The organism is Arthrobacter sp. K5, from assembly GCF_040448525.1.
In the GTDB taxonomy this organism is placed as follows: domain Bacteria; phylum Actinomycetota; class Actinomycetes; order Actinomycetales; family Micrococcaceae; genus Arthrobacter; species Arthrobacter globiformis.
In genome coordinates this window covers 114,784-345,469 of record NZ_CP159279.1, presented here as the reverse complement: position 1 = coordinate 345,469, position 230,686 = coordinate 114,784, and the positions used below count along the sequence as shown (strand labels likewise).

The window sequence follows — 230,686 nt, the reverse complement described above, 5'->3', positions numbered from 1 at the left end:
GCCGGCGTTCTGGAGAAGGGTGCGCCAGGAGGAGTGGCGGTACGGGAAGCCCTGGATGCTCTCCTAAGTGTCAAGCGGCAGTTCGGTGTTGTCTGGTGTTCGGGACGATGTGCCGGCGGCCGGGGTTGAGGATGAAGTAGACCTCGCGGGCGAGGTATCGCTTCAGGCAGCGGATGATCTCCATCTTGGAGTGTCCCTCGGCGGTCTTTTTCGCGACGTAGGTCTGTGTTCACGGGTCGAGCCTGATCCGGCTGATGACCGCGAGGTGCAGGGCGCGGTTGGCTTGGCGGTCGCCGCCGCGGTTGAGTCGGTGCCCTTGTGTCATTCCCGAGGACGCGGGCAGGGGTGAAACGCCGCAGAGCATCGCGAACGAAGCTTCGGATTTCATCCGGTCGGGGTTGTCACCGGCCGTCACGAGGAGCTGTCCGGCGACTTCGATGCCGATTCCGACGCGTTCGAGTAGTTGGGGTGCGAGGGCTTCGACGATGGGGTTGATGAGCTCGTCCAGATCGGTTATCTCGTCGGTGAGTTCAAGGTAGCGGCGGCCCAGGGACTTCCGCGAGACCCGATAGGCGGTGACGGGATCGGTCGCGTTTGACACGTCCGGCCGCCATGCAGCGAGGGTGCGAATCAGCTGCATCCGGGTCAGGTGGCGGACCTGGTCGCGAAGTTCCTCTGGTGCGGAGACGATCGACATCCGAAGGAGCTGTGGGGCGCTGCGGCGCTCCCGGACCGCGTGGGCGCGGGTGACGCGCAGCACACGCAGGGCTTCGACGGCGCCGTCCTTGCTTTTGGGGATGCTGGTGCGTCGGCACTGTAGTGCGGCGCGGGCTGCATTGATCGCATCGAGATCGTCGTCCTTGCCTTTGCGGCGGCGGTCGGACCGGTCGGGCCGGTCGACCTCCAGGATCATGACGCCGGCTTTGGCGAGGTGTCGGGTCAGGCCGGCGCCGTAGGACGCGGTGCCCTCGACGCCGATCCGGGCCAGGTCACCGAACTCGCCGATCCAGGCGAGCATCGCCCGGTATCCGGTGCGTGTAGTCGGGAAGCTCCTGGTGCCCAACACTGTCTCGCCGGCGTCGATGACGGCGGCGACGTGGAGTTCTTTGTGCGTGTCGACGCCGGCGAAGACGGGCGTCGGTGCCTGGTCCGGGTCGCTGGTTCGAGGCGTTCTGGTCATGTCGTTTTCCTTCGGTTCATCTGGTGTGCAAGGGAACGGCCCCGCGCATCGACCGACCGGCGGACAAGACAGTGATGAGCATCCTTGGCGCAGGCTCTCCTTAGGTCACAGCGGCGGCGAGGCGTAGCACCTCACCGGATACTCCCTGGGGACTGACAGATCCGGGGAAAGACAACAGCTGTCGATCGGAGTGAGAGTCAAGAACCCCGCGGGCACCCGGCACCAGCATCCTGTCGCGTCCCTCACTGTGCGTGTCAAGGACCCACGGGAATACCGGTAAGGACAGTCTCACTGTCTGAATGCACGAGCGGCGCTGACCAGGTTCCAGGCAGGTCAGGGCCTCATGCAACGAAGTGTTGGTCAGAGCCAGGTTCGGGGATGTGCCGATGGTGTGGGAGATGATCTGCCGGTCGAAGAGGTCCATGACCGGGGAGAGGTAGAGCTTGCGGTCTCCGACACTGAACTCCGCCACGTCAGTGACCCACTTCTGGTTCGGGGCAGCGGCGTCGAACTCCTGGTTCAGCAGGTTCGGCGCGGTCGTGCTTTGCTCACCCTGGTAGGAGTTGTAGCGTATCCTCCGCCGGACCTGACAGAGCAGCCCGAGCAAGCGCATCAGTTTCAGCACGGTCTTCTTCGCGACGGTCCACCCTTGCTTGAGCAACTCGGCATGGATGCGCCAGTGCCCGTACCGGCCGTGGTTCTTCCTGAAAATCTTCGTGACGGTGATTTTGAGGGACGCTTGCGGATCAGGAACCTGTAGGCGGGCTTGGTGATAGAAGAACGTTGAGCGGGCCAACCCGGCCACGTCGAGGAGCAGGTCGAGACGGAGTTCGGCCTTGAGAGCGATGAGGGCCTGGACCTTCACCGTTGTTTTTGAGCCCTCAAGGCCCGTAATTTTCCCAGATAGGCCGCTTCTGCCCGCAACCGCTCGTTCTCCCGCCGTAACTGCTCCACCTCGGACAGCTCAGCAGGCGGAGGGGAATCGGGCTTCCGTGGCCTGCCTTTAGGCTTGGGCCGTAACCCATCCTCACCCTCAAGACGATAAGCGCGGACCCATTTTTGCAGGAGCTCGCGCGAGCCCAAACCGGCCTCAACCGCCAGATCCGGGCCCGACTCGCCCGCGAGGAACCGCTGAACCAAGGCCAGCTTGAACTCGAACGAGTACGACTTCACCGGCCTGGACACCAGCATTCCTTGCCCATGAATCCTCCACCGTCTATACGGTGACTTCACTGGCACACGATAGACATCCAGCAACCGGGCGGTCGCCGTGTATCCGATGCCCTTCTCAAACAACGCTACAGCCACCACGCGCTGCCCCTCGGTCAATGAACTACACGCACGCATAAAAACTGCTCCCCAAAAGTCGCAACTGAATTTCTCAGTCCAACTTCCGGGGAGCAGTTAAAAATCGGTGGGTACTTCTTGATGTCTCCGGACTTCAAGGCGACCGCGTGGCCATGCCGAAACCCCATCCAAAAGACGCGGTGAATTTCGGACTCACGAGAAATCACCGCCCGGCGCCGATTCGCGCCTTGTAGCACGTTCCACGAGGTCCGCCGCCCACGGGCGCGAACCGTGCCGGAGCACCATACCCTCGGGTAGCCCCCGGACAGACGCAGAGCATCCGGCGATGTCGATCGTGATACGGCCGCCTGCCATGGGAGCGTTGGTGATGTGCACACCGCCGTAGGATTCCGGGAGGACGGGATCCATCCATAGGCCGCCGAGGGCGACATCTGGGTAGTAACCCATCAGGCTCTTGACAAGCATAATGGGGGTGGTGGCAGCCCAGGCCTGGGGCGAGCAGGCTGTGGGGTACGGCACGGGTTCGTCGTAGTGCTCCCGGCTAAAGCCGCAGAACAGTTCGGGCAGTCGCCCATCCGAATATTCGGCCGCCTCCAACAGGGCAGTTGCGATCCGCTGTGCCTCGGCTACGAAGCCGTAGCGAAGCAGACCAGCCGCGATGATCGCATTGTCATGCGGCCACACCGATCCGTTGTGATAGCTGGCGGGGTTGTAGGCGCCCATGTCGCTGGCCAGAGTACGGACACCCCATCCGCTGAACATCTCAGGGGACATCAGGCGTTCCACTACGAGCGGGGCCTTGTCCTCATCGATGAGCCCGAACAGCAGGCCATGACCCATGTTGGAAGCACAGGCATCAACCGGTCTCTTTCTGGCGTCCAGGGCAACGGCATAGTAGCCGTGCTCAGGCAGCCAAAACTGCTCATTGAACTGACTCTTCAGCCGTGCAGCGCGGTCCCGGTACTTCACGGCCAAGTCCGCGTCACCGGCATCATAGGCCATCCATGAGCGCGCCAAATACGCGCTATAGACATAGGCCTGCACCTCGCACAGCGCGATCGGAGGCTCGGCCAGCCTGCCGTCAGCAAAGTTGATGCCGTCCCAGGAGTCCTTCCATCCCTGGTTGATCAGCCCTCGGTCGTTGAGACGCTCATACTCCACGAAACCGTCCCCGTCCTTGTCCCCGTAGTCCTGGATCCAGTCCATGGCGCGGTCCACGTTGGGCATTAGTGACGCAATGGTATCCGCGGCGAAACCCCAACGACTGACTTCCCCGAGCAAAGCCACGAACAGCGGTGTGGCGTCGACACTCCCGTAGTACGAGGACTTGCCGCCCAAGGACAATCTGCTGGACACGTCGAACCGAACTTCGTGCAGGATCTTGCCCGGCTCCTCCTCGCTCATCTCATCCACGACGCTGCCCTGGCGGTCGGCCAGCGTCTGGATAGTACCGACAGCCAGGGATGGGTCGACAGGCAGCGCCATGATCGAAGCCCATAACGAGTCCCTGCCGAACAGCGCCATGAACCAGGGCGCGCCGGCAGCAACCACGACCCGGTCCGGGTGGTCAGGATCCTCAATGCGAAGCGCACCCAAATCGTCGTAGCTGCGCCGCAGAGTCCGCTCAATGGAGCGGTTACCCATCTGCACGACCGGGATATTGGACACCCACGCCTGCCGGCGCCGGTCCCTGGGCGACAAGCCCTCCCCGTCCCGGTGGACAAATGCAGTCGCGCAATCAGACCCCTCGATGCTGGGTATCACGGTCAGGACCGCGGTCCAATGGCCGTGCGACGGGACGGATACGCGGTACGTGAGCGCCTCCGGCGTAATGTCTGCTCCGGGGGCTTGGATGGCTACGCCCTTCCGGATGTCCTGCCAGCCGGCCCGGATGGTGAGTGCGTCGCCGTCAATATGGCGGATTTCATCCCAACGCCGCTGTATGCGCGCTTCTTTCACCTCGAAGAGGTCCGCGAAGTCCGCTTCGGCTTTAAAGGAAACAATGCACTCGGCAGGGGTTGGTGAGTAGTTTCTGACGGTGATCTGCTCGAGGATTCCGGCACCTACCTCACGGAGTCGTTCGACGATCAGCGGGCTGTCTGCGTATCCATCCGAGCGACGTACTCGGCCGACAAAAAGACCACGGTAAGGCTCCTTGGTCTTGGCGGCCAAGGGCTCCAGCGGCTGCGCGTTAACCGTCAGGATCCAGCGGGATAGGATACGTGTATCCTCGACGAAAACCCCGTGCGGGTACTCAGGCTGGAGATCTCCGCTATCCGATGAGATGCAAAAGGAGGCTCCCTCTATCAAGGTGACCGTTGCGGAACCGAGGGGCCCGGCAGCAGTGTCAGCATTCCATCCAGCCATCGGCTCCTCCAGGGATTGACTGCAACGGGCTCAGCAGACGGCGCCCTTGTCCGGTCGAACCAGGCGATCGCTGCCTTGATTGTCAAAACGACGCTACGCCCGTGCACGAGGTGATGCCAGCCCCCGCGTTGACTCGTAAATAACCTCCGCGAAGGGGGATACGTTGCCTCATTAATAATCCTCCGGCTGGGTTGGCGGTTGCCGGGTGGGCGGACGCGGGTTACGCCGGGTGGATGGGATTGACGATGGCTGAGCGCAAGGCCGTGACGAAGCAGTTGGCCAGGTCCTATCGGGCCGGGGACAGGATCCGGAAGGGAAGGATCCTGGACGATGTCGTTGAGCTGACCGGCTGGCACCGGGACCATGCCCGGGCGGTGCTGCGGCATGCCCTTGACCCTTCCAAACCCAGGCGGGTGAGGCCCGGCCGGGCACCGGTGTATGGCGCGGATCTGCAGCCGGCTCTGGTGTTCTGCTGGGCGGTGCTGAGGGCACCTGCCGGGAAGCTGCTGGCGGCGGTAATGCCCGAACTCGTCCCGATGCTGCGCGAGGAAAAGGCCCTGGACATCACCGATGCGCAGGCGGAGCTGCTGCGGCGGATGAGCGCCGCTACGGTCGACAGGCGCCTGGCCGGTGAACGGGCCAAGCTGCTGCCGCGGGGCCGGTCCCACACCAAGCCCGGATCCTTGCTGAAATCGCAGAAAAACTGGTCCAGGGTCCGTGAGCTGGTCGGCTACCTGCGCTACGACACCGCCGCGGAACTGGAGCTGCTGAACCACATCTGGGAGCTGGACCGTATCTTCACCAACTACCTGCTTCCGCAGCAGAAGCTCGTGTCCAAGACCAGGCACGGGGCCAGGGTGACAAAGATTCATGACGCGCCGGCGACCCCGCACGGCGCGCGGCCGCAGATGCTCATACTGACAGGAAGGCGGCAACCCGCATGAACGCCGAATACCGGAAAGTCAGACCCGCGGCCCTGTCCCGGCAGATCCTGTCCCTCACCGGGCAACTCGAAACCCTGGCCACCGCCAAGCAACCAGCACCCATCAGACCGCCGGTCAACGAGGACTGGAACCGCCGACCCAACCGGAGGTTTTCCAATGACGCAACGTATGCCCCTTCGCGGAGGTATTGATGTGAGGCAACAGGGCCCCGCGTTCAAAACCTTGATGATGGCGCATAGGTGCCTCAAGTTTGACTCCGGCTGACTCAAGCGTGCCAGCGAACGGTAGCGCCTCAGCGGGCCTAGACGTGGTTGAATCGATGAGTGCCACAGTCCGCGGCCTTCGTGCCCCTTCCTAAGCTTGCGCCGGGTGATCGAGTGGCTGTTCTGTCTCCGTCATTTGCAGCGCCCGGGTTCGCGCCGGCTATTCATGAGCGGGCTATGCAGCGGCTCTTCTCCGTGACGGGGCTCGTGCCCGTGGAGTATGCGACAACCCGCACGCTGGGAGCGTCGGCTCAAGAACGCGCCGCCGACGTAAACGCTGCGTTCGCTGACCCGAGCATCCGAGCCATCTTCACAACCGTGGGCGGCGACGACCAGATTACCGTCGTGGCTCACCTCAATGCCGAACTCGCCCTCTCGGACCCAAAGCCGTTCTTCGGCTATAGCGACAACACCAACATTCTCAACTGGCTATGGTCTCTGAGCATCCCAGGATATTACGGCGGGTCAACCCAAGTGCACATCGGACCGGGCCCCCATATTGACGAGGTTCATCTGACCTCACTACGCGCTGCCCTCTTCGAAGATACCCATCTGAATATTTTCGACCCAGGTGAGTCAGAAGATTTTGGACCAGACTGGCGTTCGCCCAGCGCTCTGACGGATTTCGGTGCGCGTGAGCCTAGTGAACCTTGGCTGTGGGCGGGACCAAGGCGTATAGCAGAAGGCGGCACTTGGGGCGGATGCTTCGAGGTCATAGACCAGCTTGCGCTTGCGAACCGACTGCCGCAGCTCGAGCGCCTGCAGGGAAAAATCCTCCTTCTCGAAGCAAGCGAAGAGATTCCACCGGCAGTGCAGATCAGGAGGTGGGTACGAGCTCTCGGGGAAAGGGGTGTCCTCTCTGCTGTCGACGGAGTCATAGTCGCGCGACCTCCAGTGAGCAACCATGGGGTTGTGCCGCCTCCGCACGACCGCGAACAGCTCCGGACGAGTCATTACGAAGCAGTAAGTAGTGAGATTGCGCGCTACAACGATGATGCCGTCGTCTGCCTCGGTGTCCCTTTTGGGCACACTCGTCCTCAGTGGATCTTGCCGTATGGCGGAGGTATTCGGCTAGACGGTCTTACGCAGGTAGTTACCGCCGACTACACCCGAGGCGCGCCGTCTAGCTGAACAAGCGGCCGAAGTCGTTTAAGGCTCGCAGGGTGGATCCCACTTCAGCAGTGGGCAGAGTCCGAGGTGGGCGGAAGGGTCGGTCCCGCCGCTTACCTCCTCACGCCGCGTTCGACACGGAACAAGTCGAGGGAATCAGGGCCCAGCCTCACCATCACGGCGCGGAGGCCCACAGACTCGGCAGAAGGAGCCGAGATACGAAGCCCGTACCCCCTCCCCCGCTGGGTCCGTTTCCCTAGTCACCTCCACAATTCCGAATTTCGTTATCAACTCCAGATGCGTGTCAGCCCCATTTCAACGGTTTTCGGGGGCAGTACCTCAGCAATCTCAGAACCATGCTTGCCCGGTCGGAGGAGAACCGCTCCCCTGTGTCGGGATCGAGCCACGGTGCAGGGTCCTGCGGGTCGCCGGCCAGCTCCAAGACCGGCAAGGGCAGCGCGGGCGCCTCACCGTTCCCGTTGGATAACAGGTCCGGCCTCGTGGCGGGATCGTAGTAGACGCGCCGCTTCCGTTCCCGGGTAATTTCGTACGGACTGTGGCAGGTGTAGCCTGCCCAGTGCACAGGGCCAGGCCATGCATCAGGGCCCGGCCGGGTATCTTGGTTTGTATCCGTGTGAGGAATTGGCTGGGTCAGGGGCGCTTCAGCTTCCGGTCTCTGATCCTCCGACGGCGGGGCGGACTTTACGTATTCCACCCACTGCCCGTTGTCCTCAACGTAGAGCAGGTTCTGCTCGCCGCCGAGGAAATAGACTGTGACGCCGGCCCGCACATTCGCAGCCGGATCCGTATGCACTGCGGGCGGCATGCTGCTGCCTGTCGTCACTTCATGCATCTGACTGACCACAATCGGTACTGGTTCGTGCTGGGCGGTGGCGGCGCTCAGGAACGGGCGGGTTCCGGCGATGGATGACGGCGCTTCCATGGGCCTGTCCTTTCCGTCACCGTGATACGACCATGCGGTGCCGCCAGCTCAGTCTCGGCAGTGGTGCCCGAACCGAGGTAGCGCTCGATGCTGACGGGGCAGTGGCCAAGCCCGTCACCTTGCCCCCGGCGGCGGAAGTTGATGACCTGGCCGGTTCTGCCGCACCCGCAGGTTCCGGTTTCGACGTCGCCTATGTCGTCGGTGAGGAGGAAACCGGGGTAGCTGGTGCTGAGGGCGTCCAGGACGGCGATGGTGCCGGTCTCCCCCGGGGCGAGCTCTTTCCCGTTCTGGCCAGGATCCCGGATGGAGATGTAGCACCACGGCGGAACGTGCTTGCGATGCAGGTGGCATTCGACAGCGAGCATGTTCGACTCGACCATGCCGTACATGTCGCGCACGTTCTCCGGGCGCACGCCGAGCGAGTCGTGGCACCGCTGCCGAAAGCCTTCGTCAGGGATGGCCTCGGCCGTGTGCCGCTTCCAGCCGCCGAGAGTGATGATCATGCTGTACGGGTCCAGGCGCACATTGACCTTCTCCCGCTCGAGGAACCGGAGGAGCAGGCCGATGAGGAAGGGCGGACCGACGATGTGGCGTGTCATATGGCCCTTCCACCGGCGCAGGTGCTCCAAGGCCTCCCTGGCGTCGAACGCCTGGTCGGCAGCGAGATATGTGTGGTGGTCGAAGACGCAGTTCAGGATGTTCAAGTCCTTGAGCAGTCCCATCTCCGAAGCTTCTGGGTCCGACGGGTTCAAGAAAAGTCCCGCGCCCCCGGACAGGCTGAAGAACTCCCGGTAGGTCCCGATCAGGCCGACCAGCGCCAGGGTCAATGTCTCGCTGTTGCGGGGGGCGACGGACGGGACACCGCGGGTTCCGCTGGAGCGGGTTTCGGTCTCGATGTCGGCCAGGGAGCAGGTGAGCAGCAACTGGGCGTCGGGACGCTTGAACATGCCGACCGGCAACAGTGGCAGGTCTTGCAGGTCGTTGATGTCGTTGATCGCGGCGGGATCGACTCCCAACGCGTCACACTGGGCACGGTAGAAGCCGTTTCTGGCTTCGTGGTAGATCGCGGCGTCCCGCAGGACGCCGGTTACCGATCCTGCCCAGTCATCAGGCGACTGGAGGTAGGCCTTGGACACGTTCCCCAGCATCTGCGGTAACGAAAGCATTGTGTCACTCCTCGGTTTGCTCGGTCGTCGCCCAGATGGGCACGAATTGGTGGTACTGAATTGGCAGCACGGGCGCGCTGGCATCGTAGTCATCGGTGGTCCGGCCGTTGCCGTCGGCAGCGGCCGCGTAACCATCAGGCACTTGGAACACCCCTGCCCCGGCCTGCGTCATCAGGGCGAGTTTGTCCTCCTGAAAATCGATCGATACAAAGATGGATGCCCGCATTCCCGCAACTGCCGCCCCGAACGCCGTGGCAACTGCGGTGTTGCCCGTCGAAGCCGTCGCGATGATCTTCAGTCCGTGCCGCAACCCGTCCTCAATCACCAGCGCCGTAGCCCGGTCTTTGTTCGACGCGGTCGGGCCGGGAGTCTCATCCTTAACCCACAGGAGCGGTGTCCCCAAGGCGGCTCTCAGGGCCGGGGCCGGAAGCAGCGGCGTGCCGCCGATGAACAGCGAACAACGCCCCTCTTCCAGAACCAAGCCGGTCCCATAGTCGTACTGCAGCCACTCGCACCCGGAGGTACGGACTGAACCTGTCACTCTGCCCATGCCGGATACGCCTCCTCCCGCGTGACCGAGCGTTCCACGTTAGCCATGCCGGCGCAGCTCGGAGAAGAAGTCGTCGATCTCGTGGAGTTGGCCGCTGTGGGCGAGTTCGTCGTAGACGTATTTGCCCACTGCGAGGTCGAGCACGCCGAGGCCAAACGGCGAGAACACCATGGGGCGGTCCTCCGGTGGCTGGATTTTGCCTTCCATGACGTCGGCCAGGGTGCCGTCCACGAAGTCCCTGTTACCGGTCATCTGCTCCAGGAGATGCGCGGACGTCCCGGCTTTCAGGCAGTGGTCGATGTCGTCGAGGATGTTGGTTGAGGCCAGCAGGATCTCCGGGGCCAGATCGCGCAGGGACACGTGCAGCACCAGGGGGTTGTGCGCGAACCATGTCGTGTCGTGCACGTGCGGCTGGCCCGCCACGGTGGCGAACACGACGAGGTCGCTGCTTCTGATCAGCTGCTCGGGGCCGTCGTGCACGGTCACCCGGGCTCCGGTGCCGCTGCGCTCGAGATAGCCTTTGAAACCCTCCGCGCTCTCACCCGAGAGGTCGAACACCCCGATCTCGTCGAAGGACCAGTCGGTGGCCTTCAGGAAGGTGTGGATGTAGCGGGCGATGAGGCCAGTGCCGAAGAACCCGACTCTTCGTGGACGCCCGCGGCCCCGGCTGAGCCAGTCGGCCGCCGCGGCAGCCGATGCGGCCGTCCTGGAGGCGCTGATAATGGAGCCCTCCATGCAGGCGAAGGGGTAGCCCGTCAGCCGGTCGTTGAGGATCAGCACCGCTGAGGCGCGCGGAATCCCCGACGACACGTTGTCCGGGAAGCTGGAGACCCATTTAATGCCGTCAACCTCCACCTGTCCGCCGATCGAGGCCGGCAGGGCGATGATGCGCGAGGTGGGCCGGTCCGGGAAGCGCAGGAAATAGGACGGCGGGTTCACCGAGTCTCCGGCTGCGTGCACCCGGTAGGTCTGCTCGACCAGCTCGACGACCTGTTTTTCCCGGCCCTGGAGCACCTGCTGCACCTGGGTCCCTGCAATCACCGCGAAGGGCGGAACCGTCTTCGGCTCTGCGGCCGCTGCGGCTGGGGAAGTGGCGAGTTTTGTCATCTGGAACCGTCCTGGGTGTGCGTATCGAGATCGAAAATGTTGCGCGGCTCGGCCATACCGACAAGAATCTCCCGAGGTCCCTCATAGGCCTCGCGGCTGTGCGCCATGCTGACGTTGTCGACGAGCATGAGGTCCCCCGTCTGCCAGGGGGTTCGAAGAGTGTGGGCCTCGTAGACCTCGTTCAGGAGGGCAATGATGTCCTCGCCGATCGGCTCGCCGTTGCCGAAGCGGGTGTTGAAGGGCAGCCCGTCGGGACCGTAGACGTCCACCAGGTACTCCCGCACCTCCGGCGCGATCGTCCATTCGCTCAGGAACGCCACCTGGTTGAACCAGCAGCGCTGGCCGGTCACCGGGTGCCGGATTACGGCAGGGCGCCGTTGCCGGGTGCGCAGCTCCCCGTCGGGCTGCCACTCGAACTCGATCTCGTGCGCCCGGCAGTAGTTCTCGACGCCGGCGCGGTCCGAGACCCCGAACGCCTCCTCATAGGTGGCACCGATGTCCTCGTTATAGCTGCGGGCGAGCAGCCACCCCTCGCTTTCGAACCGCCGGACGATGTCCAGGGGTATGGCATCGAGCACGGCGCGGGCGTCCGCCACACCGGTCACCCCACCGACGCTGGGTGCCTGGAGGCAGGCGAAGAGCATCAGGCCGGGGAACTCGAGCGCGTAGCTGAGCTCGTGGTGCATGCACATGGGCTGGTTCGCCGGCCACGTCAGGGATGAGTACACGCCGTCCAGGTAGGGCTGCCTGGCGGCGAAAGCCTCCCGGTCCGGCATGAGCCCGCCCGGAACCAGCTGCTGGAAGGTAGCGGCCACTTCGGCTGGATCGCGGAGGCCCAGGCCGCGGACCAGGACGGCGCCGTGCTCATCCACCGCCGCACGCAGCGCCCCACGGTTCTCTTCGGCCCACCGCGCGGGGTCGTGGCCATCCTCGACGGTGAGGATCGGCGCATGTCCGGCTTGGCGTTCCACGTCGAACTGGATCCTGGGTGTAGGAGATGACATCAGAAGTCCTTCCGTTTCATGGGTAGCTGGTGGGAGTGGCCAACCGGTCCTCCCACCGGGGCCATGGAGTCGGGCTCCGCCGCGGATCCCGCCGCGCGTGGGGCGGACGGAACAGCAGCGCCGGTCAGGGACGAGGCTTCGAGCAGGGCCGCCAGGTCCGCCAGGATGGGCGTCTGCATGATGTCCTTGATCGACACTGCCCGCTTAAGCAGGACCGCGAGCTTCACCGCGGACAGCGACGTGCCGCCCAGTGCGAAGAACGAGTCCTGCCCGCCGATCCGGCCCACCGGCAGGCCGAGCACCGTCGCCCATGCTTCGGCGAGCCGCCGCTCAGTGCCTGAAAGGGGTTCCGTGGCGGCGCCTGCTTCGGGAACGACCTCCCGCGCCATGCGGGTCAAGGCCTTCCGGTCGATTTTCCCGTTGCCGGTCAGGGGCAGGCTCTCCTGCCACCTGTACGCCGACGGAACCATGTAGCCCGGTACCCGCGCGGCCATCCCGCTGCGGATTTCGTCCACCTCGAGCTGGCGGTTACCGGAGTAGAAGGCCACCAGGAACCTGGACTGCCCGGAACCCTCGCCGACGACGACGGCGCCGTCGCGGACTCCGGGAACCCGCAGCAGCGCGTTCTCGATGTCGCCGATCTCGATCCGGAACCCGGAGATCTTGACCTGGTTGTCCCGCCGGCCCAGGTACTCCAGCTTGCCGTCCGGGGACCAGCGGCCGTAGTCGCCGGCCCGGTAGAGCCGCGCGCCGTCCACATAGGGATCGGTGGAGTAGGCCTGTGCAGTGCGCTCCGGGTCGTTGATGTAGCCGCGGCCCACGCACACCCCGGAGAAGGCGATCTCACCCGGCGCTCCCAGCGGCACGAGCCGCTGCCGCTCGTCGAGGATGTGGATCCGGACGTTCGGGATTGGCGGGCCCAGTGGCACGGAGCCGCCCGCGGGCGCTGCACTCATCACTTCGTGGTTTGTGTCGTCGGAGGTTTCCGTTAGCCCGTAGGCGTTGACCAGCTTGACGTCCGGCATCACGTCGAACCAGCGGCGGACCAGCTCACGCTTGAGAGCCTCCCCTGTCGCCGAGACGCAGCGGAGGTGCGGTAAGGGCCGGGGCTTGCCGCCCAGGTACGCGACCACGGCGTCCAGATACGACGGGACGACCTGGAAGACCGCCACCGCGCCCCGTTCCACCGTATCGATGAACCGCTCGACGTCGAGGATGCGGTCCTGCCCGACGATGAGTGTGCGGCCGCCGACGAGCAGCGCCGAGACCAGTTGCCACAGCGAGATGTCGAAGCATTGGGGGGCTGTCTGGGCGACGACGTCCCCAGCGCGGATCCCCAGGTCCTCGATCTTGGCGTACAGGTGGTTCACCATGCCGTCGTGCTCGCACATCGCGCCTTTCGGCTCGCCAGTGGACCCGGAGGTGAAATAGACGTAAGCGAGCTGATCGGGACGAATCTCCATGCCGAGGTCGCCGGCGGGGTGCCCCTCGGCCTCGATGTCCTCGAACAGAACCTTCGTCACTGCAGGCATTCCTTCCAGTGCCTCATCGAGGGTGGTGGTGCTGCCGCCTTCGGTGAGCACTGCCCGGGCCCCGGCCCGCGTGAGCGTTCTGGCGATTCGGTCGGCCGGGAAGTGCGGCTCAATCGGCAGGTAGGCGCCGCCGGCCTTGAAGATGCCGATGACGGCGGCCATCCACTCCAGGTCCCGTTCGGCGACGACCGCCACGATGTCCTCCGCGCCCAGACCTCGCGCGAGCAAGGCACGGGCCAACCGGTTGGCGCGGGCGTTCAGCTCCGCGTACGTCCACTCCCGCGTGTCCTGGACCGCCGCGATGCGCCCGGGATGCTGCCGGACGCGCTCCTCGAACAGCTCGTGGAAGCGCCGCCGGGGCCGGGGCCGCACGGGCCCGGCGAGCTGTTCCAGTTGCAGGCGCCGCTCCTCGGGACCGACGAGGTCGACGTCGCCGGGGTCCGACTCTGGGTCGGCAACCAGATGGCGGACTGCGCTCAGGTGATAGCCGGCGATCCGGAGGGCTGCGTCCTCGTCGAGGACGTCGCGGCGGTAGCGCAGGCTCAACGCTTCGCCACCCGCGGCGGCGCGGAGGGACACTCCCAGAACGAGGCCTTCCGCGAGCCCGGAATCCTCGTCAGGGCCGGTGCTGAATACCACCTCGTATGTTCCCGAAGCCGGCGGCCGCCCCGCCTGCGGCCCCCCGGCCCGCTCGGCGTGGGCCCGGACCTGCCGGGTGCGCGCCGAAGAGACCAGCGCATGCCATGAACCTACACGCAGATCGAGTTCGCAGGGCCACGTCCCGGACGCGTCCTTCCAGCCGGTCGTGACCTCTGTTTCGCCGGACAACGCCTGGAGCACCCGTGCATGAGCTGCCAGCCAGATCGATGCAGGGGTCGCGTCCAGCATGCGGGACAGTGTCAGCACGGCCTGGCGCAGGTCCTCGGGCACAGCCACTTCGATCCGCCCCCGACCCGGCCGGCGCCCCTGACCCGACCGGTGCTCCTGCGTCCACCGGGGAATCGCCGTCGGCGCGGCACCCGCGGGGGCGGTCCGGTCCTGGCCGGGCGGGCGGTCGGCGGTGCGGCAGGTCAACGCAGACGTGGCGGTGGTGGTGGTGGTCATGACAGGGACCTTTCCAGGCCGAGGGGGAACGTGGCGGCGGCGGGGGCTTCTTCGGCCGGGTTCCCGCCCCACACGGTTCCCCGGGGCAGGGTCGTCCCCTTCATCACGAAGGAGTCGGTGGTGACCACGGTGCCGTCTTCTGCGCTCACGCCGTAGTGGACAAGGCAGCCAACACCGAGCGTGACGCCGTCGCCCAGGCTGCTGCGGTCGGTCTTGAACATTCCGTCCTCCTGGGAATGGCACTGCACCGCGGAGCCGGCGTTCAGCGTGCAGCGGGAGCCGACCGTCACCAGGCTCCGCTCGGGGAACGCGCAGCCGTCATCGAAGACCCTCGACCCGATCCTCACCCCGAGCAGACGCCAGACCAGCGGCTTGAACGGCGTCCCGTCCAGGATGGCCATGTACCGGCTCGGCAGCTGCAGCTTCCAATACCGCTCATGCCACCAAAAATACGGGTTGTAGATCGAGCACAGCTGGGGCTCAAGCCGCCGGAACCGCGTCACGATGTGCTCGATGCCGCTGGGAACAAACACGCCAACCACGAGCATTTCCAGGACGAAAGCCACACTCAGGGCAAGGAAACCAAACTGGTCAGACAGCTCAAGGCCGGCGAACATGATGATCATGGCCAGCGAGAGGTTCAGCCACCGCGCCAGCATCACCAGGGCCATCGAGCGCAGGTTATGCCTGTTCTTGGCCGCCAAATCCCGCCGGAAATGCGCACGGTGCGTAAGTTCCTCGGGCAGGGCATCCCGCAGGACCGAGCGGGGGATCTCGAACGGCGGGGACCCGAGCAAACCCACGTCATGGCGCACCGGCCCATCTATGGGGACCGCCACCATGGTCGCGAGCAGGCAGTTATCCCCCGTCCTTGCCCCGGCCGGGAAGAAAACGCCGTTGCCCAGGAAGTTATGCGCCCCGATCTTCGCCCGGCTGACCTTGAACGAGGTCGGGGAGTAATCGGCGTTCATAAACGACACCGCGTCCGCGATCATCGTGCCCGTCCCGATCGAGGAAAGGAAAGGATTGTCATGCTTGAACACCGTGCCCATGTTCGAACCGGTCTGCTGGACCTGCCCCAGGTCATACCCGATGGCCCGCAGGTAGTTCACAACATACGAGCTGTCCCCGAACAACCCTCCAAGCATGGCATTGTTGCTCAACCTTGTCACCGCCCGCGCCGCCGCGTCACGCAGGCCGAACAGCGGATACACCGTGTCCGGCTTCAGAGCGAGGTTGAGCAGCCGCGGCACAGTCGTTACGAGGACCAACGCCGCGACCGTTCCACCGAAGACAGTCAGGCCGGCGAGGCCAACAGCATGGGCGTAGAAGGACCAGTCATCAAACGCCACCGGGTGCGGCTCCAACAGCGCCGCCACCCGCGGAAACGCCAGCACGCCCAGGGCGATGCCGATCGTCAGCATGACCCGGCCCAAACCGACCGCACTCAAGAACTGGGTGAACGCGAACCACCCCCGGCGCACCGGCCGGTACGCCGTGGCCTCAACCGTGCGGAAATCCGCATCCGTGGCCCTGCCCGGCGTACCGTGCCAACGCTCCTCCGCGGGCACCGCCTGGCCGGCATACAAACTGGACCGGTGGCCCAACTGCGAGCCGTCCCCCATAGCCGTGTCAATATCCAGGATGCTGCCCTCACCAACGAGCACGTCACGGCCCAGCGTCACCGCACCAAACTGGATGACACCGCCATGGGCCCGGTAACCGCTGGCGATCACATCCTTACGGATCACCGTGCCCTCCCCGATCGTGAGCAAATCGGTGCACACCGGCAGGCGCTTGGTCATGATCGTCACGTTCCGGCCCACCCTGGCACCCATCGCCCGCAGATAAAACGTTGTCAGCGGCGAACCGTTCAGCAACGCCATCGGCGAGGTCCGCATCAGCGTCTTAACCAGCCAGAACCGGAAGTACGACAGACTCCAAATCCGGATCTCCCCGGGCCGGAAACGCCCGATAAGAACCCACTTCGCGGCCACCGGCAAAATACTCAACAGCACAAACGTCCCCCCGGCAAAAGCGACCGACCGCAGATAAACCTCCAACAGGCTCATCCCATGGCCCAACCAATCATGGTTACCCGGCCCCGCCTCCGGAAATACCCACTGATAACCCACCACCGCAAGCCACCCGGCCAGAACACAGTAGCCAAGGTAAACAAGCAACTGCAGCACGCCACAAGCAACGTACTCCCAAGTCCGTGCGTCCATCGGCGCCGGAACCACCGGCACCGACGCCGCGACCGGCGACGGCTCCTCCAGCACGTCCTGCACCGTCACCGGCGCCGTTTCCGCCGGTGCCAGGGCCGCGGCCAGCGCCGAGATCGTTGGGTTCTGGTAGATGTCCCTGATCGACACGGCAGGCAGGCCCGGCTGCTTGCGCACGCGGGCGCAGAACTTAGCCATCACCAGCGAGTCCGCGCCCAGGTCATGGAAGAAATCAGCATCCACTGGCACATGCTCCATGTCCAGCACGCCGGAGAGCACCTCTGCCAACCGTTCCTGCACCTGCACCGTCGCCGGCGCCGTTTCCGCCGGTGCCAGGGCCGCGGCCAGCGCCGAGATCGTCGGGTACTGGTAGATGTCCTTGATCGACACCGCCGGCAGGTCCGGCTGCTTGCGCACCCGGGCGCAGAACTGCGCCATCACCAGCGAGTCCGCGCCCAGGTCGTAGAAGAAGTTGGCGTCCACAGGGACGTCGTCCTTCTTCACCACAGATCCGAGAAGATCCGCCAGCCTGCGCTCCAAGGCAACGGCCGTAACCTTGGCAGGAGTGGCTGGTGAGCCGTTCCCGGCCGGAACCGCGGTTGTCTCAGCAATGGGGGGATCGAGGGGAGATGTGGAACGCGGAGCGCCCTGCAGGTTATCCAGACGCATTTTCACCACAGGAAATTCCCTGATCCGGCCGTGGCGGCGTAATCGGCCACGGGAACGAGTGCCGGGTACTCCGGCTCCGGGACCGGCTCGGACCTTCGGCCCGGAGCCTCTGCCAAACCAGCCGTTGCCAAATCGGCGGTTGCTAGCGCTTCGGCCCCGAAATGATCGTGCACCCAGTCAGGGTTGTAGACAGTGTCCAGGTAGGGACGGCCCATGTCCGGGGAGATGGCCGCCGCCGTCAGGTCCTGGGCGGCGTGGTCGGCGAGCCAGGACGTGGCGCCGTGGACCACGGTCCCGGTGGAGCCACCGAGCATGAAGCCGGCAGCCGCGAGGCGGTGGCAGGCGCGCACCGTGTCCACTTCTTCGACCATCACCACGTCATCAATTAAGGACTCGTCGAGCTGCGGCGGCCGCACGCTCATGCCGAGTCCCGGGATCAGGCGGGTGGCCGGCTGGCCGCCGAACGAAACCGATCCTGCGGCGTCGACCGCGACAATCCGGACATCGGGCCGGTGCTCACGGAAATACCGCGCGCAACCCATCAACGACCCCGTTGTCCCGGCCCCCACGAACAGCACGTCCAGTTCGGGGAACTGAATGGAGATCTCGGGGGCAGTCCAGCGGTAGTGCGCGCCCCAGTTGCCGGGATTGGTGTATTGGTTGAGCCAGATGTACCGCGCGTCGGACGCGCACAAGTCCCGCACGTGGTTAAGCCGGGCTCCGAGGAAACCATCGACGGGATCCGGTTCGGTCACCAGGTCCACCTGTGCCCCGAGCGACTCCATGAGTTGCCGGGTTGCCAGATTACAGCGCGGATCGATAACACACACGAAGCGGTACCCCTTGCTGGCGGCGATCATGCTGAGCGCGACGCCGAGGTTTCCCGAGGAGGACTCCACGAGGATGGAGCCGGGACCGATCAGCCCCTCCCGCTCGGCGCGCTCAACCATCTCCCGCGCGGGCTTGAGCTTGATAGAGCCGGCGAAATTGAACCCCTCGATCTTCAGAAAGAGGCGGCAGCCCAACACCCCTTCCAAATCGACGAACAGGCTCTGCTCGTTGAACAGGTGCGGATCCTTGATAATCGGCATGTTCTTCCTCGTTCCCCTGCCATGAGCCTGGTCAGGGTTGGGGATGTTCCTGCCAGCTTGTGTGTAAAAGGTGGTTGTGTGTGAAGGGTGGCGGACATCTGCGTCCGGACCAGATCACTTTTCAAGAAGAGCCGCGCAGAGCGGCACGGACGGAACACTGCGGCCCCCAGAATGGCCGTTGGTGGCCGACGTCGCGCTTGAACGGCAGGGGCGGCCGCCATGGCGGAAAGCGCTCCGACACCTAGGGAGAGGCACCTGAAGCCATTTTGGTAATCAGCCGGCGAGGCTTGGCAGGAGAAGGTATTCCTGTTGCAAGAGTGTGATTCTGAAACACTGGAATTTCCAATCTTGAAGGGTGATATTCGACTTTGTCAGCCCCGGCGCCCGTCATCTTGTGGCGATCTTTCTTGTGGGCCTTATGCCGAGCCTGTCCTTTGATGCGGTAAATCAATAGTGTGGTCTTGTTGTGGTTCGTGCTTCCGTGCTGGCACGGTTTGGGGACTTGTATCTCTTAAGCAACCCCTGTTGAGGCAACCCCCTGCTGAGGCCGGGGGTCATCGATTATTGGCCATGGGAGTACCTGTCGCCTCGCAGGACCTTCACCGAGGAGACCGCCCAGGTCCCGCACCGTGCACTGTCCACACACCGGCTCCGCGACGCGCTGATGGCTGGCCGCAATCGGTTCGAGACGGGCCGTGGCGGGGCCTGCTGCCTCCTTGGTCGGTGTCTCCTGGTGGCTGGTCCAGCGGATTCCGCGGCGCTGACTCTGCCCGATGTCGATGCCCTGGCACCGCGGATGCTCGACATTGCACCAACACCGGTCAGTGTGGTTCTTCCAGCGACCAGGCCGCCAAGGCTTGGAAACGCCACGAATCCGGATGACAACCATTGGAGGATAAGCCCGCCACACACTGGACGATGGGCCACCCAGGCACAGGCAACGAAAACGACGCATCCGGCGTCGCCATGCAGGCAAGTTTTTCGGGGATCCAAGGAGGGCCACACACTACCCAAGAGTGACCCGGCAAGAGGTTTCCCAGGGCAGATCCACATACATGCAGGTCAAAGACCACAGCACCTCAGCCCGGCCACCACAGGCGCGTGTGCTCATGATCGAAGCATGGATGCGCCCTGACAGGCTCAGGTTCACGCACGGGGACGGCACGTGCCGAGTCCACTGCCTGGACAAGGGCACGCCGAACAACCATGAGTAAACCGCTGGAATGTATTCTCCGGCAATTCAGAGATCGTGCCAACCGCATCTCCGGGGTATCTTATAAACGCCTCCGGCAGCAAGGGCGCGTTCTTACTCCCAAGAGCAAGTCCGCGCAGGGCAGTGGATCCACTATGTCCTTGTCATGAATTGCCAATGCCACGAGTGGGACGTATCCGAACGCCTACCTTAAGAGCTACCGGAATGGCGTTCCTGGGAACCAAAATGATCCGATTACAGTGGCACCAACATTGTGCCGGATCGGGGCAGCGCACCATCCTGCGTCGGCACGCGCGACTTAAACCTTCTTCAAAGTTCCATAGGAACAGTGGTTCTCTACGGCAAGGAACTGCCGGCCATGCGCATTGCCGCACACAACACCGCAATAACCCGGTGAAACTCCGTAGGCGCATCGAAGGTATTCGCACAACGCCTCCGCCAAGGCGGCCATTTGCCGACGAAGAAATCGAGCGACCTGAGCGCCGGGCGGCTGGCCGACCGCGGGCGGCCACAATTTCCGCTAGCGTTCCTAAATTGCGGTCGGGAGTTTGGCTGCGTTGCACAGTCGACTGTGGTTGAGTTAGGGACATGACCGCACCGATCGAGGAATACGGCTACATATCCGATCTTCGCACCGGGGCGCTGATTTCCCGAAAGGGCAGCGTCGATTGGCTCTGTCTGCCGAGGTTCGATTCTGAATCGGTTTTCGGTGCCTTGGTCGGAACCGAAAGCCATGGTCGGTGGCTCCTGGCACCCTCTAGCGGCGAGGAGCGGACCGAAGGGTCAGTGGACGTAGCGCGCCGGTACCGGCCCTCCACATTTATTTTAGAGACTCGATGGAGAACCGGCAGCGGTGAAGTTTTGGTCACCGAATTCATGCCGATCGGTGGAAGCGGCAGTACCTTGGTTCGCAGAATTCAAGGGCTTGAGGGTTGCGTTCTGATGCGCCAGGAACTGCAACTGCGGTTCGGGTACGGAAAGATTCTGCCTTGGGTCCATCGAATACACGACGACGACGGAGAGGCGCTGTTGGCCGTCGCCGGGCCCCAGGCTGTCATGCTGAGGGCGGAAGTTCTCCCCCGCGCCGCCTCCGACTATTCGCATGTGGGGACATTCACTGTGGAAGCTGGTCAGACCATTGATCTGCAGCTGCATGCCTTCTCCTCCCACGAGGTTCCGCCGGCGGTAGTCGACGTAGACCTGGCCCTGCAGACGACCGGCACCTACTGGAGAAAATGGTCCAGCAACTACGTCTCGCAAGGTAACTACGACGAGGAAGTACAACGCTCGCTCCTCGTCTTGCGCGCGCTGACGCACGAGAGGACCGGGGGCATTGTGGCTGCCCCCACCACATCGCTGCCTGAACAGTTCGGTGGCCAACGCAACTGGGACTACCGCTATTGCTGGCTACGTGATGCCGCGTTGACATTGGAAGCCATGATGACCCATGGCTTCCAACAGGAGGCACTGTACTGGAGGAACTGGCTGCTGCGAGCAGTGGCCGGAGACCCGCGTGATCTGCAAATTATGTATGGCATAGGCGGCGAGCGGGAGCTGCCGGAGCGGGTCCTGGGTCACCTGCCAGGTTACGAGGGATCCGGCCCAGTGCGGATCGGCAATCGGGCGGTCTACCAATACCAAGGCGACGTTGTTGGTGAAGTCATGGTGGCCCTAGCGAAACTCCGCGAGCGTGGCGTGCATGAGGATCATTTCTCCTGGCCGCTCCAGAGAAACATGCTTTGGTTCGTCGAAAACAACCTCGAACGTATGGACCACGGCATCTGGGAAATGCGCGGCGAGCAGCGGTTCTTCACTCATTCCCGTGTCATGATGTGGGCCGCAATGGATTGTGGGGTGAAGGCTGTACAGAAGCACGGGCTTGACGGGCCGGCCACGCGGTGGTCGGAGATCCGGGAGCAGCTCCGTGCTGAGGTAATGGAACAGGGCTTTAACACTGAAATAAACTCCTTTACGCAGACCTATGGGGACACCGAAGTGGACGCGTCCCTCTTGGTTCTGCCGCAGGTAGGCTTTCTGGCCTACGACGACGAAAAAATGCTCGGCACGGTGTCCCGTCTGGAACACGACCTGCTTGACGAAAGCGGACTGCTGGTTCGCTATCGAACGGAAGCCTGCCCCGATGGGCTTGCGCCAGGGGAATACCCATTCCTTGCCTGCTCCTTCTGGCTCGTTGAGCAGTACGCCCGGTCGGGCCGGGTTCCGGAGGCAGAGACGCTTATGGACAGGCTCATCGGTTGCAGCAGTGACCTGGGGCTGCTGAGTGAGGAATACGATACGACCGGCAACCGAATGGCAGGAAATTATCCGCAGGCATTCTCGCACCTAACCCTGATCAGGGCTGCCGACGCTCTGAACGGAGCCACCTTGGGGGCCGGTGCGAAAGGGCCCGGGGAATCACATGAGAGCGGGGGGCCCTCGGATCTTCCGTCCTAGTCGCCGGTTTCCCGAGGGACCACGGCTACCCCATCCCGAAACCAGACCGTCCGTTCGTCGCGATTGGAGACGAGCCGCCAGCCGTCCAGGTGGAGGGCGGCGCTGTCAGTGAAACCTGACACCACGCGTCCGGTATGCACGCGTTCCGTCAAAGCTTGCGGGGCCAGGATCTGTTGCATCCCGCGTGTCTTAGGTGGGTTGCGTAGCGCGCTTGCCCCGCAGATGCGAGCCGAGGCCTCTCCTGCTGCGATAGTGGCACGCACCGTGACATGGAACGGTCTGACCTCCAGAAGCCGCCCGTAGCCGAAGCAGACCAGCTGTACGACCCAACGGCCCAGCAGTGGATCCTCGACGTTGCCTTTCTGAACCTCCAGGCCTTGGCATTCCTCGCACTGGCTGCTTCGGCACTGCAACGCTCAGCAATCCGGAATGGATGGAAATAAGTTGCAGCTAGGCACGCCCGACGCTTTTCTTTAGTCTTCCGCTGACCGGCAAATCAGCCGTGAACCTCATTGGTCCGGTTCGTAGCGTGCATTGAATCTTTCGGCGGTCATGGCGTAACCGTCAGTCCCGTCTTCGTTGTTAAACACGACGACGTCGCCCTTGTTGTAGCTGGTGCGGCCTTCCTTGGTGGCCACGCTGCCCGCTTCATGGGCGAATTCGGCCCAAACGGGGGTGGATTTAACGTAGGCACCTCGGCGGATCTGGCGGTAGGTGGCAGCGAAGACGTCCGCGTCGACAGTGTGGATGTCGCCGTCGTCGTCCACCAGCCAGTCACCAGGCTTGCACTGTTGCTCGCCGCCCCACTTGCGGTAGCTGAACCCATCTGTGTCCAGGCGCAAAGGAATTGCGACGACGTACTGGTCCGGTAGGCGTCTGTAGCGGCGGAGCTCGCTCATGGGTCGTCCCTTCCGTTTACGCCGATGGCAGGTCAAAAACCGCATCAAAATCAGTGTCCCGCACATCCTGTGCCGCGGCCAGCCTGCCCAGCCGGTGCAGGATCTCCATATTGCCCGGGGCATCCATGGCGCTAAGAGCGGTGGTATCCATCGCGGCAAGGGTTCCGTCCAGCCTCCGGACACTCTCCGGCCGCAGGTCCACGTTATAACGCAGATAACTCATCAAGGGCGCACTATTTACCAAATCGCCCTCCAGCCCGCCCAGTTCCCGATCGATGATCCTTGCGGTCGGGCTGGCGGACATCCACTGGAGCATTGTTTCCTGCTGAACCGCGCAGTCCTGCAGCACAGATTTCAGCGCCCGCAGGGCGTGGCTCGCCGTCAGTTTGGCCTTACTGACGGCGGGATCGGCCGCACCTGTACCAACCGATACGAGCAGCAGCTTGTCTGAACCGGTCTCCCAGCCCACTCGGTAACCTTGCAGAACGGCGTACATAAGCGCCTGAAGTGCAGGGTTGTTGAAAGGACTGACCCCACCATCGATGAAACTGCCAGTCACGGGGCTCACATTCCGTCCACCCGTGATGGAGATGGTTTCCGGTTCGAAATAGGACGGCGCGGCGGTGGAAGCCCGGACAACCTGCCAGAGGGGATAATCTCCGTTTCCCATCCTGCCGTCGTGAGCAGCCACAAAGTACCTGCCGTGGGGGTTGTTGGACACCGGCCAAGGGCTGCCGCTGTCCAAGCGTTTGATGATTATCAGCAGGCCGGTCAGCAGCTTGGGACCGCCCAAAGTCGTGTCCGCGCCGAAGACATCCTTCAACTCGGCAACCAGGGACTGCTCGTCGTACTTAGCCCGCAGAAGAATTTGACGGATAAGGCCTCGTTCAAACACTCGCCGTCCGAGACTGAAGTACTTGTCTGTGAGTTCGCCGACGCTCCAACCTTGGGCAAGGGCTGCCGCTATGATCGCCCCAGTGGATGTGCCTGCAATCAAGTCAAAGTAGTGGCAAAGACGGAAGTCGTTGCCGGCGCCATGGCGTTCGCGTAGCAGGCCCTCGATCTTCTCCAAAATGCCGAGGCTCAAAACGCCCCTGAGCCCGCCGCCGTCGAGTGAAAGAATGCGCTTCGGCTTACCGTCACTGAGGAAATGCTGGTCCCGAGTCAGTATTTGGTAGGGCATCTGACCCCTCTTCTCGCGTCGAGCTGAGTAACACCATGCTAGCCGGACACAGATTGCTAAGCAGCACTGGTTGCCGCCGCCTTTTACGACACCCACTGGTAGGCCTCTTCCGACCTGTCCGGATCCGCCCGCATTAGGGTGTGCACGCTTTCGAACGCGATCGTCGCGCCATTATGGATCTATTGGCCCAAAGTAAGAGGTGCTCAGCAGACGTCCTTGCCCAGGCCGCCGTCGTAATCCCACTGCTGTTGTTGTTGGCCCTCCGCTGGAAAACAGACATGCGGGAGCGGAACCCGTGGCGAGGCTCAACGATACGACTGATAGACAGATGCTCTGAACAGTCCGGCCAAAATGCGTACTGGCACGGATGCTGACCCGGCCCGCCCGAAGGCAATATTGACATATCAAACGGCAAGGATTTACCAGGTTCCATTGCCAGGCCCCCAGCAGTCCGAAGGAGTACGTCAATGTCCACAACACCGGCGCCGGTCGACGCGATCCATTTGGCGCTTTGCACGGCTGCGGAGGATCCCTCTATACCCTTGGACGGTGAATGGACCGCGCGACAGCTGCAGGCTCTGGCCGAGATGGACAAGCGCGTCCAGAGGCACCCGCAGCACATGCTCGCCAGGATGGCTCTGGCCAATCACGGGAATACCCCGAGCCTCGAACCGATCAGGGCCAGCGTGGTGCGGTCGCTCGGAGGCGCTGCGGGCACGCACTACATCGTGGCCGCGCTGCACCTGGCACATCTGGCAATGGCGCTGCCCCATGTGCTGTCCGCAACCCAGCGCGCCCTCCTCCTGGCCCCGCTCAAGGCGGCCGAGATGGCTAGGGAAGCCACCGACAACGATTCGGCGGAAGTGGAGTTCGCTGCCTGATCACGGCAGTTCCCGCACCGGATCCACGGCCCCGGCGGACTTCGTCACCCCCGGCGGAATCCGCCGCCCCGAAGGTACGTGAGGACGGCAAGCACGCGCCTGTGGTCCTCGGGTTCGGGCCTCAGGTCGAGTTTGAGGAAGATGCTTCGGATATGAGCCTCTACGGTCCGCTCCCCCAGGAAAAGTGACTTTCCTATTGCTTGATTGGTGCGCCCTTCGGCCATCAGTTCAAGGACGCTCCGCTCCCGGCTCGTGAGGTCATCCCCTGGGGCGTGACCTGCATGTGGGCGGGTCACGAGCCGTGACACAAGGTCAGGGTCAATGGCCGTGCCTCCAGCAGAAACGCGCTGGAGTGCGTCAACGAATTCGTCAACATCAGACACGCGTTCCTTGAGCAGGTAACCCAGACCTTTGGCTCCGTTCTTCAGGAGTGACATGGCGTTTTCTGTCTCCACGTACTGGGACAGCAGGAGAACGCCTGTCTTGGGGTACTTGCTTTTTATGGTCTCAGCGGCCTGGATGCCCTCAACAGTGTACGTAGGAGGCATGCGGATGTCCACGACCGCGACGTCGGCACCGTATGTGTCAATCACGTCCAGCAATTCCGCTCCATCGGAAGCCTCGCCCACGACTTCCAGTCCCTCCGACTGCAGCAAGGCGGACAGTCCTCGGCGCAGCAAAGCCGAGTCATCAGCAATGGCAACACGCAGTGTCATAGCAGGTCACGCTCCGGGTCTGTGGAGAATGGGAGGATGGTGCGTATCGTCGTACCGCCACCATCAGGACTGTCGATCGACAAGGTTCCGCCGAGTGCGGCGGCCCGGTCGGCAACCCCCAGCAGTCCGCCGTCGGGTCCGGGCTGCGCCCCACCAATGCCGTCGTCCACTATCTCCATTCGCAGCTCTCTTTCATTTGCGTCGATGCAGACTCGCACCGAGGACGCCTCCGCATACTTAGTGGCATTGGTGACGGCTTCGACGCAGATGAAGTAGGCGGCCAACTCCACGTGAGCCGGCAGTCCGCTGCATGACCGGACATCCAACACCAATGGCAATGCTGACCGCTCGGCCAGCGCGGTGATGGAGCCCGCCAAACCTCTTTCCTGTAGCGACGGAGGATACACACCCCTGGCCAATTCGCGCAGTTCATTAAGAGCGTCCGAAAGCTCGACCCTTGCCTGCTCGACCAGGCTTCGTAACTCCCGCGGATCTGTCGCGCGTTTGGCTCGCGCGAGCTCCATTGACACGGCGACCAGGCGTTGCTGGGCGCCGTCATGAAGATCCCGTTCGAGCTGACGACGTCGAGAGTCTCCTGCCGTGACGATCCGCTCCCGGGACCGGCGGACCTCAACGAGCTGTTCCCTGAGCTGTTGTTCCATCTGCTGGTTTTCCAGTGCCAGCGAAGTTGCGCTACGCACAGCGGCAAGCAATTGCGGCTGGTCTTGGAGGGCGCCGTCAAAAACCAATGCCCCTACCGGTGTCCCGTGACGCTCCAACACCATGGAGGCGCGCCCGTTTGAACCGTCCGGCAACGGCTGGGGGACTCCCGCGGTGTCGACAAAAGAGGCCTTGTCCGGTAACCAACGGAGCAGTGTGAGGGTGGGATCATGAACGGATCGGCGAAGCGCCGCCACCAGCCTGTCACTCATCGGGGCGGAGCCGACTTCTACCATCAGATCGCCCAGGGTGCCCCGCGCAAACCGGTAGCGCCAGAGCCCGAACAGAACTGCGAGCGGCACAATTGCTGTTGCCGGATATTGCCAGAGCAGCGCCTCGATGGACAAAGACCCTGACAGCTGGATCACAGCCAGCGACACCCATACGGTGGCCGCCGTCTTTATGATGACCGCAAGCCAAAGCGGCAAGAATGACGACCTGTATGCTTTCGTCCCTCTGCGCCACCGGCCGACGAGAACCATTACGATCGCAACTCCCACCGCGATCTGGAACGTGCGGATCGCATTACCAAGTGTGGTCATCATCTCCGCGCTGTCCCATAGAAGCAACAGGTTCCGGGAGGTGGACTCCCCCACCGCAACGTGCAATCGCGGGTCAAAGAACGCCCAGCCCAGAACGGAGGCCACCAGCCAGGAACCGAAGAAGAAACCGACCGCAGCCTTCTCGGCCCTGGTGCGCAGCACACCCAAGGGAAAGCTGAGCGCCAGATGCAGCAAAGGAGGCTGATACATGAGCGTAAGTGTCACCCCGAGCGTGAAAGCCAGCGGGTCACTGGAGCGACGTATACCCGCCGCGAGCCACAGCCAGCCCGCAGCGCACAACAGCACACCCGGGTTCCGCGTCGGCCGGCTCCGCCACGCGGTGATTCCGGCCACCACGAAAGCAAGCCCCACGCCTATAAACAACATCAACTCAAGAGCTGAGAACGGTGCCCGGTTCGGGTTCTCGCCCCATCGGACCACGCCTTGGGCATTCAGGCCTATGGTTCGTGCGGGATCTTGAAGTGCCGTGGGCGACCAGTCAACAGAAGCCAAGACAAGGACCAGGACGCCTGCGGTTACCCCCAACACACAAATGAGCTGGCGTGGAGTCATTGCACTTCCCCTCGAACCTGGCCTAGGGGCGCATGCATTATGTTGAAGACCAGATCCATGGCCTCAGCCAATCTCCCTGCTGAGATTCCCCTCAAAGAGGACCGCTAAGAGAAGACTTATTGCTGGTTGAGATAACGGAGGGAGCAGGCCAACTCCGTATTTTTCGCGGGTACTTTTCCTGAGCCCGGTTTGCAGAGACATAACATGGCCAACCTAGTCGGCGGTGAATCAGTTGTACCATCGGGTGCCCGGCTCTGCAATACACCTATATTCACGGGTCCCGCGGTAATACTGCGGCTACTTGTAGTCTCCCGGCAGGTTGGTGACACGGGATTGATTTGACGCAATAAGAGGACATCCGGGTGTTGTGTGGTGCTTGTCGAGAGCGAACAGGAGGTCCTCGTGTCCCACCGTAACGCTCAGAAACCGAACGCCAAGCCTGCTACCAGGACTTCATCAAGCACTTCAATCACTCCAGGCCCACACCGCGCTCAAAGGCGCCTCACCCGCCAGCCGCGTCACCAACCTACCGGGTTAATACAGCTAGTCCGCGCCGCCGGAAGCGATCACCTGACCGTCGGGGCGAAACACCGAAGTTGACACCCCGTCCTCATATGCGGTGATCGGGTTGCTGGAACCGGTCACACCGGCGCACCAGCGGCCAGTGGCAACCATACGGCCGTCCAGGGCTGAACACCACCTCGCTCACGCCGTCCTGGTGTGCGTCGGCCGAGTCACCGATTGGCTAGCCGTGACAGCGTGCCACCCGCGCATCATACCGTCGGCACGGCCCGAAGCGATCATCCGCCAGACTGGAGTCCAGTCATAGGCAGACCGGGAAAGTGCGCAGCTGGCTGGAATTTCCTCGGGTCTGGACTGATCATCATAGGAGCTTCTCATCATCAGAACTTCAGAGCCATCACGGGGCCTCATGACCGTTCATCCGGCGGCAGGCCCTGCATTTTGCGATGCAGGGCCTGCCCCTATTGATCACTGCGGAAAATTCGGTTCGCATCAGAAACGGCCAGCCTCGGCCCCGTTTTAGGCAAATTTCGTGTGAGGCTGAGGTCAGGCGTCAGTACGGGATGGAGTAGTACTTACTGTCCGCCCACTGGACCCAGGGGGAGGTGACGCCGTTGGAGTAAACGCGGAACGCGACCCGCTGGTAGGGTTCCTCGCAGCAGTTGCTGTCGGTCTTCATGAGGGACCTGACCTCGTCGAGGACGATTGTCTTGTTGGACCCGAACCAGTACCACCCCGTTTGTGTGTAACCCTGGTTGTCATCGTTGTCGCAGAAGGGGTTCCAACTGCTGCAACCCCGGCCGTCGTCCCTTTCCCAGTGCTGACGACCGACCTGGATGTATCGCCCGGCCTGGCAGGTCGCATAAACCCGGTAGTTGATCCATTTGTGGCCTGACCGGTCGGTATGGTGATAATGCGGCGTGTCGGCCCAAACGCTGCAGCCGTTGGTAGGACCGAGCGGGTTTGCTGCGTTTGCCGGCGCGGCAAGTGTCAGCGGCACGAGCAGTGCGCTGAAGAGGATGGAACATAGGAGTGCGAGGTGAACGCGGGGCTTGGGGCGGCCCGGTTCTCTGTTCTTGAACATTTCGTATTCCTTATCAAGATGGGAGTGAAATTGAGTGTGGGCAGTAGTGGTTCACTTCTTACGATTGGATCCGTTGCCAACAAGCCCATACTCCTTCTAGGGCGTCAGTGCTGGCATCCGTGGCAGTACGGTACTTTTCCGGGGCACGGATCCGTTTTACTGACCTCGCATGTGGGCTCAATGCGGCGCTACATCTGCTCGCTGGGATGTCGGGACACCAACTTGGGGTTTCAGCATCGTGCCAAGGCCCGAACGGGCTGTGGCGTTAGCCCATTCACGATGGGCTTCGGGGGCATTCCGCCCGGCGTGACCGAGCTTTGCAGCTGACTCGGGCTTTAGCCCTCACGCGTCGCCCGAAGCCTCAACCACTCCGTGCGATTCGGTGAACCGACGGGTTGCAAGGACATGACGGCGGATCAGTTGCTGTTCGGGTTGGCCGAGGTGCGCTGAAGCGGCATGGCCATCGCTAACAAATGCAGTAAAAGGTGCCAATGTTTTTCCGCTTGCCGCGGTGGCCCCGCGTTCGCCTTTCAGGCCCCACAGAGCGGTATGGTCAGCCTGATCTATTTGCCGCCAGAACCGCAGGCCCCCGCTCGCCCTGACCGGCATATTCGGCACAATGTCGTCTCAGCAGTCCGGAATGGAAGGTGCACTGGGGCGATAATTCCGCCACACCAGACGATAACGGCATGTTCTGCGCCAGTCACACTTTGCTTTTGCCCTTCTCTAGTTGACGGAATGATGCGTTCAACGCCTCTGCCACAGGTGGTTCTGTCGAGGACCAAGCTGCCCGAAGAGTAGCGGGATTGTTTTGAGGGCATTGGGCAGCAGTCACTGCGATCGACACTGATCATGCCGGAATTGTTCACATCCGGATAGAGCACACTCCAACTTGACGTCACGCGGCCACTCAAAAGCCAGCAGATTAGGGTACCTAGTCCTTATTGCTGACGCACCCGGCGAGGGTCGTAGATTTCAACCTGACTTTTCTGGCTTGTTCCCGGCACCCGGCGACGGCAGGAGTCACGTGTGGGTTTAGGTCACCGAGGCCGTTTCGGTGCATCACCGTTCGTCATGCGGTCATCCAGCAGGTTGGCCATGAAGGAATATGAAAGACCAGCCAAGCGGATACGTCACTTCCGGACGTCGCGGCCAAAAAGCCTCCACCGCATCAGGCAGTAGACGCCGAACGTACCCATGAACAGGCAACGACACGAAAACCAGAGATGCAGGGATGAAAGGCGGGGTGAGCTTCATGAGCCAACTGCACGGCAATGCAATCTCTCGGTCGGCCACGGTAATGCGCCCCAGCGCATCCGCGGGAGTCCAACGGAACCGATTCCCGAACAACTCGGTACAAGTCATGTCGCCCTCCCCCGGGCCCACGATGAACAGGCAAAGCAGCCAACGCGAACCCAGAAGGAGAAACCTGGTGAACACCCAACGATCCAGAAAAGAAGTGCGGCCAGAAATTTGCTCAGGTCATGTTGCCCCAGCCAGTCACGCCCATGAACTGGTAGCGAACAACAACGCGTCGATCCAGGAATGCAAGGAGTTAACCGGCCACAGCACCGGCCACCAATGAAAAAGGCCCCCGCAGGGGCCCTTCACAACACAATTTGTCCACACTCAGAGGCTGAAAAGCCCCTGAACAGGGAAAACACTGTGCCCGAGGTGGGACTCGAACCGGGCGCCAACCCTTGAAAACCCGCCACTCCCCCGCAAACTTCCCCAATCCGGCCCAGTCCGGCACCCGTACAACCGAATCCAAAGCCCAGGGGGTGCACATTGTGCACACCCACTTTTTGGGTCATATTGCTGCAGCACCCAGCAGCTTGCCCCGGCCCGTTGAGGCATGGAGAATCCTTCTCCACGCCCTTCGCCAGTTTGCCTTGCACCCATGTTTCCGGGCTCATCCGAATCCGACGAACGACATTGGCTGAGCATTTCGGTGCGGAGCAAACCGCCGGCTGAGATTCAGCGAACGTCATAGATTGCGACCTCCTTCGTACATCTCATGGGCGAGACAACGGAAGAGGGCATGACCGAACCTCGCCCCACAGGGGCACCGGACAGCCAAGAGGCCGAGCGAGTTCCCAGCACGACGGAATCACCATTATCGACTCTTCTATGGTTGTCAACGTAGTAATGGCTGGGGACTGCTGGCATTAAGCGTGCGGTAGATCCGCCGGGCGAGGTAGCGTTTCACACACCGACGGATCTCCTTCTTGGTTCGCCCTTCTGCTCGCCGTTTCACTACATATGCGATGGTTTCCGGATCGAACGCCATCCTCGTTAGAGCAACCATGTGAAGGGCTTTATTCAGGGTCCTGTCGCCGCCGCGGTTGAGCCTATGACGGACGGTATTTCCGGATGAAGCGGGAATGGGGTTGACCCCGGCCAGGGAAGCGAAAGCCGCCTCGGAACGTACCCGGCCCTGATGAGACCACGCGGTAAGACAAATGGCTGCCGTGACTGGTCCGAAGCCGGATTCCTGCAGCAGCGGCGCGGCTTCGCTGACCTCAACCAGTTCGGTGATCCGGGAGGCGTTTGCTTTGATCTCAGCGTCAAGGTCGCCGATGCGCTTGGCGAGCCTGACGGCTTCGGAGCGGGCTACCGACACCGCAAGAGGTTCTTCACGGGCCCGCCACCGGGACACCTCCAGTATCTGGCTTCCGGTCAACGAGCTGCGCGCGTCCAAACCCAAATCGTTGGTCCGGAGCAGCGCGGTCAACGCGTTCACGGTCCTGGTCCGGTCCGTGGTCATTGAATGACGCGCAGTGACCAGGACCCGCAACGCTGCCCGCACCCCTTCGTTCAGCCGTGGCCGGCGCAACTTGTCCTCTTCCAAGGCAAGGACGGCAGAAGCGATCCGGTGCGCGTCCAGCGGATCCGACTTACCAACCCCACGACGCGGCAAGGCATCCATACGCGCAGCCTCGGCGACCTGGTAACCGGCGGCTGCGACAGCCCCGGCCAGCACGGCACCGTAGGAGGCGGCGCCCTCGATCACCCACAGAGTCGCCAGATCCGCTTCGGTGCGACGAGCGACCCAAGCAATGGCGCGATTGATGCCTGCACCGGTCGCCGGGAAATCCCGGCTATCGATCCGTTCACCGTTTGCCGCGGCGATGATGGCGAAGACGTGCTTCCGGGCGTGGGTATCGACACCCACGACAAACGGGTGGGTATACGCAACGATTGTCATAGCGATTCTGGCACCTTCCTCATTCAGCGGAAATGGTCGGAGCCGTTACGGGCCGGTACCAGTCCGGGTAGAGGTCACTTCGGAACAGCACTGTGACGAGCCACGCCCCGCACAGAGGCGGACAATCTTCTGATCAAGTCACCGAGGTGGGCCGGGCAGGTGCCGGCCGCCCACCCAGCAGACGGACATGTCGATAACAGGACACCCAACAGGAGCCGGGGCCAAGCGTTTAGTGAGCCACGACCGCCGGGTGGAACAGCCTGCACTTACTCTGCCAGCCAATCCCAGACCAGCCACCCCAATCCTCACAGGCGTTTTGAGTGCGCTGTCATTGGACGGGAGAATCACGCGACTGCTTGGCCTCCGCCTGTCGTGATGTGAACTCCGAGTCCAATTTCATCCATGCCAGGTGAACTCCGATTCAGACCATCATGATCAGTCTGGTTGGGTATGCAGCTGTTTCGCACGCTGAGGGCGACCCTCTCGTGAGACTCATAGATGGTGTCGCTGCAGCGATATGTCGACCGTGGACGGGCCGGCAGCCGGCCTTTCAGCCTGCGGCGGCCTGCAGCTCGCCCTGCACCAGGTCCCCGACATACCGGGAGCAAAAATCACTCATGTGGTCGCGCAGGGCGTCGGCAGCCTTGTCTTCCACGCCGGACTCCATGGCTTCGACGATCTGGATGTGTTCGTAAAAGCGCATGCGGCCGCTGGCCTTGTCGGGCCCGGCTGCGATGATCATCATTTCGATCTGGCCGATGAGGTTGCCTTGGCATGAACGACATCGCCGCGGATCCGGCCCTTGGACTTTTCGACCCATTCCTCGATCTTCGGCAGCCACGCATCGGTGACCCTGGGCCGGTCGGGCACGGCCCCCGGTGCACGGCCGGCATCGCGGGCCTGCACGAGCCGGTCGACGGTGTGGTGGGAACAACCTGACAGCTCCGCTGCAGCGCGCAGCGACTTGGTCAGATCATAGGCAGCAAGAATCTTCACGGTTTCTAGGGCATCCTTCATTCAGGGCCTCTTCCTGTCAGCGGATTCGATTCGACACCGAAATCCAAACGGGAAGAGGCCCCCGCCGTCTTACGACACGGCGGGATAAGCGAACAATGCGGGCAAACCAATCGGCCACAGCTGGGCAGAACTCATGGCCATACGTGGGCAGTCCCGGTGGCCATCAGGGCGAGTTCTAGCGATCGTTGCAACACCTCCGACAATCCGGAGTTGCAACACCAATGGAAGCATCATCAAGAAATAGTTCGTCCTTAAAGAAAAAGTCTCGTTCAACAGAGCGATCCGCGCCTTTGGCTATTGCGCCGGTGAAGCGCCATCAGCAGTCCCATGCCCGGGCTCAACGACAGGATTTTCTTTCCGCCCTGGCGCGTCTGGGAACCGTCGTCGAGGCGGCCAAGGAACTCAGACTGAACAGGAGCACGTGCCAGAAGTGGGCCAACGCTGCCGGGATTAGGCGCAAGCGCCAGTACACCCAGGCCGAGAAGGAGCAGTTCTATGCCCTCCTTGATCGGACCGGCAGCATTGTGGCCACGGCCAAGGAGTTGGGGCTGAATATCGGCACCGCGCACACCTGGGCCGGCCGAATCAATCCGGCGGCCAGGAAGCCAGGGACCACCCGGTCAGTAAAGACCGGTCCGCCGCAGCGCTACTCACCGGCGATGGTTGAGGAGTTCCTCAGCGTGCTCCGCGAAATCGGCAGCGTGAGTGCAGCAGCGGCGCAGTTGGGTCTAAACCGCTCCACCTGCTCGAACTGGGCCATTAGTGCCGGCATGGCCTCTACTTGCCTGCGACGGCCATCAGAGAAACAGACCCAGTATCTGCGCTTGCGTCAAGAAGGAGCCAGCCGGAGAGACGCCGCTCTCGCCGTTGGGGCCAGCAAACAGAGCTCCTACGTGTGGGATCGACAACAGGCCGCAAGGGACACGGCCGCTGCCGAAGTCCCTAGCCTGGATCTGCCGTATAAACAGGAAGTGACAATTAGTCTTGCAGAACCCTCAGCCCCGGTAGCGGCACCTGAACGGCCGGCAGAGGTAGAACCAGTACCCGCCCCGGTGGCGCTGGAAGCCCTGGAACAGCCCGTCAGCGCCCGCTACCTGTCCCTGCAGGAGCGGGAGAGGATCGCGGACCTGCGCTCCAACGGGACGTCAATGCAGGCGATCGGCAGAGAACTGGGCCGGTCCGTGGGAACCATCAGCCGGGAAATCAAACGCAACAGCCACCCGATACTCGGTTACCTGCCCTATGGCGCCCACCGGGCCGCCACCGCTGCCCGGGCCCGGCCCAAGGCCAGTAAGCTGGCAGAACCCGGAGAACTGCACGACTACGTCAAGAACAAGCTCCTCACACGATGGTCACCGCAACAGATTTCGAAGCTTCTGATCAAGGAATTCCCCGATGACGAGCAGATGCGCGTGAGCCCCGAAACGATCTACCAGGCCCTCTACTTCCAAGCCCGCGGCGGACTCAAACGCGAGGTCAAAGAGGCCCTGCGCACCGGCCGAACACGCCGCAAACAGCACAGGAATCCAGAGGAACGCACCAGTCGTTTCCGGGACCCGATGATCAACATTTCCGAACGACCCGCGGAGATCGAAGACCGCGCCGTCCCGGGCCACTGGGAGGGGGACCTGATAACCGGAGCCTACAACCAGTCGGCAATCGCAACGCTGGTCGAACGCACCACCCGCTACGTGATGCTGGTGCATCTGCCGGTGGACCACACCGCCGAATCGGTCCGTGACGGACTGATCAAAACCATGGCGACCCTACCGGCGCACCTGCGCGGATCTCTCACCTGGGACCAGGGCGCTGAAATGGCCAAGCACCAGGCCTTCAGCATCGCCACCGACATGGACGTCTACTTCTGTGACCCCGCCAGCCCTTGGCAACGAGGATCCAACGAGAACACCAATGGGCTGCTGCGCCAATACTTCCCCAAAGGCACCGACCTGAACGCCTACAGCCCCGAGGACCTCGAACACGTCGCCCAGGAACTCAACGGACGGCCACGCAAAACACTGGGCTGGGACACCCCAGCCCAGCGTCTTCGTGATTTACTGATAGCCAGCTAAGCACGGGTGTTGCAACGACCCCTGGAACTCAAGCAGGCGAGCAATTCCGTGGCCATCTACGGGCAGTTTTTCATGGCCGCCAACAATGGTTCCAGGGGCTGGCTATAAGGGCCAGTTCGATTTGGCAAAGGAACGGCTCTGCGACCCGGAAATCACTGATACCCGCGAAAACTTTGTTCGCCTCGCAGAGCTGTTTAATGGGCAGGGCTCCGGTTTGGTGCGAGTGGCAATCGCTTCCGGCTGCCCAGATCGGCTAGACGCAGCTTGGGGTCACATCGACATCGAGTAGAGCACTCCGCTCGACAGCAACCCCGTGCGTGTGAGGGGCATGCGGAGTTGCTTTGGGACGTGCTGGGTATGTACGCGTACACGGGGTTGGTTTCGAGGTCGCTGCTCTTAGGGCAATGGGACCACACAGTTGACCACGCAACCGAAGCTGTCCTGGAGCGACCCCGGCCTGCTGCAGAAGCAATTTCCTGTGTCGTCCAAGACCTGCGCGGGTCTAAAACGCGCGGGTGGAGCGTAACGACGCGCAGTACCGCACATGGCTGGAGCTCGTTGGAGACATCCTTCAACAGCCGGCAGACGCGTCCATGCGGCACGAGGAGCAGCTGCTCGATCTCCTCACAGAGTCTTTCAACGGCGCATGCACGACGCGCAATTGGGTGAGCCAAAAATGGCAGGACCATGTCATCGCGTGCTGGCCGTGGGATTACCTTCCTGTTGGCCCACCCGGGGACTTTACAGTCGACGCGACCACGCAACCGCTGCTGCGGTGGTATGCACTCACGGACCAAGCAAAGCCGCAGTCCCTGGGACGGGTACCTGCGGCTGTGGCCGGTAACCGGCTAAAGCAGGAATGGGACGACATCGTCCGGCCTTGGGGCGTCAGCAAGGAGCTGGCTATACCGGCACAGATGGAAGACAGCGACCACAGTGCATACGTGATCTCACGCCCTGACCGTGACTTCACCGACCAGGAACTGGACCTGGCCTTCCTGCTGCAACCCATCCTGGCCGGCCTTGCCCGCCATCTTGCGTTGGCGTCAATCACCGACAACACATCCGTGCCGGCTTCTGACTGCAGGTTGACCGTTAGGGAGGTGTCCATCGTGACTCTGCTCAGCAGCGGCCTGACGGCGCAGAGCCTGGCGAGGCGGCTGCGCATTTCGCCCCGCACGGCAGAGAAGCATCTGGAAAACATCTACCGCAAACTCGACGTTGGTGATCGGCTGATGGCAGTACGACGGGCGTATGAAATGGGCCTACTGACGCCACCGGCCGCCAGCATCCAGCTGAACTGTTCCGGCCACCCGCCCGGCGGCCTCAGATAAGACCCGTGGTGATTGCTTGACCCACCCGGACGCAGGGACATGGCAAGTTAGTTAGCAAGCTTACTATCTTCGGAAGGATGCCTTGATGCAGATGGCCGACCCTGGACTGAGGGCCAGATGAGATGATGGGCGTCGCCGAGATGCTCGCCCACGAGAAGCCGCAGCTGCTGGAATATAGCCTGCGGCTCGACGGCGACTTGCTCGTCCTGCCTCCATGACGGTGGAGCCCAGGTTCCGGGGTAACCGCACCGGGCACGCCATGCTCCGGGCCATCCTGGGGACCATCGGCCGCAACACGGCGCTGGTCATCGTGGAGGCCGCTCCCATGCTCGATGACGACGCCCCGATGGAAGGGTCGCCGCAGCACGTGGCGGCCAAGGAGAAGCTGCGTCGGTACTGGATGGACTTCGGGTTCCGGGAGGCGGCCGGGGACTACCTCTACTTCGAGGCCGCTTGATGCCAGGGCCCACCGAATATCGGCCGCGCGACCGGCTCGCATCCTGATCCGCCGCCGATGACGTCCCGGAGGCAACGAAGCGTCCCCGGCCTGCACGCCGGGGACGCTTCCCATGCCGCTCTGCGATGATTTGGAGGGTTTGGCCTCTACCTACTGGCTGAGGGTGAGCACCAGTTTGGGTGCGGTTGTGGTCCCGGCTTCCTTGGAGCTGAGTTCCAGGCCGTCACTGCTGGCGGTGTCCATGCCCAGGGAGAGCAGCTGGCCGAGCTCGGCGGTCAGGCCGCTGACGGTCAACGGAACACTGAGATTCGTATTGGCCGTTGTCGGGCCGAATGTGCCGATGCCGGTGCCCAGTGCCGGACGGTTGTTGAAAGTGATCCCACCCTCGGTCCAGGTGTCGATGGTAACCAGTTTGACGTTCTGCGTACCCGTGGACGGATTCCCGCCGACGCGCAGCTGCAGCACCGCGCTCTGCAGGGTCCTGCCCGCATATGGTGACAGGTCGAACTTCAGGTACGTGGCCTCCACAGGGCTGGCATCGACGCGCAGGATGTTGGCCGTGCCAAAGTTCGTCCCCGCCGAACCACTCGAAACATAGCTGTCAGCGGTGGGCGTCAGCGTCACAGTCTCGGATGTGCCGCCGGCAGCAGCCGTGGTGAAAGTCCACGTCCTGTCCGATACCAAAGCGTTCCCGGCAACATCCTTCACCCCGCCGGCGCCACCCTTGATCGTCGCCGTATACGTTGCACCCGCCGCAAGGTCCGCATCCGGGTTCAACGTCGCCACCATATCCGTGCTGTTGTACGTCACAGCCGCGGGCACCGCCGTCGTACCGGTCTGCAGGGTGAACGTGGCCGGCGTGATCGTGGCCGCATCCATCGCCTCCGAGAACGTCCCCGTCACATTCGCCGCCACAGCCACACCAGTTGCACCGCCAGCCGGAGACGTACCCGTCACCGTCGGAGCCGTCGTATCACCACCACCGCCGCCGGGGCTGAGCGTGAGCACCAGTTTGGGTGCGGTTGTGGTCCCGGCTTCCTTGGAGCTGAGTTCCAGGCCGTCACTGCTGGCGGTGTCCATGCCCAGGGAGAGCAGCTGGCCGAGCTCGGCGGTCAGGCCGCTGACGGTCAACGGAACACTGAGATTCGTATTGGCCGTTGTCGGGCCGAATGTGCCGATGCCGGTGCCCAGTGCCGGACGGTTGTTGAAAGTGATCCCACCCTCGGTCCAGGTGTCGATGGTAACCAGTTTGACGTTCTGCGTACCCGTGGACGGATTCCCGCCGACGCGCAGCTGCAGCACCGCGCTCTGCAGGGTCCTGCCCGCATATGGTGACAGGTCGAACTTCAGGTACGTGGCCTCCACAGGGCTGGCATCGACGCGCAGGATGTTGGCCGTGCCAAAGTTCGTCCCCGCCGAACCACTCGAAACATAGCTGTCAGCGGTGGGCGTCAGCGTCACAGTCTCGGATGTGCCGCCGGCAGCAGCCGTGGTGAAAGTCCACGTCCTGTCCGATACCAAAGCGTTCCCGGCAACATCCTTCACCCCGCCGGCGCCACCCTTGATCGTCGCCGTATACGTTGCACCCGCCGCAAGGTCCGCATCCGGGTTCAACGTCGCCACCATATCCGTGCTGTTGTACGTCACAGCCGCGGGCACCGCCGTCGTATTGGTCTGCAGGGTGAACGTGGCCGGCGTGATCGTGGCCGCATCCATCGCCTCCGAGAACGTCCCCGTCACATTCGCCGCCACAGCCACACCAGTTACACCAGCAGCCGGAGACGTACCCGTCACCGTCGGAGCCGTCGTATCGCCAGGCGGCGGCGGGGTCGTGCCCGAGGCCCTCGAACCGCTGTCTGTTTGCATCCCGCCAAGGACAGGGCGGAACTCCCAGGTGTAGGAGCCGTCAGGTTTGAGGCTCATCCTCAGGTGGCCCCACGTGTCGCTGAACTTCCTCTGAACGTAGGCAGGGTTGCTGGTGAAGGACCGTAAGCCGATGCCGCCGGTGGACACCTGGAACTGCTGCATCCCGTCCGTGACGCACTGGTCCGCGTTGTTGACCGGGCAGGTCCGCTCGTAATTGTGCTGTGAACCGGAAAGGAGCACCTTGACCCGGTTCGCCCAGAACATGTCGATCCAAGGCTTGGCCTGAGTGAAGCGGGTATGTGCCGATGTGTCTGATGTGAAGTACGGGTCGTGGTAGACAACAGCCAGATGCCTCCCGGCCGTTGTCGCCGCCTTCATATCGGCGTCCATCTCGGCGGTCATGGCCTGTGCCCTTGTGGCGTTGTACAGCCATGCAGCCGTCGGGGCAAACACAATGTGCCAGTTGCCCTGATCAGTTGCGTACCACTCAAGCGCGTCCTGGAATCGGCCCAACGTGGTGCTGGTTGCGCTTTTCGTCGTGGACACACATTCACCGTTCATGAACCTGTCCAGGTCATCGTTGACACCCGGTTGTATGTCGTGGCCCGGCCCGGCCGTCCAGAACGTCTTGGCTTTCACCCCACCCCATAAGCTGTTCCACGCCGGCAGGGCCGAACAGGTGCCCTTGTCGTACTGGAAGTCACCGATACCGATGAAATTGTGCAGTGACCCATCGTTGAGGCCAGCGGCGATACTGGCAGCGTTCCTGCCCGATGCGGAGGTGGTGGATGTGTTTCCCGACGGGTTCATGTCACCTACGGCAGCGAACTCGAAGGAGTCGGCTGTTCCTGGCGGTGGTGTTGTGGGCGGGGTCGGCGGCGGCGGTGGGGTCGTTCCGTCCGTCGTTAGGACCAGCTGCGGCCAGTGGGTGGTGTCGGCCACTTCCCTCGACGCGTAGATGACAGCGTCAGAGGAAGTGTTGTCGATGCGGAAGGAATAGGTGCCGTCACCCTTGATGACGCTGAAGACATCGACGTCGACAAACGTGTTCATAGAGGCAGATCCGACCGAGGCAATCACGGTAGAGTCAGCCGCCGGCGCGTTGGACCAGTTGATGGTGTTTTCGGCCCAGGTGGTGTTCTGCACCCGTCGGAACTGGCCGCCAAGGGTGGACGGATCGGAGATGAAGAGTCGCAGCTTGGCGCCGGTGACAGTGCTCCCGGTGCCGGCGACCGTAAATTTGAGGAACGACATCTCGACCGGCGAGTTATCTGCCTTCAGACCGATCGCAGTGCCGTAATTGGTATTCGGCGTGTCCTTTTTGACCACCGCGTCCGCGGAAGGACCGATCGTGACGGTGGCTGCCTGTGCAGTCCCGCCAATGAATGAAATAGCGGAGACAAACAAAGTTGTCGTGATCGTTGCTGCTAACCACTTGGCCGTTGAAACTCCGCGCCGATGGCGCGACCTTCCGATTCTTTCCCGGCAAGCAGCGATGTCTGATCTGGAACGCATCAGGGACTCCTTTGTCCGATGAGCGCATCACCGTTGATGCGTCCGTACAACGTAGTCCGATGCCATTGAGAAACAGTGGGGAAGTCTGAATTTTACCTGTGAAAGCCCTAGTCCTACGCCAGGTAGGTCCCCCTCAATATCTTCCTGTTTCCCCGAAAGTAGAGGCACCGGGAGAGGAATGCCCCACCCTGAAATAGGGGACCCTCCGTGGGGCTGCAAGCAGCCCAGCAGGGCTGTGCATTCCAGCTGCGTCGGAATCCAGAGCGTGCCGGATGGCGTGGCGAGGCACGGATTACCCCATGCCAGCAGGTCCAGCCCAAGCACCGGGGGCGCCGGTCCCACCACCGCCACGGTCATCATCCTTACCGCAGAGTCGGCAGCGCCTGTACCGGCTCCCGTCTTCGGTGTGTTCGACGTGCCATTCGTGACGAATGTTCAGCTTGCACATTAGGGTTCTAATCATGACCTTCTCCCATCCGAGTGCCGCCAGCCCCGGTGATCTAATAATGTCTCTGGGTGCCGCCGCCGGGATAGCGGCAGTTGCTGGCCGCCGCGTCGGCAGACAACCTCAGGTGGCTGGCACGCAGAGCCGGTCCAGGGTCTCGTTGAGTGAGGACTCAATCTGATCGTTCACGAGCCCGCGCTTCCTGTAGCTGGACTCGTCCTCCAAGTCAGTGGGAAGAGGTGGCATGGTGACGGCCATCGCGGCCTGGTAGCGCCCGTCCCCGCTGCTGGCTGCCACAGTCTGGTGCTCCCAGAAGTTGCCGCGTCCTTGGTGCCGGGAATTGATCGAGCATCCGTCCGAGTGCTCCCACATGCCCAGCCTGTAGGGGGCTAAGCCGGGGCTTGTCTTCATCTCCTTCAATGACGCCGCCGAGAGCGCCCGTCCTTGGAAGAGGCCCGCCATGAAGCGGTTCTTGTCTTCCACAGTCGATACTGCCCCCGACGTCGGAGAGCCTCCATCGAAGACGTTGCCCGTGGTGTCGACCCGCTCACCACTGAGGGCCACATAGCCATGTAAAAGCCCGGCCTCGTGCGGGTCGACGGGGTCCGGGCTCGTGTTCTTCAAACCAAGCGGCTCGGAGACCTGCTCGCGCATGACCTGGATGAACGGCTTGTGCCGCAGTGCTTGGATCAGGAGGCCGAGCGCGCGGTAATACGTGTCCGAATATGCAAAGGACCCGACGCTTAATTCGGTCCACGGAAGGGTCCCGAGCTGAGTACTGCCTGGCGCAGGAGAGCCGGGGGATCCAGAGTTTCAATGCCTGCATGGATGAACTGGAACGCAACGGCCAGCAGTCCACCATGATGTATGTGCTCATCATTGCCGGTGTCATCGCAGCTGTGTACTTCTACAACAAGGGTCGGGCAGAAGGCGAAAAGGCAAAGAACACCCGCCCTGATTCTTTCTGACCCATTGGATCCAAGACACGGGAAACCAGGCATGGCAAAACCAGCAACGATCATCGGCGCGGCAGCCGCCGGGCTCATCCTCGTCGGGCTCGGATCGCAGCCTATTGGCTACTACACGCTGCTGAGATGGGCGGTGTGCATCGCCGCTATATGGGTCGATGTGCTGGCCGCAAAGAACGGAAAGGCCGCGTGGCTGCTCCTGCTGGCGCCGGCGGCCGTTCTCTTCAACCCCATCGTCCCCGTTTACCTGATGACGAAGGCTGCCTGGTTGCCGTGGAACGTGGCCACCGGGGTGCTTCTTGAGTCGCCGGAGTGCAGGCCGACAAAGTGCCGGTCAAGACAGAGAGCTGACTCCGCCCCCTCGTCACCAGTCGGAGTGGAGCTCCCGAGCAACCGCAGCCTCCAGCGGCCCAGGGATGGTTTTCTCGATGTGATCCTCCAGCACATCCCACCTAGCAGGGTGCCAGTGTGGTTCGGCTGCCGTTTGTCGGTCCAGCAGGAGGCTCGCGCCAGACACATCTTGGCGGAGAGGCACATTGAGGACGCCTCCGGATGCATGCTCCGGCAGATGCGTCACGACTGCCACTACGGGCGACGGTGCGCTGTGGTTCTGGGCCCGGATCCTCCGCCGCGACTCGGTCGACTTGTGCAAGGACTCTCGCGGGAGTGTTCTTCTCACCTGCAGGGTGCTGTGGGAGCGGGTGCTCGTCTCGCAGTTCGCCGGCTGGCAGGCTGTCCTGAACGGCAGCCCCTCCCGTGCCCGACCCGCCGGTGAGAGCGACGCAAACTACGTCGCGAGGCTGGAGCGCATCTTCGACGATTTCGAGGTCCGCCAGAAGGCTGCCGGGGCGCCGCGCCAACCAGTCGGGGAGTCGCCCGTAGACCTTCGGGCAGACCTGGAACGGACGTGGGAGCATATCCTCGACCCAAGAAACTTTCAGCCGTTCTGGCGCCTTGCAGACCACCACGCGCGGCCGCCGGCACCCGAGGACGGTCGGACAACCAAACCCGTCACAGCTCACCGAGGAGACGTAGGCGCGCGCTGAACTGGGTACTGCCACAGCTTTAGTCGAACATGACGGTCCTCGAGGGCGACACCTCACAGCTACTCCCCGACCGGAAAAATCCGCGCGAGTACTGCCCTCTCGATAGCCATTTGCCCTGCCCCATTCAAAGCCCTCTAGGGGTGCCCTGAGGGGCTACACTGGCGGGCACAAGGGCCGCCAGGTCGTGGGTCAGACATGTCCATCCATGCAGGAGATCCCCATCCGGTCGAAACGCAGTCATGGCACGCCGGATTACCCATACACGAAAAGCTTGGCCATGCCCTTGAAGATACTCCGGCAGCCATGGCCGTCAGCGGACCCCTGCGCAGACACATGAGCTCTCGTCGACTTCGGTCATGCTGTTGAGCACAGTGTGGGCTATGAACGGATATGCACAACCAGCCAGGCAGCAGGCAGCACCGTTCGGGACACCTCGCTCCAATCCCCGGCGTCATGTCGCTGTCCAAGGCGGAGGCAATGAACAGGTATGAAGAACAAAAAGGGCGGTCGGCACCTCGCGTCGGAACCCCTCAAAATTCTCAAAGTCATGCAGTAGACGCCGGAGTTAACGATGAAGAAGCAGGAAGCAAACACGCACCGGACAGGAGGAATGCAGTGAAGGACCAAGGACGCGGAAAAGGAGTCCGAGCCAAATTCTTCTCAGGTCATGTTGGCCAGGACACAAACGTCCATGTACAGATAACGAACGACAAACCGTCGATCCAGGAAGGCAAGGAGGCACCCGGCCAGCAATGAAAAAGGCCCCCGAAGGGGCCCTTCACAACACAATCTGTCCACGCTCAGAGGCTATAAGCCCCTGAACAGGGAGAACACGTGCCCGAGATGGGACTCGAACCGGGCGCCAGCCATTGAAAACCCGCCACTCTCCCGAAAACATCCCGAATCCGAACCAGTCCGATGCCGGTACAACCGAATCTGAAGTCCCAGGTGTGCACATTGTGCACACCCTCTTTTGATGCTCTGCCCAGCCACGGTGCCGCCGTCGTTCGCACCGGAGAGTTGCGCAACAAAACACCCATCGCTCCGGGTCACGTTACCAAACCGCAAGGGCCAGTCGGAGGGGACTGTCTGAATAACGGTGTGCGGGTCCGGCCTGATCCGAAAGGAGACGGCCGTGTCTGAGTCCACGACCGAGATGACAGGGGTGATGATCGATCCTGTGACGGGAGAGATCATCGATCAGAAGGAGCTTGCGGAGCGGTTGCTCGTGCAGGCCAAGGAACACGGTGTGAGCCTGGTGGGTCCTGGCGGGCTGCTGAACCAGCTCACGAGGAACGTGCTGGAGACCGCGCTGGAAGCGGAACTGACCGAGCACCTCGGGCACGAGCATGGCCAGACACCCATCGCAGCCAACGTGCGCAACGGCACGAGGTCAAAGACTGTGCTGACCGAGATCGGCCCGGTCGGGATCGAGGTGCCCCGGGATCGGGACGGCTCGTTCGAGCCGGTGATCGTGCCCAAGCGGAAACGGCGTCTGGACGGGATCGGCCAGATCGTGCTCTCACTCTCTGCCAGCGGGCTGACCACCGGGGAAATCGCCGCTCACTTCGAGGAGGTCTGCGGGGCCAAGGCCTCCAAGGTCTCCAAGGACACCATCAGCCGCATCACGGAGAAAGTCGCGGCGGAACTGGCCGAATGGTCCGACCGGCCTTTGGACCCGGTTTATCCGGTGCTCTTCGTTGACGCGGTCGTGGTCAAGGTCCGTGACGGGCAGGTGCGCAATACCCCGTTCTATGTGGTCATGGGCGTCACCGTGAACGGGGAGCTGGAGAGTCTGGGCATCTGGGCCGGCGACGGTGGCGAGGGTGCACGTTTCTGGCTGCAGGTATTTTCCGAGCTGAAGAACCGGGGCGTTGAAGATGTGTTGATCGCCGTCTGCGACGGGCTCAAGGGCCTGCCCGAGGCGATCACAACCACGTGGGAGCGAACGGTCGTGCAGCAGCATCGTGCACTTGATCCGCAACAGTTTCCGTTACGCCGGACGCCAGCACCGCGACGGTATCGTCAAGGCGCTCAAGCCGGTCTACACGGCCCCGTCCGAGCAAGCGGCGAAGGACCGGTTCTCGGAGCTCACCGCCGAATGGGTCCAGCGATATCCGGCGATCGTGCGGCTTTGGGAGTCCTCCTGGGCCGAGTTCGTGCCGTTCCTGGAGTACGACGTGGAGATCCGGCGGGTGATCTGCACGAGGAACGCGATCGAGTCGATCAATGCCCGCTACCGGAGGGCGGTCAGGGCCCGCGGGCATTTTCCGAACGAGGCCGCTGCCCTGAGATGCCTGTATCGCGTCACCCGATCCCTTGATCCCACCGGCGGCGGACGGGCACGGTGGGTGATGAGGTGGAAGCCGGCGCTAAACGCGTTCGCGCTTACCTTCGCAGGCCGGTTCGAAAGAACCATCCGCTAATGAAAACCGGCCGGTGCCTACACACTGTTTATCGGATAGTCCCGCACCGTTCGCTGCGGCGGCCTTGAGGGCCTGGGCGCGGTGCTACAGCGCGCTCAGGCCCTCGAGGCCTAGGCATTACCGACGACCCCAAACGTGGCAGTTCAGCACACAGGAGACAGGGTTCTCACAGACTCAGTGCAGTTGGGACCTATCGGGAGACGGTTGTAGCAGTGACGTCATCCGAGGCGGTGCCTGCGCCAAATTGGTTGTACGGCACGACGATGAACCTGTAAAAGCGGTTGGGCTTAAGGTTGTTCGCCGTCATGATGTAGGTGTCCTTTGCGGTGCGCACCACCAGGGACCCCTTGTATACCCAAGGCGCGCTGCCGGCACGTTTGGCAAACAGCTGGTATCCCCACTCCCATTTTGAACTCCGATCGAACTTGATGCTTACACTCGAGGAGCTAATGCGCGTGACCCTCGAATTCGCTGGCTTGCTAGGGGCAGCAGGAGCGTCACAATAAGTCCCGGTGACGGACCTTATCAAACTCAAACCCTTCCATTGCAGGGTTCCTGCACGGTAACAATAAATGGTGTTGCGTCCGACCGATTGATAGATCGAATATTTTAGGCCCATTGATTTCTTGGATTGGGTACGTGCTTGCCACAAAGGATGCCAGTCTCCGTTTTGAACACGGTAGTCGACAAAAAAGTAGTCTTCGTTTGTCGATCCATCGACGAACGTGATGTTGATGCTGTTGCTGGCAACGTGAGAAGCTCGTAAACGATCCGGCGGGTCGGACTGAATATGGCCGATGCTGGACCCAGTAGGCGAGGTTCCTGTCGGTGCGGCGTGAGCGGGCGGGGTAGCGATGGCGCTAGCAGCAATAATCCCAGCAGTTGCCACTGCTCGCGCTTTTTCTTTAATCATTTTCTTTTCCTCTGTTGAGTGCCGGCTATTTCCGGCAGGCATGAATATAAATGCGATTGACAATGTGACTGGATCTGAAATACCGGCTCATCTAACCGGTAGTTAAAATGTTGCTCTCGTCCGCCGCTTCAGGCTTCCGTGCTGGCACGGTTCCAGATGGGTGGCTTTGGGTGCCGTACGCACGGAGCCCCTTTTGGGGTCTTCGTGTTGTGGGCGGCTGTAATGCCGGCGACAGCCCAGGGTTGGCAGGTACGCAAGGAGGACTTCGTGGCGTTCCGTTTCCGGTGCCATTTTCTCGGCCCGAGCGCAATTCTTCCGCGCGGGCCGCTCCGAGCCAGTTGCATGGCCTTTTCGTGTTCGACGGCCGCTTTGCGGGCATCTTTCACAATCCAGGGGACTGCCGGTCGCGATGGTGTCGATCCCAGACGGAAGGTAGGCGGTGTCCCCACCAGCGTCGTGTGTATCGATGCGGTACCGGCAGGGACTTCGTAGCGGATTCTCTCGGAGGTTCTAGGGCATAGCTTTGGTTTGAGCATCAAGGCCTTGCCGATCTAATGTTTCCGCAGCACGAGAGCTTGAAGTGCTTGGTGCTCGGATGGGCCATTAGTTATGCCCCTACCCACCCGGAATTCGGCGGCGGATCGCTACCAAGAAGCGTCCTAGCCAAATTGGCATAGATCAGCGTCGGGCTCTCGATAAAAAAATCGATTCGATACTTGGTTAGGCGGATCTGATCATTGCTCAGGCGGAACAGCAGGTCAGGTGAGGAAAGAAATATGGGGCCGGCATATCTCGTGTTTTCTTGAGCCACTCGAGCTAGGACGCCCCATAGGTTGTCGCGTTGGAGAGGTGGCTGGTGGAGCAAGACGCGGTGTTGCCGGGAAATTTACTTGGATCTTGATCCCGTGATTGGTATTGCGCCCGGTGAGCGGTGGAAGGAGGCGCTGCTGCGGGCCAATGAACGGTGCGAGGCCGCGATCTGCTTACTTTGACAAATTGGGAGGCCTCCCGGGAGAGCCTAGCCGAGTACCGGCCCGCGGAGAACCTAGGCAAGCTTATTCTTTGTGCTCGGCTCGAGCCCTTGAAAGATACGGAATCGTCGAAGAGTGACAGCGCTGCGACCTGTTCGGGAGTGGACCCACCACGGAGATCGCCTTTAACGGCAAGGGCGGACCAGCCATCTTTCTCACGGAGGGCCTTCAGCTGGTGCGTCTGGGCTTGCGTCGGGCTGAGATCAGTGCCGAGGTGTTCCCTTGGCCAACGGCGGATTCGGGGAATGGGAAGTCGTTTCGCCCGGCACCAGAGATTGACCAGGCTCCGCACTCCGAAGTTTCTACTCTTCCTCCGGGGACCCGACTTCCTCGAACAACTTGCCGTGGAAAGGCCGATGGCTCTGGGCAAGATGTTTGTGGACGATCTGGGCAGTGCCTGGATGGTCGTGTCCCACCGGACATCCCCGTCGATTTCTGCGGACCTCTCCAGGCATCCGGCCGCTTCCAGCCTGTCCTGCTAAGACTGCCTCTATTTGCATCCGGTGCCTTCAAGCAGTCTGTTACGCCCCTCGGCGACCATCTGCCGACCTCTGAATTCTGGATAAGGGCATCGGACAACGGCAGGCAGCCCGCTGACGCTCTGGCCCAGGCCAAGGATCAGGCATCGAGCTCGTCCACTCTGACGGCTAACGGACCGGCGTTGATTCAGGTGGAGTTCATGGATGCCGTCCACGTCAAGGTCTGCGGCTGGCAGGAAATTAACCGAGCGGTCAACGTAACGACCGGTGTCAGTAGCGGCTCTGAGCAGGACGCCCTCTGCCTGTGGCCGGCAAAGGCGTGCCGCCAGCCACAGTGCAAGCCACCGGCAAGTGGTTTGGTGGTACTCCCGCCCCCGCCGTCCTCTCGGCGGGAATTCCACGGCTACTCACCGAGTTAGCGCGATGCAGGTTCTGCTAAAGAGACAATCAAGAAGTGGGACCCGGTCCAGTGTCACCGGCCAGAGCGTCGGCGATGGGTGCCCCAACTCTGCGTTTCTGGAGGTAGTACTCACCCTGATGGGGCTGTGGTCCGTTGTCGACCGTCGCATCAGTCAGCCAGCCAGACTCCAGGCCGTCTCCGGCTGGATGTGTGACGGGGAACAACCGGGCCAGGTCGGGGTCGGCGGCAACGAGATCGTTGCGGTCGGCGATATTGACCCAGCGATGAACGGCATTGGGGTAAACGGGCGGTCGGGGCTGAATGCGGTCGTAGATGCAGGTCCGGAGTCCCAGCGGGCTACCGAGGGTGACCAGCAAGGGCACAGGGTCCGTCAGACGGCCAGCGACTTCGTAGGCAACGACTGTCCCCAATGAATGGGCGATGATGGCCTTCGTCTCCGGCCCGATATGCTCCAGGACTCGGTCCAGGATCCGCTCATGCAGGACTGGGTCCGTGAAGTACCGGCTTACCTGGGTCAGGGAAGTGTTGACGAACCGTTCGGCCAGAGCGAATCCCAACGGTGCGAACCAGCGCAGGCGCGTCACACTCTTGATCATCGCCCGCCCCAACTCCTCCCGCAGCCCTTGCTCCTCGTGACCAGGTGCGGATGGACATATCTGGGTTGGACGGGCTGATCATCATCCTGGACGCCTGCCATGCCGGGGCCGGCGTCAGGGATGTCATCAAGAGTGGTCTGGATCTGGAACAGCAGGTCCGCCTGGAGTTACTGGCGGGCACATTCCTCCGCAAAGCAAGAAATGGCTGTTTTTCCCAGGCACTGATCAGACTGATGGAGCACGGAGCCCCCGGCCTCTCCGCGGACTACCTTGAGATCCGCCACGCGGCAAACGTGGCTGCCGATTGTTGCCGGACAGTACAGCAGCCTCCCGTATATATAGGATCCGGGTTCGGGCAAAACGCCAGCGATCCGGGACTGTGGGTGAGCAGGAATGTCGCCTCGCCAGGGAAGTGGCTGCTCTCCGGGACGGAGGAGGGCGCGCTGGCAGTGGCCCTAACCCAATCCTTTCAACCGACCAACGATCTGGAGCGGGTTACAGCGGCTATGTCTGGCCAGCGCCTCGTCGTTCTCCGCGGGGCCGCCGGCTCGGGAAAATCCGCGCTGATCGCCGCGCTGGCGCGGCCGGAGCTAGTACCCGATCTGCCGGCACGCTATCTGGCCGCGGTCGCATTTACAGCACTGACCCCTACTCTTACTGGACTGGCCAAGACGCTGGCGCGGCAATTGGCGAGGTTCGAGGGTTTTCCCGCTGCAGCCGCCGATTACGAGGGTAAGCTCACCGCTGAGGAGCTGAACCGACGGCCTGCTCTGGAACGCTTGGTCTTCGGACCCCTGCGCACGCTAAAGGTGTCTTTGGGGCGGCGAATCCGGCTGGCCATTGACGGAATCGACGAACTCGAGCCATCGAGCCGAGCTGAACTCCTGTCCGCCGTGACCGAATTCAGTACCGAAGAGCCTCCCCTGCGCGTGAGTGTCCTGCTCAGCACCCGCGGGGAAGATCAAGGCCAGGACCTGCTTACCGCCCAAGTAAACGTCTCCCGTCCGGGCATGGATGAAATCACCGAATACCTTCAGAACCTGGAGCTACCGGAGGCCCTGGCTGTTGACCTTCAGGCCCACGCCGACACGTGGTTGCAGCTACGGCTGCTCGCCGACCTCGCGGCGTCGGTACCTGCACAGTCACTCCGTACCGTGGCTGGCCTTGACGACCTCTACCAGGAACTCCTATGGCCCCTGACCGCTAATGACAACCCGGAAGCAAGGATCGTGATGGTGGTGCTCGCGGCCGCAGGAAGCGGCCCTGTCCTACCGCTCCGCGTCGCCGTTGGTGCATGTGCAGCGCTGGGAGGACCCGCCGACCTGACACAATTCCGCGACATCGTGGCAGCTCTCGGCGGCATCGTAGCTCGTGCGCATCCGGGCACACCCGAAGAGCGGCTCGGTCTCTTCCATGACACCCTTGTTCGACACATCCACGCCCTCACCGGCTGGCCCATCTCGGTTCTGGACGCCCATGCCTCGATCCTCGAGCCCTCGGCAGTGCAGACGGTCAGGCCGCCCAAAACTACGCCCAGGAGCGGGCCCCGGAACACCTCTGGGCCTTGAAACGTCACGAGCAGGCACTCGAGGCCGTGGTGTCACGTCTAGGACACCGGGCGGCGGATAACCGCGACCTCCTCCAAGCATGGAGTGACCGGGCAGCGAAGGTATTCTCGCCCGACAGCACCACCTGGCTGGACCTTCAACGGCACCTGCTGTACTGGACCGGCCGGGCCGGGGACACCGGCAGCGCGATCGCCGGTCTCCGCAAGGTCCTAGACACGCGCCTGAAGGTACAGGGCCCGGACCACCCCGACACCCTCACCACCCGTGGGAACCTTGCGAGCTGGGTCGGCGAGGCCGGGGACACCGCCGGGGCCATCGCCGGCTTCCGTGAACTGCTGGACGCACAGCTACAGGTGTTGGGCCCAGACCACCCGGACACCCTCAACGCCCGGCGCCAATTGGTGTACTGGATCGGGGAGGCCGGGGACACCGCCGGGGCCATCGCCGGCTTCCGTGAACTGCTGGACGCAGAGTCGCGGGTGCAAGGCCCGGACCACCCCGACACCCTCACCACCCGCAACGATCTGGCGAAGTGGATCGGAGAGGCCGGAGACACTACCGGCGCGATCGCAGCGTCCCGCGAGGTGCTGGACGCACGACTGCGGGTGCTGGGCCCGGACCACCCAGACACCCTCACCACCCGGCACCAATTGATGTTCTGGATCGGGGAGGCCGGGGACATCGTCGGGGCGATCACCGGGCTCCGTGAGGTGCTGGACGCACAGCTGCGGGTCCTCGGCCCGGACCACCCAGACACCCTCACCACCCGGCACCAATTGATGTACTGGACCGGGATGGCTGGGGACACCGCCGGCGCGATCACCGGGCTCCGGGAGGTGCTGGACGCCCGGCTGCGGGTACTGGGCCCGGACCACCCCGACACCCTCAACGCCAGGGGACAACTGCTGTACTGGACCGGGGAGGCCGGGAACACCTCCGGCGCGGTCGCTGGGTACCGGGAGCTGCTGGACGCACGCCTGCGGGTGCAGGGCCCGGACCACCCTTCCACCCTGATCACCCGTGGTAGCGTGGCGAAATGGACCGGGATCGCCGGGGACCCCGCCAGCGCGGTCACCGGGTTCCGGGAGCTACTGGACAGACAGCTGCGGGTGCTGGGCCCGGACCACCCAGACACCCTCACCACCCGGCACCAATTGATGTACTGGACCGGGATGGCTGGGGATATCGCCAGCGCGGTCGCCGGGTTTCGGGAGCTGCTTGAGGCGCAGCTGCGGGTGCTGGGCCCGGACCACCCCGACACCCTCACCACTCGCGGTAGCCTCGCGAACTGGACTGGCCGGGCCGGGGACACCGCCGGCGCAATCACCAAGTTTCGGGAGCTACTGGACAGACAGCTACGGGTGCTGGGCCCCGACCACCCCGACACCCTCACCACCCGCGGTAACCTCGCGAACTTGATACGCAGCATCGGAGGCACCAATTGAATTTGAGGTGAACAGCCGTTCGGCCTCCACTTCACCTGTGAAGCGGTCATCTTTCAGCCGCTTCTCGCGCGGCCGCCTCATAGGCTACATTTCTGGGTCCACGCGGTCTCCACGCCATACATATGCGTGTTACCCGCGGCGCTGCCATTCGCCGCTGTACCCGGCGGCCCGGAACCCCAGTGCCAGGTTGATGGCCAGCATATGTTCGTTCTCCGCCGCGTTGAACGTGAGGATCCGTTCAACCGACGGACGTTCAGCCTCCAACCGCCGCAGATTCAGTATCTTGACCAGCATGCCGAGCCGGTTGCCGCGATGGGCCCTGGCAACCAATGTGTCGTCCTGCACCGCTAACCAGGGTTTTGATGCGGAGTACTGCAGAACCGAGTAGGCGGCCAGCTCGCCACTCGGCTTGTGCCGCGCCACGGAGACCAGCGACTCCATGCCGGACTGCTCCCACTCGTCCTCGACGTGCCGGACGCGCTTGGCGTCCCAAACCTGCGGATCGAAGTGGAGATCCCCTGCCGGGGTGTCGGTGCTCATCCGGGACATGAGAACGGCCATCTGGTCGATGTATTCGTCGGGGCAGCGGTCCGTCCAGGTGAGGAGGTCATAGCGGTTCCCGGCGAACTCGCCTGCCGTCTGCTCCAAGTCGTCGAGCGTTCCATCCGATACGGGAAGATTCAGGGCGCTGAACTGGGTGACCTGTTCCAGGGTATAGCCGGCGGCCAGTGCGAACTTCACCCCACGGGAATCAGAGGGCACACCGCCCATGCCTGTTGCCGGCTTCAGGATGTCAGGTTCGTGTTGATCAAAGCTGGCGGCATGTTCGGTGTAACTCTGCAGTGTTGTGCGGCCGTGGCCAGCCGCGATCTCCTCGGCATGAAGCAGCAGCATCTGCCCGATTTTGCTACCCGTGAACTCATTTAATACGTCAACCCGGACCAGCGCAGCCTGGAGGTTCTCCGCCTGCGGCAGACCGATACTCGATCTGGCCACCATGCGCCCATGGACGCGGACGAAGTAGAACTGCAGCTGTTTGTAGTCGTCGTCCCGCCATGATTCAAGGCGTGCTTCCCCGGGAGCGGCAAGGTCAAGATTCCCCCACGTTTCCAGTATCAGGGCGTCGCTGAGTTCGCTGAACTCCAGGAAATCTTTGGCCTCCGGCGAGTCGGTCGAGGACGGCAGGACCAACGGTTCTATGCGGAAAGACGGCGCCATGGGATCAGCCTTCCGAGACGAGTGCCGTCTTCGACCGCAGAGATCGGTGGGACTTTGTTGCTGTTGTGATGAACACAGCGTTGCTCCTCATCAGGGATGTGAACGGTTTGTTGTTTTGCAGAGCCGCGCCGAATTTGTCTCCGTGCAGTACCCACTGCCGTTTGTTGCAGTGGTGGCTCCGCTTACGGGGCTTCAATACCGGGAGTCCTTCTTCTCTTGGAGCCGGCCCTTCAAGTCTGCGACTGCGCGTAGGCTGTTCGCTTCCGTGCTACCACTGCTGTCGCCGTGTCGGTTGGGAAGCCCGCTTCTTGAGCTTGCTCGGACTTGAGTACGAATCGGCAGTCTGGGCATGCGCTCAGCCTTTGTGCCCGCAGAGGTGAAAATCTTGATGCGGCGCCGCTCGAGTTGATCACTCACTTAGATATGTCTTTTCGCCGCCTATGGCCGAGATGGACAGGTACATCTAGGAATTACTCGGATCCGAACGCATTGGCCCGCCTCCCACAATGGCCATGGGGTTCAAAAGTGAAAGGCACACCACAAAGACGTGCAGGGAATTTCGGACACGAGAAATCGCTGCCCCTTCCATCCTGTCAGGCCTTTCCGCGCCTTCTAGCCAAGATGTTCGTGATAGTTGATTCGGAGAGCGTGAACTTCGGGAACTCGATACTGTGGGACAGCGACTGCTGATGCCTTTCAACGTCCTTCGCAGGTTTGCCTTTGTTCAGGTGGAAGTTCTATGAGTTCTTCCGCATGGTCGTTATTCTCTCCGTTCTCGTTGGCGGAGTCCTCCGGATGTTCGTCTGCGCTCACGACAGCAGGATAGCGGGCACCGCCGACAACATCCGGCCGGAGACTCTATCCTGCTGGGGGTTGTTCAGCCCCCTTGACGTGCCCGGAATTAAATGAAGCTAGGGCAAAGTAGAAGGCCGTCCCTGCAGCTACGGCGTTCCCGCAACAGGTCCTCGACCTTTTCCAAAATTCCGGGGCTTAGAATCCTCGAAAACCGCCACCGTCCCGTGTGGGCATGCGCTTCGGTCGGCCATCAGGGCGGATCTGATCATCTCTGGTCATAATACGGTTGCCATTGAGACGCCTTTTCTCACACGTGGCCTAGATCTGAGGCGGTGCCGATCGGCTTGATGCCTGCCTGGCAGAACTCCAAAATAGATTGCACTCAAACACCGTGAACGCTTCGATTTCCTGGCTGTTCGCCCGAGCACTTGTAGTGCATGATGCGCGGGTAGACCATTAGTTGTACCTCCTGCCCACGGGATACGAGGGAAGATCGCGACCAGCGGGCCTGCCCGCCAAAATGGATCTTGTGGCTGTGTCAGTCGGTATCTCGACTGAATTTCGACCGCTATGTGTGGGTCGTTTTTACTATTGCTATGGAAGAGCTGTGGATCCCCGTAGTAACCCCATGGAGCCAACATGTCTCGTATTTTCCTGAGTCACTCGAGCAGGGACACCCGGCAGGCGATCGCCTTGAAACGCTGGCTGGCGGAGCAAGACCCGGCCTTGGCCCAAGAGATCTTTCTAGATCTCGATCCAGTGACCGGTATAGCCCCAGGTGAACGGTGGAAGGAGGCGTTGCTGCGGGCCAACGAACGATGCGAGGCGGTGATCTGCCTGCTTTCGGCCGCTTGGGAGGCTTCTCGCGAGTGCCTGGCCGAGTACCGGACTGCAGAAAATCTGGGCAAGCTGATCCTCTGTGCCCGCCTGGAGCCGCTGCAGGACACGGAAATCACCGGCGAGTGGCAGCGCTGCGATCTATTTGGTCCCGGAGCCACAACTGAGGTTACCGTCAACGACGGCGGCAGCCCGGTGGTCTTTCTCACAGAGGGCCTGCTGCGACTTCGCCTGGGTTTGCTGCGGGCAGGGATCGGTGCCGAGTTTTTCCCCTGGCCACCGCCACAGGATCAACATCGTGCACCTTACAGGGGGTGGGAACCCTTGGAGGAGGCTGATGCAGCGGTGTTCTTCGGCCGGGACGGGCAAATTGTTCGAGGTCTCGATACGCTGCGCGCGATGCGCGGTGCAGGGGTCGAATCCATGTTTGTCGTGCTTGGACCCTCCGGTGCTGGAAAATCCTCTTTCCTGCGAGCGGGTCTGCTGCCCCGGTTGCGGCGGGACGACCGGCAGTTCGTTGTCTTAGACATCGTGCGCCCCGAGCGAAAGCCGCTCACCGGGGACAGAGGCCTCGCCTGTTCGATACATGCTTTGCGCAGCAGTATGGGTCTGCGCACGCCCGCCTTGGGCGAAATCAAACGCGCTTGTATCGAGAAGGACATCGAACGGCTGATTGGGTGGCTGGACGAAGCCCGGCAGACTGCCGCAGGCCGACTGCTAGGGTTGCCGCCGGCCACGCCCCCACCGACGCTGGTTTTGCCATTGGACCAAGCGGAGGAGCTCTTCAACGCCGACGCCGGTCCAGAGGCCTCCGGGTTCCTGTCCCTACTCGGCCGACTGCTGGAGCATAAGGCAGGGACCCTCCCGGCATTAATCGCGGCAGGAACAATCCGCGCGGATCTATACGAGGCGTTGCAAACCGCCCCGGCGTTGGCGAGTGTGAAAAGCGTTCTGTTCGATGAGCTTAAGCCAATGCCTATCGCCCGGTTTAGGGAGGTCATTATCGGACCCGCCGCTCGTGCCACCGCGGCGGGGAAGCCCTTAGAGATCGAACCGGCTCTGGTAGACCGGCTCCTGGCCGAGAGCGGGCAGGGAGCGGACACTCTTCCATTACTCGCATTGACCTTAGCGCGCCTTTACCGTGATTATGCCGACGATGGGCATCTGACGCTGTCTCAGTATGACCGGATGGGCGGCATGATGCGTGTGGTTCAGAACGAAGTTGACAGTCTATTGGCTTCCGCCCCGGACCAGCGCCGGCAGCAGCTGCAACTGCTTCGCTCGGCTTTCATCCCCTGGCTCGCAACGTTTAATGTGGACAATGACCAGCCCGTGCGCCGCATCGCACGTCTCTCCGACCTACCAGAGGAAGCCGGCTACTTAATCAAGGCGATGGTTCAGAAGCGCCTACTCGTTCGCGACACGCGAGGTGGGGAAATACTGATCGAGGTATCGCTTGAGAGTCTCCTTCGTCAGTGGGAGGACTTGGCAGGCTGGTTGGCGGACGAGCGGGAGGACCTCAAGACAGCCGACATCCTCGAACGGGCGGCTACGGCATGGAGACACAGTGGTCACAACGACGCCTGGTTGCTCGAAGGCGTGCGGCTGGCGGGAGCCGAGCAACTGGCCGCAAAACCCGGGTTCAGTAAACGACTCCACCCGATCCATGATTTCCTGCAGGCCTCCAGGCACCGTGAGGAGAGCAGAGCTGAAGCGGAAAAGCAGCGACAGCTGACTGAACTTCGAGTCGCCCGGGAACAGCGGGAAGCAGCAGAAGCCTATGCGTTGGTACTGCGGAAACGCTCCCGAGTGCTCAAGGCTGTGGTAGCCGCCGCACTTGCCACCGCCCTGGTCGCAGCGGCCGCATTCCTTCAGGCCTCGACGGCACAGCGCGCAGCTATTGAACGCACCCGTGAAGCTACTGCCCGGCGCCTGGTGGCAGAGGCACAAGTGATGTTCGCGTCGGACCGTCCGGGAGATGACGTGCGAGCCCTGAAGCAAATCCTTGCCGCTCACGCCATAGCGCCGACGGCGGAGGGGGAAAACGGACTGCTCAGTGCGTTGTTCGCGCAGAAGGATCTGGAACGGATTATGGAAACAATGGAGGAGGTCAATTGCCTGGTGATTAGTCCGGATGGGACGCGAATCGCATACGGTAGCGACACCGGCACGGTGGGCCTACTGAATGTGGCAAACGGAAAACAACGGGCTGAAACAGTGGGCGCGCACCAGGACAGTGTCGGTGCCGCCACTCCAAGGCCAGGAGAAGTCAAGGCGGTGGCCTTCAGCCCTGACGGACGGATGTTCGTCTCCGGCGGCAGCGATGGCAAAATCCGCAGATGGGACGGTCTTAGCGGGGAGCCAATCGGCGAATCAATTACAGCACATAAGGATGGAGTGGGGGTCGTAGGGTTCAGTCCCGACGGCAAGACAATCGTCTCCGGGGGCACGGGCCCGGGCATTAACGGGGCACTTCGCCGGTGGAACGCGAAGACCGGCCAGCCGATCGGCGACACGAGCACAACAACCGACTACGGTGAGATTTACCCCGTGGCATTAAGCCCAGACGGCCGAACGATTCTCACCAGTAATTTGGCACCCCGCCTATGGGACGCTCGGACTGGCAAGCCGGTCGGACATCCCATCAACTTTTCAGGGATCCGACCCGAAGACCAGGGCCCGATGGCCTTTAGCCTCGACCGAAGAATGATGGCCATTGGCGGTCACACCGGCAATGTGCGCCGCTGGGATGTTAGAACTGGCAAAACCATTGGTGGCCCGATGATTGGTCACCACTCTCCGGTGGCCGATCTTGCATTCAGCCCGGACGGACGCACGATCGCCTCCAGGGATGAGGACGGAACGGTGCGTAGATGGGACGCTGGCGATGGAAGACTTATTGGCGAACCGGTGATCGCAGGCAAAGGGCCAGTGATTAGTCCGGCGGCCAGCCTGACCTTTAGCCCCGACGGGCAACAGCTAGTCACCGGAAATCCTGACGGCACCATTCGCTGGTGGAATTCTGGCAGCGTTCGATCCTCCACTAACTTCAAATTTCAACTTGATGACGAAACGCAAGGTGTAGGTGTCAGCCCCGACGGGCGGATGATCGCATCTGCAGATATGAATTTCCTCCGTAGGAGGAACGCGCAAACTGGCGCGGAGCTCGGCAAAGCGATCCCTGTTAGAGACATAATGTTCAAAATCGCGTTTAGCCCTGACAGCCGGACGATCGCAACCGGCGGCGCGGGCGGTACGGTTTCCCAGTGGGACGCCGCCACCGGCGCCCCACTGGGAAAGTTAATCGTCACCAATTTGGGCTGGGTAGGAGACCTGGCGTTCAGCCCCGACAGCCGGACGGTGGCGGCCGGGGGTGCCGACGGAACAATCCGGCAGTGGGAGGCACGTACAGGCGAACCCATCGGCGACCCAATGACCGGCGATCAAAAGTTGATAAGGAGTCTGGCATTCAGCCCGGATGGTCGTACTATGGTCACCGGCAGCGAGGATGGCAACCTACGCCGTTGGGACGCCCTTAGCGGCCAACCTCTGGGCGACCCGATGACTGCGCACAAGGACGAGGAAACAGCCCTGGACGGCGTGAAGGATGTGGTCTTCAGCCCTGACGGCCGGATGATCGCCTCCGGGGGCGCAGACGGCATGGTGCGATTGTGGGACGCCTCCACCGGCCACCCGGTCGGAGATCCTGCTACCGGGCACCAAAGCGAGGTTACGAACATTTCGTTTAGTCCTGACGGTAGCCAGATTGTCTCGGGCAGCTATGACGACACATTGCGTTGGTGGGACGCCGGCACCGGCCAGGGTATCGGTTACCCAGTCACATTCAGCGGCCAGGGGGGCTTGCTCAGTCGTGTGGCGTTTAGCCCCAACGGCCAGTTCCTGACCCTAGTGACTGACGATAAGAGGGTGCATCGATTCCCTGTCCCCGCGGCTTGGCCTAGTGAACTCTGCGGCAAGCTAACCCGCAATATCAGCCACAAGCAGTGGCGTGAATGGGTGGGACCGGACATTGAGTACAGGGAGATCTGTCCTGGCCGATCCGTGCCAGCCGACGACGTAGCCACCACCAAGCGGTAACAGAGCCACCACCACAAATTGCTGGGGCTTGCCGAAAACCACCAGTCTGTCCCCGTTTACGCCTTTCCGGGGACCGCCACGTACGCAGCGTCATAGGCGAGCCCGCAGCGTGCCTCAGGGAATGCCCGCAGAACCTGGACGCAAGGTCTTCGCACAATTCAATCCCTCGTTTTTGAATCGGTCTGGAGAACCTCAAGAAGCCGAAAAGCATGGCTGCATTTGTCAGGCTCAGCAACAAGACCGTGAGGTAAGCGCCACACGCTCTCCACGTGGCTGGTCCCTAAGCGCCATCGGGTCGGCGAGCTAAGGTCTTTCCCGCCTTCTGGCTTGCACTACGAGGTCTGCCGCCCACGGCCGGTATCCGTGGTGAAGCACCATGCCCTCGGGCATCCCCTGGACGGTTGCGGTCGAGCCGGAGACGTCGATCGTGATCCGCCCCTCGGCCATGGGGGCGTTAGAGATGTGCACGTCCCCATACGACTCCGGGAGCATGGGATTCATCCAGAGGCCACCCAGCGCAACGTCCGCGTAGTAGCCCATCAGGCTTTTGACGAGCATGATGGGAGCAGTAGCGGCCCATGCTTGGGGCGAGCAAGCTGTGGGATAGGGGACGGGTTCATCAACGTGCTGACGGTCGAAGCCACAAAACAATTCGGGGAGGCGGCCGTCTGAATACTCGGCGGATTCCAACAAGGCCGTCGCGATCCGCTGCGCTTCCGCATTGAATCCGTAACGCAGCAGGCCGGCCACGATGATCGCGTTGTCGTGGGGCCAGACCGACCCGTTATGGTAACTCGCAGGGTTGTAAGCGCCCATGTTGCTTGCCAAGGTCCGCACGCCCCAACCGCTGAACATCTTAGGGGACATCAGCCTCTCGACCACGAGCGGCGCCTTGTCCTCATCAATTAGTCCGAACAACAGACCGTGGCCCATATTGGAGGCACAGGCATCGACGGGTTTCTTCTTCCCGTCCAAGGCGATGGCATAGTACCCGCGATCAGCCAGCCAGAATTGCTCGTTAAACTTCCTCTTTAGCCGGGCGGCGCAGTCCTTGTACCTGTCGGCCAACTCCACGTCGCCAGCGTCACGGGCGAGCCAGGAGCGCGCCAGATAGGCGCTATAGACATAGGCCTGGACCTCGCACAGCGCGATCGGCGCCTCAGCCAAGGTGCCGTCCGCGAAATTGATCCCGTCCCACGAATCCTTCCAGCCCTGGTTGATCAGCCCCTGGTCGTTGAGCCGCTTGTACTCAACGAAACCATCCCCGTCCCTGTCCCCGTAGCTACGGATCCATTCCAGTGCCCTGTCCACGTGAGGCATCAAGGCGGCGATGATTTCTGCGGCGAAGCCCCAGCGGCTGAGTTCACCGGGTAGAGCCACGAATAGCGGCGTTGCGTCTACGCTGCCGTAATAGGCCGATTTGCCACCCAAGGCCAACCCACTGGAGACACCGAGCCTGACCTCGTGCAGGATCTTTCCTGGTTCCTCCTCGGTCCTAGGATTCACCGCGCTGCCTTGGCGGTCGGCAAGTGTTTGGATGGTCCCGATGGCCAGAGACGGGTCTACTGGCAGGGCCATGATGGAAGACCACAAGGAGTCCCGCCCGAATAGCGCCATAAACCATGGCGCGCCGGCAGCCACGACGTTCCGCTCTGGATGGGCAGGATCCTCAATCCGAAGTGACCCCAGATCGTCGTAGCTGCGCCGCAGGGTCCGTTCGAGGGAGCGGTTGCCTATGTGTAGGGCCGGAATCTTGGAGACCCATTCCTGCCGCCGCCGGTCCTGGGGGAAACAGCCTCTCCGTCAGGATGGACAAACACCATCGGGGAGCCAGCTGCCTCGATGATGGGCATCACGGTCAGGACCGTCGTCCAATATCCGTGAGGCGGAACGTTCACTCGATAGCTAATGGCCTCCGGGGTGATGTCTGCACCGGGGGCACTGACCGCGATGCCTTTCCGAACGTCTTGGCAGAAGGCCCGGATAGTCAGGGATCCGCCAGTTGCTTCCCGGGGCTTCTCCCAATGCCGATGTATACGGGCTTCCTTTACCTCGAAAAGGTCGGCGAAGTCGACCTCGGCGTGGAGGGAAACCGTGCAGTCGGCGGGGGCAGCTGAGTAATTTCGGACGGTGACCTGCTCCGAAATTCCGGTACCTAGCTCGCGAAGTCGTTCGACTATTAGCGGGCTGTCGGTGTACCCGTCGGAGCGGCGAACGCGCCCGATAATGAGGGCACGGTAAGGCTCCTTTGTCTTGGCAGTGAGCGGCTCCAGGGGCTCACCGTCCACGGTTAGAAGCCACCGGGACAAGATACGCGTGTCTTCGAAGAAAACCCCGTGCGGCTGCTCCGGCTGAAGATCGCCGTTGGCCGCTGAAATGCAAAAGGACGAGCCTTCCACTAATGTGAGCGTACCGGCGCCCAAGGGCCCGGCCGCCGTATCTGCATTCCATCCAGCCGTCCCGGCTCCTTCTAGGGATTTCTTCAGTGCGAGCACTCCGGCAGAAGGCGTCGGGTACCTACCGGCCCATTCCGGCCTTCATCGTCCCACTGAGGCTACGCCCCCACGTCAAGTGATGCCAGAGCAGGACGATGCGACTCATAAGGAACTTACCCAAGCTCTACCTGCGGCTACTGGGGCCGCCTGGCTCCATTGCGCTCATGGTCGGAACGGACCCGCCCCCACAGGTCCGTTCCAGCATGGGCTAGCCAGCTAAACGGTTCGGGTTCAAAATTGTAGAAAGGTTGTCTTTGCGCGGTACCCGGGAGGGTGACATGACCTTTCGAGGAGAGACCAATTTTCAGCAACTTAACGGTCGGCAGCTGGATAAGGCCCTTCACGCCTTCTACAAGCAATCCAGGTGGATTTGCTTCGAGGACCTCAAGCGAGTGGCGAACCGCTATGTCGGCGAAGCGGTGTCAGTATACGGGACGATAGGATGGCTAAACGAAGATGATATAGGCACCGAGTTTGTGATGCATGGTCTAGAATCGCAAAAGAATTTCGCCTCGATTTTCGCGTCGCAATACGCTCGCGAGTGCACAGGACGCATGCACAGATGTGATTTCTTCGTCAGATACCCAGGTGGCCACATAAACTTCCATGCTAATTCCGATACGTACTACGTTTACGGATTTCTAGGAGGTTGGAGCACTGACCTGGTGAATCAGTACGGCACCCGTATAAGGTCTCCGTTGATTGATGCGGAGTACGTAAAATAGCGGATGGTTACTAGATGCCCTCCCGATAATGCGAGGCCTCAAGATGCGGCGGCAGATTTCAGCCGCTCACTTCATTTGGGCATTACTGGTTGCTGCAGGAATTTGAAAATGAGGCGTTATGTGATGGAGATCTTTGCAGTCGTCATCGCAGTTATATTAACGTTGGTCTGCGCGATTGCAGGAGTGCGTGAATGGGCCGGGGGCGAGCCCCGGCCGGGGATTATGCTGCTGACCCTCTCCCCTGTCGTCGGAGTGATTTTTTACTTCCTCGCTGCGATCGCAATCATCCTGGTAATCGGAGCGTTGGTCCTCTTTTTTGTCATTTGGACTCTGGTGAATTCTTAGGAAGCGCTATCCTGCCCTCGGCCTCGTGACCCGCAACCCTGTCGTGGCATGCAGACTTACCCGCCCAATTGCGAGTGCGGCAACCGGCCTTGGCTGCCGCACTCGAGCAGGGATCGGCAGACCTCTCGGAAGCAATCAGGCGGCCGGATGGGACGGTGATCTCGATAACGCTGTTGTCGAGGAACTCTGGCTGCTGGTCGTAGAAGCCTCTAGGTCTGAGCATATGGGAGCCACTTATATCCCTTCACGCCGCCGTTCCAAGAATTGCTCTTAGCCGCACAGACACTGGTCAGTGCAAGGGTTTCCCGTAAGGAGGGCTGTTCAGGGCGGACGGGAATTACTCCCAAATCCACCCATCGGTAGCCGCAATCAGTATGCAGGTACACCGATGTGCGGGTTCCGGACGGAAGGCGGCCCGTGGGCGGGTCCATAAACAAGGTTTCGACTCCAGGCATTTCAGATCCGGGTCCTCACGCGTACCGGCAAGGTGGAGGCCGCTCGCAGCCTATTGGTCGCACTACGAGCGGCCATGCGCGACGATCCCAATGACTACAGCACTCTAACCGACGAGCTCGACCAGCAATTGAAGGCCTTTGAACAGCCAGACGCTCAAGATCACTGAGCAGCTGCGTAAGCCGCAATCGTCGAGACGCGGGAGTATGTCCTGCCTCAATCTAGATGGCCTGTTCCCACGTCGGAGTTGCCAACTAGATTGAGATAGGACATCCAGCCCCCGGGATCGGGGTCCGGCAAGGGCCGCGGCCCCGATGCTGGCCAGGACGAGTTCGTAGTCGATTGAAGTCTCATCGGCGCATCAAGTACCTCAAATCAGGTTTTCTTTGCAACCGTTCAACAAGCGCATCATGCCCGGGTAGAAGCCTTGGAACCTGTTCGATGACACCGAGCAGCGGTTGCACGCAGTCAATTCGACGAGACTCCGGCCGCGCGGAAAGAAGTTATTGCCCGTGACGAGCAGGCCCTCGTGGTTTTCCGCCAGGAGGGTCACTCCGTCTGGGCCAGCGCCCATGAGGTTGTCGCTCACGATTGTCGTCTGCCCGGCACCGGTCAGCTCAACACAGTTCCCGCATTCGGCAATCATGTTGTCGTGTACCCGCAGAGCGTCGGCGCCGCGAACTATCAGGGCATGCTCGAGGTAGACGAACCCCATTCCGGTGATACTTCGATGGAACGCCGCCTAGCGATCCGGGACCGATCTCGGTTCATCCATGAGGCGATCTGGGTACGGGAGGTCATACGTAGTTGGCCAGAATGCTCTCGACGTCCTTGGACGGTTCTCATTGACAGGACCAGTCCAGGTCCGGCGCAGTCAAAGTGGGTGAGCACAGCGCGCTGTGCTCCGAGATCATGGACCGGCACCCCGAGTACCTCCTCGCGGCGAAGGAGATCCTGGAGGACGACGCGGTGGGTGCGAAAAAAGCCTCTCGACCTGCACTTCCTCTCAACCACAAGTGAGTTCGCGTAGGCAACACCCGCCGTTTCTGCCCAAAAGTTCCCGCCAGATACCGCGGTGAGATGGCTTAGCCTGCTGCCCTTCTCATATACATGGTTAAGGGCATACCCCCCGAGGAGTGTGTCGACCTGGTGATGTGCTCGTAAACGGCGAAATGCGAGGTTCGTCGATCGAAGCCGTAGCCGAACCTTCCAGATGCTATCGCACCCTCCCCATGCCCCGAGGCTGCGCCCCTTCCCTTGCAGCCTCGGGCAACATGCTGGCCCGCTCCAGCGGATTCATGAATGACCAGAAGCATCAACACTGCTTGTCATTCTGATAGACCCATCATCGCTGGGCGGGACCTCCGCGCAACCAGGGCACCAAGCGCCGACCCAATCAAAAGTTTCCTTCGGCGCTCCTCCGTCGCTTATCTCCTCACCAAACTTTTCGATTCCGGCCGGTCCCCCAAGTTGCACTGCGGCCCCTCCTACCCAGCGGTGAATCCTCTATCAGAACGGCATCCACATCCCAACGACCACAGTCACACCGACAAAACGGTCAAGGGATTCCAGCTACCGCCACTACCCGGGCCGGCGCGACAACCCGGCCCAGATCGTTCGCACAATCCCTCGGGCGACACCCGACATTTCAGCGGCCAATGTCATGTAGCCATCCCACCCAAACGAAATGAATGGGTATGAAGAAAACGACCCCTCAGTGGAGCACCACTCCCCCGGAGCCTGTCCAGTCATGTTGTCCCGGCCGGGCGATCCCATGAAGCATTAAGAATCAGAAAACCGCGACGCTCAAAGAAGGAAGGAACCGGCCACAAGAAGGACAACCGACAAACACGGCGTGACAGACACCCGTCAAAGCGATCTTCTCGGACAAGCGTGTACACCGTCCACCAGGTCAGAGGCCCCAAAAGGGCCCTGACCTGGGGAAACACTGTGCCCGAGGTGGGACTCGAACCCACACACCTTTCGATACCGCATTTTGAGTGCGGCGCGTCTGCCAATTCCGCCACTCGGGCGCGGAGTACACGGAGTAACAATCGTAGGCTCACAGCGAAGTGTGATCAACGCAGCCACTACCAGTGCGCGGATTTACTCTACATGCAGATAGGCTAAAACCGACAATCGCGCCACCGCCGTCGCAACAAGCCATGCCGATCCAAGTACAAGCGCGGGGCCCAACTAAGATAGTCATAGTCCCGCCGTACCTTTTCAAGGAGATCCCGTGTCAGAACCGACGGAGTCAAACAAAACGTCCCAGCCGGCGCGCCGCGTAGTTGTGGCCGAAGACGAAACCCTCATCCGCCTGGACATCATCGAAATCCTGCGGGGCGAAGGTTATGACGTCATCGGCGAGGCCGACAACGGCGAGAAGGCCGTGCAGCTGGCCGAGGAGCTCAAGCCGGACCTGGTCCTCATGGACGTCAAGATGCCCGTCATGGACGGCATCTCCGCGGCCGAGAAGATCGTCAAGGCCCGCATCGCCCCCGTGGTGCTCCTGACCGCGTTCAGCCAGAAGGAACTCGTGGAGCGCGCCCGGGACGCCGGCGCCATGGCCTACGTGGTGAAGCCGTTCACCCCGGCCGACCTGATCCCCGCCCTGGAGATCGCGCTGTCCCGCCACGAGGAGATCAAGGCGCTCGAAAGCGAGGTGACTGACCTGCAGGAGCAGTTCGCCACCCGCAAGCTTGTGGAACGCGCCAAGAGCCTGCTGACCACCAAGATGGGCCTGACGGAGCCGGAGGCCTTCCGCTGGATCCAGAAGACCTCGATGGACCGCCGCCTCAGCATGCGGGAAGTGGCCGAGACCATCATCAACCAGGTCAACTAGAAAACAGCAAGCCACAAAACGGAAGGACCCCGGCAACGTGCCGGGGTCCTTCTGCTTTCCCCGAAACCGGAGCGGATACCGGGAACAAAAAGGGAGAACCCCCGCCACCCTTGAACCGGCGGCGGGAATCCTCCCTTTCAGGTTCAGCTACTCAGCCGGGGCTGCAGCAGCCTTGTCCTTGTTCTTCTTCTTCTTTTCCGGCCACGGTCCGAGCTTTTCCTTCTTCTCGGTAGCCTCGCCGATGCGGGGCGTGTCGGCGAGGTCGCCCACCTTGTGGACCTTCAGCGAGTTGGTCGAGCCGGCCTTTCCGGGAGGCGAACCGGCAGCGATGACCACGAGGTCGCCGTCTTCCACCAGTCCCATGTCCAGCAGGCTGCGGTCCACCTGTGCGGTCATTTCATCCGTGTGCCCCACCATGGCCACCAGCTGCGGCTGGATGCCCCAGGTCAGTGCCAGCTGGTTCCACACGTGCTCCACCGGAGTGAACGCGAAGACCGGCTTGATCGGGCGGAGGCGGGACAGTCGGCGCGCCGAGTCACCGGACTGCGTGAACGTACAGATGTACTTGGCGTCCAGCTGGTCGGCGATTTCGACGGCGGCACGGGTGATCGCGCCGCCTCGGGTCTTGGGCTTGGTGCCCAGCGGGGGGACGCGCTCCAGGCCGTGCTCCTCGGTGGACTCGATGATCCGGGCCATGGTCTTGACCGTCTCGATCGGGTACTTGCCCACGCTGGTCTCGCCGGAGAGCATGACCGCGTCGGCGCCGTCGAGCACGGCGTTGGCGCAGTCGGAGGCCTCCGCACGGGTGGGGCGCGGGTTGTCGATCATGGACTCGAGCACCTGGGTGGCCACGATAACCGGCTTGGCCCAGCGGCGTGCCAGTTCGATGGCGCGCTTCTGCACGATCGGCACTTCCTCCAGCGGAAGCTCCACACCGAGGTCGCCACGGGCCACCATGATCGCGTCAAACGCGTCGATGATCTCGTGGAGCTGGTCCACGGCCTGGGGCTTTTCGATCTTGGCGATCACCGGAACGCGGCGGCCTTCTTCGTCCATGATCTCGTGGACGCGCTTGATGTCGCCGGCGTCACGGACGAAGGACAGGGCGACGAGGTCCACGCCGCGGCGGATGGCCCAGCGCAGGTCGTCTTCGTCCTTTTCGCTCAGTGCGGGGACGTTGACGGCGACGCCGGGGAGGTTGATGCCTTTGTTGTTGGACACAAACCCGCCGACGGTCACCTGGGCGACGACCTTGACGTCGTCCACCTCGATGGCGCGCAGCGCCACCTTGCCGTCGTCAATCAGCAGGGCGTCGCCCGGGTTGACGTCCTCGGTCAGGCTCTTCAGGGTGGTGGAGCAGATCTCCTTGGTGCCCGGAACGTCCTCGGTGGTGATCGTGAAGATGTCACCCACGGCCAGTTCGTGGGGACCGTCGACGAAGCGGCCCAGGCGGATCTTCGGGCCCTGCAGGTCAGCCATGATGGCCACGGCCTTGCCGAGGTCGGCCGCGGCCTTGCGGACATTTTCATAGGTGTTGTCGTGCACGGAGTAGTCACCGTGGCTCATGTTCATGCGGGCTACATCAACGCCGGCTTCCAGCACCGCGAGGGTGTTTTCGTAGCTGGCAATGGCCGGTCCGAAGGTGGCCACAATCTTTGCGCGTCTCATATACCTACCCTATTTGTCACTTGCATTGGTTAAGTTGTCCCGGAGATGAGTTTCATCCCCGGATCGGCGCTACAGGACGGCTATGGCACGGTCCGTCGGAGCGACAGGAGCAGGAAGGATGGTGCTTCCCATCAGGAACTTGTCCACCGCCGCAGCGGCGGCACGGCCTTCGGCGATGGCCCACACGATCAGCGACTGTCCGCGGCCGGCGTCGCCTGCCACGAAGACACCCTCGGTGTTGGTCATGTAGTAGCCGTCGCGGGCCACGTTGCCGCGCCCGTCGAACTCGGCGTTGACCTGCTCGGTGATGCCTGCAGGTTCGGGTCCGGTGAAGCCGAGGGACAGGAACACCAGATCAGCGGGGATGATCCGTTCGGTGCCGGCCTTGGGGAGGCGCTTGCCGTCCACGAATTCGGTCTCCGCGACCTTGACGCCGGTCAGCTTGCCGTCCTCGCCCACGAACTCCACGGTGGAGGCGAGGTACGTGCGCTCACCGCCTTCCTCGTGGGCACTGGCCACTTCGAAGAGGGTGGGGAACGTCGGCCACGGCTGGTGGCCGGCGCGTTCCAGCGGCGGCTGCTTGCCGATGGCCAGCGTGGTCACCGACGCTGCCTGGTGGCGGTGCGCCGTGCCGATGCAGTCCGCACCGGTGTCGCCGCCGCCGAGGATGACGACGTGCTTGCCGCGGGCGTCGATGTGGTTCTCCGGGGACTCCCCCGCCACCACGCGGTTGGAGGGAACCAGGTAATCCATGGCGAAGTGCACGCCGTCCAGGTCGCGGCCCGGGATGGGCAGGTCACGCGGCACTGTGGCACCGGTGGCGATGACCACGGCGTCGTAGCGGCGGCGCAGCTGCTCCCAGGTGACGTCCGTACCGACGGCAACGCCGGTGCGGAAGCGGGTGCCTTCGGCCTTCATCTGCTCGAGCCGGCGGTCCACCTGCTCTTTTTCCATCTTGAAATCGGGGATGCCGTAGCGCAGCAGGCCGCCGATCTTGTCGTCGCGTTCGTAAACGGCCACGGTGTGGCCCACGCGGGTCAGCTGCTGTGCAGCCGCCAGGCCGGCAGGACCGGAACCGACGACGGCGACCGTCTTGCCGGTGAGGCGGTGCGGAGGCAGCGGGTTGACCCACCCGTTGTCGAAGGCCTCATCGATGATGGAAACCTCGACCTGCTTGATGGTCACGGCGGGCTGGTTGATGCCCAGCACACAGGACGCCTCGCAGGGGGCGGGGCAGAGCCGACCGGTCCATTCCGGGAAGTTGTTGGTGGCATGCAGCCGCTCAATCGCTTCCTGGCCCTTGTCCCGCCACGTGAGGTCATTCCACTCGGGAATCAGGTTCCCCAGCGGGCAGCCCTGGTGGCAGAACGGCACACCGCAGTCCATGCAGCGGCCGGCCTGGCTCTTCAGGACGCCCTTTTCCTGGGCCTCGTAAACTTCCTTCCAGTCCATGATGCGGACGGGAACGGGACGGCGCGGCTGGGTTTCACGCTGACGTACTTTCAGAAATCCGCGTGGATCAGCCACCGGTCACCTCCAGGATTCGAGACCAAACTTCTTCGCCGTCGGGGTCAAGGCCCTCTTCGATGGCGTCGAGACGGGTTTGCAGCACTGCGGCGTAATCGCGCGGCAGCACCTTGGTAATGCGGGCAGCGGTGTCGTCGAAGTTATCGAGCAGACGCGCGGCCAGCTGGGATTCGGTTTCCTCCACGTGCTTGACCAGCAAGCCGTGGACGATGTCGCGGTCTTCGGCGTCCAGCTCAAGGAGCTGGAGTTCACCGGACTGCAGGGCTTCCTTGTTGACCCGGGCGGTGTCCAGGTCCAGCACGTAGGCCGTGCCGCCGGACATGCCCGCGCCGAAGTTCCGGCCGGTGCGTCCGATGATCAGCGTCTGGCCGCCGGTCATGTACTCACAGCCGTGGTCGCCGATGCCTTCAACAACCGCGGTGGCGCCCGAGTTGCGGACCAGGAAGCGTTCGCCCACCTGGCCGCGCAGGAACAGCTCGCCGCTCGTCGCGCCGTAGCCGATCACGTTGCCGGCCACGACGTTGCGCTCGGCCTGGAACACATTGGAGCGGTCCGGGCGGACGATGATCCGGCCGCCGGAAAGGCCCTTGCCGACGTAGTCATTCGAATCGCCGTACAGGCGCAGCGTGATGCCGGCGGGCAGGAAGGCGCCCAGCGACTGGCCGGCGGTGCCGTTCAGCGTGATGTCGATGGTGTCCGTGGCGAGCACATCCGTGCCGAACGTCTTGGTGACGACGTGGCCCAGCATGGTGCCCACCGAACGGTCGGTGTTGATGACGTCAACAGTGATCTTCACCGGGGCACGGTCGGTCAGCGCTTCGGCGGCCATGGTGATGAGCCGCTGGTCGAAGTGCTTGTCCAGCTCATGGTTCTGGCCGGTCAGGTTCCGCAATGGGGCGTCGTCGTCGAACTCGAGGCCGTGCAGGATCGGGTCCAGGTCCAGGCCCTCGGCCTTCCAGTGGCTGATGGCCTCCTGGGTGTCCAGCATTTCGGCGTGGCCGATGGCTTCCTCGATGCTCCGGAAACCGAGCTCCGCGAGGATCTCGCGGACTTCCTCGGCCAGGAACTCGAAGAAGTTCACCACGAACTCCGGCTTGCCGCTGAAGCGGGCGCGCAGCTCGGGGTTCTGCGTGGCAACACCGACGGGGCAGGTGTCCAGGTGGCAGACGCGCATCATGATGCAGCCCTCAACCACCAGCGGTGCCGTGGCGAAGCCGAATTCCTCGCCGCCGAGCAGCGCGGCAATGACGACGTCGCGGCCGGTCTTGAGCTGGCCGTCCACCTGTACCACCACGCGGTCGCGCAGGCCGTTGAGCATGAGGGTCTGCTGGGTCTCTGCGAGACCCAGCTCCCACGGCACGCCGGCGTGCTTGAGCGAGTTCAGCGGCGAGGCGCCGGTACCGCCGTCGTGCCCGGAAACAAGCACGACGTCGGCCTTGGCCTTGGTCACGCCGGCAGCAACTGTGCCGATGCCCACCTCGGAGACGAGCTTGACGTGCACCCGGGCCGAGGGGTTCGCGCGCTTGGCATCGTAGATGAGCTGCGCGAGGTCCTCGATCGAGTAGATGTCGTGGTGCGGGGGCGGGGAGATGAGTCCGACGCCGGGGGTCGAGTGGCGCGTCCGGGCGACCCAGGGGTACACCTTCTGGGCCATCAGCTGGCCGCCTTCGCCGGGCTTGGCGCCTTGGGCCATCTTGATCTGGATGTCGTCCGCGTTGCTCAGGTAGAGGCTCGTGACGCCGAAGCGGCCCGAGGCAATCTGCTTGACAGCGGAACGGCGCTCCGGATCCAGCAGGCGGTCCACGTCCTCGCCGCCTTCACCGGTGTTGGACTTGCCGCCCAGCCGGTTCATGGCGATCGCGAGGGTCTCGTGGGCTTCCTTGGAGATGGAGCCGTAGCTCATGGCACCCGTGGAGAAGCGCTTGACGATGCTGGAGACCGGCTCGACTTCCTCGAGCGGCACGGCGGGGCGCACGCCGTCCTTGAACTTGAGGAGACCGCGCAGGGTCATCAGGTTCTCGGACTGGTCGTCCACGCCTTTGGTGTAGGCCTTGAAGATGTCATAGCGGCGCTCACGCGTGGCGTGCTGCAGCCGGAAAACGGTCTCCGGGTTGAAAAGGTGCGGTTCGCCGTCGCGGCGCCACTGGTACTCGCCGCCGCCCAGCAGGGGCCGGTGCGGTTGTTCGATGCCGCCCTCCGGGTAGGCCATCTGGTGACGCGCGGAAACCTCCGCCGCGATGACGTCCAGGCCCACGCCGCCCAGCTGGGAATGCGTGCCGGCGAAGAATTCGTCCACGAGCTCCTGGCCCAGGCCCAGCGCTTCGAACGTCTGCGCGCCGGTGTAGGACGCCACGGTGGAGATGCCCATCTTGGACATGATCTTCAGGACACCCTTGCCGAGGCCCTTGATCAGGTTGTAAACACCGTCCTGCGGGGTCACACCCACCACGTCGCCAGCAGCGATGAGCTGCTCGACGGATTCCATGGCCAGGTACGGGTTTACGGCGGACGCGCCGTAGCCCACGAGTACAGCCACATGGTGCGTCTCGCGAACGTCGCCAGCCTCGACCACCAGGGCGGTCTTGGTGCGGTTGGCGCTGCGCAGCAGGTGGTGGTGCACGGCGCTGACCAGCAGCAGGGACGGGATCGGGGCCCACTGGGCGTTCGAGTCGCGGTCGGAGAGGACCACGTACTGCACGCCGCGGTTGATGGCACCGGACACCTGCTCGCAGATTTCCGTGAGGCGGGCGCGCAGCGCGTTCTCGCCGCCCTCGGGGCGGTAGAGCCCGCGGACCTTCATGGCCACACGGTTGCCTTCGGCGTCCTCGATGTTGGCAATCTTGGCGAGCTGGTCGTTGTTGATCACCGGGAACGGCAGGGAGACCTGCGGCTGGCGCACTTGCTTGGTGTCCAGGAGGTTTCCGTTGGGGCCGATGGCGCAGGTCAGCGAGGTGACCAGTTCCTCACGGATGGCGTCCAGCGGCGGGTTGGTGACCTGCGCAAAGGACTGCACGAAGTAGTCGAAGAGCAGGCGGGGGCGCTTGGACAGCACAGCCACCGGGGTGTCGGAGCCCATGGCGCCCAGCGGTTCGGCGCCGGTGCGGGCCATCGGGCCCAGCAGGATCTTCAGTTCTTCGGTGGTGTAGCCGAAGGTCCGCTGGCGGATGTTCACGGACGCCGCGGTGTGCACCACGTGCTCGCGTTCCGGCAGCTCGTTGAGGTCGATCAGGTTGTCCTTGACCCACTCGGCCCAGGGGTTCGCGGCGGCAACCTCCGCCTTGACCTCGTCATCGCCGATGATCCGGCCGGCCTCGGTGTCCACCAGGAACATCTTGCCCGGGGAGACGCGGCCCTTCTTGACCACCTTGGAGGGTTCGACGTCGATGACGCCCACCTCGGAGGCGAAGACGACCAGGCCGTCTTCGGTGATCCAGTACCGGCCGGGGCGCAGGCCGTTGCGGTCCAGGGTGGCGCCCACGAGGGCTCCGTCGGTGAATGAGACGGCGGCAGGGCCGTCCCAGGGTTCCATCAGGAGGGAGTGGTACTCATAGAACGCACGGCGTGCGGGATCCATCGTGGCGTGGTTTTCCCAGGCCTCGGGGATCATCATCATGATGGCGTGCGTGATGGGGCGGCCGGACAGCCACAGCAGTTCGGCCACCTCGTCGAAGGACGCGGAGTCGGACGCGCCGGGCGTGCAGATCGGGAACAGCTCTTCCGGCGAGTCGCCCAGCAGCGGGTTGGCGAGCTGGGACTGGCGGGCGCGCATCCAGTTCCGGTTGCCCTTCACGGTGTTGATTTCACCGTTGTGGGCGATGGTGCGGAACGGCTGGGCCAGCGGCCAGGATGGGAAGGTGTTGGTGGAGAAGCGGGAGTGGACGATCGCCAGCTTGGTCTTGAAGCGCTTGTCCGAAAGGTCCGGGTAGAACGGCTCCAGCTGGGCCGTGGTCAGCATGCCCTTGTAGACGATGGTCCGGGAGGACAGCGACGGGAAGTAGACGCCGAACTTGTTCTGGGCGCGCTTGCGGATACGCCAGGCGCGGCCGTCCAGGTCGTTGCGTTCCAGCTGCTCGCCGGTCGCCGAGGCGAAGAACGGCTGCGAGAAGTACGGCATGCAGGCGCGCGCCATGGCACCGACCAGGTCGGCGACGACGGGAACCTCGCGCCAGCCCAGGACGGTCAGTCCCTCGTCGGCGGCCAGGCCCTCAATGCCTGCCTTCGCGGCGTCAGCCTCGCGCTGCTCAGCGGGCAGGAAGGCCGTGCCCACCACATACTGGCCGGGGGCCGGAAGTTCGAATTCGGTGACGGCACGGAAGAACTCGTCCGGCACCTGCATCAGGAGACCGGCGCCGTCACCCGTTCCCTCATCGGCGCCGACGGCACCGCGGTGCTCGAGGTTGCGCAGGGCGGTAAGGGCGGCGTCGACAATGTCGTAGCCGGGTTCACCACGCAGTGTGGCGATGATCGCAAGACCGCAGGCGTCCTTCTCCTGCTCCGGGTTGTAGAGCCCGGATGCCTCGGGGAGCGCCGCGAACCGCTTGAACGGCGACATGGCGGCGTCCGGCTGGTTCGGTTCGGACCAGCTGGGGCTTGAAAGAGTTTGGGTCATGGGAGACGTCCTTCCTCCTGATCGTGCGTATGGAAGGGACAACGTTGGCCCCACTCAGAGCGCCACTGTGATGGGCGCAACAAAGTGTTACTGCTTACTGGAAATTGTAGGGCAGGCATGCGTGCTGAACTAACAGTTACGCAGGCTTCCGCCCCGGGCTTGACCGGCCAGCAGTCTATGCTGACCGGAGTGGGCCTCTGCCACGACGCTGTGGTGTTGGGCGCTCCGAGCGGTAACTCTCTGCTGCCCTGGGTACCGGCGCCGGCTAGCGTGAGCTGCCGGACTCCGGCGCGGTCCCGGTCTCGGTGCCACCGGGCTTTCCGGTGTTCCGCGACTCCGCGGCGGTTGGGGTGCCGCCGGTGGATGCCGGGACTGCTTCGGTTTGGGCAGAAGCTAGCCCGGAACCGTTTTGGTTATCAGGGAGATTATCACGCGATTCACTATCTGAGACAACGCGGTCCGTATCACGGACCGGATTGCCGGTCACACTTGGAGCGGAAGCGGAGTCCTTTGGCGTGTCCTTTTCCGCCGCCGAACCTGCCGTTTCACCAACGGCCGGCGTCCCGCCGTCGGCCTCCCCGGAGACCCGCTTCCCGCCGGTTTCCTCGGCGACCGGCGTCCCGGCCGTTGCGGCCGCTGCAGGTGCCGGCTCCCGGCCCGGCAGGTAAACGCTGTCCGCGTTCCCGTCCTTGCGCCGGCCCAGCACGATGAACACGGCCAGTGCGGCGATGAACACGAAGATGCTGGTCCAGACGTTCAGGCGGGTGGTGATGCCGAAGAGGCTGATCTGCTCGGCGTCGTCGATCCGCATGGCCTCAATCCAGACCCGGCCCAGCGTGTAGTACATGGCGTACAGCCAGAAGAGCCGGCCGCGGCGGAAGTGGAACCGCCGGTCGAGGGCCAGCAGGATCAGCACACCCAGAATGTTCCAGAGGGATTCATACAGGAAAGTGGGATGGAAGAGCGTGTCGGCCGGGTAGCCGGCCGGGAAGTTGGCGTTGTCCGCGTCCACCTGGAGGCCCCACGGCAGCGTGGTCGGGCCGCCGAAGAGCTCCTGGTTGAAGTAGTTTCCCCACCGGCCGAGGGCCTGAGCCAGCAGCAGGCCAGGCGCCGCGGCATCGATGAAGGCCGTGAGCTTGACCCCTGCACGGCGGCAGCCGATCCAGGCACCGAAAGCACCCAGCACCACGGCGCCCCAGATTCCAAGGCCGCCCCGCTGGATCTGCGGAATCAGGGACAGGTCCCCGGTGCCGTCGAAGCCGGGACCGAAGTACGCATCCGGCGACGAGAACACGTGGTAGAGCCGGCCGCCGATGATGCCGAAGGGGATGGCCCAGATGGCGATGTCCCAGACGCTGCCTTCGGGCGCTCCGCGCTTGGCCCAGCGGACGGATGTCAGCCACAGGCCGACGACGATCCCCGCCAGGATGCACAGGGCGTACGCGTGGATGCGGAGCGATCCCCACGGCAGCGGAATATCGAATCCGGACCAGTCCGGGCTCGGGATGCTGGCGGGCACCATGCCGGCTGGAACCAGTGCTGCTGCGGTGAGGAGCGTCTGCATGGGTGCGGTTACTTCCTGGCCAGTCCGGTACTGAGGTCCTTGGTGAGTTGTGCAACGGCGTCCACGCCGCCGTCGCGCACGGCCGCCACGAGCGCCGAGCCGACGATCACGCCGTCCGCGTACGCTGCGATCTCCGCGACCTGCTCGGCCGTGGAAACGCCGAGGCCTACGCACACCCGTTCCGCGCCGGCAGCCTTGGCCGCCGCCACGACACCGGTGGCCGCATCGCTCACGGCCGTGCGGGCACCGGTGACACCCATGATGGAGACCGCGTAGACGAAGCCGCGGCTCGCCTCCACGGTCCGGCGCATGCGCTCAGGCGTGGAGGAGGGCGCCACCAGGAAGACACGGTCCAGGCCGTACTTCTCCGACGCGTCCATCCACTCGGCCGCCTCGTCCGGGATCAGGTCAGGGGTGATCAGCCCCGCTCCCCCGGCCTCGGCCAGGCGCCGCGAGAACTCGTCCACGCCCATCCGGACCACGGGGTTCCAGTACGTCATGACCAGGACGGCGGCGTCGGTCTGGCTGGTTATGCCGGCGACGACGTCAAAGACCTGCCGGACGTGGAATCCCTTGGCCAGGGCCTCGGTGGTGGCTGCCTGGATGACCGGGCCGTCCATGACCGGGTCAGAATACGGAATGCCGACCTCGATCAGGTCCGCGCCGTTGCGCGCCAGGGCGATGCCGGCAGCGATGGTCTCCTCAACGCTGGGGTACCCGGCGGGCAGGTAGCCGATCAGGGCCGCACGGCCTTCCGCGCGGGCCTTGTCAATGGCAAGAGCCGACTTGCTGGTGATGTCCGCCGTGGTCACAGCTGCTCCCCTTCCTTGCCGATGACTGCCTCGGCCGAGTCCTTCTCCAGCAGGTCGAACCACTCCGCTGCGGTGGCAACGTCCTTGTCACCCCTGCCGGAGAGGTTAACGATCACGATCTTGTCTGAGGCCCCGGCAGGGCCAGCTTCCGAGGCCAGCCGCTGGCCGACCTTGATGGCGCCGGCGAGGGCGTGGGAGGACTCGATCGCAGGGATGATCCCCTCGGTGCGGCACAGGAGGCGGAACGCTTCCATGGCTTCGCTGTCCGTGACCGGCTCGTAGCTGACGCGCCCGATGTCCGCCAGGTAGGAGTGCTCCGGTCCGACGCCGGGGTAGTCCAGGCCGGCCGAGATGGAATGTGACTCGATGGTCTGGCCGTCGTCGTCCTGCATCAGGTAGGACCGGGCACCGTGCAGCACCCCGGGCCGGCCCAGCGTGATCGTGGCCGCGTGGCGGCCGGTCTCGACGCCGTCACCGCCGGCCTCGAAGCCGTAAATCTTCACTGACGGGTCATCGAGGAAGCCGTGGAAAATGCCGATGGCGTTGGAGCCGCCGCCGATGCAGGCGCAGACGGCGTCGGGCAGGCGCCCTGCCTGCTCGAGGATCTGGGCGCGAGCCTCCTCGCCGATGACCTCGTGGAAGTAGCGGACCATCGCCGGGAACGGGTGCGCGCCCGCTGCCGTGCCCAGCAGGTAGTGGGTGTTGCCGACGTTGGCCACCCAGTCCCGGAGGGCTTCGTTGATGGCGTCCTTGAGGGTCTGCGAACCGTTGGTGACGGGGATGACCGTAGCGCCCAGGAGTTCCATCCGGGCCACGTTCAGCGCCTGCCGGCGGCAGTCCTCGGCGCCCATGTAGACCACGCATTCGAGGCCCAGCAGGGCAGCTGCCGTCGCACTTGCCACGCCGTGCTGGCCCGCGCCGGTTTCGGCGATGACGCGGGTCTTGCCCATCCGCTTGGCAAGAAGTGCCTGGCCCAGCACGTTGTTGATCTTGTGGGAGCCAGTGTGGTTCAGGTCTTCGCGCTTGAGGAAGATCCGGACGCCGCCGGCGTGCTCGGCGAAGCGCTTGGCCTCGGTCAGGAGTGAGGGCCGGCCGGAGTAGTTCTTGTTCAGGTCCGCGATCTGGGCGGTGAACTCGGGATCGGCCTTGGCCTTCTCGAACGTGTCCTCGAGCTCGTCCAGGGCCGCAATCAGTGACTCAGGCATCCAGCGGCCGCCATAGGCGCCGAAGTAGGGTCCCGGGGCGTGGCGCAGCGAGGTGCCTCCCTGCAGGAATGCATCCACCGAGCCCTGGTCAGAGCCGGCTGTTGGCGCGTCGGCCATCAGTCTCACCATCCTGTTCACTTTTCTTATTGATGTCAGGCGCCATCCGTCCGCACGGCGTGCGGACGGATGGCGCCACGGTTGGGTGGGAGCTCAGGCCCGGGCGGCGATGGCCGCGGCCCCGGCCGCTGTGAACTCCGCGATGCGTTCACGCGGGGTGGCGTCGCTGACGAGCGCCTCCCCCACGAGGATGGCGTTGGCGCCGTGCGCCGCGTAGTGCGCGACGTCGTCGGCGTTGCGGACGCCGGACTCCGCCACCACCACGGCGCCGGCGGGAATGCTGCCGGCGAGCGTGGCGAAAACGGAACGGTCGACGTCGAGCGTCTTGAGGTTGCGGACGTTGACGCCGATGATCCGGGCGTCGGCGGCCACGGCGCGCTCGACTTCCTCGGGCGTGTGCGTTTCCACCAGCACGTTCATGCCGAGTTCGCGGCTAAGGGCGCTGAATTCGCGCAGCTGCTGGTCGGACAGGGCGGCCACGATCAGGAGGATGAGGTCCGCACCGTGGGCGCGGGCTTCCCAGATCTGGTACTCGTCCAGCGTGAAGTCCTTGCGCAGCAGCGGGACGTCCACCCGGGCACGGACCGCGTCCAGGTCAGCCAGCGAACCGTTGAAGCGGCGCTGCTCGGTGAGCACGCTGATCACCGCGGCTCCGCCGTCGGCGTACTGCACGGCCAGCGACGCGGGGTCCGCGATGCTGGCGAGGTCGCCTTTGGAGGGGCTGCGGCGCTTGATCTCGGCGATGACCTTCAGCTCGCCCCGGTCCGCGGACGCGCCGCCGAGGGCAGCCCAGGCGTCTCGGGCAGGAGCCGCCGCCAGGGCGCGGTCCTTCAGTTCCGCGAGGGACACGAGGCGCTTCCGGTCCTCCATGTCCTCCCTGACACCGGCATTGATGTCGTCGAGAACGGTCACGATTAGTGGCCGGTGTTCTTGATCTTGCTGCCGCCCACGCCGTAGCCGGCCTTGCGCATGATGTAGCCGGCCAGCAGGCCAACGAACATGACGGCGATACCGGCCCAGAAGATCGGGGTGTTGGCGATGACGAACGCGATGGAGGCGATGAGGGCGCCGATGAGCATGACGATCACGCAGGTCCAGGCGGCCGGGCTGTTGCCGTGGCCCAGGTCAATGCTGTGGTCGATGCCGTGGTGCTCCTTGGGGGCCGCGGGCTTTGTACCGGAAACAGTGGCTTTGCTCATGTGAATCTCCTCAGGATCAATACTGCTTACATTCTGCCATTTTTTGCCGCGGCCTTCGGCATCGCGGCCCGGGTGCGTGGCTGCGTGACCCACCGGCTCAGGTGGGGTCGTCGCCCCGGGAGAGCCTGTCCCAGCTGTCGATCTCGTCCACCGGGCCGGTCTGCTCTCCTGCAGGACCGGTCGCCGCGGCGTCGTATCTGGTCCGGGACTTCCAGTACCGCCCCGCCGGAACTACCAGCAGGCCGCAGACGGCCAGCAGGGATCCTGCGACGACGGCGAGCACCGGGAAGGCACTGACGCTTACGTCCGCGTTTCCACCCGAGACACCGGTGGCGGCGGCAATGGATCCCTGGGCCGCGGCCAGCGGGTCAGCGAGAACGGTGGCGGCCGCGGCGATGATGCCGGCTGCCGCCAACACGATGATGGCCGTGGTGACCCAGCGTGCGATCTTTCCGGCGATGGAGGCCGCGAGCCCGCCCACCAGCGCGACGAGGGCCAAAGCTGTGACCGTGGTGGCGGCTTTGCTGCCCTGGACCTGGAGACCGCCTTCACTGCCGGCAGGCTGGCCCAACTGCTGGGGGTCCAGGTGGATCGTCAGCCAGGTCTGGGTGGTGGTGCCGAAGACCGCCAGCGCCAGGACCGCGATCAGCAGCACCACCGTGGATTTCCGCGCCCAGCCCGGGACTGTGCTGTGTGCTTTGCCCGGCAAGGCGGATCCTGCGGGAACCGCCATCAGGAGTTTGCCTCCGTGACGGAATCGGGGCTGCTGACGGAGTCCGGCGTGATGTTGTGCAGCGAGCCGGCCGTGTGGACAGCCCGCAGCGGGGCCGCCGCCTTGTTGACGGTTTCCTGCGCCTCGGCCGGATTGCTCGAATCCGCCACGATGCCGCCGCCCGCCTGGACGTAGGCACGTCCTTCGCGCAGCAGTGCGGAACGGATGGCAATGGCCATGTCCATGTCGCCGGCGAAGTCCAGGTAGCCCACCACGCCGCCGTAGATGCCGCGCCGGTGCGGCTCGAGTTCATCCAGGAGCCGCAGCGCCCGGGGCTTCGGGGCGCCGGAAAGGGTTCCGGCCGGGAAGGTGGCCTTCAGGACGTCATAGGCTTTCGCCGTCGGAGCCAGGCGCCCGACGACGGTGGAGACCAGGTGCATGATGTGGCTGAAGCGCTCCACCTCCATGAACTGGGTGACGTCCACGGAACCCGCCACGCAGACCTTCGAAAGATCGTTCCGGGACAGGTCCACCAGCATAAGGTGTTCCGCCCGTTCCTTCTGGTCTGCGAGGAGTTCCTCGGCCAATGCCTTGTCCGCGTCCACGGTCTTGCCGCGCGGCCGGGAACCGGCGATAGGGTGCGTGATGACGTCCTCGCCGGTGACCGTCACCAGCGCCTCCGGCGACGAGCCGACGATCGAATACTGCCGGCCGGCGGCGTCCTCGAGGCTGAAAATGTACATGTACGGGCTCGGGTTGGTGTTGCGCAGCACCCGGTAGACATCCAAGGGCGACGCCCGGCACTCCATCTCGAAGCGGCGGGAGATGACCACCTGGAAGACTTCGCCGTCCACGATCGCCTCCTTCCCCCGGTCGAGGGCGGCAAGGTACTCGGGCTCGTGCCAGCGTTCCTGGACGCTGGCAGCAAAATCGAGGGCAGCCGGCTCCAGCACGGACACCGGTTGGAGCACCGGGGTGCTGATGCGTGCCAGCAACTCCTTCACGCGGGCGACGGCGTCATGCCAGGCCTCGTCGACGCGTTCGGAGCTGTTGTCAAAGTTGATGGCGTTGGCGATGAGCAGCACCGTGCCGTCCATGTTGTCGTGGACGGCCATGTCCGTGACGAGGTTCAGCGCCAGTTCGGGCAGCTGCAGGTCGTCCTCGGGCGGGCTGGTGAGCTTCTCCCAGTGGCGGACCGTTTCCCAGCCCAGGAAGCCCACCAGGCCGGAGGTGAACGGCGGAAGCCCGTCGAACCGGTCGGTGCGCAGCGCCTCGATGGTGTCGCGGATGGCATCGACGGGATTTCCGTCGACGGGCACCCCTGCCGGCGGCTCGCCCAGCCAGTGCGCCTGTCCGTCCTTGGTGGTCAGCGTGGCGCGGGACCGGGAACCGATGAAGGAGTAGCGGGACCAGGCGCCGCCGACAGCTGCCGACTCCATGAGGAACGTGCCCGGCTGGCCCTGCGCCAGCTTCCGGTACAGCCCGATCGGCGTTTCAGCGTCCGCCAGCACCTTGAGCCGGACAGGGATGACGCGGCTGTGGGCGGCGAGTTCCCGGAATTCTTCCAGGCCAGGGCTGATGATTCCGAGGTCCTGCATCGCTATTGGTTCTCCGTCTGTTCTTGGCCAGTGCCTGTGGGGGTGGGGCCTGTTGAGTGTGGGGGCCTGTTGGGTGGGGGCCTGTTGGGTGGGAGGGGGCCGCTAGTTGGCCGGACCTGCCACTACGTCGAAGGCCCGGCCGTCAAAGCAGGTCCGCGTACCGGTGTGGCATGCAGCACCCACCTGGTCCACCCGCACGAGCAGGGCGTCGCCGTCGCAGTCCAGGGCCACCGATTTGACCCACTGCACGTGGCCGGACGTGTCACCCTTGCGCCAGTACTCCTGGCGGGAGCGGGAGTAAAACGTCACCCGGCCGGTGGTCATGGTCCGGTTGAGGGCCTCGTCGTCCATCCAGCCCAGCATGAGGACCTCGTTGGTGTCGAACTGCTGCACGATGGCGGCGACGAGTCCGGCCCCGTCCCGTTTCAGCGCCGCGGCAATCCCGGCCGGAAGCGGGCTCCCCGGCGGCAGGCTTTCGCCGGCGTCGGAACCGGCGTCGGGGGACGAGGCACCGGCGGCAGGGGCGGGGGCGGGGCTGGGGGCGGGCTGCTCAGACATCACGTCAAGTCTAGTGCCCATCCCGGGACGCTGGCACAAACGCCCCCGGCCTCCCCCGCCCCCTGGACACAACCGCACGGCCCGCAGGGGCTTTGAGCCACCTGCGGGCCGTGCGGCCAGCCACATTCAAAGGGAGAGAGAGAGAGAGTATTTTGGTCCGGTCAGGAAGCGGAACGCTTGATAACGACGTCGTCGACGTAGCTGTCACCCATCTGGCGCGGGTGCTCCGCACCAAACTGGACCCTGCTCAGGGTCGTCGAAGGCAGGTTCACTGTCCTGTTGAACACCTGGACGGTTCCGAACCACACCTGGATGGAAGACCTGGCGCCGTCCGCCCGCACCTGCATCCTGACATGCTGCCAGGTGTTCAGCGGAACGCTGGCGGCCTGGAGCCTGGCGTAGGAGACCGTACCGTTGGGATTTGCGGTCCGCAGCCACAGCTCTCCGTTGGCGTTGTTGCGGAAGACGTCCGCCACCCGGGTGGAACCCGAGAAGAACCGGACGTACGGCACATTGTTGCCGGCAAGGCCGCCGGTGGTGATGTTCACCCAGACATCAGCGCTGGCCCGCTTTGTTCCGGCGGTCAGTCCCACATACATTTTCGCTATTGAACCTGATGTGTCAGTCGCACGGATTCGGACCGAACACGTTCCTGAGTGCGCCTTGGGGCTCGTCACCGCCACCGTTCCGGTCCCCGAGACGCTTCTGGTGAACGGCGACAGGGTGTTTCCCTCGAAGTTGGTGGCCGTCACGAGCGTCCCGGTGAAGGTTGTGCTGCTGGGGGCGGCCAGGCCCGTGCGGCACGTCGCCGCTGTGGCGGCGTTAGCCGAACCGAAGATCAGACTGCCCGAAACAAGCAGCCCGAGGCTGCCCAGTGTGCCCATTTTCTTGAGAGTGCTCATTACATTTCCTCACGCCACAGATGGAGTTTTGTTATTCGCTCCACTGCAGCCTTTCCGCTCACTCCCCGGAAGCAGACCTAAAAGCGTCTGATGATGCGCTGGAGCCAGTTGCGTGCACTCCCCCCTGCCCATACTTGGTGGACCAGCTTGGAAAAAGCTTGGGGTTTCTTGAAGCGTCGCCGGATTCGGGAACTGCCCGGGACCAGCGTGAACAGGGGCACAAATTCCCCGGTACCCACAGACTGCGCAACTCCCCGGCGGACGTGCTAGTTTTCCAAGTGATGCATTTCGTCGATCCGTCCCGAGAAGTCCTGGCCGAGACCCTGCTGGCGGCCGGCCCTGATTCCGCCACGCTCTGCAAAGGCTGGAAGACCAGGGACCTCGCAGCTCACCTCTACCTGCGCGAGCGGAAGGCCGCCGTTGGGCTGGGCCTGATTATTAAGAGCCTGTCCAAGGCCTCAGACAAGGCCACCGCCCGCCTGGCCGCAAAACTCAGGACCGCCGACGATTACGCCAAGCTCGTGAACTCCTTCCGCGCGGGACCGCCTCCGCTCTCGCCGCTGAAGATCAAGGCGCTTGATGAGAGCTCCAACCTGATCGAATACTTCGTGCACACGGAGGACGTCCGGCGCGCCGTTGACCGCTGGGCACCCCGCGCCCTCGACGAGGAATACTCTGATGCCCTGTGGGATGAGCTGGTCAAGCGTGCCGCCATCCTGTACCGCGGCGTGGACCTGGGCATCGTCCTGGTCAGTCCCTCCGGCCCCCGCCACGTGGCCAAGCGGGCTCCGGTGTCCGTGGCCATCGTCGGGGAGCCCGGTGAGCTGCTGATGCACGCCCACGGCCGCACGCGCCACGCGCTGGTGACCTTCGAAGGCCAGCCAGACGCCGTCGCCCTCCTCCAGTCAGCCGAAGTAGGGCTGTAACTGCACCGGTGATTGAGCTTGTCGAAATCCGGTTTCGACAAGCTCAAGCAGCGGACCTCAGCGGACCTCGAAGCCGGCGTCGCGGATTGCGGTCTTGACCTGCGACATCATGTCGTCCGGGCCCCAGTGGAAGATGGAGGCAGCGAGGACGGCGTCCGCTCCGGCCTGCACGGCAGGCGCGAAGTGCGCTGGTTCGCCGGCGCCGCCGGATGCGATGATCGGAACCTTGACAGCGGACCGGACCAGCCGGATGAGCTCGAGGTCGAAGCCGTCCTTGGTGCCGTCGGCGTCGATGGAGTTCAACAGGATCTCACCCACCCCGCGGTCCGCCGCTTCCTTGGCCCAGGCGATGGCGTCGATTCCGGTACCTTGGCGGCCGCCGTGGGTGGTCACTTCAAAGCCCGACGGCGTGGGCTGGGAGCCGGGACGGACGCGCCGTGCGTCCACGGACAGCACCAGCACCTGGGAACCAAAGTGCCGGGTGATTTCGTCGATGACGTCGGGACGGGCCACGGCTGCGGTGTTGATCGATGCCTTGTCGGCGCCGAAGCGCAGCAGCTTGTCCACCTCGGCCACGCCGCGGACGCCGCCGCCGACGGTCAGCGGGATGAACACTTCCTCGGCGGTGCGGCGGACGACGTCGAACGTCGTTTCCCGGTTGCCGGAGGAGGCGGTCACATCGAGGAAGGTGAGTTCGTCGGCGCCGGCGTTGTCGTAGCGGTGGGCCAGTTCCACGGGGTCCCCGGCGTCGCGGAGGCCTTCGAAGTTGATGCCCTTGACCACGCGGCCGGCATCAACGTCCAGGCAGGGAATAACGCGGACGGCTACAGCCATGACTTCTCCTGTTGTACTGCTGAGGTTGTGCTGTTAAGGAAAACCGGGTCAGATCCGGCAGGCGTGGATGCTGCTGACCAGGATGGCGCGCGCGCCGAGGTCGTACAGCTCGTCCATGATCCGGTTGGTTTCCTTCTTGGGCACCATGGAGCGTACGGCCACCCAGTCGGAATCGCGCAGCGGCGAGACGGTGGGTGATTCCAGGCCCGGCGTGAGGCCTGCGGCCTGCTCCACGAGCTCCTTGCGGATGTCGTAATCCATGAGCACGTACTGGCGCGCCACCAGGACGCCCTGCAGGCGGCGGATCAGGACGTCGATTTCCTTGGCCGTGCCGTTGGCCGCGCCGCCCTCGCCGGTGCGGCGGATGAGTACTGCCTCGGACTTGAGGATCGGCTCGCCGAAGATCTCCATGCCGGCGGCCTTGAGGGTGTTGCCCGTTTCGACGACGTCGGCGATGGCGTCCGCGACGCCGAGGCGCACGGAGGATTCCACCGCGCCGTCCAGCCGGACCACCTTCGCCTTGATGCCGCGCTCGGCCAGGTAGTCGCGCAGGAGGCCGTCGTAGCTGGTGGCGAGGCGTTTGCCTTCGAGTTCCTCCACAACGCTGAAGTCCCCGATCGGTCCGGCGAAACGGAACGTTGAGGCGGCGAAGCCGAGCGGAAGCAGTTCCTCAGCTTCCACCTGCGCGTCCAGCAGGAGGTCGCGGCCGGTGATTCCGACGTCGAGCGTTCCCTGTCCGACGTAAACGGCGATGTCCCGGGGGCGGAGGAAGAAGAACTCGATGTCGTTGTCGGGGTCCACCATGACCAGCTCGCGGTTGTCCCGGCGCTGGCGGTAGCCCGCCTCGGACAGCATGGCGGAGGCGGCTTCGGACAGGGATCCCTTGTTGGGTACGGCTACACGCAGCATTAGGAGGTCTTTCTGGTTTGGAAGTTTGGGTCAGGCAAGCGGGGCCACGCGGAGGCGGCTAAAGATGCTTGTAGACGTCTTCCAGGCTGAGTCCTTTGGCGAGCATCAGGACCTGCAGGTGGTACAGGAGCTGCGAGATCTCCTCGGCGGCGGCTTCGTCTGATTCGTACTCGGCGGCCATCCAGACTTCAGCCGCTTCCTCCACGACTTTCTTGCCGATGCCGTGGATTCCCGACTCCAGTTCGGCGACGGTGCGGGAGCCCTCGGGGCGGGTCGCTGCCTTCTCGCTCAGTTCTGCGAACAGCGTCTCGAAATTCTTCACGCCCTCCAGCCTACTTGCTCGGGGCCGGGGCCCGCCTGTCGGGCAGTTCCATGACGGCAGGGATGTGAGCGATTACACACGGTGCATGCTTGCGCCCACATCCCCGCAGCGCCCCGGAACTGGGGAAATATTCCGTTAGTAGTGCTTGAGCACTTAGTAGTTTTTGAGCAACAGCGCCGTCGAGAGTGCGGCCGTGACGGCCTCATGCCCCTTGTCCTCGGAGGAACCGGGCAGGCCGGCCCGGTCGAGGCCCTGCTCTTCCGTGTCGCAGGTCAGCACGCCGAACCCGACCGGAACGCCGGTGCTGACGCTCACGTCGGTCAGTCCCGACGTCGCGGCCTGGCACACGTAGTCGAAGTGCGGCGTTCCGCCGCGGATGACGACGCCGAGGGCAACGACGGCGTCAAAGTGCGGAGCCAGCCGCGCGGCGGCGACGGGAAGCTCGAAGCTGCCCGGGACGCGCAGCACCGTCGGCTCGTTGATGCCGGCGTCCTTGGCCGCGCGCAGGGCGCCGTCCAGGAGTCCGTCCATGATCTGCGTGTGCCAGCTTGCCGCCACGATCGCCAGCTTGAGCTGCGAGGTTTCCGCGGGGTCGAGGGTGGTGAGGTCAATCTGGGGTGCGCCGTGTCCGCTCATAAAGTCTTCGTGATCCGTTCAGTCTTGTTCGTGGTCAAAAGTGTCGGTGCCGGTGCGGGGCAGGCCCGCGGTCTCGGTGTCGAGCGTCAGGAGGTGGTCCATCCGGTCCTTTTTGGTCTGCAGGTACCTGAGGTTCTGCTCCCGGGACGGCACCTCGGTGGGAACCATCTCGACGACCTTCACGCCGGCGACGGCCAGGCGGTTCTGCTTGTCCGGGTTGTTGCTCAGCAGCCGGATCTCGTGCAGGCCCATCTCGGCCAGGATCTGCGCCGCGGCCTTGTAGCAGCGGGCGTCGACGGGCAGTCCCAGCTGCTCGTTGGCCTCGACGGTGTCGAACCCTGCCTCCTGCAGGGCGTAGGCCTTGATCTTGTTGGCCAACCCGATTCCCCGGCCTTCCTGGCCGCGGAGGTACAACAGCGTGCCGCCGTTCTCGGCGATCAGCTCCAGGGCGTAGGCGAGCTGCTCGCCGCAGTCGCACCGGTAGGAGCCAAAGACGTCGCCGGTGAGGCATTCCGAGTGCAGGCGCACCAGGGGCGCCTTCCCGTCCTTGGGCGCATTCGGGGAGCTGACCGCAAGGTGTTCGGCGCCGGTCACCAGATCGGTCCAGGCCTGTGTCACGAAATTACCGAACGCCGTGGGCAGCTGGACCACCGGGCCGCTGCTCACCGGATGCGGCTGCCGGCCGTTGCTGCCCGGCTCCGCTGTTTGAAATGCCGTCATCGTGTTTCCCCTTCTGCGGCCGGACTGACTTCCAAAGTGCTCTCCTGTGAAGATACACGGTGGTCAGCTCCCAGATAGGCAACCAGGTCCTCGATCGAGATCAAGGGGCAGCCGTGTTCGGCAGCGAATACCCGCAGTCCGTCCAGCCTCATCATCTCCCCGTCGTCATATACAACTTCGGCGATCACGCCCACCGGCTCCAGGCCGGCGAGCCGGCAGAGGTCGACGGCCGCTTCGGTGTGGCCGGGGCGTTCACGCACTCCCCCATTAACGGCCCGCAGCGGAAAAATATGCCCGGGGCGGGTCAGCGTGTCCGGGCCGCTGGCCGGATCGGCGATGACGCGTGCGGTGAGGGCCCGATCGGTGGCCGAGATGCCGGTGCTGACGCCGGTGGCGGCGTCGCAGGAGACGGTATAGGCGGTGCCCTTCGAATCCTGGTTGACCTCCACCATGGGCGGCAGTTCCAGCGCGTCGGCCCGGGCGCCGTCGAGCGGCACGCAGATGACGCCGGAGCTGTACCGGATGGTCCAGCCCATGAGAGCGGGCGTGGCGTGCTGGGCCGCGAAAATGATGTCGCCTTCGTTTTCCCGGTCTTCGTTGTCCACCACCAGCACCGGCCGGCCGGCCGCCATGGCGCGGACAGCGTCCTCAATCGGATCCAGCGTCGGGGGAACAGAGGCCAGGCCGCCAGAGACCGCGGCGTCAAGCTTTGCCGTGCCGTTCACAGCTGAACCCCGCTTTCAGTAACAACCGGGGCTTCGGTGCCGAACCCCGTGCCGTCGGTGCGGAAAGCGAGGAGCCGCTCGGTGTACTTGGCCAGCACGTCCACCTCAAGGTTGACCCTGGCGCCGGCCGGCTTGGCCCCGAGGCCGGTGTCGGCCAGGGTTGTGGGAATAAGCCCCACCTCGAACCACGGCGACGTCTCGGCTGCCGGGCTAACCGCGGTGACGGTGAGGGAGACGCCGTCGATGGCGATGGAGCCCTTTTCCGCGATGTAGCGCGCAAGCCGCTGGGGCACACCGAACCGGAGCCGTTCCCAGTTTCCCTGCGGCTCGCGTTCGAGCAGTTCGCCGACGCCGTCCACGTGCCCCTGGACCACATGGCCGTCAAGGCGCCCGCCGGCGGGGACACAGCGTTCCAGGTTGACGGGATCGCCCGCCGCAAGCTCGCCGATGGTGCTGCGGATGAGTGTCTCGCCCATGACGTCGACGCTGAAGTCCTTGCCGTCGATGGCCGTAGCGGTGAGGCAGACGCCGTTGACGGCGATGGAGCCGCCCAGCGGCAGGCCGTCAGCCGTGCCGGGGGCGTGCAGGCGCAGCGTTGCGCTTGTGTCCCCGTTCCGGTCCACGGAGAGGACCTTTCCCTGTTCGGCGATAATTCCGGTGAACATCAGTAGCCTCCCATGGCTGTGTCCGCTGCTGTGCGGACAGGTAGTGAATCGGTTGACGTTGGTTGAGGTGATGGTGACTGTGCCGCTGCGGGCGTGTCCTGGGTCCGGTGGGGCACGGTGGCTTCCTCCGGGAGCAGATGAAGGCGCAGGTCCCTGCCCAGGAACTGGACCGCGCCGCCGGACGCTGCGTCCCATGCCCAGCGCTGCGCCTGCGCCAGCGTTCCGATGCCGAGGCCGTTGAGGGCCGGCGTTCCGGAGCCCAGGAGCGTGGGCGCCAGGTAGACGATGAGTTCGTCCACGAGGCCCTCGGCGAGGAAGGCGCTGAGGATCCGCGATCCGCCTTCCACCATGACGTGCCTGGTGCCGGCGGCGAACAGGACGGACAGTGCCTTGCGCGGGTCCCGGGTGGGAAGGTGGAGGACCTTGCCGTCGTCGCCGCGCACGGCAGCGTCCGCCGGCACATCGCGAAGTCCCATGACCGCGCGCAGCGGCTGTTTTCCGGTGGCGTCGCCGTTGGCGTCGCGCGCTGTCAGCCGGGGGTTGTCCACGAGCACGGTCTGCGTTCCAACCAAGATGGCGTCGATCCGGTTCCGGATGCCGTGGTTGTCCGCCAGCGACTCCGGGCTGGATATCCACTGGCTGGTGCCGTCCTCGGCGGCAATCCGGCTGTCCAAGGTCTGGGCGATGTGCAGGGTGACGAAGGGGCGCTTGGCGTCGACCGCCTGGAACCAGCGCCGGTTCAGCTCCAGCGCACGCTCGGCGGCCAGTCCGCTGCGCACGCTGACGCCCGCCGCCCGCAGGGTGGCGGCCCCGCCGGCGGCGGGGTCATGGGGGTCGTCGACGGCGTACACGACGTTCGCTATCCCGGCGTCGATGATGGCCTGCGCGCACGGCCCCGTACGGCCCACATGGTTGCACGGTTCCAGGGTGACCACCATGGTGGACCCGTGAAGGTCGACGCCGGTGCTGACCGCCGTCGCTATCGCGTCGGCTTCTGCGTGCGCGGTGCCGGCACCGCGGTGGAATCCCGTCGCCAGCTGGCGGCCGTCAGGTCCGACGACGACGGCGCCCACCAGCGGATTGGCCCCCCGGGGGCCCTGCAGGGCGGCTTCCAGGGCAAGGTCCATGGCGGCTGTTTCAGCAGCGGTGAAGGCCGATACCGGCTGGGTAGCAGTCACCTGGACACCGCCGGGTCCGGGAAGGCGGTCTCAACCTTGACGTTGGAGGGGTCCGCCTGGGCCTGCGCCCGGGACGCCCGCCACCAGACGATGAAGCCGGCCAGGGTGAAGAAGCCGTAGAACAGGTACATGAAGGCGCTGGCAAAGTATCCGGCGCTGAAGAGCAGCGGAACGCCCACCACATCGACGGCAACCCAGATCAGCCAAAATTCCGTCCATCCGCGGGCCATGCCGTAGGTGGCCAGCAGGGAGCCCATGAAGGTCCACGCGTCGGCCCACACCGGCGGGTAGGAGCCCAGCGAGTCGAAGAGCGGAGTGAGGGCGGCGGTTCCGGCCACTAGCGCGAGTACCAGCGCCACACGGGTCCTGGCACTGGCCCAGGCGGGCGCGATCGCCGTCAAGGATCCTGCCGCCCGGCGGCTATGCCGCCAGCGCTGCCACCCGTAGATGGCCACGATGATGAACATGACCTGCCGCCCGGCCTGGCCCCAGAGCGTGGCCGGCGTGGCGGAGCCGAAGACGTTGCCCAGGAAGACCGTCAGGAGCAGAAGGTTGCCCGCGATGCCGGCCGGCCATGCCCAGACCTTGCGCCGCATGCCGCCGAGGGCACTGGCCAGGCCAAAAATGTTTCCCAGCACTTCGCGGAGAATAAGCACCGATCCGCCAACGGGAATCTGTGCCTCGAAGAGCCAACGCAGGATGTCCATGCGTGCGTGTCGTTCCTTCCCTCAAGAGCCGAGAGTGCTCCGGGGGTATACGACAGCGAAACGCAGCGGCGTTGTGGAACGCCACAAGTACAGCTGTACGTGCTTCTCTCATCCAGACTTTAACTGTCGGTACTGGAATTTCACCAGTTCAACCGTCCGCCGGGCTTCCGTAAAGGAACCACCGGCTCGCGGGTCGCGGACTGTCACCGCCGGTTCGGACTTACACCGACCCCGGAGCACGTATTGTGTGTTGCTATTCTGACACAACTTGGCGCAGGCCCAGGCTATTCCCGCTGCGGTCCGTCATTTCCGGCGTCATGGAGGCCGGTTGTGGCCCCCATGACGCTTGCCCCTGAGGACCTAGGGCTTAAGGCTGCCGGCCTTGCGCAGCCGGTCGATGGCTCCGGACGGATCCGCGGCGCCATACACTGCGGACCCGGCGACGAAGACGTTCGCTCCGGCTTCTGCGGCACGGACAATGGTTTCCTCGGTAATTCCGCCGTCCACCTGGATGGCAACGTTTACGCCGGATCCCTCGATCGCGGCGCGGGCGCGGCGGATCTTGGGCAGGGTGAGGTCAAGGAACGCCTGGCCGCCAAACCCGGGTTCCACCGTCATGATCAGCAGCATGTCCAGCTCCGGAAGCATGTCCAGGTACGGCTCCACCGCCGTGGCGGGCCGGAGCGCCATCCCGGCCTTCGAACCCCGGGCGCGCAGCTCCCGGGCTAGCTTCACCGGCGCAATCGAGGCCTCGGCATGGAACGTCACGGACGCGACGCCGGCGTCCGCGTAGCCGGGAGCCCAGCGGTCGGCGTCGGAAATCATGAGGTGGGCGTCCAGCGGAACCGGGCTGACCGCCTGGATCCGCTGGACCACGGGAAGGCCCAGGGTGAGGTTGGGGACAAAGTGGTTGTCCATCACATCCACATGTACTGAATCAGCGTTGCTGATTTTCTGCAGCTCGGCTTCGAGGTTCACGAAGTCGGCGGAGAGGATGCTGGGGTTGATGCAGCACTGCGTCATGCGGGGTCCTTTCGCGGGACGGAAGTCCGGAGATGCGGGGTCAGTCAATCGGAAGTCAGCACTTCCTGAGCAGTCAGGATTTGCGGCGGATAAGGGCGAGGAACATGGCGTCCGTACTGTGGACGTGTGGCCACAGCTGCGCGGTCTTCTCGTGACCGGCGCCCAGGCTGCCGCCCAGGCTGACGGCGTCCAGCACGCTGCCGGCGTCCAGGAGTTCCAGGTCGTCCCGTTTGCGCAGGACGTCGCTGACCACTGCCGTGGTTTCGGCCGGGTGCGGCGAGCAGGTCACGTAGGCCACCACGCCGCCGGGCCGCACGGCCGCCAAGGCAGAGTTCAGCAGGTCGCGCTGCAGCGGCCCCAGGTCGGCAAGGTCCTTGGGCGTGCGGCGCCAGCGGGATTCGGGCCGTCGGCGCAGGGCTCCGAGCCCGCTGCAGGGCACGTCCACGAGCACGCGGTCAAAAGCGGCAGGCCGTTCCGCGCCAACCTCCCTGCCGTCGCCGGTCCTGACGGTCCAGACGTCCGAAGGAACAGCGGACAGCGCCTGGCTGACCAGTTTGGCCCGGTGCGGGGCGGGCTCGTTGGCGAGGAGCGTGGCTCCCCGTTCGTTTGCCAGCGCGCCCAGCAGGGCTGCCTTGCCGCCGGGCCCGGCGCAGAGATCGAGCCAGGCCTCCCCGGCGGTGTCTTCTCCTGTTGCGGCGGTGTCCGCATCCGCCGCGTTTTCGCCAAGCCCTGCGTTTTCGGCACGCCCTGCGTCAAGGCTGGCAGCCGCCAGGGCCCTGGCCACCAACTGGGAGCCGACGTCCTGCACGCGCGTAGTGCCGGACCGGACTGACTCCAGCCGGCCGAGGTCACCGCCGCTGGAGAGCGCTGACCCTTCCACCAGTTCGCCGGGGACGGCGCCGTTCTCCAGGGCCTCGTCCAGGCTTCCCAGCCCGGGAAGGGCCACCAGGTTGACCACGGGGGCCGCGTTGTCGGCTTCCAGCAGATCATTGATTTCGCCGACCGGGCGTCCGTGTGCCACCAGGGACTGCCGCAGGGCCCGGACAATCCACTCCGGATGGGCGTACCGGACGGACGCAACCTTGGTCTCGTCCGGCTCGCCGGCAACCAGCTCGTCAAGCCACTCGTCCAGGCTGCGGGCCGCTACCTTCCGGAGCACGGCATTGATCAGTGCCGACGGACCGGCACCGATGACCGCACGGGCCAGGCCCACCGTCTGGTCAAGGGCCGCGTGTGCGGGTACGCGCATTGCCAGCAGCTGGTGGACCCCGATACGCAGGGCATCCAGGACAGCCGGATCCAGCTTGTCCAGGGGCCGGTCCACGCAGCGGGCGAGGATGGCGTCGTACGTGCCTTGGCTCCGCAGCGCCCCGTAGCTCAGTTCGGTGGCGAATCCGGCGTCGCGCCGGTCGAGGCCATGCTGCCGGATGCGCGCCGGCAGCACGAGATTGGCATAGGCGTCCTCGGCAGCGACCGCGCGCAGAACTTCGAACGCCACCAGCCTGGCGGGGTCTGCCCTGCGGGTGCGCTGCGACGGTGCGCTCTCGGTGAAGGCTCGCTGGGGGCCGCGGTTGCGTTCCCGGCCCTGGGCATTGCGGCGGCTGGCTCCTCCCCCGCCCTGGCCGCCGGCGCCTGAACCGCGCTGGCCGCCGCGGCTTGATCGGCCCTGCCCGGATCCGCTTCTGCCGGAATCACTCATTGGAATACCACGCTTTCGAGGGATGCCTGGCCGCGCGCCCAGTCGGCGGCGGCCATCATTTTCTTGCCTGCAGGCTGCACCTTGGTGAGTTCGACGGCATGCGAACCCGTCCCCACCAGCACGCTCTTGCCGGCCAGCACCAGCTGTCCCGGCTGGACATCGGTGACGTCGGGACGGAGCCGCACCGGCTCAAGCTTCAGCCGCTGGCCATCGAGGGTGGTCCAGGCTCCCGGTTCGGGTGTCACGCCGCGTGCCCGCCGCCCCACGGACAGGGCCGGCTCCGACCAGTCGATGCGGCCGTCGTCGATGGTCAGCTTGGGCGCCAGGCTCACTTCCCCCTCCTGGGGAAGCGGCGACGCCGCGCCGGACCCGATGGCGGACAGCGTCTGGGCGAGCAGGACGGCGCCGCTGTGGGACAGCCGTTCAAGCAGTGCCCCGGAGGTGTCCTCCGGCCCGACGGCTTCGGTCAGCGTGCCGATGACAGGGCCCGTATCGAGCCCCTCCTCGAGCTGGAAGGTCACGGCACCGGTGATGTCGTCGCCGGCGATGACGGCCCGCTGCACCGGGGCCGCGCCGCGCCAGGCCGGCAGCAGCGAGAAGTGCAGGTTGATCCAGCCGTGCCGCGGAATATCGAGGGCCACGCGGGGCACCAGCCCGCCGTAGGCGACAATCGCGGCTACGTCGGGGCGGGTCTCGGCGATCCGTTCGGTGACGGCTGCGTCCACCCGGGACGCGTGGATGATGTCGATGCCGAGCTCGGCGGCCCGGGCTGCGACGGGCGAGGGCGTGAGCACACGCTTGCGTCCCACCGGCGCGTCCGGCCGGGTCAGCACCGCGACGATCTCGAAGCCGGCGGCCACCAGGGCATCCAGCGAGGGGACAGCTACGGACGGTGTTCCGGCGAAGAGGACCCTCATCCGGCAGCGCCGAAGCTGCCGGTTCCGGACGTTGCCGCGCCGAAGCTGCCGCCACCGAAACTGGAGCCGACGGTCTTGGCGCGCTTGGCGGTGGTTTGTTCGGTGATGGAGTCATAGTTGGCGTTGCGGATGGAGCGCAGGGCGGCCTTGCGGTCCTCACCTTCGAGCCGGTCAGTGAAGAGGATGCCGTCCAGATGGTCGGTCTCATGCTGGAAGCAGCGGGCAAGCATGCCCTCCGCCTCCACAGAGACGGGGTTCCCGTTAATATCGACGCCGGTGACACGGGTGCTGCGGTAACGGCGGACCGGGAAGCCCAGGCCGGGGATGGAGAGGCACCCCTCCACCTCATCCGGCTGGAAATCTTCACTGTTTTCCAGCACAGGGTTGATGATGTGGCCTTCAACGCCGCCGATCCGGTAGGTGAAGACCCGCAGGCTGACTCCGATCTGGGGCGCGGCCAGGCCTGCGCCCTCCACGTCCTCCATTGTTTCGGTCATGTCGGCAACGAGCCTGGCCAGCTCAGGCCCGAAATCCGTGACAGGGTCGGCAACCGTGCGAAGCACGGGATCGCCGATGATACGGATATTCAGAATTGCCATGTGCAGTCATTTCCTCACGGTGAACGGGTAAACGGATCCAGTCCAGTTTAGTTGCTGCGGCCTGCCCGGCGGAGCTGACGGCGGGGTCGGGCCCGGCCAGCCCGGGCGCGGGAAGGGTCAGGAGAACACCGGCGGCGCCAACGGCAGCAGCGCGGGTCCGGCGCTGACAGTGTCCGCGGACATTTCCCACACCCGGCGCAGGGCACAGAACTTCCACCAGTGGTGCTTCAGGACTTCAGGATTAGCGCGGACAGGCCGGACCTCGGTTTCACCGATCGCCACGGCGAGCAGCACCGGGGTATCGCCGTGCTGCCACGGCTCCCACTCGCCGGCCACGGGATCCACCAGGCTTTCCTCCGCCTTCATGCCGGCAACAAGCTGCATGACCACTTTGTCGTCCAGGGGCTTGACCTGGCCGTCGCGGGTGGTCCCCTTGGTCTTGTAGTCAATGAGGCAGGTGCGTCCGTTGATCTTCGCAACGAGGTCCAGTGTTCCCGCGTAACCCACCGCCGTGTTCCACACGGTGATCTCCGGGGCGATCGGCTCCACCCGGAACAGCTCCCACCATTCATCGAAGCGGGCGGCGAAGGCTTCCTCTCCGTTGGAGGCCAGCGCTTCACGGGCTTCCTTCATCTGGTGCGGCCGGCCGAGGGCACGCAGGGCCACCTGCTCGCAGTAGTAGTGCACCCGGTCCCCGCGCTGCGCAGCCTCGTCCCGGTATGTTTCAGCCGCCTTCGCCGCGCGATTCACCGCCTGCCGCACCCGCGCTGGGCTGCCAAGGATCTCCGGCAGCGACGGATCCTTGGCCAGGCTGCTGGCGCCCATGTAGCCGAACCAGCCGTCCAGTCCATGGGCCTGCTGCCCAATGACGGTGGTGATGGAGGGAACCGTGAACTGCTCCGTGGTGGAGCGGGCGTACATACGGCCATATTCCGTGGCGTGGGCGAGGAGTGGAGCGGTCATGATGAGACTCTTTCACGGGGGTCAGACATTGATGCGGAAACAGAAAAGCCCGCCCCTCCCAGTTCTATCTCCTGGGCTGAACGGACTTTCCATCGGTGGGCGATACTGGGTTCGAACCAGTGACCTCTTCGGTGTGAACGAAGCGCGCTACCACTGCGCCAATCGCCCCGATGCATTTGAATGCTAGCGGACAATCGCGGGTTAACGGAAATCGGCGCCTTGACCCATGGAGAAGGTCAGCGGAGCAAGGTGCTCCAGCAACGCCCAAGGCCGTAACGCAGCACGGGGCCCGTCACTCCAGGCCCCCGGAACTACACCCCTGTAATTCGAAAATTTCCCTAGAATTCAAGGAAGTACGGCTTCCCGAGCCACACCGCCGGCACTCGATTTGGAGTTTCCCGGAACCTCCTATAGAGTTCTTACTCGTTGGAACGCGACGAACTGCCGAATACGGCAAGGAATCGCAGCTCCGAAATGCGGACGTAGCTCAGCTGGTAGAGCACCACCTTGCCAAGGTGGATGTCGCGAGTTCGAATCTCGTCGTCCGCTCGCAGGACACTGTCACGGCACTGGTTCCCCGGAATCAAGGCCTACACGGTGGGTTGGCCGAGAGGCGAGGCAGCGGCCTGCAAAGCCGTATACACGGGTTCGAATCCCGTACCCACCTCGGTGAAAGCCATGGTTTCCGGTGATACCGGATGCGATGGGCGATTGGCGCAGCGGTAGCGCGCTTCCCTGACACGGAAGAGGTCACTGGTTCGATCCCAGTATCGCCCACCAGAGCAAGGAAACTTGCTTGTAGTTGAACGTTCGGCCACGCGGCTGGACTTCAAAAATGCGGACGTAGCTCAGCTGGTAGAGCACCACCTTGCCAAGGTGGATGTCGCGAGTTCGAATCTCGTCGTCCGCTCTCTTGATCCTTAGGGATCCGAACCCAGGATACCGCCGGTTCTGCCGGCTCCGGGCGATTGGCGCAGCGGTAGCGCGCTTCCCTGACACGGAAGAGGTCACTGGTTCGATCCCAGTATCGCCCACGAAACAAAGCAGCTCCCCGGAGCTGCTTTTTTCTTGCCCTCATACAGTTTGACAAAGTTTGTCAAGAACTCCTTGGCAGGCGCCGCCTTCGGGGCTAGGATCGAATGCGGAGGAGCGAACTGGCTCCGCGATTGAAGGGAGGTGCTCGTGGGTTTACTTGACGATCTAAAGGGCAAGGCTCAGGGTCTGATCCGCGGCAACGAGCAGGCCATCAAGGACGGCATCACCAAAGCAGGTGATTTTGTCGACTCCAAGACGGGCGGCAAATACACCAGCCAGGTGGATAAGGTCCAGACAGGCGCTTCCACTCTCGTTGACAAAGCCGATGAGAGGCCTACCCAGGGACCGGCGGACAACGTGCCGCCGGCTGAGAAGGCTCCGTAGTCAGGATTTGCCGGGCTTCGCCCCTAAACGTCAAAAAAGGTGCCGGTCCCGCCGAGAGGCGGCGCCGGCACCTTTCGTTTTCCCGAAAGAATTCCCGTGTGTCTGCAACGCCCATGTCTGCAAAAAGCCTGTGCCTACACGAGCCGGTGCCTACGACGGCTCGTGGTTCTGGCCTTCGCGTGCCAGCGCTGTAAGCCGGGAGACCGCCCTGAAGTACTTCTTCATGTAGCCGCCGTTCATCATTTCCTCGGTGAACAGCTTGTCGAACGGAACGCCGCTGGCAAGGATCGGAACGTCCTTGTCGTAAAGACGGTCGGCCAGCACCACAAACCTCAGCGCCACCGCCTGCTCGGTGATGGTTTCCACGTCCCGCCAGACGACGCCGTCCACGCCGTCAAGCAGCTTGCGGTAGCGGCTGGGATGGACACCCGCGAGGTGTGAGATGAGGGTACTGAAGTCATCCTCGGCAACGGTCTTGCCGTCGAACTCCGCCTTCATGTGGGCATGGAGTTCGCTGTTCCGCAGTGGTGCAGGCGCAGCCGGGAGGCCGCGGTGGCGGAAGTCTTCGCCGTCAACCCTGATGACGTCGAACTGGTCCGCCAGGACCTGGATTTCACGCTGGAAATCCACGGCGGCAAACCGGCCGTCGCCCAGGGATCCGGGCAGAGTATTGGATGTGGCCGCGAGCTTCACGCCGGCGTCGGCCAGTTCCCGCATCAGGCGGGACATCAGGACCGTGTCGCCTGGATCGTCGAGTTCAAACTCGTCAATGCACACGAGCTTGTAGGAACTCAACGCGTCGACGGTTTTCCGGAAGGACAGGGCACCCACCAGGTTGGTGTATTCCACAAAGGTGCCGAAGGCCTTTGGGCCGGGGGCAGCGTGCCAGAGCGATGCCAGCAAGTGGGTCTTTCCCACGCCGAATCCGCCGTCGAGGTAGATGCCGGCGCGGGTCGCGTCCTTCTTGCCAAAGAGCTTCTTGAACAGTCCCCCGCCGTCCCCGGCGCCGACTCCTCCGGCAAAAGCCTGCAGCGCGTTCACTGCCGCCGCCTGGCTTGGCTGCTTCGGGTCTGGCCGGTAGCTTGCAAAGGACACCTGCCCGAACCTGGGCGATGGGTAGAAACCTTTGAGGAGCTCATCCACCGACACCGCCGGCGTCCGGGTGGCGAGCTTTTCGATCTGTACCAAGGTGGTCCATTCTGCTGGTGATTTGTCCCCAGCAAGAATACCGGCATTGGCCGCCCGGCCTGCCGGTATCGCCTTGCTGCCCGCCATGCCGTGAGCAAGCACACATTTCGTCCTGTTAACACACAGAAGCATTCGTCCCGGCCCGTGGCTAGTGTTGGACCAGTGACCCGCCGTCCCCCGGCGGTCTGACCTGACCGTTTCAGTGAAAGGCCATACGCATGTCCTACCCCGTTGAACAGAACGAAAAGTTCGCCGCCTACGCGCACCCGGAGCGGCTTGTTTCCACCGAGTGGCTGGCCGCGGCCATCGACGCCGGCGCCCTTAACGACGGCAAGCTCGTTGTGGTGGAGTCCGATGAAGACGTCCTGCTCTACGAAACCGGCCACATTCCCGGCGCGGTCAAAATCGACTGGCACACCGACCTGAACGACGAAGTGACCCGTGACTACGTGGAGGGTGAGGCATTCGCCGCCCTGGCCGCCGCGAAGGGCATTTCCCGCGACACCACCGTGGTCATCTACGGGGACAAGTCCAACTGGTGGGCTGCCTACGCCCTCTGGGTCTTCAGCCTCTTCGGCCACGAGGACGTCCGTCTGCTCGACGGCGGCCGCGACAAGTGGATTGCCGAAGGCCGTCCGCTGACCACCGACATCCCCTCCCCGGCCGTGGCGGACTACCCCGTGGTGGAGCGCAACGACACCCCCATCCGCGCCTTCAAGGAAGACGTCCTTGCCCACCTTGGCAAGCCGCTGATCGACGTCCGCTCGCCCGAGGAATACACGGGCCAGCGCACCCACATGCCTGCCTACCCCGAGGAAGGCGCGCTGCGCGGCGGCCACATTCCCACCGCAGCGTCGATCCCGTGGGCACGGGCAGCAGCAGAGGACGGCACCTACCGCAGCCGCGCCGAGCTTGAGGCACTGTACCTGGGCGAGGCCGGACTCACCGAGGGCGACGACGTTGTGGCTTACTGCCGCATCGGCGAACGCTCCAGCCACACCTGGTTCGCACTCAAGTTCCTCCTCGGCTTCGAAACCGTCCGCAACTACGACGGCTCCTGGACGGAATGGGGCAACGCAGTGCGCGTGCCGATCGCCAAGGGCGCGGAACGCGGCGCGGCGCCGGCACTTGCCTCGAGGTAAGTAGGCGTAAAAAAGCGGCGGACGGCGACAACCTGCGTAAGCTGGAAGTGATGAGTACTCAAGCACTTCCCACCGCCCTGGCGGAGATTGTCGACGACTTCCAGACACTGAGCGAGCCCGAGCGGCTGCAGCTCCTGCTGGAGTTCTCCCGCGGCCTGCCGGATCTGCCGGAGCGCCTGAACGACCACCCTGAGCTGCTGGAGCAGGTGGTGGAATGCCAGTCGCCTCTCTTCCTCACCATTGAGACGGAAAAGAACGACGGCGGTTCCCCCGCCGTCCGGCTGTTCTTCAAGGCGCCGCCGGAGGCCCCCACCACGCGTGGTTTCGCGGGAGTGCTGCATGAAGGACTGGACGGCCTCACCGCTGAGGAGATCCTGGCTGTACCGGATGACATGCCGGAACTGCTCGGCCTGACCCGCGCCATCACGCCGCTGCGCATGCGCGGCATGACCGCGATGCTCGGGCGCATCAAGCGCAAGGTGGCCGCCGCGGCCAGGCTCTACGCCTAGGGGCCGGACCCCGCATGGCGCGAAAAAACACGTCGCAGGGAACGCCTGCCACAGCCGTACTGGCTGCGGCAGGCGTTTCCTTTAACCTGCACCCGTACAGCCATGATCCGGCCGCGGCCAGTTACGGCATGGAGGCAGCCGAAGTCCTGGGGATCGACCCTGCGAGGGTCTTCAAGACGCTCATGGTGGAGGTCGACGGCAAACTGGCGGTCGGCGTCGTTCCCGTCAGCGGAAACCTGGACCTGAAAGCGATAGCTGCGGCGCTGGGCAGCAAGAAAGCCGCCATGGCGGACCCCGCGGCGGCTGAACGGCGCACCGGCTACGTGTTGGGCGGTATTTCGCCACTGGGACAGCGGCAGCCCTCCCCCACGGTCGTCGACGAAAGCGCCCTCACCCTGGACACCATCCTTGTGTCCGGCGGCCGGCGCGGCCTGGATGTCGAACTGGATCCCCGAGACCTCGTTCGCCTCACCAAGGCCGTCACAGCCGCAATCGGAACCGGCCCTCAGGCGGGCTGAACAGGGTCAGGCTGGCCGAGGTCCGGCTGCCCCGGATTCCGGCGTGGGGCCAGTTGCTGCTGCAGCCATGCCCGGACGAGTCCTTCCCAGCGGACCGGGTCGGCGTTCCACTCCTTGGCATGCCGCGCCCCCTCGAAAGGCTCGAATGTGACCATTTCCGGGTTCTTTTCGGCGAGCAGGGCCGAGGGCTCGTAGGGAACATATTCATCGTCCACGCTGTGGATGATGAGCGTCGGCGTCCGGAGTTCGACGGCCCGCGACACCCAGTCCATTGATTTCAGGTCCACGGGCGCGGCGAGTCCGGTGAGTCGGCGACCCACCTTGTGGCCCATCATCAGCTGGCCGTACCGGCCAACAGCCGACGGGATCCGGTTCAGCTCCGCGTGGTGGGCCAGCACGTTCACCCAGTCGATGACGGGCGCGTCCAGGACCATGGCCCGGATGACGTGCCGGTGCTCCGACAGGTCCGCGGTCTGCAGGCAGATGGCGCCTCCCATCGACCAGCCGAAGAGGACAACTTCCCGGGCGCCGCGGGACAGGGCAAAGGAAATGGCAGCGTCGATGTCCCGCCACTCCGTCGAACCCAGCCCGTACCGGCCGTCGAATGCTGCCGGCGCCAGGCCGTCGTTGCGGTAGGAAACCAGGAGGTTCGGCAGGCCCAGTTCATGGACCACCCGCGCTCCGCGCAGGCACTCCTGCCGGGTGGCCCCGCGCCCGTGGACCATGATGGCCCAGGTCCCGGCGTCGGCGTCACCCGGGATCAGCCAGCCGGGCGCCGTTCCGCCCTCAACCTCAATAGCGACATCCTCGGACGCCAGCCCGACGTCGGACGGATGCTGGTACGTGGCGCCTCCCCACCAGCCGCGCCCCGCGGTTTCAAGGTTGCCGCTGTAGACGGCCTCAACTTCGCGCAGCACGGTGCGTTCGGCCGGGGAATAGGACAGGATCCTGCCGATCCGGGCGTGCCCGGCACCGGCCTCGAAGAAGAGGCTGTACACGCCATTGTGTGTCGTCTCCGGCGTGGCCGCGAGGATGACCTGCAGGTCCCTGCCCTCCCTGATGACCGCCAGGATCTCCTGGTCCGCCGGCCGCACGCGGGCCGGGGTGAGGACGCGGCGGGCAAAGTAGAGCGCGAGTGCGGACGACCCGGCACCGAGCAGGGCTGCGGCGGTGCCGCCGGCGATGATTCCCCCGAGTGTCCACTTCGCCCTCAGGGTCATCGCGTTGCCCTTGGTAGCAGACGGGGTTGTCAAAGCAGCGTGCGCGGAATCCATGCCACCCATCTTGACGGATCCGGCCCCTTCCGGCACATTCGCGGCCAGATGCCTCCAGGCCTGACGCCTGCAGGCCACATACTTGCGGGTCAAATACATGCGGGCCAAATACATGCGGGCGTTGGCGGGCGGGACTAGGCTGATGCCATGAGCGATCCAATCGTCATTCTGACTGAAGAGCCGCTGGGTGCGGACGACCGCGTGAACATCGAACGCCTGGTGGACGGAGGTGACGCGCCCCTGGTTGTGCTGGTGCCTGCCAACACGGAACGGCATCTGCTGGTGGATTTCCTTGAGAACCTGTCGATGCTGGACATCGCCAAGGCTTTCCGCGAGCTGACCGCCCACGCGCCGGACCCTGCGGAGGAACGGGCAGCGGCGGACGCCACGCTGGCCACCTCGGTCAGCGCCCTGGAAGGACTCGGCGGCGGCGTTGCCGGCGAGGTGGTGGACGGCGGCGCCGTTAACGGCCTCGTGGCCAAGGTCAAGGAGCTTGGGGCCGCCCAGGCAGTCGTCATCACCAGACCGCATGCAGTGTCGGACACCTTCCATACCGATTGGGCCAACAGGGCGCAAGACAAGCTTGGGCTCCCTGTACTGCATCTGTATGCCGGCTCGGGATTTATCGGGGACTCCTGAGCGTTGGTCCGACTATGAGCACTCCTGAGAAGTCCGACCTCACCACTACCGCCGCAAACCCTGCCGCCGGCCGATCCGATGAAGACTGGCGGCAGCAACTGACGCCGGAGGAGTACCACGTGCTGCGCCAGGCCGGCACAGAACGCCCGTATACCGGCGAGTACTGGGACACCCACACCGCCGGCGTCTACAACTGCCGCGCATGCGGGACCGAACTGTTCACCAGCAAGGAGAAGTTCGATTCGCACTGCGGCTGGCCGTCATTCTGGGCCCCGCTGGCCGAAGGGCGCGTGCGCTACATCCACGACCGCACCCTGGGCATGGACCGCATCGAGGTGCGGTGCGCCAACTGCGACTCCCACCTGGGGCACGTCTTCGAGGGTGAGGGCTACGGAACGCCGACCGACCAGCGTTACTGCATCAACTCCGTCTCACTGAAGCTGGTGCCCGCCGCCGACGACACCCCAGCCTGAGGCTGCCCGGCGCTGCGCCTACCGGTTATTTCGACAGCCTCAAGCACTACAGTTTCTTATGCTCAGGCCTCTGATCGATTAGGAAGCCTGTCTGCTTGCTACGCTCGCCTAAGTAGCTCAGATAACCCGAAAGGCGAGGCCAGGGATGACCGTAACCGTAAACACAGCACCGGCCCGGATCTCCGCAGAACACCCGGCCTGGCAGCGCGTCAAGGCCGCAGCCGTTGCCCTGCGGGAGCTGCAGGCACAGGACGGTTCGGTCCCCGACCCGGCCGCCCATGCGGCTGCCCACGGTTACGTCGAAGCCCTTGTCAGCGCCGTTGAGGCGCTGGCACCGGCATTCCCGCACGATGCCCTGTACCTGGACCTGGTGTGCCGCGACTTTGGCCGCTGGGCCGCGGGCGGGTTCGGCGTCCCGGATTTCCTGGAGTCCCTGCTGGCGTTCCAGCCGCAGGCGGACCGCGAGAACGGCCTGCAGCACCTCGTGGTATTCCCCATGTACACGCAAAACGGCAGCAGCAGCCGGCTCGTAGAGGCCGTCCTCGTCGACGTCATCTGGCCCGACTTCATTGCAGGCCTGGAACAGGGCGACTACTCAAACCGTCTGTTCGTGCCCATCCGCTTCATCGACTTCACCCCCGGGTATGACACCAACTCCGCCGTACTGTTCCCCGAAACCGTGGGCGTGCGCGCCACACCCAGGTTCACCTGGGGCGCCATTTTCGCCGACCGGGAAGCAGCGCGCTTCCGCCGGGTCCTGCGGGCAGCCGCCGACATCACCTCACTTGAGCTGCCGGCCCGGGCCGCGGAACTCCTCGAGGACCAGGAGCTCACCGAAAAGACCTTCGTCATGTGGGACCTGATCCACGACCGCACGCACATGCGGGGGGACCTGCCGTTCGATCCCTTCATGATCAAACAGCGGATGCCCTTTTTCCTGTACTCCCTCGAGGAGCTGCGCTGCGATCTGACGGCTTTCCGGGAAGCGGTGAAAATCGAAAAGGACGAGGCGGCGGATCCGGAGGCCCGCCGGCACGCCGAGCTCGTGCAGTACGCGGTCATTTTCGACCGCATCTTCCGGTTCGCCATCACCGGCAGCCGGGTGCGCAACTACGACGGGCTCGGCGGCCAGCTGCTCTTCGCGTGGCTGCACCAGCACCGCGTCCTCCACTGGACCGACAGCCGGCTGACCATCGACTGGGAGCACGTCGCCGGCGTCGTGGTGGAGCTGGGTGCCCGGATCGAGGAACTCTACTGGCGCTCCATCGACCGGCCCAAGACCGCCCACTGGCTGGCGGCCTACGAGCTGATCTCAGGCACCGTCACGCCGAACCCGGCTTCCGTTTGGGCCAAGGGGCCGGGCGCCCTCCCCCTCGACGGGCCGCCGCGGGGCCTCACCGACCAGGTCCTGGACGACGAGTTCCCGCTGTCCATGTTCTACGAAGCCCTGGAAAAGAAGATGCGCCCAGTCATCGAATCCACCGCCGGCATTACCGGCGCCACGGACCCTGCCCTGCCGGCGAACGGCACGGCGGCTGCCGCAGCATGACTGACGGCAGCGTGACCGACTCCAGCCTGACGGACGGCAGTCCACTGCGCGTGCTGGTCACTGGCGGCAGCGGACCTTCGGGGGTCGCGGCCGCCCGCGCGCTGCTTCGGGCCGGCTTTGCCGTCTTTACCGTGGGTTCGGACAAGGCGCGCATCGAGGCGGCTGCGGAAGCCGCGGGCGGCGCCACACCGCTTGTGTGCGACCTCGGCGACCTCGCCGCCGTCCGCGAACTGCACGCAGGGCTCATGCGCACTGCGGGAAGGATCGACGGCGTCATCCACCTGGTGGGCGGATGGCGCGGCGCGCAGGGCATCACGGACCAGACCGATGAGGACTGGGATTTCCTGGAGCGCAGCGCTGTGACGACGCTCCGGAACGTGACCCGCGTCTTCTATGACGACCTCGCCGCCTCGCCCTGCGGACGGCTTGCCATGGTGTCCTCGACGTCGGTGGGCAGTCCCGTCGCCGGCGTCGCCAGTTACGTTGCGGCCAAGGCCGCCGCGGAAGCGTGGACCATGGCCGTGGCGGAGGGGCTCGGCCGCGTCAGCCAAGCCGACGGCGCCCAGCACAGCGCCGCCGTCGTCTTCGTCGTGAAGGCGCTGGTGGACGCCGGCATGCGCAGCAAGCAACCCGAACGGAAGTTCCCCGGGTACACGGACGTGGAGCAGCTGGCCGCGGCCGCCGTCGGGCTCTTCAGCCAGCCCGCCGCGGAGCTGAACGGGCAGCGGCTGCTGCTGGCCCCTGTGCCCGACAGCGCTGCCCGTACACAGAGTGCCGCAACTACCTAGACTGAAAGCGTGACCAACGAGATGACAACAACGGTTGAAACTGCCGGGAGCGGCACCATGCCCAGGCTGCACGACGCGTCGGTGCGCGGCTTTGCCTCGGACAACTACTCAGGGGTGCACCCCGAAGTGCTGGCTGCGCTGGCCGCCGCCAATGAGGGGCACCAGGTTTCCTACGGCGAAGACGCCTACACGGCCCGCCTGCAGGAGCTGATGGAGGCGCACTTCGGGCCGGGCATCGAGTGCTTCCCGGTCTTCAACGGCACGGGCGCCAACGTGCTGTCCCTGCAGTCCCTCCTCCCGCGCTGGGGTGCGGTGGTCTGCGCGTCGACGGCACACATCAACATGGACGAGAACGGCGCCCCGGAGCGCGTGGGCGGCATGAAGCTGCTGCAGGTGCACACCCCGGACGGCAAACTCACGCCGGAACTCATCGACCGCGAAGCGTGGGGCTGGGGCGACGAGCACCGCGCCCAGCCGCTGGCGGTGTCCATCACCCAGACCACCGAACTGGGCACGTGCTACACAGCGGATGAAGTCAGGGCGATCGCCGAGCACGTGCACGCCAAGGGCATGAAGCTGCACATGGACGGCGCGCGGCTGGCCAATGCGGCGGCGCACCTGGGCGTTCCCCTCCGGGCGTTTACCCGCGACGCCGGCGTGGACATCCTGTCCTTCGGCGGAACCAAGAACGGGCTGCTGTTCGGCGAGGTGGTGGTGGCGCTGAACCCCGACGCCGCCCAGGGGCTGCTTTTCCTGCGCAAGATGAACATGCAGCTGGCCTCCAAGATGCGGTTCATGTCCGCGCAGTTCATCGCCCTGCTCGAAGGTGACCTGTGGCTTCGTTCGGCCGCCCACGCCAACGCCATGGCGGCGAGGCTGCGGACGGCGGTGGAGGACATCGACGGTGTGGAACCCACGCAGAAAACCGAATCCAACGGCGTCTTTGCGGTCCTGCCTGAAGGTGTGGCGGACCGGCTCCGCGAGTCCTTCCGCTTCTACGACTGGAACGAGGCCACCCGGGAGGTCCGCTGGATGTGCTCCTTCGACACGAGCGAGGAGGACGTCGATGCATTCGTGGCGGCCATCAGGGCCGAACTCGCCCGGCACGGGTCCTCACCGGCGGCAGCGCAGTAACATGCACAGGATTGCGTGAGCAGGCGGCGAGCCTGCCGGATGCGGTGGTTTCCAATGCGTACCCTGCCATTGTGAACGCACTTGCCCAGGTTCCCGCGGATTTCCTGTATGCGCTGGGGACGCTCCGGAAAGCACGCTGCCGCAGCGAACTGCGCCTCGACGAGATCCCGGCGCCCGCCCGGCTGGCGCCATTTGCCGTCGCCCTCGGCGCCGAGGTCATAGTTCCCAGCGGCGGCAAGGACCGGTCGCCCGTCCACGGGCCGGCGGCAATGGCGCTGGCCCGGTCGGCCGCCGCCGGAGCCGCCGCCGGGGACGACGCCGAGGACGGCGAGGAGCTCGCCACCGGGCGCTTCATCCTGCTGCATGACCCCGACGGCTCGGCCGTGTGGGACGGCGAGTTCCGGATCGTCACTTACATCCGGGCACAGCTCGACGCCGAAATGGGCAACGATGAGATGCTGGGCTCGGTGGCCTGGACATGGCTCGTGGAGGCACTCGAAACCCACAATGCCCCTTACCGCGCGGCCGGCGGGACAGCAACCCGGGTGCTGTCCGAAAGCTTCGGAACGCTGGCGGACCGGCCCGCCTCCATCGACATTGAACTCCGTGCCTCGTGGACTCCGGCCAGCGCCGACGTTCAGGCCCACCTCGAGGCATGGTCGGACATGGTGTGCACCTTCGCCGGTCTTCCGCCGCTGCCTGACGGCGTCTCCGCGCTCCCCCGCAGACGCCGCAACTAGCGATTGCGCTACCCAAACCGGTGGAGTAATTTCTCCGGTAATTACGGCACGATTCTTTTGCCTAATCGCCTCGGCCGTGTAAAGTCCCGTGCTTAGGTGAGCCTAAGACGGGCTCCCCCGGCAGAAGGTGCTTTACATGACAGCCAACTTCCTCATCGGCCTCCGGGAGGGCCTCGAGGCGACCCTCATCGTCGTCCTGCTGATGGCCTACCTGACCAAGAGCGGCCGCCGCGCGCTGCTCCCCCGGTTGTGGGCGGGCGTGGGAATCGCTGTTGCCGTGTCCGTCGGATTCGGCGCCCTGCTGACCTTCGGCCCGCGCGGACTGACCTTCGAAGCGCAGGAAGCCATCGGCGGCGGCCTGTCCATCGTCGCCGTCGGACTGGTCACCTGGATGGTCTTCTGGATGGCGCGCACCGCCCGCACGCTCGGCAGCGAACTGCGCTCCCGGGTCGATGGCGTGGCAGACGGCGCCGCCTGGGGACTGGTGCTTGTTGCGGCTCTGGCCGTCGGGCGGGAAGGCTTGGAGACGGCCCTGTTCCTGTGGGCCGCAGCCCAGGCGAGCGGTGAATCCGGAACCCCTCTGTTCGGCGCCCTGCTGGGCCTTGCCGTGGCAGCCGGGCTCGGCTATCTGCTGCACCGCGGCGTCCTGAAGGTCAACCTGTCCCGCTTCTTCACCTGGACGGGCGTGGCCCTGGTGGTCATCGCCGGCGGCGTCCTCGCCTACGGCGTCCACGACCTGCAGGAGGCCGGCATCCTGCCCGGGCTGCACAGCCTGGCCTTCGACGTCTCAACCGCCGTCCCGCCGTCGTCCTGGTACGGGACCCTGCTGAAGGGGACCCTGAACTTCTCCCCCGCCACGACGTGGCTGGAATCAGCCGCCTGGGTCCTCTACGTAATCCCCGTCATGTTCTTCTACCTGCGGGCCAACTTCCGCCCGACGCCCCGGCCGGCGGAAGCTCCTGCCGCAGCTGCCGCCGTCGCCTCCTGACCGACGCGCCGGCCACCACCCCGGCACCGCACCCCAACAAACCCGCTGTATCCCCAACACCCCGCACCCCCAACACCCCCCAAGGAATATCCATGCCAGGCTTGACCTCGCCCAAAATCCGCCGGACCGCCGGTGCCCGCCTCGCCGTCGTGGCAGCCACCGCAGTCCTCCCGCTGGCGCTCGCATCCTGCACCGACAACGCCAGCGCCACCTCATCCGGCACCACCGACGGGCCCATCCAGGTGACCAGCACCGCTTCCGACTGCAAGGTCTCCGCCACGGAGGCCCCGAGCGGAAACCTGACCTTCGCCGTGAAGAACGACGGCACCGAGGTCACCGAGTTCTACGTGCTCGCCGAAGACGGCCTGCGGATCGTGGCCGAAGTGGAGAACATCGGCCCGGGAATCACCCGCAACCTGGTGCTCACCGCGCCGGCAGGCAAGTACATCACCGCCTGCAAGCCGGGGATGAAGGGTGACGGCATCCGTGCGGACTTCACCGTCAACGACTCGGGCAAGCAGGCCACCGTTGACGCCGACCTCCAGAAGCTCGTGGACACCGGCGTCACCCAGTACACGGCCTACGTCAAGGACCAGACCGAACAGCTGGTGGCCGGAACAAAGGAATTCGCCGCAGCCTACGCGACCGGCGACGCAGCCAAGGCCAAGAGCCTGTACGCCGCCACCCGCATGCACTGGGAACGGATCGAACCCGTGGCCGAATCCTTCGGGGATCTCGATCCCAAACTCGATGCCCGTGAGGCGGACCTTGAACCGGGACAGAAGTGGACCGGCTGGCACCGGGCCGAGAAGGACCTCTTCCCGCCAGCCGGATACAAGGCGCTGACCGCCGCTGAGCGCTCGGCAATCGCCAAGCAGCTGGTGGCCGACACGGAGGAGCTCAGCACCCGCACCCGCACCGTAGAGCTCAGCGCCGACAAGCTGGGCAACGGCGCCAAGGAACTCCTGGATGAAGTGGCCCGCGGCAAGGTCACCGGCGAGGAGGAAATCTGGTCGCACACCGATCTCTGGGATTTCCAGGCCAATGTGGACGGCGCCCGGATTGCGTTCGAGAACCTCAAGCCCGCCCTGCAGCAGAAGGACGCCGCGCTGGCCACGGACCTCGACGCCAAGTTCGGCGCCCTCCAGGCCGAACTGAAAAAGCACGCCAAGGGCGACGGCTTTGCCTACTACAACGAGCTGAGCAAGGACGAGGTCCAGCAGCTCAGCGCCCTGGTCGATTCCCTCGGCGAGCCACTGTCCAAGCTCACCGCGGCTGTAGTGCTGTGAGCGGCTGCCCCTTCGGCGGCGACCAGCAGGCGCCTGCCGGCACGCACTCCGGCGCTTCCGCAGCACCGGCGGAGACGTCCGACGGCGATAACCGCCGGCTGTCCCGGCGCGGACTTCTGGGACTGGCCGGCGTGGGCGGCGCGGGAGCGGTGGCGGGAATCGCCGCCGGCCTGCTTGGCCACGACGCCCTGGCGGCCGCCGCAGCACCCCCGGCTGCCGACGATTCCGTCATCCCCTTTTTCGGAGACCGGCAGGCGGGGATCACCACCGCTGCGCAGGACCGCCTCCACATGGCAGCCTTCGACGTCACCACCGACAACCGCGCGGCGCTCATCGAACTCCTCAAGGACTGGACCGCCGCCGCAGAGGCCATGACCGCCGGCCGGACCACCGGGACCACCGGCGCCGTCGACGGCCCGTACGACGCCCCGCCGGAGGACACCGGCGAGGCACTCGACCTCAACGCCGGCCGACTCACCATCACGTTTGGTTTTGGTGCTTCCCTGTTCGAAAAGGACGGCAAAGCCCGCTTCGGCCTCGACGGAAAGCGGCCCGATGCCCTGATCGATCTGCCGCACTTCCCCGGCGACGCGCTCGAGCCGACCCGCACCGGCGGCGACATCGTGGTGCAGGCGTGCGCCGACGATCCCCAGGTGGCGGTGCACGCCATCCGCAACCTGGCCCGCATCGGCTTCGGCAAGGCCCGCGTCCGCTGGTCGCAGCTGGGCTTCGGCCGCACATCGTCGACGTCACGCGCGCAGCAGACCGCACGCAACCTCTTCGGCTTCAAGGACGGGACCAACAACCTCAAGGCCGAGGACACGGCCCTGCTCGACGAGCACGTGTGGGCCGGCGCCGGATCCCGTGCAGGCGAAGCCTGGATGGAGGGCGGGAGCTACCTGGTGTCGCGCCGCATCCGGATGCACATCGAGATCTGGGACCGCACCTCGCTCCGCGAACAGGAAGGCCTGATCGGCCGGACCAAGGGAGAAGGCGCACCGCTGTCCGGCGGCAAGGAGTTCACCGCCCCCGACTTCTCCGTCAAGGGCAACGACGGCGAGCCGCTCATAGCCATGGACGCGCACGTGCGGCTGGCCCACGCGGACCAGAACGACGGCGTGCGGATGCTCCGCCGCGGCTACAACTACACCGATGGTTCGGACGGGCTGGGCCACCTCGACGCCGGGCTGTTCTTCATTGCCTTCGTCAAGGACCCGCGGACGCACTACGTGCCGATGCAGACGACCATGGCCAAGGAGGACGTCCTCGCCCTGGAGTACCTCAAGCACACAGGGTCCGGCCTCTTCGCCGTGCCGCCGGGCGTCAGGCAGGGCGGCTTCGTCGGGGAGGGCCTCTTCGCCTGAGCTGTGTTTACCTGGTCACAGTTTCGTCCTTGCGGAGTGCCATGAACACCGCGCCGCCGTCGGTTCCGACGGCGGCGCGGTGTCGTCCCCGAACCGTCCTTGCGCCTGCTGCCGGTAAACTAGGGTCATCATGACCCCTCAAAATCCGGATAACACCACAGCCGGCGCTCCGGCTGATGAAACCACACCCCACATAACGGTGGAAGGCTTTGACAGCCGGGTCCCCGTTGTCATCGATCTCGATTCCCCCCGCGACGGCGTGCCTCTGGTCATCGAAACCCAGGCCGGGCTGGAACGTTGCGCTGCCGCAATCGCCGCGGGCACGGGCCCGGCCGGCGTTGACGCGGAGCGCGCCTCAGGCTTCCGCTACGGGCAGCGCGCGTTCCTCGTCCAGATCCGCCGGGAAGGTTCGGGAACCTGGCTGATTGACCCCGAACCGTTCGGGGACCTGCGGATCATCAACGACGCCCTGCGCGGCGTCGAATGGATCCTGCATGCCGCCAGCCAGGACCTGCCCTGCCTGTCGGAACTGGGCATGTGGCCGGACAAACTGTTCGACACTGAGCTGGCAGCCCGGCTGGCAGGCCTTCCCCGCGTCGGCCTCGCAGCGGTGATCGAGCAGCTCCTCGGCTTCGGCCTCGCCAAGGAACACTCGGCGGCAGACTGGTCCACCCGCCCCCTGCCCGAGCCCTGGCTCCGGTACGCAGCGCTCGACGTCGAGGTTCTGACGGAACTGCGCGAGGAGCTCATCGAACTGCTCGAAGCCGACGGAAAACTCGAATACGCAGAGCAGGAGTTCGCAGCAATCCTGTCCGCAGGGCTCGCAGCGCCCAGAGTGGACCCCTGGCGCAAGACCTCCGGGCTCCACCAGATCAGGGACCGCCGCCAGCTGGCTGCAGTGCGGGAGCTGTGGCTGGAACGCGATGCTCTGGCCCAGAAGCGCGACGTCGCCCCCGGCCGGCTCATTCCCGACTCTGCCCTCGTCGCCGCCGCGAAGGCGATGCCCACGACCGTACCTCAGCTACTCGGCACCAAAGGGTTCCACGGCAGGGCAGCCCAGCGGGAGGCGCCGCGGTGGCTGCGGTGCATCGCAGCGGCCCGGACGCTCGATGACCTTCCCCCGCTCCACCTGCCCACGAACGCCCCGCCGCCGCCGCGGGTCTGGGCGGACCGTGACCTTGCCGCGGCCGAGCGGCTGCAGACCGCCAGACCGCTGCTCCAGGAAAAGGCGGACGGGCTCAAGCTGCCGCTCGAAAACCTGCTGACCCCCGACTACCTCCGCCGCGTCGCGTGGCGGCCACCGGCGGACGTCAGTGAAGCCGCCATCGCCGCCGAACTGCGCGAGCTGGGTGCCCGGCCGTGGCAGGTAGGGCTGGTAGCGCCGCTGATCACCTCGGCATTCCTCAACCCCCAGCCGCTTCCGCCCAAGGAAGCCAGAGAGGTAAGGGAAACCCCCGCGTAAGCCTGGCGCCTCAGGCAGGCACGGCACCGCTTGCAGCCAATGTTACTCGCGAGTAACGTTGGGTTCACCGATGTCCGGTCCCGTTCGGTCCCGCCATCCCGGTACGGACCGCATGCCCGTCTCAATGAGGAGCCCCAGAATGAGCGCCGCAGATTTCCGCAAGCTTGCCGATCTCTTCCCGGATGAGATGGTCACTCATTCCTCCGTCCAGGATATTGACCTCCCGGCAGCCGACGGCCAGCCCAGCCCGGGCATCCTTGCCCTGATCACCCTGGACAACGGTCTGGGACCTTCCAAGCCGACCACGCTTGGCCCAAACACCCTTGTGGAACTGGGATCCGTCCTGGAAGGCCTCCGCGAGCGGGCGGCCGCGGGCGAGATCGCGGCCGTGGGCGTGACGGGCAAGCCGGACTGCTTTGTAGCCGGCGCTGACCTCTCCGCGGTCACCTCCCTGCAGGAGCGGGAGCACGGCCTCTGGATGGCGCAGCTCGGCCACGAGGTCTACTCCACCCTGGCCAACCTGGGCGTTCCCAGCTTCGCCTTCATCAACGGCGTGGCCCTTGGCGGCGGCTTGGAGATCGCCCTGCAGTCCACTTACCGCACGGTGTCCACCGGTGCCGGGGCGCTGGCACTTCCCGAGGCCTTCCTGGGACTGGTGCCCGGATGGGGCGGCGTGTACCTGCTGCCGCGGCTGATCGGGCCGGAGAATGCGGTGAAGGTGATGATCGAGAACCCGCTGAACAACAACCGGACACTGTCCGGCCCCGAAGCCTTCAAACTCGGCATCGCGGATGCGCTGTTCGCACCGGAGAATTTCCTTGAGCAGTCCGTCGCCTGGGCTGGGCGCGTTGTGGCTGGCGGCGCACTCTCGGGCACAGCACCGGAACGGCCCGCCGCCGTCGATCCTGCCGACCAGGCCGTTGCCGCGCGGTGGGCGGACGCCGTGGCTGCCGGCCGTGCCTACGTCGAAACGAAAACGTCCAATGCCTCCCCCGCACCGGCCGAGGTGCTGAACATCATGGCAGCGAACCGCACCCTGACCCAGGCCGAGTCTGCCGCACTCGAATGCGAAACGCTGGCAGGCCTCATGCAGACCGACGAGTTCCGCGCCACCGTCTACGCCTTCCTCGATCTCGTGCAGAAGCGGGCCAAGCGGCCCGCCGGCGCCCCCGGCCGCGAGCTCGCCCGGCCCATCACGAAGATCGGCGTGGTGGGCGCCGGCCTGATGGCCAGCCAGCTTGCCCTGCTGTTCGCGCGCCAGCTCGGGGTTCCCGTGGTCCTGACCGACATCGACCAGGAGCGGGTGGACAAGGGAGTCGGCTATGTCCACAACGAAGTAGACAAGCTGGTGGCGAAGGGCCGGTTGGCCACCGACGTTGCCACGAAAGCCAAGGCGCTCGTAACAGGTTCAGTTTCCAAGGAGCCGTTCGCGGACGCCGACTTCGTCATCGAGGCGGTGTTCGAGGAATTGAGCGTCAAGAAGCAGGTGTTCGCCGAGCTTGAAGCGGTCGTCTCACCGGAGTGCATCCTCGCCACCAACACGTCCTCGCTGTCCGTGACCGCCATGGCGGCGGACCTGCAGCACCCCGGGCGCCTGGTGGGCTTCCACTTCTTCAATCCCGTAGCCGTCATGCCGCTGCTGGAAATCGTCCGGGCACCGAAGACCGGGGACGCCGTGCTCGCCTCGGCGTTCGAACTCGCCCGGGGCCTGAAAAAGACGGCCGTTCTGGTCAAGGACGCCCCTGCGTTCGTGGTCAACCGGATCCTGCTGCGGCTCATGGGCGAAGTCACTGCCGCCTTCGACGAGGGCACGCCCGCCAGGGTTGCGGATGCCGCGCTCCGCCCCATGGGTCTTCCCATGACGCCGTTCACCCTCCTCGCCATGGTGGGACTGCCGGTGGCCCAGCATGTGCAGGAATCTTTGAATGCGGCCTTCGGCGACCGGTTCCCGCTCTCGCAGAACCTTCAGAAACTGGTCGACAACAATGTCAGGTCCCTGTGGTCCGCTGCGGCGGACGGCACGCAGGAGATCCCCGCAGCCACCGCGGCCCTGATGTCCTTTGGCAGCACACCGTCAACCGCAGAAGAAGTGCTGCGGCGGACCCAGGACGCCTTGGCCGAGGAGATCGGGCTGATGCTCGAAGAGGGCGTGGTGGCAGCGCCCCAGGACATCGACCTGTGCATGATCCTGGGTGCCGGCTGGCCGATGTTCCTGGGCGGGATCACCCCGTACCTCGACAGGGTGGGGGCCTCGGAGCGCGTCAATGGCAGGCGGTTCCTGCCGCCGGGTGTGGCATCCCGCTCCTGATCCAGCGCGAAGAGACACTTGTACCCGGCAACAGCGGCCTCAAGTGTGCGTTCGCGCCATAAGCACAGGTTTTCCGGGCAGCCCCGGCAGCTGATTTGGGCCTCAAGTGCACGTTCGCGCTCAGTGCGGCAGGAGCCGGCCGCCGTCGAGCCTGAGCAGCCGGTGTGCGTGGGCCTTCGCGAATCCGAGGTCGTGCGTGACCATTACGACGGCGGCGCCGCGGCCGGCTGCCGCTGAGACGGCGGCCGTGAGCCGCTCCAGGCCATGGGCGTCGAGTGCCACGGTGGGTTCATCAAGCGCGAGCACCGACGGGTCGCGCGCCAGGACTGTGGCGAGGGCGAGCAGCCGCTGGCCCGAGGCCGGCAGCTCATGGGGGTGGGCGTTTTCGCTGGCTTCAAGGCCGACGGCGGCCAGGGCTGCCCGTGCCCGTTCCGGCGCCCCGGCAGCGAAAAGGCGGTCCAGCCCGAACAGCACCTCCCGCAGCGCAGTCCGCTCGAACAGCTGGTCATGGGGGTGCTGGAACAGGAGCCCCAACCTTCGGGCCACCAGCCCCGTGGGAACCCCGGCAATGGACTCGCCGGCCACCCGGACATCACCGCGAAGCGGCCGGTGCAGGCCGTTGAGGAGCCGGAGCAGTGTGGACTTGCCGGCGCCGTTGGGCCCGGTCACGGCAAGGACTTCCCCGGGCATCACCTGCAGGTTTACATCCTGCAGGAGCATGCTGTCCTCCGAAGGCACGCTGCCGGGCAGTCTGCCGAACCCGAACGCGACATTGGCCAGCTCCAAAGCCGCGGCCGTCCCGGCACGGGCCTCCACCACGGGAAGGGGCAGCGCCGCAGGCGGCGCAGGCATCGGCAGCCCGGACTCCGCGGCCGGCTCCGGTTCCGGCTCCGCGTCCGGTTCCGGGGACGTGATGACGACGCCGGACTCGGCCAACGCGTGACCCTGCAGGATCTGGCCCGGCGGCCCCGCCGCCGTCACCTCCCCGTCCTTCAGTACCAGCCACCGCTCCGCGGCGCGGGTCAGCGCGTCGGCGTGCTGGCTCAGCACCACAATGGCGGTACCCAGGGCCAGCTCGGCATGGACCAGTTCCATCACCGTCCGGACCCCGGCCTGGTCCAGGGACTCGAGCGGCTCGTCGAGGACCAGGACGCCAGGGCCGTCCACCACGGCGCAGCCCACAGCCAGGCGCCGCAGCTCGCCGCCGGACAGGGTTGCGGGGTCCCGGTGCAGGAGTCCCCCTAGTCCCGTCCGGCGGGCGATGCCGGCGACGGTGCGGACCATCTCGGCGCGCGGAACTCCGCGGTTTTCCAGGCTGAAGGCGAGCTCCTCCTCCACGGTTCCGCGAACCGCCGACAGCATGGACGCTGCGTCCTGCGGCACGTAGCCGACGTGACGTGCCCACGCCCCGGGGTCTATCCGCGGGTCATCCGTCGCTCCGGTAAAGGCCAGCGGACGGCTGCTGGCCGGAACGCCGGCCACGTCCAGCCGCAGGCTCCCGGCCAGCGTTCCGTCCCGACCGCCAAGGACCCAGGCACCAAGGAGCCGTCCCAGGGTGGATTTGCCGCTGCCGGATCCGCCAAGCACCGCCGTGAGCGTGCCCGGCGCGGCGGCCATCTCCACCCCCAGCAGCGCGGGGCCGGCGTCGCCGTGGTACGAAAATGAGGCAACGGAGGCCAGCAGCGTGGTTGCACCGGTCCTGTCCGCGATCATCCCGGGCCACCCCCGGAAAGGGACAATGCAGCGAGTGACCCAGCCGAAAGCGACTCCACCATGCGCCAGCCCGCGGCCGCCAGTGCAAGCAGGATGGCCACAAGGCGGAAGGCCGCTTGCGCGGCTGAATCGCGGGCCTCCGTGTAGCTGGTCCGGGGACCGGCGCTCCTGAACCCCCTGGCGTCCAGGGCCTGTGCCCTGATGCCGGCGTCGTGAACCAGGCCCAGCACCAGCGGGACCATCTGCAGCCGGATGGCCGCAGCCCGGCTGCCAATCCCCCGGCCCACCACAAGCCCGCGCGACTCCTGCGCCTGGCGGACCTTCTCCAGCCGCGCGGCGACCAGCGGGGCAAGCAGCAGCGTGGACGCCAGGACATATCCAACCTGCGGCGGGACACGGCGGGCAGTCAGGGCGGCAACCAGTTCCGGGACCCTGACGCCGAAGGAAAACACCATGAGCACCAGGACGAAGGCGGCGGTGCGGAGACCCATCTCCAAGGCGAAGGACAACCCCTCAGCCGTGACCCGGGCGGGGCCCCAGCTGGCCAGGACGGTGCGCCCCTCCGGGAAGAAGAGCCCGTGGATCACCAGCAGCGACAGCCAGAACGGCACAATGATGGCGGCTGAGGCCAAGAGGACCCGCCGCAGCGTGCCTGAGGCGGCGGAAAGCAGGACTGCACCGACTGCGACGGTGAGGGATACCGCCCAACTGGCGGCCGCCGTCGTCATAACAAGGACGGCGACGGCGGCCGTCAGCGTGGTTAGCGGGTTGAGGCGCGGGAACACCTGGCCGGCGGTTCCCGTGTCAGGAATTCCGCGCGGCCGGCTCCCTGCCGGCCAGGACGCGGAAGCGGCGGACGAACGGGAACTGGAACGTGGTGCGCCGTGGCAGGGCGTAGACCAGCATGGCAGCGATCGCGAAGACGATGGCCTTGTCCATGGGATCGGAGATCAGTGCCTGCTTGGTGATGGCGGCCAGCAGGGTGTCGCCCATGGCCCGGAAGGCGCTGACGATCGCGCCGGTGCCAGCCCCTGAGGTGCCGCCGAAGACGAACGCGGCAATCGGTGCGGACACCACGCCAGCGATGATGCCGGTGACGAACCCGGCAACCGGGGCCAGGTAGAACCGGCGGAACAGCCCGTACCGCGCGGCCACGCCGGCGAGGAAGCCGATCAGCGCGGCGCCGGCTGCGAAGGGCAGGACCGTCGGGTTGAAGAACGACCACACGATGCTGCTCAGGGCACCGGTGGCGGCGCCGGCCGCAGGTCCTGCCAGCACGGCGATGAGCACGGTGCCGATGGAGTCGAGGTAGAACGGCAGTCCGCTGGTGCCCATGAGCTGTCCCAGCACGATGTTGAGGATCAGGGCCACGGGGATGAGCACCACGGTGGACGTGGGCAAGGTGGGGAGCACGCCCACGATCAGCAGCAGGGCGCCGAGGAGGAAGCCACCGAGCGCGACGAGCGAGGAAACGCTGCCGAGCCCGCCCGCAATGTCGGCAGGCTGGGTGAGGACCAGGAAGACGAATGTGGCGGCGATGGCCGCGGCGCCGAGCAGTTCGAGGAGCCTCCGGCGGCGGACAGCTTGCCGGTCCGTGGGAGGAAGGGTCAGGGACGGCTGTGACATGGTGGATCCTTAGGCTGAAAACGGCGGGTCCCGCACCCGTGGCGTGATCTTCCACGTGCGCGGAAGCAGGCGCCTATGTCACCTTGGCGCGGCTACCATCCTACCGACCCGCGGGCACGGCGTGCTACGGCCGTTTCCCCACGGCGGCGGCCAGCGCGCCCACCGAGGAGATCAGTTCGTCGAAGCACTGCGCGGGGTCGTTCGAGGTGACGATCCGGGCATTGGACGGCTCCTTCCAGATGCCCCGGAAGTCGGCGACGGTGGTCCCCACGAGGCGGGGCGCCGCAGTCTCCACGTGCACGGTGGCCGGCCGGGTGCCGTAAGGCGTGCGCCCGATGGCCGCAGCGGCGGCGAAGGCGTCATGCATATGTGCGATGAAGCCCTTGTCGTACAGCCGGTGGAACTCCATGTAGAAGCGGATGGCATCCGAAAGGCACGCCACCAGCGGGTTGCCCGAGCGGCTGCGCTGGCCCTCTGGCTGTTCAGGCAGCACCAGCTCGGGTTCGGCTCCGGCGGCCTCGGCCAGCCGTTGCAGGTGCTCGGGACGCAGCTCAATGCGTTCCGTGGTCTCGAGCGCGCACACCACCGGAAGGTTCTCCTCCGGAAGGCCGCTGTAGGCGGCGAAGACCTCCGCGGCCGCGTGCGGATCCACGGACACGTTCCACTCCGCCGTCGGCGTCGTGTTGCCCTGGTAGTTGAAGCAGCCGCCCATGATGACCAGCCCCTTGAGCAGTTTGGGAAGGTCAGGTTCCGCCCGCAGAGCCAGGGCGAAGTTCGTCAGCGGCCCGGTAATGAGCCCGGTGATCTCACCAGGGTGTGACCGGGCCGCGTCGACCCAGACCTCCACGGCGTGCCGCGATGAGATCTCCTGCTCCGGCAGCGGGAGCTCGGCATAGCCGATCCCCTGCGGCCCGTGGGTTTCTTCCGTGGTGACCAGCGGAATCTCCAGGGGCACCTCCGCGCCCACGGCAACTTCAATCCCTGCCCGGCCGCAAAGTTCCAGCAGTGCGAGGTTGTTCCGTGCCACCTGGCGGGCGCCCACATTGCCGGCCGTGCACGTGATGGCCTCGACCCGGACTTCCGGGCGGGACAGCAGGTAGACCAGCGCGAGGGCGTCATCGATCCCGGTGTCAACATCCATGAGGATGGAGGGCATCAGAACAGGGCCACCTTGGGGGTCTGCGGGAAAATGGCATCCAGTTCGTCGAGTTCGGCCCGGTCCGGCACCCAGGCCACCGCCGCGGCGTTTTGCCGGACCTGTTCGGGACGGGTGGCGCCGGCAATCACGCTGCTGACCGAGGGCTGCGCCGCCAGCCAGGAGAAGGCCACCTGCACTTCGGTCAGGTCGCGGGCGGCGGCGAAGGCGCTGAACGCCTTCAGCTGCTGCCAGTCGGCGTCATGCACCAGGTTGGTCCGCGTGTGGCTGAGGCGCGATCCTTCCGGTGCCTGGTCCTGCGCGTACTTGCCGGTCAGGAGGCCGTTGGCCAGCGGGAAGTAAGGCAGGACACCGAGCCCGTACGCCTCGGCCGCCGGGGTGACCTCCTGCTCGGCGCGGCGGTCCAGGAGGTTGTAGTGGTTCTGCGCGGAGACAAACCGGACCCCGCCGCGGGCGCGCGCCACGTATTCGGCCTCGGCGATCTGCCACCCGGCGCGGTTCGAGTGGCCGATGTAGCGCACCTTGCCGCTGGTGACGAGGTCGTTCAGCGCGTCGAGGGTTTCCTCGATCGGCGTCAGGGGGTCGGGCGTGTGGAACTGGTACAGGTCGATGTAGTCGGTTCCGAGCCGCCGCAGCGAAGCCTCCGCGGCGCGGATGATGTAGCGCCGCGAACCGCGGGCGCCGAAGTCCTCGCCGTTGGCCCCGCGCATATCCATGCCGAACTTGGTGGCCACCACGACATCGTCCCGCCTGGCCCCCAGGGCCCTGCCGAGCATCGTTTCGCTGAGTCCCGGTTCGCGGCCGTAGGTGTCCGCGACGTCGAAGAGCGTCACCCCGGCGTCGAGGGCGGCATGCACGACGGCGTCCGAGCCCTCCTGCGATTCGGTCACCGTGTTTGCCCGGCCCAGGTTGTTGCAGCCAAGGCCCACGACGGAGACAGTGAGCCCGGATTTTCCAAGACGGCGGTATTCAGTCATGGAATCACCCTATAACGGCTCCGGCGGCAGCTTTCGCGGCCGGCCTTTCCGGCCGTCCCTTCGGGGAACCGTCGCTTCGAGGGCGGGCTCAGGCGGGGGCGAAATCCAGGCCGTGCTCCTCCAGCGCATCCTGGAGCTGGGCCAGGGTCCGCGGGCAGATGCCCGGCAGTGCGGCCAGCTGGCGCCGGCCGAACTGTGCCAGCTGTTCAAGGGACTCCACGCCGGAGTGGGCGAGGATTCTGCGGTCGGGCGAGGCGAGGCCCCGCGGAAGCGGCGTGCGTCCCGGCTGGGCTGACTTCTTCGTCATGACGTTCTGCCTTCCTGGTGCTGTGACTGCTGGAACTGCCTTAGAGGGTGAAGCTGGTCACCTGCTTGGGTGAATGCTTGAGCTTGAGGGCCGAGAGGTCGCCAAACGGGGCGGCTCCAATGCTCAGCTTGGTGAAGTCCAGGTCCTCGCCGCGGATGCAGACCTTGATCGCGTTCACGGCCTTGTTCACGTCCGGGCAGAGGCAGAAGATGTTGAGCTTGGCGTCGCCGAATTCCGAGCGGTCCACGATGCCCAGGCCGCGCCAGGCCAGGTGGCCGGAAAGTGCATCCTTCGCCTTTTCCTCCAGATAGCGGTCGCGGCTGGTGCCTTCCCGGGTCTTCAGTGCGTACTGGGCCACCACCCAGTACTGCTCCTCATCCGGAATCTCGGCGTAGCCGTCCTCGGTGCACGCCATCTCGAAGGCGTCCATCAGGCGTTCGGCGGCCTCGGCGTCCGGGACATCCGTTTCCTGGGTCTTGCTCTGGTGGCCCACGGCGCCGTGGTTCATGACGAACTGGCTGTAGTCCTCGTCGTACCAGGCTTCCCGGAACAGCAGGGTCCCTTCGTCGTCGCGCTTGTAGACCCGGATTATTCCGCTCATGCCCGTCCTCTCGTAAACCAAATGGTGTCGGTGCCGTCGAAAGGGGCATCCTGGCCCTTGACGGCAAGGAACAGGGCGTCGCACTCAGCCTGCATGGCGCGCACCAGCGTCTCAGGGTACTCCATGCGGAGCCGGTGTGCGGCGAACTCGTCCTCATCGTCGACGAACACGCCGCGCTGCACCGAGCGGATCACGTCGAGGTCCATGTCGATGACATGGAATTCCGTCACGTCCGGTTTGATCCTGCGCCACTCGTGGCCGGTGGCCAGGTCGACGTAGACGCGGAAATCGCCAGGGTAGGTGTCGTCGTAGAAGGTGACCACGAACTCCCCGGTCCGCGGGACCAGGAGCACGGCATCGGATGCCGTGTAGAAGGCGGCGCCGGGGCGGGAGCAGAACTCATTGGCCGGCTGGAAAATCCACCAGCCGTGCTGGTCCTCTCCGAGGTACCTGCCGGGAACTACCCAGTGTGCCGAGCCGTCCCATTTGCGGTTCCGGGACACCACCAGTTCGCCTGGCTGCAGGGAATCGGGCTCCCTCACAGTTTGGGCAGGCTTCCTGTGGTGGGGTGTTCCTGGCCGGGCAGCGGGCGGGCGAACGGAACCTTGGTCCCGAGAACCTGGGCGACGACGTCGTGGGTGATCTGCTGGGCGGTCAGGCCCACGCGCTCCAGCACCTGGCTCCGGCTGCCGTGGTCCAGGAATTCGACCGGGAGGCCAACCTCGTTCAAAGCGGTATCCACGCCGGCGGCGCGCATCTCCTGACGGATCCTGGACCCGACTCCCCCGGCCCGGACGCCGTCCTCGATGCAGATGACGAGGCGGTGCCTGGCAGCCAGGGCGATGATCGACTTCCGGACCGGGAGGACCCAGCGCGGGTCCACGACGGTGCTGCTGATGCCCTGGGCGCCCAGCCGGTTGGAGACGTTCAGGGCCAGCTCGGACATGGCGCCCACGCTGACGATCAGGACATCGTTCTCGGTGGATCCGGCCGGGCGGCGGGACAGCACGTCCACGCCGTCGGACAGCCGCTCGATGGCCTCAACCTCGGCGCCGACGGTTCCCTTGGAATAGCGGATGACAGTGGGTGCGTCCTCAATGGCGACGGCTTCGCGGAGCTCCTCGCGCAGCCTTGTGGCGTCGCGTGGTGCTGCCAGGTGCAGTCCGGGAACGATCTGGACCATGGCCATGTCCCACATCCCATGGTGGCTGGCGCCGTCCGGACCGGTGACGCCGGCGCGGTCCAGGACAACTGTCACGCCGGCCTTGTGCAGGGCGACGTCCATCAGCAGCTGGTCGAAGGCGCGGTTGAGGAACGTGGCGTAGACGGCGACCACAGGGTGCAGCCCACCGAAAGCCATGCCCGCCGCGGAGGTGAGGGCGTGTTGTTCGGCGATGCCGACGTCGAACACGCGCTCCGGGTACCGTGCGGCGAACTTGTGCAGCCCGACGGGGATGAGCATGGCGCCGGTGATGCCGACAATGTCCTTGCGCTCATCGGCGATGGCGGCGATTTCATCAGCAAACACGGACGTCCAGGACTTGGCGCCGCCGGCTTCCGCGGGCTCGCCAGTTTCAGGGTCAATGATCCCGACGGCGTGGAACTGGTCCGCCTCGTGCGCGCGGGCAGGCGCGTACCCGTGGCCCTTCTCCGTCATGGCGTGCACGATGACCGGGCCGGCGAAGTGCCTGGCGGTGGAGAGTGCGTGTTCCATGGCCTGGAGGTTGTGGCCGTCCACCGGGCCGATGTACTTCATGCCGAGGTCCTCGAACATGCCCTGCGGGGCCCACCAGTCCTTAATGCCCTTCTTCATGGCGTGCAGGCTCTTGTAGGTGAACTGGCCGGCCGGGCCGCCGTTCTGAAGTTTTTTCTTCCACCAGTCCAGGGCACCCTCGTAGGCCGGGGCGGCGCGGAGGGAGTCGATGGTGGGGCGCAGCGACGCCAGGTAGTCAGCGAAGCCACCGACGGTAGGTGCGTAGGAGCGGCCGTTGTCGTTCACGACAATGACGACGCGGCGCTTCTTGTCCGCCGCGATGTTGTTGATGGCTTCCCACGCCATGCCGCCGGTGAGGGCGCCGTCACCGACGACGGCCACGACGTACCGGTCGCCGTCACCGGTCAGCTGGCGGGCGCGGGAAATGCCGTCGGCCCAGGACAGCGAGGAGGAAGCGTGGGAGCTTTCGACGATGTCGTGCTCCGATTCAGCGCGGTCCGGGTAGCCGGACAGGCCGCCCTGCTGTCGGAGGGTGCTGAAATCATGCCGTCCGGTGAGGAGCTTGTGCACGTACGACTGGTGGCCGGTGTCGAAGACGATGCTGTCGCGGGGCGAATCGAAGATCCGGTGCACCGCCATGGTCAGTTCGACGACGCCGAGGTTGGGACCCAGGTGCCCTCCCGTCTGGGAGACGTTGCCGATCAGGAATTCCCTGATCTCGGCGGCCAGCTGGTCCAGCTGCGCCGCAGACAACTTGCTCAGGTCCTGCGGATTCCGGATGGTCTCCAAAATTCCCAACGGCCCCTCCTTCGGCTGGTAGACATGCCTATTAACTGTAGCGCCTCCGCGGTGGCAGCAATGCAGAAACCCCGGCCGGTCAAGTGACCGGCCGGGGCCTCATCGCACTGCCCGCCGGGGCTGGCCCGGCAAAATCCCGCTAGTTAGCGGAGATCTGGCGCAGGACGTACTGCAGGATGCCGCCGTTGCGGTAGTAGTCCGCTTCACCCGGGGTGTCGATGCGGAGCACTGCGTCGAAGGACTTGGTGGAACCGTCCTCGGCGGTGGCGGTGACCTTGAGGGTCTTGGGCGTGGTGCCTTCGTTCAGGGCGGTGACGCCCTCCACAGCGAAGGTTTCCGTGCCCGTCAGGCCCAGCGTGGCAGCGGATTCGCCGGCCGGGAACTGCAACGGAAGAACGCCCATGCCGATGAGGTTGGAGCGGTGGATGCGCTCGTAGCTCTCAGCGATGACGGCCTTGACGCCCAGCAGTGCCGTGCCCTTGGCTGCCCAGTCACGGGACGAACCGGAGCCGTACTCCTTGCCGGCCAGGACAACGAGCGGGGTGCCGGCTGCCTGGTAGTTCTGTGCGGCGTCGTAGACGTAGGCCTGCGGGCCGTCAGCCTGGGTGAAGTCGCGGGTGAAGCCGCCCTCCACGCCGTCCAGGAGCTGGTTCTTGATGCGGATGTTCGCGAACGTGCCGCGGATCATGACCTCGTGGTTGCCACGGCGCGAGCCGTAGGAGTTGAAGTCCTTGCGCTCCACGCCGTTGGCCAGCAGGTACTGGCCGGCGGGGGTGTCCGACTTGAACGAACCGGCCGGGGAGATGTGGTCGGTCGTGACGGAGTCGCCGAGCTTGAGCAGCACGCGGGCACCGGCGATGTCCTGCACGGGCTCCGGCTGGGCCTTCATGCCCTCGAAATACGGGGGCTTCCGGACGTACGTGGACTTCTGATCCCAGGCGAAGGTGTCGCCGGCGGGGGTGTCGAGCGCCTTCCAGCGGTCGTCGCCCTCGAAGACGCCCTCGTAGCCCTTGGCGAACATCTCCTTGTCGATCGAGGAGTCGATGACTTCCTGGACCTCGACCGGGTTGGGCCAGATGTCCTTCAGGAAGACGTCGTTGCCTGCTTCGTCCTTGCCCAGCGGGTCGGTTTCGAAGTCGAAGTCCATGGAACCGGCCAGGGCGTAGGCGATGACCAGCGGCGGGGAGGCCAGGTAGTTCATCTTGACGTCCGGGTTGATGCGGCCTTCGAAGTTGCGGTTGCCCGAGAGCACGGCGCTGACGGCGAGGTCATTGGCCTGGATGGCTTCGGAGATCTCGGCTTCCAGCGGACCGGAGTTGCCGATGCAGGTGGCGCAGCCGTAGCCCACGGTGTAGAAGCCGAGCTTCTCGAGGTACGGAGTGAGGCCGGACTTCTCGTAGTAGTCGGTGACCACCTTGGAGCCGGGGGCGACGGAGGTCTTGACCCACGGCTTGGCGGTGAGGCCCTTGTTCACGGCGTTGCGGGCCAGCACTGCGGCGGCGAGCATGACCGAGGGGTTGGACGTGTTGGTGCACGAGGTGATTGACGCGATGGTCACCGCTCCGTGGTCCAGATCGAACTCGCGGCCGTCTTCCATCTTCACGGCGACGGGGCTGGAATGGCGGCCCTCGGCGCCATGCGCGGCGGAGTACTTGGGCGGAACGCGGTCGCTGTCGGTCACGTGCGTGGCGCCGGTGGTGAAGGAGGGCGGGTCGGAAGCCGGGAAGGATTCCTCCAGCGACTCATCCAGCGAGCCGGCGTCGGCGTCGTGGGTGACGTAATTCTTGAGGTCGTGGCGGAACTCGTCCTTGGCCTCGGTCAACTCGATACGGTCCTGCGGACGCTTCGGGCCGGCGATCGACGGAACCACGGTGGAAAGGTCCAGCTCAAGGTACTCGGAGAAGCGCAGTTCGCGGGACGGATCGTGCCAGAGGCCCTGCTCCTTGGCGTAGGCCTCCACCAGGGCAACGTTCTCGTCGGGCCGGCCGGTGAGGCGCAGGTAGTCGAGGGTGACGTCGTCGATCGGGAACATGGCGGCCGTGGAGCCGAACTCCGGGCTCATGTTGCCGATGGTGGCGCGGTTGGCCAGCGGCACCGCGGCAACGCCTTCGCCGTAGAACTCCACGAACTTGCCCACAACACCGTGCTTGCGCAGCATCTCGGTGATGGTGAGCACCACGTCGGTGGCGGTGGCACCGGCAGGGATGCTGCCGCTGAGCTTGAAGCCGACCACGCGCGGGATGAGCATGGAAACCGGCTGGCCAAGCATGGCCGCCTCGGCTTCAATGCCGCCGACGCCCCAGCCGAGCACACCCAGGCCATTGACCATGGTGGTGTGCGAGTCGGTGCCGACGCAGGTGTCGGGGTACGCGCGCAGGGCGCCGTCCACTTCGCGGGTCATGATGGTGCGGGCCAGGTATTCAATGTTGACCTGGTGCACGATGCCGGTTCCCGGCGGGACGACCTTGAAGTCGTCGAACGCTGTCTGGCCCCAGCGCAGGAACTGGTAGCGCTCACCATTGCGCTGGTATTCGATCTCCATGTTGCGCTCCAGTGCGCCGGAGTTACCGAAAACGTCGATCTGGACGGAGTGGTCAATAACCATCTCGGCCGGAGCAAGCGGGTTCACCCTCTTCGGATCGCCGCCGAGCTCCTTGACTGCCTCGCGCATGGTGGCAAGGTCCACCACGCAGGGAACACCAGTGAAGTCCTGCATGATCACGCGGGCGGGCGTGAACTGGATTTCGGTGTCGGGCTGGGCATTCGGGTCCCATCCTGCCAGGGCGCGAACGTGATCGGCGGTGATGTTCGCGCCGTCCTCGGTCCTTAGCAGGTTTTCAAGCAGTACCTTAAGGCTGAACGGAAGGGTTTCTGAACCTTCAACGGAGTTCAACCGGAAAATTTCGTATTCGGTTCCGGCAACATCAAGTTTGCCTTTTGAACCGAAGCTGTCCACAGTGCTCATCGCAGGACTCCTCTCGCAACAGTTTCATCTTTGTCGCGCGGTTGACCGCTTGCTAGTTAGGACACCCTAATTAGTGCCGGTCGCATCAAACTGCATGGTCAGCCGGGAACACGGGCGCGACAGGGGCTACACGGCCCATAGTAGTGGCATCAGCCGCGGGGAGTCAGCAGTGCGACAGTCTCAAGGTGGTGCGTGTGCGGATACAGGTCGAAGGCCCGCAGCCCGGCCAGCTGCCAGCCGCCCTGCTGGAAGTAACCAATGTCGCGTGCGAACGACGACGGGTCGCAGGACACGTAGGCGATTGCCCGGGGTTTCGAGTCAATCAGCTGGCTGACCACGGCCTTGCCCGCACCGGCGCGCGGCGGGTCGAGAATGAGGGCGTCAAACTGGCGCGGCCGCTGCCGCAGCACCCGCTCCACCTTGCCCTGCACGATTTCCACCTGCGGTGAGCCGTGCAGGTTTTTCCGGGCGTCCCGGCTGGTGCCGGGGGCTCCCTCCACCGACAGGACGGACCCGGTCTCCCCCACCGCGTCAGCCAGCGGTGCGGTGAACAGGCCCGCACCGGCGTACAGGTCGGCCACCGCAGCGCCGGGTTCCAGGAACCCGCCGTCGTGCAGGAATCCGGTGACTGCACCCACCAGGGTTTCCGGCGCATCGCGGTGGATCTGCCAGAACCCCGCACCCGTGACCCGGTAGTCGTGGCCGGCCGCGGATTCCTGTACCCAGGTCCGGCCGCGGAGCTGCAGGGTCTCATTCTTGAGTGGATCGTAACTGGCCACGGACACGTCCGCGGGAAGCTGGGACAGGATGGAGTTCAGCCGTTTGGCGCGCGTCCCGGGGGCCGGGGCCAGCAGCACGAGCGGCCGCGAGCCGTTGGCGGGCGCGGCCACCTCCACCCGCTCGATGCCCTGCAGGTCCACGTCCCACAGCCGCAGGGCGTTGATCCCGTCGACGGCCAGCGGCATTTCCTGGACGGGAATCACCTGGTCGGAGCGGTGGGCATGCATGCCGAGCCGGCCGCTCTGGGTGACGCCAAAGCTGGCGCGCGTGCGCCACCCAAGGCCGGCCCCGCCGTCGTCCGTTTCTCCAGCGTTTGCTGGTCCTACCGCTTCCACGTCCGGGGAGAGTTCGACGGCGGCCAGCCGCTTAAGCTGTTCGGCCAGCACCTCCGACTTAAGACTCCGTTGGCGCCGCAGCGACACGTGGCCAAGTTCGGCGCCGCCCACCGGCGGGCGCCCGTGTGCCCAGGAGCTGGCCGAATCGGCGGTCCGCCAGAAGTGCGGCACCCGGTCCGGCGAAGCATCCAGGACTTCCACGACGTCCGCGCGCCAGAACTTTGCCTTCTCTTCAGCGTCGGTGAGCCGGACCCGCACCCGCTCCCCCGGGATGCCATGGCGGACGAAGACCACGCGGCCCTCGTGGCGGGCAACGCAGTGTCCGCCGTGGGCCACGGGGCCGACGTCGACAACCAGTTCGAGTCCGGTGGAGGTGGTTTGGGTGTCCGGGCTCATTGAATGTCCTGCAGTCTCTTGGCTTCTTCGGATGATTTGAGCTGCCAGGGAACGCTGGCAACCATGACGCCCGGCTCAAAGTGGAGCCGGGTCTTGATGCGGAGGGCTGTCTGGTTGTGCACCAGCTGCTCCCACCATTTACCCACCACGTACTCGGGGATGTACACCACGATCAGGTCCCGGGGCGAGTCCCGGCGCATGTTCTTGATGTAGTCCATGATCGGCGTGACCGTCTCACGGTAGGGGCTGGCCAGAATGGTCAGCGGCACCGGGATCTCCAGTTTCTCCCAGTCGGCGAGGGTGTGCGCTGTTTCCTCGGCGTTGATGTCCACCGTAATGGCGTCCAACCGCGACGGCCGGGAGGCACGGGCGTAGGCCAGCGCCCGGAGCACCGGCTTGCGGACATGGGACACCAGCAGCACGGCGTGCACGCGGGTGGGCAGGGCGCGCGGCGAGGAATCCTCGTCAACCGCCAGTTCCTTGGCCACGTTGTCGTAGTGGGCGCGGATGCTCCACATGATGAGGAACAGCACGAACATGGCGAGCAGGGCAATCCAGGCGCCCTGCTCAAACTTGGTGATGAGCACGATCACCAGCACCAGCGCGGTCATGCCGAAGCCGATCATGTTGATGGTGCGCGACTTGATCATCCGGCGGCGCACCGCCTTGTCCTTGGCCAGCTTCAGCTCGCGGCCCCAGTGCCGGACCATGCCCAGCTGGCTCGCCGTGAAGGAGATGAAAACACCGACGATGTACAGCTGGATGAGCTTGGTCACGTCAGCGTTAAACGAAAGGATCAGCACCAGCGCCCCGGCGGCCAGGGCAAGCACACCGTTGCTGAAGGCGAGCCTGTCGCCGCGGGTCCGCAGCTGCCGCGGAAGGTAACCGTCCTGGGCAAGGATGGAGCCCAGCACCGGAAAGCCGTTGAAGGCCGTGTTGGAGGCAAACACCAGGATGACGCCCGTGGCCGCGACCACGATGTAGAACGGAATGGACCCGGCCCCAAAAATGGTCTGCGCGATCTGGCTGATGGCCGGGTTCTGGATGTATCCCTCGGGCAGCGGCCGCCCGTTAAGCAGGAACTCGGTGGCCGGATCCAGCACGATATGCACCTTGGTGGCGTTGGCCAGGTAGATGATCCCTGCCAGCATGGCCGAGGCGATGATCCCGAGCAGCAGCAGCGTGGTGGCCGCGTTCTTGCTCTTGGGCTTCTGGAAGTTCGGCACCCCGTTGCTGATCGCTTCCACACCGGTCAGGGCTGCGGCACCGGAGGAAAAGGCGCGCAGCAGCAGGAACGCGCCGGCGAGCCCCACGAGGCCTTCGTCGAAGCCGGGTGCGGGGACAATCGTGAACGCGGCCGACGGCGCCTGGCCCAGCTGGCCGGTCACCGCCTGGAAAATTCCGACGAGGGTCATACCCAGGATGGAGGCCATGAAAATGTACGTCGGCACCGCGAAAACGCTGCCGGCTTCCTTGATGCCGCGCAGGTTGACGAGCGCCAGGACCACCACGCCGATGGTGGCGATCATGGCCTGCTGCCCATGGAGCGAAGGGATGGCAGTGGTGAGGTACGTGGCTGCGGAGGACATGGACACAGCGACGGTCAGGACATAGTCCACCAGCAGGGCGGACGCCACCGTCAGCCCCGCGAACTTGCCCAGGTTTTCATTGGCGATCTCGTAGTCCCCGCCACCGGACGGGTAGGCGTGGACGTTTTGCCGGTAGGACGCCACCACCGTGAGCAGGACCACCATGACGGCGAGGCCCACGAGCGGGGAGATGGTCACCGCGCTCACCCCGGCCAGCGCCAGCGTGAGGAGAATCTCATCGGGGGCATAGGCCACGGAGGACAATGCATCCGACGCGAAGATTGGCAGCGCGATCCTCTTCGGCAGGAGGGTGTGGGCCATCCTGTCGTTCCGGAAGGGCCTTCCCACCAGCACGCGCTTCACGGCATTCAGAATTGTCAGCACCACACAAAGTTAGTCTGATTCGCACGCGATGTCATGGCAGGTTTCCGGCGGTAGAGTCTTACGGAGCAGTCGGCGAGAGTTGAGGAGAGAACGCGTGGCGCACTTCGTGATCATGGGTTGTGGACGCGTCGGGGCCACCTTGGCGCACACGCTCGAGGATGCGGGCCACTCCGTAGCCATCATCGACCAGGACGACCGCGCCTTCCGCCGCCTCCGCTCGGGCTTCACCGGCCGGAAAGTCACCGGAGTCGGCTTTGACCGCGACACCCTGAAGCAGGCCGGCGTCGCCGATGCCTATGCCTTTGCGGCCGTGTCCAGCGGCGACAACTCCAACATCCTGGCCACCAGGGTGGCGCGCGAGACATTCCACGTGCCGCACGTGGTGGCCCGCATCTACGATCCCGGCCGCGCCGAGATTTACCAGCGCCTGGGCATCCCCACGGTGGCCGCGGTGCGCTGGAGCGCCGACCAGGTCCTGCGCCGCATCCTTCCCGAACAGCACCTGGCCGGGGACTTCCGCGACCCGTCCGGCCGCCTCGTGCTGGCCGAACTCGACCTCCACCCGGAATGGGTGGGCCACCCGGTCTCCTCCATCGAAAAGGTGGCCGACGTGCGGGTTGCCTACCTGACCAGGTTCGGCGAGGGGATGCTGCCCGCCGCGGGCACCTCCTACCAGGACGGCGACACGGTGCACGCCATGCTGCGGGTGGACCGCTCATCCGAAGTCGCCCACATCCTCGCCAAAGCACCCGCCAAGGAGTCCTAAGTGAAAGTCGTCATCGTCGGGGCCGGAAGCGTCGGCTCCTCGATTGCCCGTGAGCTGCTGGCCCACAAGCACGAGATCCTGCTCATTGACCTCAAGCCCGAAGTGATCGGGCGCAGCGGCCTGCGCGGGGCGCACTGGCTGGTGGGCGACGCCTGTGAGCTGAGCACCCTGCAGGACGCGAAGCTCGAGGACGCGGACGTGGTGGTATCGGCGACAGGCGATGACAAGGTGAATCTCGTCGTCTCGCTGCTGGCTAAGACCGAATTCGGCATCGGGCGCACGGTGGGCCGGGTGAACAACCCGAAGAACGACTGGATGTTCAACGACTCGTGGGGCGTGGACGTTGCCGTGAACACGCCGCAGCTCATGACGGCGCTGGTGGAGGAAGCCGTGGAGATCGGCGATCTGGTCCGGCTCCTGACCCTCCAGACAGGCGTGTCTTCCCTCGTCGAGTTCACGGTGCCGCATGACTCGCACGCCATCGGACTGACAGTGGGCGACATCGACTGGCCCGAGGACTCCACTCTCGTGGCCATCCTGCGGGACCAGGCACCGATCACACCCAGCCGGGACGACGTCATCGACGGCGGTGACGAACTGTTTTTTGTCACCACCATCGCGGCCGAGGACCAGCTGCGCGAACTGCTGTCGCCCGGCTCAAGCGAGGGGCAGGCGCCAGGCGACGGGCACGCACGGGGCGAGGTCCCGGCGTCGGCCATTTCGTCAGAGGAAGCCAGCCCGGCAACCGCGGATCAGCTGGATGACGACGGCTTCGACGGCTGAGAGCCAGGCGTTGCCGCCGGCCGCGTAATGAGCCAGGCGATCCACACGCCGAGGATGTACAGCGGTGCACCCATGATGAGCCTGGTGGTGGCCAGCGCCGCCAACCCGTCCGGACCCATCAGGTACAGGGGAACCTGCACCAGCAGGCGCAGCACCAGCACACCCACGATGATCCACGTTCCCAGCCGGTAGGCGCGGACGCGGACCGGGTCCTTGCGCCAGTCCAGGCCTTCGTTGCGGATGAACCCGAACAGCAGACCGGCGATGGGCCAGCGGACGGCGATGGAGATGACCATCGCCACAATGTAGGCCGTGTTGGTCAGGAATCCCGGAAGGTAGAAGTCCTCGGCCTTGCCCGTGGTGTTGGCGAGCCAGGCTGAGATGCCCACACCGACCACGCCGGCCAGCGCCTGGGTCAGCGGGCGGCGCTGCACGAGCCGGACCACGGTGAAGACGGCGGCGGTGCCCAGCGCGGCGATGAGCGACGGCGTCAGCGCGGTGGTGGCGGTGAAAGCGACCAGGAAGACCAGGCCGGGCAGGATGCTCTCTGCGATTCCCTGGTAGCCGCCGGCGCTTTTCAGGACGTCGATGCGTCCGTCGTGCGTGCGGTGCAGCCCTGCCTTGGCCGCGTAGTCCTCGGCCAGCCCTGCGAAAGCCGGGTTCTCGGGCGTGGGCTTGGGTTCCTCGCGGCCCGGTCCCGAATCGGGGTTCTCAGGCAAAGTCATTGGTTCTCCTGGCGAGACAGTATCTCGTAGCGGGGGTTGAACATGGTGGGCATGCCTTCCTTAACGGTAAGCATGCCATCGAGCCTGAGTTCCGTCCCGGCGTCGATCCCCGGAATGCGGCGGCGGCCCAGCCAGATAACACGCAGCCGGCCGCGCCGCTCTGCGACAGGGGTGTCGTGGTCCGAGACGATAGCCGTGAAGGCTGCCACTTCCGACGGGGGCGCGTAGGTGACCGACTCAATGAATCCATGGCAGAGGACGCGCCCGCGCTCCGGCAGCCCGCGGATGGGTACCGCCGGGTCCTGCGGGCCGCCTGCGTCAACCAATCTGGGTGATCTCCGGCCCGCGCTCGGGCTGCTGGAGGTCCGGCGCAGCGGGGGGCACGGATGCCGCGGTGTCCTTGGGCAGGCGCAGCTGCAACAGGTCCCTCGGCGGCATGGGGTTCTCGCCCCGGATGACCACGATCTTCCGGAACAGATCCTCGAGGCTGGCGGCAGCTTCACGGTCCAGCGCGGCCGCGCCGCCGAAAACGCCGCGCAGGAACCAGCGGGGGCCGTCGACGCCGACGAAGCGGGCCACGCGGTAACCCTGGCTGCCGTCCGGGGCGCCCGCCGGGAGCTTGGCCACAAGTTCGACGCCGTACTCCCCCGGGATCTCCTCAACCTGGCCGCCCTGGCCGCCGACAGACTGCCCGATTTGCTCCCGGATCTCATCCCAGAGCCCTTCGGAACGGGGCGCGGCAAACGCCTGCAGCTGCAGGCTTGACCCCTCGAGGTCCATGGTCACGGCGACGACGCGCTGGGTTGCTTCCTCGACTTCGAGCCGGAGCTGGAGTCCGTCGCGGGGGGCAATGAGCAGGGCGCCGAGGTCCACGTAGCCGTCGCGGCTGCTGATCTCGGAGACGTCGAAGGGACCGTTGGCCCTGCGGTCATCGGCAGCCTTCTCGGCCGGTTCCGGGGCGGCGTCCTCCTGGACGTCCTCCGGTTCCGCCGATTCCTGCTTCTTGGCTTTCTTGCCCAGCCCAAAAACCATGCGTTGTCTCCTTAGTTGTGATCATGCCGCGCCCCGAGAGGCGGGTGTGCAGCCCAGCCGGTGTTGAGCCGCTACGTGCCCGGAACGGCAAACCCGCCCGTGGAGCCGAACCCGCCGGCACCGCGGACAGAGTCGTTCAGCTCCCCCACGGCGACGAACTGCGCGTGCTCCACGCGCTGGATCACCATCTGTGCAATTCTATCGCCGCGCCGCAGTTCTATGGCCTGGTCGCGGTCGGTGTTGAGCAGGGTCACCGAGATCTCCCCCCGGTATCCGGCGTCGACGGTTCCCGGTGCGTTCACGACCGTGAGCCCGTGCTTGGTGGCGAGGCCCGAGCGGGGGTGGATGAGGGCTACAAAGCCATCCGGCAGGGCGATGGCTACACCGGTGGGGACGAGCCGCCGCTCGCCCGGCTCGAGCACCACGTCCTCGCGGGCCCGCAGGTCCGCACCGGCGTCACCGGGGTGGGCGTACGACGGAGCTTCCAGGCCGTCGTCGAGCATTTTCAGCTGCACCTGCACCGTGGGTGCTCCGAACTCCGCCCTGGGCGGCTGCGCCGCGTCAGTCGCCGGGGCTTGCTGCGCAGCGGGGGCCTGCTGCGCAAGGGATGTCATGGCCGTTGATTCGTCAGTCACAGTCCCTCACTCTATCGCCCGCGCGGCTCCTCCTCATACTGGCCACTAAGCTTGGGGGCATGCCCGAATCAAGCGCCGCCGTCCCCGCCCGCAACCCGTCTTCACCGGATGAAACCGCAATTTTCTCCGAAAAGCTGTGGCCCGGCGTGTGGATCTGGGTGGTCGCAGTGGGCATCGCATCGGCAGGCATCCTGGTCTTCGCCCCCATCAGCCCGGCTGCCGGCTTCACGGCGGCGGCTGTGCTGTTCGCCATCGAGGCAGTGCTGCTGGTCCTGTCCACGCCGGCAGTGGTGGTGACCGCGCGGACACTGCAGGTGGGCCGGGCCAGCATCGAACGCACCCTGATCGGCGCGGCGGCGGCGTACCGCGGCAAGGAGGCGACGGCGGAGCGCGGCACGCGCCTGAACGGCCTGGCCTATCTCTGCATCCGGGGGTGGATTGACCCGGTGGTCAGGATCGAGATCGCCGACCCGTCGGACCCCACGCCGTACTGGCTGACCTCCACGCGGCGCCCGGAAGAACTCGTCGCGGCGCTGACCGGCAAGTAGCCTCAGTCAGCCTTCACCCTTGGCCTGGCCTGGCCTTCACAGCCGCGCCTAGCCTTCACAGTCGCGGCAGTACAGCAGCCCGTTCTTTTCGCGGGCGATCTGGGAGCGGTGCCGGACCAGGAAGCACGAGGCACACGTGAACTCGTCCGCCTGGGCGGGCATGACACGGACCATGAGCTCCTCGCCGGACAGGTCGGCTCCGGGCAGCTCGTAGCCTTCGGCGAGGTCGGCCTCGTCCTCCTCCACCACTGCCGTTGGTTTATCGGCGCGGCGGGTCTTCAGCTCCTCAATCGAGTCCTCGTTGAGGTCCTCTTCGGACTTCCGCGGCGCATCATAATCAGTCGCCATGGCCTGCTGCTCACACTCCGTCGAATCGCTTGAATGATTCATCCGGGACAACGCCGGGTGAATCTGATTTGTGCCCGGTACGCGCACATTTTTCTCCACGCCGGGCGGAAAAGCCATAGCCACATCCAGCGTCTCCCCTGCGCCTCCACCGGCTGCCCGAAACTCCCGGAATTTCGCGGCGCGCCCTCTGCCCTAACGGGAAAAGACAGTGCGGGGTGGCAGAGTTTCGAATGATAGTAATGCCAGGGTGGAGGATTGTATGCAGGATCTACGGCTTGTAGGCGTCCACGACGACGGGGAGCATCTCCTGTTAAGCGGTACCGCCGGCGCAATGTTCCGGCTGCCGATCAATGAGGCGCTCAGACTGGCTGCCAGCCGGCCCTCCGCGCGCCCGTCCGCGGGTACCCCCGTGGCCATGTCTCCGCGCGACATCCAGGCGAAAATCCGCAGCGGTTCCACCGCTGCCGAGGTTGCCGCCGCCTCCGGCATGCCGCAGGAAAAGGTCGAGCGGTATGAAGGGCCGGTCCTGGCCGAACGCGCGTACATCGCGCAGCAGGCCCAGAAGGTGGAGGTCGCCTCCCCGGCCCCTGGGCACGACGTCTACCGTTCGGCGTTCGGCGACAACCCCGCCACCCTCGGCGACATGGTGGCCCACCGGCTGACCGCCCACGGCATCCAGTCCTCCACGCTGGAATGGGATTCATGGCGCCGTCCGGACGGTACCTGGACCGTGGTGGCCAAGTTTGAAGCCGCTGCCGGAGGCCACGCAAGCATTGGCGAGGAACCTCCCGCGATGTGGACGTTCAACCCCACCCGGAAATCCCTGCAGAACGCGAACCGCTGGGCCCAGCAGCTCAGCGAACTGGAGCCACTGGACGGACCTGTGCCGGCCCGGCGGCTTTCCGCGGTGTCCGACAGGCCTTTCGACTTCGAAACTGACGCGGACGCTGCGGCCCGCACCGGCATTGGTGCAGGCACAGAGCAGCAGAAAGACCCTGACGGCCTGCTGGACATGCTGCGTTCGCGGCGCGGCCAGCGGCTTGGCGTGGACGAGGACAGCGACGACGCCCTGGCGCTGCTGCTGGCAAACGGTGTTCCGGCCGCCCACCCTCGGGCGGAGGAGGCGGCCGCGGTCACGGAGGCCGAACCGCCGGCGGAGGGCTCGGCACATGCAGGTGATTCAGCGCATTCCGACAGTGCAGCCCATTCCGAGAGTGCATCACATGACGGTGCGGAACCTGGTCCGGAACCCGAAGCGCAGGAGGACGACGGCGACGGCGCCGCCGAGGCTCCGGCGGCGGAGTTCACGCTGGCCCGGCGCCGTGACGGCAGGCCTTCGATGGTTTCCCGGCTCAACCTGGTGCCCAGGCATGAGGACACGGAGGACGAGTCGCTGAAGCTTCACGACGGTGTCAGCACCCACACGCGCGAAATCACCATAGTCCCGGGTCAGCCGGGTCAGCCGGGTCCGGCCAAGCCCAGCCCGGCCAAGCCCAAGGATCCCGCCTCACCGGCGGCGCAGTCCCCCGGCCCGGTTACCGGCCGCCCGGCGCCTGCCAACCCAGGGCTGGACGAACTTTTGGGCCGCGGCAACGCCCGCCGCCGCCTTGAAGGAAGCCGCCTTGAAGGAAGCCGCCTTGAAGGAAGCCGCCTTGAGGGGACCCGGCCACAGCCTGGCCAGGGGACGTCCCGTGCCGATCAGGAGGAACCGGAACGCCAGCCATCCCGGCCGAAGCGCTCAAGTGTTCCCAGCTGGGACGAAATCGTCTTCGGCACCCGCGGGGACTGAGTACTAGCTCCAGGCCCTTTTGCTGACACTGGCACCGGCCTTTCCAATTGCGCCCGCCTTTCCACCAGCACCGTGCCACAGGCAGGCGTCCACCTCGAACGGGAGCAGCTCGTCCTGCTGGGCAATGATGCTGGCGCCGTGGGCAGTCACCCGGCGCATGAAATGCCGGCGGCACAGCGTTTCGTAGCCCACCACCGGCACGTGGCCTTTTTCGCCGTCGGGATCGCCGGCCGCAGGATCTATGGCCATGTCCACATCGCCGACCACCACCTGGGCGCCTTCGGTGACCATCACGCCGTCGACCGTCCTGGCGTTATGGGTGGCGCGCCGGCCGCACCAGCACAGCGCTTCAACCTGCAGGACCTGCACCCGGTCCGCGAGCTCAATCAGGCGCTGCGAACCCGGGAAGAGGCGGGTCCGGAAGTCCGCAGTGATGCCAAAGGCGAAGACGTCCACCTCGATCTCGTCCACTACGCGCGCCAGCTGCTCCACCTGGGCGGCTGAATAGAACTGTGCCTCGTCGCAGATGAGGTAGTCCACGCGAATCCCCTGGGTGCGGCGGAGCACCACCTCGTCCCAGAAGTCCGTGGTATCGACGACTTCCACGGCCTCGGCCTGCAGCCCCAGGCGGCTGGAGATCCGGGAGTCTCCGGCGCGGTCATTGCGGCTGAACCGCACCCCGCCGCGGCCGCGGGCGCTGTGGTTGTAGTCCATCTGCAGGGCGAGGGTGGACTTGCCGGAGTCCATGGTTCCGGAGAAGAAGACGAGCTCAGCCACGGGATCCCTGGCGGCCTGCCGTCCTTCCGCGGACAGCCTTGCCTGCGGCTGTCCTACCGGAAGCCTGGAAGCTGAGCAGCGGGACCTCGCGTTCGGCCCTGGTCAGGGAACCATGCTGGCCCACAACCTCCATGGCCGTCGGACGTACCCGGCGGGTGTCGTAGAAGGCCAGCGCGTCCCGGGCTGCCACCATCACATCGCCCAACCGTCCTGTAACTTCGGGCCGCACCGTACCGAAAAGCCCGGCAGCCACGGCTTCCTCCCGGCTGAACGCCCAGATCCGCTCGCCGAAGCGGGCACGCCAGGCCGCCAGGAGCCGTTCCTTCGCGGCGTCACCGGCGTCGTCCTCCAGGTACAGGTGGACCATGCGCGGTTCGCCGGCCGTGTGCCGGACACCGTCCACGAGGGCGGCGTCGGCGGCGTAATCGAGGCGCTGTGACTCAGGAACGTCCAGCATGCCGTGGTCGGCCGTCACCAGGACTGTGGTTCCGGGCGGGAGTGACGCATCAAGGCGCTTGACCGTGGCGTCCAGCTCCTCGAGCTGGTGCTCCCACTGCGGCGACTGCGCGCCGTACCGGTGGCCGGCCTTGTCCAGGTCGTTCACGTAAAAGTACATGAGGGCGGACTCCGCGTCAGCCATCGCCTCGGCTGCCGCCGCCGTGCGGGCGTGCGAGGTGGTGCCGGAGACGAACGTTCCGCCGCGCAGCGCCGCCTGGGTCATGGGCGAGCCGCCGAACTGCGGCAGGCTGACGGTGGTGACCGCCACGTGTTCGGAGGCACGTTCGAAGACGGTGGGGAACGGCTGCCACTTCTGCGGGTCCACGGCGGCATCCCAGTTGCCCAGCATGTTGACCACTTTGTCCTGTGCCGGGTCCAGGACGTCATAGCCCACCAGTCCGTGCTGGCCGGGCGCGAGTCCGGTGCCGAGGCTGGCGAGGGAGGCTGCAGTCGTGGAGGGGAAGGCGGCATCCAGCCAGACGGGGACCGCCCCCTGGCCTTGCTGCAGGATGCCCCGGAGGAAGGGAGTGTGCGCGGTCTTCTGCTTAAGCAGGCTGCGGCCCAGCCCGTCGGCGAGGACCACGCACACGCGCTTGGCCTGCGGGAGGCCCAGCACGTTCTCGAAGCCCGGTACACCCAGGCTGGCTGCTGCGCTGCCCAGCACCTCGGCCACGGAGCGGCGGCCATAGGCCGGTGCCCCCGGCAACCCGCTTACGGCAGGACCGGGTTCCGTGGTTCGTGGTGCGGAGCCTGAAGCCTGGTTTTCCTGCTCCCGCATCTCAGCGCTTGTGCCCGCGGCTGAGCCGGTTGGCAAAAACTCCCATGCGGGGACGCGGGTGGGTTGCGGACGGCGTGTGCCGCACCGGGGTGGGGGATCCGGTGTTTACCGCGCGCAGGGCACGGGCAAAAAGCTTGGCATCCTGGACCGCCTGCAGGCCGTCCGCCTCGGCGCTGATGCGCAGGACGATATCTTCCTGGGCGATGGTGCCGCTGTAGCCATGGTCAGCTTCGCACTGCGGGTCTCCGCAGCTGGCCGGACCCACATCAAGGCGCTGGCCGCCGGACCAGGCGATGGACAGGGTGACCTCGCGGACCGGGTCCGAAGGCTTGTAGTTCTGCGGCTGGGCGTACATGTAGCTCAGTACCACCGAGCGGATCTGCGACACCGGGACGGATTCGGTGGAAATCTGCGCCACGATCTGTTCGCCCGCCTCGTCGAGCTGCTGGTCGTCCACGTGGGTGATCACCAGCATGTCCTCGGTGAGGACCAGGACGGTGATGTGCCGGCGGACCTCGGCGCGGTCGAAGTGGGTCTCGAGGTGGACCAGGTGCGCGAGGCAGTCCCGGCCGTCCAGGGCGTCATCCACGACGTCGGCTACGAGCAGCGGGTAAAAACCCGCCTGCTGCAGGGCGCCGTCGAGGCTCTGGCCTTGCACACTGTGGTTGTGTGAGCTGTGCTGGAAAGCCTGCGGGCTGTGGTCGGGCGCTTGAGGCTTCGAGGTGGGAGGCTGGGAGCTCATTTCCCCATTTTCACAGATCGGTGTGGCACATGCTAACCAGGGGACTAGCTCCGCATCGCCCGCCGCGCGCTGTCAGTGCGCTGCGCCGCGTTCCCGATCCGGACGTCGGCAGCCAGGATGAACGCCCCCTGCGGCGTGGCCAGGACCGGGTTGAACTCCACCAGGGCTATCTCCGGGTGCGCATCCTTGAGCCGTGCCAGCCGCGCCGCCACCTCCTCCAAAGCGGAGACGTCGACGGCGGGCAGACCCTGGTAGCCGAACAGCTTCCGTGACGCGCGGGGGCTGCGGATCAGGTCGCGGAGGTCGGCGCCGGACAGCGGCGGCGCCCGGTGCGCCCAGTCCTCCAGCAGGTTGACGGCGTCGCCGGCCAGCCCGAAGGACACCACCGGCCCCAGCAAAGGGTCCTCGATGGCGCGCAGGGTGCAGGCCTGGCCCACCGGGGCCATGGTCTGGACCTCCAGCGATGCCAGGCCGTAGGGCTCCAGCGCCCGGCGCATCTGGCGGATGTTCAGCCGGAGGGACTCCGCGTCCTGGATGTCCAGCCGCACCCCGCCCAGGTCAAGGCGGTGGCGCAGCGTCGGATCGGTGGTCTTCAGTGCCACGGGCCAGCCGAGCCTGCCGGCCGCCGCCACGGCTTCATCCTCCGTATCGAAGCCTTCCGAGGGCATCACCCTGATCCCGTAATGCGCCAGCAGGCGCGCGGCGTCCGCAGGCTCGAGTTGCTTGAGCTGCTCGCCGCGGACATCGGCCAGCAGCCGTTCGAGGTCGGCGTGCGCTGCATCCGGATCGCACCCGTCGGGATCCACAAAGAGGCCCTGGTCCCGTTCCGCCCATTCGGCATAGCGCACAACGGCGGAGAGGGCGGCCACGGCCGCCCCGGGATTCGAGTAGCACGGCACCGGCGCTGCGCCGGCGCCCTCCCCCACCATGCCTTCCACGTACACCGATGGATCGAGGATGCCGGTGAAAGCAGCCACCACCGGTTTTCCGGCCTCGGCGGAGGCTTCTGCGAGCGCCCCGGCAATCTTCTCCACAGTCAGCCCGCGGGCCGGAAGGAAGGCCACTACGCCCGCGTGGACCGCCTCGTTGGCCAGCACCCCGCGGAGCCGTTCACGCAGGGCCGGCAGGGCACGGGACATGCCGGCGTCCAGATCCAGCTCCGTCACGAGCTCCTCGACGCCGAGGCCGTGGGATACGGCGCTGTCCGCCACGACTTTCCCCAGCGCCCCGGAGTTGCTGAAGACCGCCACCCCGGCACCCTTGGGCAGCGGCTGGGCAGACACGATCTGTGCCACGTCCATAAGCTGTTCGATGGTCTCCACCCGGATCACCCCGGACTGGCGCATCATCGAGTCCAGCGCATCGGCGGGAGCCTGCGTGGTGCGCACCGCATGGCCCGGCGGCAGCTGCAGCCCCATGGACGTGGACTTGGCCACGATTACCGGCTTGGTCCGCGCGAGCCGGCGGGCGATACGGGAGAACTTGCGCGGGTTGCCGATCGACTCCAGATACAGGCCCACTGCGGTGGTGTCGGCGTCGTCCTCCCAGAACTGCATCATGTCGTTGCCGGACACATCGGCCCGGTTTCCGGCCGACAGGAAGGTGGAGATGCCGGCGCGGCGCCGGCTGGACGCCGCGTACAGCGCCACCCCGATCGCCGCGGACTGGCTGAACAGCCCCAGACCACCGCCGCGGGCCAGGCTTGGTGCCATGGAGGCGTTCAGCGACACCGCTGGGTTGGTATTCACGATGCCCAGCGAGGCCGGTCCGATGACCCGCATCCCGTTGGCCCGCGCCTGCCGCACCAGCTCCCGCTGCCGGGCGAGGCCCCGCTCCCCGTCCTCGGTGAATCCCGCGGAGGCCACCAGGACCCCCTTCACGCCGGCGGCGGCGCACTCATCCACCACCTTGGGGACTTCCTCGTAGGGCACCGCCACAATGGCCAGCTGCACCGGCCCGGGCACCTCCGAGAGCTTGCCGAAGGACAGCATTCCGGCCAGTTCAAACGCTTCGGGGTTGATGGCGTAGACGGGACCGGTAAAACCGCCTTCGATGATGTGTTCCAGGAGCTGGTACCCCACGGTCCCCCACCTGCGGCTCGCACCGATCACCGCTACCGACGACGGCGCCAGCAGGTCCTGCACGCTTCTCGCCTCCGCGCGGTGCTCCCGGGCTTCCATCACCGCGCGCGATTTATCCGTGGGGTCGATGTTGAACTCGAGGCTCACCACGCCATCGTCGAAATGGCGCTTGACGTCATACCCGGCGTCGGAGAAGACCATGAGCATCTTGCGGTTCTCGGGCAGGACCTCGGCACTGAACCGGCGGATCCCGTTTTCGCGGGCCGCCGCCGCGAGGTGCTCCAGCAGGATCGAGCCGATGCCCCGGCCCTGGTGCGCGTCGGCGATGTTGAAGGCCACCTCGGCCTCCGCGGGGTCGTCCAGCCGGTCGTACCGGCCGATGCCGATGATGTCCCCGCCGATGGTGATCACGAAGGCCACCCGGTCCCGGTAGTCCACCTCGGTGAAGCGCTTGAGTTCGCGGCTGGAGAGCCGCTCCTTGAAGGCGAAGAACCGCATGTAGATGGAGTTCTGCGACTGCCGCGTGTGGAAGGTCTGCACGGCGTCCGCGTCGGTGGGGTGGATGGGGCGCAAATGCGCTGTGCCGCCGTCCCTCAGAACGACATCGGCCTCCCAATATTCCGGATATTCGCCGTCCCCGGGCTGATCCACCATAGGCTTAGCCTAGCTAAACCTCCCGAAGTGCACCCCAAAAAGGATCCACCAGCCCCATGGCACGCCGCCAAACACGCACCCCCGCAGGGGAAACAGTCCAGGACTACACCGAAAACATCGTTGATATCGACGTGACTTCCGAGATGGAAGGCTCCTTCCTGGAGTACGCGTACTCGGTCATCTACTCCCGGGCCCTGCCCGACGCCCGGGACGGCCTTAAGCCCGTCCAGCGGCGCATCCTCTACATGATGAGCGACATGGGCCTCCGTCCCGACCGCGGCCACGTCAAGAGCGCCCGCGTCGTGGGTGAGGTCATGGGCAAGCTCCACCCGCACGGCGACACCGCCATCTACGACGCCATGGTGCGCATGGCCCAGGACTTCTCGCTCCGGCTCCCCCTGATCGACGGCCATGGGAACTTCGGCTCGCTCGACGACGGCCCCGCGGCACCGCGGTACACCGAGGCCCGGCTGGCGGCGGCAGCGCTCACCATGACGGACCACCTCGACGAAGACGTGGTGGACTTCGTCCCCAATTACGACAACCAGCTCACCCAGCCGGAGGTCCTGCCCGCAGCGTTCCCCAACCTGCTGGTCAACGGCACCACCGGCATCGCCGTCGGCATGGCCACGAACATGGCGCCGCACAACCTCGTGGAGGTCATCTCCGCGGCCCGGCACCTCATCGCCAACCCGGACGCCACGCTGGAAGACATCATGCGGTTCGTCCCCGGCCCCGACCTGCCCACGGGCGGGCGCATCGTGGGCCTGGACGGCATCCGGGACGCTTACGCCACGGGCCGCGGCTCCTTCAAGACCCGCGCCAAGGTGGAGGTGGAGCAGCTCTCGGCACGCCGGACGGGCCTCGTAGTCACAGAACTGCCGTACATGGTGGGTCCGGAAAAGGTGATCGAGAAGATCAAGGACGCGGTCAACGGCAAGAAGCTGGCAGGTATCAGCGACGTCGTGGACCTGACCGACCGCAAGCACGGCCTGCGGCTCGTCATCGAGCTGAAGAACGGTTTCAACCCCAACGCGGTTCTCCAGCAGCTCTACCGCTACTCGCCGATGGAGGACTCCTTCGGCATCAACAACGTCACCCTCGTGGAGGGGCAGCCGCAGACGCTGGGCCTGCTGCAGCTGCTCACCGTGTACGTGGACCACCGCATCTCGGTGGTGCGGCGCCGGACGGTGTTCCGGCTCGGCAAGAAAAAGGACCGCCTCCACCTGGTGGAGGGCCTGCTCATCGCCATCGTGGACATCGACGAAGTCATCCAGATCATCCGGTCCTCGGACGAGGCCTCCGCGGCCCGCGAACGGCTGATGTCCATCTACGACCTCTCCGAGATCCAGGCCAACTACATCCTCGAGCTCCGGCTCCGCCAGCTGACCAAGTACAGCAGGATCGAACTGGAGAAGGAGCAGGACGAACTTCGCAAGGAGATCGCCGAACTGGAGGCCATCCTCGAGTCCGATCAGCTGCTGCGGGAACTGGTGTCCGGCGAACTCGGGGAGATCGCGGAAAAGTACGGAACACCGCGGCGTACGGTGCTCCTGGAATCCGAGGCCGTGTCCCCCACGGTGGCCAGCGCCGCCGGGGTCGAGAGCAAGGCGGGCGTCAAGGGCAAGCCCGCTCCCCTGGCCCTCGAGATTGCGGACGACCCGTGCTGGGCCATCCTCACGGCCTCCGGCCAGATCGCCCGGACCGCCAACCAGGACAGCCTGGCCGAGACCGGCCCCCGCTCCAAGCACGACGTGTTCCGCTCGGTGGTCAAGACATCGGCCCGGGGCGAGATCGCCGCAATCACCTCCCAGGGGCGCATGCTCCGGATCCAGGTGATGGACATGCCCGTCCTCCCCCCGGTCTCCGGCCTGCCGAACCTGGCCGGCGGCGTTCCGGCCAAGGACTTCATCACCCTCCTGAAGGGTGAGTCCCTTGTGGCATTCGCCCCGCTCGATGAAGTGCTGGCGCTCGGCACGGCGCAGGGCATCGTGAAGCGGGTGCAGCCGGATTACCCCCTGAACCGCGAGGACTGGGAAGTGATCACGCTGAAGGACAAGGACACCGTGGTGGGCGTGGCCCCGGCAGGATCCGACGATACCGACCTGGTGTTCCTGACGCGGCAGGCACAGCTGCTGCGGTTCAGCGCCGCCGTCGTCCGCCCGCAGGGCAGGACGGCCGGGGGCATGGCCGGCATCAAGCTCGCCGCCGGGGATCAGGTGGTGTTCTTCGGTGCGGTCGCCCCCGGCGACGAATCCGCCGTCGTCGTCACCATTTCCGGTACGGAAGGTGCCCTGCCGGGCACCGCCCCCGGGGCCGCCAAGGTGACGGCCTTTGCCGAATACCCGGCCAAGGGCCGCGCCACCGCCGGCGTCCGGGCGCACCGGTTCCTGAAGGGTGAGGACACGCTGCTGCTGGCGTGGGCCGGCCACGGCCCGGCGAAGGCGTCGTCGTCGGCAGGGGTGGCCCGCTCGCTGCCCCAGGAGCACGGCCGGCGCGATGGTTCGGGCATTCCGCTCTCACAGGCGGTGGACGTCATCGGCCCGAGCATGGCCTGGCCGGAATCCGCCTAGACTACTGCCATGCCTATCGTCCCGGATGAAAAGGACTGGACCTGGGTCCTGTCCCGCCCCTGCACGCAGTGCGGCTTCGACGCGTCCACCGTCACGCCGTCCACGGTTCCCGGCAGCGTCGAGAACATGCTGCCGCGCTGGCGGGCCGTGCTCCGGCGGCCGGACGCCACCGAGCGGCCGGACGACAGCACGTGGTCCGCGCTGGAGTACGCCTGCCATGTCAGGGACGTGTTCAACCTCTTCGACCGCCGCCTCAACCTGATGCTCACCGATGACAACGCGCGGTTTCAGAACTGGGACCAGGACAAGACGGCACTGGAGAGCGACTACGCGAACGCCGACCCCGCCGTGGTGAGCGCCGAGCTCACTGCGGAGGGCCAGCAGGTGGCGGCCTCCTTCGCCAGGGTGCAGGAGTCGCAGTGGGACCGGACCGGGCTGCGCAGCAACGGCTCGGAGTTCACTGTCCTGACGCTCGCGCAGTATTTCCTGCACGACGTCGTCCATCACCTTGCGGACGTGGACGGCTGACCGGCGCTTTCGTTCAGGGCTGCAGGACCTTGTCCCAGGCCAGGCTTGTGTTAACCGGGGCGTAGCCCATCTTGCGGTACAGCGCCATGGCGCCAGTGGGGTTCTCGGAATCCACATCCAGCGACGCCTTGTCCATGCCCGCGGCGGCGAACCGCCGCATGGCATCGGCCAGGAGTGCCTGCGCGACGCCGCGCCCGCGGAATTCCCGGCGGACACCCAGCAGGTCCGTGTAGCCCTCGGTGAACCCGCGTGCCACGGCGGTCTCCGGGTCGTGGCTGGCCAGCTGGTAGCCAACCACCTCACTCGTGCTACTCGCCAGCACGACCGCGCTGAGATCGGGCCGGGCCAGGGGGTCGTTGACCACGAAGCCCCATGACTCCTCGTCCCGCGGTTCGCTTCCCCAGTGGTCGGCGAAGACCTGGTTGTGCGCCAGGCGCACGGCTTCGCTCAGCCCTGGTTCCATCGGCACCAGCTTCAGGCCGTGGTCCAGTGGCGCTTCGGGCAGCGGAGCCGAGAGCGGGCGGTGCATCTCGTTGTAGTAGCGGACCACCTCATACCCGGACTCCTCCAGGAGAGCGCACTGGTGCTGCTGCTTCTGTTCGATGAAAATCCGCAGCCGCGGTACTGGCCCTGCACCGCCCGCACCGGCAACATTTGCACCGGAATCCTCCGCGAACCGCTGCCTGGTCCGCGCCTCCAGCCAGGACAGAAGGGCTGACCCGACGCCGCGGCGCTGCCACTTGGGGTCCACGGCACAGAATCCATGGGCTTTGGCCCCGTCCTTGTTTTTGGTCAGGCGGGCATAGGCCCTGGGAACACCGCCGGAGTCCAGGCCAAGCACTGTGTTTGGACCCACCGGGTTGTTTTGGGACTCCATGATCTGTTCCAGGTCCGCCCGCCGTTCAAACCACACAGGCTGCTCGGCAGCCGCGGTCCGGGCGATCAGCTCAGCCCAGGCATCCAGATCCGCGGGGCCGGCGCTGCGCCAGTGCAGTTCCGGGAAGCCGACGGCGGGAAGGTCACCGGAGCCGGCGGCGGGCAGGCCGGGGGCGTCGTTGTGCGTCATGGGAAACAGGCTAGCCGCCGGCCACTGGCCGCGCCATCATGCCGCCTCTGCGCTCGCTGTTCCTCACGCTGCACTGGTACTGCGCTGCGGGGCGGCAACCCGTAGGCTGGGGCAATCACCGGCTGGGGCAATAGCGGCCAGCTTTCCCTGAAAGGCGCAGAATGCTTCTACTCTTCGGATTCAAGACTGTTCAGAAGCTGCTGCCCGGCCGGTCGGCGGCCTGCCAGTACTGCCGGGTGTTCGCGCACCAGCACCTTGAGGAGCGGGCCACCAAGTTCACGCTGTTCTTCATTCCGGTTTTCACGACCTCACGCTCCTACCGGATCACCTGCTCCAACTGCGGCGCCACCTCGGTGGTCAACGGCCGACAGAAACAAGCGCTGGTGGGCTAACCCCGCCCCGATGCCATCACCGCGGCGCCGGCGAGCCGGTTTTCGGCGCGAAGGTCCAGGAGCGCGTCGTCGGGGCTGATGTCGGCAGGGTTGTGGGTCACCAGTACCACGGTGCGCGACGCAAGTCCGGCACGCAGGTCCGCGATCAGCGCCCGTCCGGATTCGGCATCGAGGTGCGCGGTAGGCTCGTCCAGGAGGATCACGTCGGCCTGCGTCATGAGGGTACGCGCCACCGCGAGCCGCTGCCGTTCGCCACCGCTGAGGAATGCTCCGCCCGGGCCAATGCGGGTCTCCATGCCGTCTTCCAGACGCGCCAGCAGGGGCGCCAGGCCAACCGCTGCCAATGCTTCCCGCATCGCCTGTTCGGTCTCCTTCCCAGACCCCATGCCCGACTCCTGCCGCGGGCTGCCGAGCAGCAGGTTCCCGCGGACGGTGGAGTCGAAGAGGTGCGCCTCCTGCGGGCACCACGCCGCGGTGCCGGTCACCGCGATGCGGCCTGCCCGGGCAGGGAGGAAGCCCAGCATCACCGCCAGCAGCGTGGACTTGCCGGCGCCGGACGGGCCGGTCACCGCCAGCCAACGGCCGGGCTCAGCCACGGCAGACACGCCACTGAAGACAGCACCGCCGCCTGGCCACGCGGCCGACAAGCCCTCCAGATCGACGCCCGGCTGCCCCAGCCCGCGGGGAACCGGCCGAATGTTTTTCCGATTAACGCTGGGTTCTCCCGGCTGCAGGACGCCCGACTCACCGATGCGGCGCAGGACCGCACGCAGCGCCGGAAACTGCCGGACCGCCGTCGTCATGGCCCCAAACGGTTCGGCGAGCGCCAACAGCAGGAGAACCACGACGCCGACCGCGGTCGCCGGAAGGGAACCGGCCAGCACCTCGGGCGCCGCCAGCACGGCGCTGTAGAGCGCGCCCGCGCCGCACGCGGCCACGGTGAGGGCCTGGCCGAGTCCTTCAGCCCAGGCCGACCTGCGTGCCGCGCCGGTGGCGTCCCGGTCCAGCGCACTGATACCGGCCAGAACCGGCTGCGTCGCGGCATTCGCGTGCAGTTCCGCCCTGGCGTCCAGCGCGGCAGCGACCCGCCGGAGGACCCCGGAGCGCAGCCGCTGCTCGGCCTTGGCAGACATCCGGTCCGCGAACAATGACGCGGCGGGCGCAGCCACCAGGCTCACCAGCGCGGCGGCGAGCACGGCCGGCAGGGCCGCCGGAATCAGCCAAGCCACCGTACCGGAGGCGGCTGCTGCCACCGCCACGGCAATAATCGGCGGCAGCACCACCCGCGGGAGCAGGTCCCGGACGGTGTCGACGTCCTCGATGACGGCGCCCAGCACGTTGCCGCCCTGCAGCAGCCGGCGCAGGGACAGTGCCCGCTGGCTGAGGGACGCCCAGAGGCCGCCGCGCAGCTTCGTCAGGGACGCGAACACGGCGTCGTGCAGGAGGAGCCGCTCGCAGTAGCGCAGAACAGCGCGGCCGATGCCGAAGAAGCGGACACCCACAATGGCGGTCAGGAGGTACAGGATGGGCGGCTGCTCACTGGCGCGCAGGATGAGCCAGCCGGAAAGCCCTGAAAGCGCGACGGCGAAAAGGGCGGCCAGGGCCCCGACGATGCCGGATGCTGCGAAGCGTCCACGGACGGGCGCGAGCAGCCTGGTGAGCATCGCGGCGGTGCGGGGGGAACTGGCTCGCGCGTTGGCGGCCGGGACGCCGCCTGCCCCGCTGCCGGCCACCGCAGAGGCGGCGCCCTCGCCCTCGGCCGACGCACTGCGGTGGCCGGCGCCGGCCGAAACCTGGGCAGTGGCCTCAGCCGGAGCAAGGGGCGACGTTTCAAGAGTGGGCGCAGCTCCGTGGCCGGACAGCGGCACGATCCTGTCGGCGAGTTCCCTCGTCTGGCGGTCATGAGCCACCAGAATGACGGTGGCGCGGCCGCGCAGCGCACGGATCGCATCATGGACACGGTTGGCCGAGTCCCGGTCGAGGTGCGCTGTGGGCTCGTCCAGGAGCAATACTGTGGCGCCTGCCTCGATGCGGGCCAGGCCCCGGGCAAGGGCAATGCGGCGCAGCTCCCCCGGACTCAGTTCGGCCGGATGCTTGTCCGCCAGGTGGTCCGCGCCGACAGCGGCCAGGCACCGCAGCACTCCCCCGGAGTCTGCTTCCCCGCGGACGGCTGACCCGGCTGCTGGCTTGCCGGCTGTTGCCGTGCCCGCCGTCAGGTACAGCAGCACCTCCTCGCGCACGGTGTCCGCCACCATCACGGGATGCTGCGGCACCCAGGCCACGTCGCCGGCCGCGAATCCTCCGACAGTTCCGGACACTGCTGTGCCGCCGCCGGTTCCGACCGTTCCCGCGAGAACGCCCAGCACGGTGCTCTTGCCCGCGCCGCTGGGACCGTCGAGCGCGGTGACCAGTCCGGCGGGCGCCGAAAAACTGACTGGCCCGACGGCGGGCCCCTGCCGTCCCGGATAACTGACCGTGAGATCCCGGACTGTCGGGCCCGCCGGCCCATCCGCACCGGACGTCGCCGCACCGGCAGGCTCGTCCACCGGGGCCGGCCCCGGCACGAGCCGCCGGGGCTCCGGGGCCTCCAGCACCGCCGTGGTTTCGGCGAGCGCTGCCCGGCCGTCGTCGCTGGCGTGGTGGGCGGTTCCCAGCTCGCGGAGCGGAAGGTAGCAGTCTGGAGCGAGGATGAGCGCCAGCAGCCCGGCTTCCAGCGCCATGTCGCCGTGGACGAGCCGGACGCCGATGAACACCGCCACCACCGCTACGGAAATGGTGGCGATCAGTTCCAGGGCGAGCGCGGAGAGGAACGCCGTCCGCAGGGTCCCCATGGTCCGCTGCCGGTAGTCTTCGGAAATGTCCTCCAGGGCGCGGCGCTGGGCAGCGGCCCGGCCGAGCCCCACCAGCACCGGCAGCCCCTTGGCGAGTTCGAGCATGTGCCCGGACAGCCGGGACAGGGCAGCCTGGGCCTCCCGCACCCTATCCTCGGTGTAGCGGCCGATCAGCACCATGAACACGGGGACCAGGGGCACCGTCAGCACGATCACCACGGCGCTGACCCAGTCGGCGAAAAGGATCCGGGCGCCGAGCAGCAGCGGGATGGCCGCGCAGTTCACCAGCGCGGGGAGGTACTGCGTGTAGTAGCTGTCCAGGGCATCCAGGCCGCGCGTCGCAAGCACGGCCAGGCCGCCGTCGGACGGGCCGGCGGCCCGGACTCCGTTGCGCAGTGCCGTCTCCAGGAGTTGCGCCCGCAGCTCCTCCTTGACGCCCAGGGCGGCGCGTCTCGCGGCGACGCCCTGCGCCCAGACCGTGACGGACCGCAGCACCACGCCGGCTGCTCCCCAGCCCAGCTGGTCACCCCACGCGGCGTCGTGGGTCATGAGGCCTGCGAGCACGGATGCGACAGCCTGCCCCATCAGGACAAGGGACAGGGCCTTCAGCGCAGCGAGCAGGCCAAGTCCGTAAAGGGCGCGGCGGGTGGAGGGTCCGGACGGGAATTGGGGTTTCAAAGCGGGTCAGTCTTTCCTGATGAGTGCTTTCGCGGCGACTGCGGGCAGGAAGCTGTGCGCCTCCGGGATGTGGGCGGCGCTGACACGGCGCCGGAACACCCAGTACGTCCATGCCTGGTAGGCGATCACCAGCGGCAATCCGATGCACGCCACGATGCTCATCAGGCCGAGGGTGTAGTCGGAGGATGAGGCGTTGGCGATGGTGAGGTTGTAGGCGGGGTCGATGGTGGACGGCAGCACCACGGGGAAGACCGCGCCGAAAATGGAGGCTGAGCCGCCCAGCAGGAACACACCGGTTCCCAGGAACGCCCGGCCCTCGTTTCCCTTCCGGGCCTGGGCCCAGGCCACGGCCGCGGCGACCACGGCCACCGCGAGGACAACCAGCGTCCAGGCTTCACCGGTGAGGACCTGAACGCCGATGGCCCAGCCGGCCATCGGCAGGAGCAGGACGGGAAGCAGCCGAACGAACCACTGCCGCGCACGGTGCCGGACGCCGCCGTCGGTCTTCAATGCCAGGAATGCCAGGGCGTGCAGCAGGGCGAAGCAAACCACCGCCAGGCCTCCCAGCACGGCGTACCAGCTGAACCAGGCGAACGGCCCGCCGTCGCGGTCGCCGTTGGCGTCCAGCGGCAGTCCGGTGGTGGTCAGCCCCAAGGCCGCACCCACGCCGAAGGCGGCCAGGAAGGAGCCGACGGCGATCGCCCAGTCCCAGGTGTTCCGCCAGCGGTCGGTGTCCACCTTCCCTCGGTATTCGAAGGCCACCGCCCGGAAAATCAGCGCGACCAGGACCAGCAGCAGCGGCAGGTACAGGGCGGAGAACAGGGAGGCGTACCAGAACGGGAAGGCGGCGAAGGTGGCGCCGCCGGCGGTCAGGAGCCAGACTTCGTTTCCGTCCCAGACCGGCCCGATGGTGTTGAGGAGCACGCGGCGTTCGGTGTTGTTGCGGGCGAAGATCTTCATCAGCATCCCGACGCCCAGGTCGAATCCCTCCAGAAAGAGGTAGCCGGTCCACAGGACGGCGATGGCGATGAACCAAATGGTTGGCAGCAGTTCCATGCTTTGTATCCTCGGGTCTTAGTAGGCGAAGGCCAGGACGTCGTCGGAGGTTCCGGGCTTGTCCGGTCCGCCGTCGCGGGGTGTGGCATCCTCGTTCTCGTCGACCGGCACGTGGACCAGTTCGGGCATGGCCGAGACGACGCCGCCCCGCACGTATTTCACGAGGAGCTTCACTTCCACCACGAGGAGCACTGCGTAGATCAGGGTGAGCACAACGAGGGAGGTCAGGATTTCACCGGCGGACACCCCTGGCGATACGGCCGCGGCGGTGAACATGAAGACCTGGTCGATGCCGTTAAGGTCCGGGTTGGGGGCCACGACGAACGGCTGCCGGCCCATCTCCGTGAAGATCCAACCTGCGGCGTTGGCACCGAAGGGGGCCAGGATGCCAAACACGGCCAGCCGCATCAGCCAGCGCGACTCGGGCACGGTTCCCTTGCGGGTCAGCCAGAGTGCCACCAAAGCTGCCAGGGCCGCGAGTCCGCCGAATCCGATCATGGCGCGGAAGCCCCAGTAGGTGACCTCCATGACGGGGACGTACTGGATCTCCTGGCCTGCGCGGTCACCGTAGATGGGGTTGTCCGGGACGTGCGTGCCGTAGTCCGCCTTGTACTGGTCGATCAGGCTGTTGACGCCCTTGACCTCGGTGGTGAAGTCGCCCTTGGCGAGGTAGGAGAGGATGCCCGGGACCTCGATCAGCGCCACGATGTCGTCGCAGTTGCGGGACCCGACGTTGCCCACGCTCAGGACGGAGAAGCCCGTTCCGTCGTGGCACGCGGCCTCGGCTGCGGCCATCTTCATGGGCTGCTGTTCGAACATCAGCTTGCCCTGCAGGTCACCGGTGAGGGCGGTTCCGGCAAAGGAGATCATGGCGACGACGGCGCCGATCCGCAGCGACTTGATCCAGACTGTGTAGTCGGTGCGGTCGCGGCCCGGAATGTCGGACTCGCCGGCAACCAGCTTGCCGTCCGCTCCGATGGTGTCGATACCGTCGCGGCGCCTGCGCCAGAGGTGGTACCAGGCGATGCCGAGCAGGAACCCGCCGGCGACGGCAAGGGCGCCGAAGAGGGTGTGCGGCACGGCTACCAGGGCGGTGTTGTTAGTGAAGACGGCCCAGGCGTCGGTCATGACCGGGCGCCCGTCGATCATGGTGACGCCGACGGGGTGCTGCATCCAGCTGTTGGCCACGATGATGAAGTACGCGGAGAAAAACGAGCCGACCACGGCGATCCAGAGGCACGCAAGGTGCACGCCCCTCTTGAGCTGCTTCCAGCCGAAGATCCACAGGCCCAGGAAGGTTGACTCGACGAAAAACGCCAGCAGGGCTTCGAGGGCGAGCGGAGCGCCGAAGACGTCACCCACGAAGCGGCTGTATTCGCTCCAGGCCATCCCGAACTGGAACTCCTGGACGATGCCGGTGGCCACGCCCATGATGAAGTTGATGAGGAAGAGCTTTCCCCAGAACTTGGTCATCCGCAGATAAGCGGGATTTGCGGTGCGGTACCAGACGGTCTGCATCACTGCGACGACCAGGCCCAGGCCGATTGTCAGCGGCACCATCATGAAGTGGTAGACGGTGGTGATTCCGAATTGCCAGCGTGCGATTTCCAAGGCGTCCAAGGCGGTCCCTACTTACGGTTGGGTCTAGCTCTCCAGCGTTGTTTTCTACACAACGTAGAACTTCAACTTCTACAGAGTGTAGAACACAGGTCAGAACACTGTAAACACGGTTGCATGCACATCGGAGGAACGCAATCACCCGCGACGCGCCGAGCGTTCTACCTCATGTAGAAACGCGCGGCGAAACGCGATAGATTTGAAGTTGCAGTATTGGAATCACGGCACGGGCCGGGCGATCGGCTCCTGGCAGTGCGTTGTCAAAAGGATGTACAGATGGCAAGTCTTGGGGAACTGGAACGCGCAGTCATGGACCTGCTCTGGGCGGGCCACGAAGCAGCCACGGCCAACACGCTGCGGGACCTGCTTGCGCAGAGCACGGCCGCGCATGGCGGAGCAGCAGGGCATGAGGGCAAGGACCTGGCGGTGACCACCGTCCTGACGGTCCTTTCGCGTCTCGAGAAGAAGGGCCTGGTGGAGCGCGAACGCGGCACCCGGCCGCACCGCTACCAGGCTGTGTCCAGCCGCGAAGACCACACCGCCGAACTCATGCATGAAGTGCTGGGATCCGCTCCGGACCGCGAGGCCGTGCTGGCCCGGTTCATCGGTTCCGTGACGGAAAGTGAAGCCGAGACGCTGCGCAAACTGCTTGGCCACAGCTAGCACCTGATGTTCTGGACCTCATATTTCCTGGCGGTCCTGGCGATAGTACTGGCCTGGCCGGTACCTATCCTTCTTTCGCGCGCCCACTGGCCGGCGCGCGACCCCTTCACGGCCATGGTGCTGTGGCAGGCCATCGCACTCGCCGGTGGGCTGTCCATGATCGGTGCCATGCTGGTCTATGGCCTCGAACCCGTCGGCGACAACCTGATTGCCGGCCTGCGCGCGCTGGCAGGCATGGTGCTGTTTGCAGCGCCCACCACAGCCCTGGGCTTCTGGCATCTCTTCGCGCTCTCCGCGGCCGCGCTGCTGACAGCGCACCTCGTCTTCACGCTGCTGCTGACCTATTACAAAATCGAGCGCCAGCGCAGGCGGCACCGCGAACTGCTGGCCCTCCTGGCCTCACCGTCCGACGACGGGCCCGGCACTGTGGTCATCAACCACGATTCCCCGGTGGCCTACTGCCTGCCCGGCGGCGCCCGCTCCGTCACGGTCCTCTCCGACGGCCTGATGGCCGCCCTCGAACCGGCAGAGCTGCGCGCCGTCCTGATTCACGAAAACGCGCACCTCACCCAGCGCCACCACCTGCTGCTGTGGGCCTTCGCCGCCTGGCGCCAGGCCCTGCCATGGCTGCCCACCACCCGCCTGGCCCAGGAGGCTGTGAACTCCCTCATTGAAATGCTTGCGGACGATGTTGCCCTCAAAACGGAGAGCAAGGTAACGCTGATCAAGGCGATAGCCATCGTCGCCAGCGGCTCGGCGGCACCCCCGGGGGCCGCCGTCGTCGAACCGGCAGGCCTTGCAGGCTCAAGCCTGCAGCTGCCGGACGGCGCCGGCGGCGCCGGACCGAGCACGACGGCGTCACGCGTGAGCCGCCTTCTCTCACCCCAGCCTCCGCTCGCCGGCGGCCTCCGGGCAACCGTCCTGGCCGTGTGCACGCTGCTGCTGGCGATGCCCACAGCCCTCCTGATAGTTCCCGGCCTGCTGGGCTGAGGCCGGCTCCTAGGCGTCGATGCGTTCCCGGTCCAGGCTGGAGGCACCGGCGATGATGAAGTCCTTGCGCGGCGCGACATCCGATCCCATGAGCAGGTCGAACGTGGCTTCCGCCTGCTGGGCATTCTCGATGTTCACCTTGCGGAGCATGCGGTGCCGGGGGTCCATCGTGGTTTCGGCCAGCTGCTCAGCATCCATCTCACCCAGACCCTTGTAGCGCTGGATGGGTTCCTTGTACTTCCTGCCCTCAGCTGCGAGCTTCGCCAGCAGGGCGTGCAGCTCTGCCTCGGAATACGTGTAGATCATCTCGTTGGCCTTCTGGCCGGGGTTGATGACTTCCACCCGGTGCAGCGGCGGCACGGCAGCGAAGACCCGGCCTTCCTCCACCATGGGCCGCATGTACCGGAAGAAGAGGGTGAGCAGCAGAGTGCGGATGTGGGCGCCGTCGACATCGGCGTCGGTCATCAGGATGACCTTCCCGTAGCGGGCGGCTTCGATCGCGAAGCTGCGTCCGGAGCCGGCCCCGACCACCTGGATGAGGGCCGCGCACTCGGCGTTCGAGAGCATGTCGCCCACGGAGGCCTTCTGGACGTTGAGGATCTTGCCGCGGATCGGCAGCAGCGCCTGGAAGTCCGAGGAGCGCGCCAGCTTGGCAGTTCCGAGGGCCGAGTCGCCCTCCACGATGAACAGTTCGGAGCGGGCGACGTCGTCAGTGCGGCAGTCTGCAAGCTTGGTGGGCATCGACGACGACTCGAGCGCTGTCTTGCGGCGCTGCGTCTCCTTGTGCACGCGCGCGGAGATGCGCGACTTCATCTCGCTGACGATCTTTTCCAGCAGCAACGCTGACTGTGCCTTGTCGTTGCGGTTGGAGGAGTTCAGCTTGGCCGCTATCTCCTTCTCCACCACCCGGGCCACAATGGCCTTGACTGCGGAGGTGCCGAGGATTTCCTTCGTCTGGCCCTCGAACTGCGGCTCAGCGAGCCGCACGGTCAGGACGGCGGTGAGGCCAGCGAAGATGTCGTCCTTCTCGATCTTGTCGTTGCCGGCCTTGAGTTTCCGCGCGTTGGCTTCCACGGCCTTTCGGAACGTTTTCACGAGAGCCTGCTCGAAGCCGGACTGGTGCGTGCCGCCCTTCGGCGTGGAGATGATGTTGACGAAGCTGCGGACCGTGGTGTCGTAACCGATCCCCCAGCGCAGTGCGACGTCCACTTCGCAGTCGCGTTCAACTTCCGCGATCTTGCTGTGGCCTTTCTCATCCAGCACGGGGACGGTTTCCTTGAACTTGCCGGAACCATGCAGGCGCCAGACGTCCGTGACCGCGGAGTCCGCAGCGAGGAATTCCACGAACTCGGAGATGCCGCCGTCGTGGTGGAACACTTCCTCGTGCGCCCCCAGTTCACCGGGGGTGCCGGGGAGCTTGCGCTCATCGCGGACAGTGATCTTCAGGCCGGGGACCAGGAAGGAGGTCTGGCGGGCCCGCGCGGTGAGTTCCTCGTAGGAGAACCGGGCGTCCTGGGTGAAGATCTGCGTGTCCGCCCAGTAGCGGATGCGCGTTCCGGTGACGCCGCGCTTGGCCTTGCCGACGACGTCCAGGACAGAGTCTTCGACGAACGGGGCGAATGTGGCGGCCGGGCTGGGGCGGCCGTTGTCGTTGAAGCGGCCGGGCTCACCCCGGCGGAAGGACATCCTGTACGTTTTGCCGCCCCGGTCAACTTCGGCGTCGAGACGTGCCGAGAGCGCGTTGACGACGGACGCGCCGACGCCGTGCAGGCCGCCGGAGGCGGTGTAGGAACCGCCGCCAAACTTGCCGCCCGCGTGCAGTTTAGTGAAGACCACCTCGACGCCGGTGAGGCCAGTCTTTGGTTCGACGTCGACGGGAATGCCGCGGCCGTCGTCGTGGATCTCTACAGAGTTGTCCGCGTGCAGAATGATCTTGATGTCGTGGCCAAAGCCGGCCAGCGCCTCGTCGACGGAGTTGTCGATAATTTCCCAGAGGCAGTGCATAAGGCCGCGGGAGTCCGTGGAACCGATGTACATGCCGGGGCGTTTGCGCACGGCCTCCAGCCCCTCCAGCACCGAAAGGTGGCGGGCGGTGTAATCAGAACTCGGTGCCACAGGTAGGGAACTCCTTTGAGGAACAGGCCGGATCGGCGTTAAAAGGCTCCCCCTAGCCTAGTCCCGCCGCCGCCAAATGCCCGACTGCCACTCCCGACACGGGTCCCCGCTCCCGGCGTTCGTTACGTACACGTGATACGCGGACAGCGAAAGTGACCCATCCTTGCCATGGTTTAGCGGCGAATGCTGGTTATATAGATGTACAGAACTACTAAGGAGGCCGACATGACAACAGCAGTTGCCGACCGCACGCTAACCGCAGCTGACCGGTGTGACCGTTGCGGTGCACAGGCATACGTCCGGGTTGTACTCGAGTCCTCCGGAGGTGAGCTGCTCTTCTGCGCCCACCATTCTCGCGCCGTCGAAGCGACCCTGAGGCCGCTCAGCTCCGACTGGCATGATGAGACGGACCGGTTGCAGGAAAAGGCGCCGGTTCCGGTCGACTAGACAACAAAGCTCAAAGCCAGGATCCCCGCACGGGGGTCCTGGCTTTTTCTTTTTCGCCTCTGCCGAGGATGCTCACTGCGGCGCTAAATTGTCAGTCCCCCTTGGCAGACTGTGTTCATGGAAGGCAGCGGGAATTCAGCACTGACAGGAGCGGCGCCGCACGGCGGCGTGCTGCAGGCGGCCGCCTTTCCTGATGCTGAGTTCCCTTTAGATGCGTTCCCGGACGGCGCCATTCTGTTCGATGAGTTCGAGGACGACGGTTCGCCGTACGACGATGACCTCGACGCCGCGTTCCCGGCTGTGTTCCCTGAGGACCCGTTTCCCGAGGCCCTCTTTGCCGATGTTCTGTTCGCCGATGCCGCCGCCTCCATCGCCGGCACGGGCGCTGGCGGGCGCGGGCCCTGGCCGCGGACGGCTTTGGCGGACCGGGTCGCTGCGGCAACCGCCCTTCTGCGGGCTGATCTGAACGCCGACAAGGCCGGGCTGATCGACCAGACCCACGCGTACGAGAACATCAAAAACATGCTTGCCGGGCAACAGGCCAGACTTGCCGTCACCTTCGAGACCCGGCACCACCAGGACCAGACGGACCTGGGGACGGATGATGGCCGCAGGACACTGACCGCCGAGAACCTCGGCAACGACCGCAGCAAAGACCGGGGCCTGGGCGCGGCCGAGCAGATCGCCCTGGCCCGGGGCGAGTCCCCGCACCGCGGCGGCCGGCTGCTCGGCATGGCCAAGGCCCTGGTCAAGGAGATGCCCCACACCCTGGGAGCCCTGGACACCGGACAGCTCAACGAAGAACGCGCCATCCACGTCGTGAAGGAAACAGTGTGCCTGAGCGTGGAAGACCGGGCCGCGGTTGATGAGGAGCTGGCGGCCGATACCGGGACCTTCACCGGTGCCGGGACCCGGGCCGTCATCGCCGCGACCCGGGCCGCCGCCGCCCGCAGGGACCCGCGCTCGGTCACCCAGCGCGCCAGCCATGCCGCGTCGGAACGGTCCGTGAGCCTCCGACCGGCCCCGGACTGCATGACCTATTTGACGGCGCTGCTGCCCGCCCATGAGGGCGTCGCAGTCTACGCGGCCCTGACCCGGCACGCGGACACCCTCAAGTCCGCCGGCGACCCCCGCAGCCTGGGACAAATCAAGGCCGACACCCTCGTCGAACGCACCACCGGCACCCCCGGCGGCATCACCGGCATCGAAATCAACCTCGTCATGACCGACCGCACCCTCCTCCAAGGCGACACCGAACCCGCCCGGATCCCCGGCTACGGTGTTGTCCCCGCCCAGTGGGCACGGGAGCTCCTCAGGCAGGCACGCAGTTCAAACGCGGCCGGCTCAACCACCGGCCAAAAGGACGCGGTGAAGGAACTGAAGATCTGGGTCCGGCGGCTCTACATCGCCCCGAACACCGGGGACCTGGTGGCCATGGACTCACGACGGCGCCTGTTCCCGGCACCGCTGCGCCGCTTCATCCAGGTCCGCGACGACACCTGCCGCACCCCCTACTGCGACGCCCCCATCCGCCACCACGACCACATCATCCCCTGGCACAACGACGGCCCCACCACCCTGGCCAACGGCGCCGGGCTCTGCGAGGCCTGCAACCACACCAAAGAACTCCCCGGCTGGAAGACCCAACCCAGACCCGGGCCAAGGCACACCATCGAACTCACCACACCCACCGGCCACACCTACCACTCAACGGCACCGCCACTACCCGGAACTGGTTAACGGAACCGGAGTGCGCCAAGCGGGGGTAGCGGGAACCGGCCGGGCCAGGCCGTCCAGTCGGTGACCTGAGAACCGCATAACGGGTCCAGCGGGAGGTGATTCAGGCAATGGCTAAGCCACGGGCGCGGACTCGGGGCCGAACATGCACGTGAACGTGGTTGATGTCGTAGCGGCACGACAAAGGCCAAGCCTGCCGCCGTTTCGGGCAGAAGGCCTGGCCCTTGTTCGCGTTTGCCAGTCCAGCAGTTGCTGGGTCCGGTGTTTCCTAGTCCAGGTAGTCCCGCAGCACCTGCGACCGGGACGGGTGGCGGAGCTTGGACATGGTCTTGGATTCAATCTGGCGGATGCGCTCACGGGTAACGCCGTAGACCTTGCCGATTTCGTCTAAAGTCTTCGGCTGGCCATCCGTGAGGCCGAACCGCATGGCAACGACGCCGGCTTCGCGCTCGGACAGGGTGTCCAGCACGGAGTGCAGCTGTTCCTGCAGCAAGGTGAAGCTCACAGCATCGGCAGGAACGACTGCTTCGGAGTCCTCAATGAGGTCACCGAATTCGGAGTCGCCGTCCTCGCCGAGCGGTGTGTGGAGCGAAATGGGCTCGCGGCCGTACTTCTGGACTTCGACGACCTTCTCGGGCGTCATATCCAGCTCGAGCGCCAGCTCTTCGGGCGTGGGTTCGCGGCCCAGGTCCTGCAGCATCTGGCGCTGGACACGGGCCAGCTTGTTGATGACTTCCACCATGTGCACCGGGATACGGATGGTGCGGGCCTGGTCCGCCATGGCACGGGTGATGGCCTGGCGGATCCACCAGGTGGCGTACGTGGAGAACTTGAAGCCCTTGGTGTAGTCGAACTTCTCGACGGCACGGATGAGGCCGAGGTTGCCTTCCTGGATGAGGTCCAGGAACAGCATGCCGCGACCGGTGTAACGCTTGGCCAGCGACACCACGAGGCGGAGGTTGGCCTCGAGCAGGTGGTTCTTGGCGCGCTTGCCGTCATGGATGATGAACTCGAGCTCGCGCTTGTACTTCGGATCCATGGAGCCGTCGTCGGCGGCGATCTTCTCTTCGGCGAACAGGCCAGCCTCGATGCGCAGCGCGAGGTCAACTTCCTGTTCGGCGTTGAGGAGGGCTACCTTACCGATCTGCTTCAGGTAGTCCTTGACGGGGTCGGCGGTAGCGCCGGCAGACATGACCTGCTGGACAGGTGCGTCGTCGTCGTCGGCGTCAGAGTAAACGAAGCCCGAACCGGTAGGCGCTGCGGCTTCCTTGCCGGCCTCGTCGGGTTCATCGACCAGATCTGCGGTGTCGGGCTGCGCGTCGTCGAGGTCCTCCTCGACTTCCACGTCGGCATCGACATCGGTTGAGCGGCTTCCGGCAGCTTCGGCTGCAGCCTTGGCTCCGGGTTTGGGTCCGCGCTTCTTGGGCTCGGGCTTCCCAGCGGCACGGGTGGCGGCACGCTTGGCGCTGGATGCCGCCGGCTTCTCCTCGGCAGTTTCAACGGCCAGGGCGGCGGGTTCCTTCTTCGCGGAAGACGGGGTCACAGAAAACCTTTCTAGCGGCGGTCTGTGGAGTCACCTTCGGGCAACACCACTATGACCCTGTCAAGTCCGTGATCGACATCAGATGCAACCGACCGACAGGGCCACTAAGTAGAACTGCCGGAGCGGCCGCAATGTTCCCGCATGGGACCACTGCAAGCATTGATTCACGGACCCAACCGGGTCTCGGCCTCTATTGTCTCATGATTTTCCGTGCCAGGGGCCGAACGGACCGTAATACGCCGCGCCCACGGGATGTGTCGGATTCGGCAGGCTCCTCGGTCCGGCCCGGCGGTGGGGCCCGGACGGGTCGTGAGGTACGCCCGGGTGGCGAGGTCCGGCTGGGCGTTGCGGTCCGGAGCCCGGGCCTGGTCTGGTTTGCGAACCGGCCCCGCGCCGGCTCTGGATGCGGTCAATCTCCAGGCAGGTCAGTCTCTAAGCGGCGTCCGATCCGAATTTCTGCCAAGCTGCCTCACGTCGCCCTGCCCATCCGCAGATTGTTCCGCGCCGGACCACCTCGGACAGCAACTCGGCCAGCCGGTACCCCGGGCTGGCCTTCAGGGCCCGGGTCAATGATGCGTGCGCGAAGGAGCCTCTACCCCGGCACCATTCGATCCAGCCGGTGGTCGTCAGCGCTGCAGCCTGCGCCTGTCCCCCGCCAAACGACGACAACTCCGCCATCAGTCCCTCCAGGCGTTTCAGAGTGTCCCAGTCCGGTACCGGCGGACTTAGGCCCAACAGGACTTCGCCATAACCCGGCAGGGCATCCGGGCCGTCGCTGGAGGCAGGCACCTGGTCAGGACGTCCCGTGGCCATCCCCTGGTCCGCATGATCGCCGCTCAGTCCTGTTCCGGGTGCCTGCTCCGCTCCGGGTACCGAGTCTGTTCCGGGCGCCCGCTCCGCACCGGGCACCGAGTCTGTTCCGGGCGCCGAGGATGCCACGCCGCCGTCGGGCGCCGGGCTGGGTAATCCGCTCAGGGACAGCCGCGGCTCCGGCAGCGGCGGGCAGGACACGGGGAGTCCAGTCCCGGCGGAGAAGATCCCGAAGGCTTCGGCTCCGGAGGCCGCCGCGGCGCGTCCCGCGGCGGCCATGACCAGAACCGCGTCGCGCCAGGCCGGAACATGCAGGGACGCGCGCAGGAACCCGGCGAGTTGCGGTTCCAGTCCCTTTTCCGGGCCGGCTGCGCGTGGACCCGGCGCACGTTGACCGCTACGTCCCGGGGCGGCCTCAGGCAAAACGGCCTCAGGCAGAACGGCGTCAGGCGGAGCTGCTGCGAGCGCAGCTGCCCAGGCATCGAGGACCGCATCAAACTGTGCCCGCTGAGTCCCCTTGCCGGCCAGGGCTAGGATCCACTTGCGTTCGGCTGCCATCACAGCGGCGTCGTCCGCTGGAGTCGTATTGGCATAGCCGGGTGAAGTAGCACCCGGCGGCGCACCGACGCTGCTGCCCAGATACACCATCTCCGCATTGAGCCGGCTGTCCCGGATTTCTGCGACGGAGCGGCCCGGCATCGGACAGCAACTGCTATCGGTGCAGTACAGGTTGCGCCAGTACTCGTCGCCGACGCGCCATGCGTCCCGCACCGGCATGCCAGCCAGCCCGAGCGCGCATTCCAGATCGGCGAGCAGCGGCCGCAAGGACAACGCCGCCGTTCCTTCCCTGCCGGCGCCGTTATCACCGGCGTCGCTATTACCGCCGTCGATAACATCGCCGTCAGTAAAGAAGGCCAGCAGCGACCCGTCGGCTTCCTTGTCCGCCAGAAGGTACTCCGCCACCGTCCTCGCGAACGCCTCCCGGCTGCGCCGGCCACCGCGCTCCGGGAGGTCGACCCGCAGAGTGGCCCCGAGGCGTTTGCCCTGCATGGTCATGGCCACGAGGCTCTGCGACGGCCAATAACCCAGGCTGTGCGGAATGTAGCCAAGAATGTCTTCGGGACCGCTGATGATGAGATGCTCCGGTGTCATGGAAACAGCTTCCGACGGCGGTCACCGCCGGCGCGACAGGCAGCCTGAGCTATGTGGAAGCCTGCGCTATGTGGACAACCCGGAACAGGTGTGTTGAGGAATAGTCTCGCTGCCCGCGGCAAGGGCTCCGGCCGGCGGTATGGGGCCTAGTCGCGGGAAGGGGTCTTGCGGCGGGCAATCCGCTCGCGCCGCTGCTGGGCCATTGCCTGCAGCAGCGGCGGCACCACCACTCCCTGGGCAGCCATCTGCCGGCGGACCTTGCGCCGGACCACCAGCATGGCGACGGACCCGACGCCGAGGAGCAGGAAGTGCACGCAGAGCGCGATGCGGAAGGGCTCCAGGCCATAGAGCTCCCCGCGGGAAAAGCCCGTGGAGTTGAGGATGTCCAGCACGGCGCCGATGAGGTAGATAGCCATGAGCGCTGCGAAGAAGCCACCCACGTTGACGATGCCCGTGGCGGTCCCGATCCGGTGGGCCGGGTTGAAGGTGCGGGCAAAGTCGAAGCCGATCATGGAGCCCGGGCCGCCGATGGCCAGCACCACGATGAGCACCGCCAGCAGCCACAGCGGTGAGCGGCCGGGATACAGCAGCACGGCTGCCCAGGCGGCCGCGGTGGCACCGACAAGGAGGAGGACCATGGTGGAGCGCCGGAGCGGGTGCCGGGCAACAAAACGCCCGATCAGCGGCCCGGCTCCGATGGCACCGGCCACATACAGGGACATGAGCGACGCGACGGTCCCGGCATCGAGACCCTGCGCCGAAATCAGGAACGGGTAGCCCCAGGTCATGGCGAACACCGTGCCGCTGAACTGGATGGTGAAGTGGCTCCACATCCCCAGCCGCGTCCCCGGCTGCTTCCACGCGCGCGACAGGGACACGCCGGTGGCGCGCAGCCCCTTGGCCGCCTCCTGCCTGGGCGTGCCGGGCGGCACGTCCTGCAGCATCAGGACCACCAGCACGACGGCGACTCCGGAGAATCCGGCCAACGCAAGGAACGCCGGGGTCCAGCCCGCGGTGTGCAGGATGAAGGCGAACGGCACCACGCTCAGCAACTGGCCGAGCTGTCCGGACATGCCGGTCAGCTGGGTCAGCAGCGGAACGCGGGCCGGCGCAAACCACAGCGGAATCAGCCGGATGACGGAGATGAAGGTCATGGCGTCGCCGGCCCCCACGAGCACGCGGCCCAGCACACCGGCCGGGACGCTGTCTGCAAACGCAAGCTGCAACTGCCCCAGGCCCATCAGCAGGGCGCCCCCGGCGATCATGGCCCGGGAACCGAACCTGTCCACCAGCACACCCACCGGAATCTGAAGTCCGGCGTACACCAGCAGCTGCAGCACCGTGAAAAAGGAGATGGCCGAGGCGCTGGCATGGAACCGCTCGGTGGCCTCGAGTCCGACCACACCGAACGACGTACGCTGCGTCACAGCCACGAGGTACGAAAAGATGCCAATGGACCAAATGAGCCAGGCGCGGGGTGCAGTCACCCTTTTATTATCCCCAGCGGAGGCAAAAATACTATTTAATTTGCCCGCTTTTGGCCTTTCAGTGATGAGCCTAATGCAGCCCAGTGACGGGGCTTACGGTGCGGGGTTCTCCCGCGCCAGGTAGGCCTCCACAGCGGCGCCCAGTGCGTCGCCGTCGGGCAGTTCATCATTTTCGTTGGCAAGCAGGGACCGGCGCACTGTGCCCTCCGCCTTTTCGTCATAGCGGGCCTCGAGCCGGGCCACCACCTGCTGGACTTCCTCCGACGCCTCGATCTGCTCGGCAATCTGCCGGCCCACTTCACGGCCCGACTCGCGCAGCCGGTCGGTCGGCAGCATCAGCGAGGTTGCGGCCCCCAGGTACTCCAGGCCGGCCACGGCAGCCGTGGGGTATTCCGCCTCGGCGAGGTAGTGCGGCACGTGGATCACGTACCCGGCAACGTTGCGGCCGGCGTCGGTCAGGCGGAGTTCCAGGACATGCCCGACGGCGGCAGGCACTTCCACGGTCGGCTTCCAGGAGGAGATGCCCTCAATGAGCTCCGGCCGGTTGCCGTGCACAGTCACGCCGACCGGACGGGTGTGGGGTACAGGCATGGGAATTGAGTGGATCCAGGTCACCAGGTTGACGTCCAGGGCCTCGACGATCTGCACCACGGCACGGGCGAAGCGTTCCCACTGCAGGTCCGGCTCGAAGCCGGCGAGGAACAGGAACGGCTTGCCCAGCCCGTCGACCAGCCTGTACAGGGCCAGGGTGGGCGGCTGGTAATCCTGCAGGTGATCCTCAACAAAGGTCACATGCGGGCGCCGGGACCGGTAGTCCATCAGCTGGTCGGCGTCGAACACGGCCACACGTTCGGAGTCGAGGGTGTCCAGCAGCTCGCCGGTGATCTGCCGGACCACGTGGCCGGCATCGGCGAAACCGGTAAAGCCCATCACCAGGTTCAGCCCGCGGAGCTCAGGGTTATGGAACAGCCCAATGTTCTTGGCATAGAGCGCGTCGGGGTCCAGCAGCGAGCCGGAAATCCTTTCAAACACGGCGAGTTCCTTTCGTGGTCGGGGTTAATCTTCTTAACGCCCGGAAGAGCGGCGTCATTCCTCGGGGCGTTGTGGCACGGCTCTCAACCGGCCCGTTTCCCCGGCGCTCCCCCGCAGTTGCGGAACGAGAGACTACGATCGGAATTGGCTTCCTTGGAAGCTGGCGCCGCTGCCCTGCGGGGACGGCGGCCGGCACCCGCGAGAGGGCGCCCTGCTGCGCTCCCTGCCCGAACAATCACAGAGAATTGAGGACCGATCCTCGTGGTCAAGAATACTGAAACCAACCTTAGTGCCATTGCAAGGGACCTGAAGAAGGCGCCAAGTGACGCAGTGGTCATCGGCGTCGGACAGGGCACGGACGGCCCTTTCCTGCTGGAAAACCCGTTGACCGCGAAATCCGTCGAGGCCCTGACCGATTCCCTGAAGGTCCTCGGCATCACCGGCGCCCCGGACCAGGCGGTCCGCCTTCCCGGGCTTCCGGAAACGGGCTCAGGAATCCTCGTGCTGGCCGGCGTAGGAAAGGTCGACCCCGGGGGAAGGGTTTCCGGCGAGGCACTGCGCCGCGCTGCCGGCTCCGCCGTCCGCCAGCTTGCCGGGCTGTCGTCCGTCACGCTGGCCTTCCCGACGGCGACTGTCGCCGATGTCGCTGCCATCGCCGAGGGTGCCGCGCTGGGAGCGTACTCGTTCACGGAGTTCCGCTCGTCCAAGGACGGTCTCAAGGATCCCGTGGCCGACGTCGCGATCTTCACTGACCTGGCCGGAGACAAAGACTTGCAGCCGGCACTCGAGCGTGCGCGCCTGCTGGGCAAGGCTGTCAACGCCACCCGCTCGCTCGTGAACCAGCCGCCGAGCCACCTCTACCCCGAGTCGTTCGCCGACGCTGCGAAGGAACTGTCCAAGGGGCTGCCCGTCAAGGTCACGGTGTGGGACGAAAAGCGCCTGGAAAAGGAAGGCTTCGGCGGCATCATGGGCGTTGGCAAGGGCTCCGCCCGGCAGCCGCGCCTCGTCAAGGTGGAGTACTCCCCCGCCAAGGCCACGAGGAAAATCGCACTGGTCGGCAAGGGCATCACCTTCGACACCGGCGGCATCTCCATTAAGCCGGCCCTGGGCATGGGCGACATGAAGAGCGACATGGCGGGCGCCGCTGTCGTGCTTAACACGGTGCTGGCCATCGCGGGCCTTGGGCTGCCCGTCAAGGCAACCGCCTGGCTGTGCATCGCCGAGAACATGCCTTCCGGGGCCGCGTCGCGTCCCGCCGACGTGCTGACCATGTTCGGCGGCAAGACAGTTGAAGTGCTGAACACCGACGCCGAAGGCCGGCTGGTCATGGCCGACGGCATCGTCGCGGCCAGCCAGGAGTACCCGGATGCCATCATCGACGTTGCCACCCTGACCGGCGCCCAGCTGATCGCGCTTGGCAACCGCACCGCCGGCATCATGGGCGCGGACAGCGTGACCGGCCCGCTGAAGGCGGCGGCTGACCGGGCCGGCGAGCTCGTCTGGCCGATGCCCCTCCCGGAGGAACTGCGGCCCAGCCTCGACTCCCAGGTGGCGGACATCGCCAATATCGGTGAGCGTCACGGCGGCATGATGACGGCGGCCGTGTTCCTGCGCGAGTTCGTGGGCAAGGACAAGGGCGGCCAGACCATCCCGTGGGCGCACATCGACATCGCCGGCCCGTCCTTCAACAACGGAGCACCCTACGGCTACACGCCGAAGCAGGGCACCGGCTGCACCGTGCGCACGCTGGTGGCCTACGTCGAGGATCTCCTGGCCTAGGGCCAGTGTGACGCGCGGCTGTGCGGCAGCGTGATCCGCTCGCCACACAGCCGCGTGACACTCGACACAAGCGCTCCACAAAAGCAGCGGCAAGGTGGAGCATGGATAAGTGGTTCGCTAAGGTGAACCACGGTAGTCACAAATGAAAGGGAAAAGGCCTGCTGGCATAATCACGGCAGAGCAATTTCCAAGACCAGATGATGCGTACTCTCGTGTCATCGTTCACGCGAGGGAGCGTCTAAGTGGCCGATCAGGCAACTGCGCAAGAATTCGACATCCTGGTACTCGGTGGTGGCAGCGGCGGGTACGCCACGGCTCTCCGGGCCGTTCAGCTTGGCTTCACCGTTGGCCTCGTGGAGAAGGGCAAGCTCGGCGGAACATGCCTGCACAACGGCTGCATCCCCACCAAGGCTCTCCTGCACTCCGCGGAGCTGGCCGACCACGCCCGCGACTCCGCCAAGTACGGCGTGAACGTGACGCTCGACAGCATCGACATCACCGCTGTCAACGCCTACAAGGACGGCATCATTGCCGGCAAGTTCAAGGGCCTGCAGGGCCTGATCAAGTCCAAGGGCATCACCGTCATCGAGGGTGAAGGCAAGCTCCAGGGCACCGACACCGTCGTCGTGAACGGCACCGCCTACAAGGGCAAGAACATCGTGCTTGCGACCGGGTCCTACTCGCGCACGCTGCCGGGCCTGGAAATCGGCGGCAAGGTCATCACCTCCGATGAAGCCCTCACCATGGACTACATCCCCAAGAGCGCGATCATCCTGGGCGGCGGCGTGATCGGCGTCGAGTTCGCTTCCGTCTGGAAGTCCTTCGGTGTTGACGTCACGATCGTTGAGGGCCTCCCCTCCCTCGTGCCGAACGAGGACGCGACGATCGTCAAGAACTTTGAGCGCGCCTTCAAGAAGCGCGGCATCAAGTTCTCCACCGGCGTCTTCTTCCAGGGTGTCGAGCAGAACGACGACGGCGTCAAGGTCACCCTTGTCGACGGCAAGACCTTCGAAGCCGACCTGCTCCTCGTGGCCGTCGGCCGCGGACCCGTCACCGCCAACCTCGGCTATGAAGAGGCGGGCCTCACCATCGACCGCGGCTTCGTCATCACCAACGAGCGCCTGCACACCGGCGTGGGCAACATCTACGCGGTCGGCGACATCGTCCCCGGCGTGCAGCTGGCGCACCGCGGCTACCAGCAGGGCATTTTCGTCGCCGAGGAAATCGCCGGCCTGAAGCCTGTCATCGTCGAAGACGTCAACATCCCCAAGGTCACCTACTCCGAGCCGGAAATTGCGACGGTCGGCTACACCGAGAAGGCCGCCAAAGCCAAGTTCGGCGACGACCAGGTCGACACCCAGGAATACAACCTCGCCGGCAACGGCAAGAGCTCCATCCTGGGCACCAGCGGCATCGTCAAGCTGGTCCGCCAGAAGGACGGCCCCGTCGTCGGCGTCCACATGATCGGCGCCCGCATGGGTGAGCAGATCGGCGAAGCCCAGCTGATCGTGAACTGGGAAGCCTACCCCGAGGACGTGGCCGCGCTGGTCCACGCCCACCCGACCCAGAACGAATCCCTGGGCGAGGCGCACCTGGCGCTGGCGGGCAAGCCCCTCCACGGCTAAGTCGTTTCCGCGAGGCAACTCCGCAAGACACAAGGGCCTGGTGCACCGGCTCGAACAGCAGGGTGCACCAGGCTCGAACAATGCAGCAATTCATCCGCACTTTTAGATCAATAAGGAGAACGGGGACGACATGTCTGAATCCGTTAACTTGCCCGCCCTCGGTGAGAGCGTCACCGAAGGAACTGTCACCCGCTGGCTCAAGCAGGTAGGTGACCGGGTAGAGGTGGACGAACCGCTGCTCGAGGTATCCACCGACAAAGTAGACACCGAAATCCCCTCTCCGATCGCGGGCGTCATCGAGGAAATCCTCGTCGCCGAAGACGAGACCGCTGAAGTTGGCGCGCCCCTGGTGCGCATCGGTGACGGCTCGGGCGGCGGCGCTGCCGAAGCCCCCGCAGCAGCTCCCGCTGAGGAGGCACCGGCTGCACCTGCTGAAGAGTCACCCGCAGCACCCGCTGAAGAGGCACCGGCCCAGGAAGCACCTGCCGCAGAGGCAGCACCTGCCTCCTCCGGCGAAGGCCACGAAGTCACCCTGCCGGCCCTTGGCGAGAGCGTCACCGAAGGCACCGTCACCCGCTGGCTCAAGGCCGTTGGCGACTCCGTGGAAGTTGACGAGCCGCTGCTCGAAGTTTCCACCGACAAGGTGGACACTGAAATCCCGTCCCCCGTGGCCGGCACCCTGCAGGAAATCCGCGTCAACGAGGACGAGACCGCCGAGGTTGGCTCTGTCCTCGCCGTGATTGGCTCCGGCGCCGCTGCTCCTGCTGCTGCTCCCGAGCAGCCCGCCGCCCCAGCTGCCGAACAGCCCGCAGCTGAGAAGCCCGCCCCCGCCCAGGAAGCCGCCCCCGCGCCGGCTCCCCAGGCAGCGCCGGCTCCCCAGGCAGCGCCGGCTCCCCAGGCTGCACCGGCTCCCCAGGCAGCACCGGCTCCGCAGGCTGCACCGGCCGCAGGCGCCGAGTCCGGCTACGTCACCCCCCTGGTCCGCAAGCTCGCCAACCAGCACGGCGTGGACATCGCTTCCGTCTCCGGCACCGGCGTTGGTGGCCGCATCCGCAAGCAGGATGTCCTGGCCGCCGCTGAGTCCAAGGCCGCTCCGGCAGCCGCAGCACAGGCAGCCCCGGCCGCCGCCTCCGCAGCACCGTCTGCGGCGGCATCATCGCTGCGCGGCACCGTGCAGAAGGCACCGCGCATCCGCCAGGTCATCGCCCGCCGCATGCGCGAGTCCCTCGAGGTCTCCACCCAGCTGACCCAGGTGCACGAGGTCGATATGACCAAGATCGCCAAGCTCCGCCTCAAGGCCAAGAACTCGTTCCAGGCCCAGAACGGCGTCAAGCTGACGTTCCTGCCCTTCATTGCCAAGGCCGTGGCCGAGGCCCTCAAGCAGCACCCCAAGCTGAACGCTGCCTATGACGAGGACAAGCAGGAGATCACCTACCACAACGCCGAGCACCTGGCGATTGCGGTGGACACCGACAAGGGTCTGCTGGTTCCGGTCATCTCCGACGCAGGCAACCTGAACCTCGCCGGTCTGGCGGGCAAGATCGCCGACGTCGCCGGCCGCACGCGCGACGGAAAGATCGGTCCGGACGAACTGTCCGGCGGTACGTTCAGCATCACCAACATCGGTTCTGTCGGTGCGCTGTTCGACACCCCGATCATCAACCAGCCGCAGGTCGGCATCCTCGGCACCGGTGCGATCGTCAAGCGCCCCGTGGTGGTCCAGGACGAGAACGGTGACGACTCGATCGCCATCCGCTCCATGATGTACCTGTCCCTCACGTACGACCACCGCCTGGTGGACGGCGCGGACGCCGGACGCTTCCTGCAGACGCTGAAGGCCCGCCTCGAAGAAGGCGCGTTCGAAGCGGACCTGGGACTGTAACCAACAGGGGACGGTAACAACAGCCGAAAACGACGGCGGTGCGGACGCCGGTGGATTGCCACCGGAAGGCCGCACCGCCGTCGTCGTTTGTTTGGCCAACGGTACCCCGAGCTTCAGCCGCGCCTTACTACGGCGCGTAGAAGTATCTGGCTAGACTGATGCCATGAACATCGTCTATAACGTCATGGTCTTCCTGCACATCGTCGGCGCCGCCATGATCGTCGGCATCTGGATCGGCAACATGAAGAAGCCGACCGTCCACCCCCGGCAGTTCGACGGCGCGGCACTCCAGCTCCTCACCGGCATCGTGATGATGGGCCTGATCCCCGCGCTCGACATGGACGCCAACTATGCCAAGCTTGGCATCAAGTTCGCCGTCGCCCTGGTCGTCGGCGTTCTGGCCTTCATCGGCCGCCGCAAGTACAAGAAGGGCGAGCCGATCTCCGCCGGGCTTGCCCACAGCGTCGGCGGGCTGGCGCTGCTGAACGTCGCCGTCGCCACGCTTTGGCAGTAACCGCCCTCTGCCATGCCAACGACGACGGCGACGCCCCCTTGGGAGGGGGCGTCGCCGTCGTCGTTGGCGGCTCCGGTCATAATCCTCTGACAGCGGACAACCCGTGCACCGGAGGCAGCGAATCCATAGGATTGTGGAGGACGGTCCGGGCGCCAGCCCGGCCATGATTGATCCCAAGCTAAGGAGTGGAAATGGCAGCAACACGCACCGCACACACTGTATGGAACGGCGACCTGATGACGGGTGCCGGCAACACCACACTCGACAGCTCCGGACTGGGCACCTACGAGGTCACCTGGAAGGCGCGCACGGAGGCCTCAGAAGGCAAGACCAGCCCCGAAGAGCTGATCGCCGCAGCCCACTCCGCCTGCTTCTCCATGGCCTTCAGCCACGCGCTGGCGCAGGCCGGCCACACGCCGGAAGAGGTGCACACCAAGGCGGACGTCACGTTCCAGCCCGGCACCGGCATCACGGGCAGCCACCTGACCCTGAACGCCAAGGTCCCCGGCATCACCGAAGATGAATTCCAGAAGATCGCAGCGGAAGCCAAGGTTGGCTGCCCTGTCTCCGGTGCCCTCGCCAGCATCGATATCACCCTGGACGCCACACTGGCTTCCTAGCCTTAAAGCCCGAAGGCCCCGTTCCCTTGGTGAATCCAGTCGGGCACGGGGCCTTCGTGCTTGCCGGAATGCCGCCGGCTTGCGCCGGCGGCATTCCGGCATTTGAACGGCCTGCTACGCCTGGCTGTGGCGGCGCGCCGGCAGCGGCTCGGGGCGCAACCGGCGGTAGCCCTCGCGGGCCGGCGGCCGGTCCGTGGGGAGCTCCTGGACCATTTCCTTCAGCGCCGTGATGCCGGACTCCAGTTGCGGGTCCCGGCGGGCAGCGTACGCGTGCGGCGGGAACGTCACCTCTATGTCCGGAGCCACTCCGTGGTTTTCGACGCTCCAGCCCACGCCGCCGCCGAACCAGGTGGCGTAGCGGGGCTGGGTAACGCCTGTTCCGTCAGCCAGCGTGAAGCGGTTGTCGATGCCCACGACGCCACCCCAGGTGCGCGTGCCGATCACCGGGCCGATGCCTCGCAGCTTCGAGACCTGCGTGATGATGTCGCCGTCGGAACCGGCGAATTCATCGGCCAGGATGATGACCGGACCGCGCGGCGCGTGGTGCGGATACGTCCGCGGCTTTTCGCCGCGGGGCATGCTCCAGCCCGTCACCTTCCGCCCGATCAGTTCGGCAACGAGCTGGGAGGTGTGTCCGCCGCGGTTGCGGCGCACGTCCACGATCAGACCATCGAGCGCAGTCTCGGTGTCCAGGTCGCGGTGGAGCTGCGCCCAGCCGTTGGCCATCATGTCCGGAATATGCAGGTAGCCGAACTTGCCGTCCGACGCCTCGCGTACGGTGCGGCGGTTGGCGTTCACCCAGTCCTGGTACCGGAGCCGTTCCTCATCCCTGATGGGGACGACGGCGATCCGGCGCTGGACCCCGGCCGCCGGTCCGTGGCCGGCGCCGTTGCGGATGGTCAGTTCCACCGCCCGGCCGGCCGCGCCCACCAGCTGCATGGCCGGTGTCAGCGACTCTGTCAGGCGCACGCCGTCAATGGCCAGCAGGACGTCCCCGGCCTTGGCGTCGGCGCCCGGGCGCGTCAGCGGCGAGGTGGCCAGCGGGTCCGACGATTCGCCGGCCAGGATGCGCTCGATTTCCCAGCCCTCGCCGGTGAAGGCGAGGTCGGCACCCAGCCGGCCCTGGCCGTTGTTGCCGTTTTCCGAGGCCGCGGCCGGGCGCACGTAGGCGTGCGATGTGCCGAGCTCGCCGTGCAGTTCCCACAGCAGGTCCACCAGGTCGTCATGGGATCCGAGCCGCTCCACGAGCGGGCGATAGCGGGCGTGAATGGAGTCCCAGTCCTGGCCTGCCATGTCCTCGGTCCAGAAGAAGTCGCGCTGCAGCCGCCACGCTTCATCGAACGCCTGGCCCCACACGCTCAGCGGATCCATCAGGACGCGGATGCGGGTGAGGTCAACCTTGACCAGCTGGCCGGAATCCTCGTCCGCTTTGGCGTCGGCGGGCACCACGCGGACCTGCTTGTCGTGGACCAGGACCACCTTCTTGCCGTCTCCGGACAGCCGGTAGCTGTGCACGGCTTCCACGAGGGTGGTGCTCTTGCGCTTGGCCAGGTCGAAGCGGACCAGGCTCGGTGCCGCGTTCTTGTCCTCCAGGCTTGCCCTGCCCTCCCCGGTGACGCCGGCAAGGGCACTGTCGAGCCACAGCAGCGCGCCGTCGGCGGCGGTCAGGTCCGAGTAGTTGCCCTGCGGAACCGGGACGCTGATGACGCGGTGGGCCAGGCCTTCGGCGTCCACCCGGACAGTGGCCGGTGTGGTCTCGCCCGCGGCGGCTGCGTCGGACGTGGCTGCGGTGCCGCCCTGTCCGGGTCCGTCTGCCAGGGCCACGCTAGGGCCGAACGGCGAAGCGGTGTCCGCCGCCAGTGCCACGAGGTAGGGCTTGATCGGGCTGGGGAAAGACAGGTCAAAGGAATGGCCGTCGTAGACCGGATCGAAACTGCGGTTGGAAAGGAAAGCAAGGAACTTGCCGTCCGGGGAGAACGACGGCGATTCGTCCCGGAAGCGCCCGTCCGTCACCTCCACGATGGCGGCCTCTCCGGCTTTGACCTCCGGGGTGTTGGTTCCACCGGGGTTCGTTTCCCGGGGCTTGGTTTCCCGGGTGTTGGCGCGGACCAGCCGCAGGCGGCTGCGTGAGCCAAAGGAAGTCACCGGTTCGGACCAGGCGAGCCACGCGGAGTCCGGCGACCAGGCGAGGTCCTCGATGCTGCCCTCGCCGATGCTGGTTACCGCCGTCAGCGCGCCGTCCTGCGTGTCGGCAAGGTACAGGTCGCCAAAGGCGGTTCCGATGGCGACCCAGCGGCCGTCGGGGCTGGCTTCAATCGCGCTGGCGCGTGAAGGCTTGGGGAACCGGACCGTGAGCGGGCTTGATTCGGCCGCAACAGTGCCGGTTACCTGCCCAGCCGTTGTTTCGGTTGCCGCCTCCGCAGGGGCGAGGTCGGCCGCCGCGTCGTCGGCCACCGGGTGGGTGGCGCGGGGCCCCGCTACTCCGGCGGCGGAAACAGGCCTGGGCAGCGGCACGGCTTGAGCCGCGGCTTCCTGCTGGTCCGAGGCGGAGGCGGTATCCGGGGCAGCGCCGTTGCCCTTGGCTGCGCTGGCGGCTTTGGCTGCCCGGACCCCTCCGTCGCGTATCGGGACCTGCGGGGCGATTTCCCTGATGAACAGGGCTTCGTCGCCGTCGTGATCTGCCACGTAGGCGATGCGGCCGTCGGGAAGAGGACGCGGCAGGCGGGCGCGGACGCCGGCCGTAGCCTCCACCACCCGGGACGGTCCGTCCTTGTGCCGCAGCCAGTGGATGGTTCCGTGGGCCTCCACGGCGCTGGCTTCCCCGGTGGCGTCCGGCCGGACGTCACCCAGGTGCTTGGCGACCTTGAGGAGTGAGGGGCGGCGGCACTGGGACGCCGATCCGAGCGCAATCTCCAGCCGGACAGCCTCGGACCCGAGGTCATGGAGGAGCCAGAGCTCACCGGCAGATTCGAAGATGACACGCTTGCCGTCGGTGGAGGCGTGGCGGACGTAGAAGTCCTCGTGGTCGGTGTGGCGCCGCAGGTCCCCGCCGCCGGGCAGGACAGAGTACAGGTTGCCGTAGCCTTCGTGGTCGGAGAGGAAGGCGATGCGCCCGTCCACCCACATGGGATCGGCGAGGTTGCCGTCCAGCTCCGGCAGGAGCCGCTCAAACTCGCCGTTACCGTCACTGTCGATCCAGAGCTTTCCGGCGGTACCGCCGCGGTAGCGCTTCCACCAGGCCGGTTCGCGGGACAGCACGCTGCCCACCACTACTGGCTTTTCGTCCCCGAGTTCCGGGCCGAAGGCCACGGACTCGACCGGTCCCAGCGGAAGCTCCTCGGCCCAGCCGCCGTCGGTGGACAGCCGGTACGCGTGTGTGTGGCGGCTCTCGGCCTGGCGGAATGCGCTGGTGACCACGATGTCCCCGGCAGGGGTAAAGCCCTTGACCCGCGTGGTGCTGTGTCCGAAGAAGGTCAGCTGGCGGTATCCCCCGCCGTCGACATCAGCGATGACCACCTCGGGAGCCGTCCCCTGCACGACCGTCCAGACCAGCTTCTTTCCGTCCGGCGTAAAGCGCGGGTTGCGGGCCGGCAGCTGGAGCGAGGAAACACGCCAGGCGCGGCCGCCGCTGAGGGCTGCAATCCAGACGTCGTCCTCGGCCACAAACGTGACCAGATCGCCGTGAACATGGGGGAACCGGAGGTAACTCGAAGAGGTCATCGTTCGATCATAGTCAACGTGACATGAGCCATCGTGGAGGTGCCCTGCCGTGCCGGGCATGGTGAGATGGATCATGCGAATTGTCATGGCCGGTGCCTCCGGGCTCATCGGAACCGCACTCTCCTCCCGCCTCGTCTCCGACGGGCACGACGTCGTCAGGCTGGTGAGACGGCCGCCGTCGTCGCCGTCGGAGATCCCTTGGGATCCCGCCAGCGGGACTCTGAACCCGGGTTGCCTTGAGGGTGCCGACGCCGTCGTCAACCTTTCCGGCGCCAACATCGGCGCCGGGCCATGGACACCGCACCGGATCGATGAGCTGTTCCGGTCCCGCCTCGATCCCACGCGGACGTTGACTTCGGCGATGCGCCACCTCGACTCCCCGCCCCGGATCTTCATCAGTCAGTCCGGGGCCGGATACTACGGCGACGCCGGGCAGGCCATGCTGACCGAGGAGTCCCCCGCCGGGCAGGGCATCATGGCGCGCATCTGCGTCGAGTGGGAAGCGGCAGCCCATGAAGCCCCCGCCGGAGTCCGGGTTGTGACCCCGCGGACCGCAGTGGTGCTGAGCAGGTCAGGCGGGGCCATGGGACGCCTGCTGCCACTGCTGCGGGCAGGCGTTGGCGGTCCGCTGGGCAACGGCCGGCAGTACTGGCCATGGATCACCCTCCCCGACCTCACCTCAGCGTTCGAATTCCTCCTCACCTCCGGGACTTCGGGCCCCGTGAATGTGGCGGCGCCGGAAGCCGCCGATGTCAACACCCTCGTGGCGGGGCTGGCAAGGGCCCTTCACCGCCCCGCGGTGCTGCGTGCGCCGGCCCCGGCACTGCGCCTCGTTATGGGCAAGCTGGCCGACGAACTCCTGCTCGCCAGCCAGCGGCTCGAGCCGACGCTGCTCAGGGACGGCGGGTTCACCTGGCAGCACCCTTCGGTGGCGCTTGCCGCCGCCTGGGTCGCCGGCGACAAATAGTTGTTCTCCGTTCTGGGTGGTGTTCAGCCTGCCGGCAGGATGTCTGCGATGCGCCAGCGTCCCGCGGCCTGGACCAGGACAAGCCGCAGCCTGGTGTCCTGCTGCCGCGTTCCGGCAGCCACGACGGCGCCGCCGGCCGACCGCTCCTCATAAGCCGAGGTCGACGACGTCACCGCCACCACTGCCCTCCCGGGCGTGCTTCCGGGCAGGCGGCGCACGGCGGAGAGGCTCGTGGTGAACCCGGCCAGCACTGTCCCGGATTTCTCCAGCCCGGCCCGGATCCGCCGGTCTGCGGCATGAGCGGGAGTATTCGGAGCATTCACATCGTCGAGCAAATCCAGCCTGCCCTCCCGCAGCGCCAGTGACCGGAGCTGCGCCAGTCCGAGGACGGCCTCCACCGGATCCTTCGCCGCGAGCCGCCGCCTGACATCATCGGGAAGGTCGGGGCCTTGCGAAGGTGCGGGACCGGCCGGCAGGTCCACCTCTTGTGCTGCCGGCTCTTGTGCTGCCGGGCCTGCTTCCTGCGCCGTGCCGGGCAGCCCCACTAGCCCGGCGCCAGCGAGAACCGCCGCCGTGAGCACGCCGCCGGCCACTGCCAGTCGGCGGCTGCGGCCGCGCTGCCTGTCTGCGGCGCGCCTCACCGCGGGGTGCCTGACCGCAGCGTGAGCCGGGTGCGTGGCCGCAACGTGCCTGGCCAAGGCGTGCCTGGCCGCAGCGTGCCTGGCCACGCGCCTCACCGCGGCGTGCCTGGGATCTGGTTGCGGGACCGACGGAACCAGGTCCGCCGGCGCTCCATGCCATGACGGCCGGCCCAAGGCACCCACCCACGCGGCCGTCCGCAACCGCCTTCCCCAGGCGAGCAGGCGCTTCTTCACCCGCCCGCCCGGCGGCGGGACGGGCCTGCGCGTCAGCAGCTCGGGTAGTACCGTGTCATGGACGGAGCGGGACAGATCCACAGGGACCGCGGCCGCGCTGCGGTACACGGCCGTGGCAAACTCGGCGGCGGCGGGACGTTGCCGACGGTCGTCGCTGAGCCCCGCTTCCAGCACCGCTGCCAGCTCGGCCGGCACCTCCGGCACAACCAGCGAGAGCGGTGGCCTCGCCGCTGACGGCGGAGGTGGTTGTCCGGTGAGGCAGTACCAGCCCAAGGCGGCGGCCGCATAGACGTCTCGTTCCGGCTGGAGTCCCGCCCGGACTGCGTCCACCGGAGCCGGATCCGCGAAGCCTTCGGTGTGCCGGTCAGGAATGCCGGAAGCGTCCCCGACCATCCGGGCCACGCCGAGGTCGGCCAGCAGCGGCTTCCCGTGGGCGGTGAAAAGCACGTTGCCGGGTGCGACGTCGGAGTGGGTGAAGCCCTTGCCGTGCAGGTAGCCCAGGACCTGCGCGATCGGGGTCAGAACAGTGACTGTCTCGCCGACACTCAGGACGCCCCTCGCCGTGACCATCTGCTGGAGCGAACCACCGGCCGCGTAGTCCATGAGGAGGCCAAAGCTGCCCCCTCCAGCCTGATCCGTCCTGACCACCCCGCAGGCCTTCACCAGGTGCTCGTGGTCCAGCACTGACATGACGAGGAGTTCACGGCGGACATCCTCCTCCCGCGCCACGGCAGGGGGCATGCCCGCAGCGCCTGGTTCACCGCTGCCTGGTTCACCGCTACCCCGTGGCCGGCCGAAGCACTTCAGGGCAAGCTTCTCGCCGGTGGAGTCCTGCGAGACCAGCCACACGTCCGCGCTGCCGCCCCGGCCCAGCCAGCGGCACACCGAATAGCCCGCGACGGCAGGCGCTCCCCCGGCAGAACCGTGCGGATGCGCTCTGCGGCTGCTTTCCGGGCTGCGCGTTTCGAGACTGTGGTTTTCCGGGCTGTGCTGGTCCATGGCTTAAGGAGTACCGGAATCCGGGGATTCCTGCAGAAGTTATCCACAGGCAAGCCCGGGGCCCCGCCGTCGTCGCGGATGGCGCGGAATGTGACCGGCAACAGGGTGAGAGCTTGGGCACACTATCTGGCAGGAAGCCGGCTGAGGTCTAAGCTGGAACGCATGACTCTTGAGTTCACAAAGCTCGGTCTTGCCCCGGATTTCGTCGATTACAGCCACGCCTGGGACATCCAGCGCGAAATCCATGAAAATGTCCTGGCCGGCAAGGCCCCCAGCACGGTACTCCTCCTCGAACATGCCGCCGTCTACACGGCCGGAAAGCTGACCGAGGATCACGAGCGGCCCTTCGACGGCACCCCCGTGGTTCCCGTGGACCGCGGCGGCAAGCTCACCTGGCACGGGCCGGGCCAGCTCATCGGATACCCGATTATCAAACTGAAGAACAAGGCCGGCATCCGGGACTACGTTGAGCGCCTAGAGGCCGTGATCATCGCGGTGCTCGCCGACTATGGCATCACGGCTGTCCGGATCAAGGGGCGCGCAGGCGTCTGGATCGAAGAGGACGCCAAGGGCCCCGCACGCAAGATCGCCGCTATCGGCATCAGGGTCAGCCAGGGCGTCACCATGCACGGCTTCGCCATCAACTGCAACAACGACCTCGCACCGTACGGCCAGATCATCGCCTGCGGGATCACCGATGCGGGTGTGACCACCATCGCCCAGGAAACTGGCCGCGATGTGTCCCCGGCAGATCTCGTTTCGCGGATCACCGAGGAACTGCGCAACAATGAAGACGCCCTAGTTGCAACCCCCGAAGGAGCTCTCCTGTGACACTGGCACCAGAAGGCCGGAAAATGCTGCGGATCGAGCAGCGCAATGCGGCCACCCCGGTGGAACGCAAACCGGACTGGATCAAGGCCAAGGTCCAGATGGGCCCCGAGTTCGTCGGCCTGAAGAACCTGGTCAAGAAGGAAGGCCTGCACACCGTCTGCGAAGAGGCCGGCTGCCCCAACATCTTCGAATGCTGGGAAGACAAGGAAGCCACCTTCCTGATCGGCGGTTCCGAATGCACCCGCCGCTGCGACTTCTGCCAGATCGACACCGGCAAACCCTCCCCCGTCGACATGTTCGAACCCACCAAAGTCGCCCGCTCCGTCCAGGCCATGGCCCTGCGCTACGCCACCGTCACCGGCGTCGCCCGCGACGACCTCGAAGACGAAGGCGTCTGGCTCTACGCCGAAACGGTCCGCAAGATCCACGAACTAAACCCCGGCACCGGCGTCGAACTCCTCATCCCGGACTTCTCCGGCAAACCCGACCACATCGCCGCGATCTGCGACGCCAAACCCGAAGTGTTCGCCCACAACGTCGAAACCGTGCCCCGGATCTTCAAACGCATCCGCCCCGCCTTCCGCTACGAACGCTCCCTGGACGTCATCACCCAGGGCCGGAACCTGGGCATGGTCACCAAGTCCAACCTCATCCTGGGCATGGGCGAAACCCGCGACGAGATCTCCGAAGCCCTGAAGGACCTGCACCAGGCCGGCTGCGACCTGATCACCATCACCCAGTACCTGCGCCCCTCCGAACGCCACCTCCCGGTGGACCGCTGGGTCAAGCCACAGGAATTCGTCGACCTCGCCACCGAGGCCGAAGAGATCGGCTTCCTCGGCGTCATGTCCGGCCCCCTGGTCCGCTCCTCCTACCGCGCCGGCCGGCTCTGGGCCACCGCGATGCGCAAAAAGGGCTGGGAAATCCCCGCCGAACTCGCCCACATCGAATCCTCCGGATCCACCCGCCAGGAAGCCAGCTCCCTGCTCGCAGCGCACCAGTAACACCATATATTTCCCACGGCCAGGGGCCGGACACTGGTACTTTCCGGCGTCCGGCCCTTTGTCGTGGATCACGTAGAATTAAGGCACTATGGCGAAATCCCCTGACTCCAGCAACAACACTCCTGCGGCCGCTGATGCCTCCAAGCGCGGTCTCTTTGGGCGCAAACCCAAAGCCGTGAAGGAAAAGAAGCCCAGCCGGCTCAAGCAGATCCGCGAAGTCTTCAATATGACCCGCCGCCACGACCCCATGGTTCCGTGGCTCATGCTCCTGGCGTTCCTGGGCGTCGTGGCCGTCAGCCTCGTGGTTGGCCTGTTGCTGAATAACTGGATTACAGGCCTGATCATCGGCATCCCGCTGGGATTCCTTGCGGCAACGTTCATCCTTTCGCGCCGCGCCGAGCGGGCTGCCTTCGCCCAGATCGAAAACCAGCCGGGAGCGTCGGGGGCTGCCCTCAGCACGCTCAAGCGCGGCTGGATCACCGAGGAGCAGCCCGTGGCTGTGAACCCGCGGACCCAGGACGCCGTTTTCCGCGCTGTCGGGCGTCCCGGCGTCGTACTCGTTGCTGAAGGGCCCACGCACCGCGTGCGCCCGCTGATCGAAGGCGAACGGAAGAAGCTGGCGCGCATCCTTCCCAATGTCACCATCCACGTCATCGAGACCGGACGCGGCGAGGGCCAGGTGCCCATCAGCCAGGTCGCGAAAAAGATGAACAAGCTCAACAAGGAGCTCACCAAGACCGAGGTCAGCGCAGTGTCCAAGCGCATCTCGTCGCTGGGCTCCCGCCTCCCGATCCCCAAGGGCGTGGACCCCTACAAGGCCCGCCCCCAGCGCGGACGCTAGTCCGCCTGATCCGCCCCGGCGGCCGCCGCATCTGCGCCGGCCCCGGGGCGTTTTCATTTCAACGACACACACCAGCCAGACCCCAGCCCCTACAGAAGCCGGAGCCTCCTGTGAAATTCCCGTCTGCGTCCGCCGTCGTCCGCGCCTTCCGCCTGCTGGCGGTGGCCGAAGCCTTCAGCTGGGCCGCACTCCTGGCCGGCATGTACTTCAAGTGGATCGCCGGGACTACCGAACTCGGCGTGGAGATTGCCGGACCGGTGCACGGCGTGCTGTTCATCGGCTACGGGGTGGCCGCCCTCGTCTTGTGGCGGCTGCAGCGCTGGCCGTTCAAGGTGGCACTGTTCGCCGGCCTCTCGGCGGTTTTCCCCTTTGCCACCGTCCTGTTTGAGCGGTGGGCGCTCCGCCGGGGGTACCTCTCGGCCGGGCGGCTACCTGCGGACGAGGACCGTGTTCATGGCCTTGTCATGGAGCCCGCGCTGGTCGGGGTCGAAGATCACCGCCGGGATTACCAGGCAGAGCAGCACGGTGCGGACCAGGGCGGCCAGCGGACCGGCAGCTGAGCCATCCGGCTTCACCACGTGGATTCCCATCACTCGGTGGCCGATGCTGTAGCCCAGGGTTCCGATTAGCAGGATCTGCTCGGCGGCAAAGACGGCAAGCGTGGCCATGGAATTGCCGGCGAGGAACACGTTGCTGATCAGCAGCGCGATGGCCCAGTCGATGGTGATCGCCAGGATGCGCCGGCCGGCGCGGGCCATGGATCCGGTGCCCGATTCGGGAAAGCCCAGGCGTTCCCCCGGGTACTTGGAAATGCCGGAAGTGTCAGGCCCGCTGAGCCACGAACCAATGTCTTTGCGATCTACCACCTACCAAGTTTACCGAGCGGCCGGCAGCACCGCGGACGTTCACACTTTGGATAGGCGTGGACCACAGTGTGGACACCGTATAGCGTTTACATATCAGTAGGTTCTGTAACCTGCCGGAAACAAAGCGGACACGGACGGGAAATCCCCAATCCCTAGGGTGGTAACAGTTGCTAGCGAGCCTGGAGCGGGGCACTTTTGTGTTTCCGCTCATTGGATTGCGCTGGACCACTTGGCTTTAGAGCCAGTTATTACATATGCGTAAGGAGCATAGATGTTCAAGACTGCGGACGAAGTCCTCAAGTTCATCAAAGATGAAGACATTCGGTTTATCGACATTCGCTTCACCGACCTCCCCGGCGTTCAGCAGCACTTCAACGTGCCCGCCAAGAGCGTGGACGCCGACTTCTTCGTCAACGGCCAGCTTTTCGATGGTTCTTCCATCCGCGGCTTCCAGGGCATCGCCGAGTCTGACATGCAGCTCATTCCGGACGTCACCACCGCGTTCCTGGACACGTTCCGCATGGAGAAGACCCTTGCGCTGAACTTCTCCATCGTGAACCCCCGCACCGGCGACCCGTACCACCGCGACCCGCGCGGCGTGGCAGAGAAGGCTGAGGCCTACCTCGCCTCCACCGGCATCGCCGACACCGCATTCTTCGCTCCCGAAGCAGAGTTCTTCGTGTTCGACAACGTCCAGTACCAGTCCTCTCCCGAGGGCAGCTTCTACAAGATCGACTCCGAAGAAGCGCACTGGAACACCGGACGTGAAGAAGAGGGCGGAAACCTCGGCTACAAGACCCCCGTCAAGGGCGGTTACTTCCCGGTTTCCCCGACCGACAAGCAGGCCGACCTGCGCGACGCCATGTGTGTTGCCCTGGACGAGGCCGGCCTTGAGGTCGAGCGCAGCCACCACGAAGTTGGCTCCGCCGGCCAGGCCGAGATCAACTACAAGTTCACCACGCTGACCCACGCGGCTGATGACCTGCAGAAGTTCAAGTACGTCATCAAGAACACCGCTGACGCCTGGGGCAAGTCCGTCACCTTCATGCCGAAGCCGGTCTTCGGTGACAACGGCTCAGGCATGCACTGCCACCAGTCGCTGTGGAGCAACGGCGAACCGCTGTTCTACGACGAGAAGGGCTACGCCGGCCTGTCCGACACCGCCCGCTGGTACATCGGCGGCCTGCTGAAGCACGCCGACGCCGTCCTCGCGTTCACCAACCCGACGGTCAACTCCTACCGCCGCCTGGTCAAGGGCTTCGAAGCCCCGGTCAACATGGTCTACTCGCAGGGCAACCGCTCCGCCGGTATCCGTATCCCGATCACGGGCTCCAACCCGAAGGCCAAGCGCATCGAGTTCCGCGCTCCGGACCCCTCCTCCAACCCGTACCTGGCCTTCGCTGCCCAGCTGATGGCCGGCATCGACGGCATCCGCAACCGCATCGAACCGCCGGCTCCGATCGACAAGGACCTCTACGAGCTCCCCGCCGAGGAAGCCAAGGACATCCCCAAGGCTCCGGGCACCCTCGAGGAGGCACTGCAGGCACTGGCTGAGGACAACGAGTTCCTGCAGGCCGGCGGAGTGTTCACTCAGGACCTGATCGACACCTGGATCGAGTACAAGTACGAGAACGAGATCCGCCCGCTGTCCCTGCGCCCGAACCCGTACGAGTTCGAGCTGTACTACGGCGTCTAGCCAGATCAAGGGCTAAACCGGTTTTAGTCCGCAAGGATCCCGTTACAGCAAAGGCCGGCCCCAGGTTTCACCACCTGAGGCCGGCCTTTGTCGTCTGCGGAATCCACTACCCGTTTTGCTCTGTCCGCATAGTCAACCGCTCCTCGAGCACTCTCGCCACAGCTGCACGGGCCGATTCTTCCTTGTCCGGCCACATATGGCGAGGTTTCCGAGCAGTTCCCTGTGACGCCCACCTTGGAAGCCCAAGAATACAAGTGGTTCACAGCGGCCCAGATACGGAACCTACATAAGAAGAGGACACTCCACCCACTATTTGCCCGCACCCTCGGCCACCTCATTTTTTTGAAACAATAAACTCCTCGCTGGTCATTACGACCAGCGAGGAACTTCTTGTTGAACACTCAGCAAAGCGACCTCCGTTATCACGCGCAGACTGGTGGGGCTGCGAACCGCCACCTATGGCTTCGGCGGAGTGAAGGGACAGTAGGATGCCGCCGCCACAGTGGCGTCGCTGGCAGCCGTCGTGAGGTCCCCATCAATGCGCTCGACGTAACCGCGTATGCCGTTGTCCTTCACGTACTCGTTGCACTGAAGATCCGTCTTCAAATATTGGCTCAATGGCAGGTAGAAGGTCGCGCTGCCAAACTCAGGGACGCGCACCGGGAAGTTGCAACTCACGGTTGGCTTCGTACGGTCCGCTGGATCGCAAAGTACCGCCCCGACTTTCAGCTTTTCGTTCCCGTTCTTCCAGATACCCACTTCTTTGACCGCCGTCGCGGTCGCTCCTGAGTTAGTCACTTTGATAATGATGTACAGCTCAACGGGCGCCACAAGCTCTGACTCCGGAATGTTTGACCCCGCAGGTTTTTCCGTCCACCTCTGGTTGTAGGTAGATACGTGCGCATCGGCATCGATCTTGCCGCGCTCATCTGCCCATTGCTGCTGTGCGACGGCCAACTCCTGCTGCTGGTAGTAGATGCCTCCGCCGGACACCAAGAGAGCTGCCACGGAGATGCCAATTGCTACCCACTCGGCCTTCCACGAACCCATTTCGTCACACCTACTTGGCCAGCTCGAGAACCAGTACCGAGTCCCGCACAAGCCTGCCTAAGTCTCCCGCATCGATGGAATGTCCAGAACGTCGCTTGACTTCCTTGCGCAGCTCATTCAGGACGGTCTCAGAAAGAATCGCGTTAGCCAGAGCCTTCGGCGCTGTTGCCGCCCGAGCCTTCCAGACATCCTCTATTTGGGAGCGTTTGAGTGATTCTTTGTGGAGGTAGAACATCTGCGAAACCTTAGCCGCCACGGTTTCGTCTGAAGCGAGATTGACGTCCAACACGAGGTCGATCGTGACGGGCAGGCCAGGGATAAGGCGGAATACCTGCCAGTGGGACCCGTTTGTCAGGATCAGCCATTCGACGCCTTCATTAACTGCGTACATCTCCACCTGGCGGAGGTGTCGGCTGTTGAGCTTAGTCGTAGCTCGCTTCACCTCGATGAACGCTATGAGCTGCTTGTCCAAGCGGATCCCATAGCCAGCGAATTCGCCCTTGACCTGGTATTCAGTTGTCAGCTCGGCGTATTTGTCCCAACCGAGCCCTTCGCAGAGCAGGTCTGTGACCAAAAGACGCGTGTCGCCTTCGTTGGCGTCACGTGCGATCAAGTCTGCCAGCGGCTTTGAGTATTTGCGGATACTCTCTTTGACCTTTTCCGCAGTGTCCGTCTCCCATTTCGGGCGCTTCGATGCTGGCGTTGATTCCTCGGACATTCGTCCCCCCATGTGGTTGGCTGCAAGTGAATTTCATCAGCTTAGGTCACGCCGTGACTCTGGCGGCGTAAGAGCCATCTTTGCATCTGAAAGAATTACCGGATGAGATCCAAACGTGACAAGGCCCTGATCTACGGGGCGATTGCCCTGGGAGTAGTTGCGATCATCCTGTCCCCGGTATTCAAGTGGGTCAATGACTATGGTCAGGGGTTGTCCGCTTTGGCGGCTATTGCAACAGGCGTCATCGCCATAAATGCACTAAGGGCCTCCACCCGGGACAGTGCGGACCGGAGTCGTCCAGTCGTTGTTGCTGAGTTTCAGCTCGCCACCGAGAGCGATACGAGCAGTGATCTTGTCGTCCGGAATGATGGGGCAACCGTCGCGAGGAACCTGCAAGTGTCGTTTGACCGCGAGATAATCACTGGCGATCCCGGCAAGGACCGTGGAGCTAGCAGCATCGTCCAGCGCTATTCCCGTCCAATTGGAGTTCTGAGCCCACGTCAAGAGTTGCGCAACACTTGGTGGTTTGGCGGTTCTGTTGCTGGCCAGGAGCGTCTGCAGAATCTTAATCCAATTCCGGATGAAGTTGTCGTATCTGTCGACTATGAGGATCTGTCAGGTAAAAAATTCCACGATGACTTCGATTTGCACGTCGATGTCATGCTCCACTCCACGCACAGCTTTTCGAGTACCTCCACTCGTGGCCAACTGAAGACCATGGCACAGTCGCTGAAGAAGATCGCTGAGCGGGGACCCCTTTCTTCCACCACAACGACAAGCAGTTACAGGATGACGGACGGGTCTATTGCTCAGCAACCTGCATTCCCCAGAGAGGCTAACTAGGGCCGTCTGCCCAACGCTTGTCGGCACCACCCTTTAGGCTGCCTCACGTGGTGAAACAGGATGCGGCGGCGCGCTGGATGACCTGCTCGCGAACCCCGGTAGACGCCGCCGATATATTGGGGGCATGCCCACGTTCACCCTTGCCGGCGTCCGGTACGACTATCTGGCGCCGGCCGTTGAGGATCCGCTGGGGTAAACGAACGCCGGATTCCTGCCCGAATAGACGGTGGATAAAAAAAGCGGGCCGCCGCCTATAGCCCGAGCAGAGGGCCAGCTCAGGACGAAAGGACCTCGCTAGCGGAATCTGCGAACTTCTGACCAGTTCGTTAAGCTTGTCCCGTCCCCCGTTTATGCGCTGGGTGAGCGCCTGCCACTCATCGGGTTGGCGGTAGTTTGTTAGCATCAAGTACCTCGCGTACAACTCTTGCGTGAGGGTTTGAGCGGCCGTTTTAAGTTTCGCCGGGGAAAAAAACTCCATGCCCCAAGCCGAGCCCACGAACTGCCTATTGGTCGTTTCCAACGCGGTCAGATAGGCAGCCACATTGTAGCGCTCCGGTTGCGACAGCGCGAAGAGGTAGTCCGCTTGTGCGTCCTCATACAATCTAGAATCCGTTAGGAATTGCTTATAAGTGGCGACGCGTTGATCCCTTAGAAATTCGTCCCGTTTCCGCTTGTTCTCTTCCTCAATGATTCGTTCAGTGGACTGCTGTGCCCGGTTCGCGGCGTTTTCGCTGGCCTGGTAAGCCTTCTCGGAAGTCCATACAGAAAAAGCTCCGCTGACCACGGATCCAGCCAAGACCCCAATCAGACCCCACATGGCCGGGTTACGCGTTCCCCTCGACTTCATGCCCCCCGGCGCCCTTGAGTCGAGCGATTCCTCGCTTGCACTCATAGTGAAAAGGATAAACCCGCCGCGGATTTACCGGAATGAATGCGGGTGCTAATTCATTACCTGCCCCGGACTCCGGACCAACCGAAGGCGGGCGTGGGAGGCTGCTGCCTGGTGGGATGAGTCGCCGCGGATAACATCTACGCATGATCGACAGCCCCGAAGTGGAACCGGCCGCTAACTCTGATCCGGTTGAGAATGACGATCGGCGGGCTAAGTATCCGCCGCACCTTGTGCTCTACACGCTCGAGGGTGTTGCTGCTATGTGCGGGATCAGCCGCTCCACGGCGTACCGACATCTGAAGGAAAAGCTGTGGCCGCGGCACCGCATTGGCACGGACCTTAAGTTCTCCGAACCGGACATCGAAGCTATCCAGGCCCGGTACCGCCAAGCCGCGGAGCTGAGAGCCATCCGTGTGGTCGGGAACGGCTAGTCCGCTAAAAGTCCGCAAGAGGTCCATAAAAGGCCAATATCAAGCTATAAAGCCCAACCACAAAAACCGCGGAATCTAGAGGAAATCAGCGCCATTCGATCACGGCCACAAGGCTGGTTTAGTTCGAGCCGTACTACGGCGTCTAGCCAGATCAAAGGCTAAACCGGTTTTAGTCCGTAAGGATCCCGTTACAGCGAAGGCCGGCCCCAGGTTTCATTACCTGGAGCCGGCCTTTCGTCGTCTGCGGTTCACGACTCCTGGGACACCCACTTGGCCGCGGCCTCCGTCGGGTCGGGGTCCTGACTCGCGTGCCTGAAGGTCAAGTCGTACCTGCCCCCGGGAAGTTCAATCGGGAACTCCGATAATTCTCGAAGCTCAGACTTACTGTCCTTGTCTCCACCTTGGTATGTCACATGCAGTTTCATAGCCGCAACGGTAGAACAACTGGTGATTCTTCGAAAGCCCCCGCGCCGAGGGATTTCACACCTCCGCCCACTGTCAACGGCCATTAGGAATTGCCCATAGACGGCCAGCATTTCTGCCCGCTGGTGGCCAGTAGAACTGCCCGGTGGTGGCCAGCTGGTTTGCCCGGCTTCGGGGTGGGGTGCTGGCCACCGGTTTAGGGTTTAGTTCAGTGGCATGACGCCCTTTCCGGCCAGAGCCTGGGTGAGGCGGATGGAGTCGCCGGTTGTTTGGCAGACGTGGGCGTGGTGCAGGAGCCGGTCGACGGTCGCGGTGGCGAGGGTCTTGGGCATGAGCTCGTCGAAGCCGGCGGGGTGGAGATTCGAGGAGACCGCGACGGCGCGTTTTTCGTAGGCTGCGTCGACGACCCGGTAGAGGCCTTCGGCGGCGTCGGTGGCCACGGCGAGGAGCCCGATGTCATCGACGATGACCAAATCTGCGCGGAGGATCCTGGCCACGGCGCGGGTGACGGTGTCGTCGGCCCGGTGCGAGCGGATGAGGGCGCCGAGGTCCTCGAGGGTGAACCAGGCGACGCGCATCCCTTCTTCGACTGCCTGCTGCCCGAGGGCTTCGAGGAAGAACGTCTTCCCAGTCCCTGAGGGTCCGCAGACGACGAGGTTTTCTTTCCGGTGGATCCATTCCAGGGTGCGCAGGGCCTGCTGGGTCGGTGCCGGGATCGATGAGGCGGCTTCGTCCCAGAGGGCGAAGGTCTTGCCGGTGGGGAACCCTGCGGCCTTGCGCCGGGTGGCGAGCATCGACCGAGCCCGGCCCTTGGTTTCTTCGGCGAGCAGGGCTTTGATGACCTCTGCCGGTTCCCATCGTTGAGCACGGGCGGTAGCCAGGACGTCCGGGGCGATGGCGCGGGCGTGGGGCATTTTTAGTTGCCGCATGAGTGCCTCGAGGTCGGTGGGCAGGGCCGGTGCGGTGGTGTTCGCGGTTGTGATGCTCATCGGGTGCCCTCCCGGGTGCCGGTGGTGCCGAGGCCTGCCCACCCGGCGGTGCCCTGGGTGAGGGACTTGTCCTCCGCGGCGGTGCGCAGCCCGGTGCGGGTCCCGCCCGCGTTCAGCAAGGACGCGAGGTCTCCGTGCGCGAAGCGGTGGTGGATCGCGGCGACGCCGAGGGCCTTGTCGACCTCGCCGGTCCCGGCGATTTTGGCCAGCGCGACGGCCTCGGCCATCTTCACGTTAATCCGTTGCGCTCCGGCCGCGGCGGCTTCGAGCAGCCAGGTCCTCGCTCCGGCGCCGATGCCCAGGAACTCGGCCTCCGCCTTGGAGCGGGGCACGGGTTTATAGTCGCCGGGCACCTTTTCCTGGTGGTCCGGGAAGTGGGCGTCCAGGATTGCCGGGGAACCCGGCCGGGCAAGGGCGTGGCGGGCGACCTCGACCGGCCCGCCGGCGCCGACGTGCACGATCACGACCTGCGCGTCCGGCCCGGTCCCGTGGAACCGGGCGAACACCTCGGCCCCGAGCAGATGGGCAGGCACGGAGTACTGGGCGTTCTCGAACGAAACCATGGGCATGTTCTCCGGGACCCGGCGCCCGACCCCATAGGCGAGGGTGTGGGCTGTGTCCGGGACGCGGTGCAAGGACGCGGCCTCCTCGGCGAGCATGTCCACGGGGCGGCGGCGGGTGGTCCGGTGCTCGCGCGCGTTGACCTGATCCATGAACACGGTGCAGGCCGCCTCGAGCTCGGCGAACGAGGCGTATTCGTTTAGCAGGTTGGTGTCTTTGGGCACCAGGTCTGCCTTGGCGATCTTCACGGACGATTCGACCCCGCCCTTGGAGGCCGGGTCCGCCGGCTGGCAGGTGAGCACCTCGATCGAGTAGTGCTTCGCGAACGCCAGGGTCTGCTGGTTCCTGACCGGCACGCCGGCAACATGCAAGGTGGTGACGGTCTTCTCGTTATCGGTCAGCACATACGTCGGCGCGCCGCCGAGCAGCCGGAACGACCGCTCCAGGGCGGTGAAAACACTCGCCGCCGTCCGGTCCCGCAGCGGGATCACGATGCGGAACCTGGACCAGGCCAGCCAAGCGACGAACAGCACGGTCTTGACTCCATCGATGACCGGCCCGTCGCCGAAATCGTACTGAAGCCAGGCGCCCGGTTCGGTGATCCAGGGACGGTGGACCCGCTTGTTTCCGCGCCGGTAGGCCTCTTTGACCTGGGAGACGGCGCGGCGGGTGGAGCGGTCCGAACCCCGGTAGCCCATCGCGGCGAGCTTGGCATGAACGACATCAGCGCGGATCCGGCCCTTGGACTTTTCGACCCATTCCTCGATCTTCGGCAGCCACGCATCAGTGACTCTGGGCCGGTCGGACACGGCCCCCGGTGCACGGCCGGCATCACGAGCCTGCACGAGCCGGTCGACGGTGTGGTGGGAACAACCTGACAGCTCCGCTGCACCACGCAGCGACTTCGTCAGATCATAGGCAGCAAGAATCTTCACGGTTTCTAGGGCATCCTTCATTCAGGGCCTCTTCCTGTCAGCGGATTCGATTCGACACCGAAATCCAAACGGGAAGAGGCCCCCGCCGTCTTACGACACGGCGGGATCAGCGAACAATGCGGGCAAACCAATCGGCCACAGCTGGGCAGAACTCATGGCCATACGTGGGCAGTCCCGGTGTCCATCAGGCGAGTTCTAGCGATCGTTGCAACACCTCCGACAATCCGGAGTTGCAACACCAATGGAAGCATCATCAAGAAATAGTTCGTCCTTAAAGAAAAAGTCTCGTTCAACAGAGCGATCCGCGCCTTTGGCTATTGCGCCGGTGAAGCGCCATCAGCAGTCCCATGCCCGGGCTCAACGACAGGATTTTCTTTCCGCCCTGGCGCGTCTGGGAACCGTCGTCGAGGCGGCCAAGGAACTCAGACTGAACAGGAGCACGTGCCAGAAGTGGGCCAACGCTGCCGGGATTAGGCGCAAGCGCCAGTACACCCAGGCCGAGAAGGAGCAGTTCTATGCCCTCCTTGATCGGACCGGCAGCATTGTGGCCACGGCCAAGGAGTTGGGGCTGAATATCGGCACCGCGCACACCTGGGCCGGCCGAATCAATCCGGCGGCCAGGAAGCCAGGGACCACCCGGTCAGTAAAGACCGGTCCGCCGCAGCGCTACTCACCGGCGATGGTTGAGGAGTTCCTCAGCGTGCTCCGCGAAATCGGCAGCGTGAGTGCAGCAGCGGCGCAGTTGGGTCTAAACCGCTCCACCTGCTCGAACTGGGCCATTAGTGCCGGCATGGCCTCTACTTGCCTGCGACGGCCATCAGAGAAACAGACCCAGTATCTGCGCTTGCGTCAAGAAGGAGCCAGCCGGAGAGACGCCGCTCTCGCCGTTGGGGCCAGCAAACAGAGCTCCTACGTGTGGGATCGACAACAGGCCGCAAGGGACACGGCCGCTGCCGAAGTCCCTAGCCTGGATCTGCCGTATAAACAGGAAGTGACAATTAGTCTTGCAGAACCCTCAGCCCCGGTAGCGGCACCTGAACGGCCGGCAGAGGTAGAACCAGTACCCGCCCCGGTGGCGCTGGAAGCCCTGGAACAGCCCGTCAGCGCCCGCTACCTGTCCCTGCAGGAGCGGGAGAGGATCGCGGACCTGCGCTCCAACGGGACGTCAATGCAGGCGATCGGCAGAGAACTGGGCCGGTCCGTGGGAACCATCAGCCGGGAAATCAAACGCAACAGCCACCCGATACTCGGTTACCTGCCCTATGGCGCCCACCGGGCCGCCACCGCTGCCCGGGCCCGGCCCAAGGCCAGTAAGCTGGCAGAACCCGGAGAACTGCACGACTACGTCAAGAACAAGCTCCTCACACGATGGTCACCGCAACAGATTTCGAAGCTTCTGATCAAGGAATTCCCCGATGACGAGCAGATGCGCGTGAGCCCCGAAACGATCTACCAGGCCCTCTACTTCCAAGCCCGCGGCGGACTCAAACGCGAGGTCAAAGAGGCCCTGCGCACCGGCCGAACACGCCGCAAACAGCACAGGAATCCAGAGGAACGCACCAGTCGTTTCCGGGACCCGATGATCAACATTTCCGAACGACCCGCGGAGATCGAAGACCGCGCCGTCCCGGGCCACTGGGAGGGGGACCTGATAACCGGAGCCTACAACCAGTCGGCAATCGCAACGCTGGTCGAACGCACCACCCGCTACGTGATGCTGGTGCATCTGCCGGTGGACCACACCGCCGAATCGGTCCGTGACGGACTGATCAAAACCATGGCGACCCTACCGGCGCACCTGCGCGGATCTCTCACCTGGGACCAGGGCGCTGAAATGGCCAAGCACCAGGCCTTCAGCATCGCCACCGACATGGACGTCTACTTCTGTGACCCCGCCAGCCCTTGGCAACGAGGATCCAACGAGAACACCAATGGGCTGCTGCGCCAATACTTCCCCAAAGGCACCGACCTGAACGCCTACAGCCCCGAGGACCTCGAACACGTCGCCCAGGAACTCAACGGACGGCCACGCAAAACACTGGGCTGGGACACCCCAGCCCAGCGTCTTCGTGATTTACTGATAGCCAGCTAAGCACGGGTGTTGCAACGACCCCTGGAACTCAAGTCAGCGGGCAATTCCGTGGCCATCTACGGGCAGTTTTTCATGGCCGCCAACAGCCCACCGGGTTATTGGTGGGACCGGGCACGGAGGATCACGAAAGAAAGGCCCAAGACGCCTACCAACGATCCGGTCATAATCGCAATGCCTGAGATGTATTCAGTGATAGTCATGGCCGCGCACCTTCCCTTTAGTGGTGCACTGAAACTACTCGCCCAAATGAGGCCTTGGCGGAGGATCGCCGGGGACAATTCTCACGATTAGGACACGGTCCGAAAGACCCCGTTCATGAGCCCCGGCAGGGTTCCTCTGCGTAGCGCACCCAGAGGGAGTCTGCACCGGTGCCGCCAAACGCTTCCTGGTCTCCCCGCAAAGCCCGGCACAGGATGAGGGAGTCCGCGAAACTCCGCCGCATGTAGGCCTCCCAGTCGGAACGTTCGGAGGTGAACGCCTGCGTTCCCATCTGGTATTTGAGGTGGGCGAAGTGATCCAGGATGCGGTGGGCCGTCGCTTCAGCCCGGGCAGCCAGCTGCTGTGCCCCCAGCTTCGCCGCAGGATCCCGGATCGCCGATGCGTCGGGCAGTTCCTGTCGGTGCCAGAAGTACGGCTGCAGGTCGACGTTGTCCACGAAGATCCTGTCGATCTCCTGCTGCTGGGCATACAGGGAGGAAGCGGTGCTGCTTTCCAACGTGCTCCTGATCCCGGCGTACTGGTAGGCCGCCCCGATGAGCGTGGCGGCAACACCCGCCCCGATGAGCAGAAGCTCGGCCCTCCTGAGCCTCCTGGCGCGGCCGCCCTTCGCGTGTGCGCGGGCGTGCTCCGCGTCCTGGCGTGCCAAGGCCTGCCGGCTTTCGCGGTACGGAGGCTGGCGGTACGGAGGCTCCGGCGCCGAAAGCTGGCTCCAGGCGTGCTGAGACCGGGAGCCAGCCTGTTCCGGCGAGTGCCTCCGAGACGAAGACCTTTTCAAGCCTTCCCCCCAACAAGGTTTGAAGTGCACTGCCAAGACACAGCGTAGGCACGCCCCCGTGTCGGCGCAACGGTCCGGCGGTATTTCCGTACGGGATGATCGGTCAGAAGGGTGCGTACATGGTCCGCTGCGGACCGGTCTCGCTGCCCAGGTAGATGCCCCTGTCCGCAAAACCGGCCTTCAGGTAGGCTCCGTGCCCGGCGGGATTGCTCTGGTTGACTGAAAGCACGACGCCGGTCTGGCCGCCTCCCAGCCTTGCCGTCAGTTTGGCGGCCGCCGCCACTGCCGCGGAGGCAGCCGCCTGGCCCAGCCCCTGTCCCTGACGCCGTCTGTCGATCAGGAACCCACGGAGCAGCCAGGCGGAGTCGTCGTCGGGCCAGCCGGCCAGCCGGGCTGCCCCCGACTGCAGCGTCAGCACCCCGGCAGCCCTGCCGCCCGCCTCGACGACATAGGGCCTGCGGGACCCGTCCTCGAGCCCGGCCAGCATCATGCGCAGCGGGTCGCCCACAAACTCCTGCTGGCCCGGTGCGAGTTCCAGTTCCGCCACCGCACCCAGCTGGATGGCGCGGGCATCGGCATCCAGGTCGCGCAACGGAATGAGCCATACGTCCGGACTCATGATCCGTCAGGAAGCAGGTGCCGTCCCGTCGGCGGGCGGACCCGCCGGATCCATCCACATGACCTCCCACAGGTGCCCGTCCGGATCCTGGAAGCTGTGGCTGTACATGAAGCCGTAGTCCTGCACCGGCTGCGATTCGGTTCCCCCGGCGGCCAGGGCCTTGCCCACCATCTGGTCCACGGCCTCCCGGCTATCCACAGAGAAGGCCAAGATGGCCTCGGTGGCCGAGGTTGCGTCCACGATCTCCTTGGCGGTGAACGTCTTGAAGAATTTCTCCACCAGGAGCATTACGAAGGCGTCATCGTTGATCACCATGCAGGTGGCGTTCTCATCCGTGTAGTCCTGGTTGAACGTAAAGCCCAGCGCCGTGAAAAACTGCACGGATCGATCGAGGTCCCTGACGGGCAGGTTCATGAAGATTTGGGTAGCCATGCGCCCAAACCTAGCACCGGTTCAGTGGCCGTAGAAGACTTTCTCGAACACGGCGCGGGCCCGTCGGCTCACCCTCAGATAGTCCTCCTCGAACGCTGTGGCCATCCCTTCCTCGTAGCCGCACCATCTGGCCACGGCCTCCAGGTCGCGCCGGGACGAGGGCAGCAGGTCCGAGGCGCGGCCCGTCCAGATCACGTTCGCGGAACGGATCCGGCTGGCGAGCCGCCAGGCGTCGGCCAGCAGGCGGGCGTCGTCGTCTTCCAGCAGCCCCAGCGAGGCCGCCGCGTGAAGGGCCTTCAGGGTTGACGTGGTGCGCAGTTCCGGGTGGCTTCCGGCGTGCTGGAGCTGCAGCAGCTGTACCAGCCATTCCACGTCGCTGAGGCCGCCGCGTCCCAGCTTGAGGTGCCGGGCAGGATCGGCGCCGCGGGGCAGCCGCTCGGACTCCACCCGCGCCTTGATGCGGCGGACCTCCCGGACGTCCGCGTCGGAGACGGCGTCCGGGTAGCGGATGGGATCGATCAGCTTCACGAAGTCCGCCGCAAGGCCGTCATCACCCGCGATCGGCCGGGCACGGAGCAGTGCCTGCGCCTCCCAGATGAGCGACCAGCGGCGGTAGTACTCGCCGTAGGACTCCAGCGACCGCACCATCGCCCCGTTCTTGCCTTCCGGGCGAAGGTCAGCGTCCACGGCAAGAACCCGCTCGGCCATGATCGCCGGTTTGAGCGGCTGTGTCAGAAGGGTGGACAGATGGCCCACGATCTTCGCGGCCTGCTGCTGGGCTTCATCGTCCGAGGCACCGGGCAGCGCACGGTGCACGTACAGGACGTCGGCGTCGGACCCGTAGCCGATCTCCAGCCCGCCCTGCCGGCCCATGGCCACCACCAGCACCGAGGTCTTCAACGGGCCGGCGGCGGAGACAATGTTTTCCGCTACCCGCAGGGCGCCAAGGATGGCGGCACGGTCCGTCTCGGCCAGCGCCTCCCCCACCTGGTCCTGGCGGAGCAGGCCGGCGCTGTCCGCGATGGCAATCCGAAGGATTTCACGGCGCCGGATGAGCCGGATGAGGCGCATGGCGCTTTCCGGGTCCGCGTGCCGGGACATCTTGGAGGTGATCTCCTGCCACTGCGTCTCAAAGCTCAGCGGCGCCAGTTCCTTGTCCGTCCCCAGCCAGGACACCGATTCCGGCGACACCTCGAGGAGGTCGGCGATGAGGCGGGAGTTGGACAGCATGTGGCACAGCCGCTCGGCCGCCGCAGCGGAATCGCGCAGCATGCCGAGGTACCAGTGCGTGGTGCCCAGGGCCTCGCTGATCCTGCGGAAGGCGAGCAGCCCGGCGTCGGGGTCCACGCCCTCAGCCAGCCAGCCCAGGAGGATGGGCAGCAGCTGCCGCTGCAGGGCAGCACGCCGGCTGACCCCCGCTGTCAGCGCCTCGATGTGGCGAAGTGCGCCCTGCGGATCCCGGTAGCCGAGTGCCGCGAGCCGGCCCTGCGCGGCTTCCGGAGTCAGTCGCGCGTCCTCGCTGCTCAGCTTGGCGGCCGTATTCAGGAGCGGACGGTAGAAGATCCGGTCGTGGAGTTCACGGACGGAACGTTTGGTCCGCTGCCATGCGGCAAGGAGCGCGTCGGGGTGCGGCCGGTCGGTGGAGAAGGGGCCCAGCACTGCCTTGGCCAGGGTGCGGAGGGGCTCCTCCTTGACCGGCATGAGGTGGGTGCGGCGCAGCTGGAAAAGCTGGATGCGGTGCTCGAGCAGCCGCAGGTACCGGTAGGCGTGGTCGAACGCGGCCGCGTCTGCCCGGCCGATGTAGCCGCCGGTGGACAGTGCGGCTATGGCCGACGTCGTGTCGCGCCGGCGGAGGGATTCGTCCGATTTACCGTGCACGAGCTGGAGGAGCTGGACAGTGAATTCGACGTCCCGCAGCCCGCCCCGGCCCAGCTTGATCTGCCGCTGTTCCTCGGCCGGCGGGATATGTTCTGTCACCCTGCGCCGCATGGCCTGCACGGACTCAACGAATCCGTCGCGGCTCGCCGAGGTCCACACGAGCGGCGAGACGGCCTCCTCGTAGCGCGCGCCCAGCTCGGCGTCGCCCGCAATGGTGCGCGCCTTCAAGAGCGCCTGGAACTCCCAGCTTTCCGCCCACCGGGCGTAGTAGCTCTGGTGCGAAGCCAGCGTCCGGACCAGCGGGCCGGACTTTCCCTCCGGACGGAGGTTGGCGTCAACCTCCCACAGGCCGGGCTCGCGCGCCGGGGAGGAAATGGCACGCGAGATGCCGGACGCCAGCGCGGTGCCGATGGTGTTGGCCCGGGCGTCGTCCAGCTCGCCTGCCTCCACCACGTAGATGACGTCGACGTCGGAGATGTAGTTCAGTTCCCGGGCTCCGCACTTGCCCATCCCGATCACTGACAGTGCGACGTCGGCGACCTCCCCGGCGTCGAACTTTCCCGCCGCTTCGGCGCGGGAGACCGCAAGGGCGGCCTCGATGGCCGCGCCGGCCAGGTCTGCGAGTTCGGCGCCGACGGCGGGCATAAAGTCCAGCGGGTCAGCGGCGCAGAGGTCCTTGACGGCGAGGTCCACCACGCCCCGGCGGTAGGCGGTGCGGAGCGCCTCATAGGCCTCGGGACCGGAGATGCCCGCCACCGGTCGGGCTGCGGTGGGGTCGGCCCGCACCGACCTGAGCAGCTGTGCACGCAGCTCGGCCGGGTCGGCCTGGAGCGGTTCCGGGCTGGCGGTCACGCTGAAGGCGTCGAGGTGCTCCGGATGCCGGATCAGGAATTCACCCAGTGCCTCGCTGGCGCCAAGGACCCGGTAGAGCGGTTCGCTCACCTCGGTGTCCGCCGCGGCCAGCTTCCGCAGGTCCGGGTGCTTCTCAATCAGCCTGACCAGGGACTGCAGCGCGGCATCAGGGTTCGCGGCCAGCTGCAGGCCGGCGAACAGGATGTCCTGGTCAATGCCCTCCAGCTCGGGGGCAGCGAGGAACCGTTCGCCCTTCTCGAGGTCGCTGAAGCCGGCGGTAATGAGCCGGCGGGCCAAGCTCACCGCAGCCGCCTAAAGGATGGCGAGGTTGCGCTGCAGCTCATAAGGGGTCACCTGCAGGCGGTAGTCCTGCCACTCCGCCCGCTTGTTGCGCAGGAAGTGCTCGAAGACCTGCTCGCCCAGGATCTGCGGCATCAGTTCCGAGTCCTCCATGGCCCGGATGGCGTCGTGCAGGCTGGCGGGAAGGGGGTCGTGGCCCATCGCCCGGCGCTCCGCGGAGCTCAGCGACCAGATGTCGTCCTCCGCCGCTGCGGGCAGCTCGTAGCCCTCCTCGATGCCCTTCAGCCCGGCGCCCAGGAGCACGGCGTAGGCAAGGTAGGGGTTGGCGGCTGAGTCGATTCCGCGGTATTCGATCCGGGCCGACTGTCCCTTGCCCGGCTTGTACAGCGGGACACGGACAAGGGCGGAGCGGTTGTTGTGCCCCCAGCTCAGGTAGCTGGGCGCCTCTCCCCCGCCCCAGAGGCGCTTGTAGGAGTTGACAAACTGGTTGGTGACCGCGGTGAATTCGGGGGCGTGCTTGAGAATACCGGCGATGAACTGGCGCGCCGTCTTGGAGAGCTGGAACTCGGCCCCTGCCTCGAAGAAGGCGTTGGTGTCACCTTCGAAGAGCGAGAAGTGCGTGTGCATGCCCGACCCCGGGTGGGCCGTGAAGGGCTTGGGCATGAAGGTGGCGTACGTGCCCTGCTGCAGCGCCACCTCCTTGATGACCGTCCGGAAGGTCATGATGTTGTCCGCAGTCTGCAGGGCGTCCGCGTAGCGCAGGTCGATTTCGTTCTGGCCCGGGCCGGCTTCGTGGTGGCTGAACTCCACGGAGATACCCACGGATTCCAGCATGGTCACGGCGGTGCGGCGGAAGTCCTGTGCCACGCCGCCGGGGACGTGGTCAAAGTAGCCGCCCTCGTCCACCGGAATGGGTGAACCGTCAGGGCCGGGCTCCTGCGACTTGAGCAGGTAGAACTCGATCTCGGGGTGCGTGTAGCACGTGAACCCCATGTCGGCGGCCTTGGCCAGGGTGCGCTTGAGGACGTTTCGCGGATCCGCTGCCGAGGGCTCGCCGTCGGGAGTCAGGATGTCGCAGAACATGCGGGACGTCTGCTCGGTCTCGCCGCGCCACGGAAGGATCTGGAAGGTGGACGGGTCCGGCTGGGCCAGCATGTCTGACTCGAAGACACGAGCAAGGCCTTCGATGGCCGAGCCGTCGAAGCCGAGGCCCTCTTCGAAGGCGCCTTCGACCTCCGCGGGTGCCAGCGCCACCGATTTGAGCGAGCCCACGACGTCGGTGAACCACAGGCGCACAAAACGTACGTCGCGCTCTTCGATCGTGCGCAGGACAAACTCTTGCTGGCGGTCCATGAAGGCCTCTTCTCCGGTCTACGTTCATGCCCCGGTCCGTCGACGACGGAGCAGCGGCAGCTCACGGATCACTTTACTAAGCATTTACGCGTGCTGCTGGCGCGGCTGCGCCGCGTAACACAGCGTTAACACTCAAACGGAGGCCGGGCAGGCCCGCCCGGGCAAACCCGCTATGACGCGAATCACCCGGCATCCCCTGGCGGCCGGTGGCTAGCACGGCGCGTCCCGGACTACGCTCTTGCCATGGCCTCAAGCAGCAGTCCCGATCCACGCACGTCCGCTGAAGTACCTGCACCCTATGGGAACGGCCCCACGGCAGCAGCAGCGCCGCCGTCGGAACCCGCCCGGAAGCCGCTCCCCCGGATCCGCACCCACCACCTGCAGCAGGCCAAGACCAGCGGCGAACACTTCGCCATGCTTACGGCGTATGACCAGTACACGGCAGAGATCTTCGACGAGGCAGGCATCGAAGTCCTCCTGGTGGGCGACTCCGCATCCAACAACGTCTTTGGCAACGAAACCAGCCTGCCCGTCACCGTCGATGAGCTGCTGCCGCTGTGCCGGGCGGTCACCCGCTCCGCGAAGCGCGCCCTGGTGGTGGCGGACCTCCCCTTCGGCAGCTACGAGGTTTCACCCCAGCAGGCAGTGGCCACCGGCGTGCGCTTCCTCAAGGAAGGCCTGGCGCACGCAGTGAAGCTCGAGGGCGGCAAGTTCTACGCCGAAACCGTGAGGGCGATGGTCCAGGCCGGCATTCCGGTCATGGGCCACATCGGCTTCACACCCCAGAGTGAGCATTCCCTGGGCGGCTACCGCGTGCAGGGCCGGGGCGACGACGCCGCGCGGCTTGTCGACGACGCCGCGGCGCTGGCCGAGGCTGGCGCGTTCTGCGTGCTCATGGAAATGGTTCCCGCGGAGACGGCAAAAGCCGTGGACGCTGCCATTTCGGTGCCCACCATCGGCATCGGCGCAGGCAATGCCACCACGGGGCAGGTTCTGGTCTGGCAGGACATGGCCGGGCTCCGCGGCGGCAGGATGGCCAAATTCGTCAAGCAGTACGCGGACCTCCGGACCGCCCTCAGCGACGCCGCCAAGGCCTACGGCGACGACGTCCGGTCCGGACAGTTTCCCGGACCGGAGCATTCGTTCTAAACCCGTTCGTTCTAAACCGGCGCTTGCCTTCCGGAAGCGCTGCCTGGCATTGGGAGCGGAGGGTCAGTCGTCGTCGCCCTTTTCCCAGGTTTCGTTGCGCGCCTTGACCTTCTCGAGTGCGTGCTCCGCCTCTTCCCGGGTCTTGTAGGGACCGATCAGCTGGGTCCAGTCCGACATCGCGTCTTCCTCCACCATGTGGGTCTTGACGTTGTACCAGTACTCGGGCATCGGTCTTCCTCGCTTTCCGGCTAACGGCACACAGCCGCCGTGATCCGCGTAACGTAACCCCCAACGGTAGCCGCCGGGCGCATTAATTTACATGGCGTTCTGTGCTGCCTTATATGATCAATCTATGCCTTCCTTAGCCTCGACCGCACCCACCGGCACGCTTACCCCGGGGACCATCAGCCCGCAGCGGCAGGTTCCCGCGTCGATTCCGCGGCCGGAGTATGTCGGCAAGCCAGGTCCGGCCAAATTCACCGGGTCAGAGGTCAAATCACCGGAAACCATCGAGAAGATCCGTGTGGCCAGCAAGATCGCCGCGCAGGCCATCGTGGAGGTGGGCAAGCACGTCCGGCCGGGCATCACCACCGACGAGTTGGACCGCATCGGCCACGAGTTCCTGTTGGACCACGACGCCTACCCGTCCACGCTGGGGTACCGCGGCTTTCCCAAGTCCCTGTGCTCGTCGCTGAATGAGGTCATCTGCCACGGCATCCCGGACAGCACGGTGGTGCAGGACGGCGACATCCTCAACATTGACATCACCGCCTTCATCGGCGGGGTCCACGGCGACACCAATTACACCTTCCTGGTGGGCGACGTTGACGAGGAGTCGCGGCTGCTGGTCGAGCGGACCCAGGAGTCCCTCAACCGCGCCATCAAGGCCGTGGCCCCCGGACGCCAAATCAACGTGATCGGCCGCGCCATCGAGTCCTACGCCAGGCGCTTCGGCTACGGCGTGGTCCGCGACTTCACCGGACACGGTGTGGGCGAGGCCTTCCACACCGGGCTGATCATCCCGCATTACGATGCCGCGCCGGCGTACAACACCGTGATTGAGCCTGGCATGGTGTTCACCATCGAGCCCATGCTGACCCTCGGCGCCATCGAGTGGGACATGTGGGCCGACGACTGGACTGTGGTCACCAGGGACCGCAAGCGCACCGCGCAGTTCGAACACACGCTCCTCGTCACTGAATCCGGTGCCGAGATCCTGACCCTTCCCTGACGCCAGCCAACCGCCCGCGTCATTCCGGCAAGTCACCCTTGCCCAGCCCGAGCCCCTACCCTGCCACGAACGGAATCCCATTGGCCAAGAAGGACGAAAAGACCCGCAAGAACGCCCCGCTGATCGGCATCGACATCGGCGGAACCGGAATCAAGGGCGGCATCGTCGACCTGAAGAAGGGCAAACTGATCGGCGACCGCTTCCGCCTGGCGACCCCGCAGCCGGCCACGCCGGAAGCGGTGGTCGAGGTGGTGGCCAAGGTCGTGGAGGAACTCTCGGCACGTCCCGACGCACCCGAGGCTGACAGCCCCATCGGCGTGACGTTTCCCGGCATCATCCAGCACGGCGTGGTCCACTCGGCCGCCAACGTGGACAAGAGCTGGCTCAACACGGATATTGATGCACTGCTCACGGCCCGCCTGGGCCGCCCCGTGGAGGTCATCAATGACGCCGACGCGGCCGGCCTGGCCGAAGCCCGGTACGGTGCGGGCGCCGGAATCGGCGGCACCGTCCTGGTCATCACCCTCGGCACCGGCATCGGGTCCGCGTTCATCTTCAACGGCCACCTCGTGCCCAACGCCGAACTCGGCCACCTGGAGATCGACGGCTTCGACGCCGAAAGCAAGGCCTCTGCTGTGGCCCGCGAACGGGACGGCCTCAGCTGGGAGGAGTACAGCGTCCTGCTGCAGCGTTACTTCTCCCACGTCGAATTCCTGTTCTCCCCCGAGCTCTTCATCGTCGGCGGCGGCATCTCCAAGCGCGCCGACGAGTACCTGCCGCGCCTGAAGCTGCGCACCCCGATTGTCCCCGCTGAGCTGAAGAACGAGGCCGGCATCGTGGGCGCGGCCCTGGAGATCGCCGTCAAGCACGAACTGGCTAAATAAACCCGGGCGGGCCGCGGTCAACGCGGCCCGCAGAAACGCCGAAGGCGGCAGACACGGGGTCTGCCGCCTTCGGCGTTTTGCACTGGAGCCGGTGGCGGCTGCGGCTTCCCCTCCGCTGCCGCCACCGGAGACTTTAGAGCGTACTCTTCGCGGTGTTCTTTTCTGCGGCGTTCTTCTCTACGGTGTTCTTGGGCTCGGAGCCCTTGCCGTCAGAGCCCTTGCTGTCGGTTCCGGGGGCCGCCGCCTCTTTGGCGTCGACGTCGGACTCGTGCCGGAGCAGCGCAATGGCGGATTCGAAATCCTCGAGTGATTCAAAGGCCTGGTAGACGCTGGCGAACCGGAGGTACGCCACCTTGTCCAGCTTCTGCAGCGGTCCGAGGATGATCAGGCCAACCTCGTGGGCGTCGATTTCCGCCGCACCGGAAGCCCGGATGTTCTCCTCGACTTCCTGCGCCAGCATCGCGAGGTCGTCCTCACTGACGGGCCGGCCCTGGCAGGCCTTGCGGACGCCGTTGATGACTTTGCTGCGGCTGAAGGGCTCGCCCACGCCGGAGCGCTTGATCACGGACAGGCTGGTGGTTTCCACGGTAGTGAAGCGGCGGCCGCACTCGGGACACTGCCGGCGGCGGCGGATGGCGGAGCCGTCGTCGGCCATGCGGCTGTCCACAACGCGTGAATCAGGGTTGCGGCAAAACGGACAGTACACGTTTTTCCCTACCCTTCCGTACTTTGGCCGAAGCTTCCTTCGGCTCCCAGTTTACGGCTACATATGGCCGAATAACAAGCCTGTAATTACTACATGTAGTGGGTGGCTACTACATGTAGTGGTTAGCGGGCGCCTTGGAACCGGACCGTGACCGCGTCGCCGTGCGCCGGGAGGTCCTCCGCGCCGGACAGGCTGACGATGTGGCCGCTGACCTGCCCCAGCGCCGCCTCCGAGTAGTTGATCACCTGGATGGCGCGCAGGAACGTGGTCACGTTCAGCCCGGACGAAAAGGCCGCCGTGCCGCTCGTGGGAAGCACGTGGTTGGAACCGGCGCAGTAGTCGCCGAGGCTCACGGGGCTGTAGTCACCGACGAAAATGGCGCCCGCGTTCCGGATCCGCGCTGCCACCGCAGGGGCGTCCGCGGTCATGATCTCCAGGTGTTCGGCGGCGTAGGCGTCACACGCCGCGATGCCCTGGTCGAGGTCGTCCACGAGCACGACGCCGGACTGCGGGCCGGACAGTGCCTCGCGCACGCGCTGGCTGTGCTTGGTGGATGCAGCCTGCAGTTCCAGTTCCTCGCGGACGTCCGCGGCGAGCTGGACGGAATCCGTGATCAGGACAGAGGCGGCTTTCGGATCGTGTTCGGCCTGGCTGATCAGGTCCGCGGCAACGTACGCCGGGCGGGCCGTGGAGTCAGCGAGGATGGCAATCTCCGTGGTGCCGGCCTCGGAGTCGATCCCCACAACTCCCTTGACGAGGCGCTTGGCCGTGGCCACGAAGATATTGCCCGGCCCGGTCACCACGTCGACGGGTTCCAGTGCGGGAGTTCCCGCTTCGCCCGGCACACCATAGGCGAAGGCGGCGATGGCCTGGGCTCCGCCGATGGCATACACCTCGTCAATTCCCAGCAGCGCCGCAGCGGCCAGGATGGTGGGGTGCGGGAGACCGCCAAAGTCCTTCTGCGGCGGCGAGGCGAGTGCGATCGACTCCACCCCTGCGGCCAGCGCCGGAACCACGTTCATGATCACCGAGGACGGGTAGACCGCCAGGCCGCCCGGGACGTACAGGCCCACGCGTGCCACGGGCACCCACTTCTGGCTCACCACTGCGCCGTCGCCCAGGGAGATGTCGACGTCGGCCGGGCGCTGCCCGTCGGCGAACCGGCGCGCGCGGCTGATGGACTCTTTAAGCGCCGAACGAACAGCCGGGTCCAGGCCGTCCAGCGCTGACCGGAGTGCCGCCGCCGGAACGCGCGGATGCGCCTGCTCAACGCCGTCGAACGCCAGGGCGAAGTCCGACAGTGCGGCGAAGCCTCGCTGTCGGACGGCCGTGATGATGTCGCCCACCTTCTGCTCGGCGTCGGCAACTGTCTGCTGCCGAGCCCGGGGCACCGCCCCGCGGAGTTCGGCCAGGCTGAGACTGCGGCCCCGCAAGTCAACGGTGCGGAAGTCGACGGCGGGGGTGTTCGCGCGTACCTGGGATTTCGAGGGCGCCTGGGAATTCGAGGGAACCTGGATATTCGAGGGCTCAGCGCTGTCCGGAGAAGTGGTCACCCGTACATTTTACGCGCCGCGGCCGCGCACCCTGACGTCTGTTACCGCCGCTCCCTACTGCCACGCGCGGCCGTCGCCGCTGTTACCCTCCAGCTGCTGGTTCACATCCTGGTCTACGGAGGCCCGCAGGAGGCCGATGATGCGCAGCACGAAGAAGCCGGCAGCGACAGCCGCGGGCCATAGGACAAGGACTGTCAGGGACCGCAGTGAGAAGGCCACGCTCGCGTTCGCCGACGTGTCCTGCGGACCGCCCAGCCAGAGGCCCGCCAGAACGCCGGTCTGCCACGCCAGGACAGCCGCCGCGGCGCTGGCCGCGACGGACAGCAGCAGCATCCGCCGCGTCCCGCCGTCACGGCGGCCGGACAACAGCACAGCCACCAGGCAGCCCGCAAGGACAAACAGTCCTGCCAGCACCAGGTCCCGGGGCAGCCAGCCCGCGGTGTTTGTCCCGGAGGAGAGCGTCGAGTTTCCCGAAACGAGGTTTTGCCCGCCCGGGGCAAGCAGCCACCAAAGGAGCCCGGCCGGGATGCCGGCACCGATGATCCCAGCCGCCCACGCCCAGCCCTTGCCGGGCCGCCGCCGGGCGCCCTGGGCCCCGTCAGAGGGGCGGACAGGAGGGAGGGATGCAGGCTGGGTCATGAAGAAACGTTAACAAATGTTGGCCGGCATTCAGCACCACGTGCCTGCGGGCCAAGTGAATGCCCCATCCGCCCGGAAGCCCCATAGTCTTGTACTAGAGACTCAATCGGCACGGATGCAGCAGGGAGATCGATTCCAGTGACCTCAGATGATGGCGCCTTCGAGGGCACGTTCAAAGAGATGTTCCGCCGGCACGCAGCAGGCGTGGCCATCATCACCGTGAACTATGACGGGGTCCCCTACGGCTTCACGGCCACCTCCGTTGCCTCGCTTTCCGCCAAACCGCCGCGCTTCACTTTCAATATGGCCCGCAGTTCCAGCTCGTGGCCGGCGGTGGCCAACACCGCGTATATCGGCGTGCACATGCTGGGGCTCGAGAACCAGGAGCTGGCCGACCGGTTCGCCCGCACCAAAGAACGCTTCTCCGGCGACCACTGGGCCCACGGACCCTATGACGTCCCGGTGCTCAAGGACGTCTCCGGCTGGCTGATCGGCAAGATCCAGATGCGCCTGTCGTTCGAGAACAACGCCGTCGTGGTGGTCGAAGTGGTGGAAGGGCAGGTTGGCGAGGACGGTTCACCGCTGCTGTACCACTCCGGGACCTACGGGCAGCCCGTTCCGCTGGACTACGAAATCTAGGCGTCCAGGCAGGCCGGGCCCAGCAGCACCTTCAGGTCCCCGAAGAGTGACGGGTTCGGATTCACGCGCAGGTGCACGGGCAGCGCCATGACCTCGATCCGGCTGTCGCCCTGCAGGTTCACCCGGACCTCGGAGTTGCCGCGGTGGTTGCGCAGCACGTCGCCCAGTTCCGTGACCACGGCCTCGGTGGCCTTGTGCGTGGGCATGGTGATCACCAGCGGTCCGTTGGTGCCCTGGCTGAGGTCCGGGACGGAGAGCTCCATGCAGTTCAGGGTCACGGCACCGTCGTCGCGCCGCTGCAGCCGGCCCTTGACCACCACGATCAGGTCCTCGGCGAGAACCGAGGCAATCGGCCCGTAGACCTGGCCGAAGAACATGACCTCCATGGAACCGCCGAGGTCCTCGATCTCCGCCCGGGCATAGGCGTTGCCGCTGGCCTTGGCGATCCGGCGGCTCAGTGAGGTGATCATGCCCGCGATGGTGACGATGGCGCCGTCGTGCGGCCCGTCCTCCGCGATGATCGAGGTGATGGACTGGTCGGCGTGCTGGCTGAGGACACCCTCCAGGCCCTGCAGCGGGTGGTCTGAGACGTACAGGCCCAGCATGTCCCGCTCGAATGCGAGCTTGTCCTTCTTCTCCCATTCCGGCAGGTCGGGGATCTCGATGCTGAGCGACGACTCGGACTCGGCCTCGTCGAAGCCGGCAAAGAGATCGAACTGGCCGATGGCCTCGTTGCGCTTGAGGGTAATGACGGAGTCGATGGCTTCTTCGTGGACCATCGCCAGCGCGCGGCGGTGGTGGCCCAGCGAGTCAAAGGCTCCGGCCTTGATCAGCGATTCGATGGTGCGCTTGTTGCACACCACGGCAGGGACCTTCATGAGGTAGTCCTTGAACGAACTGTAGGCGCCTTCTTTTTCGCGCGCGGCCACCATGGCCTCCACCACGTTGACGCCGACGTTGCGGATGGCGCCCATGCCGAAGCGGATGTCCTCCCCCACCGGGGTGAAGTTCAGCGCGGACTCGTTGACGTCCGGCGGCAGCACCGTGATGCCCATGCGACGGCATTCGTTGAGGTAGATCGCGGACTTGTCCTTGTCGTCGCCGACCGAGGTCAGCAGCGCGGCCATGTACTCGGGTGCGTAGTGCGCCTTCAGGTACGCCGTCCAGTACGAGATCACGCCGTACGCGGCCGAGTGGGCCTTGTTGAAGGCGTAGTCGGAGAAGGGCAGCAGGATGTCCCACAGGGTCTTGACGGCCTCCATGGAGTAGCCGTTGTCCTGCATGCCCTGCGAGAAACCGGCAAACTGCTTATCCAGCTCGGACTTCTTCTTCTTACCCATGGCGCGGCGCAGGATGTCTGCCTGGCCCAGGGAATAGCCGGCGAGCTTCTGCGCCACGGCCATAACCTGCTCCTGGTACACGATGAGGCCGAACGTGCCGCCGAGGATCTCCTTGAGGGGTTCCTCGAGTTCCGGGTGGATGGGGATGACTTCCTGGATCCCGTTCTTGCGCAGCGCGTAGTCGGTGTGCGCGTTGGCGCCCATGGGCCCCGGGCGGTACAGCGCCAGTACGGCGGAGATGTCTTCGAAGTTGTCAGGCTTCATGAGTTTGAGCAGGGACCGCATGGGGCCGCCGTCGAGCTGGAAAACGCCCAGCGTGTCACCGCGGGCCAGCAGCTCGTAGGATGCCGCGTCGTCCAGCTCCAGCGTTTCGAGGTCCAGGTCGACGCCGCGGTTCATCTTGATGTTTTCCAGCGCATCGGAAATGATCGTCAGGTTTCGCAGCCCGAGGAAGTCCATCTTGATCAGGCCGAGGCCTTCGGACGTCGGATAGTCGAACTGGGTGATGACCTGGCCGTCCTGGAAGCGGCGCATGATCGGAATGACGTCGATGATGGGGTCCGAGGACATGATCACGCCGGCCGCGTGCACGCCCCACTGCCGCTTCAGGCCCTCAATGCCCAGTGCGGTCTCGAACACCTTGGCAGCCTCGGGGTCCGTGCTGATCAGCTGCCGGAAGTCCCCCGCCTCGCTGTAGCGCTTGGCGTCCTTGTTCTGAATGTCGGCAAGCGGGATATCCTTCGCCATCACGGCCGGCGGCAGTGCCTTGGTCAGCTGTTCACCCATGCTGAAGGGGTAGCCGAGCACGCGCGAGGAGTCCTTGAGGGCCTGCTTGGTCTTGATGGTGCCGTACGTGACGATCATGGCCACGCGTTCGTCGCCGTATTTGCGGGTCACATAGTCAATGACCTCCGGGCGGCGCCGGTCATCGAAGTCGACGTCGAAGTCAGGCATGGAGACACGGTCGGGGTTCAGGAAACGCTCGAAGATCAGGCCGTGGTGCAGCGGATCAAGGTCGGTGATGCGCATGGCGTAGGCCACCATGGAGCCTGCACCCGAGCCACGTCCCGGGCCCACCCGGATGCCGTTGTTCTTGGCCCAGTTGATGAAGTCGGCCACCACCAGGAAGTAGCCCGGGAAGCCCATCGAGGTGATGACTTCCAGCTCGTAATCAGCCTGCTTGCGGACCTTGTCCGGGATGCCCTGGGGGTAGCGGTAATGGAGCCCCTTGTCGACCTCCTTGACCAGCCAGGACGTTTCGTCCTCGCCCTCGGGGCAGGGGAACCGGGGCATGTAGTTGGCCCCGGTGTTGAAGGACACCTCGCACCGCTCCGCGATCAGGAGGGTGTTGTCGCACGCCTCGGGGTGGTCGCGGAACAGCTCGCGCATTTCCCGCGGCGACTTCAGGTAGTAGCCGCTGCCGGAGAACGCGAACCGGGAGCCGCCGTTGTCGTACGTGGGTTCGAGCAGGGTGGAGCCGGACTGGATGGCCAGCAGGGCCTCGTGCGCCTTGGCGTCATGCTCGTGGGTGTAGTGGAGGTCGTTGGTGGCAACGAGCGGGAGGTTCAGCTCCTTGGCCAGCCGCAGGAGGTCACCGGTGACCCGGCGTTCAATGTCCAGCCCGTGGTCCATGAGTTCGCAGAAGTAGTTCTCCGCACCGAAGATGTCCCGGAACTCCGCAGCGGCTTCCAGCGCTTCGCGGTACTGGCCGAGCCGCAGCCGGGTCTGGACCTCGCCCGAGGGGCAGCCGGTGGTGGCGATAAGCCCTTCGGAGTAGGTGTTCAGCAGCTCCCGGTCCAGCCGGGGCCACTTGCCGAAGACTGAGTCCAGGGAGGCGATCGAGGAGGCACGGAACAGGTTCCGCATGCCCACGTTGTTGTAGCTCAGCAGGGTCATGTGGGTGTAGGAGCCACCGCCGGAGACGTCGTCCTTGCGCTGGCTCTCGTCGCCCCAGCGGACGCGGGACTTGTCGCCGCGCGCGGTCCCGGGAGTCACATAGGCTTCCACGCCAATGATGGGCTTGATGCCCTTGTCGGTGGCCTTCCGCCAAAAGTCGAAGGCACCGAAGAGGTAGCCGTGGTCGGTGGTCGCCAGGGCGGGCATCCCCAGCCGCTCCGTTTCATCGAACAGTTCCCCGAGCCTGGCGGCGCCGTCCAGCATCGAGTACTCGGTGTGGGTGTGGAGATGTACGAACGAGTCATTGCTGGAAGTCACCGGACCATTCTAGTGCCGACCCCCTGACAATTAATGCCGGCGTGCCGCAGGCTCAGGCCTTGCCGGTGCCCAGGACTTCCAGGGCGTAGGCCAGGTCCTCTGGGTATTCGCTGGTCACGGTGACGCGTTCCCCGGTGCGCGGGTGGTCAAAGCCCAGTTCACGTGCGTGCAGCCACTGCCGGGTGAGCCCGAGGGTCGCGGCGAGCCGCGGGTCGGCCCCGTAGGTGAGGTCTCCTGCACAGGGATGGCGGAGCGCGGCGAAATGGACCCTGATCTGGTGGGTCCGGCCGGTCTCCAGGTGCACCTCCACCAGGGTGGCCTTGCCGAACGCTTCGAGGACCTCGTAGTGCGTCACAGATGGCCGGCCGTCCTCGATGACGGCGAAGCGCCAGTCGTGGCCGGGATGCCGGCCGATCGGGGCGTCGATGGTGCCCTGCAGCGGGTCCGGCAGGCCCTGGACCACCGCGTGGTAGACCTTGTCCACGGTGCGTTCCTTGAACGCCCGCTTGAGGGCGGTGTAGGCGGGTTCCGTCTTGGCCACCACCATGACCCCGGAGGTTCCGACGTCGAGGCGGTGGACGATGCCGGCGCGCTCGGCGGAGCCGGAAGTGGAGATGCGGTAGCCGGCCCCGGCGAGTCCGCCGACGACGGTGGGCCCTACCCATCCCGGGGACGGGTGTGCCGCGACCCCCACCGGCTTGTCGACCACCACAAAGTCGTCGTCATCCAGCAGGATCTTCAGGCCTTCCACAACTTCCTCCACGACTTCAAGGGGGTCCCGGCGCTCAGGGACCGTCACGTGCAGCACGGCGCCGGACGCGAGTTTGGCGGACTTGCCCACCGGTTTGCCGCCGCTGACGACGTTGCCTTCGGCTATCAGCGTTGCGGCGGACGAACGGGACATGCCCATCAGCTTGGCCAGGCCGGCGTCCACACGTGTCCCGTCCAGCTCCTCGGGCACCACCACCCGCTCAGACATCGCCGGTCCCGTCCCGCTTTTCGACGCTGTGGTGCGACCCGTCAAGGGCAATCCCCCGCAGGGTCAGCAGGCAGATGATGACCACGGATGACACGACGGCGGAGTCGGCGATGTTGAAGATCGCAAAGTTGGGCAGCTGGATGAAGTCCACAACGTGCCCCATTCCGAACGACGGGTCCCGGAACAGCCGGTCTGTCAGGTTCCCCAGGGCGCCGCCGAACAGCAGCCCCAGCGCCAGCGCCCACCACGCGGAACCGAGCTTGCGCAGCTGGAACAGGATGGCGGCGGCAACCACCACCATGATGATCGTGAACACCCAGGTCACGTTCTCCCCAATGGAGAACGCCGCGCCGGAGTTCCGGATGTAGTACCAGTGCAGCAGCGGGGGCAGCACGGGAATCCGTTCGCCCTCCACCATGGTGCTGGTAACCCACAGTTTGGTGAGCTGGTCGAAGACGTAGGCGAAAACTGCCAGTCCGGCGAACACGGACAACAGGACGGCGCGCCGTGGCCGCGGTGATGATGAAGCTGGGTGCGCTGCGTCAGCGGCAAGGTCGTCTGTCATGGTGCTTTCATTCGGGAACCGTCGTTAATGGCAAAAGCCGGTGGCCGAGGAATCCTCAGCCACCGGCCTTCAGAATACGTGCTAAACGGCGGCGCTGCTGCTTTCGCCGACCTCAGGGGCGGCAACGGAACCACGGGCGTCCAGGTCGCGCAGCTGGCCCTCGATGTAGGCCTTCAGGCGTGAGCGATAGTCGCGTTCGAAGCCGCGCAGCTGCTCCACCTTGCGCTCGAGGACGGAACGCTGCTGCTCCAGGGCGCCCAGGATCTTGCGGGACTTCTCCTGTGCGTCGTTGACGAGGCTGCTGGCTTCGATCTGTGCCTCTGCGATGATCTTGTCGCGCTGCTGCTGACCCTCGGACACGTGGCGGTCGTGCATCTGCTGTGCCATGGCCAGCAGGCCAGCAGCGGACTCGGAGACATTGCTGCTGGTGACGGCGGGTGCCGCGGCTGCAACCGGTGCGGCCTGCTCGGCTTCCTTCTTCTTGGCAGCTTCGGCGGCCTTGGCCTCAGCTTCGGCCTTCGCACGCGCTTCGTCCTTCTCGGACTTGGACGGCGCGGGAACCTTCTCGACGACAGGGGCGACGGCGGAGGTGGCAGCCGGCGATCCGGACCCGCCTTCGGCCAGCTTCTTGCGAAGTTCTTCGTTCTCCTGGTTCAGGCGCCGCAGTTCAACGACGATCTCGTCCAGGAAGTCGTCAACTTCGTCCTGGTCATAGCCTTCGCGGAACTTGGTCGGCTGAAAGCGCTTGTTGACAACGTCTTCTGGCGTCAAAGCCATCTGGTCACCTCGTTGGTCTAGTTCGTCAGGAGGCCTTCCGGCCGTCAAAACTACGGTACCTAAATATGGTCTGGTTCCTCTAATTCAACACCGTGGCGTCAAACAAAAGGTTTTCTGCGCCCGGGGATCCGTGCGGATCGGCCCCGGCGCGGGCAAGCTGATATGAAGTTATGCAAATGACTTGGTGATCGCCATGGCAATGCTCAGGCCGATGAACAGCACCAGAAACCCAAGGTCCAGCGAGACGCCGCCCAGCCGCAGCGGCGGTATGAGGCGCCGAAGAACCTTCAGCGGCGGATCGGTCACCGAGTAGACCGCATGAGCCGCCACCAATGCTACCCCTCGGGGACGCCACTCCCGGGCGAACATCTGAACCCAGTCATACACGAGGCGGACAATCAACGCGACAAAAATGAACAGCAAAACGATGTAGACGAGCCCGAATAGTATTCCCATGAGCTAACCCATTGTCTCCATGTTCGTCGCGGACACTTCCATGCCCTGGGATTCCTGCCAGATTGTGCTGCTCCCCTATTTCAGCACGGATGCCAGGCAGGTGCGCACCTGCCTGGCATCCGGAGAGCCGTTTATTAGCTTTGGTTGAAGAAGCTGGCGGTCGACTCGCTGGCTTTCTTGTCATCTCCGATGACTTCGACATACGAGGGCGACAGCAGGAAAACCTTGTTCGTCACGCGCTCGATGCTTCCGCGCAGACCGAAGACGAGGCCGGCGGAAAAGTCGACAAGGCGCTTCGCGTCCGCCTCCCCCATGTCCGTCACGTTCATGATGACGGGGATACCGTCACGGAAGCTTTCGCCGATGAGCTTGGCGTCGTTGTAGGAGCGAGGGTGGATCGTGGTGATCTGCCGCAGTCCGGTGGTCTCTTCGCGGCTCGATGCCGCACGCTTGATGGGTGTCACGGGTGCGCGGTATTCCTCTTCGGCAGCTGGTGGCGCTTCACGGGTGACCTCTCGGAGCGGCGCCGGCGCGCGGCGCTCTTCACGGTCATGCTCCATTGAGTTGTCCTCATCCTTTTGCTGGGTGGAAAGCTCAGACTCGTAGTGTTCATCGCCGTCGGCGAGCCCAAGATAGATCATTGTCTTGCGCAGAGCGCCAGCCATGGTCGACTCCTAATCGTGTCCGTAAGCGGGCCGCCCAAAGGTCAAGACAGCATTGGAAATCCCCGCCATTCACTTCCAATACGACAGACGCTACCGCACGGCCGGGCGCGAACCGAGAATATCTGAGCCAATTCGGAGGTGTGTCGCACCGAATCGGACGGCAGCCTCCAGATCCTGGCTCATGCCGGCGGAAATCCCCGTGGCGCCGGGGAAATCCCGCTGCAGACCGGTTGAAATCCCCAGCAGTTTCTCAAAAGCCCGGTCAGGATCCGCCCCCAGCGGCGCCACCGCCATGACACCCGCCAGACGAAGGCCGTCCGCGGCCTCGAGCTGCTCCGCAAGCTGCGGCACCTCCTCGGGCGCAGCCCCGCCGCGGTGTGCACCGGCGTCTTCTTCCAGGCTCACCTGGATGAAACAGTCCAGGTCCGCCCGGCCGGTCAGCTCCTGCTGGCCGGCCATGGCCCGTTCCAGAGCCGCCACGAGCTGGGAGCGGTCCACCGAATGCACGGCTGACGCGTACCGGACCACGGTCTTGGACTTCTTGCTCTGAAGCTGGCCCACGAAGTGCCAGGTGAGGTCAAGGGCCTCGAGTTCCCCGGCTTTGGCGGAGGCCTCCTGGTCCCGGTTCTCGCCGAAATCCTTGACGCCAAGCGCTGCCAGCCGGCGGACGTCGTCGGCCGGATGGAACTTGCTGACCACTATCAGGCGCGGCGGGTTTTCACCGCGGCCGGCAGCCGCGGCGGCGCGGCCGATGCGCTGCCGGACGGCGCCGAGGCGCGCCCGCAGCTGTTCCGTCCGGGCGTCCCCGGATGCCGGACTGTCAGTCATGGGTCCACACCAGTCCGGCGAATCTGCCTGACCGGGAGTCGCGGCGGTAGGAAAACAAGGATTCGTTTTCAAGCGTGCAGGGCCCCCGGTACTCGATGGGAACGCCGAGGGCGTCGAGCTGGCTGGCGGCACCGCCGGGCAGGTCGAGCGCCGGCGTTCCCCATGTTGTGGTTGACCATGTGGCCGGAAGGAGGGCGGCGACCTCGTCGCGGAGTTCGGCGGGCACCTCGTAGCAGTTGCCGCAGACGGACGGGCCCAGCCAGGCACGGATATCCTCGGCACCGGAGGCGCGCATCTGTTCCACCGCAGCCGGAATGACCCCGGAGAACAGTCCCGGGCGCCCTGCATGCACGGCAGCCAGCACGGGACCGGAAGCCCCGGCGCCCACCAGGACCAGCGGGATGCAGTCCGCCACCATCACCGCGAGTGGCCCGCCGAGGGACACCAGCGCATCCGCTGTCGGCGCCTGCGGAACACATGCACCGGATTCAGCAGCTGCTCCCGATTCAGCAACTGTGCCGGATTCAGCAGCTGCTCCCGATTCAGCAACTGTGCCGGATTCAGCAGCTGTGCGGGATTCAACGACAAGGGACACTTCGTTGCCGTGAACCTGGTTCATGTACTGGAACGTGCGGGGGGCGACCCCAGCGGCGTGCTCCAGCTGGGCCCTGCGGCGAAGCACCGCGGCAGCATCGTCGCCCACGTGCAGGGCAAGGTTGCCGGCATTCGTGTCGGTGAACGCCACGGACACGCCAGGCTGCACTTCAGCACGCCACAAAAACAATCGGAACTCCGGCTATCAGGTGAGGAAACGGGACAGCAGCCGGGCGGATATCCGCCCGGCTGCCTCCTACTTCAGGAAATCGGGAACGTCCAGGTCGTCAGACCGGCTGCCGGTGAGGTCGGGCTCAACTACAGACGGAAGGTCGACGTCGAACCCCGAGTCAGCGGGGACCGCTGACGGGCGCTGCTGCCCCCACATGCTGAGGCCTGCGGCACCTACACCGGCGTGCACGGGCTGGACGTGGACCTGCTGGCTGCCCGCGGACGGCTGGCTCTGCGGGGCGGCCGCCGGGACGGCGGGGCGCTGCGGGGCAGCCTGCGGCTGCGACTGGTCCATGGACGGCGAGGTGGCCTTGACGTCGTCGAAGCCTGCAGCGATGACGGTGACACGGGCTTCGTCGCCCAGGGCGTCGTCGATGACCGCGCCGAAGATGATGTTGGCTTCGGGGTGGGCAACTTCCTGCACCAGGCGCGCAGCCTCGTTGATCTCGAACAGGCCGAGGTCGGAGCCGCCCTGGATGGACAGCAGGACACCGTGGGCGCCGTCGATGCTGGCTTCCAGCAGCGGGGAGGCGATGGCCAGCTCGGCTGCCTTGACCGCGCGGTCTTCGCCGCGGGCGGAGCCGATGCCCATCAGGGCCGAGCCCGCGCCCTGCATGACAGATTTCACGTCGGCGAAGTCAAGGTTGATCAGGCCCGGCGTGGTGATGAGGTCCGTGATGCCCTGGACACCGGACAGCAGGACCTGGTCAGCGGAGCGGAAAGCGTCCAGGACGGAGACGTTGCGGTCGCTGATGGACAGCAGGCGGTCGTTGGGGATCACGATCAGCGTGTCCACCTCGTCGCGGAGGGCGTCGATGCCCGCCTCGGCGGAGCCTGCGCGGCGGCGGCCCTCGAAGGTGAACGGACGGGTGACCACACCGATGGTCAGGGCGCCAAGGGAGCGCGCAATGCGGGCAACAACCGGTGCGCCGCCGGTTCCGGTGCCACCGCCTTCACCTGCGGTCACGAAGACCATGTCGGCACCGCGGAGGACTTCCTCGATTTCGTCGGCGTGGTCCTCGGCAGCCTGCTTGCCGACCTCCGGGTTGGCCCCGGCACCCAGCCCGCGCGTCAGTTCCCGTCCGACGTCGAGCTTAACGTCGGCATCACTCATCAGCAGAGCCTGGGCGTCGGTGTTAATAGCTATGAATTCGACACCGCGGAGACCCACCTCGATCATGCGGTTGACTGCGTTCACGCCACCGCCGCCGATGCCGACGACCTTGATGACGGCCAAGTAATTCTGCGGAGCTGCCACGTTACGTGTCCCTTGTTAGTGTCCTATTGCGAAAACTGATGGAGTCGAGCTTGAAGCCCTGAACCTTAACCTTCCAGTTGAAGGTTATAGTTATGTCAAGTAACTCACGTCTGTGACGCTATTTCCTATGCTGGCTACATTCAATAACCGCCACCGCGTGTCGTCCTAATCCCCGAGAAATACAGCGGTTCACCGCGTCACCGGATGCCGCGGCACGCTCACGTCATAGGTGTTGACCGGGTTCGCAGGATCCGCCGGTACCTTGAGCAGCGCCTCGAGTACCCGGGCCTTGAGCTCCTTCTCCCCCGCATTGCCCCAGATGACGGTCTGGCCGTCCAGCAGCTTCAGCTCCACCGCGTCCACGGATTTGGCGGAGGCGTTGGAGAGCTTGGCCAGCACATTGGCCGGAAGCGCGCCGAGGACCTCGGCCGTGGCCTGGAACAGGTCCTTGCCGATCGTGCCGGCGCCGCCGTCGATCACCGGCAGCTTCACGGAGGTGGGGTCCGCCGTGGTGCTGAGCCGCACGCCGTCGACGTCCACGAGCATGTACTCGTTGCCGCGCTTCACGAGGGCAACGGGGACGCGTTCCTGGACCTGCACCACGAGCACCGACGGCGGGTGGGCCTGGGTGGTGACGGATTTGATCTGGACGAGCGGCTTGAGCAGCGAGGTGACCTCGTCGTCGCTGACCTGCGGCAACGGCGTGCCCAGAAGCGGCTTGAGCGCCGCCTGCACCTGGGCCGGCTTGAGGAGCTTGGTGCCTGTGACGCTCACGCTGTGGACCGCCAGCACCGGGGAATAGACGGCAGCGATGATGAGACCCGCCACGAGGGCAGCCGTGACACACACCGCCACGATGAGGTTGCGCCTGATGCGCCGGCCCCGCGGTTCGGGAAACGCCAGCACATTGTCCTGCCCTGGCTCGTCCGGACTTGTGGTCTCCGGCTTCTGCGTTCCGGGCTTCCAAGCTTTTCCCTTCGGCGTGCTGGTCTTTGGCGTGCTGCGTTTCGGCGTGCCGGCCTTTGGCGTGCTGCGTTTCGGAGCGCTGGCCTGCGCCTTTTCCTGCGCGGTAACTTCCGGGACGCCCTTGGAGGCGGTGATCACGGCCGGTTTGCCGCCGTCGGGCGCGCCGGCGCTTGTGTCCCGCCCGGCAGCACCGTCCCGGGCAGCACCATCCCGGCTGGCGGGCTTGGCCGGCCTGTAGGTGGGGCGCCGGGTGCTAGCCACCGAGGGTCTCCACGATGAGCGGCCCGTAAGCGGTGACGTCCCCGGCGCCGGCAGTGAGGATGATGTCCCCCGGCTGCGCGGCCGCGGCCAGGACGGCGACGGCTTCATCCCCGGCTCCGACCAGGCTGCCGCCAGAACCGAGGTGCTCGGTGATGAGGGCGCTGGTGACGCCCGGGATGGGATCCTCGCGGGCCGGGTAGATGTCGAGCACCAAGGCAGTGTCAGCGGCCTTGAGCGCGTCGGCGAACTCGGAGGCAAACTCCCGGGTGCGGGAGAACAGGTGCGGCTGGAAGAGGACGTGCACCCTGTGGTCGCCGGCCACGGACCTAGCCGCCGCCAGGGCGGCCCGCACTTCCGTGGGATGGTGCGCGTAGTCGTCGTAGACCCGCACGCCCCGGCCTTCCCCCTTGTACTCGAACCGCCGGGACGCGCCGGAGAAGCCCGCCAGGGCGGAGGCGGCGGCCTGGGCGTCCACGCCGAGCTCGAGTGCCACCGCCATGGCGGCGGCAGCGTTCAGTGCATTGTGCCGTCCGGGGACCTGCAGTGCCAGCGGGAACCGGCCACCCGCCGTCATGATGGCCACCCTGCCTGGGCCGCCGTCGTCGAGCCGCAGGTCGGCGGCATCGGAGGTGCCGTACAGGACAACACGGGTATTGCCCCGCTCACGGGTGCGCAGCGCCAGCGCGTGTGCGCCGGCGTCGTCCGCACAGGCCACCAGCACGCCGTCGGCGGGCAGCAGCTCCGTGAACCGGTCGAAGGATTCGTAAACGGCTTCGGCGGTGCCGTAGTGATCGAGGTGGTCCGGTTCCACGTTGGTGACGACGGCGATCTGCGGCCGGTAGTTCAGGAACGAACCGTCGGACTCATCCGCCTCGGCGACAAACACCTTGGAGCTGCCGTTCGCCGCGTTGACGCCAAGCGCCGGGACATTGGCCCCGATCGCGAACGACGGGTCCAGGCCGGCGCCCTGCAGCAGCACAGTGATCATGGAGGTGGTGGTGGACTTCCCGTGGGTACCGGCCACGGTCACCACGAGGTCGTCGGCCATGGTGGCGGCCAGGGCTTCGGAGCGGTGCAGCACGGGCAGCCCGGCGGCCCGCGCGGCCTCGAGTTCGGGGTTGTCGGCGCGGATGGCCGAGCCTGCCACGACGGTCTGGGCGTCGCCGAGGTTCGCGGCGTCGTAACCCACGCAGATCCGGGCGCCGGCCCCGGCGAGCTCCGTCATGACCGGCAGGTCCTTAGCATCCGTTCCGCTGACGGGAACCCCGCGCGCCACCATGATCCTGGCGACGGCGGACATGCCCACGCCCCCGATCCCAATAAAGTGCACGCGGCCGAGTGCTTCCTGGCTGGGTGCTGCGTTGGTGGTCATTTGGATACCGCTTCCAGTACTAGGTCGGCCATGAGCTGGTCGGCATTTCGGATGCCGAGGTTTTCCGCGTTAGCCGCCATCGCATCGAGGCGGGGGCGGTCAGTCAGCAGCGGGATGAGATTGGTGCGGACCCATTCGGGGGTGAAGTCCCTGTCCGCCACCAAGAGGGCGCCGTCAGCATCCACAAGTCCGCGGGCGTTCAGCGCCTGCTCGCCGTTGCCGATCGGCAGCGGCACGAAGACCGCGGGAACGCCTACCGCGGCGACCTCGCTCACCGTGGCCGCGCCGGCACGGGCCAGCAGCAGGTCAGCCGCCGCGTAAACAGTCTCCATGCCGTCCACGTACTCAAGCTGCCGGTAACCGTCGGCGCTCAGCGCATTTCCGTCCGGGTCAGCCACGGACTTGCCGCGGCCGGTGATGTGGATGGTCTGGACGCCGGCCCGGGACAGCGCTTCGAGGGACGCCGCCACTGTGCGGTTGATGCTTTGCGCCCCCGAGGAGCCTCCGGTGACGATGAGCACCGGCTTCCCGGGCTGCAGGTCCAGGCTGCGCAGGGCGCCGTTCCGCGCCGTTGCCCTGACCATCGCCGAAACTTCGCGGCGCATGGGCATGCCCACATGGCGGGCGTGGGGCAGCGGTGTGCCGGCGAAGGCCACGGCCACGTGCCGGCTCAGCCGTGCTCCGACCCGGTTGGCCAGGCCCGGGCGGGTGTTGGCTTCGTGGATAACGATGGGGATCTTCCGCCGCCAGGCTGCGAGGTACATGGGCGTGCAGACGTAGCCGCCCACGCCCACGAGGACGTTCGCGCCGGCGTCGTCGAGGATGCGCCCTGCCTGCCGCACGGCGCCGGCAAGCCGTCCCGGAAGGCGGAGCAGGTCTGCGGAGGGCTTCCGCGGGAACGGGACGCGGTCGATGGTGGCCAGTTCGAGCCCGGCGGCCGGGACCAGCCTGGTTTCCATACCGGCGGCCGTTCCGACGGCGAGCAAGCGGGCATCGGGGCGGGCATCGCGGATGGCGGCAGCGATGGCCAGCAGCGGGTTGATATGGCCTGCTGTACCGCCGCCGGCGAGGACCACGGACAATGACTCGGTTTTCATCAGGTGCTGGTTTACGCTTTCGTACGGGATTTCTTGCGCCCGGGCAACCGCCACGGGCCGAGCAGTTTGCGGGGCCGGATATTGGGCGCCATCTGTTCGCGGGCCAGTGACAACACTACGCCGATCGCGCAGAGGGACATCAGCAGCGCCGAGCCGCCGTAGGAGATGAACGGCAGGGGAACGCCGATCACCGGCATCAGGCCGGTGACCACGGCCATGTTGACCGTGCCCTGGCCCAGCAGCCACACCATGATGGTGCCGGCCAGGACCCGGTGGAACAGGTCCTCCTGCGCCACCACCACGCGGTAGATGGCGGCGCCCAGGATGGCGAAAAGGACAAGGACGACGACGGTCCCCACCAGCCCGAGTTCCTCACCGATGATGGCGAAAATGAAGTCGTTGTGGGCTTCGGGGATCCAGCTGTATTTCTGCCGGCTCTGCCCGAGCCCCACGCCGAACCAGCCGCCCGATGCCAGTCCGTAAAGGCCGTTGGTGGACTGGTAGTTGGCGTCGATGCCGTCGCCGCAGCTCTGGCCGGTCCACCACGAGGTGATGCGGCAGACGCGGTTGGAGCTGGTCATGGCCATGAACGCAATGACGGCACCGAGGCCCACGGCCGCGAACCCGAACAGGTACAGGCGCACGCCTGCGAAGAACAGGGCGGCGGCCGTGATGAGCATGATGATCATGCCGGTGCCGAGGTCGTTTCCGATCAGGACCAGTCCGATGATCCCGCCGGCGATGGGAACCACGGGGACCACAGCGTGTCCCCACTGGTGCAGCAGGGAGGCCTTCTTGGCCAGCACGGTGGCCATCCACAGTGCAAGGGCAAGCTTGGCCGCCTCGGACGGCTGCAGGGTGAAGAACCCGCCGATGTCGATCCAGTTCTTGTTGCCGTTGACGCTGGTGCCGATGACCAGCACGAGCCCCAGCAGGGCATAGGCGATGATGATGCCCGGCCAGGCAAGGCGCTTCAGCCATACGACGTTGATCCGCGACAGCATGAACATGCAGAAGGTGCCGATGCCGGCGAACAGCCCCTGTTTGAGGGCTGCCGTGTAGGGCGACTCGCCGGCCGCGATGGCCTCCACGCTGGACGCCGAGAGCACCATCATGATGCCGATGGCGGTCAGGGCCAGCGTGGTGCCCAGGATGAGGTAGTAGGTGGAGCCGTTGCGCGACTTGCCGTTTCCCTCGAGCGCGGACCAGAAGCGCCGGTACCACCGGAGCAGCCGGCCGCTCTCCCCCGCCCGCTGCCGGGTGGCCGCGGGACGTGTGGGCGTGCTGACCATTCTTACTCCTTGCCGGTCCGGGCCTCCCCTTCCACGAGCCCGCGGACCGCTGCAATGAAGGCGTCGCCACGGTGAGCATAGGAAGAGAACTGATCCATGGATGCAGCAGCCGGAGCCATCAGCACCGTGTCACCCGATGCGGCGAGCTGCGCCGCCGATTCGACGGCCCGTGCCATCACTGCCTCCCCGGTTTCAGGTGAATCCGGTGCGGCGTCATGCCCGGTTCCGGCAGACTGCACAATTTCAGTGTGGCCTGCCGCCGGCCGGATGACGGGGACATCCGGTGCGTGTCGCTGCAGGGACTCTTCCAGCGACGCTGTGTCCTTCCCAATCAGCACCACGGCCTTCAGGCGGCGCGCATGGTCGCGGACCAGGTCGTCGTAGCTGACGCCCTTGGACAGGCCGCCGGCAATCCACACCACCGGGTCGAACGCGGCCAGGGAGGCTGAGGCTGCGTGCGGGTTGGTGGCTTTGGAGTCGTTGATCCAGAGAACGCCGTTCTGCTTGGCGACCGGCTGGATGCGGTGGCTTCCGGGGATGTAGGCCTGCAGCCCTTCTCGCACGTGCTCAGGGCTGACGCCGTAGGCCCGCACCAGGCCTGCGGCGGCCAGGGCGTTGGCCACCATGTGGCGGGGTGCCACCGGGCCGAGGTCGGACATGGACGCCAGTTCCACGGCGCTGTCCTTGCGTTCGGCGATGAAGGCCCGGTCCACGAGCAGGCCCTCCACGACGCCGAGCATGCTGATGGCGGGCGTGAGGGTGGTGAAGGCCACCGCGCGGCAGCCTTCCACCACGTCCGCGTCCTCCACCATGCGTTCGGTTTCGATCTGCTCGTCGTTGTAGATGCAGGCCTTCTGCGTGTTTTCGTAGATCTTGGCCTTGTCGGCGAGGTAGGACTCGTAGGAGCCGTGCCAGTCCACGTGGTCTTCAGCGACGTTGAGGCAGACGCTGGCGACTGCCGAGACAGACTCCGACCAGTGCAGCTGGAAGCTGGAGAGTTCCACCGCGAAGACGTCATACTCCACCGGGTCACGCAGGGCATCGAGGATCGGCGTGCCGACGTTGCCCACGGCGATCGCCTTCAGGCCAGCGGCCCGCAGCATGGACTCGGTCAGGCCGACCGTCGTCGTTTTGCCGTTGGTGCCGGTGATGGTGAGCCAGTCAGCTGTCTTCCGGCCTTCGCGGACGCGCAGTCGCCAGGCGAGTTCGACGTCGCCCCAGACCGGGATGTGGGCGCGGGAGGCGGCCGCGAGCAAAGCCTGGTCCGGGCGCCAGCCCGGCGAAGTGACCACGAGGTCCGGCTTCAGGCCGTCGATCTTTGGCAGCGTGCGGACGGCATCCTCACCCAGGAGAACGTCGGCCGCGCCCACGATCCGCAGCGTGTCCGCCTTGGCCTGGGCTGTTTCCGTGGTGGCGCCGTCGACCACCACCACGCGGGCACCGAGTTCGATCAGCGTGTCCGCTGCGGCGAAGCCCGAGACGCCGATCCCGGTGACTACGACGCGCAGCCCGGTCCAGTCGGAGTCCCAGCTGACCAGGCCGCTGAGCCGCGCCGGACCGGTTACCGCCGGACCCGCCGTCATGTTGTGGGATTCGGAGCCGTTCACAGCAGGACCACCCATTCTGCGTAGAAGATGCCAAGCCCCGCGGCGACGAACAGGCCGGCGAGGATCCAAAACCGGACCACCACGGTGACTTCCGCCCAGCCCTTGAGTTCGAAGTGGTGCTGCAGGGGTGCCATCTTGAAGAAGCGCTTGCCCTTGGTCACCTTGAAGTAGCCCACCTGGATGATGACGGAGAGCGTGATAAGGACGAACAAGCCGCCGATGAAGGCCAGCAGCAGTTCGGTGCGGGACAGGATGGCGAACCCGGCGATGGCGCCGCCGATCGCGAGGGAGCCGGTGTCACCCATGAAGATCTTGGCCGGTGAGGTGTTCCACCACAGGAAGCCCACCAGCGCGGCGCTCATGATGGCTGCGAGAAGCGCGAGGTCCAGGGGATCCCGGACGGAATAGCAGCCGCTGCCCGCCTGGCGGGGTGAGCCACAGGCCTGGTTGCTCTGCCAGATGCCCATCAGCGTGTAGGCGCCAAACACCATGACCGCGGCGCCGGCGGCCAGCCCGTCCAGGCCGTCGGTGAGGTTTACGCCGTTCGTCGCCGCCGTGACGATGAGGTTTGACCACAGCACGAACAGGATGGCACCAAGCACGGTGCCGCCGAACGCGAGGTCCAGCCACGGGATGTCACGGACCAGCGAGATTTTGGTGGAGGCCGGGGTGAGGCCGTCGGGATCCGGGAAGTAGAGGGCCATGACGGCGAAGATGATGCCCACGGCCGCCTGGAGGATGAGCTTGGCCTTGGCGTTCAGGCCGAGGCTGCGCTGCCGGGAAATCTTGATGAAGTCGTCGAGGAAGCCCACCAGGCCCATCCCCACCATCAGGAAGAGCAGCAGCAGCGCCGACGCGGACGGCCCGGCCGACCGTGGGTTCATGAGCCACATGATCAGGTGGGTCAGTCCGTAGCTCAGCAGGACCGCGCCCACCACCACGGTGCCACCCATTGTGGGCGTGCCACGTTTGGTGTGGTGCGACGTCGGTCCGTCATCGCGGATGAACTGGCCATAGCTCTTGCGGACCAACAGCCGGATGAACAGCGGCGTACCCACCAGTGCCAGCAGCAGGGCCAGGCCAGCGCCGATCAGAAGTGCAATCACAGCAGCTCGCTCCCTTCATTGGCAGATGTGGGGGTGGCATGTGGGGGTAATGCTATCCGATCGCCCAAATGGCGAAGTCCCACGCTGTTGGAGGACTTGAAGAGCACCAGGTCGCCGGGTTCGAGCTGCTCCTGGAGCAGTTCGTAGGCTTCATCAACGGTCTCGGCGAAGATGCATTCATCGCCCCAGGACCCCTCCTGCACTGCGGAAACGTACAGCGAACGCGCTTCGCGGCCCACCACCAGGAGGCGGGAGATGTTCAGCCGCACCACCTGCGTGCCGACGGCGGTGTGCTCGCGGATGGAATCGTCGCCCAGTTCCAGCATGGCCCCGAGCACGGCCCAGGTGCGGCGGCCGCGGCCCAGATCGGCCAGCGTGCGCAGCGCAGCCCGCATGGATTCCGGGTTGGCGTTGTACGCGTCGTTGATGACCGTGACGCCGTCGGGCCGTTCGGTCCGCTCCATGCGCCAGCGGCTGGCCGCGGACTGGGAACTCAGTGATGCGCCGATCCGGTCAGCCGGCACACCTGCCGCGTGCGCGGCCGCTGCTGCGGCGAGGAGGTTCGCAACATGGTGTTCGCCGATGAGTTTGCTGGTGACCCTCACCGTGGGCTCCCCCGGCACTTCGAGGTCAAACTCCGGGTTGCCCGAGGCGTTGGTGTCCAGGTTGGCGGCCCGGACGGCAGGAGCGTCCGGCTCAGCATCACGGGAGGAGAAGCCCAGGACAGTTGCCCGGGTCCGCGCGGCCATGGGAGCAACGCGCAAGTCGTCGAGGTTCAGCACGGCGGTGCCTTCGGCGGGGAGCGCCTCGGCGAGTTCGCCCTTGGCGGCGGCGATGTTTTCCACGCCACCGAATTCCCCGGCGTGGGCTGTTCCCACGCCGAGCACCACTCCGATTTCGGGCCGGACCATGTCGGCCAGGTAGCGGATGTGTCCGATGCCCGTGGCGCCCATTTCGATGACCAGGAACCGGGTATCAAAGCCCGTCTGGAAGACCGTGAGGGGCACGCCGACCTCTCCGTTGTAGGAACCCTGGGGTGCAACGGTCGGCGCTTCAGCCGACAGGATACCCGCGAGGAGGTCCTTGGTGGTGGTCTTACCGGCCGAACCGGTGATGCCGATGACCGTCAGCGCCTCACCGGTGGCCTCGCGGTGGTGCCTGATCCGCCGGACAGCCTCTGCCGCAAGGGCGCCCATGGCCAGCACCGCATCCGCGACAACGACCGACGGGTAGGTCCGGCCGGCGTCGTCCTTGATTTCGCGTTCAGTGAGGGCCAGCACCGCGCCGCGGCCAAAGGCCGCACCAACGAAGCTGTGCCCGTCTGCGCTTTCGCCCGGTTTGGCGACATAGAGGGAGCCGGTAACGGCCTCCCGCGAATCGGTCACCACGGATCCCGGGGTGACGTCGGGGTCGGCAAGCAGCCGGCCGTTGGTGATTTCGGCGATTTCCGCCGCAGTTAGTTCAATCATGTCGGTCTAGGACTCTATCCCGTCGTCTTGGAGAACGGTGAATCCTCGTGCCGTCAAGGCGTTCCGTAGTTCCACCCTGTCGTCGAGGGCAAGGTTCACTCCCTTGACCTCCTGCCACACTTCGTGCCCCCGCCCCGCAATGAGGATGGTGTCCTCCGGTGCCGCCAGGTTGACGGCCTCCCGGATGGCAGCGTCCCGCGGATAAACCTCCATGATTTTGCAGTCCAACTGCTCGGCTTCCTTCGCGTCCGTGGCACCTACCAGCACCTCGGCGCGGATCGCCGCGGCGTCCTCATCATGGGGGTCGTCGTCGCTGACGATCACGACGTCGGCAAGCCGGGCCGCGGTGGCGCCCATGGACGGGCGCTTGCCCTGGTCGCGCTGGCCCGTGGCGCCGAAGACCACGATGACCTTGGACGCGGGCTCCGGGGACCGGACGGCCGCCAGGGCGCGTGCCAGTGCATCGGTGTTGTGCGCGAAGTCGACGACGGCGGCCGGCCGGGTGGAGACGAGCTGCATACGGCCCGGCACCGCCACAGTGAACGGATCTTTGGAATCGAGTGCTGCCTGCACTTCGGCGGGGTCTGCGCCGCCGGCGAGCACCATGGCCAGGGCCAGTGCCGCGTTGGAGACATTGAAGGCCCCGGGCAGCCCGGTGTGCACGCGGAGTTCCGTGCCGTTCCGGCCGCGGAGGGTGAATTCCGTACCGAGTCCGCGCGGCTTTGAGTCCGTGACCGTCCAGTCGGCTCCTGCCGGCCCGGCCGGGTCCGCTTCCGGCCCGCTGCCGGGCTGGATGGTTGCCAGCGTGGTGACCGGAAGCTCAGTCTGGGCGGCAAGCCGTTGTCCCCACTCGTCGTCGACCGTCACGACGGCGGCACGGGCACGTTCGGCGGTGAACAGCTCCGCTTTGGTCCGGTAGTACTCCTCCATGGTGCCGTGCAGGTCCAGGTGGTCCTGGGTCAGGTTGGTGAAACCGACGACGTCGAAGACCACGCCGTCCACCCGGCGGAAGGAAACCGCGTGCGAGGAGACTTCCATGGATGCGGCGTCGAGCCCGCGTTCCCGCATGAGGGCCAGCAGGGCGTGGACATCCGTGGATTCCGGGGTGGTCAGGAGGCTTGGGATCGGGTCTCCGCCGGCCAGGATCTCGATGGTGCCGATGAGTCCGGTCTTCTTGCCCATCGCCTGCAGCAGGGCGTTGATGAAGTACGTGGTGGTGGTTTTTCCGTTGGTGCCCGTCACGCCGAACATGGAGGGGCCCGGAAGGTCGGCGTCCTGGCTCCGGTAGATCAGCCTGGACAGCCGGCCCACCACACTGCGGGGTTCCGCCACCACCAGCACGGGCACAGCGATGTCCGACCCCAGGGCAAGGAGTCTCCCGCCGGCGTCGTCCGTCAGCACCGCCACCGCGCCGGCCTCGAGCGCCGTCCTCGCGAAGTCCGCCCCGTGCCGCGCCGCTCCCGGCAGGGCAACATACAGGTCCCCGCGCTCCACGGTCCGGGAGTCGAGCGAGATGCCGGTGACCTGAACCGATTCGGAGGCCCCGGGCACGGTGACGCCTACTGACTGGCCGACGACACCGAGCTCGACGGCGGCGACGGCGGTGGGCCGGAAGCCGCTCTTGGATGCCTGCCCCTCCGGGGCGTCGGCAGTGCCGGGGTCATGGTGCTGTGGCAACTGAATCTCCGTTGGTGCTGGTGGACCGGCGGACACCACCGAACTGTTTGTTCAGGTGTGCCGCGGTCTTATCTTGGCGGGCGTTACTTGGTGTACTGCGTTACTTGGCGAACTGCGTCATTTTGCAAACTGCGGCAGCCTGACGGGCGCGCCCTTGGACGGCGGAACGTTGTACGTCCGCAGCGCCTGGCTCATGACCGAGCGGAACACGGGCCCGTTGGTGATCCCGTAAATGGACCCCTTGGGACGCTGCAGGACCACCTCCACAATAAACCGCGGATCGTCCATGGGCGCCATCCCCACCATCGAGGCGGTGTAGCCGCAGAAGCCCGCAGTCCCGTCGTCGCAGGGCGATTGCGAGGTGCCCGTCTTGGCTCCGACCCGGTAGCCGTCGATGGCGGCCTCCTTGATCTGGCCTTCCGTGACGGCACTTTCGAGGATGTCCCTCACCTGCTGGGCTGTCTCCTCCGAGACCACCCTGCGGGACGGCTTGGCCGCCACCTTGTCTTCGGTTCCGTCGGGGCTGATGTAGCTGTCGATGAGCCGCGGCTGCAGCATCACGCCGTCATTGGCGATGGACTGGTAGGCGCGGACTGTCTGGAGTGTCGACTGCGATACACCCTGGCCGAACAGCACCGTGTACTGCTGGCGGCCGTCCCACTGGTCGGCCGGGGTCAGGATGCCCTTCGCTTCCGCCGGCAACCCGATCTCCGGCGCCTCGCCGATGCCGAATTTCTGCAGCCAGTCGTGGCGCTGGTCCTTGGTGAGGCGCTGGCCCGCCATCACGGTGCCCGTGTTCATGGACCAGCCCAGGATGCCCGCCAGGGTCCGCTTCTCGGTCCCGTGGGAAAAGGAATCGTCGAACTGCTGGCCATCCACCACCAGAGAAGGCGGGATGACGAAGGTGTCCAGCGGTTTGGCCTTGCCTTCTTCGATGACGGCGGCGGCGGTGATCATCTTTTCCACGGACCCCGGCTCGTACGCCGCCGTGACGGAGCGGACGCCGCGGTCCTTGGCTGCCACCTTGCCGGGGTCGTTGGGGTCGGGCGTGTTGGTGTCGGCCATGGCGATGATGTTGCCGGTCTTCACGTCCGAGACGATGATGACCCCCCACTCGGCGCTGAGCTTGTCCGCCTGGGTCTGGATGGCCTGCTGGGCGAAGTACTGGAGATCGGAGTTCAGGGTGAGCTTGACGTCCTTGCCGTCCTGCGCGGGCGTCAGTTCGTCGATGCCCACGGGAATGCGGAGGCCGTCGGCGCCGATTTCGAAGACGCGCTTGCCCGCCGTGCCACGCAGTATCCCGTCCTGGGTCTGTTCGAGGCCGGCCTGGCCGGTGGTTCCGTTCTCCAGGAAACCCACAATGCCGCCGGCCACGGAGCCGTTCGGGTACACGCGCTTGCTGGTGCCTTCGGAGAAGATGCCCGGGATCTGCAGTTCCGAAACCCGGTTTTCGACGTCCGGTCGCAGGTCCTTGGCCACGATGTAGTACGTCCTGGTCCCGGTGACTGATTTGCGCACGTCCCCGGCATCCATGCCCAGGACGGCTGCAAGCTCGGCGATCCCCTGGTCACGGGACACGGTGACGAGCTCGTCCTTGCCGTTCACCTTTTCAAGCCGCTTGAAGGATTCGGTCTTGGTATTTACAGACTGGTCAACTGTGATGTTGTAGCGGATAACACTGTTGGCAAGCACGGTGCCATTCGCGTCCAGGATACTGCCGCGTTCGGCCGGCAGCACGGTGGGGCGCAGCCGGTTGTCAAGGGCAGCTTCAGCCATGCCGCCAACGTCCAGCCCCTGCACCAGGAACAGCTTTCCGCCGACCACCACCAGCAGCGCAAGCATGATGCTGAGTCCGAGGCGGAGCCTCTTCGTGGCGTTAGCAGCCTTCTTCTTGCTTGCCTTGCTCTTGCCTTGCGCCACGCTCATCCCCTACTGCTTGCCATGCGGGCTACCAGCCGCCTGTTCCTTCCCTACTGCCCCGGCGTCCTTTGCTCAGGCGCCGGAATGGTGCCCCCGTTGAGGGCGGCCGGCTTGGCTGCAGCTGCCGGTTCGGCCGGCTTCGCAGCCGCCGGGGTCTCCGGCTGGGCAGCTGCCGTTTCACCGGCAGCCGGGGCCCTGCTTGCCAGCGGTTCGCCCGAACTGGCGGGCGGAACCACATTCAGCTGACCCGGGACGGCAGGGGCAGCGATCACCGCTCCTGCCGAGTCTCCCTTGACCGCCGGTTTGGCATCCCCGCTCACGGTCAGCGTGGAAAGATCAATCTGTCCCTTGCCGGTGGCAGCAACCATTCCCAATTCTGAAGCCTTGGCAGCCAGATTCTGGGGAGCCTCGAAGTTTTGCACCTGCTGTGTCAGGTCCTGGTTCTGCTTGGTCAGTGCAGTCTGTTCGGCACGGAGCTTGACCAGCTGGTACTGGGCCGTGGATACAGAGATGTTGAGCACCAGCACCGCGATCAGTGCGGCCGCCAGCATACCGAAGCAGAGAACAACAAAGGGCGCGCGGCGCTTCCTCGGTGCGGACCGGACCAGGGACAGGGGGGTGCGCGCCTTGCGGGCCGAACCCGGAAGGCCGGCCTCTACATCCTGGACGCTCGGGCCGGACGGAAGGGCGAGGTTCTTGGCAGCTGCTGCGCTCATGTTGCTCTCCTGGCTCTGATACGTTCCACTGCGCGCAGCCGGGCTGATGCTGCACGCGAATTCTCTGCGATCTCGACGGCGGTAGGCACCTCGGTGCCTTTGGTCAGGGTTTTGAGTTCGGCCTTGTGTTCTTCGAGCTCCACCGGGAAACCGAGCGGAGCTGACGATTTGGAGCGGGCCTGGAAGACGCCCTTGACGATCTTGTCTTCCAGGGAGTGGTAGGACATCACAACGATCCGGCCGCCAAGGGCGATGGCATCCACCGCTGCCGGAACGGCACGCTCAAGGACTTCGAGTTCCTCATTGACTTCGATGCGCAGCGCCTGGAACGTGCGTTTGGCCGGGTGCCCGCCGGATTTGGCCGCGGCGGCCGGAATCACTGCCCGGATCTGTTCGACGAGTTCCCCTGTGGTGGTGAACGGCTTCGCGGCCCGGGCGTTAACGATCCTGTTGGCGATGCGCCCCGCGAACTTTTCCTCACCCCACTTGCGGATGATCCTGACCAGTTCCTCTTCGCTGTAGGTGTTGACGACGTCCGCCGCCGTCTGGCCGCGGCTGGTGTCCATCCGCATGTCCAGGGGTGCGTCAAAGGAATACGCGAAACCGCGTTCCCGCTCGTCGAGCTGCAGGGACGAGACCCCGAGGTCCATCAGGATGCCGTGGACTTCGGGTATGCCGAGGTCCTCAAGCACCTCGCCGATCTCGTCGTACACAGCGTGAACCAGGTCCGTGCGCGCCGCGAAGGGCTTGAGCCGCTCACCTGCCAGCGCCAGGGCTTCCTCGTCACGGTCGATGCCCACCAGGTGCAGGTCAGGAAAACGCTGGAGCATGGCTTCGGAGTGCCCGCCCATGCCGAGCGTTGCGTCGATGGCCACCGGTATCTGTCCGCGCAGGCGTGCCGCCTCGAATCCGGGCGCCAAAAGATTGATGCACCGGTCCTTCAGGACCGGCACATGCCGTTCGGACGTAGGCTTCGGCTGGTCGGGTTCTGTCACGCCTTCGTCCTTCCTTGAGCGCCTCGTGTGCTTCTTGGGCCAGATCCCCATCCGCGCCTATCCCCGCGGCTGCCTGGCTCCGGGGAAGTGAGCCAGGTAGTCGTCAAGGATGGGCGGCTGGAGATCTCGTCCAAGAAACGGATTCGGGCCGGCCTAAAGGATGCCGGCGATGGGGTTGTCGGTTTCAGCGAAGGAGGTTTCCTTCTCTGCAAGGTACGTATTCCAAGCCTGGGCGTCCCAGATCTCAGCTCGGGTGCCGGCCCCAATAACAGCCAACTCCCTGCCGAGCCCTGCGTACTCCCGGAGCGCGGGAGGTATGGTCACGCGCCCCTGCTTGTCAGGCACCTCGTCCGAGGCTCCAGAGAGAAAAACCCGGATGTAGTCACGAGCCTGCTTGTTGGAGATCGGAGCCTCCCGGATCTGCTCGTGAACCCTCGCGAATTCCTGCTCGCTGAAGACGTAGATGCAGCGCTCCTGACCTCGGGTGAGAACAAGTCCGCCGGCAAGCTCCTCGCGGAACTTAGCGGGAAGAATGATCCTGCCCTTTTCGTCAAGACGCGGTGAGTGTGTCCCAAGGAACACGTCCCACCGCCCGTCTGCCGTCAGAAGCCGAACAACCCCCGCGCTGCCACTACCCTCTTACGCGCTCCACTTTACTCCACTTCTCCCCACAGTCAACGCGACGCGGACGTTTCTCACCGGTTTGGACAAACATTTTTCCGCGGAATGGCGGGGATTTTTGCCGGGGTGGAAAGTGGAGGGGAATCGCGCCGACCCTCAGATGGCATCCGCAGCGAGATCAGGCTCGGAGCACGGGCTCCCGGCACCAGTTCCGCGGCTTAAAGCAGAATGACCCGCCGCAGCGGGTCATTCCTGGATTATGGGCGCCCACCCGGGATAGCCCGGGTGGTGCTATGTGGAGGGTGGTGCTATGTGGAGGGTGCTAGGAAGTGGAGGTGGCGGGAAGTGGAGCGTTGGCTCAGGACTCCCCGCGGCGCCTTTCATCCCATCGTTCTTCGAGGCTGTTCATGAAGGAGCTCTTGTTCTTCGACTTACGGCCATGCCCGCCGGCCTTTGCTTTGCCGGCCGCAACGCTGCGCATCGTGGCAAAATAAACTCCGGCACCCATGACGACGAACCCGAGGACCCCTACAAATATGTTCTGGAGGGAAACCCCCACCAGGAGGAGCAGCACCCCGGCCAGCGTGGCCAGTACGCCAATCACAATGTGCCGGGTGGACCAGCTGCGGCCGGGATCCGAGCCCATGGAATTGGCGAACTTGGGATCGTCCTCATGCAGTTGCCTCTCGAGTTGCTCGAGCAGCTTCTGTTCGTGCTCCGAGAGCGGCATCACGACCTCCTTAAGTAGGCCAACGTCCAGACAGGTCGGAACCGGTTGTTCCTGCCCCGTCAACGACCGGCATGCCATCCAGGTTCCCGGCCTGCCAACCTCGGCAGATCCAGGGATTCAAGCATACGTACGTGGCGGGTCGGGTGATCCACACATGTCCAGACGTTCGAAATCTTTGTATCTATAAGGATAGTTTGTTGGGCGCTGTTCTGAAAGACGCTGTTCACGGGCGGCAACACTCCCCAAGGCCCTGAACTGGCCCGGATCTTCGGCCGTGAACGCGGTTTCCCGCACCCTCGGGTGTCGCG

The 230,686-nt window shown here is 65.4% G+C and carries 182 protein-coding genes, 7 tRNA genes, 5 pseudogenes and 1 riboswitch; of the genes and pseudogenes, 68 read left to right on the top strand and 126 right to left on the bottom strand.

Annotated elements, in window-relative coordinates:
- Positions 1-70 precede the first annotated feature (70 nt).
- The 4 genes and pseudogenes from ABRP34_RS01475 to ABRP34_RS01460 all read right to left on the bottom strand — a co-directional run bounded on the left by ABRP34_RS01475 (position 71) and on the right by ABRP34_RS01460 (position 4,855).
- Positions 71-1,180 (bottom strand): annotated as a pseudogene (locus tag ABRP34_RS01475) (IS110 family transposase).
- A 100-nt stretch (positions 1,181-1,280) separates the two neighbouring features.
- Positions 1,281-2,045 (bottom strand): IS3 family transposase, encoded by a 765-nt coding sequence (locus tag ABRP34_RS01470; protein ID WP_353711973.1) that lies wholly within the window; start codon positions 2,043-2,045, stop codon positions 1,281-1,283.
- Positions 2,042-2,491, bottom strand: coding sequence for a helix-turn-helix domain containing protein (locus tag ABRP34_RS01465; protein WP_353711972.1), 450 nt, complete (start codon positions 2,489-2,491; stop codon positions 2,042-2,044). The genes ABRP34_RS01470 and ABRP34_RS01465 overlap by 4 nt, the downstream gene beginning before the upstream one ends.
- A 189-nt stretch (positions 2,492-2,680) precedes the next feature.
- The gene (locus tag ABRP34_RS01460) at positions 2,681-4,855 is read right to left on the bottom strand and encodes a glycogen debranching N-terminal domain-containing protein (RefSeq protein ID WP_353711971.1); all 2,175 of its coding nucleotides are present in this window, start codon (positions 4,853-4,855) and stop codon (positions 2,681-2,683) included.
- A gap of 245 nt (positions 4,856-5,100) precedes the next feature.
- Between ABRP34_RS01460 and ABRP34_RS01455 the strand changes: the two genes are divergently transcribed.
- From ABRP34_RS01455 to ABRP34_RS01445, 3 genes are all read left to right on the top strand, one after another.
- On the top strand, positions 5,101-5,799 hold the full coding sequence (locus tag ABRP34_RS01455; RefSeq protein ID WP_353711970.1) for a hypothetical protein: 699 nt from the start codon (positions 5,101-5,103) through the stop codon (positions 5,797-5,799).
- Entirely contained in the window at positions 5,796-5,990 is a 195-nt protein-coding gene (locus ABRP34_RS01450; protein WP_353711969.1) for a hypothetical protein, read from the top strand. Before ABRP34_RS01455 ends, ABRP34_RS01450 begins: the two co-directional genes overlap by 4 nt.
- Positions 5,991-6,122: 132 nt before the next feature.
- The gene (locus ABRP34_RS01445; protein WP_353711968.1) at positions 6,123-7,193 is read left to right on the top strand and encodes a S66 peptidase family protein; all 1,071 of its coding nucleotides are present in this window, start codon (positions 6,123-6,125) and stop codon (positions 7,191-7,193) included.
- Positions 7,194-7,476: 283 nt separating this feature from the next.
- Here the strand turns inward: ABRP34_RS01445 and ABRP34_RS01440 are convergent, their stop codons facing one another.
- The 8 genes from ABRP34_RS01440 to sbnA form a co-directional block, all read right to left on the bottom strand.
- Positions 7,477-8,115, bottom strand: coding sequence for a hypothetical protein (locus ABRP34_RS01440; RefSeq protein ID WP_353711967.1), 639 nt, complete (start codon positions 8,113-8,115; stop codon positions 7,477-7,479).
- Positions 8,073-9,281: an acyl-protein synthetase gene (locus tag ABRP34_RS01435; protein WP_353711966.1), complete on the bottom strand. Its 1,209-nt coding sequence runs from the start codon at positions 9,279-9,281 to the stop codon at positions 8,073-8,075. The genes ABRP34_RS01440 and ABRP34_RS01435 overlap by 43 nt, the downstream gene beginning before the upstream one ends.
- Positions 9,282-9,285: 4 nt before the next feature.
- Positions 9,286-9,762: a PLP-dependent lyase/thiolase gene (locus ABRP34_RS01430; RefSeq protein ID WP_353711965.1), complete on the bottom strand. Its 477-nt coding sequence runs from the start codon at positions 9,760-9,762 to the stop codon at positions 9,286-9,288.
- A 108-nt stretch (positions 9,763-9,870) separates the two neighbouring features.
- A complete protein-coding gene (gene sbnB, locus ABRP34_RS01425) occupies positions 9,871-10,938 on the bottom strand; it encodes a 2,3-diaminopropionate biosynthesis protein SbnB (protein ID WP_353711964.1) in 1,068 nt (355 codons plus the stop codon).
- On the bottom strand, positions 10,935-11,942 hold the full coding sequence (locus tag ABRP34_RS01420) for a TauD/TfdA family dioxygenase (RefSeq protein ID WP_353711963.1): 1,008 nt from the start codon (positions 11,940-11,942) through the stop codon (positions 10,935-10,937). Before ABRP34_RS01420 ends, sbnB begins: the two co-directional genes overlap by 4 nt.
- Positions 11,942-14,578: an amino acid adenylation domain-containing protein gene (locus ABRP34_RS01415; protein ID WP_353711962.1), complete on the bottom strand. Its 2,637-nt coding sequence runs from the start codon at positions 14,576-14,578 to the stop codon at positions 11,942-11,944. The genes ABRP34_RS01420 and ABRP34_RS01415 overlap by 1 nt, the downstream gene beginning before the upstream one ends.
- A complete protein-coding gene (locus ABRP34_RS01410; RefSeq protein WP_353711961.1) occupies positions 14,575-17,286 on the bottom strand; it encodes a Pls/PosA family non-ribosomal peptide synthetase in 2,712 nt (903 codons plus the stop codon). Before ABRP34_RS01410 ends, ABRP34_RS01415 begins: the two co-directional genes overlap by 4 nt.
- A gap of 188 nt (positions 17,287-17,474) precedes the next feature.
- Positions 17,475-18,563 (bottom strand): 2,3-diaminopropionate biosynthesis protein SbnA, encoded by a 1,089-nt coding sequence (gene sbnA, locus ABRP34_RS01405; RefSeq protein WP_353711960.1) that lies wholly within the window; start codon positions 18,561-18,563, stop codon positions 17,475-17,477.
- Positions 18,564-20,364: 1,801 nt separating this feature from the next.
- On the opposite strand from sbnA, the gene ABRP34_RS01400 reads away from it, so the two are divergent.
- Positions 20,365-22,230: a glycoside hydrolase family 15 protein gene (locus ABRP34_RS01400; protein ID WP_353711959.1), complete on the top strand. Its 1,866-nt coding sequence runs from the start codon at positions 20,365-20,367 to the stop codon at positions 22,228-22,230.
- A 509-nt stretch (positions 22,231-22,739) separates the two neighbouring features.
- On the opposite strand, the gene ABRP34_RS01395 is transcribed toward ABRP34_RS01400, so the two are convergent.
- Together ABRP34_RS01395 and ABRP34_RS01390 are read right to left on the bottom strand one after the other, a co-directional pair.
- The gene (locus tag ABRP34_RS01395; RefSeq protein WP_353711958.1) at positions 22,740-23,129 is read right to left on the bottom strand and encodes a hypothetical protein; all 390 of its coding nucleotides are present in this window, start codon (positions 23,127-23,129) and stop codon (positions 22,740-22,742) included.
- 16 nt (positions 23,130-23,145) lie between these two features.
- On the bottom strand, positions 23,146-24,312 hold the full coding sequence (locus ABRP34_RS01390; RefSeq protein ID WP_353711957.1) for a patatin-like phospholipase family protein: 1,167 nt from the start codon (positions 24,310-24,312) through the stop codon (positions 23,146-23,148).
- 467 nt (positions 24,313-24,779) lie between these two features.
- Here ABRP34_RS01390 and ABRP34_RS01385 point away from each other — a divergent pair, with 467 nt between their 5' ends.
- On the top strand, positions 24,780-25,193 hold the full coding sequence (locus ABRP34_RS01385; RefSeq protein ID WP_353711956.1) for a hypothetical protein: 414 nt from the start codon (positions 24,780-24,782) through the stop codon (positions 25,191-25,193).
- Positions 25,194-25,237: 44 nt separating this feature from the next.
- Here the strand turns inward: ABRP34_RS01385 and ABRP34_RS01380 are convergent, their stop codons facing one another.
- The 6 genes and pseudogenes from ABRP34_RS01380 to ABRP34_RS01355 all read right to left on the bottom strand — a co-directional run.
- A complete protein-coding gene (locus ABRP34_RS01380; RefSeq protein WP_353711955.1) occupies positions 25,238-25,909 on the bottom strand; it encodes a response regulator transcription factor in 672 nt (223 codons plus the stop codon).
- Positions 25,906-27,744: a histidine kinase gene (locus ABRP34_RS01375; protein WP_353711954.1), complete on the bottom strand. Its 1,839-nt coding sequence runs from the start codon at positions 27,742-27,744 to the stop codon at positions 25,906-25,908. The genes ABRP34_RS01380 and ABRP34_RS01375 overlap by 4 nt, the downstream gene beginning before the upstream one ends.
- Before the next feature lie 1,075 nt (positions 27,745-28,819).
- Positions 28,820-29,350, bottom strand: a complete 531-nt coding sequence (locus ABRP34_RS01370; protein WP_353711953.1) for a hypothetical protein — start codon at positions 29,348-29,350, stop codon at positions 28,820-28,822.
- A 2,137-nt stretch (positions 29,351-31,487) separates the two neighbouring features.
- Complete coding sequence (locus tag ABRP34_RS01365; RefSeq protein WP_353711952.1) at positions 31,488-32,558, bottom strand: IS110 family transposase; 1,071 nt, start codon at positions 32,556-32,558, stop codon at positions 31,488-31,490.
- 550 nt (positions 32,559-33,108) lie between these two features.
- Positions 33,109-33,303 carry a hypothetical protein gene (locus ABRP34_RS01360; RefSeq protein ID WP_353711951.1) on the bottom strand — a complete coding sequence of 65 codons (195 nt, stop codon included), beginning with the start codon at positions 33,301-33,303 and terminating at the stop codon, positions 33,109-33,111.
- Between the two features lie 14 nt (positions 33,304-33,317).
- A pseudogene (locus ABRP34_RS01355) lies at positions 33,318-33,575 on the bottom strand (IS21 family transposase); the annotation flags it as partial.
- A 1,052-nt stretch (positions 33,576-34,627) separates the two neighbouring features.
- Between ABRP34_RS01355 and ABRP34_RS01350 the strand changes: the two are divergent.
- The 3 genes from ABRP34_RS01350 (at position 34,628) to ABRP34_RS01340 (ending at position 37,438) form a co-directional block, all read left to right on the top strand.
- Positions 34,628-35,647, top strand: coding sequence for an IS30 family transposase (locus tag ABRP34_RS01350; RefSeq protein WP_353713280.1), 1,020 nt, complete (start codon positions 34,628-34,630; stop codon positions 35,645-35,647).
- A 515-nt stretch (positions 35,648-36,162) separates the two neighbouring features.
- Positions 36,163-36,981 carry a LuxR C-terminal-related transcriptional regulator gene (locus ABRP34_RS01345; protein ID WP_353711950.1) on the top strand — a complete coding sequence of 273 codons (819 nt, stop codon included), beginning with the start codon at positions 36,163-36,165 and terminating at the stop codon, positions 36,979-36,981.
- A 214-nt stretch (positions 36,982-37,195) separates the two neighbouring features.
- Complete coding sequence (locus tag ABRP34_RS01340) at positions 37,196-37,438, top strand: hypothetical protein (RefSeq protein WP_353711949.1); 243 nt, start codon at positions 37,196-37,198, stop codon at positions 37,436-37,438.
- A gap of 150 nt (positions 37,439-37,588) precedes the next feature.
- On the opposite strand, the gene ABRP34_RS01335 is transcribed toward ABRP34_RS01340, so the two are convergent.
- Positions 37,589-40,711: a DNRLRE domain-containing protein gene (locus ABRP34_RS01335; protein WP_353711948.1), complete on the bottom strand. Its 3,123-nt coding sequence runs from the start codon at positions 40,709-40,711 to the stop codon at positions 37,589-37,591.
- A 676-nt stretch (positions 40,712-41,387) separates the two neighbouring features.
- Positions 41,388-41,945 (bottom strand): serine hydrolase domain-containing protein, encoded by a 558-nt coding sequence (locus ABRP34_RS01330; protein WP_353713285.1) that lies wholly within the window; start codon positions 41,943-41,945, stop codon positions 41,388-41,390.
- Between the two features lie 143 nt (positions 41,946-42,088).
- Between ABRP34_RS01330 and ABRP34_RS01325 the strand changes: the two genes are divergently transcribed.
- The 4 genes and pseudogenes from ABRP34_RS01325 (at position 42,089) to ABRP34_RS01310 (ending at position 45,704) form a co-directional block, all read left to right on the top strand.
- Entirely contained in the window at positions 42,089-42,232 is a 144-nt protein-coding gene (locus tag ABRP34_RS01325) for a hypothetical protein (RefSeq protein WP_307101757.1), read from the top strand.
- 31 nt (positions 42,233-42,263) lie between these two features.
- Entirely contained in the window at positions 42,264-43,007 is a 744-nt protein-coding gene (locus tag ABRP34_RS01320; RefSeq protein ID WP_353711947.1) for a DUF6804 family protein, read from the top strand.
- Positions 42,934-43,278 (top strand): hypothetical protein, encoded by a 345-nt coding sequence (locus tag ABRP34_RS01315; RefSeq protein ID WP_353713452.1) that lies wholly within the window; start codon positions 42,934-42,936, stop codon positions 43,276-43,278. Before ABRP34_RS01320 ends, ABRP34_RS01315 begins: the two co-directional genes overlap by 74 nt.
- A gap of 1,168 nt (positions 43,279-44,446) precedes the next feature.
- Positions 44,447-45,704 (top strand): annotated as a pseudogene (locus ABRP34_RS01310) (IS256 family transposase).
- Between the two features lie 190 nt (positions 45,705-45,894).
- On the opposite strand, the gene ABRP34_RS01305 reads toward ABRP34_RS01310, so the two are convergent.
- Entirely contained in the window at positions 45,895-46,617 is a 723-nt protein-coding gene (locus ABRP34_RS01305) for a fibronectin type III domain-containing protein (protein WP_353711946.1), read from the bottom strand.
- Positions 46,618-48,574: 1,957 nt separating this feature from the next.
- Positions 48,575-49,144, bottom strand: coding sequence for a hypothetical protein (locus tag ABRP34_RS01300; protein ID WP_353711945.1), 570 nt, complete (start codon positions 49,142-49,144; stop codon positions 48,575-48,577).
- Positions 49,145-49,194: 50 nt separating this feature from the next.
- On the opposite strand from ABRP34_RS01300, the gene ABRP34_RS01295 reads away from it, so the two are divergent.
- Positions 49,195-50,712: an AAA family ATPase gene (locus ABRP34_RS01295; protein ID WP_353711944.1), complete on the top strand. Its 1,518-nt coding sequence runs from the start codon at positions 49,195-49,197 to the stop codon at positions 50,710-50,712.
- A 29-nt stretch (positions 50,713-50,741) separates the two neighbouring features.
- The gene (locus ABRP34_RS01290) at positions 50,742-52,157 is read left to right on the top strand and encodes a tetratricopeptide repeat protein (RefSeq protein ID WP_353711943.1); all 1,416 of its coding nucleotides are present in this window, start codon (positions 50,742-50,744) and stop codon (positions 52,155-52,157) included.
- 129 nt (positions 52,158-52,286) lie between these two features.
- On the opposite strand, the gene ABRP34_RS01285 is transcribed toward ABRP34_RS01290, so the two are convergent.
- A complete protein-coding gene (locus ABRP34_RS01285; protein ID WP_353711942.1) occupies positions 52,287-53,375 on the bottom strand; it encodes a GNAT family N-acetyltransferase in 1,089 nt (362 codons plus the stop codon).
- A 1,434-nt stretch (positions 53,376-54,809) separates the two neighbouring features.
- Between ABRP34_RS01285 and ABRP34_RS01280 the strand changes: the two genes are divergently transcribed.
- Positions 54,810-59,105 carry a TIR domain-containing protein gene (locus ABRP34_RS01280; RefSeq protein ID WP_353711941.1) on the top strand — a complete coding sequence of 1,432 codons (4,296 nt, stop codon included), beginning with the start codon at positions 54,810-54,812 and terminating at the stop codon, positions 59,103-59,105.
- A 303-nt stretch (positions 59,106-59,408) separates the two neighbouring features.
- Here the strand turns inward: ABRP34_RS01280 and ABRP34_RS01275 are convergent.
- Positions 59,409-61,600 (bottom strand): annotated as a pseudogene (locus ABRP34_RS01275) (glycogen debranching N-terminal domain-containing protein).
- Between the two features lie 848 nt (positions 61,601-62,448).
- On the opposite strand from ABRP34_RS01275, the gene ABRP34_RS01270 reads away from it, so the two are divergent.
- Complete coding sequence (locus ABRP34_RS01270; RefSeq protein ID WP_353711940.1) at positions 62,449-62,670, top strand: hypothetical protein; 222 nt, start codon at positions 62,449-62,451, stop codon at positions 62,668-62,670.
- A gap of 823 nt (positions 62,671-63,493) precedes the next feature.
- Here the strand turns inward: ABRP34_RS01270 and ABRP34_RS01265 are convergent.
- Positions 63,494-63,838: a hypothetical protein gene (locus ABRP34_RS01265; RefSeq protein ID WP_353711939.1), complete on the bottom strand. Its 345-nt coding sequence runs from the start codon at positions 63,836-63,838 to the stop codon at positions 63,494-63,496.
- Between the two features lie 164 nt (positions 63,839-64,002).
- Here ABRP34_RS01265 and ABRP34_RS01260 point away from each other — a divergent pair, with 164 nt between their 5' ends.
- Positions 64,003-64,143, top strand: coding sequence for a hypothetical protein (locus tag ABRP34_RS01260; RefSeq protein ID WP_353711938.1), 141 nt, complete (start codon positions 64,003-64,005; stop codon positions 64,141-64,143).
- Between the two features lie 931 nt (positions 64,144-65,074).
- Here ABRP34_RS01260 and ABRP34_RS01255 read toward each other — a convergent pair.
- Positions 65,075-65,156, bottom strand: a tRNA-Leu gene (locus tag ABRP34_RS01255).
- Between the two features lie 206 nt (positions 65,157-65,362).
- On the opposite strand from ABRP34_RS01255, the gene ABRP34_RS01250 reads away from it, so the two are divergent.
- On the top strand, positions 65,363-65,968 hold the full coding sequence (locus ABRP34_RS01250) for a response regulator (RefSeq protein ID WP_003800911.1): 606 nt from the start codon (positions 65,363-65,365) through the stop codon (positions 65,966-65,968).
- Between the two features lie 147 nt (positions 65,969-66,115).
- On the opposite strand, the gene pyk is transcribed toward ABRP34_RS01250, so the two are convergent.
- From pyk to ABRP34_RS01190, 12 genes are all read right to left on the bottom strand, one after another.
- A complete protein-coding gene (pyk, locus tag ABRP34_RS01245; protein ID WP_003800908.1) occupies positions 66,116-67,636 on the bottom strand; it encodes a pyruvate kinase in 1,521 nt (506 codons plus the stop codon).
- 69 nt (positions 67,637-67,705) lie between these two features.
- On the bottom strand, positions 67,706-69,163 hold the full coding sequence (locus tag ABRP34_RS01240; RefSeq protein WP_353711937.1) for a glutamate synthase subunit beta: 1,458 nt from the start codon (positions 69,161-69,163) through the stop codon (positions 67,706-67,708).
- A complete protein-coding gene (gltB, locus tag ABRP34_RS01235; protein ID WP_003800905.1) occupies positions 69,156-73,772 on the bottom strand; it encodes a glutamate synthase large subunit in 4,617 nt (1,538 codons plus the stop codon). The genes ABRP34_RS01240 and gltB overlap by 8 nt, the downstream gene beginning before the upstream one ends.
- 265 nt (positions 73,773-74,037) lie before the next feature.
- Positions 74,038-75,336, bottom strand: a complete 1,299-nt coding sequence (lgt, locus tag ABRP34_RS01230; RefSeq protein ID WP_353711936.1) for a prolipoprotein diacylglyceryl transferase — start codon at positions 75,334-75,336, stop codon at positions 74,038-74,040.
- 8 nt (positions 75,337-75,344) lie between these two features.
- Positions 75,345-76,148, bottom strand: a complete 804-nt coding sequence (gene trpA / locus ABRP34_RS01225) for a tryptophan synthase subunit alpha (RefSeq protein WP_353711935.1) — start codon at positions 76,146-76,148, stop codon at positions 75,345-75,347.
- Positions 76,145-77,470, bottom strand: a complete 1,326-nt coding sequence (gene trpB, locus ABRP34_RS01220; RefSeq protein WP_353711934.1) for a tryptophan synthase subunit beta — start codon at positions 77,468-77,470, stop codon at positions 76,145-76,147. Before trpB ends, trpA begins: the two co-directional genes overlap by 4 nt.
- Positions 77,471-77,563: 93 nt before the next feature.
- Positions 77,564-78,382 carry an indole-3-glycerol phosphate synthase TrpC gene (gene trpC / locus ABRP34_RS01215; RefSeq protein ID WP_003800896.1) on the bottom strand — a complete coding sequence of 273 codons (819 nt, stop codon included), beginning with the start codon at positions 78,380-78,382 and terminating at the stop codon, positions 77,564-77,566.
- Positions 78,383-78,384: 2 nt separating this feature from the next.
- The gene (locus ABRP34_RS01210) at positions 78,385-78,669 is read right to left on the bottom strand and encodes an HGxxPAAW family protein (RefSeq protein ID WP_307101467.1); all 285 of its coding nucleotides are present in this window, start codon (positions 78,667-78,669) and stop codon (positions 78,385-78,387) included.
- A 97-nt stretch (positions 78,670-78,766) separates the two neighbouring features.
- Complete coding sequence (locus ABRP34_RS01205; protein WP_353711933.1) at positions 78,767-79,402, bottom strand: Trp biosynthesis-associated membrane protein; 636 nt, start codon at positions 79,400-79,402, stop codon at positions 78,767-78,769.
- Positions 79,402-80,979 (bottom strand): anthranilate synthase component I, encoded by a 1,578-nt coding sequence (locus ABRP34_RS01200; protein WP_353711932.1) that lies wholly within the window; start codon positions 80,977-80,979, stop codon positions 79,402-79,404. The genes ABRP34_RS01205 and ABRP34_RS01200 overlap by 1 nt, the downstream gene beginning before the upstream one ends.
- A 102-nt stretch (positions 80,980-81,081) precedes the next feature.
- Entirely contained in the window at positions 81,082-81,537 is a 456-nt protein-coding gene (hisI, locus tag ABRP34_RS01195; RefSeq protein ID WP_353711931.1) for a phosphoribosyl-AMP cyclohydrolase, read from the bottom strand.
- Between the two features lie 161 nt (positions 81,538-81,698).
- Positions 81,699-82,439, bottom strand: a complete 741-nt coding sequence (locus ABRP34_RS01190; protein ID WP_353711930.1) for a hypothetical protein — start codon at positions 82,437-82,439, stop codon at positions 81,699-81,701.
- 281 nt (positions 82,440-82,720) lie between these two features.
- Here ABRP34_RS01190 and ABRP34_RS01185 point away from each other — a divergent pair, with 281 nt between their 5' ends.
- On the top strand, positions 82,721-83,365 hold the full coding sequence (locus ABRP34_RS01185; protein WP_043418603.1) for a TIGR03085 family metal-binding protein: 645 nt from the start codon (positions 82,721-82,723) through the stop codon (positions 83,363-83,365).
- A 57-nt stretch (positions 83,366-83,422) separates the two neighbouring features.
- Here ABRP34_RS01185 and hisF read toward each other — a convergent pair whose 3' ends face one another.
- From hisF to ABRP34_RS01110, 15 genes are all read right to left on the bottom strand, one after another.
- Positions 83,423-84,199, bottom strand: a complete 777-nt coding sequence (gene hisF, locus ABRP34_RS01180; RefSeq protein ID WP_003801522.1) for an imidazole glycerol phosphate synthase subunit HisF — start codon at positions 84,197-84,199, stop codon at positions 83,423-83,425.
- Between the two features lie 48 nt (positions 84,200-84,247).
- The gene (gene hisG, locus ABRP34_RS01175) at positions 84,248-85,108 is read right to left on the bottom strand and encodes an ATP phosphoribosyltransferase (protein WP_003801524.1); all 861 of its coding nucleotides are present in this window, start codon (positions 85,106-85,108) and stop codon (positions 84,248-84,250) included.
- A 58-nt stretch (positions 85,109-85,166) separates the two neighbouring features.
- Complete coding sequence (locus ABRP34_RS01170) at positions 85,167-85,430, bottom strand: phosphoribosyl-ATP diphosphatase (protein WP_003801526.1); 264 nt, start codon at positions 85,428-85,430, stop codon at positions 85,167-85,169.
- Positions 85,431-85,583: 153 nt separating this feature from the next.
- Positions 85,584-86,066 (bottom strand): 6,7-dimethyl-8-ribityllumazine synthase, encoded by a 483-nt coding sequence (gene ribH / locus ABRP34_RS01165; RefSeq protein ID WP_003801528.1) that lies wholly within the window; start codon positions 86,064-86,066, stop codon positions 85,584-85,586.
- Positions 86,067-86,084: 18 nt separating this feature from the next.
- On the bottom strand, positions 86,085-86,786 hold the full coding sequence (ribA, locus tag ABRP34_RS01160) for a GTP cyclohydrolase II (protein ID WP_314192493.1): 702 nt from the start codon (positions 86,784-86,786) through the stop codon (positions 86,085-86,087).
- Positions 86,783-87,469: a 3,4-dihydroxy-2-butanone-4-phosphate synthase gene (ribB, locus tag ABRP34_RS01155; protein ID WP_353713284.1), complete on the bottom strand. Its 687-nt coding sequence runs from the start codon at positions 87,467-87,469 to the stop codon at positions 86,783-86,785. The genes ribA and ribB overlap by 4 nt, the downstream gene beginning before the upstream one ends.
- 38 nt (positions 87,470-87,507) lie before the next feature.
- Positions 87,508-88,176, bottom strand: coding sequence for a riboflavin synthase (locus ABRP34_RS01150; protein ID WP_353711929.1), 669 nt, complete (start codon positions 88,174-88,176; stop codon positions 87,508-87,510).
- Complete coding sequence (gene ribD, locus ABRP34_RS01145; RefSeq protein WP_353713283.1) at positions 88,176-89,303, bottom strand: bifunctional diaminohydroxyphosphoribosylaminopyrimidine deaminase/5-amino-6-(5-phosphoribosylamino)uracil reductase RibD; 1,128 nt, start codon at positions 89,301-89,303, stop codon at positions 88,176-88,178. The genes ABRP34_RS01150 and ribD overlap by 1 nt, the downstream gene beginning before the upstream one ends.
- 47 nt (positions 89,304-89,350) lie before the next feature.
- A complete protein-coding gene (pnuC, locus tag ABRP34_RS01140; protein ID WP_353711928.1) occupies positions 89,351-90,061 on the bottom strand; it encodes a nicotinamide riboside transporter PnuC in 711 nt (236 codons plus the stop codon).
- Between the two features lie 95 nt (positions 90,062-90,156).
- Positions 90,157-90,305, bottom strand: a riboswitch (FMN riboswitch).
- A gap of 116 nt (positions 90,306-90,421) precedes the next feature.
- The gene (gene rpe, locus ABRP34_RS01135; protein WP_003801541.1) at positions 90,422-91,084 is read right to left on the bottom strand and encodes a ribulose-phosphate 3-epimerase; all 663 of its coding nucleotides are present in this window, start codon (positions 91,082-91,084) and stop codon (positions 90,422-90,424) included.
- A 73-nt stretch (positions 91,085-91,157) separates the two neighbouring features.
- On the bottom strand, positions 91,158-92,783 hold the full coding sequence (locus tag ABRP34_RS01130) for a transcription antitermination factor NusB (protein ID WP_353711927.1): 1,626 nt from the start codon (positions 92,781-92,783) through the stop codon (positions 91,158-91,160).
- Positions 92,780-93,700, bottom strand: a complete 921-nt coding sequence (gene fmt, locus ABRP34_RS01125) for a methionyl-tRNA formyltransferase (RefSeq protein ID WP_353711926.1) — start codon at positions 93,698-93,700, stop codon at positions 92,780-92,782. The genes ABRP34_RS01130 and fmt overlap by 4 nt, the downstream gene beginning before the upstream one ends.
- A complete protein-coding gene (def, locus tag ABRP34_RS01120; RefSeq protein WP_003801545.1) occupies positions 93,697-94,299 on the bottom strand; it encodes a peptide deformylase in 603 nt (200 codons plus the stop codon). Before def ends, fmt begins: the two co-directional genes overlap by 4 nt.
- 117 nt (positions 94,300-94,416) lie before the next feature.
- Entirely contained in the window at positions 94,417-95,262 is an 846-nt protein-coding gene (locus tag ABRP34_RS01115; protein WP_003801547.1) for a hypothetical protein, read from the bottom strand.
- 96 nt (positions 95,263-95,358) lie between these two features.
- Positions 95,359-95,430 (bottom strand) — tRNA-Val (locus ABRP34_RS01110).
- Between the two features lie 308 nt (positions 95,431-95,738).
- Here ABRP34_RS01110 and ABRP34_RS01105 point away from each other — a divergent pair.
- The 6 genes from ABRP34_RS01105 (at position 95,739) to ABRP34_RS01080 (ending at position 96,681) form a co-directional block, all read left to right on the top strand.
- Positions 95,739-95,811: transfer RNA gene (locus ABRP34_RS01105), tRNA-Gly, on the top strand.
- A gap of 47 nt (positions 95,812-95,858) precedes the next feature.
- A tRNA-Cys gene (locus tag ABRP34_RS01100) sits at positions 95,859-95,929 on the top strand.
- A 38-nt stretch (positions 95,930-95,967) separates the two neighbouring features.
- A tRNA-Val gene (locus tag ABRP34_RS01095) sits at positions 95,968-96,042 on the top strand.
- Between the two features lie 57 nt (positions 96,043-96,099).
- Positions 96,100-96,172, top strand: a tRNA-Gly gene (locus tag ABRP34_RS01090).
- Positions 96,173-96,224: 52 nt separating this feature from the next.
- Positions 96,225-96,296: transfer RNA gene (locus ABRP34_RS01085), tRNA-Val, on the top strand.
- Positions 96,297-96,444: 148 nt separating this feature from the next.
- Entirely contained in the window at positions 96,445-96,681 is a 237-nt protein-coding gene (locus tag ABRP34_RS01080; RefSeq protein ID WP_353711925.1) for an antitoxin, read from the top strand.
- A 150-nt stretch (positions 96,682-96,831) separates the two neighbouring features.
- Here the strand turns inward: ABRP34_RS01080 and zapE are convergent, their stop codons facing one another.
- The gene (gene zapE, locus ABRP34_RS01075; protein WP_003801552.1) at positions 96,832-97,869 is read right to left on the bottom strand and encodes a cell division protein ZapE; all 1,038 of its coding nucleotides are present in this window, start codon (positions 97,867-97,869) and stop codon (positions 96,832-96,834) included.
- Positions 97,870-98,087: 218 nt separating this feature from the next.
- On the opposite strand from zapE, the gene ABRP34_RS01070 reads away from it, so the two are divergent.
- From ABRP34_RS01070 to ybaK, 3 genes are read left to right on the top strand one after another with little or no spacing between them, the layout of a single operon-like run.
- The gene (locus tag ABRP34_RS01070) at positions 98,088-99,011 is read left to right on the top strand and encodes a sulfurtransferase (protein WP_353711924.1); all 924 of its coding nucleotides are present in this window, start codon (positions 98,088-98,090) and stop codon (positions 99,009-99,011) included.
- A gap of 50 nt (positions 99,012-99,061) precedes the next feature.
- On the top strand, positions 99,062-99,520 hold the full coding sequence (locus ABRP34_RS01065; protein WP_353711923.1) for a SufE family protein: 459 nt from the start codon (positions 99,062-99,064) through the stop codon (positions 99,518-99,520).
- 14 nt (positions 99,521-99,534) lie between these two features.
- A complete protein-coding gene (ybaK, locus tag ABRP34_RS01060; protein ID WP_003801558.1) occupies positions 99,535-100,038 on the top strand; it encodes a Cys-tRNA(Pro) deacylase in 504 nt (167 codons plus the stop codon).
- Here ybaK and ABRP34_RS01055 read toward each other — a convergent pair.
- Positions 100,026-101,312: an alpha/beta fold hydrolase gene (locus tag ABRP34_RS01055; protein WP_353711922.1), complete on the bottom strand. Its 1,287-nt coding sequence runs from the start codon at positions 101,310-101,312 to the stop codon at positions 100,026-100,028. The genes ybaK and ABRP34_RS01055 overlap by 13 nt on opposite strands.
- Before the next feature lie 147 nt (positions 101,313-101,459).
- On the opposite strand from ABRP34_RS01055, the gene ABRP34_RS01050 reads away from it, so the two are divergent.
- The 11 genes from ABRP34_RS01050 to ABRP34_RS01000 all read left to right on the top strand — a co-directional run bounded on the left by ABRP34_RS01050 (position 101,460) and on the right by ABRP34_RS01000 (position 114,046).
- Positions 101,460-101,951 (top strand): hypothetical protein, encoded by a 492-nt coding sequence (locus tag ABRP34_RS01050; protein WP_003801562.1) that lies wholly within the window; start codon positions 101,460-101,462, stop codon positions 101,949-101,951.
- Between the two features lie 14 nt (positions 101,952-101,965).
- The gene (gene msrB / locus ABRP34_RS01045) at positions 101,966-102,424 is read left to right on the top strand and encodes a peptide-methionine (R)-S-oxide reductase MsrB (protein WP_353711921.1); all 459 of its coding nucleotides are present in this window, start codon (positions 101,966-101,968) and stop codon (positions 102,422-102,424) included.
- A gap of 145 nt (positions 102,425-102,569) precedes the next feature.
- Positions 102,570-103,973: a DUF6421 family protein gene (locus ABRP34_RS01040; RefSeq protein ID WP_353711920.1), complete on the top strand. Its 1,404-nt coding sequence runs from the start codon at positions 102,570-102,572 to the stop codon at positions 103,971-103,973.
- Positions 103,970-104,761 (top strand): SDR family NAD(P)-dependent oxidoreductase, encoded by a 792-nt coding sequence (locus ABRP34_RS01035; RefSeq protein ID WP_353711919.1) that lies wholly within the window; start codon positions 103,970-103,972, stop codon positions 104,759-104,761. The genes ABRP34_RS01040 and ABRP34_RS01035 overlap by 4 nt, the downstream gene beginning before the upstream one ends.
- 21 nt (positions 104,762-104,782) lie before the next feature.
- Positions 104,783-105,895 carry a low specificity L-threonine aldolase gene (locus tag ABRP34_RS01030; protein WP_353713282.1) on the top strand — a complete coding sequence of 371 codons (1,113 nt, stop codon included), beginning with the start codon at positions 104,783-104,785 and terminating at the stop codon, positions 105,893-105,895.
- A 68-nt stretch (positions 105,896-105,963) separates the two neighbouring features.
- The gene (locus tag ABRP34_RS01025; RefSeq protein WP_353713281.1) at positions 105,964-106,635 is read left to right on the top strand and encodes a DUF3000 domain-containing protein; all 672 of its coding nucleotides are present in this window, start codon (positions 105,964-105,966) and stop codon (positions 106,633-106,635) included.
- A gap of 136 nt (positions 106,636-106,771) precedes the next feature.
- Positions 106,772-107,623: an iron uptake transporter permease EfeU gene (efeU, locus tag ABRP34_RS01020; protein WP_353711918.1), complete on the top strand. Its 852-nt coding sequence runs from the start codon at positions 106,772-106,774 to the stop codon at positions 107,621-107,623.
- Positions 107,624-107,715: 92 nt separating this feature from the next.
- Complete coding sequence (efeO, locus tag ABRP34_RS01015) at positions 107,716-108,912, top strand: iron uptake system protein EfeO (protein WP_353711917.1); 1,197 nt, start codon at positions 107,716-107,718, stop codon at positions 108,910-108,912.
- Positions 108,909-110,276: an iron uptake transporter deferrochelatase/peroxidase subunit gene (gene efeB / locus ABRP34_RS01010; protein WP_353711916.1), complete on the top strand. Its 1,368-nt coding sequence runs from the start codon at positions 108,909-108,911 to the stop codon at positions 110,274-110,276. Before efeO ends, efeB begins: the two co-directional genes overlap by 4 nt.
- 130 nt (positions 110,277-110,406) lie before the next feature.
- On the top strand, positions 110,407-111,738 hold the full coding sequence (locus tag ABRP34_RS01005; RefSeq protein ID WP_353711915.1) for an HRDC domain-containing protein: 1,332 nt from the start codon (positions 110,407-110,409) through the stop codon (positions 111,736-111,738).
- Positions 111,739-111,877: 139 nt separating this feature from the next.
- Positions 111,878-114,046, top strand: a complete 2,169-nt coding sequence (locus ABRP34_RS01000) for a 3-hydroxyacyl-CoA dehydrogenase NAD-binding domain-containing protein (RefSeq protein ID WP_353711914.1) — start codon at positions 111,878-111,880, stop codon at positions 114,044-114,046.
- Between the two features lie 120 nt (positions 114,047-114,166).
- On the opposite strand, the gene ABRP34_RS00995 is transcribed toward ABRP34_RS01000, so the two are convergent.
- The 12 genes from ABRP34_RS00995 to ABRP34_RS00940 form a co-directional block, all read right to left on the bottom strand.
- Complete coding sequence (locus tag ABRP34_RS00995; protein WP_353711913.1) at positions 114,167-115,759, bottom strand: ABC transporter ATP-binding protein; 1,593 nt, start codon at positions 115,757-115,759, stop codon at positions 114,167-114,169.
- Positions 115,756-116,544: an energy-coupling factor transporter transmembrane component T gene (locus ABRP34_RS00990; RefSeq protein WP_353711912.1), complete on the bottom strand. Its 789-nt coding sequence runs from the start codon at positions 116,542-116,544 to the stop codon at positions 115,756-115,758. The genes ABRP34_RS00995 and ABRP34_RS00990 overlap by 4 nt, the downstream gene beginning before the upstream one ends.
- A gap of 19 nt (positions 116,545-116,563) precedes the next feature.
- Positions 116,564-117,385 carry an ECF transporter S component gene (locus tag ABRP34_RS00985; RefSeq protein ID WP_353711911.1) on the bottom strand — a complete coding sequence of 274 codons (822 nt, stop codon included), beginning with the start codon at positions 117,383-117,385 and terminating at the stop codon, positions 116,564-116,566.
- A 124-nt stretch (positions 117,386-117,509) separates the two neighbouring features.
- Entirely contained in the window at positions 117,510-118,541 is a 1,032-nt protein-coding gene (locus ABRP34_RS00980; protein WP_353711910.1) for a nucleoside hydrolase, read from the bottom strand.
- The gene (locus tag ABRP34_RS00975) at positions 118,541-119,518 is read right to left on the bottom strand and encodes an aldo/keto reductase (protein ID WP_353711909.1); all 978 of its coding nucleotides are present in this window, start codon (positions 119,516-119,518) and stop codon (positions 118,541-118,543) included. Before ABRP34_RS00975 ends, ABRP34_RS00980 begins: the two co-directional genes overlap by 1 nt.
- Positions 119,519-119,606: 88 nt before the next feature.
- Positions 119,607-119,825, bottom strand: coding sequence for a hypothetical protein (locus ABRP34_RS00970; protein ID WP_003801595.1), 219 nt, complete (start codon positions 119,823-119,825; stop codon positions 119,607-119,609).
- A 40-nt stretch (positions 119,826-119,865) separates the two neighbouring features.
- Positions 119,866-120,426, bottom strand: coding sequence for a hypothetical protein (locus ABRP34_RS00965; protein ID WP_353711908.1), 561 nt, complete (start codon positions 120,424-120,426; stop codon positions 119,866-119,868).
- The gene (locus ABRP34_RS00960) at positions 120,423-120,968 is read right to left on the bottom strand and encodes a DUF402 domain-containing protein (RefSeq protein WP_003801598.1); all 546 of its coding nucleotides are present in this window, start codon (positions 120,966-120,968) and stop codon (positions 120,423-120,425) included. Before ABRP34_RS00960 ends, ABRP34_RS00965 begins: the two co-directional genes overlap by 4 nt.
- Positions 120,965-122,938: a 1-deoxy-D-xylulose-5-phosphate synthase gene (dxs, locus tag ABRP34_RS00955; protein WP_353711907.1), complete on the bottom strand. Its 1,974-nt coding sequence runs from the start codon at positions 122,936-122,938 to the stop codon at positions 120,965-120,967. The genes ABRP34_RS00960 and dxs overlap by 4 nt, the downstream gene beginning before the upstream one ends.
- Before the next feature lie 139 nt (positions 122,939-123,077).
- Entirely contained in the window at positions 123,078-125,903 is a 2,826-nt protein-coding gene (locus tag ABRP34_RS00950; protein WP_003801602.1) for an aconitate hydratase, read from the bottom strand.
- Between the two features lie 149 nt (positions 125,904-126,052).
- Positions 126,053-127,414 carry a TRAM domain-containing protein gene (locus tag ABRP34_RS00945; RefSeq protein WP_353711906.1) on the bottom strand — a complete coding sequence of 454 codons (1,362 nt, stop codon included), beginning with the start codon at positions 127,412-127,414 and terminating at the stop codon, positions 126,053-126,055.
- Positions 127,411-129,387 carry an APC family permease gene (locus tag ABRP34_RS00940; RefSeq protein ID WP_245531507.1) on the bottom strand — a complete coding sequence of 659 codons (1,977 nt, stop codon included), beginning with the start codon at positions 129,385-129,387 and terminating at the stop codon, positions 127,411-127,413. Before ABRP34_RS00940 ends, ABRP34_RS00945 begins: the two co-directional genes overlap by 4 nt.
- Positions 129,388-129,481: 94 nt before the next feature.
- Between ABRP34_RS00940 and ABRP34_RS00935 the strand changes: the two genes are divergently transcribed.
- Both ABRP34_RS00935 and ABRP34_RS00930 read left to right on the top strand, forming a co-directional pair.
- A complete protein-coding gene (locus tag ABRP34_RS00935; RefSeq protein WP_003801606.1) occupies positions 129,482-130,153 on the top strand; it encodes a TrkA family potassium uptake protein in 672 nt (223 codons plus the stop codon).
- Positions 130,154-130,936: a TrkA family potassium uptake protein gene (locus ABRP34_RS00930; RefSeq protein ID WP_353711905.1), complete on the top strand. Its 783-nt coding sequence runs from the start codon at positions 130,154-130,156 to the stop codon at positions 130,934-130,936.
- Here the strand turns inward: ABRP34_RS00930 and ABRP34_RS00925 are convergent.
- The 4 genes from ABRP34_RS00925 to dut form a co-directional block, all read right to left on the bottom strand.
- Complete coding sequence (locus ABRP34_RS00925) at positions 130,906-131,661, bottom strand: DUF3159 domain-containing protein (protein WP_353711904.1); 756 nt, start codon at positions 131,659-131,661, stop codon at positions 130,906-130,908. The genes ABRP34_RS00930 and ABRP34_RS00925 overlap by 31 nt on opposite strands.
- Positions 131,658-131,987, bottom strand: coding sequence for an OB-fold nucleic acid binding domain-containing protein (locus ABRP34_RS00920; RefSeq protein WP_003801613.1), 330 nt, complete (start codon positions 131,985-131,987; stop codon positions 131,658-131,660). The genes ABRP34_RS00925 and ABRP34_RS00920 overlap by 4 nt, the downstream gene beginning before the upstream one ends.
- On the bottom strand, positions 131,980-132,693 hold the full coding sequence (locus tag ABRP34_RS00915) for a DUF3710 domain-containing protein (RefSeq protein WP_353711903.1): 714 nt from the start codon (positions 132,691-132,693) through the stop codon (positions 131,980-131,982). Before ABRP34_RS00915 ends, ABRP34_RS00920 begins: the two co-directional genes overlap by 8 nt.
- 71 nt (positions 132,694-132,764) lie before the next feature.
- Positions 132,765-133,328: a dUTP diphosphatase gene (dut, locus tag ABRP34_RS00910; RefSeq protein WP_353711902.1), complete on the bottom strand. Its 564-nt coding sequence runs from the start codon at positions 133,326-133,328 to the stop codon at positions 132,765-132,767.
- Between the two features lie 59 nt (positions 133,329-133,387).
- Here dut and ABRP34_RS00905 point away from each other — a divergent pair, with 59 nt between their 5' ends.
- Positions 133,388-133,876: a DUF3093 domain-containing protein gene (locus ABRP34_RS00905; protein WP_003801620.1), complete on the top strand. Its 489-nt coding sequence runs from the start codon at positions 133,388-133,390 to the stop codon at positions 133,874-133,876.
- A gap of 48 nt (positions 133,877-133,924) precedes the next feature.
- On the opposite strand, the gene ABRP34_RS00900 is transcribed toward ABRP34_RS00905, so the two are convergent.
- Complete coding sequence (locus ABRP34_RS00900; protein WP_043418614.1) at positions 133,925-134,224, bottom strand: DUF4193 domain-containing protein; 300 nt, start codon at positions 134,222-134,224, stop codon at positions 133,925-133,927.
- A gap of 259 nt (positions 134,225-134,483) precedes the next feature.
- Between ABRP34_RS00900 and sepH the strand changes: the two genes are divergently transcribed.
- A complete protein-coding gene (gene sepH, locus ABRP34_RS00895; RefSeq protein ID WP_353711901.1) occupies positions 134,484-136,013 on the top strand; it encodes a septation protein SepH in 1,530 nt (509 codons plus the stop codon).
- Positions 136,014-136,016: 3 nt separating this feature from the next.
- On the opposite strand, the gene ABRP34_RS00890 is transcribed toward sepH, so the two are convergent.
- Genes ABRP34_RS00890 through ABRP34_RS00875 form a run of 4 tightly spaced genes read right to left on the bottom strand, consistent with a single transcriptional unit; the run spans position 136,017 to position 141,543 of the window.
- Positions 136,017-136,790: a thymidine kinase gene (locus tag ABRP34_RS00890; RefSeq protein WP_353711900.1), complete on the bottom strand. Its 774-nt coding sequence runs from the start codon at positions 136,788-136,790 to the stop codon at positions 136,017-136,019.
- The gene (locus ABRP34_RS00885) at positions 136,783-138,066 is read right to left on the bottom strand and encodes a nucleotide pyrophosphatase/phosphodiesterase family protein (protein WP_353711899.1); all 1,284 of its coding nucleotides are present in this window, start codon (positions 138,064-138,066) and stop codon (positions 136,783-136,785) included. Before ABRP34_RS00885 ends, ABRP34_RS00890 begins: the two co-directional genes overlap by 8 nt.
- Position 138,067: 1 nt before the next feature.
- A complete protein-coding gene (locus tag ABRP34_RS00880) occupies positions 138,068-138,808 on the bottom strand; it encodes a DUF5998 family protein (protein ID WP_353711898.1) in 741 nt (246 codons plus the stop codon).
- Positions 138,809-138,852: 44 nt separating this feature from the next.
- Entirely contained in the window at positions 138,853-141,543 is a 2,691-nt protein-coding gene (locus ABRP34_RS00875) for a GNAT family N-acetyltransferase (RefSeq protein ID WP_353711897.1), read from the bottom strand.
- 56 nt (positions 141,544-141,599) lie between these two features.
- Here ABRP34_RS00875 and ABRP34_RS00870 point away from each other — a divergent pair, with 56 nt between their 5' ends.
- Together ABRP34_RS00870 and ABRP34_RS00865 are read left to right on the top strand one after the other, a co-directional pair.
- Positions 141,600-144,116: a DNA topoisomerase IV subunit A gene (locus ABRP34_RS00870; protein ID WP_003801635.1), complete on the top strand. Its 2,517-nt coding sequence runs from the start codon at positions 141,600-141,602 to the stop codon at positions 144,114-144,116.
- A gap of 9 nt (positions 144,117-144,125) precedes the next feature.
- Positions 144,126-144,644 (top strand): DinB family protein, encoded by a 519-nt coding sequence (locus ABRP34_RS00865; RefSeq protein WP_003801638.1) that lies wholly within the window; start codon positions 144,126-144,128, stop codon positions 144,642-144,644.
- A gap of 13 nt (positions 144,645-144,657) precedes the next feature.
- Here ABRP34_RS00865 and ABRP34_RS00860 read toward each other — a convergent pair whose 3' ends face one another.
- On the bottom strand, positions 144,658-145,710 hold the full coding sequence (locus ABRP34_RS00860) for a GNAT family N-acetyltransferase (RefSeq protein ID WP_353711896.1): 1,053 nt from the start codon (positions 145,708-145,710) through the stop codon (positions 144,658-144,660).
- Between the two features lie 161 nt (positions 145,711-145,871).
- Between ABRP34_RS00860 and ABRP34_RS00855 the strand changes: the two genes are divergently transcribed.
- On the top strand, positions 145,872-146,102 hold the full coding sequence (locus tag ABRP34_RS00855) for a zinc-ribbon domain-containing protein (protein ID WP_043418617.1): 231 nt from the start codon (positions 145,872-145,874) through the stop codon (positions 146,100-146,102).
- On the opposite strand, the gene cydD is transcribed toward ABRP34_RS00855, so the two are convergent.
- The 3 genes from cydD to ABRP34_RS00840 are packed head-to-tail and all read right to left on the bottom strand — an operon-like array spanning position 146,099 to position 152,287.
- Entirely contained in the window at positions 146,099-149,611 is a 3,513-nt protein-coding gene (gene cydD / locus ABRP34_RS00850; RefSeq protein WP_353711895.1) for a thiol reductant ABC exporter subunit CydD, read from the bottom strand. The genes ABRP34_RS00855 and cydD overlap by 4 nt on opposite strands.
- A 6-nt stretch (positions 149,612-149,617) precedes the next feature.
- A complete protein-coding gene (gene cydB / locus ABRP34_RS00845; protein ID WP_003801644.1) occupies positions 149,618-150,667 on the bottom strand; it encodes a cytochrome d ubiquinol oxidase subunit II in 1,050 nt (349 codons plus the stop codon).
- Between the two features lie 18 nt (positions 150,668-150,685).
- Entirely contained in the window at positions 150,686-152,287 is a 1,602-nt protein-coding gene (locus tag ABRP34_RS00840; protein WP_353711894.1) for a cytochrome ubiquinol oxidase subunit I, read from the bottom strand.
- 273 nt (positions 152,288-152,560) lie between these two features.
- Between ABRP34_RS00840 and ABRP34_RS00835 the strand changes: the two genes are divergently transcribed.
- Both ABRP34_RS00835 and ABRP34_RS00830 read left to right on the top strand, forming a co-directional pair.
- The gene (locus ABRP34_RS00835) at positions 152,561-152,947 is read left to right on the top strand and encodes a BlaI/MecI/CopY family transcriptional regulator (RefSeq protein ID WP_190603345.1); all 387 of its coding nucleotides are present in this window, start codon (positions 152,561-152,563) and stop codon (positions 152,945-152,947) included.
- A gap of 6 nt (positions 152,948-152,953) precedes the next feature.
- A complete protein-coding gene (locus ABRP34_RS00830) occupies positions 152,954-153,937 on the top strand; it encodes a M56 family metallopeptidase (protein WP_353711893.1) in 984 nt (327 codons plus the stop codon).
- A gap of 9 nt (positions 153,938-153,946) precedes the next feature.
- Here the strand turns inward: ABRP34_RS00830 and ABRP34_RS00825 are convergent, their stop codons facing one another.
- Positions 153,947-156,052, bottom strand: coding sequence for a DNA topoisomerase IV subunit B (locus ABRP34_RS00825; protein WP_353711892.1), 2,106 nt, complete (start codon positions 156,050-156,052; stop codon positions 153,947-153,949).
- Between the two features lie 225 nt (positions 156,053-156,277).
- Between ABRP34_RS00825 and ABRP34_RS00820 the strand changes: the two genes are divergently transcribed.
- Both ABRP34_RS00820 and ABRP34_RS00815 read left to right on the top strand, forming a co-directional pair.
- Positions 156,278-156,499, top strand: a complete 222-nt coding sequence (locus tag ABRP34_RS00820) for a hypothetical protein (RefSeq protein ID WP_003801656.1) — start codon at positions 156,278-156,280, stop codon at positions 156,497-156,499.
- Positions 156,500-156,616: 117 nt separating this feature from the next.
- Positions 156,617-158,239 carry a DUF222 domain-containing protein gene (locus tag ABRP34_RS00815; RefSeq protein WP_353711891.1) on the top strand — a complete coding sequence of 541 codons (1,623 nt, stop codon included), beginning with the start codon at positions 156,617-156,619 and terminating at the stop codon, positions 158,237-158,239.
- 265 nt (positions 158,240-158,504) lie between these two features.
- Here ABRP34_RS00815 and ABRP34_RS00810 read toward each other — a convergent pair whose 3' ends face one another.
- The 4 genes from ABRP34_RS00810 to ABRP34_RS00795 all read right to left on the bottom strand — a co-directional run bounded on the left by ABRP34_RS00810 (position 158,505) and on the right by ABRP34_RS00795 (position 164,260).
- Positions 158,505-159,779 carry an RNA polymerase sigma factor gene (locus tag ABRP34_RS00810; protein WP_353711890.1) on the bottom strand — a complete coding sequence of 425 codons (1,275 nt, stop codon included), beginning with the start codon at positions 159,777-159,779 and terminating at the stop codon, positions 158,505-158,507.
- 432 nt (positions 159,780-160,211) lie between these two features.
- Positions 160,212-161,741: a DUF4192 family protein gene (locus ABRP34_RS00805; RefSeq protein ID WP_353711889.1), complete on the bottom strand. Its 1,530-nt coding sequence runs from the start codon at positions 161,739-161,741 to the stop codon at positions 160,212-160,214.
- A gap of 146 nt (positions 161,742-161,887) precedes the next feature.
- A complete protein-coding gene (locus tag ABRP34_RS00800; RefSeq protein WP_003801665.1) occupies positions 161,888-163,228 on the bottom strand; it encodes an MFS transporter in 1,341 nt (446 codons plus the stop codon).
- Positions 163,229-163,321: 93 nt separating this feature from the next.
- The gene (locus tag ABRP34_RS00795) at positions 163,322-164,260 is read right to left on the bottom strand and encodes a PAC2 family protein (RefSeq protein WP_003801667.1); all 939 of its coding nucleotides are present in this window, start codon (positions 164,258-164,260) and stop codon (positions 163,322-163,324) included.
- A gap of 261 nt (positions 164,261-164,521) precedes the next feature.
- Between ABRP34_RS00795 and ABRP34_RS00790 the strand changes: the two genes are divergently transcribed.
- From ABRP34_RS00790 to ABRP34_RS00770, 5 genes are all read left to right on the top strand, one after another.
- Entirely contained in the window at positions 164,522-166,039 is a 1,518-nt protein-coding gene (locus ABRP34_RS00790; RefSeq protein ID WP_353711888.1) for a leucyl aminopeptidase, read from the top strand.
- A 242-nt stretch (positions 166,040-166,281) separates the two neighbouring features.
- Positions 166,282-167,664 (top strand): dihydrolipoyl dehydrogenase, encoded by a 1,383-nt coding sequence (gene lpdA, locus ABRP34_RS00785; RefSeq protein ID WP_003801672.1) that lies wholly within the window; start codon positions 166,282-166,284, stop codon positions 167,662-167,664.
- A gap of 130 nt (positions 167,665-167,794) precedes the next feature.
- A complete protein-coding gene (gene sucB, locus ABRP34_RS00780; RefSeq protein WP_353711887.1) occupies positions 167,795-169,546 on the top strand; it encodes a 2-oxoglutarate dehydrogenase, E2 component, dihydrolipoamide succinyltransferase in 1,752 nt (583 codons plus the stop codon).
- Positions 169,547-169,709: 163 nt separating this feature from the next.
- On the top strand, positions 169,710-170,060 hold the full coding sequence (locus tag ABRP34_RS00775; protein ID WP_353711886.1) for a hypothetical protein: 351 nt from the start codon (positions 169,710-169,712) through the stop codon (positions 170,058-170,060).
- Positions 170,061-170,251: 191 nt separating this feature from the next.
- A complete protein-coding gene (locus ABRP34_RS00770) occupies positions 170,252-170,680 on the top strand; it encodes an OsmC family protein (RefSeq protein WP_003801682.1) in 429 nt (142 codons plus the stop codon).
- Between the two features lie 114 nt (positions 170,681-170,794).
- Here the strand turns inward: ABRP34_RS00770 and ABRP34_RS00765 are convergent, their stop codons facing one another.
- Entirely contained in the window at positions 170,795-174,400 is a 3,606-nt protein-coding gene (locus tag ABRP34_RS00765) for a S41 family peptidase (protein ID WP_353711885.1), read from the bottom strand.
- Between the two features lie 73 nt (positions 174,401-174,473).
- Here ABRP34_RS00765 and ABRP34_RS00760 point away from each other — a divergent pair, with 73 nt between their 5' ends.
- Positions 174,474-175,367 carry a TIGR01777 family oxidoreductase gene (locus ABRP34_RS00760; RefSeq protein WP_353711884.1) on the top strand — a complete coding sequence of 298 codons (894 nt, stop codon included), beginning with the start codon at positions 174,474-174,476 and terminating at the stop codon, positions 175,365-175,367.
- A gap of 23 nt (positions 175,368-175,390) precedes the next feature.
- Here ABRP34_RS00760 and ABRP34_RS00755 read toward each other — a convergent pair whose 3' ends face one another.
- Positions 175,391-177,241: a protein kinase gene (locus tag ABRP34_RS00755; RefSeq protein WP_353711883.1), complete on the bottom strand. Its 1,851-nt coding sequence runs from the start codon at positions 177,239-177,241 to the stop codon at positions 175,391-175,393.
- 162 nt (positions 177,242-177,403) lie between these two features.
- Between ABRP34_RS00755 and lipB the strand changes: the two genes are divergently transcribed.
- From lipB to ABRP34_RS00735, 4 genes and pseudogenes are all read left to right on the top strand, one after another.
- Positions 177,404-178,072: a lipoyl(octanoyl) transferase LipB gene (gene lipB / locus ABRP34_RS00750; protein WP_003801692.1), complete on the top strand. Its 669-nt coding sequence runs from the start codon at positions 177,404-177,406 to the stop codon at positions 178,070-178,072.
- On the top strand, positions 178,069-179,076 hold the full coding sequence (lipA, locus tag ABRP34_RS00745; RefSeq protein ID WP_353711882.1) for a lipoyl synthase: 1,008 nt from the start codon (positions 178,069-178,071) through the stop codon (positions 179,074-179,076). Before lipB ends, lipA begins: the two co-directional genes overlap by 4 nt.
- An 88-nt stretch (positions 179,077-179,164) precedes the next feature.
- Entirely contained in the window at positions 179,165-179,917 is a 753-nt protein-coding gene (locus tag ABRP34_RS00740; protein ID WP_353711881.1) for a DUF4191 domain-containing protein, read from the top strand.
- Positions 179,918-180,027: 110 nt separating this feature from the next.
- Positions 180,028-180,339, top strand: a pseudogene (locus ABRP34_RS00735) (DUF3817 domain-containing protein); the annotation flags it as partial.
- Positions 180,340-180,345: 6 nt separating this feature from the next.
- Here ABRP34_RS00735 and ABRP34_RS00730 read toward each other — a convergent pair.
- Positions 180,346-180,783 (bottom strand): RDD family protein, encoded by a 438-nt coding sequence (locus ABRP34_RS00730; RefSeq protein ID WP_003801699.1) that lies wholly within the window; start codon positions 180,781-180,783, stop codon positions 180,346-180,348.
- Between the two features lie 271 nt (positions 180,784-181,054).
- Here ABRP34_RS00730 and glnA (ABRP34_RS00725) point away from each other — a divergent pair, with 271 nt between their 5' ends.
- On the top strand, positions 181,055-182,479 hold the full coding sequence (gene glnA / locus ABRP34_RS00725; protein ID WP_003801701.1) for a type I glutamate--ammonia ligase: 1,425 nt from the start codon (positions 181,055-181,057) through the stop codon (positions 182,477-182,479).
- 456 nt (positions 182,480-182,935) lie between these two features.
- Here the strand turns inward: glnA (ABRP34_RS00725) and ABRP34_RS00720 are convergent, their stop codons facing one another.
- The gene (locus ABRP34_RS00720) at positions 182,936-183,529 is read right to left on the bottom strand and encodes a hypothetical protein (protein WP_353711880.1); all 594 of its coding nucleotides are present in this window, start codon (positions 183,527-183,529) and stop codon (positions 182,936-182,938) included.
- Between the two features lie 10 nt (positions 183,530-183,539).
- Positions 183,540-184,247 (bottom strand): type I restriction enzyme HsdR N-terminal domain-containing protein, encoded by a 708-nt coding sequence (locus ABRP34_RS00715; RefSeq protein WP_353711879.1) that lies wholly within the window; start codon positions 184,245-184,247, stop codon positions 183,540-183,542.
- A gap of 102 nt (positions 184,248-184,349) precedes the next feature.
- Here ABRP34_RS00715 and ABRP34_RS00710 point away from each other — a divergent pair, with 102 nt between their 5' ends.
- Positions 184,350-185,090, top strand: coding sequence for a hypothetical protein (locus ABRP34_RS00710; RefSeq protein WP_353711878.1), 741 nt, complete (start codon positions 184,350-184,352; stop codon positions 185,088-185,090).
- A 43-nt stretch (positions 185,091-185,133) separates the two neighbouring features.
- Here ABRP34_RS00710 and ABRP34_RS00705 read toward each other — a convergent pair whose 3' ends face one another.
- Positions 185,134-185,874 carry a hypothetical protein gene (locus tag ABRP34_RS00705; protein ID WP_353711877.1) on the bottom strand — a complete coding sequence of 247 codons (741 nt, stop codon included), beginning with the start codon at positions 185,872-185,874 and terminating at the stop codon, positions 185,134-185,136.
- A gap of 251 nt (positions 185,875-186,125) precedes the next feature.
- On the opposite strand from ABRP34_RS00705, the gene ABRP34_RS00700 reads away from it, so the two are divergent.
- Complete coding sequence (locus ABRP34_RS00700; protein ID WP_353711876.1) at positions 186,126-186,413, top strand: helix-turn-helix domain-containing protein; 288 nt, start codon at positions 186,126-186,128, stop codon at positions 186,411-186,413.
- 626 nt (positions 186,414-187,039) lie between these two features.
- Here the strand turns inward: ABRP34_RS00700 and istB are convergent.
- Together istB and istA are read right to left on the bottom strand one after the other, a co-directional pair.
- Entirely contained in the window at positions 187,040-187,825 is a 786-nt protein-coding gene (gene istB, locus ABRP34_RS00695) for an IS21-like element helper ATPase IstB (RefSeq protein WP_353711875.1), read from the bottom strand.
- A complete protein-coding gene (istA, locus tag ABRP34_RS00690) occupies positions 187,822-189,342 on the bottom strand; it encodes an IS21 family transposase (RefSeq protein WP_353711874.1) in 1,521 nt (506 codons plus the stop codon). Before istA ends, istB begins: the two co-directional genes overlap by 4 nt.
- Before the next feature lie 1,051 nt (positions 189,343-190,393).
- Between istA and ABRP34_RS00685 the strand changes: the two genes are divergently transcribed.
- Positions 190,394-191,413, top strand: a complete 1,020-nt coding sequence (locus ABRP34_RS00685; RefSeq protein WP_353713280.1) for an IS30 family transposase — start codon at positions 190,394-190,396, stop codon at positions 191,411-191,413.
- Between the two features lie 313 nt (positions 191,414-191,726).
- On the opposite strand, the gene ABRP34_RS00680 is transcribed toward ABRP34_RS00685, so the two are convergent.
- The 5 genes from ABRP34_RS00680 to glnA (ABRP34_RS00660) all read right to left on the bottom strand — a co-directional run bounded on the left by ABRP34_RS00680 (position 191,727) and on the right by glnA (ABRP34_RS00660) (position 197,841).
- Complete coding sequence (locus tag ABRP34_RS00680) at positions 191,727-192,278, bottom strand: hypothetical protein (protein ID WP_353711873.1); 552 nt, start codon at positions 192,276-192,278, stop codon at positions 191,727-191,729.
- A gap of 232 nt (positions 192,279-192,510) precedes the next feature.
- Positions 192,511-193,026, bottom strand: coding sequence for a GNAT family N-acetyltransferase (locus ABRP34_RS00675; protein ID WP_353711872.1), 516 nt, complete (start codon positions 193,024-193,026; stop codon positions 192,511-192,513).
- 6 nt (positions 193,027-193,032) lie between these two features.
- Entirely contained in the window at positions 193,033-193,458 is a 426-nt protein-coding gene (locus tag ABRP34_RS00670; protein WP_353711871.1) for a VOC family protein, read from the bottom strand.
- A gap of 21 nt (positions 193,459-193,479) precedes the next feature.
- Positions 193,480-196,491, bottom strand: a complete 3,012-nt coding sequence (locus ABRP34_RS00665; protein ID WP_003801713.1) for a bifunctional [glutamine synthetase] adenylyltransferase/[glutamine synthetase]-adenylyl-L-tyrosine phosphorylase — start codon at positions 196,489-196,491, stop codon at positions 193,480-193,482.
- 9 nt (positions 196,492-196,500) lie between these two features.
- Entirely contained in the window at positions 196,501-197,841 is a 1,341-nt protein-coding gene (glnA, locus tag ABRP34_RS00660) for a type I glutamate--ammonia ligase (protein WP_003801714.1), read from the bottom strand.
- Between the two features lie 243 nt (positions 197,842-198,084).
- Between glnA (ABRP34_RS00660) and panB the strand changes: the two genes are divergently transcribed.
- On the top strand, positions 198,085-198,990 hold the full coding sequence (gene panB, locus ABRP34_RS00655; protein WP_003801716.1) for a 3-methyl-2-oxobutanoate hydroxymethyltransferase: 906 nt from the start codon (positions 198,085-198,087) through the stop codon (positions 198,988-198,990).
- A gap of 63 nt (positions 198,991-199,053) precedes the next feature.
- Here panB and ABRP34_RS00650 read toward each other — a convergent pair whose 3' ends face one another.
- A complete protein-coding gene (locus ABRP34_RS00650; protein WP_003801719.1) occupies positions 199,054-199,218 on the bottom strand; it encodes an SPOR domain-containing protein in 165 nt (54 codons plus the stop codon).
- 124 nt (positions 199,219-199,342) lie between these two features.
- Here ABRP34_RS00650 and map point away from each other — a divergent pair, with 124 nt between their 5' ends.
- Together map and ppgK are read left to right on the top strand one after the other, a co-directional pair.
- Positions 199,343-200,221, top strand: coding sequence for a type I methionyl aminopeptidase (gene map / locus ABRP34_RS00645; protein WP_003801721.1), 879 nt, complete (start codon positions 199,343-199,345; stop codon positions 200,219-200,221).
- 80 nt (positions 200,222-200,301) lie between these two features.
- Entirely contained in the window at positions 200,302-201,105 is an 804-nt protein-coding gene (gene ppgK / locus ABRP34_RS00640) for a polyphosphate--glucose phosphotransferase (protein ID WP_003801723.1), read from the top strand.
- 133 nt (positions 201,106-201,238) lie between these two features.
- Here the strand turns inward: ppgK and nrdR are convergent, their stop codons facing one another.
- The 3 genes from nrdR to ABRP34_RS00625 form a co-directional block, all read right to left on the bottom strand.
- Entirely contained in the window at positions 201,239-201,811 is a 573-nt protein-coding gene (gene nrdR / locus ABRP34_RS00635; protein WP_353711870.1) for a transcriptional regulator NrdR, read from the bottom strand.
- Positions 201,812-201,933: 122 nt separating this feature from the next.
- On the bottom strand, positions 201,934-203,328 hold the full coding sequence (gene hisD, locus ABRP34_RS00630; RefSeq protein WP_353713279.1) for a histidinol dehydrogenase: 1,395 nt from the start codon (positions 203,326-203,328) through the stop codon (positions 201,934-201,936).
- Positions 203,329-203,418: 90 nt separating this feature from the next.
- Entirely contained in the window at positions 203,419-204,003 is a 585-nt protein-coding gene (locus tag ABRP34_RS00625; protein ID WP_353711869.1) for a hypothetical protein, read from the bottom strand.
- Between the two features lie 180 nt (positions 204,004-204,183).
- Here ABRP34_RS00625 and ABRP34_RS00620 point away from each other — a divergent pair, with 180 nt between their 5' ends.
- A complete protein-coding gene (locus ABRP34_RS00620) occupies positions 204,184-204,642 on the top strand; it encodes a flavin reductase family protein (RefSeq protein ID WP_175304981.1) in 459 nt (152 codons plus the stop codon).
- Here the strand turns inward: ABRP34_RS00620 and dnaE are convergent.
- The 22 genes from dnaE to ABRP34_RS00510 form a co-directional block, all read right to left on the bottom strand.
- Entirely contained in the window at positions 204,639-208,196 is a 3,558-nt protein-coding gene (dnaE, locus tag ABRP34_RS00615) for a DNA polymerase III subunit alpha (RefSeq protein ID WP_003801735.1), read from the bottom strand. The two genes, ABRP34_RS00620 and dnaE, sit on opposite strands and share 4 nt — an antisense overlap.
- A 52-nt stretch (positions 208,197-208,248) precedes the next feature.
- On the bottom strand, positions 208,249-209,175 hold the full coding sequence (locus ABRP34_RS00610; RefSeq protein ID WP_353711868.1) for an RluA family pseudouridine synthase: 927 nt from the start codon (positions 209,173-209,175) through the stop codon (positions 208,249-208,251).
- Positions 209,168-209,740 (bottom strand): signal peptidase II, encoded by a 573-nt coding sequence (gene lspA / locus ABRP34_RS00605; protein ID WP_353711867.1) that lies wholly within the window; start codon positions 209,738-209,740, stop codon positions 209,168-209,170. The genes ABRP34_RS00610 and lspA overlap by 8 nt, the downstream gene beginning before the upstream one ends.
- Positions 209,741-209,821: 81 nt before the next feature.
- Entirely contained in the window at positions 209,822-210,517 is a 696-nt protein-coding gene (locus tag ABRP34_RS00600) for a DivIVA domain-containing protein (RefSeq protein WP_353711866.1), read from the bottom strand.
- A gap of 168 nt (positions 210,518-210,685) precedes the next feature.
- Positions 210,686-210,973, bottom strand: coding sequence for a YggT family protein (locus ABRP34_RS00595; RefSeq protein ID WP_003801741.1), 288 nt, complete (start codon positions 210,971-210,973; stop codon positions 210,686-210,688).
- A gap of 134 nt (positions 210,974-211,107) precedes the next feature.
- On the bottom strand, positions 211,108-211,638 hold the full coding sequence (gene sepF, locus ABRP34_RS00590) for a cell division protein SepF (RefSeq protein WP_003801742.1): 531 nt from the start codon (positions 211,636-211,638) through the stop codon (positions 211,108-211,110).
- A 90-nt stretch (positions 211,639-211,728) separates the two neighbouring features.
- Positions 211,729-212,466, bottom strand: coding sequence for a YggS family pyridoxal phosphate-dependent enzyme (locus ABRP34_RS00585; RefSeq protein ID WP_353711865.1), 738 nt, complete (start codon positions 212,464-212,466; stop codon positions 211,729-211,731).
- Complete coding sequence (locus tag ABRP34_RS00580; protein WP_353711864.1) at positions 212,459-213,250, bottom strand: polyphenol oxidase family protein; 792 nt, start codon at positions 213,248-213,250, stop codon at positions 212,459-212,461. The genes ABRP34_RS00585 and ABRP34_RS00580 overlap by 8 nt, the downstream gene beginning before the upstream one ends.
- Before the next feature lie 66 nt (positions 213,251-213,316).
- Positions 213,317-214,549 (bottom strand): cell division protein FtsZ, encoded by a 1,233-nt coding sequence (gene ftsZ, locus ABRP34_RS00575; protein ID WP_353711863.1) that lies wholly within the window; start codon positions 214,547-214,549, stop codon positions 213,317-213,319.
- A 189-nt stretch (positions 214,550-214,738) separates the two neighbouring features.
- Positions 214,739-215,776: a cell division protein FtsQ/DivIB gene (locus tag ABRP34_RS00570; protein WP_353711862.1), complete on the bottom strand. Its 1,038-nt coding sequence runs from the start codon at positions 215,774-215,776 to the stop codon at positions 214,739-214,741.
- A complete protein-coding gene (gene murC / locus ABRP34_RS00565; protein WP_353711861.1) occupies positions 215,769-217,148 on the bottom strand; it encodes a UDP-N-acetylmuramate--L-alanine ligase in 1,380 nt (459 codons plus the stop codon). Before murC ends, ABRP34_RS00570 begins: the two co-directional genes overlap by 8 nt.
- Entirely contained in the window at positions 217,145-218,245 is a 1,101-nt protein-coding gene (gene murG / locus ABRP34_RS00560) for an undecaprenyldiphospho-muramoylpentapeptide beta-N-acetylglucosaminyltransferase (protein WP_353711860.1), read from the bottom strand. The genes murC and murG overlap by 4 nt, the downstream gene beginning before the upstream one ends.
- Before the next feature lie 11 nt (positions 218,246-218,256).
- Positions 218,257-219,537 carry a putative lipid II flippase FtsW gene (gene ftsW, locus ABRP34_RS00555; RefSeq protein ID WP_003801750.1) on the bottom strand — a complete coding sequence of 427 codons (1,281 nt, stop codon included), beginning with the start codon at positions 219,535-219,537 and terminating at the stop codon, positions 218,257-218,259.
- Between the two features lie 2 nt (positions 219,538-219,539).
- Complete coding sequence (murD, locus tag ABRP34_RS00550) at positions 219,540-221,120, bottom strand: UDP-N-acetylmuramoyl-L-alanine--D-glutamate ligase (RefSeq protein ID WP_353713278.1); 1,581 nt, start codon at positions 221,118-221,120, stop codon at positions 219,540-219,542.
- A 20-nt stretch (positions 221,121-221,140) separates the two neighbouring features.
- Entirely contained in the window at positions 221,141-222,250 is a 1,110-nt protein-coding gene (gene mraY / locus ABRP34_RS00545; protein WP_003801757.1) for a phospho-N-acetylmuramoyl-pentapeptide-transferase, read from the bottom strand.
- Entirely contained in the window at positions 222,247-223,719 is a 1,473-nt protein-coding gene (gene murF, locus ABRP34_RS00540; protein ID WP_353711859.1) for a UDP-N-acetylmuramoyl-tripeptide--D-alanyl-D-alanine ligase, read from the bottom strand. Before murF ends, mraY begins: the two co-directional genes overlap by 4 nt.
- 6 nt (positions 223,720-223,725) lie before the next feature.
- Positions 223,726-225,396 (bottom strand): UDP-N-acetylmuramoyl-L-alanyl-D-glutamate--2,6-diaminopimelate ligase, encoded by a 1,671-nt coding sequence (locus ABRP34_RS00535; protein ID WP_353711858.1) that lies wholly within the window; start codon positions 225,394-225,396, stop codon positions 223,726-223,728.
- 117 nt (positions 225,397-225,513) lie between these two features.
- A complete protein-coding gene (locus ABRP34_RS00530) occupies positions 225,514-227,322 on the bottom strand; it encodes a penicillin-binding protein 2 (protein ID WP_353711857.1) in 1,809 nt (602 codons plus the stop codon).
- Between the two features lie 44 nt (positions 227,323-227,366).
- Positions 227,367-228,032, bottom strand: coding sequence for a hypothetical protein (locus tag ABRP34_RS00525; RefSeq protein ID WP_003801765.1), 666 nt, complete (start codon positions 228,030-228,032; stop codon positions 227,367-227,369).
- Positions 228,029-229,027: a 16S rRNA (cytosine(1402)-N(4))-methyltransferase RsmH gene (gene rsmH / locus ABRP34_RS00520; protein ID WP_353711856.1), complete on the bottom strand. Its 999-nt coding sequence runs from the start codon at positions 229,025-229,027 to the stop codon at positions 228,029-228,031. Before rsmH ends, ABRP34_RS00525 begins: the two co-directional genes overlap by 4 nt.
- A 153-nt stretch (positions 229,028-229,180) precedes the next feature.
- Positions 229,181-229,609 carry a division/cell wall cluster transcriptional repressor MraZ gene (gene mraZ / locus ABRP34_RS00515; protein WP_003801769.1) on the bottom strand — a complete coding sequence of 143 codons (429 nt, stop codon included), beginning with the start codon at positions 229,607-229,609 and terminating at the stop codon, positions 229,181-229,183.
- A 397-nt stretch (positions 229,610-230,006) separates the two neighbouring features.
- Positions 230,007-230,378: a DUF3040 domain-containing protein gene (locus tag ABRP34_RS00510; RefSeq protein ID WP_003801771.1), complete on the bottom strand. Its 372-nt coding sequence runs from the start codon at positions 230,376-230,378 to the stop codon at positions 230,007-230,009.
- Positions 230,379-230,686 lie beyond the last annotated feature (308 nt).

Excerpts from the sequence above, each read along its gene's own strand:
- ABRP34_RS00720 (WP_353711880.1), bottom strand. The coding sequence starts at position 183,529 with ATGGGTTCGTGGAAGGCCGAGTGGGTAGCAATTGGCATCTCCGTGGCA.
- ABRP34_RS01380 (WP_353711955.1), bottom strand. The coding sequence starts at position 25,909 with ATGACACTGCGTGTTGCCATTGCTGATGACTCGGCTTTGCTGCGCCGA.
- sbnA (WP_353711960.1), bottom strand. The coding sequence starts at position 18,563 with ATGCCGATTATCAAGGATCCGCACCTGTTCAACGAGCAGAGCCTGTTC.
- ABRP34_RS01070 (WP_353711924.1), top strand. The coding sequence starts at position 98,088 with ATGTCCTACCCCGTTGAACAGAACGAAAAGTTCGCCGCCTACGCGCAC.
- ybaK (WP_003801558.1), top strand. The coding sequence starts at position 99,535 with ATGGCGCGAAAAAACACGTCGCAGGGAACGCCTGCCACAGCCGTACTG.
- ABRP34_RS00775 (WP_353711886.1), top strand. The coding sequence starts at position 169,710 with ATGAACATCGTCTATAACGTCATGGTCTTCCTGCACATCGTCGGCGCC.
- ABRP34_RS01030 (WP_353713282.1), top strand. The coding sequence starts at position 104,783 with ATGACAACAACGGTTGAAACTGCCGGGAGCGGCACCATGCCCAGGCTG.
- ABRP34_RS01415 (WP_353711962.1), bottom strand. The coding sequence starts at position 14,578 with ATGACCACCACCACCACCGCCACGTCTGCGTTGACCTGCCGCACCGCC.
- ABRP34_RS00530 (WP_353711857.1), bottom strand. The coding sequence starts at position 227,322 with ATGAGCGTGGCGCAAGGCAAGAGCAAGGCAAGCAAGAAGAAGGCTGCT.
- hisI (WP_353711931.1), bottom strand. The coding sequence starts at position 81,537 with ATGTCTGAGCAGCCCGCCCCCAGCCCCGCCCCCGCCCCTGCCGCCGGT.
- ABRP34_RS00835 (WP_190603345.1), top strand. The coding sequence starts at position 152,561 with ATGGCAAGTCTTGGGGAACTGGAACGCGCAGTCATGGACCTGCTCTGG.
- ABRP34_RS00975 (WP_353711909.1), bottom strand. The coding sequence starts at position 119,518 with ATGACTGAATACCGCCGTCTTGGAAAATCCGGGCTCACTGTCTCCGTC.
- ABRP34_RS00980 (WP_353711910.1), bottom strand. The coding sequence starts at position 118,541 with ATGCCCTCCATCCTCATGGATGTTGACACCGGGATCGATGACGCCCTC.
- ABRP34_RS01440 (WP_353711967.1), bottom strand. The coding sequence starts at position 8,115 with ATGGAAGCGCCGTCATCCATCGCCGGAACCCGCCCGTTCCTGAGCGCC.
- ABRP34_RS01400 (WP_353711959.1), top strand. The coding sequence starts at position 20,365 with ATGACCGCACCGATCGAGGAATACGGCTACATATCCGATCTTCGCACC.
- ABRP34_RS01190 (WP_353711930.1), bottom strand. The coding sequence starts at position 82,439 with ATGAGCACTCTCAAGAAAATGGGCACACTGGGCAGCCTCGGGCTGCTT.
- ABRP34_RS01265 (WP_353711939.1), bottom strand. The coding sequence starts at position 63,838 with ATGGGGTTCGTCTACCTCGAGCATGCCCTGATAGTTCGCGGCGCCGAC.
- ABRP34_RS00950 (WP_003801602.1), bottom strand. The coding sequence starts at position 125,903 with ATGAGCACTGTGGACAGCTTCGGTTCAAAAGGCAAACTTGATGTTGCC.
- sbnB (WP_353711964.1), bottom strand. The coding sequence starts at position 10,938 with ATGACAAAACTCGCCACTTCCCCAGCCGCAGCGGCCGCAGAGCCGAAG.
- ABRP34_RS00905 (WP_003801620.1), top strand. The coding sequence starts at position 133,388 with ATGCCCGAATCAAGCGCCGCCGTCCCCGCCCGCAACCCGTCTTCACCG.
- ABRP34_RS00915 (WP_353711903.1), bottom strand. The coding sequence starts at position 132,693 with ATGGTTTTTGGGCTGGGCAAGAAAGCCAAGAAGCAGGAATCGGCGGAA.
- sepF (WP_003801742.1), bottom strand. The coding sequence starts at position 211,638 with ATGGCTGGCGCTCTGCGCAAGACAATGATCTATCTTGGGCTCGCCGAC.
- ABRP34_RS01325 (WP_307101757.1), top strand. The coding sequence starts at position 42,089 with ATGGATGAACTGGAACGCAACGGCCAGCAGTCCACCATGATGTATGTG.
- murC (WP_353711861.1), bottom strand. The coding sequence starts at position 217,148 with ATGACCACCAACGCAGCACCCAGCCAGGAAGCACTCGGCCGCGTGCAC.
- panB (WP_003801716.1), top strand. The coding sequence starts at position 198,085 with ATGGCCTCAAGCAGCAGTCCCGATCCACGCACGTCCGCTGAAGTACCT.
- ABRP34_RS01435 (WP_353711966.1), bottom strand. The coding sequence starts at position 9,281 with ATGCTTTCGTTACCGCAGATGCTGGGGAACGTGTCCAAGGCCTACCTC.
- ABRP34_RS00970 (WP_003801595.1), bottom strand. The coding sequence starts at position 119,825 with ATGACGAAGAAGTCAGCCCAGCCGGGACGCACGCCGCTTCCGCGGGGC.
- ABRP34_RS01200 (WP_353711932.1), bottom strand. The coding sequence starts at position 80,979 with ATGCAGGACCTCGGAATCATCAGCCCTGGCCTGGAAGAATTCCGGGAA.
- ABRP34_RS01050 (WP_003801562.1), top strand. The coding sequence starts at position 101,460 with ATGAGCGATCCAATCGTCATTCTGACTGAAGAGCCGCTGGGTGCGGAC.
- ABRP34_RS00860 (WP_353711896.1), bottom strand. The coding sequence starts at position 145,710 with ATGACGCACAACGACGCCCCCGGCCTGCCCGCCGCCGGCTCCGGTGAC.
- ABRP34_RS01420 (WP_353711963.1), bottom strand. The coding sequence starts at position 11,942 with ATGTCATCTCCTACACCCAGGATCCAGTTCGACGTGGAACGCCAAGCC.
- glnA (WP_003801714.1), bottom strand. The coding sequence starts at position 197,841 with ATGGACCGCCAGCAAGAGTTTGTCCTGCGCACGATCGAAGAGCGCGAC.
- ABRP34_RS01285 (WP_353711942.1), bottom strand. The coding sequence starts at position 53,375 with ATGGCGCCGTCTTTCCGCATAGAACCGTTGGTCCTGCCGTCCTCGACC.
- ABRP34_RS00625 (WP_353711869.1), bottom strand. The coding sequence starts at position 204,003 with ATGACCCAGCCTGCATCCCTCCCTCCTGTCCGCCCCTCTGACGGGGCC.
- ribA (WP_314192493.1), bottom strand. The coding sequence starts at position 86,786 with ATGACGGCATTTCAAACAGCGGAGCCGGGCAGCAACGGCCGGCAGCCG.
- ABRP34_RS01365 (WP_353711952.1), bottom strand. The coding sequence starts at position 32,558 with ATGACAATCGTTGCGTATACCCACCCGTTTGTCGTGGGTGTCGATACC.
- ABRP34_RS00525 (WP_003801765.1), bottom strand. The coding sequence starts at position 228,032 with ATGAGCGCAGCAGCTGCCAAGAACCTCGCCCTTCCGTCCGGCCCGAGC.
- ABRP34_RS00965 (WP_353711908.1), bottom strand. The coding sequence starts at position 120,426 with ATGAGCGGAATAATCCGGGTCTACAAGCGCGACGACGAAGGGACCCTG.
- ABRP34_RS00870 (WP_003801635.1), top strand. The coding sequence starts at position 141,600 with ATGGCACGCCGCCAAACACGCACCCCCGCAGGGGAAACAGTCCAGGAC.
- lgt (WP_353711936.1), bottom strand. The coding sequence starts at position 75,336 with ATGCAGACGCTCCTCACCGCAGCAGCACTGGTTCCAGCCGGCATGGTG.
- ABRP34_RS00865 (WP_003801638.1), top strand. The coding sequence starts at position 144,126 with ATGCCTATCGTCCCGGATGAAAAGGACTGGACCTGGGTCCTGTCCCGC.
- ABRP34_RS01385 (WP_353711956.1), top strand. The coding sequence starts at position 24,780 with ATGTCCACAACACCGGCGCCGGTCGACGCGATCCATTTGGCGCTTTGC.
- hisF (WP_003801522.1), bottom strand. The coding sequence starts at position 84,199 with ATGGCTGTAGCCGTCCGCGTTATTCCCTGCCTGGACGTTGATGCCGGC.
- ABRP34_RS01130 (WP_353711927.1), bottom strand. The coding sequence starts at position 92,783 with ATGAGTGATTCCGGCAGAAGCGGATCCGGGCAGGGCCGATCAAGCCGC.
- ABRP34_RS01305 (WP_353711946.1), bottom strand. The coding sequence starts at position 46,617 with ATGATTAAAGAAAAAGCGCGAGCAGTGGCAACTGCTGGGATTATTGCT.
- ABRP34_RS00820 (WP_003801656.1), top strand. The coding sequence starts at position 156,278 with ATGACAACAGCAGTTGCCGACCGCACGCTAACCGCAGCTGACCGGTGT.
- ABRP34_RS01055 (WP_353711922.1), bottom strand. The coding sequence starts at position 101,312 with ATGGATTCCGCGCACGCTGCTTTGACAACCCCGTCTGCTACCAAGGGC.
- murG (WP_353711860.1), bottom strand. The coding sequence starts at position 218,245 with ATGAAAACCGAGTCATTGTCCGTGGTCCTCGCCGGCGGCGGTACAGCA.
- ABRP34_RS00900 (WP_043418614.1), bottom strand. The coding sequence starts at position 134,224 with ATGGCGACTGATTATGATGCGCCGCGGAAGTCCGAAGAGGACCTCAAC.
- pnuC (WP_353711928.1), bottom strand. The coding sequence starts at position 90,061 with ATGGACATCCTGCGTTGGCTCTTCGAGGCACAGATTCCCGTTGGCGGA.
- ABRP34_RS01460 (WP_353711971.1), bottom strand. The coding sequence starts at position 4,855 with ATGGCTGGATGGAATGCTGACACTGCTGCCGGGCCCCTCGGTTCCGCA.
- ABRP34_RS01370 (WP_353711953.1), bottom strand. The coding sequence starts at position 29,350 with ATGTTCAAGAACAGAGAACCGGGCCGCCCCAAGCCCCGCGTTCACCTC.
- ABRP34_RS01185 (WP_043418603.1), top strand. The coding sequence starts at position 82,721 with ATGCATTTCGTCGATCCGTCCCGAGAAGTCCTGGCCGAGACCCTGCTG.
- sepH (WP_353711901.1), top strand. The coding sequence starts at position 134,484 with ATGCAGGATCTACGGCTTGTAGGCGTCCACGACGACGGGGAGCATCTC.
- ABRP34_RS01320 (WP_353711947.1), top strand. The coding sequence starts at position 42,264 with ATGGCAAAACCAGCAACGATCATCGGCGCGGCAGCCGCCGGGCTCATC.
- ABRP34_RS00675 (WP_353711872.1), bottom strand. The coding sequence starts at position 193,026 with ATGAGTCCGGACGTATGGCTCATTCCGTTGCGCGACCTGGATGCCGAT.
- istA (WP_353711874.1), bottom strand. The coding sequence starts at position 189,342 with ATGAAGGATGCCCTAGAAACCGTGAAGATTCTTGCTGCCTATGATCTG.
- ABRP34_RS00875 (WP_353711897.1), bottom strand. The coding sequence starts at position 141,543 with ATGGTGGATCAGCCCGGGGACGGCGAATATCCGGAATATTGGGAGGCC.
- efeU (WP_353711918.1), top strand. The coding sequence starts at position 106,772 with ATGACAGCCAACTTCCTCATCGGCCTCCGGGAGGGCCTCGAGGCGACC.
- istB (WP_353711875.1), bottom strand. The coding sequence starts at position 187,825 with ATGAGCATCACAACCGCGAACACCACCGCACCGGCCCTGCCCACCGAC.
- ABRP34_RS00885 (WP_353711899.1), bottom strand. The coding sequence starts at position 138,066 with ATGCGGGAGCAGGAAAACCAGGCTTCAGGCTCCGCACCACGAACCACG.
- ribD (WP_353713283.1), bottom strand. The coding sequence starts at position 89,303 with ATGGACCTTGCCCTGGAAGCCGCCCTGCAGGGCCCCCGGGGGGCCAAT.
- ABRP34_RS00595 (WP_003801741.1), bottom strand. The coding sequence starts at position 210,973 with ATGGGAATACTATTCGGGCTCGTCTACATCGTTTTGCTGTTCATTTTT.
- ABRP34_RS01450 (WP_353711969.1), top strand. The coding sequence starts at position 5,796 with ATGAACGCCGAATACCGGAAAGTCAGACCCGCGGCCCTGTCCCGGCAG.
- def (WP_003801545.1), bottom strand. The coding sequence starts at position 94,299 with ATGGCAATTCTGAATATCCGTATCATCGGCGATCCCGTGCTTCGCACG.
- ABRP34_RS01300 (WP_353711945.1), bottom strand. The coding sequence starts at position 49,144 with ATGATCAAGAGTGTGACGCGCCTGCGCTGGTTCGCACCGTTGGGATTC.
- ABRP34_RS01065 (WP_353711923.1), top strand. The coding sequence starts at position 99,062 with ATGAGTACTCAAGCACTTCCCACCGCCCTGGCGGAGATTGTCGACGAC.
- ABRP34_RS00600 (WP_353711866.1), bottom strand. The coding sequence starts at position 210,517 with ATGGCTTTGACGCCAGAAGACGTTGTCAACAAGCGCTTTCAGCCGACC.
- ABRP34_RS00715 (WP_353711879.1), bottom strand. The coding sequence starts at position 184,247 with ATGTCCGAGGAATCAACGCCAGCATCGAAGCGCCCGAAATGGGAGACG.
- ABRP34_RS00815 (WP_353711891.1), top strand. The coding sequence starts at position 156,617 with ATGGAAGGCAGCGGGAATTCAGCACTGACAGGAGCGGCGCCGCACGGC.
- ABRP34_RS00855 (WP_043418617.1), top strand. The coding sequence starts at position 145,872 with ATGCTTCTACTCTTCGGATTCAAGACTGTTCAGAAGCTGCTGCCCGGC.
- ABRP34_RS00985 (WP_353711911.1), bottom strand. The coding sequence starts at position 117,385 with ATGTCACAGCCGTCCCTGACCCTTCCTCCCACGGACCGGCAAGCTGTC.
- ABRP34_RS00740 (WP_353711881.1), top strand. The coding sequence starts at position 179,165 with ATGGCGAAATCCCCTGACTCCAGCAACAACACTCCTGCGGCCGCTGAT.
- pyk (WP_003800908.1), bottom strand. The coding sequence starts at position 67,636 with ATGAGACGCGCAAAGATTGTGGCCACCTTCGGACCGGCCATTGCCAGC.
- efeO (WP_353711917.1), top strand. The coding sequence starts at position 107,716 with ATGCCAGGCTTGACCTCGCCCAAAATCCGCCGGACCGCCGGTGCCCGC.
- ABRP34_RS00670 (WP_353711871.1), bottom strand. The coding sequence starts at position 193,458 with ATGGCTACCCAAATCTTCATGAACCTGCCCGTCAGGGACCTCGATCGA.
- ABRP34_RS00770 (WP_003801682.1), top strand. The coding sequence starts at position 170,252 with ATGGCAGCAACACGCACCGCACACACTGTATGGAACGGCGACCTGATG.
- murF (WP_353711859.1), bottom strand. The coding sequence starts at position 223,719 with ATGATTGAACTAACTGCGGCGGAAATCGCCGAAATCACCAACGGCCGG.
- ABRP34_RS00830 (WP_353711893.1), top strand. The coding sequence starts at position 152,954 with ATGTTCTGGACCTCATATTTCCTGGCGGTCCTGGCGATAGTACTGGCC.
- lipB (WP_003801692.1), top strand. The coding sequence starts at position 177,404 with ATGACTCTTGAGTTCACAAAGCTCGGTCTTGCCCCGGATTTCGTCGAT.
- map (WP_003801721.1), top strand. The coding sequence starts at position 199,343 with ATGCCTTCCTTAGCCTCGACCGCACCCACCGGCACGCTTACCCCGGGG.
- lspA (WP_353711867.1), bottom strand. The coding sequence starts at position 209,740 with ATGACAGACGACCTTGCCGCTGACGCAGCGCACCCAGCTTCATCATCA.
- trpB (WP_353711934.1), bottom strand. The coding sequence starts at position 77,470 with ATGGCCGACGCGCCAACAGCCGGCTCTGACCAGGGCTCGGTGGATGCA.
- gltB (WP_003800905.1), bottom strand. The coding sequence starts at position 73,772 with ATGACCCAAACTCTTTCAAGCCCCAGCTGGTCCGAACCGAACCAGCCG.
- ABRP34_RS00755 (WP_353711883.1), bottom strand. The coding sequence starts at position 177,241 with ATGGACCAGCACAGCCCGGAAAACCACAGTCTCGAAACGCGCAGCCCG.
- ABRP34_RS00945 (WP_353711906.1), bottom strand. The coding sequence starts at position 127,414 with ATGAGCCCGGACACCCAAACCACCTCCACCGGACTCGAACTGGTTGTC.
- sucB (WP_353711887.1), top strand. The coding sequence starts at position 167,795 with ATGTCTGAATCCGTTAACTTGCCCGCCCTCGGTGAGAGCGTCACCGAA.
- ABRP34_RS01005 (WP_353711915.1), top strand. The coding sequence starts at position 110,407 with ATGACCCCTCAAAATCCGGATAACACCACAGCCGGCGCTCCGGCTGAT.
- ABRP34_RS00700 (WP_353711876.1), top strand. The coding sequence starts at position 186,126 with ATGATCGACAGCCCCGAAGTGGAACCGGCCGCTAACTCTGATCCGGTT.
- ABRP34_RS01375 (WP_353711954.1), bottom strand. The coding sequence starts at position 27,744 with ATGACTCCACGCCAGCTCATTTGTGTGTTGGGGGTAACCGCAGGCGTC.
- ABRP34_RS01270 (WP_353711940.1), top strand. The coding sequence starts at position 62,449 with ATGGAGATCTTTGCAGTCGTCATCGCAGTTATATTAACGTTGGTCTGC.
- ABRP34_RS00995 (WP_353711913.1), bottom strand. The coding sequence starts at position 115,759 with ATGATCGCGGACAGGACCGGTGCAACCACGCTGCTGGCCTCCGTTGCC.
- hisG (WP_003801524.1), bottom strand. The coding sequence starts at position 85,108 with ATGCTGCGTGTAGCCGTACCCAACAAGGGATCCCTGTCCGAAGCCGCC.
- ABRP34_RS01395 (WP_353711958.1), bottom strand. The coding sequence starts at position 23,129 with ATGAGCGAGCTCCGCCGCTACAGACGCCTACCGGACCAGTACGTCGTC.
- ABRP34_RS00925 (WP_353711904.1), bottom strand. The coding sequence starts at position 131,661 with ATGACTTTGCCTGAGAACCCCGATTCGGGACCGGGCCGCGAGGAACCC.
- ABRP34_RS01035 (WP_353711919.1), top strand. The coding sequence starts at position 103,970 with ATGACTGACGGCAGCGTGACCGACTCCAGCCTGACGGACGGCAGTCCA.
- rpe (WP_003801541.1), bottom strand. The coding sequence starts at position 91,084 with ATGACGCAGTGCTGCATCAACCCCAGCATCCTCTCCGCCGACTTCGTG.
- ABRP34_RS01390 (WP_353711957.1), bottom strand. The coding sequence starts at position 24,312 with ATGCCCTACCAAATACTGACTCGGGACCAGCATTTCCTCAGTGACGGT.
- cydB (WP_003801644.1), bottom strand. The coding sequence starts at position 150,667 with ATGGAACTGCTGCCAACCATTTGGTTCATCGCCATCGCCGTCCTGTGG.
- ABRP34_RS00760 (WP_353711884.1), top strand. The coding sequence starts at position 174,474 with ATGCGAATTGTCATGGCCGGTGCCTCCGGGCTCATCGGAACCGCACTC.
- ABRP34_RS01455 (WP_353711970.1), top strand. The coding sequence starts at position 5,101 with ATGGCTGAGCGCAAGGCCGTGACGAAGCAGTTGGCCAGGTCCTATCGG.
- msrB (WP_353711921.1), top strand. The coding sequence starts at position 101,966 with ATGAGCACTCCTGAGAAGTCCGACCTCACCACTACCGCCGCAAACCCT.
- ABRP34_RS00585 (WP_353711865.1), bottom strand. The coding sequence starts at position 212,466 with ATGACTGACAGTCCGGCATCCGGGGACGCCCGGACGGAACAGCTGCGG.
- ftsW (WP_003801750.1), bottom strand. The coding sequence starts at position 219,537 with ATGGTCAGCACGCCCACACGTCCCGCGGCCACCCGGCAGCGGGCGGGG.
- ribH (WP_003801528.1), bottom strand. The coding sequence starts at position 86,066 with ATGAGCGGACACGGCGCACCCCAGATTGACCTCACCACCCTCGACCCC.
- ABRP34_RS01000 (WP_353711914.1), top strand. The coding sequence starts at position 111,878 with ATGAGCGCCGCAGATTTCCGCAAGCTTGCCGATCTCTTCCCGGATGAG.
- fmt (WP_353711926.1), bottom strand. The coding sequence starts at position 93,700 with ATGAGGGTCCTCTTCGCCGGAACACCGTCCGTAGCTGTCCCCTCGCTG.
- ABRP34_RS00510 (WP_003801771.1), bottom strand. The coding sequence starts at position 230,378 with ATGCCGCTCTCGGAGCACGAACAGAAGCTGCTCGAGCAACTCGAGAGG.
- ABRP34_RS00880 (WP_353711898.1), bottom strand. The coding sequence starts at position 138,808 with ATGAGCTCCCAGCCTCCCACCTCGAAGCCTCAAGCGCCCGACCACAGC.
- ABRP34_RS01040 (WP_353711920.1), top strand. The coding sequence starts at position 102,570 with ATGACCGTAACCGTAAACACAGCACCGGCCCGGATCTCCGCAGAACAC.
- ABRP34_RS00710 (WP_353711878.1), top strand. The coding sequence starts at position 184,350 with ATGAGATCCAAACGTGACAAGGCCCTGATCTACGGGGCGATTGCCCTG.
- ABRP34_RS01295 (WP_353711944.1), top strand. The coding sequence starts at position 49,195 with ATGGACATATCTGGGTTGGACGGGCTGATCATCATCCTGGACGCCTGC.
- ABRP34_RS01150 (WP_353711929.1), bottom strand. The coding sequence starts at position 88,176 with ATGTTCACCGGAATTATCGCCGAACAGGGAAAGGTCCTCTCCGTGGAC.
- ABRP34_RS01210 (WP_307101467.1), bottom strand. The coding sequence starts at position 78,669 with ATGAGCAAAGCCACTGTTTCCGGTACAAAGCCCGCGGCCCCCAAGGAG.
- ABRP34_RS00765 (WP_353711885.1), bottom strand. The coding sequence starts at position 174,400 with ATGACCTCTTCGAGTTACCTCCGGTTCCCCCATGTTCACGGCGATCTG.
- ABRP34_RS01360 (WP_353711951.1), bottom strand. The coding sequence starts at position 33,303 with ATGATGATCATCGCAGCCGGGCCCGACAAGGCCAGCGGCCGCATGCGC.
- glnA (WP_003801701.1), top strand. The coding sequence starts at position 181,055 with ATGTTCAAGACTGCGGACGAAGTCCTCAAGTTCATCAAAGATGAAGAC.
- ABRP34_RS00650 (WP_003801719.1), bottom strand. The coding sequence starts at position 199,218 with ATGCCCGAGTACTGGTACAACGTCAAGACCCACATGGTGGAGGAAGAC.
- ABRP34_RS00805 (WP_353711889.1), bottom strand. The coding sequence starts at position 161,741 with ATGACACCGGAGCATCTCATCATCAGCGGTCCCGAAGACATTCTTGGC.
- ABRP34_RS00610 (WP_353711868.1), bottom strand. The coding sequence starts at position 209,175 with ATGTCTGAGCGGGTGGTGGTGCCCGAGGAGCTGGACGGGACACGTGTG.
- ABRP34_RS01205 (WP_353711933.1), bottom strand. The coding sequence starts at position 79,402 with ATGGCGGTTCCCGCAGGATCCGCCTTGCCGGGCAAAGCACACAGCACA.
- murD (WP_353713278.1), bottom strand. The coding sequence starts at position 221,120 with ATGACGGCGGGTCCGGCGGTAACCGGTCCGGCGCGGCTCAGCGGCCTG.
- ABRP34_RS01280 (WP_353711941.1), top strand. The coding sequence starts at position 54,810 with ATGTCTCGTATTTTCCTGAGTCACTCGAGCAGGGACACCCGGCAGGCG.
- ABRP34_RS00620 (WP_175304981.1), top strand. The coding sequence starts at position 204,184 with ATGTTCCGCCGGCACGCAGCAGGCGTGGCCATCATCACCGTGAACTAT.
- ABRP34_RS01115 (WP_003801547.1), bottom strand. The coding sequence starts at position 95,262 with ATGACCGCTCCACTCCTCGCCCACGCCACGGAATATGGCCGTATGTAC.
- ABRP34_RS01340 (WP_353711949.1), top strand. The coding sequence starts at position 37,196 with ATGACGGTGGAGCCCAGGTTCCGGGGTAACCGCACCGGGCACGCCATG.